Source organism: Geodermatophilus sp. SYSU D00703 (assembly GCF_054050155.1).
The window spans coordinates 341,174-564,041 of sequence record NZ_JBJGYU010000001.1 but is presented as its reverse complement, the minus strand read 5'-3'; the positions used below and the strand labels follow the sequence as shown (position 1 = coordinate 564,041).

General features: G+C 74.5%; 237 protein-coding genes, 3 pseudogenes and 1 riboswitch (2 of these 241 cut by a window edge). Of the genes and pseudogenes, 129 read left to right on the top strand and 111 right to left on the bottom strand.

Annotated elements, in window-relative coordinates:
* The 6 genes from ACI782_RS02870 to ACI782_RS02845 form a co-directional block, all read left to right on the top strand.
* A protein-coding gene (locus tag ACI782_RS02870) for a recombinase family protein (protein ID WP_456905863.1) crosses the window boundary here: on the top strand, positions 1-456 show its final stretch. It extends 969 nt beyond the left edge of the window; 456 of the gene's 1,425 nt are visible here — the last part of the coding sequence; its start codon lies beyond the left edge, outside the window; its stop codon occupies positions 454-456.
* A gap of 224 nt (positions 457-680) precedes the next feature.
* Entirely contained in the window at positions 681-917 is a 237-nt protein-coding gene (locus tag ACI782_RS02865; protein WP_456905861.1) for a hypothetical protein, read from the top strand.
* 272 nt (positions 918-1,189) lie between these two features.
* A complete protein-coding gene (locus ACI782_RS02860) occupies positions 1,190-2,962 on the top strand; it encodes an AAA family ATPase (protein WP_456905859.1) in 1,773 nt (590 codons plus the stop codon).
* A gap of 312 nt (positions 2,963-3,274) precedes the next feature.
* Positions 3,275-4,060, top strand: a complete 786-nt coding sequence (locus tag ACI782_RS02855; protein WP_456905857.1) for a hypothetical protein — start codon at positions 3,275-3,277, stop codon at positions 4,058-4,060.
* 117 nt (positions 4,061-4,177) lie between these two features.
* On the top strand, positions 4,178-4,582 hold the full coding sequence (locus tag ACI782_RS02850; protein ID WP_456905856.1) for a hypothetical protein: 405 nt from the start codon (positions 4,178-4,180) through the stop codon (positions 4,580-4,582).
* Complete coding sequence (locus ACI782_RS02845) at positions 4,579-4,896, top strand: hypothetical protein (protein WP_456905855.1); 318 nt, start codon at positions 4,579-4,581, stop codon at positions 4,894-4,896. Before ACI782_RS02850 ends, ACI782_RS02845 begins: the two co-directional genes overlap by 4 nt.
* A gap of 19 nt (positions 4,897-4,915) precedes the next feature.
* On the opposite strand, the gene ACI782_RS02840 is transcribed toward ACI782_RS02845, so the two are convergent.
* The gene (locus tag ACI782_RS02840) at positions 4,916-5,374 is read right to left on the bottom strand and encodes a hypothetical protein (protein ID WP_456905853.1); all 459 of its coding nucleotides are present in this window, start codon (positions 5,372-5,374) and stop codon (positions 4,916-4,918) included.
* Positions 5,375-5,582: 208 nt separating this feature from the next.
* On the opposite strand from ACI782_RS02840, the gene ACI782_RS02835 reads away from it, so the two are divergent.
* Positions 5,583-6,260, top strand: a complete 678-nt coding sequence (locus tag ACI782_RS02835; RefSeq protein WP_456905851.1) for a hypothetical protein — start codon at positions 5,583-5,585, stop codon at positions 6,258-6,260.
* 39 nt (positions 6,261-6,299) lie between these two features.
* Here ACI782_RS02835 and ACI782_RS02830 read toward each other — a convergent pair whose 3' ends face one another.
* Positions 6,300-7,148 (bottom strand): AbiJ-NTD4 domain-containing protein, encoded by an 849-nt coding sequence (locus ACI782_RS02830; protein WP_456905849.1) that lies wholly within the window; start codon positions 7,146-7,148, stop codon positions 6,300-6,302.
* Between the two features lie 239 nt (positions 7,149-7,387).
* Here ACI782_RS02830 and ACI782_RS02825 point away from each other — a divergent pair, with 239 nt between their 5' ends.
* Positions 7,388-8,608, top strand: coding sequence for a hypothetical protein (locus ACI782_RS02825; RefSeq protein WP_456905847.1), 1,221 nt, complete (start codon positions 7,388-7,390; stop codon positions 8,606-8,608).
* Between the two features lie 280 nt (positions 8,609-8,888).
* A complete protein-coding gene (locus tag ACI782_RS02820; RefSeq protein WP_456905845.1) occupies positions 8,889-9,788 on the top strand; it encodes a DUF4189 domain-containing protein in 900 nt (299 codons plus the stop codon).
* 16 nt (positions 9,789-9,804) lie between these two features.
* Here the strand turns inward: ACI782_RS02820 and ACI782_RS02815 are convergent, their stop codons facing one another.
* A complete protein-coding gene (locus ACI782_RS02815; protein WP_456905843.1) occupies positions 9,805-10,014 on the bottom strand; it encodes a hypothetical protein in 210 nt (69 codons plus the stop codon).
* A gap of 327 nt (positions 10,015-10,341) precedes the next feature.
* Between ACI782_RS02815 and ACI782_RS02810 the strand changes: the two genes are divergently transcribed.
* Positions 10,342-10,578, top strand: coding sequence for a hypothetical protein (locus ACI782_RS02810; protein ID WP_456905841.1), 237 nt, complete (start codon positions 10,342-10,344; stop codon positions 10,576-10,578).
* A gap of 775 nt (positions 10,579-11,353) precedes the next feature.
* Positions 11,354-11,773: a hypothetical protein gene (locus ACI782_RS02805; RefSeq protein WP_456905839.1), complete on the top strand. Its 420-nt coding sequence runs from the start codon at positions 11,354-11,356 to the stop codon at positions 11,771-11,773.
* Between the two features lie 20 nt (positions 11,774-11,793).
* On the opposite strand, the gene ACI782_RS02800 is transcribed toward ACI782_RS02805, so the two are convergent.
* From ACI782_RS02800 to ACI782_RS02790, 3 genes are all read right to left on the bottom strand, one after another.
* On the bottom strand, positions 11,794-12,723 hold the full coding sequence (locus ACI782_RS02800; RefSeq protein ID WP_456905837.1) for a restriction endonuclease: 930 nt from the start codon (positions 12,721-12,723) through the stop codon (positions 11,794-11,796).
* A gap of 318 nt (positions 12,724-13,041) precedes the next feature.
* Positions 13,042-14,250, bottom strand: a complete 1,209-nt coding sequence (locus tag ACI782_RS02795; RefSeq protein ID WP_456905835.1) for a PIN domain-containing protein — start codon at positions 14,248-14,250, stop codon at positions 13,042-13,044.
* Positions 14,251-14,334: 84 nt separating this feature from the next.
* A complete protein-coding gene (locus ACI782_RS02790; protein ID WP_456905833.1) occupies positions 14,335-14,985 on the bottom strand; it encodes an ATPase, T2SS/T4P/T4SS family in 651 nt (216 codons plus the stop codon).
* 432 nt (positions 14,986-15,417) lie between these two features.
* Here ACI782_RS02790 and ACI782_RS02785 point away from each other — a divergent pair, with 432 nt between their 5' ends.
* Positions 15,418-15,678: a hypothetical protein gene (locus tag ACI782_RS02785; RefSeq protein ID WP_456905831.1), complete on the top strand. Its 261-nt coding sequence runs from the start codon at positions 15,418-15,420 to the stop codon at positions 15,676-15,678.
* A 124-nt stretch (positions 15,679-15,802) separates the two neighbouring features.
* Here ACI782_RS02785 and ACI782_RS02780 read toward each other — a convergent pair whose 3' ends face one another.
* The 3 genes from ACI782_RS02780 to ACI782_RS02770 all read right to left on the bottom strand — a co-directional run bounded on the left by ACI782_RS02780 (position 15,803) and on the right by ACI782_RS02770 (position 18,268).
* On the bottom strand, positions 15,803-16,459 hold the full coding sequence (locus tag ACI782_RS02780; RefSeq protein WP_456905829.1) for a class F sortase: 657 nt from the start codon (positions 16,457-16,459) through the stop codon (positions 15,803-15,805).
* Positions 16,456-17,118: a DUF4142 domain-containing protein gene (locus ACI782_RS02775; RefSeq protein ID WP_456905828.1), complete on the bottom strand. Its 663-nt coding sequence runs from the start codon at positions 17,116-17,118 to the stop codon at positions 16,456-16,458. The genes ACI782_RS02780 and ACI782_RS02775 overlap by 4 nt, the downstream gene beginning before the upstream one ends.
* A gap of 163 nt (positions 17,119-17,281) precedes the next feature.
* Positions 17,282-18,268 (bottom strand): helix-turn-helix domain-containing protein, encoded by a 987-nt coding sequence (locus ACI782_RS02770; protein ID WP_456905826.1) that lies wholly within the window; start codon positions 18,266-18,268, stop codon positions 17,282-17,284.
* 76 nt (positions 18,269-18,344) lie between these two features.
* Here ACI782_RS02770 and ACI782_RS02765 point away from each other — a divergent pair, with 76 nt between their 5' ends.
* The gene (locus ACI782_RS02765) at positions 18,345-19,016 is read left to right on the top strand and encodes a class I SAM-dependent methyltransferase (protein WP_456905824.1); all 672 of its coding nucleotides are present in this window, start codon (positions 18,345-18,347) and stop codon (positions 19,014-19,016) included.
* Between the two features lie 13 nt (positions 19,017-19,029).
* Here ACI782_RS02765 and ACI782_RS02760 read toward each other — a convergent pair whose 3' ends face one another.
* The 5 genes from ACI782_RS02760 to ACI782_RS02740 all read right to left on the bottom strand — a co-directional run bounded on the left by ACI782_RS02760 (position 19,030) and on the right by ACI782_RS02740 (position 23,577).
* The gene (locus ACI782_RS02760; RefSeq protein WP_456905822.1) at positions 19,030-19,842 is read right to left on the bottom strand and encodes an alpha/beta hydrolase; all 813 of its coding nucleotides are present in this window, start codon (positions 19,840-19,842) and stop codon (positions 19,030-19,032) included.
* 82 nt (positions 19,843-19,924) lie between these two features.
* The gene (locus ACI782_RS02755; protein WP_456905820.1) at positions 19,925-20,488 is read right to left on the bottom strand and encodes a hypothetical protein; all 564 of its coding nucleotides are present in this window, start codon (positions 20,486-20,488) and stop codon (positions 19,925-19,927) included.
* Positions 20,489-20,637: 149 nt separating this feature from the next.
* The gene (locus ACI782_RS02750) at positions 20,638-22,188 is read right to left on the bottom strand and encodes an acetolactate synthase large subunit (protein WP_456905818.1); all 1,551 of its coding nucleotides are present in this window, start codon (positions 22,186-22,188) and stop codon (positions 20,638-20,640) included.
* Positions 22,189-22,222: 34 nt separating this feature from the next.
* Positions 22,223-22,555, bottom strand: coding sequence for an EthD family reductase (locus ACI782_RS02745; protein WP_456905816.1), 333 nt, complete (start codon positions 22,553-22,555; stop codon positions 22,223-22,225).
* A gap of 83 nt (positions 22,556-22,638) precedes the next feature.
* Entirely contained in the window at positions 22,639-23,577 is a 939-nt protein-coding gene (locus ACI782_RS02740) for an NADP-dependent oxidoreductase (protein WP_456905814.1), read from the bottom strand.
* A 175-nt stretch (positions 23,578-23,752) separates the two neighbouring features.
* On the opposite strand from ACI782_RS02740, the gene ACI782_RS02735 reads away from it, so the two are divergent.
* Positions 23,753-24,457 carry a DUF4230 domain-containing protein gene (locus tag ACI782_RS02735; protein ID WP_456905812.1) on the top strand — a complete coding sequence of 235 codons (705 nt, stop codon included), beginning with the start codon at positions 23,753-23,755 and terminating at the stop codon, positions 24,455-24,457.
* A gap of 114 nt (positions 24,458-24,571) precedes the next feature.
* On the opposite strand, the gene ACI782_RS02730 is transcribed toward ACI782_RS02735, so the two are convergent.
* The gene (locus ACI782_RS02730) at positions 24,572-25,768 is read right to left on the bottom strand and encodes an acyl-CoA dehydrogenase family protein (RefSeq protein WP_456905810.1); all 1,197 of its coding nucleotides are present in this window, start codon (positions 25,766-25,768) and stop codon (positions 24,572-24,574) included.
* 119 nt (positions 25,769-25,887) lie between these two features.
* Here ACI782_RS02730 and ACI782_RS02725 point away from each other — a divergent pair, with 119 nt between their 5' ends.
* The gene (locus ACI782_RS02725) at positions 25,888-26,238 is read left to right on the top strand and encodes a hypothetical protein (protein ID WP_456905808.1); all 351 of its coding nucleotides are present in this window, start codon (positions 25,888-25,890) and stop codon (positions 26,236-26,238) included.
* Positions 26,239-26,563: 325 nt separating this feature from the next.
* On the top strand, positions 26,564-26,923 hold the full coding sequence (locus tag ACI782_RS02720) for a DUF4190 domain-containing protein (protein ID WP_456905806.1): 360 nt from the start codon (positions 26,564-26,566) through the stop codon (positions 26,921-26,923).
* A gap of 64 nt (positions 26,924-26,987) precedes the next feature.
* Here ACI782_RS02720 and ACI782_RS02715 read toward each other — a convergent pair whose 3' ends face one another.
* The 3 genes from ACI782_RS02715 to ACI782_RS02705 form a co-directional block, all read right to left on the bottom strand.
* Positions 26,988-27,941 (bottom strand): HpcH/HpaI aldolase/citrate lyase family protein, encoded by a 954-nt coding sequence (locus ACI782_RS02715; protein ID WP_456905805.1) that lies wholly within the window; start codon positions 27,939-27,941, stop codon positions 26,988-26,990.
* Positions 27,942-28,047: 106 nt separating this feature from the next.
* Complete coding sequence (locus tag ACI782_RS02710; protein WP_456905803.1) at positions 28,048-28,971, bottom strand: DMT family transporter; 924 nt, start codon at positions 28,969-28,971, stop codon at positions 28,048-28,050.
* Complete coding sequence (locus tag ACI782_RS02705; RefSeq protein WP_456905801.1) at positions 28,968-29,843, bottom strand: PhzF family phenazine biosynthesis protein; 876 nt, start codon at positions 29,841-29,843, stop codon at positions 28,968-28,970. The genes ACI782_RS02710 and ACI782_RS02705 overlap by 4 nt, the downstream gene beginning before the upstream one ends.
* Before the next feature lie 101 nt (positions 29,844-29,944).
* Here ACI782_RS02705 and ACI782_RS02700 point away from each other — a divergent pair, with 101 nt between their 5' ends.
* The 4 genes from ACI782_RS02700 (at position 29,945) to ACI782_RS02685 (ending at position 32,950) form a co-directional block, all read left to right on the top strand.
* Positions 29,945-31,183: a magnesium transporter MgtE N-terminal domain-containing protein gene (locus ACI782_RS02700; protein WP_456905799.1), complete on the top strand. Its 1,239-nt coding sequence runs from the start codon at positions 29,945-29,947 to the stop codon at positions 31,181-31,183.
* Positions 31,176-31,721: a DUF1003 domain-containing protein gene (locus ACI782_RS02695; RefSeq protein WP_456905797.1), complete on the top strand. Its 546-nt coding sequence runs from the start codon at positions 31,176-31,178 to the stop codon at positions 31,719-31,721. The genes ACI782_RS02700 and ACI782_RS02695 overlap by 8 nt, the downstream gene beginning before the upstream one ends.
* Positions 31,722-31,781: 60 nt before the next feature.
* Positions 31,782-32,315, top strand: coding sequence for a Clp protease N-terminal domain-containing protein (locus ACI782_RS02690; RefSeq protein WP_456905795.1), 534 nt, complete (start codon positions 31,782-31,784; stop codon positions 32,313-32,315).
* Positions 32,316-32,461: 146 nt separating this feature from the next.
* Positions 32,462-32,950 (top strand): methylated-DNA--[protein]-cysteine S-methyltransferase, encoded by a 489-nt coding sequence (locus ACI782_RS02685; RefSeq protein WP_456905793.1) that lies wholly within the window; start codon positions 32,462-32,464, stop codon positions 32,948-32,950.
* 9 nt (positions 32,951-32,959) lie between these two features.
* Here ACI782_RS02685 and ACI782_RS02680 read toward each other — a convergent pair whose 3' ends face one another.
* On the bottom strand, positions 32,960-33,277 hold the full coding sequence (locus ACI782_RS02680) for an AzlD domain-containing protein (protein ID WP_456905791.1): 318 nt from the start codon (positions 33,275-33,277) through the stop codon (positions 32,960-32,962).
* A complete protein-coding gene (locus tag ACI782_RS02675; protein ID WP_456905790.1) occupies positions 33,274-33,969 on the bottom strand; it encodes an AzlC family ABC transporter permease in 696 nt (231 codons plus the stop codon). Before ACI782_RS02675 ends, ACI782_RS02680 begins: the two co-directional genes overlap by 4 nt.
* Positions 33,970-34,167: 198 nt before the next feature.
* Here ACI782_RS02675 and ACI782_RS02670 point away from each other — a divergent pair, with 198 nt between their 5' ends.
* Positions 34,168-35,319 (top strand): Mrp/NBP35 family ATP-binding protein, encoded by a 1,152-nt coding sequence (locus ACI782_RS02670; protein ID WP_456905788.1) that lies wholly within the window; start codon positions 34,168-34,170, stop codon positions 35,317-35,319.
* A 204-nt stretch (positions 35,320-35,523) separates the two neighbouring features.
* Here ACI782_RS02670 and ACI782_RS02665 read toward each other — a convergent pair whose 3' ends face one another.
* The 4 genes from ACI782_RS02665 to sigE form a co-directional block, all read right to left on the bottom strand.
* Positions 35,524-35,913, bottom strand: a complete 390-nt coding sequence (locus tag ACI782_RS02665) for a twin-arginine translocase TatA/TatE family subunit (RefSeq protein ID WP_456905786.1) — start codon at positions 35,911-35,913, stop codon at positions 35,524-35,526.
* Between the two features lie 97 nt (positions 35,914-36,010).
* The gene (locus ACI782_RS02660) at positions 36,011-37,450 is read right to left on the bottom strand and encodes a S1C family serine protease (protein WP_456905784.1); all 1,440 of its coding nucleotides are present in this window, start codon (positions 37,448-37,450) and stop codon (positions 36,011-36,013) included.
* A gap of 185 nt (positions 37,451-37,635) precedes the next feature.
* On the bottom strand, positions 37,636-38,214 hold the full coding sequence (locus ACI782_RS02655; protein WP_456905782.1) for an anti-sigma factor: 579 nt from the start codon (positions 38,212-38,214) through the stop codon (positions 37,636-37,638).
* Complete coding sequence (gene sigE, locus ACI782_RS02650; protein ID WP_456905780.1) at positions 38,211-38,813, bottom strand: RNA polymerase sigma factor SigE; 603 nt, start codon at positions 38,811-38,813, stop codon at positions 38,211-38,213. The genes ACI782_RS02655 and sigE overlap by 4 nt, the downstream gene beginning before the upstream one ends.
* A gap of 252 nt (positions 38,814-39,065) precedes the next feature.
* Here sigE and ACI782_RS02645 point away from each other — a divergent pair, with 252 nt between their 5' ends.
* The gene (locus tag ACI782_RS02645; protein WP_456905778.1) at positions 39,066-39,716 is read left to right on the top strand and encodes an O-methyltransferase; all 651 of its coding nucleotides are present in this window, start codon (positions 39,066-39,068) and stop codon (positions 39,714-39,716) included.
* 62 nt (positions 39,717-39,778) lie between these two features.
* Here ACI782_RS02645 and ACI782_RS02640 read toward each other — a convergent pair whose 3' ends face one another.
* Together ACI782_RS02640 and glgC are read right to left on the bottom strand one after the other, a co-directional pair.
* A complete protein-coding gene (locus ACI782_RS02640) occupies positions 39,779-40,276 on the bottom strand; it encodes a 2'-5' RNA ligase family protein (RefSeq protein WP_456905776.1) in 498 nt (165 codons plus the stop codon).
* 12 nt (positions 40,277-40,288) lie between these two features.
* On the bottom strand, positions 40,289-41,509 hold the full coding sequence (gene glgC / locus ACI782_RS02635; RefSeq protein ID WP_456905774.1) for a glucose-1-phosphate adenylyltransferase: 1,221 nt from the start codon (positions 41,507-41,509) through the stop codon (positions 40,289-40,291).
* A 74-nt stretch (positions 41,510-41,583) separates the two neighbouring features.
* Between glgC and glgA the strand changes: the two genes are divergently transcribed.
* The 9 genes from glgA (at position 41,584) to lepB (ending at position 50,934) form a co-directional block, all read left to right on the top strand.
* Complete coding sequence (glgA, locus tag ACI782_RS02630; RefSeq protein WP_456905772.1) at positions 41,584-42,756, top strand: glycogen synthase; 1,173 nt, start codon at positions 41,584-41,586, stop codon at positions 42,754-42,756.
* Positions 42,757-42,977: 221 nt separating this feature from the next.
* Positions 42,978-43,919, top strand: a complete 942-nt coding sequence (locus ACI782_RS02625; RefSeq protein WP_456905771.1) for an ABC transporter substrate-binding protein — start codon at positions 42,978-42,980, stop codon at positions 43,917-43,919.
* Positions 43,920-43,931: 12 nt separating this feature from the next.
* A complete protein-coding gene (locus ACI782_RS02620; protein WP_456905769.1) occupies positions 43,932-45,011 on the top strand; it encodes a FecCD family ABC transporter permease in 1,080 nt (359 codons plus the stop codon).
* Positions 45,008-46,636 carry an ABC transporter ATP-binding protein gene (locus ACI782_RS02615; RefSeq protein ID WP_456905767.1) on the top strand — a complete coding sequence of 543 codons (1,629 nt, stop codon included), beginning with the start codon at positions 45,008-45,010 and terminating at the stop codon, positions 46,634-46,636. The genes ACI782_RS02620 and ACI782_RS02615 overlap by 4 nt, the downstream gene beginning before the upstream one ends.
* A gap of 207 nt (positions 46,637-46,843) precedes the next feature.
* Positions 46,844-47,257 carry a response regulator gene (locus ACI782_RS02610; RefSeq protein ID WP_456905765.1) on the top strand — a complete coding sequence of 138 codons (414 nt, stop codon included), beginning with the start codon at positions 46,844-46,846 and terminating at the stop codon, positions 47,255-47,257.
* A 200-nt stretch (positions 47,258-47,457) separates the two neighbouring features.
* On the top strand, positions 47,458-48,144 hold the full coding sequence (locus tag ACI782_RS02605) for a response regulator transcription factor (RefSeq protein ID WP_456905763.1): 687 nt from the start codon (positions 47,458-47,460) through the stop codon (positions 48,142-48,144).
* A complete protein-coding gene (locus ACI782_RS02600; RefSeq protein WP_456905761.1) occupies positions 48,134-49,492 on the top strand; it encodes a sensor histidine kinase in 1,359 nt (452 codons plus the stop codon). The genes ACI782_RS02605 and ACI782_RS02600 overlap by 11 nt, the downstream gene beginning before the upstream one ends.
* Positions 49,493-49,690: 198 nt before the next feature.
* Positions 49,691-50,347, top strand: a complete 657-nt coding sequence (locus ACI782_RS02595; protein WP_456905759.1) for a hypothetical protein — start codon at positions 49,691-49,693, stop codon at positions 50,345-50,347.
* A complete protein-coding gene (gene lepB / locus ACI782_RS02590; RefSeq protein WP_456905757.1) occupies positions 50,344-50,934 on the top strand; it encodes a signal peptidase I in 591 nt (196 codons plus the stop codon). The genes ACI782_RS02595 and lepB overlap by 4 nt, the downstream gene beginning before the upstream one ends.
* A gap of 149 nt (positions 50,935-51,083) precedes the next feature.
* On the opposite strand, the gene ACI782_RS02585 is transcribed toward lepB, so the two are convergent.
* The 4 genes from ACI782_RS02585 to ACI782_RS02570 all read right to left on the bottom strand — a co-directional run bounded on the left by ACI782_RS02585 (position 51,084) and on the right by ACI782_RS02570 (position 56,419).
* Positions 51,084-52,595 (bottom strand): hypothetical protein, encoded by a 1,512-nt coding sequence (locus ACI782_RS02585; RefSeq protein ID WP_456905755.1) that lies wholly within the window; start codon positions 52,593-52,595, stop codon positions 51,084-51,086.
* Positions 52,592-54,118 (bottom strand): SCO6880 family protein, encoded by a 1,527-nt coding sequence (locus tag ACI782_RS02580; RefSeq protein ID WP_456905753.1) that lies wholly within the window; start codon positions 54,116-54,118, stop codon positions 52,592-52,594. Before ACI782_RS02580 ends, ACI782_RS02585 begins: the two co-directional genes overlap by 4 nt.
* Positions 54,115-55,491: a hypothetical protein gene (locus tag ACI782_RS02575; protein ID WP_456905751.1), complete on the bottom strand. Its 1,377-nt coding sequence runs from the start codon at positions 55,489-55,491 to the stop codon at positions 54,115-54,117. The genes ACI782_RS02580 and ACI782_RS02575 overlap by 4 nt, the downstream gene beginning before the upstream one ends.
* Before the next feature lie 655 nt (positions 55,492-56,146).
* Entirely contained in the window at positions 56,147-56,419 is a 273-nt protein-coding gene (locus tag ACI782_RS02570) for a hypothetical protein (protein ID WP_456905749.1), read from the bottom strand.
* Positions 56,420-56,613: 194 nt separating this feature from the next.
* On the opposite strand from ACI782_RS02570, the gene ACI782_RS02565 reads away from it, so the two are divergent.
* The 4 genes from ACI782_RS02565 (at position 56,614) to ACI782_RS02550 (ending at position 59,953) form a co-directional block, all read left to right on the top strand.
* Positions 56,614-57,228: a hypothetical protein gene (locus ACI782_RS02565; protein WP_456905747.1), complete on the top strand. Its 615-nt coding sequence runs from the start codon at positions 56,614-56,616 to the stop codon at positions 57,226-57,228.
* The gene (locus ACI782_RS02560) at positions 57,225-58,256 is read left to right on the top strand and encodes a M23 family metallopeptidase (protein ID WP_456905745.1); all 1,032 of its coding nucleotides are present in this window, start codon (positions 57,225-57,227) and stop codon (positions 58,254-58,256) included. Before ACI782_RS02565 ends, ACI782_RS02560 begins: the two co-directional genes overlap by 4 nt.
* Before the next feature lie 63 nt (positions 58,257-58,319).
* Positions 58,320-59,417 (top strand): spore photoproduct lyase family protein, encoded by a 1,098-nt coding sequence (locus tag ACI782_RS02555; RefSeq protein ID WP_456905743.1) that lies wholly within the window; start codon positions 58,320-58,322, stop codon positions 59,415-59,417.
* A gap of 110 nt (positions 59,418-59,527) precedes the next feature.
* Positions 59,528-59,953 (top strand): PAS domain S-box protein, encoded by a 426-nt coding sequence (locus tag ACI782_RS02550; protein ID WP_456905742.1) that lies wholly within the window; start codon positions 59,528-59,530, stop codon positions 59,951-59,953.
* On the opposite strand, the gene ACI782_RS02545 is transcribed toward ACI782_RS02550, so the two are convergent.
* Both ACI782_RS02545 and ACI782_RS02540 read right to left on the bottom strand, forming a co-directional pair.
* The gene (locus ACI782_RS02545) at positions 59,897-60,586 is read right to left on the bottom strand and encodes a DUF6766 family protein (protein WP_456905740.1); all 690 of its coding nucleotides are present in this window, start codon (positions 60,584-60,586) and stop codon (positions 59,897-59,899) included. The genes ACI782_RS02550 and ACI782_RS02545 overlap by 57 nt on opposite strands.
* Before the next feature lie 85 nt (positions 60,587-60,671).
* Positions 60,672-61,046: a hypothetical protein gene (locus ACI782_RS02540; protein ID WP_456905738.1), complete on the bottom strand. Its 375-nt coding sequence runs from the start codon at positions 61,044-61,046 to the stop codon at positions 60,672-60,674.
* Between the two features lie 186 nt (positions 61,047-61,232).
* Between ACI782_RS02540 and ACI782_RS02535 the strand changes: the two genes are divergently transcribed.
* Complete coding sequence (locus tag ACI782_RS02535; protein WP_456905736.1) at positions 61,233-62,735, top strand: phytoene desaturase family protein; 1,503 nt, start codon at positions 61,233-61,235, stop codon at positions 62,733-62,735.
* 37 nt (positions 62,736-62,772) lie between these two features.
* Here ACI782_RS02535 and ACI782_RS02530 read toward each other — a convergent pair whose 3' ends face one another.
* From ACI782_RS02530 to ACI782_RS02510, 5 genes are all read right to left on the bottom strand, one after another.
* A complete protein-coding gene (locus ACI782_RS02530) occupies positions 62,773-63,363 on the bottom strand; it encodes a hypothetical protein (RefSeq protein WP_456905735.1) in 591 nt (196 codons plus the stop codon).
* A 100-nt stretch (positions 63,364-63,463) separates the two neighbouring features.
* Positions 63,464-64,930, bottom strand: a complete 1,467-nt coding sequence (locus ACI782_RS02525; protein WP_456905733.1) for a hypothetical protein — start codon at positions 64,928-64,930, stop codon at positions 63,464-63,466.
* Positions 64,930-66,441 (bottom strand): leucyl aminopeptidase family protein, encoded by a 1,512-nt coding sequence (locus ACI782_RS02520; protein ID WP_456905731.1) that lies wholly within the window; start codon positions 66,439-66,441, stop codon positions 64,930-64,932. Before ACI782_RS02520 ends, ACI782_RS02525 begins: the two co-directional genes overlap by 1 nt.
* Positions 66,442-66,530: 89 nt before the next feature.
* The gene (locus ACI782_RS02515) at positions 66,531-66,698 is read right to left on the bottom strand and encodes a DUF3117 domain-containing protein (protein ID WP_012947303.1); all 168 of its coding nucleotides are present in this window, start codon (positions 66,696-66,698) and stop codon (positions 66,531-66,533) included.
* 121 nt (positions 66,699-66,819) lie between these two features.
* Positions 66,820-67,359: a DNA-3-methyladenine glycosylase I gene (locus tag ACI782_RS02510; RefSeq protein ID WP_456905729.1), complete on the bottom strand. Its 540-nt coding sequence runs from the start codon at positions 67,357-67,359 to the stop codon at positions 66,820-66,822.
* Positions 67,360-67,421: 62 nt separating this feature from the next.
* Here ACI782_RS02510 and ACI782_RS02505 point away from each other — a divergent pair, with 62 nt between their 5' ends.
* Positions 67,422-68,915 carry a glycosyltransferase family 39 protein gene (locus tag ACI782_RS02505; protein ID WP_456905727.1) on the top strand — a complete coding sequence of 498 codons (1,494 nt, stop codon included), beginning with the start codon at positions 67,422-67,424 and terminating at the stop codon, positions 68,913-68,915.
* Positions 68,916-68,922: 7 nt separating this feature from the next.
* Here the strand turns inward: ACI782_RS02505 and ACI782_RS02500 are convergent, their stop codons facing one another.
* Positions 68,923-69,828, bottom strand: a complete 906-nt coding sequence (locus ACI782_RS02500) for a DMT family transporter (protein ID WP_456905725.1) — start codon at positions 69,826-69,828, stop codon at positions 68,923-68,925.
* A 77-nt stretch (positions 69,829-69,905) separates the two neighbouring features.
* Between ACI782_RS02500 and ACI782_RS02495 the strand changes: the two genes are divergently transcribed.
* Genes ACI782_RS02495 through ACI782_RS02480 form a run of 4 tightly spaced genes read left to right on the top strand, consistent with a single transcriptional unit; the run spans position 69,906 to position 72,098 of the window.
* A complete protein-coding gene (locus ACI782_RS02495; protein WP_456905723.1) occupies positions 69,906-70,526 on the top strand; it encodes a LysE family translocator in 621 nt (206 codons plus the stop codon).
* Between the two features lie 42 nt (positions 70,527-70,568).
* Entirely contained in the window at positions 70,569-71,024 is a 456-nt protein-coding gene (locus ACI782_RS02490) for a DUF2243 domain-containing protein (protein ID WP_456905721.1), read from the top strand.
* The gene (locus tag ACI782_RS02485) at positions 71,021-71,761 is read left to right on the top strand and encodes a cytochrome c oxidase assembly protein (RefSeq protein ID WP_456905719.1); all 741 of its coding nucleotides are present in this window, start codon (positions 71,021-71,023) and stop codon (positions 71,759-71,761) included. The genes ACI782_RS02490 and ACI782_RS02485 overlap by 4 nt, the downstream gene beginning before the upstream one ends.
* A 4-nt stretch (positions 71,762-71,765) precedes the next feature.
* Positions 71,766-72,098: a hypothetical protein gene (locus ACI782_RS02480; RefSeq protein ID WP_456905718.1), complete on the top strand. Its 333-nt coding sequence runs from the start codon at positions 71,766-71,768 to the stop codon at positions 72,096-72,098.
* A gap of 265 nt (positions 72,099-72,363) precedes the next feature.
* Here ACI782_RS02480 and ACI782_RS02475 read toward each other — a convergent pair whose 3' ends face one another.
* From ACI782_RS02475 to dapE, 5 genes are read right to left on the bottom strand one after another with little or no spacing between them, the layout of a single operon-like run.
* Positions 72,364-73,059, bottom strand: a complete 696-nt coding sequence (locus ACI782_RS02475; protein ID WP_456905716.1) for a DNA alkylation repair protein — start codon at positions 73,057-73,059, stop codon at positions 72,364-72,366.
* A complete protein-coding gene (locus ACI782_RS02470; protein ID WP_456905714.1) occupies positions 73,056-73,514 on the bottom strand; it encodes an SRPBCC family protein in 459 nt (152 codons plus the stop codon). Before ACI782_RS02470 ends, ACI782_RS02475 begins: the two co-directional genes overlap by 4 nt.
* On the bottom strand, positions 73,507-73,866 hold the full coding sequence (locus ACI782_RS02465; protein WP_456905712.1) for a DivIVA domain-containing protein: 360 nt from the start codon (positions 73,864-73,866) through the stop codon (positions 73,507-73,509). The genes ACI782_RS02470 and ACI782_RS02465 overlap by 8 nt, the downstream gene beginning before the upstream one ends.
* Before the next feature lie 12 nt (positions 73,867-73,878).
* Positions 73,879-74,712, bottom strand: a complete 834-nt coding sequence (locus ACI782_RS02460; RefSeq protein WP_456905710.1) for an LOG family protein — start codon at positions 74,710-74,712, stop codon at positions 73,879-73,881.
* 12 nt (positions 74,713-74,724) lie between these two features.
* Entirely contained in the window at positions 74,725-75,825 is a 1,101-nt protein-coding gene (dapE, locus tag ACI782_RS02455; RefSeq protein ID WP_456905708.1) for a succinyl-diaminopimelate desuccinylase, read from the bottom strand.
* A gap of 139 nt (positions 75,826-75,964) precedes the next feature.
* Here dapE and dapD point away from each other — a divergent pair, with 139 nt between their 5' ends.
* Positions 75,965-76,942 (top strand): 2,3,4,5-tetrahydropyridine-2,6-dicarboxylate N-succinyltransferase, encoded by a 978-nt coding sequence (gene dapD, locus ACI782_RS02450; RefSeq protein WP_456905706.1) that lies wholly within the window; start codon positions 75,965-75,967, stop codon positions 76,940-76,942.
* Between the two features lie 48 nt (positions 76,943-76,990).
* On the opposite strand, the gene ACI782_RS02445 is transcribed toward dapD, so the two are convergent.
* Positions 76,991-78,124 carry an alpha/beta fold hydrolase gene (locus tag ACI782_RS02445; protein ID WP_456905704.1) on the bottom strand — a complete coding sequence of 378 codons (1,134 nt, stop codon included), beginning with the start codon at positions 78,122-78,124 and terminating at the stop codon, positions 76,991-76,993.
* A 282-nt stretch (positions 78,125-78,406) separates the two neighbouring features.
* On the opposite strand from ACI782_RS02445, the gene ACI782_RS02440 reads away from it, so the two are divergent.
* The 3 genes from ACI782_RS02440 (at position 78,407) to ACI782_RS02430 (ending at position 80,204) form a co-directional block, all read left to right on the top strand.
* Complete coding sequence (locus ACI782_RS02440; protein WP_456905702.1) at positions 78,407-78,901, top strand: hypothetical protein; 495 nt, start codon at positions 78,407-78,409, stop codon at positions 78,899-78,901.
* 62 nt (positions 78,902-78,963) lie between these two features.
* Positions 78,964-79,422, top strand: a complete 459-nt coding sequence (locus tag ACI782_RS02435; RefSeq protein WP_456905700.1) for a DUF2231 domain-containing protein — start codon at positions 78,964-78,966, stop codon at positions 79,420-79,422.
* Positions 79,419-80,204 (top strand): FkbM family methyltransferase, encoded by a 786-nt coding sequence (locus ACI782_RS02430; RefSeq protein WP_456905698.1) that lies wholly within the window; start codon positions 79,419-79,421, stop codon positions 80,202-80,204. Before ACI782_RS02435 ends, ACI782_RS02430 begins: the two co-directional genes overlap by 4 nt.
* Here ACI782_RS02430 and ribA read toward each other — a convergent pair.
* From ribA to ACI782_RS02400, 6 genes are read right to left on the bottom strand one after another with little or no spacing between them, the layout of a single operon-like run.
* Positions 80,171-81,511, bottom strand: coding sequence for a GTP cyclohydrolase II (ribA, locus tag ACI782_RS02425; RefSeq protein WP_456905696.1), 1,341 nt, complete (start codon positions 81,509-81,511; stop codon positions 80,171-80,173). The two genes, ACI782_RS02430 and ribA, sit on opposite strands and share 34 nt — an antisense overlap.
* Positions 81,495-82,556 (bottom strand): lysylphosphatidylglycerol synthase domain-containing protein, encoded by a 1,062-nt coding sequence (locus tag ACI782_RS02420; protein WP_456905694.1) that lies wholly within the window; start codon positions 82,554-82,556, stop codon positions 81,495-81,497. The genes ribA and ACI782_RS02420 overlap by 17 nt, the downstream gene beginning before the upstream one ends.
* Entirely contained in the window at positions 82,556-83,383 is an 828-nt protein-coding gene (locus tag ACI782_RS02415; protein WP_456905692.1) for a methyltransferase domain-containing protein, read from the bottom strand. The genes ACI782_RS02420 and ACI782_RS02415 overlap by 1 nt, the downstream gene beginning before the upstream one ends.
* A gap of 17 nt (positions 83,384-83,400) precedes the next feature.
* Positions 83,401-84,510 (bottom strand): glycosyltransferase family 4 protein, encoded by a 1,110-nt coding sequence (locus ACI782_RS02410; protein WP_456905690.1) that lies wholly within the window; start codon positions 84,508-84,510, stop codon positions 83,401-83,403.
* Positions 84,507-84,905, bottom strand: coding sequence for a 6-pyruvoyl trahydropterin synthase family protein (locus ACI782_RS02405; RefSeq protein ID WP_456905688.1), 399 nt, complete (start codon positions 84,903-84,905; stop codon positions 84,507-84,509). The genes ACI782_RS02410 and ACI782_RS02405 overlap by 4 nt, the downstream gene beginning before the upstream one ends.
* A gap of 3 nt (positions 84,906-84,908) precedes the next feature.
* Positions 84,909-85,889 carry a zinc-dependent alcohol dehydrogenase gene (locus ACI782_RS02400; RefSeq protein ID WP_456905686.1) on the bottom strand — a complete coding sequence of 327 codons (981 nt, stop codon included), beginning with the start codon at positions 85,887-85,889 and terminating at the stop codon, positions 84,909-84,911.
* A gap of 96 nt (positions 85,890-85,985) precedes the next feature.
* Here ACI782_RS02400 and ACI782_RS02395 point away from each other — a divergent pair, with 96 nt between their 5' ends.
* From ACI782_RS02395 to ACI782_RS02380, 4 genes are all read left to right on the top strand, one after another.
* Positions 85,986-88,364 (top strand): CDP-alcohol phosphatidyltransferase family protein, encoded by a 2,379-nt coding sequence (locus ACI782_RS02395; RefSeq protein ID WP_456905684.1) that lies wholly within the window; start codon positions 85,986-85,988, stop codon positions 88,362-88,364.
* A gap of 59 nt (positions 88,365-88,423) precedes the next feature.
* Complete coding sequence (locus tag ACI782_RS02390) at positions 88,424-89,839, top strand: sensor histidine kinase (RefSeq protein ID WP_456905682.1); 1,416 nt, start codon at positions 88,424-88,426, stop codon at positions 89,837-89,839.
* Positions 89,836-90,483, top strand: coding sequence for a response regulator (locus ACI782_RS02385; RefSeq protein ID WP_456905680.1), 648 nt, complete (start codon positions 89,836-89,838; stop codon positions 90,481-90,483). The genes ACI782_RS02390 and ACI782_RS02385 overlap by 4 nt, the downstream gene beginning before the upstream one ends.
* Positions 90,484-90,791: 308 nt before the next feature.
* Positions 90,792-90,876: riboswitch (cyclic di-GMP riboswitch) on the top strand.
* Positions 90,877-90,920: 44 nt separating this feature from the next.
* Complete coding sequence (locus ACI782_RS02380) at positions 90,921-92,672, top strand: PxKF domain-containing protein (RefSeq protein ID WP_456905678.1); 1,752 nt, start codon at positions 90,921-90,923, stop codon at positions 92,670-92,672.
* Positions 92,673-92,733: 61 nt separating this feature from the next.
* On the opposite strand, the gene ACI782_RS02375 is transcribed toward ACI782_RS02380, so the two are convergent.
* From ACI782_RS02375 to fdxA, 3 genes are read right to left on the bottom strand one after another with little or no spacing between them, the layout of a single operon-like run.
* Positions 92,734-93,624, bottom strand: coding sequence for an aminoglycoside phosphotransferase family protein (locus tag ACI782_RS02375; protein ID WP_456905677.1), 891 nt, complete (start codon positions 93,622-93,624; stop codon positions 92,734-92,736).
* Between the two features lie 24 nt (positions 93,625-93,648).
* Entirely contained in the window at positions 93,649-94,734 is a 1,086-nt protein-coding gene (gene dapC / locus ACI782_RS02370; RefSeq protein WP_456906115.1) for a succinyldiaminopimelate transaminase, read from the bottom strand.
* A 32-nt stretch (positions 94,735-94,766) separates the two neighbouring features.
* Complete coding sequence (gene fdxA / locus ACI782_RS02365) at positions 94,767-95,093, bottom strand: ferredoxin (protein WP_456905675.1); 327 nt, start codon at positions 95,091-95,093, stop codon at positions 94,767-94,769.
* 158 nt (positions 95,094-95,251) lie between these two features.
* Between fdxA and ACI782_RS02360 the strand changes: the two genes are divergently transcribed.
* Entirely contained in the window at positions 95,252-96,004 is a 753-nt protein-coding gene (locus tag ACI782_RS02360) for a GNAT family N-acetyltransferase (RefSeq protein ID WP_456905673.1), read from the top strand.
* Here the strand turns inward: ACI782_RS02360 and ACI782_RS02355 are convergent.
* From ACI782_RS02355 to ACI782_RS02325, 7 genes are all read right to left on the bottom strand, one after another.
* Positions 95,961-96,365: a hypothetical protein gene (locus ACI782_RS02355; RefSeq protein ID WP_456905671.1), complete on the bottom strand. Its 405-nt coding sequence runs from the start codon at positions 96,363-96,365 to the stop codon at positions 95,961-95,963. The two genes, ACI782_RS02360 and ACI782_RS02355, sit on opposite strands and share 44 nt — an antisense overlap.
* Positions 96,362-97,270, bottom strand: a complete 909-nt coding sequence (gene mshB / locus ACI782_RS02350; RefSeq protein ID WP_456905668.1) for an N-acetyl-1-D-myo-inositol-2-amino-2-deoxy-alpha-D-glucopyranoside deacetylase — start codon at positions 97,268-97,270, stop codon at positions 96,362-96,364. Before mshB ends, ACI782_RS02355 begins: the two co-directional genes overlap by 4 nt.
* A 145-nt stretch (positions 97,271-97,415) precedes the next feature.
* Positions 97,416-98,474 carry an ABC transporter ATP-binding protein gene (locus tag ACI782_RS02345; RefSeq protein WP_456905666.1) on the bottom strand — a complete coding sequence of 353 codons (1,059 nt, stop codon included), beginning with the start codon at positions 98,472-98,474 and terminating at the stop codon, positions 97,416-97,418.
* Positions 98,467-99,519 carry an ABC transporter ATP-binding protein gene (locus ACI782_RS02340; protein WP_456905664.1) on the bottom strand — a complete coding sequence of 351 codons (1,053 nt, stop codon included), beginning with the start codon at positions 99,517-99,519 and terminating at the stop codon, positions 98,467-98,469. Before ACI782_RS02340 ends, ACI782_RS02345 begins: the two co-directional genes overlap by 8 nt.
* Positions 99,516-100,487, bottom strand: coding sequence for an ABC transporter permease (locus ACI782_RS02335; protein WP_456905662.1), 972 nt, complete (start codon positions 100,485-100,487; stop codon positions 99,516-99,518). Before ACI782_RS02335 ends, ACI782_RS02340 begins: the two co-directional genes overlap by 4 nt.
* On the bottom strand, positions 100,480-101,403 hold the full coding sequence (locus ACI782_RS02330) for an ABC transporter permease (protein WP_456905660.1): 924 nt from the start codon (positions 101,401-101,403) through the stop codon (positions 100,480-100,482). The genes ACI782_RS02335 and ACI782_RS02330 overlap by 8 nt, the downstream gene beginning before the upstream one ends.
* A 147-nt stretch (positions 101,404-101,550) precedes the next feature.
* The gene (locus ACI782_RS02325) at positions 101,551-103,170 is read right to left on the bottom strand and encodes a peptide ABC transporter substrate-binding protein (protein ID WP_456905658.1); all 1,620 of its coding nucleotides are present in this window, start codon (positions 103,168-103,170) and stop codon (positions 101,551-101,553) included.
* Between the two features lie 352 nt (positions 103,171-103,522).
* Here ACI782_RS02325 and ACI782_RS02320 point away from each other — a divergent pair, with 352 nt between their 5' ends.
* Positions 103,523-103,696, top strand: coding sequence for a CsbD family protein (locus ACI782_RS02320; protein ID WP_456905656.1), 174 nt, complete (start codon positions 103,523-103,525; stop codon positions 103,694-103,696).
* Between the two features lie 71 nt (positions 103,697-103,767).
* Here the strand turns inward: ACI782_RS02320 and ACI782_RS02315 are convergent, their stop codons facing one another.
* Positions 103,768-104,529: a (deoxy)nucleoside triphosphate pyrophosphohydrolase gene (locus tag ACI782_RS02315; protein ID WP_456905654.1), complete on the bottom strand. Its 762-nt coding sequence runs from the start codon at positions 104,527-104,529 to the stop codon at positions 103,768-103,770.
* 38 nt (positions 104,530-104,567) lie between these two features.
* On the opposite strand from ACI782_RS02315, the gene ACI782_RS02310 reads away from it, so the two are divergent.
* The 7 genes from ACI782_RS02310 to ACI782_RS02280 all read left to right on the top strand — a co-directional run bounded on the left by ACI782_RS02310 (position 104,568) and on the right by ACI782_RS02280 (position 109,225).
* Entirely contained in the window at positions 104,568-105,050 is a 483-nt protein-coding gene (locus ACI782_RS02310; protein WP_456905653.1) for an RrF2 family transcriptional regulator, read from the top strand.
* 43 nt (positions 105,051-105,093) lie between these two features.
* Positions 105,094-105,645, top strand: a complete 552-nt coding sequence (gene cysC / locus ACI782_RS02305; RefSeq protein ID WP_456905651.1) for an adenylyl-sulfate kinase — start codon at positions 105,094-105,096, stop codon at positions 105,643-105,645.
* 234 nt (positions 105,646-105,879) lie between these two features.
* Positions 105,880-107,550, top strand: a complete 1,671-nt coding sequence (locus tag ACI782_RS02300) for a nitrite/sulfite reductase (protein WP_456905649.1) — start codon at positions 105,880-105,882, stop codon at positions 107,548-107,550.
* Position 107,551: 1 nt separating this feature from the next.
* Positions 107,552-107,722 (top strand): hypothetical protein, encoded by a 171-nt coding sequence (locus ACI782_RS02295; RefSeq protein WP_456905647.1) that lies wholly within the window; start codon positions 107,552-107,554, stop codon positions 107,720-107,722.
* Positions 107,719-108,429 carry a phosphoadenylyl-sulfate reductase gene (locus ACI782_RS02290; RefSeq protein WP_456905645.1) on the top strand — a complete coding sequence of 237 codons (711 nt, stop codon included), beginning with the start codon at positions 107,719-107,721 and terminating at the stop codon, positions 108,427-108,429. Before ACI782_RS02295 ends, ACI782_RS02290 begins: the two co-directional genes overlap by 4 nt.
* Before the next feature lie 73 nt (positions 108,430-108,502).
* Complete coding sequence (locus ACI782_RS02285; RefSeq protein WP_456905643.1) at positions 108,503-108,805, top strand: 4a-hydroxytetrahydrobiopterin dehydratase; 303 nt, start codon at positions 108,503-108,505, stop codon at positions 108,803-108,805.
* A 51-nt stretch (positions 108,806-108,856) separates the two neighbouring features.
* On the top strand, positions 108,857-109,225 hold the full coding sequence (locus tag ACI782_RS02280) for a nuclear transport factor 2 family protein (RefSeq protein WP_456905642.1): 369 nt from the start codon (positions 108,857-108,859) through the stop codon (positions 109,223-109,225).
* A gap of 72 nt (positions 109,226-109,297) precedes the next feature.
* Here the strand turns inward: ACI782_RS02280 and ACI782_RS02275 are convergent, their stop codons facing one another.
* The 4 genes from ACI782_RS02275 to ACI782_RS02260 all read right to left on the bottom strand — a co-directional run bounded on the left by ACI782_RS02275 (position 109,298) and on the right by ACI782_RS02260 (position 113,082).
* Complete coding sequence (locus tag ACI782_RS02275; RefSeq protein ID WP_456905640.1) at positions 109,298-111,256, bottom strand: PhoX family protein; 1,959 nt, start codon at positions 111,254-111,256, stop codon at positions 109,298-109,300.
* A 302-nt stretch (positions 111,257-111,558) separates the two neighbouring features.
* Positions 111,559-111,951 carry a DUF3037 domain-containing protein gene (locus tag ACI782_RS02270; protein WP_456905638.1) on the bottom strand — a complete coding sequence of 131 codons (393 nt, stop codon included), beginning with the start codon at positions 111,949-111,951 and terminating at the stop codon, positions 111,559-111,561.
* On the bottom strand, positions 111,948-112,802 hold the full coding sequence (locus ACI782_RS02265; protein WP_456905636.1) for a HipA family kinase: 855 nt from the start codon (positions 112,800-112,802) through the stop codon (positions 111,948-111,950). The genes ACI782_RS02270 and ACI782_RS02265 overlap by 4 nt, the downstream gene beginning before the upstream one ends.
* Before the next feature lie 7 nt (positions 112,803-112,809).
* Positions 112,810-113,082, bottom strand: a complete 273-nt coding sequence (locus ACI782_RS02260) for a hypothetical protein (RefSeq protein WP_456905634.1) — start codon at positions 113,080-113,082, stop codon at positions 112,810-112,812.
* A 23-nt stretch (positions 113,083-113,105) separates the two neighbouring features.
* Here ACI782_RS02260 and ACI782_RS02255 point away from each other — a divergent pair, with 23 nt between their 5' ends.
* Positions 113,106-113,651 carry a DUF1990 family protein gene (locus tag ACI782_RS02255; protein WP_456905632.1) on the top strand — a complete coding sequence of 182 codons (546 nt, stop codon included), beginning with the start codon at positions 113,106-113,108 and terminating at the stop codon, positions 113,649-113,651.
* 212 nt (positions 113,652-113,863) lie between these two features.
* Here the strand turns inward: ACI782_RS02255 and ACI782_RS02250 are convergent.
* Positions 113,864-114,403, bottom strand: a pseudogene (locus tag ACI782_RS02250) (ABC transporter permease); the annotation flags it as partial.
* Positions 114,404-114,755: 352 nt separating this feature from the next.
* Positions 114,756-115,316, bottom strand: a pseudogene (locus tag ACI782_RS02245) (ABC transporter ATP-binding protein); the annotation flags it as partial.
* A 99-nt stretch (positions 115,317-115,415) separates the two neighbouring features.
* Here ACI782_RS02245 and ACI782_RS02240 point away from each other — a divergent pair.
* The gene (locus ACI782_RS02240; protein WP_456905630.1) at positions 115,416-116,114 is read left to right on the top strand and encodes a monooxygenase; all 699 of its coding nucleotides are present in this window, start codon (positions 115,416-115,418) and stop codon (positions 116,112-116,114) included.
* 15 nt (positions 116,115-116,129) lie between these two features.
* On the opposite strand, the gene ACI782_RS02235 is transcribed toward ACI782_RS02240, so the two are convergent.
* The gene (locus tag ACI782_RS02235; protein WP_456905628.1) at positions 116,130-116,525 is read right to left on the bottom strand and encodes a VOC family protein; all 396 of its coding nucleotides are present in this window, start codon (positions 116,523-116,525) and stop codon (positions 116,130-116,132) included.
* Positions 116,526-116,596: 71 nt separating this feature from the next.
* A complete protein-coding gene (locus ACI782_RS02230) occupies positions 116,597-117,112 on the bottom strand; it encodes an N-acetyltransferase family protein (protein WP_456905626.1) in 516 nt (171 codons plus the stop codon).
* 253 nt (positions 117,113-117,365) lie between these two features.
* Between ACI782_RS02230 and ACI782_RS02225 the strand changes: the two genes are divergently transcribed.
* A complete protein-coding gene (locus ACI782_RS02225) occupies positions 117,366-118,658 on the top strand; it encodes a BtrH N-terminal domain-containing protein (protein ID WP_456905624.1) in 1,293 nt (430 codons plus the stop codon).
* A 216-nt stretch (positions 118,659-118,874) separates the two neighbouring features.
* Complete coding sequence (locus ACI782_RS02220; RefSeq protein WP_456905622.1) at positions 118,875-120,329, top strand: M1 family metallopeptidase; 1,455 nt, start codon at positions 118,875-118,877, stop codon at positions 120,327-120,329.
* 19 nt (positions 120,330-120,348) lie between these two features.
* Here the strand turns inward: ACI782_RS02220 and ACI782_RS02215 are convergent, their stop codons facing one another.
* The gene (locus ACI782_RS02215) at positions 120,349-121,065 is read right to left on the bottom strand and encodes an FAD-binding oxidoreductase (protein ID WP_456905620.1); all 717 of its coding nucleotides are present in this window, start codon (positions 121,063-121,065) and stop codon (positions 120,349-120,351) included.
* A complete protein-coding gene (locus ACI782_RS02210) occupies positions 121,058-121,666 on the bottom strand; it encodes a sulfite oxidase-like oxidoreductase (protein WP_456905618.1) in 609 nt (202 codons plus the stop codon). Before ACI782_RS02210 ends, ACI782_RS02215 begins: the two co-directional genes overlap by 8 nt.
* 170 nt (positions 121,667-121,836) lie before the next feature.
* Between ACI782_RS02210 and ACI782_RS02205 the strand changes: the two genes are divergently transcribed.
* The 4 genes from ACI782_RS02205 to ACI782_RS02190 all read left to right on the top strand — a co-directional run bounded on the left by ACI782_RS02205 (position 121,837) and on the right by ACI782_RS02190 (position 126,017).
* On the top strand, positions 121,837-122,541 hold the full coding sequence (locus ACI782_RS02205) for a succinate dehydrogenase cytochrome b subunit (protein ID WP_456905616.1): 705 nt from the start codon (positions 121,837-121,839) through the stop codon (positions 122,539-122,541).
* A gap of 14 nt (positions 122,542-122,555) precedes the next feature.
* Positions 122,556-124,502 (top strand): fumarate reductase/succinate dehydrogenase flavoprotein subunit, encoded by a 1,947-nt coding sequence (locus ACI782_RS02200; protein ID WP_456905615.1) that lies wholly within the window; start codon positions 122,556-122,558, stop codon positions 124,500-124,502.
* A complete protein-coding gene (locus ACI782_RS02195) occupies positions 124,499-125,323 on the top strand; it encodes a succinate dehydrogenase/fumarate reductase iron-sulfur subunit (RefSeq protein ID WP_456905613.1) in 825 nt (274 codons plus the stop codon). Before ACI782_RS02200 ends, ACI782_RS02195 begins: the two co-directional genes overlap by 4 nt.
* A gap of 151 nt (positions 125,324-125,474) precedes the next feature.
* Entirely contained in the window at positions 125,475-126,017 is a 543-nt protein-coding gene (locus ACI782_RS02190) for a PaaI family thioesterase (RefSeq protein WP_456905611.1), read from the top strand.
* Between the two features lie 12 nt (positions 126,018-126,029).
* Here the strand turns inward: ACI782_RS02190 and ACI782_RS02185 are convergent, their stop codons facing one another.
* Positions 126,030-128,981, bottom strand: coding sequence for an EAL domain-containing protein (locus ACI782_RS02185; protein WP_456905609.1), 2,952 nt, complete (start codon positions 128,979-128,981; stop codon positions 126,030-126,032).
* 55 nt (positions 128,982-129,036) lie between these two features.
* Positions 129,037-129,195, bottom strand: a pseudogene (locus ACI782_RS02180) (DUF1028 domain-containing protein); the annotation flags it as partial.
* Between the two features lie 155 nt (positions 129,196-129,350).
* Between ACI782_RS02180 and ACI782_RS02175 the strand changes: the two are divergent.
* Entirely contained in the window at positions 129,351-130,235 is an 885-nt protein-coding gene (locus ACI782_RS02175) for an acetoacetate decarboxylase family protein (RefSeq protein ID WP_456905608.1), read from the top strand.
* Here ACI782_RS02175 and ACI782_RS02170 read toward each other — a convergent pair.
* From ACI782_RS02170 to ACI782_RS02160, 3 genes are all read right to left on the bottom strand, one after another.
* Positions 130,184-131,098 (bottom strand): ABC transporter substrate-binding protein, encoded by a 915-nt coding sequence (locus ACI782_RS02170; RefSeq protein WP_456905606.1) that lies wholly within the window; start codon positions 131,096-131,098, stop codon positions 130,184-130,186. The genes ACI782_RS02175 and ACI782_RS02170 overlap by 52 nt on opposite strands.
* Positions 131,011-131,229, bottom strand: coding sequence for a hypothetical protein (locus tag ACI782_RS02165; RefSeq protein ID WP_456906121.1), 219 nt, complete (start codon positions 131,227-131,229; stop codon positions 131,011-131,013). The genes ACI782_RS02170 and ACI782_RS02165 overlap by 88 nt, the downstream gene beginning before the upstream one ends.
* 247 nt (positions 131,230-131,476) lie before the next feature.
* Entirely contained in the window at positions 131,477-132,097 is a 621-nt protein-coding gene (locus ACI782_RS02160; protein ID WP_456905604.1) for a hypothetical protein, read from the bottom strand.
* Positions 132,098-132,291: 194 nt separating this feature from the next.
* On the opposite strand from ACI782_RS02160, the gene ACI782_RS02155 reads away from it, so the two are divergent.
* Complete coding sequence (locus tag ACI782_RS02155) at positions 132,292-133,563, top strand: multidrug effflux MFS transporter (RefSeq protein ID WP_456905602.1); 1,272 nt, start codon at positions 132,292-132,294, stop codon at positions 133,561-133,563.
* A 146-nt stretch (positions 133,564-133,709) separates the two neighbouring features.
* Here ACI782_RS02155 and ACI782_RS02150 read toward each other — a convergent pair whose 3' ends face one another.
* From ACI782_RS02150 to ACI782_RS02135, 4 genes are all read right to left on the bottom strand, one after another.
* Entirely contained in the window at positions 133,710-134,486 is a 777-nt protein-coding gene (locus ACI782_RS02150; protein ID WP_456905600.1) for a DivIVA domain-containing protein, read from the bottom strand.
* Positions 134,483-135,622 carry a globin domain-containing protein gene (locus ACI782_RS02145; RefSeq protein WP_456905598.1) on the bottom strand — a complete coding sequence of 380 codons (1,140 nt, stop codon included), beginning with the start codon at positions 135,620-135,622 and terminating at the stop codon, positions 134,483-134,485. The genes ACI782_RS02150 and ACI782_RS02145 overlap by 4 nt, the downstream gene beginning before the upstream one ends.
* Positions 135,623-136,035: 413 nt before the next feature.
* Positions 136,036-136,359: a PspC domain-containing protein gene (locus tag ACI782_RS02140; RefSeq protein WP_456905596.1), complete on the bottom strand. Its 324-nt coding sequence runs from the start codon at positions 136,357-136,359 to the stop codon at positions 136,036-136,038.
* 88 nt (positions 136,360-136,447) lie between these two features.
* A complete protein-coding gene (locus tag ACI782_RS02135) occupies positions 136,448-136,717 on the bottom strand; it encodes a hypothetical protein (RefSeq protein ID WP_456905594.1) in 270 nt (89 codons plus the stop codon).
* Positions 136,718-137,057: 340 nt separating this feature from the next.
* Between ACI782_RS02135 and ACI782_RS02130 the strand changes: the two genes are divergently transcribed.
* From ACI782_RS02130 to ACI782_RS02110, 5 genes are all read left to right on the top strand, one after another.
* Entirely contained in the window at positions 137,058-137,279 is a 222-nt protein-coding gene (locus tag ACI782_RS02130) for a hypothetical protein (protein ID WP_456905592.1), read from the top strand.
* Between the two features lie 468 nt (positions 137,280-137,747).
* A complete protein-coding gene (locus tag ACI782_RS02125) occupies positions 137,748-138,587 on the top strand; it encodes a competence protein CoiA family protein (protein WP_456905590.1) in 840 nt (279 codons plus the stop codon).
* A 245-nt stretch (positions 138,588-138,832) separates the two neighbouring features.
* Complete coding sequence (gvpJ, locus tag ACI782_RS02120; RefSeq protein ID WP_456905587.1) at positions 138,833-139,189, top strand: gas vesicle protein GvpJ; 357 nt, start codon at positions 138,833-138,835, stop codon at positions 139,187-139,189.
* Between the two features lie 99 nt (positions 139,190-139,288).
* Positions 139,289-139,642 (top strand): phage holin family protein, encoded by a 354-nt coding sequence (locus ACI782_RS02115; protein ID WP_456905585.1) that lies wholly within the window; start codon positions 139,289-139,291, stop codon positions 139,640-139,642.
* Positions 139,643-139,735: 93 nt separating this feature from the next.
* Positions 139,736-139,963, top strand: a complete 228-nt coding sequence (locus ACI782_RS02110; RefSeq protein WP_456905583.1) for a hypothetical protein — start codon at positions 139,736-139,738, stop codon at positions 139,961-139,963.
* Between the two features lie 10 nt (positions 139,964-139,973).
* Here the strand turns inward: ACI782_RS02110 and ychF are convergent, their stop codons facing one another.
* The gene (ychF, locus tag ACI782_RS02105; RefSeq protein WP_456905581.1) at positions 139,974-141,047 is read right to left on the bottom strand and encodes a redox-regulated ATPase YchF; all 1,074 of its coding nucleotides are present in this window, start codon (positions 141,045-141,047) and stop codon (positions 139,974-139,976) included.
* Positions 141,048-141,669: 622 nt separating this feature from the next.
* Here ychF and ACI782_RS02100 point away from each other — a divergent pair.
* The 6 genes from ACI782_RS02100 to ACI782_RS02075 all read left to right on the top strand — a co-directional run bounded on the left by ACI782_RS02100 (position 141,670) and on the right by ACI782_RS02075 (position 146,471).
* The gene (locus ACI782_RS02100) at positions 141,670-141,909 is read left to right on the top strand and encodes a hypothetical protein (RefSeq protein ID WP_456905579.1); all 240 of its coding nucleotides are present in this window, start codon (positions 141,670-141,672) and stop codon (positions 141,907-141,909) included.
* 9 nt (positions 141,910-141,918) lie between these two features.
* Complete coding sequence (locus tag ACI782_RS02095) at positions 141,919-142,221, top strand: hypothetical protein (protein ID WP_456905577.1); 303 nt, start codon at positions 141,919-141,921, stop codon at positions 142,219-142,221.
* 81 nt (positions 142,222-142,302) lie between these two features.
* A complete protein-coding gene (locus ACI782_RS02090) occupies positions 142,303-143,796 on the top strand; it encodes an AlkA N-terminal domain-containing protein (protein WP_456905575.1) in 1,494 nt (497 codons plus the stop codon).
* Positions 143,793-144,341: a methylated-DNA--[protein]-cysteine S-methyltransferase gene (locus ACI782_RS02085; RefSeq protein WP_456905573.1), complete on the top strand. Its 549-nt coding sequence runs from the start codon at positions 143,793-143,795 to the stop codon at positions 144,339-144,341. Before ACI782_RS02090 ends, ACI782_RS02085 begins: the two co-directional genes overlap by 4 nt.
* 56 nt (positions 144,342-144,397) lie before the next feature.
* Entirely contained in the window at positions 144,398-145,483 is a 1,086-nt protein-coding gene (locus ACI782_RS02080; protein WP_456905570.1) for a DNA recombination protein RmuC, read from the top strand.
* A 229-nt stretch (positions 145,484-145,712) separates the two neighbouring features.
* On the top strand, positions 145,713-146,471 hold the full coding sequence (locus tag ACI782_RS02075; RefSeq protein WP_456905568.1) for a DUF6542 domain-containing protein: 759 nt from the start codon (positions 145,713-145,715) through the stop codon (positions 146,469-146,471).
* A 9-nt stretch (positions 146,472-146,480) separates the two neighbouring features.
* Here ACI782_RS02075 and ACI782_RS02070 read toward each other — a convergent pair whose 3' ends face one another.
* Together ACI782_RS02070 and ACI782_RS02065 are read right to left on the bottom strand one after the other, a co-directional pair.
* Positions 146,481-146,942, bottom strand: a complete 462-nt coding sequence (locus ACI782_RS02070; RefSeq protein ID WP_456905566.1) for a nuclear transport factor 2 family protein — start codon at positions 146,940-146,942, stop codon at positions 146,481-146,483.
* A gap of 77 nt (positions 146,943-147,019) precedes the next feature.
* Positions 147,020-147,979 carry a 4-hydroxy-3-methylbut-2-enyl diphosphate reductase gene (locus ACI782_RS02065; RefSeq protein WP_456905564.1) on the bottom strand — a complete coding sequence of 320 codons (960 nt, stop codon included), beginning with the start codon at positions 147,977-147,979 and terminating at the stop codon, positions 147,020-147,022.
* Between the two features lie 132 nt (positions 147,980-148,111).
* Here ACI782_RS02065 and ACI782_RS02060 point away from each other — a divergent pair, with 132 nt between their 5' ends.
* From ACI782_RS02060 to ACI782_RS02050, 3 genes are all read left to right on the top strand, one after another.
* Positions 148,112-149,308 (top strand): lipid droplet-associated protein, encoded by a 1,197-nt coding sequence (locus tag ACI782_RS02060; RefSeq protein WP_456905562.1) that lies wholly within the window; start codon positions 148,112-148,114, stop codon positions 149,306-149,308.
* A gap of 97 nt (positions 149,309-149,405) precedes the next feature.
* Positions 149,406-150,626: an exodeoxyribonuclease VII large subunit gene (gene xseA / locus ACI782_RS02055; RefSeq protein ID WP_456905560.1), complete on the top strand. Its 1,221-nt coding sequence runs from the start codon at positions 149,406-149,408 to the stop codon at positions 150,624-150,626.
* Between the two features lie 65 nt (positions 150,627-150,691).
* A complete protein-coding gene (locus ACI782_RS02050; RefSeq protein ID WP_456905558.1) occupies positions 150,692-150,913 on the top strand; it encodes an exodeoxyribonuclease VII small subunit in 222 nt (73 codons plus the stop codon).
* Positions 150,914-150,962: 49 nt separating this feature from the next.
* Here the strand turns inward: ACI782_RS02050 and ACI782_RS02045 are convergent, their stop codons facing one another.
* Together ACI782_RS02045 and ACI782_RS02040 are read right to left on the bottom strand one after the other, a co-directional pair.
* Positions 150,963-151,199, bottom strand: coding sequence for a hypothetical protein (locus ACI782_RS02045; protein WP_456905556.1), 237 nt, complete (start codon positions 151,197-151,199; stop codon positions 150,963-150,965).
* 160 nt (positions 151,200-151,359) lie between these two features.
* The gene (locus ACI782_RS02040; protein WP_456905554.1) at positions 151,360-151,962 is read right to left on the bottom strand and encodes a DUF4245 domain-containing protein; all 603 of its coding nucleotides are present in this window, start codon (positions 151,960-151,962) and stop codon (positions 151,360-151,362) included.
* 144 nt (positions 151,963-152,106) lie between these two features.
* On the opposite strand from ACI782_RS02040, the gene glpX reads away from it, so the two are divergent.
* On the top strand, positions 152,107-153,165 hold the full coding sequence (glpX, locus tag ACI782_RS02035) for a class II fructose-bisphosphatase (protein WP_456905552.1): 1,059 nt from the start codon (positions 152,107-152,109) through the stop codon (positions 153,163-153,165).
* Between the two features lie 63 nt (positions 153,166-153,228).
* Here the strand turns inward: glpX and ACI782_RS02030 are convergent, their stop codons facing one another.
* Both ACI782_RS02030 and ACI782_RS02025 read right to left on the bottom strand, forming a co-directional pair.
* Entirely contained in the window at positions 153,229-153,891 is a 663-nt protein-coding gene (locus ACI782_RS02030; protein WP_456905550.1) for a DUF1707 domain-containing protein, read from the bottom strand.
* Between the two features lie 91 nt (positions 153,892-153,982).
* Entirely contained in the window at positions 153,983-155,275 is a 1,293-nt protein-coding gene (locus ACI782_RS02025) for a hypothetical protein (protein WP_456905548.1), read from the bottom strand.
* A 201-nt stretch (positions 155,276-155,476) separates the two neighbouring features.
* Here ACI782_RS02025 and ACI782_RS02020 point away from each other — a divergent pair, with 201 nt between their 5' ends.
* The 4 genes from ACI782_RS02020 to ACI782_RS02005 all read left to right on the top strand — a co-directional run bounded on the left by ACI782_RS02020 (position 155,477) and on the right by ACI782_RS02005 (position 160,894).
* Positions 155,477-156,880 carry a class II fumarate hydratase gene (locus ACI782_RS02020; protein ID WP_456905546.1) on the top strand — a complete coding sequence of 468 codons (1,404 nt, stop codon included), beginning with the start codon at positions 155,477-155,479 and terminating at the stop codon, positions 156,878-156,880.
* Between the two features lie 101 nt (positions 156,881-156,981).
* On the top strand, positions 156,982-158,295 hold the full coding sequence (locus ACI782_RS02015) for a citrate synthase (RefSeq protein WP_456905544.1): 1,314 nt from the start codon (positions 156,982-156,984) through the stop codon (positions 158,293-158,295).
* A gap of 150 nt (positions 158,296-158,445) precedes the next feature.
* Positions 158,446-158,646, top strand: coding sequence for a hypothetical protein (locus ACI782_RS02010; RefSeq protein WP_456905542.1), 201 nt, complete (start codon positions 158,446-158,448; stop codon positions 158,644-158,646).
* A gap of 592 nt (positions 158,647-159,238) precedes the next feature.
* Positions 159,239-160,894, top strand: coding sequence for an NlpC/P60 family protein (locus tag ACI782_RS02005; protein ID WP_456905541.1), 1,656 nt, complete (start codon positions 159,239-159,241; stop codon positions 160,892-160,894).
* Positions 160,895-160,974: 80 nt separating this feature from the next.
* On the opposite strand, the gene ACI782_RS02000 is transcribed toward ACI782_RS02005, so the two are convergent.
* The 9 genes from ACI782_RS02000 to ACI782_RS01960 form a co-directional block, all read right to left on the bottom strand.
* On the bottom strand, positions 160,975-161,733 hold the full coding sequence (locus ACI782_RS02000) for a hypothetical protein (protein ID WP_456905539.1): 759 nt from the start codon (positions 161,731-161,733) through the stop codon (positions 160,975-160,977).
* Positions 161,730-162,074 carry a hypothetical protein gene (locus tag ACI782_RS01995; protein WP_456905537.1) on the bottom strand — a complete coding sequence of 115 codons (345 nt, stop codon included), beginning with the start codon at positions 162,072-162,074 and terminating at the stop codon, positions 161,730-161,732. The genes ACI782_RS02000 and ACI782_RS01995 overlap by 4 nt, the downstream gene beginning before the upstream one ends.
* A gap of 130 nt (positions 162,075-162,204) precedes the next feature.
* Entirely contained in the window at positions 162,205-163,308 is a 1,104-nt protein-coding gene (locus ACI782_RS01990) for a flagellar biosynthesis protein FliA (protein WP_456905536.1), read from the bottom strand.
* A 71-nt stretch (positions 163,309-163,379) separates the two neighbouring features.
* A complete protein-coding gene (locus ACI782_RS01985) occupies positions 163,380-163,847 on the bottom strand; it encodes a hypothetical protein (RefSeq protein WP_456905534.1) in 468 nt (155 codons plus the stop codon).
* A 202-nt stretch (positions 163,848-164,049) separates the two neighbouring features.
* Positions 164,050-164,355 carry a carbon storage regulator CsrA gene (gene csrA, locus ACI782_RS01980; RefSeq protein WP_456905532.1) on the bottom strand — a complete coding sequence of 102 codons (306 nt, stop codon included), beginning with the start codon at positions 164,353-164,355 and terminating at the stop codon, positions 164,050-164,052.
* Positions 164,356-164,441: 86 nt separating this feature from the next.
* Positions 164,442-164,846: a flagellar assembly protein FliW gene (gene fliW, locus ACI782_RS01975; protein ID WP_456905531.1), complete on the bottom strand. Its 405-nt coding sequence runs from the start codon at positions 164,844-164,846 to the stop codon at positions 164,442-164,444.
* A complete protein-coding gene (locus ACI782_RS01970) occupies positions 164,843-165,748 on the bottom strand; it encodes a flagellin N-terminal helical domain-containing protein (RefSeq protein WP_456905529.1) in 906 nt (301 codons plus the stop codon). Before ACI782_RS01970 ends, fliW begins: the two co-directional genes overlap by 4 nt.
* Before the next feature lie 4 nt (positions 165,749-165,752).
* Complete coding sequence (flgK, locus tag ACI782_RS01965) at positions 165,753-167,189, bottom strand: flagellar hook-associated protein FlgK (RefSeq protein ID WP_456905527.1); 1,437 nt, start codon at positions 167,187-167,189, stop codon at positions 165,753-165,755.
* 73 nt (positions 167,190-167,262) lie between these two features.
* Entirely contained in the window at positions 167,263-167,748 is a 486-nt protein-coding gene (locus ACI782_RS01960) for a flagellar protein FlgN (protein WP_456905525.1), read from the bottom strand.
* A 178-nt stretch (positions 167,749-167,926) separates the two neighbouring features.
* Here ACI782_RS01960 and ACI782_RS01955 point away from each other — a divergent pair, with 178 nt between their 5' ends.
* From ACI782_RS01955 to ACI782_RS01795, 33 genes are all read left to right on the top strand, one after another.
* Positions 167,927-168,898: a sigma-70 family RNA polymerase sigma factor gene (locus ACI782_RS01955; RefSeq protein ID WP_456905523.1), complete on the top strand. Its 972-nt coding sequence runs from the start codon at positions 167,927-167,929 to the stop codon at positions 168,896-168,898.
* Between the two features lie 130 nt (positions 168,899-169,028).
* Complete coding sequence (locus ACI782_RS01950; protein WP_456905521.1) at positions 169,029-170,195, top strand: flagellin N-terminal helical domain-containing protein; 1,167 nt, start codon at positions 169,029-169,031, stop codon at positions 170,193-170,195.
* A 120-nt stretch (positions 170,196-170,315) separates the two neighbouring features.
* Complete coding sequence (fliD, locus tag ACI782_RS01945) at positions 170,316-171,710, top strand: flagellar filament capping protein FliD (protein WP_456906113.1); 1,395 nt, start codon at positions 170,316-170,318, stop codon at positions 171,708-171,710.
* A 28-nt stretch (positions 171,711-171,738) separates the two neighbouring features.
* Positions 171,739-172,125 carry a flagellar export chaperone FliS gene (gene fliS / locus ACI782_RS01940; RefSeq protein ID WP_456905519.1) on the top strand — a complete coding sequence of 129 codons (387 nt, stop codon included), beginning with the start codon at positions 171,739-171,741 and terminating at the stop codon, positions 172,123-172,125.
* Positions 172,122-172,493 carry a hypothetical protein gene (locus ACI782_RS01935; RefSeq protein ID WP_456905518.1) on the top strand — a complete coding sequence of 124 codons (372 nt, stop codon included), beginning with the start codon at positions 172,122-172,124 and terminating at the stop codon, positions 172,491-172,493. The genes fliS and ACI782_RS01935 overlap by 4 nt, the downstream gene beginning before the upstream one ends.
* A gap of 322 nt (positions 172,494-172,815) precedes the next feature.
* Positions 172,816-173,163 carry a flagellar basal body rod protein FlgB gene (flgB, locus tag ACI782_RS01930; RefSeq protein WP_456905516.1) on the top strand — a complete coding sequence of 116 codons (348 nt, stop codon included), beginning with the start codon at positions 172,816-172,818 and terminating at the stop codon, positions 173,161-173,163.
* Positions 173,160-173,570 carry a flagellar basal body rod protein FlgC gene (locus tag ACI782_RS01925; RefSeq protein WP_456905514.1) on the top strand — a complete coding sequence of 137 codons (411 nt, stop codon included), beginning with the start codon at positions 173,160-173,162 and terminating at the stop codon, positions 173,568-173,570. Before flgB ends, ACI782_RS01925 begins: the two co-directional genes overlap by 4 nt.
* Entirely contained in the window at positions 173,567-173,893 is a 327-nt protein-coding gene (fliE, locus tag ACI782_RS01920) for a flagellar hook-basal body complex protein FliE (RefSeq protein WP_456905512.1), read from the top strand. The genes ACI782_RS01925 and fliE overlap by 4 nt, the downstream gene beginning before the upstream one ends.
* Positions 173,893-175,479, top strand: a complete 1,587-nt coding sequence (fliF, locus tag ACI782_RS01915; protein ID WP_456905510.1) for a flagellar basal-body MS-ring/collar protein FliF — start codon at positions 173,893-173,895, stop codon at positions 175,477-175,479. Before fliE ends, fliF begins: the two co-directional genes overlap by 1 nt.
* Positions 175,476-176,564: a flagellar motor switch protein FliG gene (gene fliG, locus ACI782_RS01910; RefSeq protein ID WP_456905509.1), complete on the top strand. Its 1,089-nt coding sequence runs from the start codon at positions 175,476-175,478 to the stop codon at positions 176,562-176,564. The genes fliF and fliG overlap by 4 nt, the downstream gene beginning before the upstream one ends.
* Before the next feature lie 64 nt (positions 176,565-176,628).
* Entirely contained in the window at positions 176,629-177,408 is a 780-nt protein-coding gene (locus ACI782_RS01905) for a FliH/SctL family protein (protein WP_456905507.1), read from the top strand.
* Positions 177,409-177,481: 73 nt separating this feature from the next.
* Positions 177,482-178,786, top strand: coding sequence for a FliI/YscN family ATPase (locus tag ACI782_RS01900; protein WP_456905505.1), 1,305 nt, complete (start codon positions 177,482-177,484; stop codon positions 178,784-178,786).
* Positions 178,787-178,832: 46 nt separating this feature from the next.
* Positions 178,833-179,285 carry a flagellar export protein FliJ gene (locus tag ACI782_RS01895; protein ID WP_456905503.1) on the top strand — a complete coding sequence of 151 codons (453 nt, stop codon included), beginning with the start codon at positions 178,833-178,835 and terminating at the stop codon, positions 179,283-179,285.
* Positions 179,273-180,220 carry a transglycosylase SLT domain-containing protein gene (locus tag ACI782_RS01890; protein ID WP_456905501.1) on the top strand — a complete coding sequence of 316 codons (948 nt, stop codon included), beginning with the start codon at positions 179,273-179,275 and terminating at the stop codon, positions 180,218-180,220. Before ACI782_RS01895 ends, ACI782_RS01890 begins: the two co-directional genes overlap by 13 nt.
* Entirely contained in the window at positions 180,217-181,521 is a 1,305-nt protein-coding gene (locus tag ACI782_RS01885; protein ID WP_456905499.1) for a flagellar hook-length control protein FliK, read from the top strand. The genes ACI782_RS01890 and ACI782_RS01885 overlap by 4 nt, the downstream gene beginning before the upstream one ends.
* Before the next feature lie 16 nt (positions 181,522-181,537).
* Entirely contained in the window at positions 181,538-181,951 is a 414-nt protein-coding gene (locus ACI782_RS01880) for a flagellar hook assembly protein FlgD (protein WP_456905497.1), read from the top strand.
* Positions 181,952-182,031: 80 nt separating this feature from the next.
* Complete coding sequence (locus tag ACI782_RS01875; protein ID WP_456905495.1) at positions 182,032-183,249, top strand: flagellar hook protein FlgE; 1,218 nt, start codon at positions 182,032-182,034, stop codon at positions 183,247-183,249.
* Positions 183,250-183,570: 321 nt separating this feature from the next.
* Entirely contained in the window at positions 183,571-183,855 is a 285-nt protein-coding gene (locus tag ACI782_RS01870; protein WP_456905493.1) for a flagellar FlbD family protein, read from the top strand.
* Between the two features lie 3 nt (positions 183,856-183,858).
* Positions 183,859-184,629 (top strand): motility protein A, encoded by a 771-nt coding sequence (locus tag ACI782_RS01865; protein WP_456905491.1) that lies wholly within the window; start codon positions 183,859-183,861, stop codon positions 184,627-184,629.
* Complete coding sequence (locus ACI782_RS01860) at positions 184,626-185,531, top strand: flagellar motor protein MotB (RefSeq protein ID WP_456905489.1); 906 nt, start codon at positions 184,626-184,628, stop codon at positions 185,529-185,531. The genes ACI782_RS01865 and ACI782_RS01860 overlap by 4 nt, the downstream gene beginning before the upstream one ends.
* A complete protein-coding gene (locus tag ACI782_RS01855) occupies positions 185,524-186,000 on the top strand; it encodes a flagellar basal body-associated FliL family protein (protein WP_456905487.1) in 477 nt (158 codons plus the stop codon). Before ACI782_RS01860 ends, ACI782_RS01855 begins: the two co-directional genes overlap by 8 nt.
* A 287-nt stretch (positions 186,001-186,287) precedes the next feature.
* The gene (locus tag ACI782_RS01850) at positions 186,288-187,229 is read left to right on the top strand and encodes a flagellar motor switch protein FliM (RefSeq protein ID WP_456905485.1); all 942 of its coding nucleotides are present in this window, start codon (positions 186,288-186,290) and stop codon (positions 187,227-187,229) included.
* Positions 187,226-187,960, top strand: coding sequence for a flagellar motor switch protein FliN (gene fliN, locus ACI782_RS01845; protein WP_456905483.1), 735 nt, complete (start codon positions 187,226-187,228; stop codon positions 187,958-187,960). Before ACI782_RS01850 ends, fliN begins: the two co-directional genes overlap by 4 nt.
* A gap of 82 nt (positions 187,961-188,042) precedes the next feature.
* The gene (locus ACI782_RS01840) at positions 188,043-188,426 is read left to right on the top strand and encodes a FliO/MopB family protein (RefSeq protein ID WP_456906111.1); all 384 of its coding nucleotides are present in this window, start codon (positions 188,043-188,045) and stop codon (positions 188,424-188,426) included.
* Entirely contained in the window at positions 188,426-189,262 is an 837-nt protein-coding gene (gene fliP, locus ACI782_RS01835) for a flagellar type III secretion system pore protein FliP (RefSeq protein WP_456905481.1), read from the top strand. The genes ACI782_RS01840 and fliP overlap by 1 nt, the downstream gene beginning before the upstream one ends.
* 103 nt (positions 189,263-189,365) lie before the next feature.
* The gene (gene fliQ / locus ACI782_RS01830) at positions 189,366-189,641 is read left to right on the top strand and encodes a flagellar biosynthesis protein FliQ (RefSeq protein WP_456905479.1); all 276 of its coding nucleotides are present in this window, start codon (positions 189,366-189,368) and stop codon (positions 189,639-189,641) included.
* Between the two features lie 10 nt (positions 189,642-189,651).
* A complete protein-coding gene (fliR, locus tag ACI782_RS01825; protein WP_456905477.1) occupies positions 189,652-190,416 on the top strand; it encodes a flagellar biosynthetic protein FliR in 765 nt (254 codons plus the stop codon).
* Positions 190,417-190,419: 3 nt separating this feature from the next.
* Complete coding sequence (locus ACI782_RS01820) at positions 190,420-191,565, top strand: EscU/YscU/HrcU family type III secretion system export apparatus switch protein (protein ID WP_456905475.1); 1,146 nt, start codon at positions 190,420-190,422, stop codon at positions 191,563-191,565.
* A gap of 93 nt (positions 191,566-191,658) precedes the next feature.
* Complete coding sequence (gene flhA / locus ACI782_RS01815) at positions 191,659-193,698, top strand: flagellar biosynthesis protein FlhA (RefSeq protein ID WP_456905473.1); 2,040 nt, start codon at positions 191,659-191,661, stop codon at positions 193,696-193,698.
* Positions 193,679-195,859, top strand: coding sequence for a hypothetical protein (locus ACI782_RS01810; protein ID WP_456905471.1), 2,181 nt, complete (start codon positions 193,679-193,681; stop codon positions 195,857-195,859). Before flhA ends, ACI782_RS01810 begins: the two co-directional genes overlap by 20 nt.
* Complete coding sequence (locus tag ACI782_RS01805) at positions 195,856-196,086, top strand: hypothetical protein (RefSeq protein WP_456905469.1); 231 nt, start codon at positions 195,856-195,858, stop codon at positions 196,084-196,086. The genes ACI782_RS01810 and ACI782_RS01805 overlap by 4 nt, the downstream gene beginning before the upstream one ends.
* Positions 196,087-196,229: 143 nt before the next feature.
* Positions 196,230-196,778: a hypothetical protein gene (locus ACI782_RS01800; RefSeq protein ID WP_456905467.1), complete on the top strand. Its 549-nt coding sequence runs from the start codon at positions 196,230-196,232 to the stop codon at positions 196,776-196,778.
* 35 nt (positions 196,779-196,813) lie between these two features.
* Positions 196,814-197,032: a hypothetical protein gene (locus ACI782_RS01795; RefSeq protein WP_456905465.1), complete on the top strand. Its 219-nt coding sequence runs from the start codon at positions 196,814-196,816 to the stop codon at positions 197,030-197,032.
* Positions 197,033-197,169: 137 nt separating this feature from the next.
* Here ACI782_RS01795 and ACI782_RS01790 read toward each other — a convergent pair whose 3' ends face one another.
* The 4 genes from ACI782_RS01790 to ACI782_RS01775 form a co-directional block, all read right to left on the bottom strand.
* A complete protein-coding gene (locus ACI782_RS01790) occupies positions 197,170-198,465 on the bottom strand; it encodes a PhoH family protein (RefSeq protein ID WP_456905463.1) in 1,296 nt (431 codons plus the stop codon).
* Positions 198,466-198,697: 232 nt separating this feature from the next.
* Complete coding sequence (locus ACI782_RS01785) at positions 198,698-198,874, bottom strand: hypothetical protein (RefSeq protein ID WP_456905461.1); 177 nt, start codon at positions 198,872-198,874, stop codon at positions 198,698-198,700.
* 4 nt (positions 198,875-198,878) lie between these two features.
* Positions 198,879-200,096, bottom strand: coding sequence for a DUF885 domain-containing protein (locus ACI782_RS01780; RefSeq protein WP_456905459.1), 1,218 nt, complete (start codon positions 200,094-200,096; stop codon positions 198,879-198,881).
* A gap of 14 nt (positions 200,097-200,110) precedes the next feature.
* Entirely contained in the window at positions 200,111-200,890 is a 780-nt protein-coding gene (locus ACI782_RS01775; protein WP_456905457.1) for an isoprenyl transferase, read from the bottom strand.
* Between the two features lie 134 nt (positions 200,891-201,024).
* Between ACI782_RS01775 and trhA the strand changes: the two genes are divergently transcribed.
* Complete coding sequence (trhA, locus tag ACI782_RS01770; protein ID WP_456905455.1) at positions 201,025-201,840, top strand: PAQR family membrane homeostasis protein TrhA; 816 nt, start codon at positions 201,025-201,027, stop codon at positions 201,838-201,840.
* A 58-nt stretch (positions 201,841-201,898) separates the two neighbouring features.
* Here trhA and ACI782_RS01765 read toward each other — a convergent pair whose 3' ends face one another.
* The 4 genes from ACI782_RS01765 to ACI782_RS01750 all read right to left on the bottom strand — a co-directional run bounded on the left by ACI782_RS01765 (position 201,899) and on the right by ACI782_RS01750 (position 206,603).
* Positions 201,899-203,143, bottom strand: coding sequence for a geranylgeranyl reductase family protein (locus ACI782_RS01765; protein ID WP_456905453.1), 1,245 nt, complete (start codon positions 203,141-203,143; stop codon positions 201,899-201,901).
* 92 nt (positions 203,144-203,235) lie between these two features.
* The gene (locus ACI782_RS01760) at positions 203,236-203,901 is read right to left on the bottom strand and encodes a maleylpyruvate isomerase N-terminal domain-containing protein (protein WP_456905451.1); all 666 of its coding nucleotides are present in this window, start codon (positions 203,899-203,901) and stop codon (positions 203,236-203,238) included.
* 23 nt (positions 203,902-203,924) lie between these two features.
* The gene (locus ACI782_RS01755) at positions 203,925-204,548 is read right to left on the bottom strand and encodes a hypothetical protein (RefSeq protein WP_456905449.1); all 624 of its coding nucleotides are present in this window, start codon (positions 204,546-204,548) and stop codon (positions 203,925-203,927) included.
* A 57-nt stretch (positions 204,549-204,605) separates the two neighbouring features.
* The gene (locus tag ACI782_RS01750; protein WP_456905447.1) at positions 204,606-206,603 is read right to left on the bottom strand and encodes a thioredoxin domain-containing protein; all 1,998 of its coding nucleotides are present in this window, start codon (positions 206,601-206,603) and stop codon (positions 204,606-204,608) included.
* 312 nt (positions 206,604-206,915) lie between these two features.
* Between ACI782_RS01750 and ACI782_RS01745 the strand changes: the two genes are divergently transcribed.
* Positions 206,916-207,464 (top strand): hypothetical protein, encoded by a 549-nt coding sequence (locus ACI782_RS01745; RefSeq protein ID WP_456905445.1) that lies wholly within the window; start codon positions 206,916-206,918, stop codon positions 207,462-207,464.
* Here the strand turns inward: ACI782_RS01745 and ACI782_RS01740 are convergent.
* Positions 207,395-208,135, bottom strand: coding sequence for a response regulator (locus ACI782_RS01740; RefSeq protein WP_456905443.1), 741 nt, complete (start codon positions 208,133-208,135; stop codon positions 207,395-207,397). The genes ACI782_RS01745 and ACI782_RS01740 overlap by 70 nt on opposite strands.
* 71 nt (positions 208,136-208,206) lie before the next feature.
* On the opposite strand from ACI782_RS01740, the gene ACI782_RS01735 reads away from it, so the two are divergent.
* The 3 genes from ACI782_RS01735 to ACI782_RS01725 all read left to right on the top strand — a co-directional run bounded on the left by ACI782_RS01735 (position 208,207) and on the right by ACI782_RS01725 (position 211,669).
* Positions 208,207-209,640, top strand: a complete 1,434-nt coding sequence (locus tag ACI782_RS01735; RefSeq protein ID WP_456905441.1) for an ATP-binding protein — start codon at positions 208,207-208,209, stop codon at positions 209,638-209,640.
* 112 nt (positions 209,641-209,752) lie between these two features.
* On the top strand, positions 209,753-210,910 hold the full coding sequence (locus ACI782_RS01730; protein ID WP_456905439.1) for an MFS transporter: 1,158 nt from the start codon (positions 209,753-209,755) through the stop codon (positions 210,908-210,910).
* 192 nt (positions 210,911-211,102) lie between these two features.
* On the top strand, positions 211,103-211,669 hold the full coding sequence (locus ACI782_RS01725; RefSeq protein ID WP_456905437.1) for an AMIN-like domain-containing (lipo)protein: 567 nt from the start codon (positions 211,103-211,105) through the stop codon (positions 211,667-211,669).
* Positions 211,670-211,732: 63 nt separating this feature from the next.
* Here the strand turns inward: ACI782_RS01725 and ACI782_RS01720 are convergent, their stop codons facing one another.
* Positions 211,733-212,053 (bottom strand): hypothetical protein, encoded by a 321-nt coding sequence (locus ACI782_RS01720; RefSeq protein ID WP_456905435.1) that lies wholly within the window; start codon positions 212,051-212,053, stop codon positions 211,733-211,735.
* On the bottom strand, positions 212,050-212,937 hold the full coding sequence (gene mca, locus ACI782_RS01715; RefSeq protein ID WP_456905433.1) for a mycothiol conjugate amidase Mca: 888 nt from the start codon (positions 212,935-212,937) through the stop codon (positions 212,050-212,052). Before mca ends, ACI782_RS01720 begins: the two co-directional genes overlap by 4 nt.
* A 217-nt stretch (positions 212,938-213,154) precedes the next feature.
* Between mca and greA the strand changes: the two genes are divergently transcribed.
* Positions 213,155-213,658, top strand: a complete 504-nt coding sequence (gene greA / locus ACI782_RS01710; protein ID WP_456905431.1) for a transcription elongation factor GreA — start codon at positions 213,155-213,157, stop codon at positions 213,656-213,658.
* Between the two features lie 11 nt (positions 213,659-213,669).
* A complete protein-coding gene (locus ACI782_RS01705) occupies positions 213,670-213,999 on the top strand; it encodes an RNHCP domain-containing protein (RefSeq protein WP_456905430.1) in 330 nt (109 codons plus the stop codon).
* 62 nt (positions 214,000-214,061) lie between these two features.
* Here ACI782_RS01705 and ACI782_RS01700 read toward each other — a convergent pair whose 3' ends face one another.
* The 4 genes from ACI782_RS01700 to ilvA all read right to left on the bottom strand — a co-directional run bounded on the left by ACI782_RS01700 (position 214,062) and on the right by ilvA (position 219,702).
* On the bottom strand, positions 214,062-216,176 hold the full coding sequence (locus tag ACI782_RS01700; RefSeq protein WP_456905428.1) for a M3 family metallopeptidase: 2,115 nt from the start codon (positions 216,174-216,176) through the stop codon (positions 214,062-214,064).
* Positions 216,177-216,478: 302 nt separating this feature from the next.
* Positions 216,479-217,285 (bottom strand): ABC transporter permease, encoded by an 807-nt coding sequence (locus ACI782_RS01695; RefSeq protein WP_456905426.1) that lies wholly within the window; start codon positions 217,283-217,285, stop codon positions 216,479-216,481.
* The gene (locus ACI782_RS01690; protein WP_456905423.1) at positions 217,282-218,295 is read right to left on the bottom strand and encodes an ATP-binding cassette domain-containing protein; all 1,014 of its coding nucleotides are present in this window, start codon (positions 218,293-218,295) and stop codon (positions 217,282-217,284) included. The genes ACI782_RS01695 and ACI782_RS01690 overlap by 4 nt, the downstream gene beginning before the upstream one ends.
* 183 nt (positions 218,296-218,478) lie before the next feature.
* Complete coding sequence (gene ilvA / locus ACI782_RS01685; protein ID WP_456905421.1) at positions 218,479-219,702, bottom strand: threonine ammonia-lyase; 1,224 nt, start codon at positions 219,700-219,702, stop codon at positions 218,479-218,481.
* A gap of 143 nt (positions 219,703-219,845) precedes the next feature.
* Between ilvA and ACI782_RS01680 the strand changes: the two genes are divergently transcribed.
* Complete coding sequence (locus tag ACI782_RS01680) at positions 219,846-221,345, top strand: sigma 54-interacting transcriptional regulator (RefSeq protein ID WP_456905419.1); 1,500 nt, start codon at positions 219,846-219,848, stop codon at positions 221,343-221,345.
* 76 nt (positions 221,346-221,421) lie between these two features.
* Positions 221,422-222,868, top strand: partial view of a VWA domain-containing protein gene (locus tag ACI782_RS01675; protein ID WP_456905417.1) — the 5' portion only. The gene runs 539 nt beyond the window's last position; only the first 1,447 of its 1,986 coding nucleotides appear in the window; the start codon lies at positions 221,422-221,424; its stop codon lies off the right edge, out of view.

The window sequence follows — 222,868 nt, the reverse complement described above, 5'->3', positions numbered from 1 at the left end:
GGCTGCGTGATCCGCCGGAAGACCGACCTGGACGACCTCGTCACCGAGCTAGTCGTGGGCCGCCTGTCCGCCACGGACGCCGTCACCCTGCTGGCCAGCACCGGCGACTCCCCCGAGCGGGTCGCTGCGGTGGCCGAGGCCGACCAGCTCCGGGCCCGGCTGGACGAGGCCGCCGACCAGTACGCCGACGGGCTCATCGACGGCCGGATGCTGGAGCGCATCACGGCCCGCCTGCGCCCCCAGCTCGCCGAGGCCGAGGCCCGGAGCCGGGTCGTCGACTCCGCTCCCCTACTGGACGGCCTGGTGGGCGCGCCCGACATCCGCGCCGTGTGGGAGGGCCTGAGCCTCAGCCGCCGCCGCGCCGTCGTCGACACCCTCATGACCGTGACGCTCATGAAGACCCGGCAGGGTGCCCGGACCTTCGACCCCGAGTCCGTCCGCATCGCCTGGAAGTAGGTCGCTGTGAACTTGCTGTGTGCTTAATGCAGCAGGTGGCGCCACTACTCAATACGGGGGTACAAAGGAATCACGACGGACCGGGCGCCCTAGGTGGCGCCGGTCGGGGGTGGACTCTCCGACAACGGTCGCGGAAGGCGCAGGAGCCCCGCAGGTGGTCGAACACCTACGAGGCTCATCGCCATTCAGGGGCATGAGCCGCCCGACCTCTCACGAGGCCACCAATGGCTCACTCACAAGCCGTAGCGAAGGCCCGGTCCGCGCTCGGCATCCATCACCGCTGGCACGCTGACGACGCCGCCGGGCTCACCGAGCGCCGCCGCGAGTTCGTCACGGAGAAGCTCGCGGCGTACATCGAGCGCACCCTCGCCGAAGCTCCGCCACTCACCGCCGATCAGCGGGACCGGCTCACGAAGCTGCTGCACTCGCCTGCGGGCAAGAGTGCTGCCGAAGCTCGCTGAGGCATCGGGGACCGTTCCCCGATTCGCGCCCCCGCCATGGATTCGATTCATGGAAGGAAACCGATGTCTCAGCAAACACGAGAGAAGGCCCGGAGCAGCAGGCCAGCCCCGAGCCTTCCCGAGCAAATCGCACCCACCACGGCGCCGGACTGCTCGACTCTCAGCGTACCTATTGCGCTCGCCGTCGCCGTTCTGGTCGCAATCCTGCTCGTCGCCGTTCCCGCTTTCTCGTGGCTTGCCATGGGCGTGCTCATCGGCTGGGGGTGCCTCTCGTGACCGCGTGGACCGACGACCCCTGGTCCAGCACGACCGTGCCAGAGGACTGGGACCCGGTAGAGAGCGCGCGTCTCATCGATCAGTACCGCGTTGAGCACCTGGGGTGGGACCGGGCCGCGCACGAGCGGGCCAGGGAGCAGCTCCGCGCCGAGCTGGACGCCGAGGCCCAGCGCATCGCTGCCGAGGAGGCCGCCGAGCTCGACGTGATCACCGCTGAGATCGACGCCCGGCGCCGTGAGGTCTGGCGCGACTTCGACTTCACCGACAAGGAGTACAAGGCCCCGGGCTCCGACGAGTGGAACCGGACCGTCCGGGGGCTGGCCACGACCGAACAGGAGAGACGACACCCGATGCGTGTCCACGCGGAGCGGGAGGCACGGGGCGAGTTCCTCCCCCTGCGCGACGGTGCGACCGATGTCGACCTTGACGGCATCGTCATCGGCAAGCGCCTCTACTACGACGACGAGGGCAAGCCGCACACCGAGGACTGCTACACCTGGAACGGCGAGGAGTTCGGCCCCATCCGGCCGGACCTCGAGGCCCGCGTGAAGCTCGAGCAGGCCGTCGTGGACGCCTCCCACGCCTCCACGCACATGGACTACCGGGTGGAGTTCTGCACCCCCTGCGAGCTGCGGTCCCGTGGCTGGACTGCCGAGGACGCCGCCGCCTCCGATGGCTCCTTCGAGAAGGACATCGAGGAGGAGGTCGTCCGGCCCAGGCTGCGCCGTCACCTGTGGCGCGGGAAGTTGCCGGTCGTCCGGGGCCTGCAGGTTCTCGACGGGCCGGAGTTCCTGGACGCCGCCGAGCTGCTGGCCCAGGAGTCGCCCGGCTGGCTGATCAACCTGCTGATCCCGCACCGGTCGGTCGGCTTCGTCGTCGCTGCCCACAGCAAGGGCAAGAGCTTCCTGGTCGACGACATTGCCTTCCACGTGGCCGCGGGATTGGACGAGTGGCACGGCCGGGAGTCCGAGGACGCCAACCTCACCGGCCGTGCCGTGGTCGTAAAGGGCGAGGACGCAGCAGCGTCCGGGCAGCGCCTCGCGGCACTGCTGGCCCACCACGACATGACCGCTGATGATCTGGAGGACCGGCTGCTCGTGCGGCCGGGCGCGGTGAACCTGTTCACCGGGGGTGCTGAGTTCGACTCGCTGCTGCGGCTGTGCCGGGAGCTGCGCCCAGAGCTCATCGTCCTGGACACCCTGCAGACCTGCACCGTCGGTGCGGACCACAACAGCGCCGCCGACATGGCCGTGGTCGGAGATCGCCTGCGGACGCTGCAGCGGGCTAGCGGCGGTGTCGTCCTGGTGGTGGCCCACGCGGGCAAGAACGGCACCGACGCGCGCGGCTCGTCCGCCATCGAGGCCGATGCCGACTTCGTCCTCAGGGTCGCCGAGTGGAACCCGGCGGGAGCCATGAGGGTCGACGTTGCCAAGCTCAAGAACGGCGAGACCGGCAGCTTCACCCTGGGAGTCCGCAAGGTCGCTGGCTCGCTGGTGCTGACCAGCCCTGGAGAGCGGGAGACCCCGGCGGTCACCTGGTCCTCGTCGAGCAACGAGAACCGTGTGCTCACCGCGCTGAAGGTGCTGCACCCGACCGGGCCGGCCAGCGAGTCCGCGATCCTCGCCGTGGTCAACGACAGCGACCACCCGCAGATGAACCGCGGCACGGCCTATCGGGTGCTCTCCCGCCTCGTGGAGCGCGGCGACGTGGTGCAGCCGAAGCCCTCCGTTCGCGCCTTCCTGCTCGCCACCGAGGAGGGGCAGCGGTGAGCGGCCGCAGCAGGGGTGCAGCAGCAAGTGCAGCAACCGGGTGCAGCACTGGCGCAGCACATAAACCTGCAGGTCAGGGCCCTAGCTGCTGCGATTTGCTGCGATTTGCTGACCCCCGCTGCTGCGATCTGCTGCACCACCTCTCCCCCCTAAGGGGAGAGGTGCAGCGCAGCGGCGCAGCAGATGTAGCGAGGCCCGTCCCGCTGGCCAGCAGGAACCCCTCATGAACTTCCGTCCGCGCCTGCGGACGGTTCCCGACCCGCGCCCGCTGGTTGGCCGTAGCAACACCGACACCGAGAAGAGGAAGAAGTCATGACCGCTCCGTTCCGCCGCACCCTCAGCACCGGGTTCGACCACCTGGAGGTGCGCGACAGCGGCCCCACGCAGGCTGAGATCGACGCGTTCGCGCAGAAGTGGGCCGAGAAGAAGGCCGCCGACTACTCGCCGCACCCGCTGGACGGCATCCCCGCTGTGCCGCACCAGCACCGCCCGCTCAACTCATGGGAGCCCGAGCGCCTCACCGAGCGCCCCGGCTGGCACGCCACCATGACCCCGCCTGAGGTCGCCGAGCGGTGGGAGGCCCTCCTCGCCGCCGTCGAGGCCGTCGAGGAGTCCTCGGCCTCGGTGAAGGCCCTGGGTGCCGACGAGGCCGCCGAGCGCCGCCGGTACGACGCCGCGGTGGCCCGTGCGGTCCGCGCCGGGGACCCGGTGCCCGAGCCCGGCGCAGTCACCGACTGGCGCGCCGAGCGGACCAAGCGGGAGGCCGTCGACCGCGTCCGTCAGCAGCAGGCGGCCGACGCGCGCCGGGAGTACGACGCCGCTGTGCGGGAAGCGCTGCCGTCTTGGCGAGCCGCGGTCGAGGCCGAGCTGCCGAAGCTCACCGCCGCCGCCGAGCAGGTCGTCGAGCGGATGCGGCCCGCGGTGTCGAAGCTGGCTGCAGCCCACGACGTGCTCGCGGCGATGGCCGAGGACTCGGTGCCCACCGACCGGCGCGACGTCGCGGCCCAGGAGCAGGCCCGCGCGGTCGTCGACCACCACCGGGGCCGCACCAGCGCCGCCCGTGTCGGTCTGGCCCGGCTCGCCGAGGCCCTGGCCTGACGAACGGCCGGTGCCGCCACACCGGCCCACCACGGCCCACGAGGGGCGCAGCGCACCGACGCCGCCCCTCATGGGGCCCCGCCGCCACAGACAGCACAGAGCAGACAGGACGAGACGATGACCGAGACGACCGACGATGAGCTGCCCAAGCCGCCACGGGGACTGAAGGCCCGCGGCCGGAGACTATGGGCCGATGTCACCGCCGCCCACGAGCTGCGCCCCGACGAGCTGGCGGTGCTCGCCGCAGCCGCCCGCACCGCCGACGAGCTCAACTGCCTGGAGACCGAGCTCGCCACCGCTGAGGTGGTCGTAGCCGGCTCCACCGGCCAGGAGCGCCCCAACGGCCTGTTCCGCGAGGTCCGCGAGCACCGGAAGACCCTCGCCGCACTGCTCAAGCAGCTCGGGCTCGTGGAGTCCGACGGGGGCGGCGGGACCGTCGTCCCGCTGCACATCAGCGCCGCCCGCCGGGCCGCCGTCGGCGTCCGCTGGTCCCGGGAGCGCGCTGAGCGAGGCGACCGGTGAGCCGCCCGCGGAAGCGCCGGGCCGACGACGCTGCCGAGGAGCTGCTGCGCCACCGCGGGGGCCCTGCGTGGCTGGCCGACGACGAGTCGGTCCCCGCCGACGAGCTCGCCGGCCTGCTGGCAGGCGGCTGGGACTCCGAGCACGCGCGCCACTTCGCCAGCGAGCGCCGGTGGCGTGACGGGCTGCAGGAGTACGCCAAGGCGACCCGCGAGCCGGTGCCCGCGCTCCAGCAGCGGCTCGGGCTCGCCCCGGAGCTAGTCGAGGGCGTCGACTACGTCCGCACCCGGGCCGAGCTGGAGGCCCCCCGTGGTTGACCGGTTACTCCGTGAGCAGTCAGCTCCCGATGACCTTGCGCACCACGTCGTAGAACCGATGGATGTCGGTCCTGAGCTGAACAACGTCCTTGTGATCGTCAGGGACAGCCTCGCCCTGGTAGTGGCCAAGACCGGGGAACTCCTGCTCGATGTTCCACCTGAGCACCTCCTCTGTGCGCAGAAGGGCCTTCCAGGCGTCGAAGACAGGGCCGGGCGCGAACATGCGCATCTGGGCGGTGATGAGGTCCACGTGCGCCAGCTCGGGCCGCGTCTGCGCAGTCGCATACGGGTCCGTGACCCGCTCAAGCATGGTCTCAAGCGTCTGGACGTAGGCCATGGCGTCCGTGTAGGCGGCCGTTGCCTTGTCACGGCGCCATGTGGCCCGCTCACGCTTGGCCGCCACCCAGTTCTGGAGAAGCGGAGCGGTCAGCGTCGTCAACAGGCCCAGAGCGGCGATCGCGATCGTTCCCCAGTTCATCCTGCGACCTTGACAGACATGGGATCAGCCCTTGACGCACGTCCCATGGCAGGACCCTCGGAGACGCCTGCGAGGGGTCGAAACCTGATCTTGCTTGTATCGCGCAGCTACGCGGCTGCTATGCCCACCGGTCCCGAGCGTCTCGCCGCGACCCCCCTCCCCCACCCGCTGCACGCACGCGGGCCCACGACCACGAGGAGACAGACCGATGACCACGACCACGACCGCGCAGAGCTCCGACGTCGAGCACGCGCGAGCGCTCGCGAAGCTGTCCGCTCGCGGCGTCCACCGACACTGGATCGAGCAGCGCTCGACCTCGCTGCCTGATGCGCTCGCCGCGCTGCGAGGTCTGTTCGTCCTCGCTGAGGCTGGCCGGCTCGACGCTCGATCAGCGCGAAGGATCGTCGTCGGCTCGTGGGCTCGGCTCGCTCCTCGTCCGACGCTCGTCGTCCCTGTTGAGGCCTGGCGCGAGCTGTTTGCCATCGGTGGCCCGAGCATCGACGAAGACACGTGGAGACGTCCCGAGTCGCTGGTGCTGTTCCGCGGCTGCGCGGACGTGCCAGCAGCTCGCTCGGGCATGAGCTGGACGCTGGAGCCTGCTGTGGCTCGCTGTCACGCCGAGGGGATGACCGGCTCCAGCGCGAGCGCGCACAGCTCGCCGCGGATTTTCACCACGACCGCGCCGCGGGAGGCGCTGCTCGCCCGCATCGACAGCAACGGGGAGTCCGAGATCGTGGTCGACCCTGCGCTGCTCGATGAAGTCAGCGAGGTCCCGCGCGAGGAGTGGAAGAGCTGGCCAGCGCCGGTCCGCGTGTGGATCAGCGCCGACGAGTGGACTGTCGTCCCCGACGTCGCGCACTGGCGCCGCTTCGCGCGAACCCGCTGACCGACCTCACCCCTTCCCGCCCGGCCATCCGTCAATGAGCTACTGCTTGCCTTCGAGAGGCACACCGGCGCGTGCCGCCTCTGTGATCAACAAGCTCACAAACGCGGAGCATGTGACTAGGAAATACTTGGCCTGCGCCTGGTCGACCGTCGGAGCGTCCACGGCGAAGTGGCGGATCCCGTCCGCATCGCTGGTGAAGCCGTAGAGCTTCAACCACGCCTGTTCCAGCGCCGGATGCAGAGCCAGGCCACTGTCCTTGAGGCGCTTGACCGCCTCACCGAGCGTCTTCTTGTTTGTGATCAGCGCGCAGACCGACTCGACCGCACTGATGCTCTCCTTGATGCTGTTGCTGTAGTCCGGCGCCTCGCGGTCGGCAAGCAGCTCCAGCGCTCTCTGCAGGTGATGCCGAACTCCAGCTAAGCCCTCGGAGTCGGACAGCGCGTCCTCAACCGCGGCCAAGTCGACCGTCGAGTCGATGGGCACAATGCGCCCATCTACGAATCGGTAGGCAGCGAGGTGCTTCTCGAGCAACGCGTTGAAGTGACGGACGCAGGACCCGTGGGCCCCTTCCCCCGCGTAGTCCTCCACCTCGTCAGCCAGAAACTCGATGAAGTCGTACACCTGGAACCACTCACCCCTAAGCACGACCGCCTTGACGTACTCCTGGATGCGCTCCTTGTACGTGATCTCGTCCAGCGGCCGACGGAGGAAGTCGGCCCAGAGTCGAGTCAGAAACGGCGCGTGCTGCGGCCACTCGACCTTCTTGGTGAGGCCCTCGTACAGGCCCAGGATGTAGTTCCAGAGGTCCAGGCGCAGCGCCTCGTCCAGGCTCTCGTGCTGCAGAGCTGTGCGGACCTTTGTGTATCCGTGTCGCTCCGAGAACCGCATGCCATCCCCCAGCGCCGTGTGCGTCCTTGCCAGGAGTCTTGCAGGCTTGTCTCGACACCGGTCACGGAGGGCAACTCATGTCAGAGTAACTAGGTGTGGAAGCGGTGGCTTGATACGCCGCTGGTCGAGAGCGTCCTCAGTCCAGCAGAGACTGATGGCCGTGTCGTCGCCTGGCTCGACTGGAGCCGGCCACCGGTGAGGCATCATGCTCCAGCGAGCCATACAACAGCGGGAGTGCCATGGCCAGGCTGTCCGACCTAACCGATCAGTCAGCCGTTGTCGCGGCCGTCGCGGAATTCAAGCGCCTCGGCCGTCCAGCGTTCCTTGCGAAGTACGGCTTTGCCGAGAGCCGCGTGTACTTTGCCTGGGTCGATGGCGAGCACATCGATTCGAAGGCCCTTGTAGCTGCCATCTGGGCACACCAGTACCCCGACCGTCCTCGATTGACGGCAGCAGACTTCTCGGGCGGCCGCGACAACACTGGTGCGGCGCTGGAACGCCTAGGCATCCCCCTAAAGGCTCGCTGGGACCTCGACTGGGACATAGCCGTTGGAGAGCATTTGAGCCGCAGACAGCGAATGCAGCTATTTGGCGGCGCCACGCCCAGTCGCATCGAACCCTCCGCCTCGACGCTCAACGTCTTCCTCTACTCCCACCCGGGCCGCAACGAGAGTCTCGGATGCAACTTCGACGGATGGTCCGCCGATGGCAGCGCCTTCCTTTTCACCGGCGAGGGGCGCCGCGGCGACCAGCTCATTCGAGTCGGCAACCTTGCGGTTGTAAGTCATAAGCTCGAGCAGAGGGCACTGCGCCTCTTCTTGGCCGACGGCCTCATCCCGGGCACTCAGGCCGTGAACCAGCTCTACATCGGAGAGTTCCAGATCGACGACGCCGACCCATTCGTCATCGTGGATGCCCCTGATGAAGAAGGCGAACTCCGCAGTGTGTTCGTATTTCGCCTGGGGCCGGTGGGTCCAACACTTCGTCGTCCCCAGGACGTGAGCCAGGCAGGCGACCCGTCGAGCGGTGTAGCCGAGCTCGTGGACTTGGAGGTGGACGAGGCGTCGGAGTTCGAGACGCCCGGAGCACCGCCCAGTACGGCAACCAAGCGCGAAGCGCTATTGGTTAAGCGCTACCGCACCGTGCTCGCTAGGCGAGGCCATCCTGTCCGCCGCTGGCAGCTGCGTCCCACGGGCGAGCTGACGACCATGCTGACCGATCTCTACGACGAGACTGCCCAGGAGCTGTACGAGGCCAAGGGCTCGGCGAGCCGACCGAGCATGCGCCTAGCGCTGGGGCAGCTACTCGACTATGAACGCCACCTACCCACACCGCCGAAGCTCAAGACGGTCCTTGTGCCAACCCGGCCGGCGGACGACCTGCTTGATCTGCTGCATTCACATGGGGTGGGTTGCGTCTGGGAGACCGGGCACGGCTCCTTCCACCGGTCTGACCCATGACCGGGTGATCCTGTTACCGCCTGCCCCCGTGGCGCGCCAGTCGATGTGGCAGACAGTCGATGTGGCAGACCTGGGCGTGCGTCCCTGCAGGCCATTGGGGACGGGGAGCTGAGACGACGTCTTTGGGCGTGGGGCGGCGCTCGCTCTAGTCCCCGAGTCTTTTGGGCTCTGTACAGCCACCACCGAGGGGGCTAACTTGTGGCCCCTCACCGGGTGAGGAACTGAGCGTCTGAGACACATCCAGACATTCGCGTCGTCAACCCGGAGGAGGTCTCGCGTCATGCCTAGGATCGGATATGCGGATTGTCGCGCACCTCGAGGTCGATGGGTGCATGCGAGCCGGGACTGCAGTCGTTGCAGAGTTAGTAAACATTTGATGCGACGCCTGCCACTTGCTGCTGTAGCCATAGTGATTTCCGCCCTCATAACGCCGGCGACCGCTCAGGCCGCACAGCAGCAGGATTGGGGAGCCATCGCCTACTCGCCCTCTACGGGGGTAGCTGCGACAGCGCTCGCGAACGGATCTGACGAGGCTACGGTTGCAGCAGTGGATTCCTGCCGCAATTCCGGCGGCGGTGATGACTGCTGGGCACTACTGTGGTATTTCCAGGCCGTAGGTAAGCTCGCCCGGGCGTCCGACGGAAGTTACGGGTCAGGCTTCGGATACTCGGATGACCTCGCGGATGCCGACGAACGTGCAGAGCAAGAGGCCATAGGGGTCTGCGAATACTACGGTGGACGCGACTGCACTGTGATCCTCACGCACGTCACCGACGTTGTGTCGTCCTCTGGCGGAGGGCGAGCTTTGTCGGAGCCAAATCAAAACTTGTTCGACTACATTGACGACTTCAATTGGTGGCTCAATGCCTGTCTTCAGGGGGAACTCGACTTCGATCCTGGATGTCGGGAAGCCGCTCAAGAGGCCGCAAACGCAAACTTCAACATCACCACTATCCCCGAGTGCGTCACCCTGCACGCGGATGACCCGGTAGGGGTAATCACCTGTATCGGGTGGAGAATCTTTTGGACTCTCTGGACGCTCTGGTGGGAGTCGCCCTCAGCCACTGATGGGTCGGCCCCATCAGTGACTGAGGTGGACACAGCAATTATGGGAGGACTCGGGTCTAGCCCTGCAGGGGCACCCACGGTGGACTTTCGGGGCGCTCTGCAGGGTCGCTAGTTCCCCGGCGCCTGCATCAATCCGCGCGGTCGAGAATCTTGTCGTCCCAGGGGCTCTGCGTGGTGCTCCACACAAGCGAGGCGGCGTGCTCGCGGCCATCGGGCAACGTGACGCGCAGAAGCCCCTGATGGATGTCCTCGGCCGGCCCGTGACCGACGGGGCCCGTGCAACAAACCTCCCGGCCGGGGCTGACAGTGACGCGCGCCGGGCAGCGCTCCACGCTCATGAGGCATCACCGCAGTCCCGTGCCTCCACGGTGGCGGTCCACTCGAACCAAACGCGCCCCAGTCGGTCGAGGACCTCGGTTGGCCCCTCGACGGCCAAGGTTGTCCAGTCAGGCGTGACCCGGGCCGCGGTCGTCATGAAACGGAGCTGTCCGCGAAGGCCGGAGGTGACCCTGTCCCGGTCGCAGTACGGGAGCGCGGCGGCGGCCCGATAGATCACGAGGGCAGGTTGCCGTACCGGAACGCCAGTGGCACGAATCGGTCTCGTGTTGTCACTCGGCCGAGTCGCTCAGCATGTGAAGTCGCCCGGTCGGGTTACCCAGTTCAGCGTGACCACCGTCCCGATCCGGCTCCTTGAGGAACGCCGATACGACCCGCCCCGCGCCGTCGAAGTCGAACACGACGGCGAGTGGTGGCCTGGCCTGCAGCGGGCCTGGCGGCTCTGCGACGACGGCCGCGGATGGCGGGCTGACGTGGAGTACTCAGTGCAGTACGACTGGGGCATCGGGAAGCACCTGCCGACGGTGCCGCCGGAACGTGTGCGGCTCTTGGCTGCTCGCGACTGATCACCCATCGCCTTTTCCCGCACTAGGTCAATGCGCACCCTCACCTTCAGTCACGTTCGCTGGCGAGTCGAGAACCGCCCAGGTCGCTAGCGAGTCGAAGCAGTACTGTATGCCGTTCACTGACCCTGTCGACATCGCCGAAAAGGCGACTGTCAAGGAACTGGGACGTAGTCGACGGTCGGAGGACCCATGGGTCAGGCGCCGGCATCACCGCTCGGCAGGGTGCTCTACTTCGCGGGCTCTGCCGCCGGGGGAATTTTTCTGGCCACCTTCTGGTGGAACCTCTTCGTCGGTGACATTCTCTACAGTCTCGTGCGCTGTTTCAACGAAGGCTCAGCGACCTGCCCGCCAAAACCAACTTTCCCCTGGGCTTTCGTCATCGGTTCGGCGATCGTTGGATTAGCTCTCTCCCTGGCATCGTTTCTGACGGATCCCCAGTTGAGCACTGGTGGACCGGGAAATCGGCGACCCCCGCGACCGGGCCCCTCGTCGCCGCAGCACTCCAGGCCGTCCCCTCCACCCGGGTTTGAAACGGGAAGGACCACTGCGGACACAGGACCGCCAGGGCCCATACCGGCTCCGGCGCAGCCCCGGACTTCCGCCCCCCGCGGCGCTCGCAAGCCCCGCGGTGCTTTCTTGGCCGATCCGCGGTTCAACGGCCTGATGGGCGCCACGGCAGTCGTAGTGAGCGTCATCGCCCTGTTCAAGCCGGCGGGGTAGATTGCTTGCTGCGCCAGCTTCCCCCTGGGCATCACCACAGGAGGAGGCAGGAGCGTTGTCCGTCGAGAACCGGCTCTCGGCCGACCAGCTCGCCGCCCTCGAGCCCGGCGACACAGTCACCATCGAATCCGAGGCCAGCTTCGGCCGTCCGCGCCGCGCCGCCGGCACCGTCGTCCGCGTCACGGGGCCGGACATCGTCGTGAAGGTCCTAAGCCGGCACGGCGTCACGCATCAGGAGCGATACAGGCGCCGCGATGGCGTCCGCGTCGGCGGCGTCTCCCGCGCCGAGCTTGTTGGCGCCGACGCCCGCGATCCCTCAGCGACGTCCGAGGGGCGACATCGGGCGCAACGCATCCACAACCTCTACCGAAGCTGGAACCGCAACCCCAGCGATCTTGAGGCCCTGCGGCAACTGCACCGAGCGATAGGTGACTACCTAGTCGCCAATACCGAAGCATCTCAGCCCTCACAGTGAACAGCGGCGCTATTGCGAGGTCAGAAGCTGTCGAAGAAGTCCTCGTCAATTCTTTTGAGCGTAAAGGACTCCTCATCCTGGACGCCAATGTTGTGCAGCACCATCAGCTCTGAGAGCCGTTGACCGTCAATCAACACCAGGCGTGCAGGAACACGGTCGGCGTAGTCTCTCGCCTCCGCGGTGAAGCGACTGGTGGAGATGAAGACTCCACGGTCAGCCTGCGCACCATGGAGCGCTCCGACGAATGCCTGGATCTCGGGCCGGCCAACGGCATGGTCGGTCCCGTAGCGCTTGGCCTGCACGTACACGCGATCAAGTCCAAGTGCGTCCTGCCGGATGACCCCATCAAGCCCCTGATCACCGCCACGTCCCAGATGTTCGGCGGCCCCGGCACGTCCGCCGTAGCCCATGGCAGTCAGTAGTCGGAGCACCAACTGCTCGAGGAAGCTCGGGTCGCGCTCACGCACACGGTCGAGCAGTTCAGAAGCGACGGCCGAGTTGGCTTCCTCCACCGCCGTGACCAATTGCTCCCGAGGCGTTCTATGAGCAGGAGAACTCACAGACGTCGCGCTCGTCGTGGAAGGCGTCTGGTCGCCCTCCCGCTGACGAACCCGCATTTTGAACTCGAGGAACTCCGGGAACTGTGAGAGCACGGCGCCATCAATGCGCTCGTGCCCCTGTCCGAGCACCTGCCGGCCACGATCAGTGATCTGCATGACGCCGCGCCGAGGGCGGCGAATAAGCTCGGCTTGCGCCATATACGTCACTGCCCAATGAACCCGGCTGTTGAAGATCGGCGAGCCACTCGGCAACCGCTGCGCCAGGGCCTCCTCGCTCAATCCCAAGTCCGCAGCGAGCAAGGCGCGCACCTCGGCGGCAGGGTGCGGCTCGCCGTCGGCGACGGCTTGGAGGACCGGCAGCATGAGACTCTCGTAGTCGGGCACGCTCACGGCTGCACTCTCTCAGCAGGCTTGGCCGGGCCCATCACCGGTGTAGTGATCATGGCTGTCCAAGGTTCGCGGCAGAGCTGACCGATCATGGGACGCCAACGCTGGACGAGTCGCCGGCCGAGCTCAGGACATAGCAGGCATCATGATCGCCACTTTGGGAGCGATGGCGAGCCAGAGCCACGTCAACACGATGAGCCTCGTCGGCGCTACTGGACCCGGGGCATTGATACCGACCATGTCGTCGCGACCGGCCATGAGATGCCGTCGTGCATGTCCCGGCCCAGGGTCACCGTCGCGCCGTCCTACCCTGAATGACGGTCAGGAGTCGCCGTTGTCTTCTTCGTCTGACGGCGCTTCGTCCGCCACATCGCCCTCGGCATCCGGCGCATCGATCCGCTGAGACCTCTTCATTTCGATAAGAAGACGCCGCGCAGCGTCCTCATAATCAATATCAGCCAAGCTGCGCCGAATAGCGTCGCCAACAACGGCTCCAGGAGGAACAACCGGCGTGAGGTCGACTAGGTTTGACCAGTGGAGCATGGACTCGAGCATCGCTCTCTCTACAGCCCCCGTCGTGGAGTCGTTGTTGCTTATGAACACTTTCGAGGCCGGGCGCTGGGTCGCCTCTTCAATCGTTCCTTCAGACACCGTCGCTTGCAGCGCCTCCCTGGCGAGTATCAAAAAGCTTGCAACTGTGCTCACGTAGAAGTCGACACCCGCCTGGTCCTTGGCCTCGCGGATCAGCGCGGGGAGCGGCCCAACCGTGCGGCCACGCACCCGCAGGACCCAGTCCTCCTTGACGTCGTCCGAGATCAGGAGGACCGACTCTTCCTTCCGGACCTTGGCTTCATCGAGTATCTGGCGCCAAACGAAGAAGTCACCTGACGGGTCATCCTTCTTCGTGTCCTTGAATCCAGGCGGCACCTTCGCGTCAATGCGCTTCTTCGCCTCGGCCCGCAACTCCGTCGTTCGCCGCTCGGAGTAGGGTCTCCCCACCTTGCCAGCTAGCAGCTTCGTGAGCTCAGGAAGCAACGGGTCCGTACTCGAGGGGTGATCCGCCCACTCCCGGCCCTCGACGGCCGTGTCGAGCAGCTTTCGCACCTTGTTTTCGGTGCGTCTCAACATGCGCGTCAGCGTCCGTTTCTGCTCCTGGCTTAGCCCCTGAGTGCGCCCCAGGGCCTGTAGGCGCTCGCCGAGTTCGTTAAGAGTCTGGCTAGCATTTTCGGCCTCCTTCGCAAGCTCTTCGCGCATCTCCATGGCGACACTCAAACGGTTGCGCATGAACTCAGTGGCGACTTGGTCGGGGACGAAAAGGCGATCCTTCAACAGTCCCAGAACGGTCATGAGCTCGTCGCGAGCTTCGGCCCCGAAGCGGTATACGTGCAGCAGCACGTTCGTGTCCACGACAATCAGCCCCTCTATGAGGGCCGTCCTCTTGCCGCCGTCGGACAGCGGGGCATACTCCTCCCGGCCGTCGAACAGACCTCCGAGGCGCTCCACGGGCCCCTTCGGTTGGGTGTCTGCCATGGCTCAGGTCTAGCTCATGTTGCGGCCCTCGGCCTCCCAGGGAGTGCCGAGGCGGGGCCAGCTGCGCGAGCCATGCCTACCCGTCTAGTTGAGCAGCGTCGTCTTCCCCGCCTGGGTGCCGCCGGCGACCAGGGTGTTCAGCCCGGCGGCGACCGCCGCCTCCAGGAACCGCGCCGCCTGCACGGTCAGCGTGCCCAGACCGACCAGCTCGTCGAGCGAGTGCGCCTGCAGCACGAACTTGCGGATGTTCACCGCCATGTGCCGGCGGGTGATGTCCGGGATGACCACGTGCAGCCGCGAGCCGTCGGGCATCATCGCGTCGACGAACGGCATCGACATGTCGATCCGCCGTCCGGAGGTGCGCAGCATCCGCTCGACCAGGTCGGCCAGCTCGCCCGCACCGAGGATCGTGGTGGTCAGCTCGCTGCGGCCGCGGCGGGCGACGAACACCCGACCGGGCTCGTTGACCCAGATCTCCTCGACCTCCGGGTCGTCGAGGTAGCGCTGCAGCGGACCGAAGCCGGCCACCCGGTCCAGCACGTCCCGGACCACCGACTCCGGGTCCGCGATCGGCGGCAGCGCCGAGGTCAGGGACCGCTCGGAGTAGTCGGCGACGACGTCGCGCACGAGCACCCGCACCGGCGCCGGGTCGGTGACCGGGTCCAGGCCGCGACGGCGGATGAGCTCGCGCACCTCGCCGTCGACGACCTCCAGCGCACTGGTCGCAGTCGGCACGCCCACCCCCGTCGGCTGTGTCCAGATCCGGATTCCAGGACGACGGACTGTAGGAGAACGCAACCGTCCGCGGGGCGCGGATCCGACGGTCTGTGGACGACGCCGCGGGACTCCCACCCGCTCGGGTGTCACCCCCGGCCGGCCGACGTCACGCCGAGGAGGGACGGGCGTGACCGAGCGCACACCGGAGGCCGATCGGAGCAGGACCTGGGGGCCAGCCCGTGGGGGGCGGCATCCGGCCGCTCGGGGGCCTGCGTCCGGTCGAGCGGGGGTCAGCTCCCTTCAGCGGCGCCGCCGCCCACCCGACCCTGGTCGTGCAGGAACGGAACGGCACTCCGCTCCACCCGCGGAGGCCCTCCACCCGAGCGACCGCTCGCCCCCCACCCACGAGCAGGGCCGATCGCGCCCTGCCCGCACCCCCCAGGAGAACCCATGGCCCTTCGAAAGCGACCCCTGGTCCTGGCCGCCACCGCGGCCGCCCTGGGCATCGGCGGCGCGCTGCTGCCGGGCACGACCGCGATGGCCGGCACGCCCGACCAGACCGTCTCCGTCGCGGCGCCGGCGTCCCCGAGCATGACCACCGCGATGACCGGGACGCCCGCCGCGCAGACGGAGGACTACTGGTGCGAGTGGGTGTACGTCTGGGACGAGTGGGGGAACTGGGTCTACGTCGAGGAGTGCTACGACGACTGATGAGCCGCCCCGGCCATGGGCACGCTGTCGGCGGGGCCCCCGGCTGATCAGTCACCGTGTGGTGCTCGTGCTCTGCGTCCCCGCGGTACGCAGAGCACGAGCACCCGCACGTCGAGGGCCGGGCTCAAGCCGCCGGGACGGCCACCACCACGACGTTGTCCGCGTAGTTGCCCGTCCGCTCGTCGAAGGCGCCGCCGCAGGTGACCAGCGCCAGCTGCGGCGGACCGTCGGTGCGGAACAGCTCCGGCGGCAGCGCCGACTTCGGGACCGACGTCCGGGAGGCCACCTCGTACCGGTGCACGGCGCCGGCGGCGTCGGTCACCGCGACGGCGTCCCCCTCGTGCAGGGACAGCAGCCCCTCCAGCGGCCCGGCGCCGTAGCGCGCCGAGTCGACGTGCCCCGCGACGACCGCCGTCCCGGCGGGATCGCCGGGCGCCGCTCCCCCGGCGTACCAGCCGAGCACCGTCGGCCGCTCCGGCAGCTGCAGCGCGCCGGAGGCCAGCACGCCGACCGGCACCAGCGGCACCGGGTCCGGGGTGGTGGCCGGCGGCAGGGTGAGCGCCACCGGCGCCGGAGAGACCGGCGGCGGGGCCGGCGGCGGAGCGTCAGGGGCAGCCGACGGGCTTGCCGATGACGGCGGCGCCGGGGCCACCGCGGCGACCGGCGGCCCGATGTCGGGCGCGTCGGCCCGGGGCGGCACGCGGGTGAGCGCGAGCCCCGAGCCGACGAGCGCCACACCCGCGACGACCAGCACCAGGTGCCGGACGCGCGGGCCTCTCACGCGGCGGTCGCCCGCCGGCGCACCAGCCCCACGGTCCCGGCCGCGAGCGCGAGCGCGCCCACGCCGGTCAGCAGCCAGCCGGTGGTGCCGAGACCGTCGTCGGCCGCCTGACCACCCGTGCCGCCGGGCACCGAGGTCGGGACGCCGTACTTCTCCGCGGCGTTCCGCAGCTCGGCGAGGTGCTGCTCGACCACAGGGGTGGCCGCCCGCGCCAGCTCGAGCACGGTCTGGTCCGAGCCGTTCTGCAGCTCGCGCTGCGTGGCGGCCAGCGTCGTCGAGTGCGACCCGATCTGCTGGGCGATCCAGGCGGTGTCGAACGCCTGGCCCGAGTTCTGCTGCACCGAGGCGAGCTGTTGCTGCTGCTCGGCGGTCGGCTCGCCGGGCAGCTCGACGCCGAGCTGCTGCGCGGCCTGGGTGAGCTGCTGGTCGAGCTGGGTGTGCATCTGCACGAACATCGCGCCGAGGTCACGCACCTCGGGGGTCGTTGCCGCCTCCTGCGCGGCGTTGCCGGCGGCGATCTCGGCGAGGTTGCTCTGGTGGGCGGCCTGCATCCAGGTGACGTCCTGGTCCGACGGCGCGGCCAGGGCGGGGGTCGAGGTCAGGACGACGGCGCCGAGCGCCGCCACCGGGATGAGGACGAGACGGGACAGTCTGCGCATTCCGGAGAGCTCCGATGGATCGAACGGGTCACGGCCGGGGCGCCTCCTGCCCACCACCGCTGAAGGACGCCGCTCCGGTACCCGCGCAACTGTGTCTCACGCCACCAAACGGGGGACCATCGTCTCGGAACCGGTCGGATCGCGGGTCCGTCCCTCCCGCCCCTCACCGTGCCCTGGCCGCCCGACGCCACTCCTGCGGCGGGACGCCGTGTGCGGTGCGGAAGCGCCGGATCAGGTAGCCGGCGTCGCGGTAGCCCACCCGGCCGGCCACCGCCTGCACGGTCAGATCCGTCTCGGCCAGCAGCCGGCGGGCCTCGGCGAGCCGGCGCTCGGTGATCCACTGCTGCACGGTCCGGCCGGTGCGCCGGCCGACGACCGTGGTCAGGTGGCCGGGGGTCAGCCCGACGGCGTCGGCCACCTCGCGCAGCGAGATCGGCTCGGCGAAGCGCTGCTCGACCACGTCGAACACCGCGGCCAGCAGCGGCTCGTCCCGCAGCCGCAGGTGCCCGGGGACGTCGGCGGCGAGCCGGGCGAGGTCCACCAGCAGCAGGGTCAGGCAGGCCAGCGCCGCCTCGGCGTACCCCTCCCGCCGCTCGCGCATTTCGCGCTCGAGGTCGGCCAGCCGGCGCGACCACGCCGCCCGCTCGGCCTCCGGCACGCTCAGCCGCTGCACCCCGCCGGCCCGCCCGCCGACGAACGGGAACAGCAGCGGGTGCGCCCGCCAGGAGCCGAGGCTGCCGGGGCTGCGCCGCTCGACGGCGTCCGGCGGGAAGTAGACCGTCCAGACGACGGCGTCGGCGAGGTCGCCGGTGAGGTCCGGGGCGACCACCTCGCCGGGGGCCACCACGAACAGGTCACCGGGCGCGACCGGCCAGTCCCGGCCGTCCACCCGCAGCCGCCCGATCCCGCGCTCGACGAAGCCGAGCACGAGGAAGTCGTGCGCGTGCGGGCGGGACGGCGGCGCACCGGCGTGGTCGTGCGCGCCGTCGAAGCGGGTGACGGTCACCGGCGGCGCACCCGCCTCGCGCGCGTAGGAGTAGACCGGCGCGCCGTCGACCTGCCGCCCGCGGAGCAGCCGGCCCATCGGCTCGCGATCGTCGGAAGAACGTCCCATCCCGCCCGACGTCCCGCCCTTGTCCACCCCTTCCACAGCGCCGAGGGTAGTGACGGAGAGACCGAAGATGGTCCTGTCGCATCGACGGACCGAGCACCGAGGAGGCACCGACATGGGTGAGGTCAGCACACGGACCGCGGTGACCGGCGAGGAGCGCGAGTTCCTCCCCGGGATGGCCCGCGGGTGGCTGCTCCCCCTCTACGACCCGATGAGCCGGGTGCTCGGCGTCGACCGGATCCACCGCCGACTGGTCGACCAGGTCGAGCTGCGCCCCGGGCAGCGGGTGCTGGAGATCGGCTGCGGCACCGGCAGCCTGCTCCTGGCGGCCAAGCAGGCCCAGCCGGAGGCGGTCGCCGTCGGCCTCGACCCGGACCTCGCCGCGCTGGCCCGCGCCCGCCGCAAGGCCCGCCGCCGCGGCCTCGCCGTCCAGCTGGACCGCGGCTACGCCGACGCGCTGCCCTACCCCGACGGCAGCCTGGACGTCGTCCTCTCGTCGTTCATGCTCCACCACCTGCCCGACGACCAGCGCGAGTCCGCGATGCGTGAGGTGGTCCGGGTCCTGCGGCCCGGCGGCGCACTGCACCTGGTCGACGTCGGCGGCGGCGAGAACCCCGTCCACGGCCGGATCCGCTCCCGCGGGCACCGGCACGAGCACTCGCGACCGCACGCCGTCGACGGCATCCCGGACCTCCTCCGCCGGAACGGGTTCCCCGACGTCGTGGAGACCGGCTCCGGGGAGCACCGCCGGATCGGCCGGTACACCTACTTCCGCGCGACCACCTGAGCCGGGGCGCCGGTCACCGCCGGGCCAGCTCGACGACCGCGTCGACCAGCGCGTCGCCGTCCAGCAGCACCCGGTCGTTGTGGTCGGCGCCGGGCACCTCCACCAGCCGGTGCAGCGCGGCGGCGGCCGCGGCGACGGCGCGGCTCTGCTGCGGCGGCACGATCGAGTCGGCGTCCCCCAGCACGACCGTCGTCGGCACCCGCACCGTGGCGATCTGCTCGGCCACCGGGTAGCGGTCCCGCAGCAGGGCGCGCACCGGCAGGAACGGGTAGTGGACGCGGCCGACGGCGGCGAGGTCCACGAACGGCGAGCGCAGCACGAGGCCCGCCGGCGGGTGCTCGGTCGCCAGCTCCGTCACCACCGCGGCTCCCAGGCTCTCGCCCAGGTAGAGCAGCCGGCCCGGCGGCACCCCGGCCTCCTCGACGAGGTACGCCCGGGCGGCCCGGACGTCGCGCGCCAGGCCCTCCTCGCTGGGACTGCCCGGGTTCCCGCCGTAGCCGCGGTAGTCGAACAGCAGCACGGCGAGCCCGCGGTCGGACAGTGCCCGCGCCAGCGGGGCGCGCAGCCCGCGGTGCCCGCCGTTGCCGTTGGCGACCAGCACCGCGGGCGCGGCCGGGTCGGGTCCGGGTACGAACCAGGCCCCGAGGACCAGCCCGTCGCTGGTGGTCAGGACGACGTCCCGCCCGCCGGGCAGCACCGCCGCGGCGGCCGGCAGGGGACCGCCGGAGGGCAGGTAGACCAGCCGCCGCTGCAGCCCCCACAGCAGGCCGGTCAGCACCGCGAGAACCGCGACGACGACCACCGCCGCCCGCAGCAGGGCACGCACACCGCTCCCTCCCGGTCAGGACGACGCCGGCAGGACGGTTCGAGGACGTCCCCGGTCCGCCTCGCCGCCGTCACCGCCGGGATCAGGCGACGAAGCTGTCGCAGAGGTCGACGACGTCGGCGTCGAGCCGCAGGCCGTCCACTGCGGTGGACTCCCCGGTCGTGGGATCGACCGTCAGGCGCAGCAGGATCGTGCCCCCCTCGAAGTACATGAGGTGCGGCAGGCCGGCCTCGTCGGCCGCTGCCCGCTCGACGTCGTTGCCGGCGTAGAGCATCGAGGGTCCGCCGACCTCGAAGACCTCCTCGGTGCCGTCGGACGACATCAGGGCCCAGCTGGGCCCTGAGGTGTCCAACTCGTCGACGACGGCGCCGTCCGACTGCCGGGTGAGGTCGACCGTCCGTTCGCCACGGAACTCGATGAACGTGCTGCCGTCGCCCAGGACCTGCTGGCGGAACTCCGCCTCGCGGACGTCGCCGCCGGCGATCGTGACCACCGATCCGCAGGCCTGCACGTCGACCGGGTCGTAGAACTCCACCGGGACGGGAGCCCACCCGTCGTCGTCGGGTGGCTGGGCGTGCGCCGCCGAGGTCCCGCCCCCGGACAGCACCAGCACCCCCACCGCCGTGCCCACCAGGACTCGTCGCACCGCGACCACCTCCTCGCCGAGTCGGCCCCTCGGCCGCGGAGGGTAGGGAGTGACGCGGCGGCGCGCGCCGGTCGGAGGACCCGGGGGGCGCGGGGGCGCCGCGTTCCGTTCCCGCGCGTGCGGCGGGGGCTACGCGGCGCCGCCGCGGTTCAGCGGCGCCCCGGGAGGACCGCGTCGACCAGGTGCGGGCCGGGCTCGGCCAGCGCCTTCTGCAGCTGGTCGGCCAGCTCCTCCGCCGTCCTGGCCCGGGTCGCGGGCACGCCCATGCCACCGGCCAGCGCGACGAAGTCCAGGCCCGGGCCGCCCAGGTGCAGCAGCTGCCCGGCGCGCTCGCCGTCGCCCTGCGCGCCCACCCGGGACAGCTCGTGCTCGAGGATCGCGTAGGAGCCGTTGTCGCAGACGACCACCGTGACGTCGAGCTGCTCGCGGGCCATCGTCCACAGCGCCTGGAGGGTGTACATGGCGCTGCCGTCGGCCTGCAGCGCGAGCACCGGCCGGTCGGGGCAGGCCACCGCCGCGCCGACCGCCATGGGCAGCCCGTCGCCGATCGCCCCGCCGGTGAGTGACAGCCAGTCGTGCCGCGGCGCCCCGGAGGTCAGCTCGGCCAGGCCGACGCCGGAGGTGAGCGCCTCGTCGACGACGACCGCACCCTCCGGGAGCAGCGCCCCGACCACCGCGGCCATCGACCGCGGGGTGAGCTCACCGGCGGGGATCTCGGGGCGGGACGCCTCGAGCACCTCCGGCTGCGCGCCCGGCGCGGCGAGCTCGGCCAGGGCCCGCACCGCGGCCACGCCGTCCTCGCCGGGCGCGGCGAGCACGTGCACCGCGCAGTCTCCCGGCACCGGCGTGCCCGGCACCCCGGGATAGCCGAAGAAGTGCACCGGGGCCGTCGCGCCGGCCAGCACCAGGTGCGCCGTCCCGGCCAGCGCGGCCATCGCCAGCTCGGGCGGATAGGGCAGCTTGGCGACGTCCGGCAGGCCCGCGCCGCGGACCATCCGGGTGGGGAAGGTCTCCGTGACCAGCCGGGCGCCGGTGGACGCGGCGACCCGCCCCGCGGCCAGCAGCCCCTCCTCGCCGGCCACGACGTCCCCGCCGAGGAAGAGCACGGCGGGCTCCCCGGACGCCAGCGCGGTCGCGACGCCGGAGACGACGGAGTCGGCCACCCGCGGTGCCGGCCGCACCGGCAGCGGGTCGGCCGGCGCGGCGCCGTCCTCCCAGGAGACGTCGGCGGGCAGGACGAGCGTGGCGACCGTCCCGCGGGCGGCCGCGGCGACCGCTTCGGCGGCGTCGGCGGCGACGTCGGCCGGGGACAGCGAGCGGCGCACCCAGCCCGACACCGCCCCGGCCAGCGCGTCGACGTCGGACTCCAGGGGCGCGTCCAGCCGCTTGTGCGAGCGGGCGTGGTCGCCGACGACGTTGACCACCGGCGCTCCCCCGCGCCGCGCGTTGTGCAGGTTGGCCAGGCCGTTGCCCAGGCCCGGACCGAGGTGCAGCAGGGTCGCCGCAGGGCGGCCGGCCATCCGGGCGTAGCCGTCGGCCGCGCCGGTGGCCACCCCCTCGAAGAGGGTCAGCACCCCGCGCATCTCGGGCACGTCGTCCAGCGCGGCGACGAAGTGCATCTCCGAGGTGCCGGGGTTGGCGAAGCAGACGTCGACGCCGGCCGCGACGAGCGTGCGGATGAGCGCCTGCGCGCCGTTCACCGGGCCTCCCGCGCGGCGCCCCGCTGCACCGCCGTCACGGCACGTACGGCATGCCGGCCTTGATCTCGTGCACCTCGAAGTGGGCCATCGTCGCCCCGCCGGTGGCGAAGTTGCCGACGTCGGCCGCCGCGGCCTTGCCCTCGGGCGACGCGAACGCCTTGCCCATCGCCTCCTCGGACTCGAAGTCCAGCTCCGCGACGAGGTAGGGCACCTGCTGCGACGGGTCCAGCGCCTGGGCGTGGCCGGTGGCGAACCGGATGACCCCCGGCATCCCCATCGCCAACGGGACGTGCGTGTCGCGGTAGTACTCGTCGAACGCCCCCGGGTCCTGGGGCTGTCCGTAGCTGACCACGAGCCTGTGCACCATGTGCGCACCCTCCGATCCGGCCCGGGCCCCGCTGCCCGGGAGTGGCCCCCACCCTGGCAGGTCGGAGGCCACTCCCGCGACCGCTAGAACGTGATGACCAGGCGTCCGCGGATGCCGCCGGCCTCGAGCAGCCGGTGCGTCTCGGCGCCCTGCTCGGCGGGGAGGGTGCGCGCCACGCGCAGGGACACGACGCCCTGCTCGGCCAGCTCGCGCAGCCCGTCCAGCCTCGCCCCCTCCTCGGCGTACTGGCGGACCATGACCGGGTGCACCCGCAGCCCGCGCTGCCCGTCGCCCCGGTAGCCGCGGACGGTGGCGACCGTGCCGCCGTCCTTCACCGCGGGCAGCACCAGCGCGTCCTGCACCGCGCCGTCGGCCAGGCCGTCGACGCCGTCGGGGTAGCGCTCCCGGATCCGCTCCGCGACGTCGTCCCCGCGCCGGACGACGACGTCGGCGCCGAGGTCGCGGACCAGTTGCTCGTCGGCCTCCGAGGCGTCGGCGACGACGGTGAGCCCCTCGTTCTTCGCCAGCTGGACCACGTAGCCACCGAACGCCCCCGCGGCGCCGGTGACGGCGAGCACCTGGCCGGGCCGCAGCGCCATGCGGTCGAGCGCCAGCCGCGCGGTGAGCCCGTTCATCGGCAGGGTCGCCGCCTCCGCGTCGGAGCCGTCCTTGGGAGAGCGGGCCACCGACCCGACCGGGACGACGAGGTCCTCGCGGTAGCCGCCGTGCGCCCCCGAGGGCAGCACGATCGCCATCACCCGGTCGCCGACCCGCAGGTCGGTCTCCACCCCCGGGCCGATCCCGGCGAGCACGCCGGCCGCGTCCATCCCCGGCACCTTCGGCATCTCCTTGACCACGTCCCGCTCGGCGTACACGCCGTTGCGCACGTAGGTGTCCGTGGGGTTCACGGTCGCGGCGGTCACCCGCAGCCGGACCTGTCCCGGCCCCAGCGGCTCGGCCGGGACGTCGACGACGTGCAGGGCCTCCGGACCCCCGTACTCGGTCACTCCGACAGCTCTCATGGCCCCACCCAACACCCCACGTGCGGCCGCCTTCCCCGCCCCTCCGCACAGCGGAACCGGCCGCTGTGTCCTGCAGGACCCGCGAGGCGCGAGGAACGCCCGCGCCGGACGGGAATGCGGCGGACGTGGCCGTCGCTGAACAGGGCACTCCCCTTCCGATCGTGAGAGGCCGCGCATGCCCGCTCTGCTGCAGCACCGCCCCACTCCCGTTCCGACGGAGGGGACGCCGCGCCGGCGACGGCTCCCGCGCCGGCTGGTCGCGGCCGGGGTCGGGGTGGCGGTGCTCGTCCCGGTCGCCGCCCAGGTGCGCGACTGGCTGCCGGGCAACCCGCTCGAGCAGCAGGTGGTCGACCGCAGCACGACCCCGCTGCTGCTCGCGCTCGACGACCTGCACGAGTACCACGCCGCGACCGGCACCTTCCAGGTCGTCGTCGACCGCGAGGTGGACACCCGCTACGTCCCGTCGGTGATCAGCGGCGAGCGGGTCAGCTTCCTGGCCACCGGTACCGCCGACGCCTACGTCGACTTCGAGGGCCTGGACGCCGGCCGGGTGGACCTCTCCCCCGACGGGACCTCGGCCACCATCGAGCTGCCGGCCCCGCGCATCGCGGAGGTGCGGGTCGACCCGGCCCAGAGCCGGGTGCTCGACCGCGACCGCGGGCTGCTGGACCGGGTCGGGGACGCGCTCGGCGAGGGCGCCACCGACGACTCCGAGCTCTACGCCCTGGCCGAGGAGCGGCTGGCCGGGGCCGCGGCCGCCAGCGACCTGGTCGACCGCGCCGAGGACAACACCCGCGAGATGCTGACCACCCTGGCCGGGTCGCTCGGCGTCGAGCAGGTCGAGGTCCGCTTCGCGGAGGCCCCTGGCGCGGCCGGCTGACGTCCTCCCCGGCACGCTCGTGCTCTGCGTGCGCCGCGCACGCGGAGCACGAGCACCCGCAGGACATCCGTCGGCCCCGGTCCCCCCGCGACAGAGGGACCGGAGCGGTGTGCGTCAGCGCTTGAGCGCGTACTCCTTGAGCAGGCCCCGGCTGATGATCGTCTTCTGGATCTCGCTGGTGCCCTCGCCGATGAGCAGGAAGGGCGCCTCGCGCATGAGCCGCTCGATCTCGTACTCCTTGGAGTAGCCGTAGCCGCCGTGGATGCGGAACGACTCACTCGTCACCTCGGCGGCGTACTCGCTGGCCAGCAGCTTGGCCATGCCGGCCTCGACGTCGTTGCGCGACCCGGCGTCCTTGAGCCGCGCGGCGCGCACCATCATCGCGTGGGCGGCCTCGACCTTGGTCGCCATCTCGGCGAGCTTGAACGCGATCGCCTGGTGCTGGGCGATCGGCTTGCCGAAGGTCTCCCGCTGCTGGGCGTACTCGATGGCCAGCTCGAAGGCCCGGATGGCGATGCCGCACCCGCGGGCGGCGACGTTGACCCGGCCCACCTCGACGCCGTCCATCATCTGGGCGAAGCCGCGGCCCGGCGTCCCCCCGAGGACGTGCTCGGCCCCGATGCGGAACCCGTCGAACACCAGCTCGGTGGTGTCCACGCCCTTGTAGCCCATCTTGTCGATCTTGCCGGGGATGGTCAGCCCGGGGAGCACCTCCCCGAAGCCCGCGGGCTTCTCGACGAGGAGGGTCGTCAGGTTCTGGTGCGGCTTCTCCGCGCCCTCGTCGGTGCGGACGAGTGCGGCGACGAGGGTGGAGCTGGCGCCGTTGGTCAGCCACATCTTCTGGCCGTCGACGACGTAGGCGTCGCCGTCGCGGACCGCCTTGGTGCGGATGCCGGCGACGTCGGACCCCAGCCCGGGCTCGGACATCGAGAACGCCCCGCGCACCTCGCCGGCGGCCATGCGCGGCAGCAGGCTCTGCTTCTGCTCCTCGGTGCCGTGCTGGATGACCATGTACGCCACGATGAAGTGGGTGTTGATGACGCCGGAGACGCTCATCCAGCCGCGGGCGATCTCCTCGACCGCCAGCGCGTAGGTCAGCAGCGACTCGCCGAGGCCGCCGTACTCCTCGGGGATGGTGAGCCCGAAGACGCCCAGCTCCTTCAGGCCCTCGACGATCTCGGTGGGGTAGACGTCGCCGTGCTCGAGCTCCTGCGCGTTCGGGATGATCTCCTTGTCCACGAAGCTCCGGACCGTCGCCAGGATCTCCTGCTGGACGTCGGTCAGGTCGGCGGTCTGGGCCAGGCGGGTCATCGCGCTCCTCCGGGACTCCGGTGTCCGTGGTTACCGGTGAGTATGGAGCACCCGGCCGAGCGCCCGGGTGGTCCCCGTTCCACCGACCGCGTCCGGGGACCCGGGTTAGCGTCGCCGGGGTGAGGTCCCCGGCCGCCGCGCTCGCCGCCGTCCTGCTGCTCGCCGGCTGCGGCACGGGCGACGCCCCGCAGGAGGAGCCGGCACCGGCCGAGGCCGAGCAGTCCGCCGCCGCGGCGGCCGACCCCGCGGCCGCGACCAGCCCCGACGAGGCGGCCCTGGCGGTCGCGCTGCGGGCGAGCGACCTGCCGGCGGGCTGGTCGGTGCAGGCCAACCCGGTCGCGGACGGCGACCTGTCCGACGACCCGAGCCTGTCGGGCATCTGCGGCGTCGCCTTCGCCTCCGAGGAGCACCGGACGGCGAAGCACCCCGTCGTCGGCCTCGACCCGCAGGGTGGAGCCGCACTGGTCTAGGAGGCGATCGCCTACGACTCGGCCGCGTCCGGCGAGCTGGCCCTGACCGAGCTGCGCGACGCCTTCGAGTCCTGTCCGGCCGGGGACCGGGTCCTCGTCGAGCCGCCGGTCGTCGACGGCCTGGCCGGCACCGTCGTCCTGGCGCGCTACCGGCTGGAGGACGGCACGACGCAGGACGTCCTCGCCCAAGGGCGTGGCGCGGTGGTGTCGGTGCTCATCGCGGAGGACCCTGCGGTGGGCGCGACGGCGGCACGGGCCGTCGCCGGCCGGATGGCCGCCCTGCCCGGGGCAGCGGTCGACCGGTGACCCGCGAGGAGAGGACACGATGAGCACGCAGCACGACGGGCTGTACCGGGGCGATCCCCCGCCGCCTCCGCCGCCCGGCTACGCCCCGCCCCCGGGCTACGGTCCCCCGCCCGGCTACGGCCCGCCGCCGGGCTACCACCGGCGGCCGACCAACACCCTCGCGATCCTGGCGCTGGTCATGGCCTTCGTCTTCGCCCCGGCCGGGCTGGTCCTCGGCATCGTGGCGCGCCGGCAGATCCGGGAGACCGGCGAGGAGGGTGAGGGCCTGGCCCTGGCCGGGGTCATCGTCGGGGCCGTCGCCTGCGCGCTGGTCGCGCTCGTCGTCGTGCTGTGGTTCGTGGCGCTCGCCTCGCTGTCGAGCGTCTCCTTCGGCCCCTGAGGCGCGCGGCCCCGTCCTCCCTGCCCCGAGCCTGCACGGGGCAGGGAGGAGGGCTAGGGCTCTCTCAGCCTTCCGGCGGGGTGAAGGAGGACGTCCGCTGCAGGCCGGCGGCGCGGCCCTTGCCGGCGATGACCAGCGCCATCTTGCGGCTGGCCTCGTCGATCATCTCGTCGCCGAGCATGGCCGAGCCCTTGGCGCCCCCCGCCTCGGAGGTGTGCCACTCGTAGGCGTCGAGGATCAGCTCGGCGTGGTCGTAGTCCTCCTGGGACGGCGCGTAGATCTCGTTGGCCGCGTCGATCTGGCCGGGGTGGAGCACCCACTTGCCGTCGAAGCCGAGCACCGCCGAGCGCTTGGCCACCTCGCGGAAGGCGTCGACGTCGCGGATCTGCAGGAACGGGCCGTCGATGGCCTGCACGCCGCGGGCGCGGGCGGCCATGAGGATGGTCATGAGGATGTGGTGGAACGGGTCGCCGGCGTAGTCCGGGTGCAGGGCGCCGACCATGAGCGACTTCATGTTGATGCTGGCCATGAAGTCGGCCGGGCCGAAGATGATCGTCTCGATCCGCGGACTGGCGAACGCGATGGCGTTGACGTTGATCAGGCCCTGCGCGTTCTCGATCTGCGCCTCGATGCCGATCCGGCCCACCTCGAGGCCGTTGGCCTTCTCGATCTGGGCGAGCAGCAGGTCCAGCGCCTGCACCTGCGCGGCGTCGACCACCTTCGGCAGCATGATGCAGTCGAGGTCCGCGCCGGCGCCCTCCACGACCTCGATCACGTCGCGGTAGGTCCACTCCGTCGTCCAGTCGTTGACCCGGACCGTGCGGATCTTCTCGCCCCAGCCGCCCTCGTTGAGGGCCGCGACGATGTTCTTCCGGGCGCCGGGCTTGGCCAGCGGCGCGCAGGCGTCCTCCAGGTCGAGGAACACCTGGTCGGCCGGCAGCCCCTTCGCCTTCTCCAGGAACCGGGGGTTGCTGCCCGGGACGGCCAGGTTGGAACGACGGGATCGGAGCTCGGCCACGGTGCCTCCGCGATCTCGGTGGTCGGTTCTCGGAGGGTAGCCAGCGGCGGCCCCGTCCAGGGCACCGCCCCGAGCTCGCGAGGGGTGGGGAGGACGGGGTCCTTCCTCAGGTGCCGGGCTCGACCAGCGTCGAGGGCCGGCTGGCCCGGACCACCATCGCCACCCCGGCGACGACGAGCGCCACCCCGGGCAGCGCCAGCAGCGGCGGCACCTGGCCGAGCAGCACCAGCGCGAACAGCAGCGCGCCGGGCACCTCGAGGAGCACCACCAGGCTGACCATCGTCGGCCCGACCGAGGAGAGCACCAGGTTGAGCAGCGTGTGCCCGAGCAGCTGCGCGCAGAAGGTGATCGCGGCGATCAGCAGCCAGTCCCGCGCGCTGAACCCCGCGAGCGGCACCCCGACGACGGCGGCCGACACCGCGATCGCTGCCGCGCACACCGAGTAGCAGACCACCGCGTACGCCGAGGTCGACAGCCGCTGCCGCGCCCGGGCGCCGGCCAGCACGTACCCGCCGGCGCAGATGGCCCCCAGCAGGGCCAACCCGTCCCCGGCCAGCGCCCGCAGGCTGACCGTGACGTCCACCCCGGCGATCAGCGCGACGCCGAGGACGGCGAGCACCAGGCCCGCCCAGACGGCCGCGGACAGCCGCACCCCGCTGACGCGGGCGGCCAGGGCGGTCCAGATGGGCGTGGTGGTGACCAGCGCCGTGGATGCGGCCACCGTGGTCATCGACAGGCTGGGCAGCCAGGCGGCGAAGTGCGCGGCGAGGAACAGCCCGGCGACGACCGAGCTGCCCAGGTCGCGCGGCCGCAGCCCGGCCAGCACCGAGCGCTCGCGCAGCAGCAGCACCGGCAGGAGCACCGCGACGCCGCCCACGTTGCGCCAGAACGCCAGCGCCAGCATCGGCGCGGTCAGCAGGGTGGTCAGCGGCGCGGACAGGGAGATCCCGATGACCGCGACCGCCATGATCCCGACGTCCCGGCCGCCGGGCCGGTGGACCGCCCAGGCGGCCGACGCCGGAGCGCTCAAGGCACGTGGATCCGGCCGCGCGCGACCGGGCGGACCGCACCCTGCACGGTGGCACCGACCGCGCGACCCTCGGAGGCGGTGACGGTGCAGGACAGCACCGACGGCCGGCCCATCGCCTCGCCCTGCCGGACGACGTAGGACGACGTCCCGTCGGGGGCCAGCAGGCCGGCGGCGACCAGGCACACCCCGGTGCCGAGGGCGGCTGACCCGGTCGCCGGGTCCTCGCCCCAGGCCAGGTCGTTGGCGAACACCCGCGCGTAGGCCGTCGAGGTCGCGCCGTCCCAGGAGAGCACCGAGACGCCCTCCCCGACCCCGAGCTCACCGAGCAGGGCGGGCACCGGCGCGGCGTCGTCGACGACCTCGCGGCGCACGGCGAGGAACGCGAACGGCAGGCCGCACCCGGCGACGTGCGCGGGCACCCCCACGGCGTCGGCGGCCGACAGCCCGACGGCCTCGGCCAGCGCGCCGGGCTCCGGGCCGTCCTCCAGGGTCGGGCGACCGCCGGAGAGCGTCGCGCCGTCGCCGTCGACGACGACGTCCAGGATCCCGGCGCCGCACTCCTGCCGGACCGTCCCGGCGGGCAGCCGCCCGGCCCGCACCAGGGTGTGCGCCGCACCGACGCTCGGGTGCCCGGCGAAGGGCAGCTCGGCGTACGGCGTGAAGATGCGGACCCGGTAGCTGGCGTCCGACCCCTCGGTCGGCGCGCACAGGAACGAGGTCTCCGACAGGTGGAACTCGTTGGCCAGCGCCTGGCACTGCTCGGTGCTCAGCGCGTCGGCGTCGAAGACCACGGCCAGCGGGTTGCCGGCGAAGGCCCGCGGGGCGAAGACGTCGACGATCTCGTACTCGAGCTCGGCTCCGGGGGACGACACGGCCCCGACGGTAGCCTCAGCCGTCGGGACGCGGGCCGCGCGGTCCCGCCCGGACGACCGCACCCCGGCTGCCGGCCGACGTGCGCCAGCGAGGAGGTTCGGTGACGACGGCGACCAGGGCGTACGTCTCCCGGCTCGCCGGGATGCCCGTGTTCGACCCCAACGGCGACCGCGTCGGCAAGGTCCGGGACGTCGTCGTGGCGCTGCGCGTCGGGACCGCACCGCCCCGCGTCCTCGGCCTGGTCGTCGAGGTCGTCGCCCGCCGCCGGATCTTCGTGCCGATGGGCCGGGTGACCGCCCTCGACCCGGGCGCGATCGTGCTCGGGTCGGGCACGCTGAACCTCAAGCGGTTCGAGCAGCGGCGCGGCGAGACCCTCGTCCTCGGCGAGCTGCTCGACCGGCGGGTGCAGATCACCGATTCCGGCCGGCCCGCGCACGTCGTCGACGCCGGCATGGAGCAGACCCGCACCGCCGACTGGGTGCTCTCCAAGCTCGCCGTCCAGGAACCGGGCCGGCTCGGCCGCCGGGGGCAGCTGCACCAGCTCAACTGGGACGAGGTGACGGGGCTGGCCCTGCCCGAGACCGGCCAGGGGGCCGAGACGCTGATCGCGACCTACCGCGAGCTCAACGCCGCCGACCTCGCCCACGCCCTGCAGGACCTGCCGATCAAACGGCGGCACGAGGTCGCCGAGGCGCTGGACGACGAGCGGCTGGCCGACGTCCTCGGCGAGCTGCCGGAGGCCGACCAGATCACCATCCTGAGCACCCTCGACGAGGGGCGGGCCGCCGACGTCCTGGAGGTCATGGACCCCGACGACGCCGCCGACCTGCTGGCCGAGCTGTCCAACGTCGACCGCAACCGGCTGCTCGAGCTCATGGAGCCCGACGAGGCCGAGCCGGTGCGCCAGCTGCTGCAGTACTCCGAGGACACCGCCGGCGGGATCATGACCAGCGAGCCGGTGATCCTGACCCCCGACGCCACGATCGCCGAGGCCCTGGCACGGGTCCGGGACCCGGAGCTGACCCCCGCGCTGGCCAGCCAGGTCTACGTCTGCCGGCCGCCGTCGGCCACGCCCACCGGCCGCTACCTGGGGCTGGCGCACATCCAGCGGCTGCTGCGCGAGCCGCCGTCCACGCTGGTGAGCGGGGTGCTCGACGACATGGAGCCGCTGCGCCCGGAGGCGCCGCTGGCCGAGCTGACCCGCTACTTCGCGACCTACAACCTGGTCGCCGCGCCGGTCGTCGACCCGCAGGGCCGGCTGGTCGGCGCGGTCAGCGTGGACGACGTCCTCGACCACCTGCTGCCCGACGACTGGCGCGAGCGGTCCCGCCGTGGCTGAGGGGCGCCGGCTCGACGTCCCGCGCGGCGCGCGCGGCTTCGGCGGCTTCCTCCGGCTGGACCCCGATGCGGTCGGCCGCTTCGCCGAGGCCATCGCCCGGTTCCTGGGCACCGGGCGGTTCCTCGCCGTCCAGACGGTGGTCGTGGCCGTCTGGATCACGCTCAACGTCTTCGCGGTCCGGCTGCAGTGGGACCCGTACCCGTTCATCCTGCTCAACCTGGCCTTCTCCACCCAGGCCGCGTACGCCGCGCCGCTGATCCTGCTGGCCCAGAACCGGCAGGCCGACCGCGACCGGGTGCAGGCCGAGGAGGACCGTGCGCGGGCGGCGACCACCCGCGCCGACACCGAGTACCTCGCCCGGGAACTGGCCGCGCTGCGCGTCGCCATCGGCGAGCTCGCCACCCGGGACTTCATCCGCAGCGAGCTCAACCGGCTGGCCGAGGACAGCGGCGAGGACGCGGAGAAGCGCGAGAAGAAGGCGAAGAAGAAGCGCGACGCCACGGCTCGCGACCCCATGGCCCGCGATGCCATGGGCTGAGCCGTCATCAGCAGCTGTTGACGACCCCACGTCCATCGACACAGGTTGATGACCGTGGCGGTGCCCGAGTCGCTCCCGTCGCCGGACGACCCCGCGGCGGCCCTGGCCGCCGTCGTCGCCCTGCGCCGGCTGGCGACCCGGCTGGAGGCCGACGCCGTGACCGAGGCGATCTCCCAGGGCTGGACGTGGGCCCAGGTCCCGGAGCACCTGCTGCTGGCCGCCACGGCGCTGCCCGACGGCACCGCGACCCGCGCGCTGGCCCGCGCCGGCGGAACGCCCGAGGCGCTGCGCGAGGCCGTCGCCGCGGGGCACGCCGCCGCGATTGCCGGGGTGGGCATCGGCGCGCAGCACCAGGGAGCAGAGGCGCTGCGGGCTCCGGTGACGGGTCCGCTGCGGTCGACGCCCCAGGCCCAGCAGGTCTTCCAGCAGGCCGTCGCGCTGGCCAAGGCCGGCCGCTCGCCGCTGCGCGGGGCGCACGTGGTGGCGGCCGCCTGCGCGCTGGAGCGCGGGACCGCCGTCCGGGCCCTGACCGCGCTCGGCGTCGACCGGGAGGCCCTGCGGGCAGCGGCCCGCGCCGAGCTCGGACTCAGCTGAGCAGCCCCGCCAGGACGTCGAGGCCCCGGCCGGCCACGCGACGGGCGCCAACAGGGCCAACGCCCACAGCCGGGTGCGCCCGGCCGGCCCGCGCCGGGGACCCGCCGGGAGCCGGTTCCGTCGTCCCTCTGCGGCACGATCGACCCGTGACGCGCACGCACACCGTCGCCGGGTCGCCGATCGGCCCGCTGACGCCGGTGGCCGAGGACGGCGCGCTGGTCGCGCTGTACATGGACCTGCCCGGCCGCGATCCCGACGCGGCCGCGGTCGGAGAGCGGGACGACGCGGCGTTCGCCGACGTCGTCCACCAGCTCGACGAGTACTTCAGCGGCGAGCGGACCGCGTTCGACCTCCCGCTGCGCCCCTCCGGCAACGACCTGCAGCTGGCCGTCTGGCGGCTCATGGCGGAGATCCCTTACGGCGAGACCCGCTCGTACGGCTCCCTCGCCCGCCAGCTCGGCGACCGGACCCTCGCCCAGGCGGTGGGCACGGCCTGCGGGCGCAACCCGCTGCCGGTCGTCGTCCCGTGCCACCGGGTCATCGGCGCCGACGGGAGCCTCGTCGGCTTCGGCGGCGGGCTGCCCCGCAAGCGCTTCCTGCTCGACCTCGAGCAGCGCGGCCAGCGGCTGTTCTGATCCGCCGGGTCAGCCGGTGAGGACGTGGACCAGCGCACCCGCGCCCCCCGCCAGCACGAGGACGACGATGAACGGAGCGCGCAGGGCCAGGGCGAGCGCGGCCACCGCGAGACCGGCCAGCCGCCCGTCGACCACGATCCGGCCGTCGCTGGTCAGCGCCTGGACGGCGACCAGCGCGGCCAGCAACGCCGCGGGCACGAAGTCGACGATGCGGGCCACCCAGGGCTGCTCCACCCAGGCCGCGGGCACCGACAGCCCGGCCAGCTTCAGCAGGTAGCAGCCCAGCGAGCCGGCCAGCACGGTGACCCACAACGCGGTCCCCGTCACGTCCCCTCCTCCGCGGCGACCCGCGGCCGGCCGGCCAGGGCGACCGCCACCACGGCGGCGATCACCTGCACGCCCGCGGGGACGAACGGGGTCAGCGCCAGGGCGACCACCGCGCCGCCCACGGCCACCCGCCGCTGCACCGCCGCCTCCGGGAAGGAGCGCTGCAGCCGCGGCCACAGCAGGGCCAGGAAGGCGGCCGGGACGACGGCGTCCAGCGCGGCCAGCGCCGCACCGCTGAGCGCCGCCGCCCCGAGCGAGCCGACGACCGTCGTGAGGTTCCAGACCACGAAGATCGTGCCGCCGCCGGCGAGGAAGGCCAGCCGGGAGAGCGGGCGGTCCGGTGCGGCGATCGCCAGCGCCGTCGTCTCGTCGATGACCCAGTGCGCGGTGGCGGCTCGCCGGAACACCCCGCGGGGGCGCAGCAACGGCACCAGCCGGACGCCGTAGACCGTGTTGCGGGTCCCCAGCAGCAGCGCGCTCCCGACGGCGGCGGCCGCGCCACCCCCGGCACCGAGGACGCCGACCAGCGCGAACTGCGAGGCGCCGGTGAACATCACCAGCGACATGGTCATCGCCTGCCAGAGGTCCAGCCCCGCGGTGTCGGCGGCCGCGCCGAAGGCGACCCCGTAGAGGCCCACCGCCAGCCCGAGGCCGACCGCGTCGCGCAGGGTCGCGGAGCGGGCGGCGGACACGACCTCGACCCTAGGACGTGCCTCCGACGCGACCGGCCGGGGCGTGCGGTGCGCCCGCTCGGGTGCGTACCGGATCACCTCCGCGCGGGCGGGCAGGGCCACCGGGCCGCCGTACAGTGGCAGGAGACCCGTGTGCGCAGGTCGCCGCCCTCGGCGGGCCGGCCCGGGTCCCCCCGTCGAAGGAGACAGACGAACACCATGTCCGACCAGCTGACCGGCACGCCGGCCCTCGACGCCGTCACCGCCGCTCTGGCCACCGTCCAGGACCCGGAGATCAACCGTCCGCTCACCGACCTGGGCATGGTCAAGGACGTGCAGATCGACGCCGACGGCACCGTCCGCGTCGAGGTCTACCTGACCGTCTCCGGCTGCCCGATGCGCGAGACCATCACCAACCGGGTCACCGAGGCCGTGTCCGCCGTCCCCGGTGTCACCTCGGTCCGGGTCGGGCTCGACGTCATGAACGACGAGCAGCGCGCCGAGCTGCGCCGCACCGTCCGCGGGACCGACGCCGCCGACCCGGTCATCCCGTTCGCCCAGCCCGGCTCGCTCACCCGCGTGTACGCCGTCGCCTCCGGCAAGGGCGGGGTCGGCAAGTCCAGCGTCACGGTCAACCTGGCTGCGGCCCTGGCCAAGCGCGGGCTGTCGGTCGGCGTCGTGGACGCCGACATCTACGGCCACTCGGTGCCGCGGATGCTGGGGGTCGACGACAAGCCGACCCAGGTCGACAACATGATCATGCCGCCGCAGGCCTACGGCGTGAAGGTCATCTCGATCGGGATGTTCACGCCCGGCAACACCCCCGTGGTGTGGCGCGGGCCGATGCTGCACCGTGCGCTGCAGCAGTTCCTCGCCGACGTGTGGTGGGGCGACCTCGACGTCCTGCTGCTGGACCTGCCGCCCGGCACCGGTGACGTCGCGATCTCCATCGCCCAGCTGCTGCCCAACGCCGAGATCCTCGTCGTGACGACGCCGCAACTGGCCGCCGCCGAGGTGGCCGAGCGGGCCGGTGCGATCGCCACCCAGACGCACCAGCAGGTCGTCGGCGTCATCGAGAACATGTCCTGGCTGGACCTGCCCGACGGCTCCCGCATGGAGGTCTTCGGCTCCGGTGGCGGCGAGACGGTGTCCGAGGCGCTGACCCGCACCCTGGGCGCCCGCGTCCCGCTGCTCGGCCAGATCCCGCTGGACACGAGGGTCCGGGAGGCCGGCGACGCCGGCGCGCCGGTCGTGCTCGCCGACCCGGAGTCCGCCGCGGCGCGGGCGCTGGCCGCGATCGCCGACGGCCTGGCCACCCGTCAGCGCGGGCTGTCCGGCATGTCGCTGGGGCTCACCCCGGTCCGCCGCTGACCCGAGCGCCGCAGAGGCCCGATCCCCTTCGAGGGGGTCGGGCCTCCGTGTCGTCTGTCGCCCTCCCGGGCGATACCGCGGCCACGTGCCGTTCCCGACGTGCGACGAGCACCGCCCGTCGCTCCTCGGGGGAGCCTGCGGCCCCCGCTCGGCGCGACACAGACCCGTGATGCCTCGGGGGAGCCTCCGGCCCCCCGCTCGGCATCACGTCGCGTCGGGGTCGAACGGTGCCGGGGTCGCCGCGTCGCGGGTTCGGACGGCGTTGCGCGCGGACACCGCTCCCCCGGTCTCGGCCAGGCCCGCCGATCCGGTCGCGCTGCCCCGGCGGGCGGTCGGCCCGTCGTCGTCGGCGAGCAACTGGTTCCGGATGAAGGTCTTCGGGTGGTACTGGCGCAGGTCGAGGTCGCGCAGCTTGGCGAGGTCGTCGCCCAGCGACTCGTCGACCTGGGCGCGGACGCCGGTGATCGCCTCGCGCACCTTCTTCAGCCCGGAGGCGGCGTCCTTGGCGAGGTCGGGCAGCCGCTCCGGCCCGAAGATGAACAGCGCGGCCAGCGCGAGGACGACGATCTCGCCCCAGCCGATCGAGTCGAACACGCACCGCTCCCGTCTCCTGCGGCCCCGGACCGCCGCGGCCTCCCAGGGTAGGCGGGACCGGCCCCCGGGTCAGCGCCCCGATCCGGGGGGATGTCGGTCAGGCCGAGCCGAGCGTCGCCTCGACCGTCGTCGACGACCCGCCGCGCACCAGCTCGATGGTGACCGTCTGACCCGGGTCGTGGGCGTCGATGGCGACGACGAGCTCCTCGGAGCTGCCCACGGGCTGGTCCTCGACGGCGATGATCACGTCCTGCTCGCGGATGCCGGCGGTCGCCGCGGCGCTGCTCGGCTCCACGTTGACCACGAGCGCGCCGTCCCGCGTGCCGTCGGTGACCGACCGCGCGTTCACGCCGAGCGAGGCGTGGACCGCCTCCCCGGTGTTGATCAGCTGCTCGGCGATGTCCCGGACGGTGTCGATCGGGATGGCGAAGCCCAGCCCGACGCTGCCGCCGCCGAGCGAGGCGATGGCGGTGTTGATCCCGATGACCTCACCGGACCCGTTGACCAGCGCCCCGCCGGAGTTGCCGGGGTTGATCGGGGCGTCGGTCTGGACCGCGCTGATCACCGCGTTGGTGTCGCTGCCCTCGCCCGACAGCCGCACTGGGCGGTCCAGGGCGCTCACGATCCCGCTGGTCACGGTGCTGGCCAGGCCCAGCGGCGAGCCGATCGCCACGACCGGGTCACCGACGACGACCGACTCCGAGGTGCCCAGCGCCGCGGTGATGAGGCCGGGCTTCTCGACCTTGAGGACGGCGATGTCGCTGGCCGGGTCACGGCCGACGATGCGGGCCGCGGACCCGCTGCCGTCGGAGAACACCGCGCGGATCTCCGCGCCCTCGACGCCGTCGGCGCCGGAGATGACGTGGTTGTTCGTGACGATGTAGCCGTTCTCGCCGTCGATGACCACGCCCGACCCGGTGGCGCCGGCCTCCCCGAGGCGCACCTCCACCGACACGACCGTGGGCGTCACCCGCTCGGCGATGTCGGAGACCGAGCCCGGTTCGCGGGAGATGCCCTCGTCGGTCTCGTTGAGCTGGGTGCCCGGCGCGAGCAGCGGCGTCTCGTCGGCCGTGCGGGTCAGCAGGTAGCCGGCGGCGCCGCCGACGGCCCCGACCAGCAGCACGGCGAGCAGGACGAGGACCGACAGCCGGATCGACAGGTCCCGCAGCCGCAGCTTCTTGCGCCCCCGGCCGTCGACGACGAGCGGGCCCTCCTGCTCGGCCTCCTCCTCGAACACGGCCGGGCCGGTGAGGGCGGCCGGCGCGTGCGGGTCGCGCCAGGGATCGGAGCGGGCGTCGGGTTTCCACCACGGCCCGGCGGAGGTGCGCCGGCGGCCCGGGCGACCGCCGGGCGGCTCCTCCAGCCCACGGCGGCCCGGGCCGGGCGGGGCGAAGGCGCGCAGCACGGCCTCGGGCGGCGGCGGGGGCACCGGACGCGGCGGCGGCGGAGGCCGGTCGCCGGCGAAGCTCCCGGGGACGGCGGCGGGACGCCCGAAGGCGGCCTGCTGGGTGGGATCGGGGGCCGCGGGCCGGACCACCGCCGGGCGGGTACGGGCAGGCGGCGGGTCGAAGGGGCCGACGCCCGCCCGCGGCCGGGCGAAGGCCTCGTCGGGCAGCGGGGCGCCCGCCTCCGCGGAGCCGGCAGCCGGAGGCCGCGACTCGTCCGGGGTCTGCGGGTTCTCGGGCAGCGGGTCCTCCCCGGACGGCGAGTCGGTACGGGTGTTCAGGGCGTCCCGCCCGGGGTGCCGGTCGCGGCCCTGCTCACGGTGAAGGCCCGCACCACCGGCGGCACGATCTCGGTGCGCTCCTCGGCGGAGGGACCGGCGACCGACGCCGGCGGCCGGGCGTCCCGCGCGGTGCCCCCCGTGGGCAGGTTGAGCGCCAGCGCCGTCACGCCGAGGCCGAGACCGGCGAGGGCACCGGCGACGCCGCGCCGCAGCCAGCGGGCCTGGCCCGGACGCTCGGGCGGGGCCGGCGTCGGGTCCAGCGGAACGGCCCACGACCCGGCGGCCCCCCGGATGGTCAGCTCGTCCGGACCCGCGCTGAGCGCTCCCATGCCCCCTCCGGGCACGTCCGCGGTGAACGGGATGGCCCGCAGCCGGGAGAGCAGGTCACCGGGGACGGCGACGTCGGAGGAGTCGTGCAGCGCCTCCTTGGCCTCCCGCTGGGCCTGCACCGCCATGCGGCACTCGGCGCAGCCGGCGAGGTGGCGTGCGGCCCGCGCGGCCGGGCCGCCACCGAGCTCACCGTCCACCAGCGCGGTGATCGCCTCCTGCGCCAGGTGGCTCTCCGGGATGTTCACCCCGCGCTCCCCTCCGCGACGACCGGCCGGCGCGGAGCCAGGTGGGCCAGTGCCTCGCGCAGCTGGACGCGGCCGCGGTGGATGCGGCTGCGCACCGTGCCGAGCTTGATGCCCAGGGTCGCCGCGATCTCCTCGTAGGTCAGCCCCTCGATGTCGCACAGGACGACGGCCACCCGGAACTCCGGCGACAACGCGTCCAGCGCCGCCTGCACCTGCGGGTCGAGGTGGGTGTCGGCGTAGACCTGCTCGGGGCTGGGCGCGGTGCCCGGCAGCCGCTCGGTGTCCTCCGGCAACGCGTCGAACCGGATCCGCTGCCGGCGCCGCACCATGTCGAGGAACAGGTTCGTGGTGATCCGGTGCAGCCAGCCCTCGAAGGTGCCCGGCGAGAAGTCCGCCAGCGAGCGGAACACCCGGACGAACGTCTCCTGGGTGAGGTCCTCGGCGTCCTGCGCGTTGCCCGAGAGCCGGTAGGCCAGCCGGTACACCCGGGCGGAGTGGTCGCGCACGACCTGCTCCCACGTGGGCGCCACCCAGGCCTCGGTGCCGGCGACGGGCACGTCCGGGCCCGGGACCGGCGAGGTGGGGACGGCGTCGCTCACGGTCCCAGGATCGCAGACGGACGCCGACCCCGACCCCCTGATGTCGGTGGGTCGGTCGGGCACGGCTCGCTCGGGAGGCACGACCTGTCCAACGGACCGGCGATTCCCCCGTGTTCCCGTTCACAGCCGGCTCACAGCTGCGCCGGTCGCGGGCGGCTGTGGCGGGCCGGACCACTACCCTCGGCCGGTGATGAGCGCTGCGACGACGACGGGTGGACCCCGGCGGGAGCGCACAGGCTCAGGAGTCCGACCGTGAGCGCCGAGGGACCGCGGGCGGGCCGGGACGGCGCCGCGTACGCCGACCGCTTCGCGTCCGAGACCCCCGCCCTGGCTGCGGCGCGGGCCCGGGCCGACCGCCTCGGCGGCCCCCCGCCGGTGGAGCCCGCCGTCGGCGCCACGCTGGCCGTCCTGGCCGCGAGCGGCGGCGCCCGAGCGGTCGTCTCCATCGGCAGCGGCGGCGGGGTCGTGGGGCTCTGGCTCCTCGAGGGCATGCGCTCCGACGGCCTGCTCACCGCCCTCGACGGCGACCCCGAGCAACTGCGCGCCGCGCGCCGGGCGTTCGCCGAGGCCGGGCACCCCGCCGGCCGCACCCGGATGATCTTCGGCACCCCGGCCGAGGTCCTGCCCCGGCTCTCCCCGGGCGCCTACGACATGGTGGTCTGCGCCGGGGCGCCGACCGAGTACGCCCCGCACCTCGACGCGCTGCTCGACCTGGTGCGGATCGGCGGCACGGTCGCCTGCCACGGCCTGCTGGAGGGCGGCCGGATCGCCGACCGCAGCGCCCGCGACGAGCAGACGGTCACCTGGCGGGAGCTGTCCCGCAGCATCCGCGAGCACGAGGACCTGACCTCCGCCGTCCTGCCGATCGGGGCGGGTCTGCTGGTGGCGAGCAAGCGCCGGTAGCGCGGTCAGCCGAACGGGTACTCGGCCACCGGCTCCCACGGCCCGCCGCGGTAGCGCCACAGTCACAGGCCGCGCGCCGGTACCGGCTCAGGGGTGGACTGCACGGCCAGCCGGTCGCGCAGCGCCCGGGCCACCGGGGGCTCGATCTTGTTCTGCACGGTGACGTGCGGGGCGAACCGCTGCCGGTCCTGCCGGGTCAGCCACGGCTCCCAGGCCGCGACGAGCCGGTCGCGCAGTGCGTCGAGCTCCGCCGACTCCAGGGTGTAGGCCACGCCGCGGCCGAGCAGCCGCAGGCCGGTCACCGCGATCGCGAACGGCGGCCGGGTGGCCGCGGCGGCCAGGCCGGCGGCGACGGTGTCCACCCGCTCGCCGGGCAGGGCGTGGAAGAGCGTGACGTGCGCGGCCAGGTGGTTGCGCTCCGGCGGGAAGTGCGCCGCACGCAGCCGGTCGAACCGCTCCTGGGCCGCGCGCCCCAGCAGCAGGGTCACGACCAGTGGTGACGTGCTGGAGCGGCCCTCGTGCAGGGCCCCGGCCCGAGCGGAGCGAGGGTCGGGGGGCACGAGGGTCCTTCTTCAGACGTGGGCGCGCGCGCCCTTCCCCAGGACCGTCACCCCACCGGCGCTGACGTGGTAGCGCTCGCGGTCGGCCGCCAGGTCCACGCCGATCCGCGCCCAGTCCGGGACGACGACGTTCTTGTCGAGGATGGCCCGCCGGACGTAGGCGCCCTCCCCGACGACCACGCCGTCCATGAGCACGCTGTCCTCCACCCGCGCGCCGCGTTCCACGCGCACCCCGGGCGAGACGACCGAACTGTGCACCGAGCCGCCGCCGATGATCGCGCCGGCGCTGACCATCGACTCCTCCGCGCGGCCGCCGAGCACGAACTTCGCCGGAGGCTGCTGCGGGGGCAGGGTCAGGATCGGCCAGCGGTCGTTGTAGAGGTTGAACACCGGGGTGACCGACACGAGGTCCATGTGGGCGTCGAAGTAGGAGTCGAGCGTCCCGACGTCCCGCCAGTAGCCGTGGTCCCGCTCGGTGGCCCCCGGGACGATGTTGGTGGAGAAGTCGTAGACGTACGCGTCCCCCGCTTCGGCGAGCATCGGCATGATCGAGCCGCCCATGTCGTGCGCGGAGGTCTCGTCCTCGGCGTCCGTGCGCAGGGCCTCCAGCAGCGCGTCCGTGGTGAACACGTAGTTCCCCATGGACGCGAAGCTCTCGTCCGGCGAGTCGGGCAGCCCGGGCGGGTCGGCCGGCTTCTCCAGGAAGCCGCGCACCTTGCCCGCGGCGTCGGCGTCGATGACGCCGAACCCGGTGGCCTCGTGCCGGGGCACCCGCAGGCCGGCGATGGTCACCCCGGCACCGGTCTGCACGTGCTGGTCGATCATCTGCGCGGGGTCCATGCGGTAGACGTGGTCGGCCCCGAAGACGACGACGATGTCAGGGCGGGCGTCGTAGATCAGGTTGAGGCTCTGGAAGATCGCGTCCGCGCTGCCGGTGTACCAGCGCGGCCCGAGCCGCTGCTGCGCCGGTACCGGGGTGATGTAGTTCCCCAGCATCTGCGACAGCCGCCAGGTCGTCGTGATGTGCCGGTCGAGGCTGTGGCTCTTGTACTGGGTGAGGACGGCGATCTGCCGGATGTCGGCGTTCACCAGGTTGGACAGCACGAAGTCGATGAGGCGGTAGTTGCCCCCGAACGGGACCGCCGGCTTGGCCCGGTCCTGTGTCAGTGGGGCGAGTCGCTTGCCCTCACCACCCGCCAGGACGATGCCGAGAACCCGAGGACCGCCGCGCATGTGACGCAACGTAGCCGCTGAGCGGGGCCTTCGCCGCCCCGCGCTGCGCGACTGTGCCCCCTAGGGTGAAGCCCGTGCGCATCGGGATGGTGACGAGGGAGTGGCCGCCGGACGTGTACGGGGGTGCGGGGGTGCACGTCGAGCACCTCGCCGCGGCCCTGCGCTCCCTGCCGGCGGGCCCGGAGATCGACGTCCACTGCTTCGGCGGCCCCCGGCCGGACGCCACCGGCCACCCGGTCCCGGAGGGGCTGAGGGCGGCCAACGGCGCGCTGCAGGCCCTCGGCGTCGACGTGGAGGTCGCCGGGGCGCTGGCCGACGCCGACCTGGTGCACTCCCACACCTGGTACGCCAACGCCGCCGGCCTGTTCGCCGGCCTGGTGCACGGCACGCCGCACGTGGTGACCGCCCACTCGCTGGAGCCGCGCCGGCCGTGGAAGGCCGACCAGCTCGGCGGCGGCTACCGGCTCTCCTCGTGGGTGGAGCGCACCGCGTACCTCGCCGCCGACGCGGTGATCGCCGTCAGCGCGGGCATGAAGGCCGACGTCCTCAGCGTGTACCCCGAGCTCGACCCGGCCCGCGTGCACGTCGTCGGCAACGGGGTGGACGCGGAGGCCTACAAGCCGGTGGACGACCCCGACGTCGTCCGCTCGCTGGGCGTGGACCCGGACCGGCCGTACGCCCTCTTCGTCGGCCGGATCACCCGCCAGAAGGGCGTCATGCACCTGCTGAGGGCGGCCGAGCAGCTGCCCCCGGAGGCCGGCCTGGTGCTGTGCGCGGGCGCCGCCGACACCCCGGCCGAGCGTCAGCAGGTGGCCGACGCGGTGGCCGAGCTGCAGGCCCGCCGCGACGGCGTCGTCTGGATCGAGGCGATGCTGCCCCGTGAGCAGCTGGTGCCGCTGATCACCGGCGCGACGGTGTTCGTCGTCCCCTCGGTCTACGAGCCGCTCGGCATCGTGAACCTCGAGGCGGCTGCCTGCGGCACCGCCGTCGTCGCCAGCGCCGTGGGCGGCATCCCGGAGGTGGTCGACGACGGCCGCACCGGCCTGCTGGTCCCCTTCGACCCCGACGACCCGGCGGCCTTCGAAGCCGGCCTCGCCGCGCGCATCGCCGAGCTGCTCGCCGACGGGGAGCGGGCGGCCCGCATGGGGGCCGCCGGCCGGGAGCGGGTGCTGGCGGAGTTCGGCTGGCCGGCGATCGCGCAGCAGACGGTCGGGGTCTACTCCGCCGTCCTCGGCGCACGGGGCTGAAGGACCGCCGCTGGTACCGTTCTCCCGGCCGGCGGCTCGCCGGCGGCGCTCGCGCAGCGAAGACCGGTGGGAACCCGGCGCTGTCCCGCAACTGTGATGGTCTCTCCGGCCTGAGCCAGATCGCCTGCCCCGCGTCGTGTACCGACCCTCGCGGCAGGGGGCGCGCATCGGGCGTCGGTCGCCCGTGGGCGGCGCCGGCCGCCTCCCGAGAGGCTCCGCGCTTGTCCCGCACCACCCGCAGGCGCTCCCCCGCCGCGCTGCTCCTCCCGCTCCTGCTGACGCTCTCGGCCTGCGCCGGGTCCGACGACCCGGGCGGAGAGGCCGCGGACCCGGCGGCGGCCTCCGGCGGCGCGTTCCCGGTCACCGTCACCGGCGACGACGGCGACCTCACGCTCGAGGCGCAGCCCGAGACGATCGTGTCGATGTCGGCCACCGCCACCGAGGTGCTCTTCGCCATCGGCGCCGGCGAGGAGGTCGCCGCCGTCGACAGCACGTCGGACTTCCCGGCCGAGGCGCCCACCACCGACCTGTCGGCGTTCACCCCGAACGCCGAGGCCATCGCCGCGTACGCGCCGGACCTCGTGGTCCTCAGCGACGACATGAACGGCATCGTCGACGCCCTGGACGCGCTGGAGGTGCCGACCCTGCTCCTGGGCGCGGTCGACTCGCTCGAGGACAGCTACGCCCAGATCGAGACGCTCGGCGCGGCGACCGGCCACGCCGAGGAGGCGGCCGACGTGGTCGCCGACGTGCAGGACCGCGTCACCGCCGCCGCCCACTCCGTCCCGGCCGAGTCGCGGGGCCTGCGCGTGTACCACGAGCTGGACCCGAGCTACTACTCCGCGACCAGCGAGACGTTCATCGGCAGCGTCTACGCCCTCTTCGGCCTGGAGAACGTCGCCGACGAGGCGGCCGACACCGCCGGCGGCTACCCGCAGCTGTCCGCCGAGTACGTCGTGGGCCAGGCGCCGGACCTCGTCGTCCTCGCCGACACGGTGTGCTGCGCCCAGGACGCCGCCACGCTGGCCCAGCGGCCCGCGTTCGACACGGTGCCCGCCGTCCGGCAGGGCCGGGTCCTGGCGGCCGACGACGCCGTGGCCTCCCGCTGGGGACCGCGCGTGGCCGACTTCGCCGAGTCCGTCGCCGCCGTCCTGCGGGGCTGAGCGGACGCCGCGATGACGGTCCCCGCGGACGCCCGGACCGCACCCCCGCCCTCCCGGCCCCGCCGCCGGACGGCGTGGGTGCTGGCCGGGGCCGCGGCGGCGCTCGTGCTGGCACTGCTCGCCGGCGTGTGGGTCGGCGCGCTGCCGCTGCCGCCGGGCGCGGTGGTCGCGACGCTCGCCGACCGGGCGCTCGCACCCCTGGGCGTCGACGTGCCGGGCGGCCTGGACGGCGCCGGCGCGGCGGTGCTGCTCCAGCTGCGGTTGCCGCGGGTGGTGCTCGCCGCCCTCGTCGGCGCCGGGCTGGCCGTCTCCGGCGCCGCCTACCAGGCGGTGTTCCGCAACCCGCTGGCCGACCCGTACCTGCTGGGCGCGGCCGCCGGTGCGGGGCTGGGAGCCACCCTGGTCATCGCCTACGCGCCGGGCACGTCGCTCGGCCCGGTCGGCGTCGTCCCGCTCGCCGCGTTCGCCGGTGCCCTGGCCGGCGTCGGCGCGGCGCTGCTGCTCGGCACCGCCGCCGGCGGGTCGCACAGCGCCACCCTGCTGCTCGCCGGGGTCGCCGTCGCCTCGTTCCTGGCCGCCGCGCAGACGCTGGTGCAGCAGCAGAACACCGACGACCTGCGCGAGGTGTACGGCTGGCTGCTCGGCCAGCTGGGCCGCGCGCAGTGGCCCGACGTCGCGCTGGTGCTGCCCTACCTGGGGGTGGCCGGCGCGGTCCTGCTGCTGTGCGGGCGGGCACTGGACGTGCTCGCCGTCGGGGACGACGAGGCCCGCTCCCTCGGCGTCCACCCCGGGCGGGTGCGGCTGCTGGTGGTCGTCGCGGCGTCGCTGGCGACCGCCTCCGCCGTGGCGGTCAGCGGGCTCATCGGGTTCGTGGGCCTCGTCGTCCCGCACATCACCCGGCGGCTGGTCGGCGGGTCCAACGCCCGCGTCCTGCCGGCCGCCCTCCTCGTCGGCGGCGCCTTCCTCGTGCTGGCCGACCTGGTCGCGCGGGTCGTCCTCGCCCCGGCCGAGCTGCCGATCGGCGTGGTGACGGCGTTCGTCGGTGCCCCGTTCTTCGCCGGGCTGCTGTGGGCGGGGGCGCGGCGGCGGTGACCCGCGGCGCCCGGGTGGAGGTGGTGGGGCTCTCGGCCGCGTTCGGCCGCACGCGGGTCCTCGCCGACGTACGGCTCGGCGTGCGGCCCGGCGGGTGGACCGCGGTCATCGGCCCCAACGGCGTGGGGAAGTCCACGCTGCTGCGCTCGGTGCTGGGCGCCCACCCGCACGACGGGGAGGTCCGCATCGACGGCGTCCCGACGACCGGGATGCCGCGCCGGGAGCTCGCCCGCCACGTCGCCTACGCCCCGCAGCGGCCGGTCGTGCCCGAGGGCGTGACGACCGCCGACTACGTGACCCTAGGGCGGACGCCGCACCGGCCGCTGCTGGCCGCACCGCGGGCCGGCGACCGGCAGGTCGTGGCCGACGTGATGGCGCGGCTGGAGCTCACCCACCTCGCCGGCCGGCCGCTGTCGACGCTCTCCGGCGGGGAGCAGCAGCGGGCGGTGCTGGCGCGGGCCCTGGCCCAGCAGCCGCGCGTGCTGCTGCTGGACGAGCCGACCGCGGCGCTCGACCTCGGCCACGCCCAGCAGGTGCTCGACCTGGTCGACCGGCTGCGCCGCCAGGACGGGCTGACCGTGCTGAGCACCCTGCACGACCTGAGCCTCGCCGGTCAGTACGCCGACCGGCTGGCCCTGCTGTCCGCCGGCCGGCTGGTGGCCGAGGGGCCGCCGGCCGAGGTCCTGACCGCCGAGGCGCTGGCCGGCCACTACGGGGCGCGGGCACGGGTGGTGCCCGGCCCGCACGGCCCCGCCGTCCTGCCCCTGCGGGCGCCCGACGGCGCGGAGGGTCGACCGCCGTCCCGGTCGGCCGTGCCGGAACGGATCGAGTCGTTCCGGTTCCGATGGGTGCGGCGGCCGGGGATGGCGCATGATCGGCCCGTGTCGATCGCCGAGCGCTTCCACGCCGCGGTGGACGACGTCTCCGACGGCGTGCTCGCCGGCCCGGAGCTGCTCCCCGTGCGGCTGTCCCGGGCGTCGGCCCGGATCCTGGGTGTCGACGGCGCGGGCCTGAGCGTCCTCGACACCGCCGGGCGGCGGATCCCGCTGGGGGCCAGCTCGGAGGAGGCCGCGCTGGCCGAGCGGCTGCAGTTCACCGCCGGCAGCGGGCCGTGCGAGACCGCGCAGCTGCACCGCGAACCCGTCTTCGCGGCGTCCTCCGACCTGCTCCGCCGTTGGCCGACCTTCGCCGGCCTGCTGACCGAGCACACGCGGTACCGCGCGGTCGTGGCCCTCCCCCTCGGGGAGACCCTCGCCGGCAAGGGGGCCCTCGACCTGTTCTTCAGCGACGAGACGTCGGTCCCCGAGCTCGACGTCTTCGAGGCCATGGCCGTCGGCGACCTGGTGTCCTCCGCACTGGGTGAGGCCGCCGTCTGGTCGCCGTGGTCCCCGCGGGGCGGCCCGGCCTGGCTGCACGGTCCGGCCGCGCGGCAGCGGGCGACGGTGTGGGAGGCGATCGGCCGGCTGAGCATGGTGCTGGACACCGACACCCCGACGGCCCTGGACCTGCTGCGGGCTGCGGCGTTCTCCGCCGGGCAGTCGGTGGACGACCTGGCAGCCGACCTGACCAGCGGGCGGATCGACCCCGAGGACCTGCGGCCGGCCGTGGACCCGCCCGGGACCTGAGATCCGGCCTCGTCACCGTCCGTCATGGCACGGTTGCGCCATCCCCCGCGTTTGGGGGGCGCGACACCCCGCCGTTCGGATGTGGCCGACGGGAGGACCCGTTGCGACACTGGGTCCGCACCGGCACAGCAGCCCTGGTCAGACCCCGGCAACGCCGCTGGGTACGGTGCGGATCGCCCACGCCGGTGCCCAGGGAGGAGGTGGCTCGTGATCAAGGTGCTGCTCGCCGACGACCACGCGTTCGTCCGCGACTCCCTCACCGAACTGCTCTCCGCCGCCGGCGACGTCACGGTGGTCGCGCAGTGCGAGGACGGGGAACAGGTGCTCGACGCCGCCCGGCGCACGCACCCCGACGTCGTGCTCCTCGACCTGGCGATGCCGCGGGTCACCGGGCTGCAGGCCGCCCGCGAACTGCTCGCCGAGCACCCGGAGACCCGGATCGTCGTCCTCACGGGGTCGTTCACGCCGGCCCTGGTCCAGGAGGCGCAGGAGATCGGCGTCGTCGGCTACCTGCTGAAGGACGACGACCCCGGCGCCCTGCCCGGTCACGTGCAGGCGGTCGCGGCCGGTGGTACGGCGTGGAGTGACGCGGCCGCGTCGGCGACCTCCCCGTACGGGTGAACCCAGCTCTGGGGGCCCCTGCGAGACGGTGCCGTCTCGATCACACTGTGTTCCGACTCGCTCGTCGGGCGTTGCGGATGGTCGGGACCTAAGTCCCACCACGGCATAAGACCCCTGGTCAAAAGGCGTACGACTCGGGTCCCATATCGGCGCTCCCCCACACCTGTGGGCAGGAGCACTCACCACCGACGGGGGTTCTCATGGCGCTCGCCCAGCTGGACCGGCAGACACGGATCGACCAGACCCGGGTCCTGGTCGTCGACGACCACAGGACGTTCGCCGAACTGCTGTCCGGAGCGCTGGCCGCCGCCGGCATGGACGCGATCGGGACGGCGAACTCCGCGGCCCAGGCCGTCGCGATGGCACAGGACCTCCAGCCCGACATCGTGGTGATGGACATCGAGATGCCCCGCCAGGACGGGCTGGCCGCCACCCGGCGCATCCGCGAGGTCGCCCCGCGAGCGGTCGTGGCCGTGGTGACCGCGCACCGGGACCCCGACTGGGTCGTCCGGGCCGCGCAGGCCGGCGCGTCGGCGTTCATCCCGAAGGACGGCTCGCTCGCCGAGATGATCGACGTCCTGTCCCGGGTGCAGGCCGGTCAGATGCTCGTCGCCCCCTCGACCTTCGCCGGCGGTCCGACGTCCGCTCCGCCGGCCTCCCCCGACCGCGGCACCCCGCCGCAGCTGACCCGCCGGGAGCAGGAGGTCCTCGACTGCCTCGGCCGCGGCATGCAGGTCAAGGCCATCGCCCGGGTGCTCGGCATCACCCTGGAGACCTGCCGCGGCTACGTGAAGTCCCTGCACGCCAAGCTCGGCGTCCGTTCCCAGCTCGAGGCGGTCGTCAAGGCCCAGCAGCTGGGCCTGCTCGGCTCCCTGAATGACCGCTGAGGTCTCCCGCTCCACGCCCGGCCGCTCCACCCGCGCCACCAGGTCCCGCCGCCGCGCCCGCTCCGGGGGCGCGGGTCCGCGGCGGGAGCTGGCGGCGTTCTGCGCCACCGCACTGCTGGTCCTGCTCGCGGTCTCCGCGGGCACCATCTGGCTCAGCGAGCGGATCGCGCGCGCCAACGCCCTGGCGGAGGCCGAGCGGTCCGCGGACCGGCTGGGCCAGCTCCTGATCGCGCCGGTGCTGGCCGACGCGCTGGCCGGTGTGGACGGCCGGTGGGAGGAGCTCGACCGGGACGTCCAGAACCGGATGAGCGACGGCTCCGTGACCCGCATGGTCGTCTGGCGGCCCACCGGCGAGATCGTCTACGCCAGCGAGCCGGGCCTGCAGGGCCGGGTCATCGGCCCCTCCGACGAGCTGCTCGCCGCCGTCGGCGGAGAGACCGTCTCCAGCGTCGACGAGGCCCCGGAGACCGCGCCGGAGGCCGAGGCCCTGCTCGAGGTGTACACGCCGCTGGAGGTGCGCGGCGAGAGGCTGGCCTTCGAGGCCTACTTCGCCTACGAGGGCATCGACCGGCAGGCCGCCCTCCTGCGCGGCGAGATCATCCCCATGGCGATCGGGGCCCTCGTCCTGCTGCAGGTGGTGCAGATCCCCATCGCCACCTCCCTGGCGCGCCGGGTGCGCCGCCAGGAGACCGAACGCGCCGCGCTGATGCAGCGCCACGTCGAGGCCTCCGAGCGCGAGCGCCGCGCGATCGCCGCCGACGTCCACGACGGGCCGGTGCAGGACCTCGCCGGCGTCAGTTACGCCCTGTCGGCCCTGCGCGGCAGCCTGCCCGAGGAGCGCCGGCCGACGGTGGACCGGCTGGTGGGCGCGGTCCGCCACGCCGTCCAGTCGCTGCGCCGGCTCATGGTCGACATCTACCCTCCCGACCTCAGCGGGCCCGGGCTGGGTGCGGCGATCTCCGACGTCGCCGAGCCGCTGCGCGCCGAGGGGGTGGAGGTCCTCATGGACGCCGCTCCCCTGCCGGAGATGACCCCGGACGCCACGGCGGTCCTCTACCGCACGGCCAAGGAGGCGCTGGCCAACGTCGCCAAGCACGCCAAGGCCCAGCACACGTGGATCACCCTCGAGGAGACCGAGCTGCACGGCGGACAGGCGGTGCGGCTGGAGATCGCCGACGACGGCGTGGGCTTCCCGGACGACGGCACCGACCGTCGTGAGGAGGGCCACCTCGGGCTGACGCTGCTGCGCGACCGGGTGGTCGACCTCGGCGGCACGGTCACCCTGGCGGAACGCCGGGGTGGCGGTGCGCTGCTCACCGCAGTCGTCCCCGTGGCTCACGGCGAGTGACGCACTACCGCCGCTGACCTGCGCATCCCCCCATTTGCGGGACCCCCTCATCCCCTGGGAACGGCTGTGGCGGACGGGACGGACGCGGGAGGGTCTCCCCACCGAACCCCGGTAGTGAGGAGCCCGCTCGATGGACACGCCCCGCCTCGTCCGCACGGCCTCGCCCGTGGGAACGGCCTCTGACCGGCGGGGCGCACGGTGACCGCCGTCGACACCGCCCCGGTCGCTCCCCGCTCCGCTCCGCCGCGCCGCCGGGCCCCCCGGTGGCAGCTGGTCGCGGCCGCGGCGACGGCGGCCGCAGGTGGGCTGCACGTGGCCGCTGCGGTGGACCACCTCGAGTCCGGCCAGCTCGCCGTCGGCTTCTTCCTCCTGACCGCGCTGGCGCAGGTCGGGCTGGCCGCCTGGCTGCTGCTGACCGCCTTCGCCGGGCGACGCCCCAGCCGCGAGCTGGTCGCCTTCGGGCTGCTGGGTACGGTCGGCCTGCTGGGGCTGTACCTGGTGGCGCACACCACGAACCTGCTCGACGCCTTCGCGGTGCACGACGTCGCGGCCGGCGGTCACGAGCACGACGTCGCCGGGCGGGACACCGTCGCGGTCGACCCCATCACCGGGGTGCGGTTCGCCGACGGGATGCCGATCGCCTCCGACGGGCCGGTCGCGATGGACGGCCCCGCGGCGCAGCCGACCAAGCACGGGCCCGAGGGTCTCGGGACGGCGACGGTCGCGGTCGAGCTGCTGGCCATGACCGCCCTCACCGCCCTGCTCCCGGCGTCCTGGCGGGGCCGCGCCACCAACGCGCTGCTCGCCCTGGGCGGACTCACCTGGGTGCTCTGGCTCACCGGCGTCCTCGGGTGAGCTCCACCCCCCGATCTGCCGCCGCGGTCACCGGTGACCCCCGCACCGGTGGCCGCGGCGGTGCCGTCCGGGAGCGGCTGCGGACCGCGGTCGTGTGGGCGACGGCCGGGCTGGCGCTGCTGTTCGTGGCGAGCCTGAGCGGTCTGCTCCCGGTGCAGGTCATGCGGGTCGACTCCGGCAGCATGCAGCCGACCATCTACCCCCGCGACCTCCTGGTCGTCTCGCACTGGCACGGCGAGGTGCACCGCGGGGACGTCGTGGCCGTGGAGCACCCGCTGGAGGACGGCCTGCTGGTGAAGCGGGTCGTCGGCGTGGGCGGTGACGAGGTCGGCATCGAGGACGGCGTCCTGGTGGTCGATGGCGTCCCGGTCTGCGAGCCGGCGATCGACCCGGCGCTGCTGGACGGCGTGTGGTTCGGGCCGGTTGCGGTGCCCGAGGGCTCGCTGTTCCTGCTCAGCGACAACCGCGACGGTGCGATCGACTCCCGCGCCTTCGGGCCGGTGCCGGAGGAGTCGCTCGTGGGGACCGTGAGCGGTCGCCTGTGGCCCTCCCCCGGCGGGCTCCCCTCGCCGTCCGAGGGCTGCTGAGGGAGCGCACCCAGGCGCGAGAGCTGCACACGGGCGGTCACCCCTGAGGGGTGACCGCCCGTGTGCAGGTCTGGTGGCGCAGGGGCGGCCCCCGGGCCCGGCCCAGGGCCCTCAGGCCCGGACCGGGCCCTCCGCCGCGGGAGGGGCCGTCAGGTCGCCGAGGCCGTCAGGTCGTCCGCGGAGCGGGACAGCTCGTGCCACAGCTTGTTGGTGTCGTTGAGCTGCCGCTCCACGCCGGTGAGCGTCACGTGCACCGGGATGCCGGGCCGGCCACCCACCTTGACCAGGAAGCGCCCCCGGCCGGGCGGCTCGGCCTCGGCGCCGGTGCCGGGGTTCCAGGCCGGCGGGTCCTGCCAGCCGACCAGGAGGTCCTGCTCGGCCCGGGTGAGCGGGACGGCGGAGGTGAGCATCGGCATCTCCGCCGACGGCAGCCCGCCGCAGATGACCATGCCCGCGCGCTCGACGAAGCCGCGGGCCTTCATCCGGTCCTCCTCGCTCGGGAGGGCCAGCAGATCGCTCATGGTGTGGCTGACCATCGCCATGCCGACGCCGCGCTGCCGGTTGAGCCGGGTGAGGGCGTCGACCCGGTCGACCATGCCGCGCCCGGCGCGCAGCGCCCGCCACAGCTCGTCGAGGACGACGAAGTGGTGCCGGCGCGGCTCGAGGCCGGCGTCGGCCAACGCGTGCGCCACGCTGATCGTCCCGAAGCCGGCCGACCAGCAGGCCAGCAGGACGGCCGCCTGCAGGTCGGTCTGCGCGTCGTCGATGCTCGACACGTCGAACACGACCGGGCGGTCGCGGCGCATCGGGGTCGTGGTCGGCTCGGCGAAGATGCGGCCGAGCCGCCCGCCGCCGGTCAAGCCGACCAGCGTGGCCTCGAGGTCCTCGGTGACGTCGTCGTAGCGGCTGCGGTCCCCGCGGTCGAGGGCGGCGGCGCGGACGTCCTCGGGGGCGGCGCGCAGCACCTCCAGCAGGTGGTGCAGCGTCGGGGCGCCGAGGCGGGCGGTGTCGTGGGTGTCGTCGAGGACGCGCAGCGCCCGGTCGAGGACGGTCTCCTCCCGGTCGGTGGGGGGCGTCCCGCGCATGACCGTGATCAGCGCGGAGACGATCGCCTGGCGGCGGCCGTGCGCGTCGGCCAGCACCTGCTCGCGGGCGTCGCCGGTCAGCCGGGCGGCGGCCGCCACCGCCTCGCCCGGGTCGAGGACGTTGAGGTGCCCGCGGCCCCGGCCCAGCCGGATGACCTGGCCGCCGATGGCCTCCACCAGGTCGACGTAGTCGGGCTTGAGGTCGCCCAGGACCATCGGGAGGACGCCGTAGCCGGCCAGCCCGAGGGCCATCCGGCGGACCACCGTGGACTTGCCCAGGCCCGGCTTGCCCAGCACGAACGCCGAGGGGTTGCTGATCAGGTTGGCCCGCTGGAACCAGCTGATCGGGTCGCAGCACAGCGTGGCGCCCGACAGCAGGTTGCGGCCCAGCGGCACGCCGGTCATCGGCGTCCCGGCGCCGACGGCGAACGGCCACAGCCCGCAGGCCTGCACCGTCGTCGCGCGCCACTCGTCGGGGGCCTGGACGTAGGTCGAGGCACCCCGGCCGCGCCCGGGCCAGCCGCGCGGCGCGGGCGCCGGGGCCGGCGCGGTCCGGTTCGTCGGCCGGTGCTTCACAGCGCCTCCCGGAACTCGCGGGGCACGGCGAGGTGCGCCGACGGGACGATGCCCAGGGGCAGGGCGGCGGCGAAGGCCGAGTCCTGCGAGCCGTAGACCGGGCGCAGCTGGGTGCGGGCGGTCGCCGAGAGGTTGTCGACCGCGGCCCGGGCGACGTCGAGCGCGGCCCGCGGGTCGTCGAGCAGGTCGGCGTCGGCCACGGTCGCCGTCACGAGCATCGCGAAGTCGACCAGGCCGGCGCCGCGGGCCTCCTCCTCGGCGGTGAGCGCCGCGGCCCGCTGTTCGAGCAGCACCCGGGCGGTGGGCCGGGCGGACGACGACGCGCGGAAGTCGGCGGTGCGCTTGTCCTGCTCGACGATCCGGGCGGCGCGGCCGGCGTCCAGCGGGCGGTAGAGCAGGGTGACCCGCTTGCGGTCGACGTCGGGGTGCGGCGCGATCAGGTCGGCCAGCACCGAGGAGAACACCTCGCCGCGCGGCGCCTCGGTCATCGACCAGGTCACCGACAGGGCGCCGTCGTGGCGATACCAGCCCCAGCCGGCCTGCGCGGCGGCCGGTCCGACGTCCGACCAGCGCAGCTCCGGGGTGCCACCGGCGGCGCGGGCCTCGTCGAGCGCCGCGGCCACCGACGGGTCGTAGGCGACCCGCACCGCCTCGCACAGCTCCTGGGCGGTGGCCGGGCGCACCGCGCCGGCCCCGGTGGCGTTCAGCCCGGCGATCAGCCCCGGTAGGCGGGTGCCGACGTCGCGGGCGACGTCCTCGTCGCCCCGCCGCCGTCCTCCGGACCGGCCGGCCATGGTGAAGGTCAGGGAGACGTAGGCGGTCACCGTGGCCGACCCGGCAGGGTAGGTGTCGACGACCTCGCGCAGCATCGCCAGCGCCACGTCGGGCGCCCGCGGGTCGAGGTGGGTGCCGACCTCGTGCCGCAGCCGGGTACCGGAGTCCGGCGCGGTCTCGATCGTCACCGCCGCCGCGACCAGGCCCGGCTCGTTGCCCAGGGCGCTGAGCCACGCACCCCAGTGGGCCACCCAGGTGTCCACCTGCTCGTCGTCGACCAGCGAGGCCCCGTCGGGCTCGGTGACCAGGACGACGGTGGCGTGCCGCGTGGCCGGGACGGTGACCAGCGCGAAGGGCCGGCCGTAGGAGTCCTCCCACTCCGAGAGGCGGGACGCCGCGGCCAGCCCGGGAAGGGAGAAGGTGCCCTCCGGCGTCCGGCCGAGCGGCCCGGAGCGGTAGAGGTGCGCCCCACCGCGCCGCGCCCGCGCCCAGCCGACGCGGGTGGACAGCCGCTGGACCCCCGACCGGTGGTGCCGGTCGCGGACCACCAGCAGCGCGAGCAGCAGGCCGAGGACGGCGCCGGCGACCACCGCCTCGAGGGTGCCGACGAGCAGCAGGGTGGCGATCACCCCGATGAGGCCGGCGAGCAGCAGGCCGGTGCCGAGGGCGCCGAGGCCGCCCAGCCCGGGGCTGGCCGGTCGGCGCCAGTTGCCGTAGGTGCGGGGCTGGAGGGGAGGCGCGACGGTCACGGCAGCGGGTCCTCAGCGTCGGATCGGGGCGTGGGGACGGGGCGGTGGTCGGAGGCGGCCCGAGGGAGGCCGGCGCGGAACGGCTCGGTCGCGGGCCCGGCCACCGGGACCGGCTCGGCGCCCGGGGCGCGGTCGAGGCCGGGGGTGCCGACGCCCAGCCGGGCGGCGGAGTGCCGGCCCCGCTCCAGCGGGGCGGCCCCGGCCCGGGGGCCACCGCCACGGCTCGAGGGGACCCGCACCGAGGCGGCGGCCGCTCCCCCGGCGGGCGACACGGTCACCGGCACGACGGCGCGGGCACCGGAGGGCAGCCCTGCGGACGCGGCCGCCCGCACCCGGTTGCCGCCGTCGGTCGCCGTCCGCACCACCGGCCGCAGCACCCGCAGCAGGGCCGGCAGGGCGGCGATCGCGAGAGCGAGGAAGGTGGTGCCGGTCAGGGCGGCGACCAGCGGCGCGTCCTCCGGCGTGGGCGCCAGCACCAGGCCGGTCGCGTAGACCAGCGCGGCGGCCGGCTGGTAGAGCGCGAAGGCGACCGTCCAGGTGAGCGTGCGGACGAAGACCGCCCGGCCGGTGTCGGTGTTCGTCGCCGACGCCGACAGCGGCAGCACGCCGGCCAGGACGACGAGGACCACCCCGCGGGCGACGAGCAGCACCATCTGGACGAGGGCGCCGAGCAGCGCCGCGGTGCCCAGCAGGATCACGAGGACGTCGTTCATGCCGTCGGTCTGCTGGAGCGCCAGCAGCTCGGCCAGCCCGGCCTCGACGTCCCCGGTCGCGCGTTGCAGCACCCAGACGGAGAACGCGTCCGCGGCGGTGACCAGCAGCGTGACGCCGGTGAGGCTCGCCCCACCGACGAGGACGAGGGTCAGCAGCCCCCGCAGCAGGTCGGCCACCGGCTGGCTGCGCCGCTGCCACACCATCCGCACCGCGGCGATGAGCACGGCCACGACCGCGACGGCCGCCGAGTACCAGGCCAGCGACCCGGCCAGCAGCGAGGCCGCGTCGGACGGCGTCGCGGTGCCGCCTGGACCGATCGAACCGATACCGGGGGACGGCGGGTCGGCCCACAGTCGCGCCACGGCGGCCAGCGCGTCGCCGGCCGCCTCGACGATCTCCCGCGCCAGGTCGCCCAAGACGTCTCCTCCTCCGCTCTCGTCCAGCACGCCGATCCCCGCGGCCGGGATGGCCGGGTCGAGGAAGGCGTCGCCCAGGGTCCCGGCGGCCGCGTCGGCGCCGCTCACGTCCGCACTACCGGTGATCGAGTCGCCCGGCTCGAGGGCGCCCAGGCCGCCGAGGTCCCGGGCGTCGGACACCAGGTCGAGCGGGATGCGGTCGACCTCCACCGCCTGCTGGTCGGCTCCCGACAGCACCGGCACGTCCGCCTCGTCCACGACGGCGGCCGGGATCCGGTCCTCCTCGACGGCCGTCTCCGGCGTCGTGGGCGGCGCCGGGGGCAGCGACTCCGCTCCCGTGGGTCCGGTCGGCGTGCCGGTCGGGTCCGTGGGCGTGCCGGTCGGGTCGGTCGGTGTGGTCGTCGGCCCGGACGGCGTCGTGGTCGGGTCCGTCGGCGTGGTCGTCGGGTCCGTGGGCGTGGTCGTCGGGTCCGTCGGCGTGGTCGTCGGCCCGGACGGCGTCGTGGTCGGGTCCGTCGGCGTGGTCGTCGGATCCGTGGGCGTGGTCGTCGGATCCGTGGGCGTGGTCGTCGGCCCGGACGGCGTCGTGGTGGGACCCGTCGGTGTGGTCGTCGGGTCTGTCGGCGTGCTCGGCCCGGACGGCGTCGTCGGCGGCGGGTCCGCGGGAGCCGTCGGCGGCGGGTCGACCGGAGTCGTCGGCGGCGGGTCCGCGGGTGTCGTCGGAGAGGGGTCGACCGGAGCGGGGTCGGCAGGGACCGGGTCGGTCACCGGCGGGGCCGGCGGCGGGTCGGTCAGCGTCGGGACCGGCGAGGTCGGAGCAGGCGTGGGCGTCGGGGCGGTCACCGCGATCCACCCCCGCTCTCGACGTCCATGTCCGAACCCCCGCCCGCCCGGCCGCTCAGACCAGGGCCGCGATCAGGCCGGACGCCGAGCCGACGAGGACCGCACCACCCAGGACGTAGGCCAGGCTCACCGCGTGCTCGGCGCCCTCGCCGCGGCGGTGGGCGAGCGCCATGCGGGCGCCGACGAGCAGTACCCCCAGGACGCAGACGGCGAGGACCGTCCAGGCGACCCACTGGACGATCGTGACGATCCCCTCCGAACCCGGCGGGGCGATGCCCTGACCCGGGTCGACCACGGCGATGGCCAGGGAGGAGGTGTGATCGTCCATCGGTTCCGTCCTCGGTCCGTCGTCCGCGGCGAGGCGCTGACACCCCCCGCCGTACGTGTCGGCCTCCACGGTCGGTCCCGGCTCCGGGGTGCGGCAATGCCCGACATTGGGGGTCCCGCGCACGCTGCGGGCGGGTTGTACTCGGGTCGCACCGGTGTGGCGGGGGTCCGGCCGGGTGACAGGAGGGCACGGGCATGTCCGGCTCGGGACGGCGCCTCGCGGCAGCGGCCGCGCTCGCCGCTGCCCTGGTGCTGGGCGGCTGTGCCGCGGCGACCGAGCAGGCGCAGCCGGAGCCGACCGCTCCGTCTGCACCGGCGGCTGCCGAACCTGGCGACGCGGACGCCGCGCTCCCTGCCCCGCCGCCCCCACCCGTCGAGGACGACGCCTCGCAGCAGGGCGCGCTCGACGCCGCCAAGGCCGCGGTCACCGCCTTCGCCCGGCCCGCCCTGGACCCCGGGCAGTGGTGGGCGGAGCTCGTCCCGCTGCTGTCCCCCGCGGCCGCGGCCGCCTACGAGGGCACCGACCCGCAGGCGGTCCCCGCGTCCGCCGTCACGGGGCCGCCCCGTCCCACGCCCTCGGTGAGCGCCTACCTGTCGACGGTCCTGGTGCCGACCGACGCCGGGGAGTACGCCGTCCTGCTCGTCCGCGAGGGCGACGGCAGCCCCTGGCTGGTGGAGCGGTTCACGCCGGTCGACGCCGCCGACCCGTCCGAGCCCGCCGACCCGTCCGGGGCCCTGACCCCGCCTCCGGACGTCCCCGCAGCGCCGCCCCGGACGCAGCCCGAGGTCCAGCCGGAGCCGGCCCCGTGAGGCGGGGCGCCGTCCTCGCCGCACTCGCGCCGGTGCTCGTCGCGGGCGGGCTGGTCACCGCGGCCCTGGTCACGGAGGAGGACCCGCAGGCCGGCGCGTGCTCCCCGGTCGGCACCGCGGTGAGCGTCGCGGGGGTGCCCGACGGCCCGGTCGCCGGCTGGTCCGGCGAGCAACTGGTCAACGCCGCGCTGATCATGGAGGCCGGCGAGGCGCTCGGCGTCGACGCCCGCGGCCAGGTCATCGGCGTCATGACGGCGATGGGCGAGTCGTCCCTGACCGTCGTCGACCACGGGGACGCCGTCGGCCCGGACAGCCGCGGGCTGTTCCAGCAGCGGGCCAACGGCGCGTGGGGCAGCTACGAGGACCGGATGGACCCGACCACCTCGGCCACCAACTTCTACCGGGCCCTGCTGCAGGTCGAGGGCTGGCAGACGCTGCCGCCGACGATCGCCGCGCACCGCACCCAGCGCAACGCCGACCCCTACCACTACGCCCGCTGGTGGGACGACGCGCTCGAGGTCACCGCCGCCCTCGCCGGCGCCACCGTCACCGGGCTGGCGCCGGGCACCGGATCGGTCTCCTGCACCGGCGCCAGCCCACTGCTGCGCAACGTCGCCGGCGACTGGACGACGCCCACCGAGGGCCCGCTCACCAGCGGCTTCGGGCAGCGGGACAACCCAACCGGCGGGGGCGTCCGACTGCACGCGGGGCTCGACCTCGCGCCGGGGTGCGACGCCCCGATCGTCGCGGCATCGGCCGGGGTCGTCGTCCGGGCCGGGGTCGCGTCGGGCTACGGCAACCTGGTCGTCGTCGACCACGGCGGCGGGGTGGTCACCCGGTACGCGCACATGGAGGACGACGACCTGCTCGTCGTCGTCGGCCAGCCCGTGGTCGCCGGCCAGCAGGTCGCGCGGGTCGGCACCAAGGGCGACTCGACCGGGTGCCACCTGCACTTCGAGGTGCTCCTGGACGGCGTCCCGACCGACCCCCTGACCTTCCTCGCCGACCGGGGCCTCGACCTGCGGTGACGGTGTGGCGCGCGGCGCACCCATCCGGGGAACACCGGGTCGCCGCCGACCGCTGGACCCGGTGTGGGAGCCGCCGCCTCACCGTCCCCCGTCCAGCCCGAGCTCTCCCGTCTCCTCCGGGTCCGCGAGATCCACGCCGAACCGGCCGCGCTCGAGTCGTCCCGCGGCCGGCAGGTGCTGGCCCGCTTCCCCGACGCCGAGGTGGTGGAGGTCCCCTCGCACTGGGAGATCCCCGAACTGCACGGCAACGAGGGCAACGTCGACCGCTGGGTGCGGGTGAAGACCGAGACGCTGGTGCTCGGGGTGAAGAAGTCGCTCACGGCTCGCCCGAACGGCCGCTCGGCGAACTGGATCGCCCCCTCGACGGCCAACGGGTGCGCGATGGCCTGCGCCTACTGCTACGTGCCGCGGCAGAAGGGCTACGCCAACCCGATCACCGTCTTCACCAACATCGAGCAGATCACCGGCTACCTGCGCCGGCACGTCGCCCGGCAGGGCTCCAAGACCGAGCCCGACCAGTGCGACCCGGACAGCTGGGTCTACGACATCGGCGAGAACAGCGACTGCTCGGTCGACGCGCTGGTCAGCGACAACGTGGCCGACCTGGTCGCCACCTTCCGCGAGCTGCCGACCGCCAAGGCGTCGTTCGCGACCAAGTACGTCAACCGGCACCTGCTCGAGCTCGACCCGCGCGGGCGCACCCGCATCCGCTTCTCGCTGATGCCTGACGTCGACGCCCGGGTGCTCGACGTGCGCACCACCCGGGTGCCCGAGCGGATCGCCGCCGTCGACGACTTCGTCGAGGCCGGCTACGAGGTGCACCTCAACCTCTCCCCCGTCGTCCTGCGCGAGGGCTGGGAGACGGACTGGGCGCAGCTGCTGACCCGGCTGGACGACGAGCTCTCGCCCGCGGCCAAGGCGCAGGCGGCGGCCGAGGTGATCATGCTCACCCACAACCGCGACCTGCACGCGGTCAACCTCGGCTGGCACCCGAAGGCCGAGGAGCTGCTGTGGCGACCGGACCTGCAGCAGCCCAAGCGCAGCCAGAACGGGCAGTGGAACGTGCGCTACCGCAACGACGTCAAGCGGGCCGGCGTGACCCGCCTGCAGGAGCTCATCGCTGCGCACGCGCCGTGGCTGCGTGTCCGGTACGCGTTCTGAAGAAGGACCCCCTCTCCCCATCCCTGGCACGCTCGGGGCGGGACCCGGGAAGGGGCCGTCGTCACCTGGAAGTGGAGAGGAGGGGGATGGCACCCGAGTGGAGTGCCTCCATGGCTGCACCGGCGCTCCTGGGGGCACTGCCGGACGCGGTCGCGGTCGCCGACCGGGACGGTTGCATCGCGTACGCCAACCCGGCGGTCCGGACGCTGCTCGGGTACGGGCCGGAGGACCTGGTGGGCCGGTCGCTCACCGTCCTGGTCCCCGAACGGCTGCGGATGCGGCACCGCGCCGGCTCCGCCCGCTACGCGGCCACCGGGGTCGGCACGCTCGTCGGGGCGACCACCCAGCTCCCGGCGCTGCACGCCGCGGGCCACGAGGTCGCGATCGACCTCACCCTCGCCCGGCTGCAGCAGGAGGCGGCCGTGGGCGGGGACGCCCTCGTCGTCGCGGTGCTCCGGGACGCGAGCACGACCATCCCCTCAGCCGGTCTGACCGGTGTCCGCGTGCGCGGCGCCGACCGGCTTGGACTCCGGTGAGCCGCGCTGGCGCAGGTAGACGGCGAAGATGGCCATCGAGCCGACGGCCAGCATCTCCGACTGCCAGTTCTGGAAGGACCGGTTCCAGAAGTCGGCCTCGCCGAGGTAGCCGACCCAGCCGACCGGGTCCTGCTTGTCGGCCAGTTGCTCGGAGTTGTAGGCCGACCAGCCGGCCACCGAGGAGGCGGCCCAGGTGAGCAGGAAGAGCGCGCCCATGAGCAGCCCGAGCGAGCGCGAGTACAGGGCCGTCCGCCAGTCACCGGTGCGCGCCCACCGCGGCGAGGACTCGTCGGCGTGCCGGCCGACCTGCTGCTCCTCGTCGGACTCCGGCCCCTCCTGGCCCGGCTCCTTCGACTCCGAGGAGCCCCGCTGGATGAACCACACGGTGGCGAAGACGTAGAGGAAGAACTGCAGGTACTCCGACTGCCAGTTCTCCATGACGTCGACGCCGAAGGACGACGAGGTGACGTAGTCCAGGAACGACACCGTCGGCAGGCCGTCGGCGACCTGCTGGGCGTTGAAGTCCGCCGTGCCGGAGATCGCCTGGCCCACGAGCGTGACCACGAAGAGCGTGCCGAAGGCCAGGCTCAGCGCGTTGGAACGGAGGAACCCGTAGCGGTCCGGCGCGCTCATCGGCCCATCAGCCCCAGCGCGGTGACGTAGACGATCCCGAGCACGATCACGACCAGGAACCCGACGAAGACCCCTCGGACGCCGTTCACGGTCCCTCCACCTCGCAGTCGTAGGGCGCCTCGCCCCGGGACCGACAGGCGGCGGCGGTGACCCGCCACCCGGCGTCGGTCTCGGTGAGGAAGACGGTGTCCCCGCTGAGCCGGACCTGGGCGTTGCCGCCCCAGACCTCGACCGACTCGACCGTGCCGCCCTGCAGCGGGACCTGCTCGAGTGCGTCGGCGCACGGAGCCGACTCGTCGGACTCCAGCGCGGCCCGGGTCGTGGGTGCCAGCAGCTCGCAGCGCTGCGCCGGGTCCCCGGCGGAGTCCTCGAACGCCCGGGCCACCGTCTCGACGTCGTCGGTCTCCAGGCTCGCGCACCCGCCCAGCACGGCGACGGCCGCGAGCCCTCCGGCCGCCACCAGCCTCCTCGGAGAGGTAGGCACCGAAGGCCCTCCTGTCTCCCCCCGTCCCGCCCGGCGGTTCTGGCCGGACCGATCGCCTACCCCTGGGGGACGCCAGGCCAAACGATCACCACCCGGCCGGGGGAACGGAGGGTCGCTCATCGCCGGGAGGGGGCGGTGGCGGCGCCCGGATACGGTGGCGGCGTGGCGCGCGTGGCGGTGGTCGGCGCCGGTCTCGGGGGGCTGGCCGCGGCGGCCCGGCTGGCCGCACTCGGCCACGCGGTGACCGTGCTGGAGCAGGCACCGCAGGTCGGCGGCAAGCTCGGCTGGTTCGCCCGTGACGGGCACGGCTTCGACACGGGCCCGAGCCTGGTGACGCTGCCCCAGGTCCACCGCGACCTGTTCACCGCCACCGGCGGCCCGCTGGAGGACGCCGTCGACCTGGTGCGCCTCGACCCGGCGATCGCCTACCGCTTCGCCGACGGGACGCCGCTGGCGCTCCCCGGCTCGCTCGACGACGTGCCCGCAGCCCTCGACGCGGCGCTCGGCGCCGGGGCCGGCGCCCAGTGGACCGCCCTGCTGACGCGCGCCGCGGCGATGTGGCGGGTCACCGAGGCGCCGTTCCTGCGCTCGCCGCTGGCCGGGGCGGCCACGCTCGCGCGGCTGGCCCGCAGCGCCGTCGACGTCCGCACGGTGGCCCCGTGGCGCACGCTGCGCGGCCTGGGGACGACGTACCTGCGCGACCCGCGGCTGCGGACCCTGCTCGACCGGTACGCCACCTACTCCGGCTCGGACCCGCGGCGGGCGCCCGCCGTGCTGGCCACGATCCCGTACGTGGAGCAGGCGTTCGGCTCCTGGTACGTGCGGGGCGGGCTGCGCCGGCTGGCCGAGGCGGTCGCGGCCCGGGCGGTCGAGCGCGGCGCCGTCGTGCGCACCGGGTGCGCGGTCGAGCGCGTGCTGGTGGAGGGCGGGCGCGCGGCCGGGGTCCGCCTGGCCGGCGGTGAGGTGCTGCGCGCCGACGTCGTCGTCTCCGGCGGGGACGCCGCGGCGCTCTACGCCGACCTGCTGCCACGGGCACACGCCACCCGCCGGGTGCGCCGGGACCTCCGCCGGAGCACCCCGTCGCTGTCGGGCTTCGTGCTGCTGCTGGCGCTGCGCGGGCGGACGCCGGGGCTCGCCCACCACACCGTGCTGTTCCCGCAGGACTACGACGCCGAGTTCGACGCGGTGTTCGGCGTCGGCTCGTGCCGCGGCGCCCCGCGACCGGTCGCCGACCCGACCGTCTACGTCAGCGCGCCCGACGACCCGGCCACCCGCCCGGACGACGACAGCGAGTCGTGGTTCGTCCTGGTCAACGCCCCGCGGCACGACCCCGCCGGTGGCGTCGACTGGGACGCGCCCGGCCTCGCCGACCGCTACGCCACCCGGGTGCTGGAGGTGATGGCGCGGCGCGGGCTCGACGTCCGCAATCGGGTGCGCTGGTGCGTGGCCCGGACGCCGGCCGACCTCGAGCGGGACACCCGCAGCGGAGGCGGCGCCATCTACGGGACGTCGAGCAACGGCGCGCGGGCCGCGTTCCTGCGACCGGGCAACCGCTCCCCCGTGCCCGGGCTGTTCCTGGTCGGCGGGTCCTCGCACCCCGGTGGCGGGCTGCCCCTCGTGGCGCTGTCGGCCGAGATCGTCGCGGGGCTCGTCGGCCCGGCCTGAGTGCCGCTGTCGGCGGGCCGGCCCCCGTGCCGCCGGCTCAGGACGCGGCTATGGGACGACCGACCGTCAGCGCGTCCCGCGCGTCCGGGTCCAAGGAGTGGTAGGCGGCGTCGGGCTCGGCGCCCACCGCGTCGAGCACGCTGCTGAAGAAGCAGCGGGCCGCCGCAGCCAGCACGACGTCGAGGACGTCCGTGTCGTCCACCCCGAGCGCACGCAGTCCGGCGAGGTCGTCCTGTGTCATGTGCGCTGCCCCCGCGGCCACCTTGTCCGCGAGCGCCATCACCGCCCGGTCGACCGGCGTCAACGGCGCCGCCGCAGGGTCGGTCAGGATGGTGGTGACGGCTGCCCAACCGTCGAACTCCTCGGCCAGCACCTTGCCGTGGGCGAGCGAGCAGTAGCTCGATCCCAGCCTCAGGGCAGCGGCGACGGTGGCCAGTTCGTAGCGGCGCGGGTCCATCGAGGCCTTGATGGCGCCGTTGAGGGCACGCCAGGCCTCCAGCACAGCGGGGCGATTGGCGAAGACCCGCGTGTAGTTGGCGACATAGCCGAGAGCCTCCCGGTCACGGTCGTACGCAGCCGCCACCTCGCCGGCTGCACCGTCCTCGGGCGGGGTCCGGATCCAGCTCATCGGGCGACCGTAGCCCCGGACCGCGGCACCACGGATCCCCAGCAGCGCGAGTGCCCTCCTCGTGCCGGGCCTCGTGCTGCGGTCAGAACGGGCTCGGGCCTCAGCTGCGGGCGGCTCCGTAACCGAGCAGCGCGGCCAGACCGAGGGCGCTGCGCGGCGCGTAGGCGGTCCGCCAGAGACCGCCGTGCGCGGCCGCCGCGGCCTCGTCCTGCCACGGGTGCTCGCGCACCGGACCGCCGCCGGTACGCAGGTCGTGGACCAGCAGCGCCGCCATCAGCACGTTGGACGTCGCCGGCTCGAACACCTCGACGCCGAACCGGTGCGCCCCGGCGTAGGCCGCGGCCAGCGCCCGGTTCTTGACCACCGACCGGGTGCGGGTCGGCGGTGCGACGTTCATCGACACCGTCGTCCCCGCGGCCCGCGCGACCGTCGCGCGCCACCGCTGCAGCCGCTTGGCCAGCGCGTAGTTCGGGCCCTGCTGGGCGACGAGGCTGTCGGCGATCCCCGGCGCGGTGCTCGGCACGTGCGCCCGCTGCAGCAGCCGGCCGGCCGACAGGGTGCGCAGCGGCCGGCCCAGCAGCTTCGCCGTCCGCGACCGGCCGGCATAGGCGCGCACCGAGTGCTCCACCGCCTCGGCCGGGACGGCGAAGACGTCGGTCGGCGTCGCGAGGAAGGCCAGCGCCAGGTCGGGGCGGGTCGCCATCAGCCGCACGGTGAGCGCGTCGACCGCCGTCGACACCAGCACGTTGGTGGCGCCGTCGGCGTAGACGTAGTTGCCCAGCACCGGCCGGCCGGGCAGCCCGGCCACCCACTGGGCCACGGCCGGCACCTCGGCGATGAGGTCCGCCCCCGCGCGGGCCGCGTCGGCGGGGCCCTCCCCGGCGACCGGCAGCAGCAGCGTGCCCGCACCGCGCCGGGCGGTGTCGAGGACGCGCTCCCACAGCGGCGCGCGCGGCAGGTCGACACCGGCCACCCGGGCGCCCCAGCGCAGCAGCGCGGTCAGCGGGCCCATCTCCGCGCCGGCACCGAGCACGACGACGGTCGTGTCGGGCAGCGACAGCCACCCGGGGTTCGCGGCCACCGTGCGCACCGCCTCGGCGCACGACGGCTCGACCACCCCGGCCGCGACCCAGGTGTCCAGCTGCCGCAGCAGCGCGTCCCCCCGCAGCCGCCCGCCGTGGAAGGGCAGGGACAGCTCCCGCTCCGGCTCGGCGGTGCCGGTCACCTGCGCCGTCGCCAGCGGACGTCCGGCCGGTGCGCCGGCGAGCGCGTCCAGGCCGGTCTCGCCGCCGTCGGGCACGGTCACCCGCATGCGCGAGTGCAACGAGGCCAGGCCGCAGTCGGCGATGGTCAGCGCGGCCTCGCGCGAGGTCAGCCCCGCCTCGACCAGCCGACGGAAGTGGGTCACGTAGCCGGCCCGCCAGTTGGTCTCCCGCTCCGCGGCCGCCGCGCCGGGGGGGTCCACCGGGCGCAGCGCGTCGGCGACGACCGCGCGCCCCAACGCCGCGGTGCTGCGCCGCCCGTCCGGACCGGCCGGGAAGACGACGCCGCTCTCCTCGGCCGCCATCAGTCCGCGGTCATCGGTGCATCGACCGGCGCACCGGCCTCCAGCCAGCGCAGCAGCGTGCGTGCCCCGAAGCCCGTGCCGCCCTTGACGACCTCCGCGTCGTCCGACCCCGCGCGGGCGGGGCCGGCGACGTCGAGGTGGGCCCAGGGCAGGTCGCCGGCGAACGGCCGCAGGAACAGCGCGGCGGTCGTCCCGCCCGGGTTCCCCGGCGCGTTGTTGGCGTCGGCGACGGCGCTCTCCAGCAGGTCGGCGTGCTCCTCGGCCAGCGGCATCCGCCAGACCGGCTCGCCTGCGTGGGCCGCGGCGGTGCGCAGCGCGTCGGCGAGCCCGTCGGTGGTGGCGTAGAGGCCCGCGGTGCGGGTGCCGAGCGCGACCTTCATCGCGCCGGTCAGTGTGGCGACGTCCACCAGCACGGTCGCGCCGAGGTCCAGCCGGGCGTGGGCCAGCCCGTCGGCGAGCACCATGCGACCCTCGGCGTCGGTGTTGAGCACCTCCGTCGTCCGCCCGCCGACGTGCCGGACGACGTCGGCCGGCCGGTAGGAGGACCCGGACACGGCGTTCTCCGCAGCCGGGACGACGGCGGTCACGGCGACCGGCAGCGCGAGCCGCGCGGCGGCGTCCAGCGCGGCGAGCACGGCGGCGCCACCGGCCATGTCGGTCTTCATCTCGCGCATGCCGGCGTTGGGCTTGATCGACAGGCCGCCGGTGTCGAAGGTGATGCCCTTGCCGACCAGGACGGGGTGCCCGGCGCCCGCGGCCGGCGGGCGGTAGGACGCCACGATGACGCAGGGCGGCGTGGCCGAGCCGCTGCCGACGGCGAGGACCCCGCCGAACCCGCCGGCCCGCAGGTCGTCGGTCTCGAGGACGTGCACGGTGACGTGGTCGAGGCCGGCGAGCCGCTCCCCCGCCTCGGCGCCGAGCCAGGCCGGGTTCTTCGTGTTGCTCGGCGTGTTGACCAGGTCGCGCGCCCAGGCGACCGCGCGGCCGGCCACCTCGCCCGCGCGGGCGGCGGCGGCCACGGCCGGGTCGCCGGCGTCGGCGGCCACCACGGTGACCGTGGCCAGCCGCGGCGGATGGGGCTTCGAGGTCTCGCGGAACCGGTAGCCGGCCAGCAGCGCGGCCTCGACGGCGACGCGCACCTCCTCGGCCCCGGCGGGCGCGGCGGCGTCGTCCACCGGCAGGACCAGCCGGGTGGCGCCGTGCTCGGCCAGCGTCTGCCCGCGGCGGACGGCGGCCCCCACGTAGCTGCGCAGGTCGGGCAGCGTCGCGTCGCCGACCCCGACCGCGACCACGCTGCGCGGGCGCCGGCCGGGCACCGGCAGGGAGGTGTGCGCCCCCGGCCGCCCGGTGTTCCCCGTGTCCCGCAGCGCGCCGGCGAGGAGCTCGACGTCGACGGGTGCGCCGGGACCGGCGAGCCAGCCGGGCAGTGCGCGCCCCGACCCGACCGGCACGGCCAGGACGTCGTCCTCCCCGAGCGCGGGGAGGCTGGACAGGACCTCGACCCGCGGCAACGGCGCGGCCCCGGTCGCCGGCGTGCTGCCGGCGGCCGGGGCCGTGTCGTCCTGCGCGGGGCTGCCCGGGGGCAGGCTCGCGGGGGTGTTCAGCTGGTCGCGCCCTTCAGTGCCTCGGAGAGAGCCGCGGCCTCGTCCGGCGACAGCTCGACGACCAGGCGTCCGCCGCCTTCGAGCGGTACGCGCATGACCAGGCCGCGCCCCTCCTTGGTGACCTCCAGGGGACCTTCACCCGTGCGCGGCTTCATGGCCGCCATGCGTGCCTCCTTCATCGGCCACCCGCAACCTCTCGAGCTGCGGTGTGGCGTCTCGTCGATGCCGTGAGCTCCGCTCCCCATGATCCCGTATCCGGCGCTCACGTCCAACACGAGCCCCCGTTCAGGGCACAGAACGGAAGCAGTCGGCCACGTGGTCGTCGACCATCCCGGTGGCCTGCATGAGGGCGTAGGCCGTCGTCGGGCCGACGAAGACGAACCCGCGGCGCTTGAGCTCCTTGGCCATAGCGGCCGACTCCGGGCTCGTCGCCGGGACGTCGGCGAGCGTGGCCGGCCGGGGCCGCGGCGCGGTGGGCGCGAACGACCAGAGCAGCTCCGAGAGCCCCTCGGGGACCTGCTGCGCGGCCCGGGCGTTGGCGATCGCCGCCCGGATCTTGGCCCGGTTGCGCACGATGCCCGCGTCGGCCATCAGCCGCGCCTCGTCCTCCTCGGTGAACCCGGCGACCGCGTCGATGGCGAACCCGGCGAACGCCGACCGGAACGCCGGGCGCTTGCGCAGGATCGTCAGCCACGACAGCCCGGACTGGAACGCCTCGAGGCAGAGCCGCTCGAACAGCGCGTCGTCCCCGCGCAGCGGCGTGCCCCACTCCTCGTCGTGGTAGACGACGTACTCCGGCGCGCTCTCGCCCCATGCGCATCTCACCAACGGGTCCACGGCGCGGAACGGTAGCCCCGCCCACCGACAGCCCTACGGTCGTCGCCGTGGTGACCACGACGACCCGCTCCCCGATCGCGGCCCGGCCCGGCCTCGCGCTGCGGCCGCTGACCGGGCTGGCCGGCGCGGTGGTGCTGCTCCTGCTCGCCCTCGCCGGCCGCTACGGCTACCACCGCGACGAGCTGTACTTCCTGCGGGCCGGGCGCGAGGCGGCGTTCGGCTACGTCGACCAGCCCCCGTTGACCCCGCTGCTGGCCGCGGCGGTCGACGCCCTCGCCCCCGGGTCGCTGGTCGCGCTCCGGGTGCCGTCGGCGCTCGCGGCCGGGGGCGTCGTCGTCCTCACCGGGCTGCTCGCCCGCGAGTTCGGCGGCGGCCGCGGCGCCCAGCTGCTCGCCGCCGCGGCGATGGCGGTCTCGGCCGTCCTGCTGGCCGTGGGCCACCTGCTCTCCACGTCGACGCTGGACCTGCTGGCCTGGACGGCGCTGTCGTGGCTGCTCGTGCGGGCGCTGCGCGACGGCGGTCGGATCTGGCTGGTCACCGGCGCGGTCGCCGGCCTGGCGCTGCTGAACAAGGTGCAGCCGGCCTTCCTGGTCGCGGCCGTGCTGATCGGCGTCCTCACCGTGGGGCCGCGAGAGGCCCTGCGCTCCCGGTGGCCCTGGCTGGGCGGCGCGCTGGCGCTGGTGGTCTGGTCGCCCAACCTGGTCTGGCAGGCGGCGCACGGGTGGCCGCAGCTGGAGCTGGCCGAGGCGATCGCGGCCGGCAGCTCGGGGACCAGCGAGCCCTGGTACCTGTTCCTGCCCTTCCAGGTGGTGCTGGTCAGCCCGCTGCTCGTGCCCCTCTGGGCGGTCGGCTGGGTGCGGCTGGCGCGCGACCCGGCGCTGCGGCCGTGGCGGGCCTTCGCCGTCGCCTACGCCGTCCTCGCGGTCGGGTTCCTGGCGACCGGCGGCAAGCCGTACTACCTGGGCGGGCTGTACCCGGTGCTGCTGGCCGCCGGCGCGGGTCCGGTGGTGGCGTGGGCGCGCGGCAGCCGGCCGCGCGCCGTCGCCGTGGCCGGAGCGCTCGCGGCCAGCCTGCTCGTCAACGGGTTCCTGATGCTGCCGGTGGTCCCGGTCGACCGGCTGGCCGCCACCCCCGTGGTCGACGTCAACTACGACGCCGGGGAGACCGTCGGCTGGCCGGCGTTCGCGGCGACCGTCGAGCGGGCCCGCGAGCGGCTCCCGGCCGACGAGCCGGTCGCCGTCCTCACCCGCAACTACGGCGAGGCCGGCGCGGTGGACCGCTACGCGCCCGAGCTGGCCCCGGCGCACAGCGGGCACAACTCCTACTGGGACTGGGGCCCGCCGCCGGAGTCGGTGACCTCGGTGGTCGCCGTCGGGCTGCCCGAGGAGGAGCTGCGGCGCTGGTTCGGCCGGGTGGAGCTCGCCGGGCGCGTCGACAACGGCGTCGGGCTGGACAACGACGAGCAGGGCGTACCGGTGTGGGTCGCCGAGGAGCGTCAGGTGCCCTGGTCGCAGATCTGGCCGCAGCTGCGCCGGCTGGGCTGAGCCCGGGTCAGGGGACGGCGGCGTCGACGTCGGGGAGCTCGGCGCGCCGCCCGCGCTCCGGGGAGCGCCGGGTGGCCAGGACGCACCCGGCGACGACCAGCGGCAGCCCGACGGCCAGGCCGAGGGTGAACGGCTCGTCGAGCAGCAGGACGCCGAGCAGCACCGCGACCGCGGGGTTGAGGAAGGTGATGACCAGCGCCCGCTGGGGACCGACCTCGCGGATCAGCGCGAAGAACATCGCCAGCGCGAGGGCGGTGCACAGCACGCCTAGGGTGACCAGCGAGAACAGCGCCGGCGCCGGTGCCCGCACCGCCTCGTCCAGCTGCGGCGCGGCGAGGGGCAGGTAGACGAGCGCGGTCACGGTCAGCGCGACGGCGCTGGCCGCCACGCCGGGCACCTCCGGCAGGGCCCGGCTCACCACCAGCGGCCCGGTGGCGTACCCGACGACGACGAGGGCCACCGCCAGCACCGGGAGCAGGGCGATCCCCTCGACGTCCAGCCCCAGCAGGACGGCGATGCCCACGACCCCCAGCGCCATGCCGGCCAGGCGCACCCGGGTGAGCCGGTCCTCCTCCCCCGCCAGCCGGCCGGCCAGGGCCGCGACGAACGGCACACCGGCGACCAGCAGCCCGGTGAGCGAGCTCGACAGCGTCTGCTCGGCGTAGGAGAGCAGCAGCCAGGGGCCGGCCATCTCCAGGACCGTGAACAGCAGCAGCGCCTTCCAGTGCCGCAGCGCCGGGCGCAGCTGGCCGCGGGCGATGGTCCACGGCAGCAGGAGCGCGGCGCCGAGGAGGCAGCGGACGGCGACGACGACGACCGGCGAGACCTCCTCGACGGCGACCTTGATGAGCAGGTACGGGATGCCCCAGATGACCGACATGGCGAGGAACAGCGCCCAGCCCCGCCTGCTCATCGCTCCCCGCGGGCCACGTCGCACGACCTCATGGCCGCTCATCCTGCCCGACCCTGCCGACGACCTACCGTGGCGCCGTGTCCCGGTACGCGACCTTCGTCCTCTTCGCGACGGTGCTCGTCCTCGTGCCGGGCGCGGACTTCGCGGTGGTCGTCAAGAACACCCTCGCGGGCGGACGGCGGCGCGGTGCGTGGGCGGCCGGGGGCGTCACCGCGTCCAACGTCGTGCAGGGTGCCGCCGCCGCGACCGGTCTCGGCGCGCTGGTCGTGCGGGTGGAGCCGCTGTTCCAGACGCTGCGCTGGGCCGGGACCGCCTACCTCTGCTGGCTCGGGGTGCAGTCGCTGCGCTCCGCCGTCCGGGGCCGGTACGCGGCGCTGCCCGCGGGCGAGCCGGTACCCGGCCAGGCGCTGGCCGGCTGGCGCCAGGGCTTCCTCTCCAACATCACCAACCCGAAGGTGCTGGCCTTCTACCTCGCTGTGCTGCCGCAGTTCCTCGGCCCGGAGACCGCGGTGCCGGTGCTGGCGGCCTACGCGCTCACCCACGCCGTGCTCGGGCTGGCCTGGCTGCTGCTGCTCGTCGCCGGGCTGGACCGCGCCCGGGCGCTGCTCGCCCGCCGGCCGGTCCGCCGCGGCCTGGACGCGCTGACCGGCTGCGCCCTGCTCGGCTTCGGCGCGCGCCTGGCGACCGAGCGGGCCTGACCGGGCGGGTTTCCCGCCGCGGCCGCCGGGCACCGGTCGACGGTGACCGGTGCACTCCCCGTGCCCGGCCGGCGGCTCCCGGCGTCCGGGCTGCTGGTCGGCGCCGGCCTGATGGGTGCGGTGGACGAGATCGTCTTCCACCAGCTGCTGCACTGGCACCACCTCTACGACGGAGCCGGCGGCGCGGTCGGGCTGGTCTCCGACGGCGTCCTGCACGCGCTCACCCTGTCGGCGGTCGTCGCCGGGCTGGCCCTGACCGCGGACCTGCGGCGGCGCGGCGCCTTCGACCGGACCCGGTGGTGGGCGGCGGTCCTGCTCGGCGCCGGCGGCTTCCAGCTGTGGGACGGCGTGGTCGACCACAAGCTGCTGCGGCTGCACCAGGTGCGCTACGGCGTGGACCTGACCGGCTACGACCTCGCCTGGAACGCCGGGGCGGTCGCGTTGCTGCTCGCCGGCCTGGCGCTGCTGCTGCGCGCCCGCCGCCGGCCGGCCGCGTGACCGCGCTCGCCGTCGCCCTGGCGGCCGCCGTCCTGTACGTCGCGGCGACCTGGCGGTGCCGCGCGCCGTGGTCGCTGGCCCGGACGGCGTCCTGGCTGCTCGGCGTGGCCGCGGCCGGTTCCGGCGCGGGGCTGGCCGCCGCGCACGGCGACCTGCGCACCCACATGGCCGGTCACCTGCTGCTCGGGATGGTCGCTCCGCTGCTGCTGGTGCTGGCCGCGCCGGTCACCCTGGCCCTCCGGGCGCTGCCGGTGACCGCGGCCCGGCGGCTGGCGCGGGGCCTGCGGACGCCGGTGCCGCGGTGGGCGAGCGACCCGCTGGTCGCCGTCCCGCTGCACGCCGCGGGGCTGTGGGTGCTCTACGGCACCGGCCTGCACGCGGCTGCCGCGCACCGGCCCGGCCTCGCGGCCGCGGTGGCGGTGCACCTGCTGTTCAGCGGGTACCTGGCGACCGCGTCGGTGCTCGCGGTCGACCCCGTGCCGCACCCGCGCGGAGTGGGGGTCCGCGCCGGCGCGCTGGCCGCCGGCACCGCCGCGCACGACGTCCTGGCGCGGTGGCTGTACGCGCACCCGCCGGCCGGGGTGCTCCACGGTGCGGAGGGCGCGCAGGTCATGAACGACGGCGGCACGGTGGTGACCGTCGTCGTCGCCGCGGTGCTGTGGTGGCGCTGGTACCGCGGCCGCGCCGCCGTCCGCGCGGCGGGCCGCCCCGCGGGAGCCGCACCCGCGCCAGCATGAGCGGGTGCAGACCGCAGACCGCTTCGCCGTCCTGGTCGACGCCCTCGCCGGCGAACCCGACGTGACCCCGCCCGACACCGACGGCCCGCGCCGGTTCGGATCGCGGGCGCTCAAGGTCGACGGCGCGGCGTTCGCCATGGTCGTCCGGGACGCGGTGGTACTGAAGCTCCCCGAGGCGCGGGTGGCTTCGCTGCTGGCCGACGGGACCGGCGGCCCGTTCGGCACCGGCCGCGGCCGGCCCTACCGCGAGTGGGTCACCCTGACCGACGGCGAGCCGGCCACCGACCTGCCGCTGGCCCGCGAGGCGCTGGAGTACGCCCGCTCCCGGCGGGGCTGAGCCGCCCGGGTCAGGCGACCGGCCAGGCCACCTCGAGGTGCGGCACTCCAAGGCCGACGTCCCGGCCGGTGAGGTGGGGCCTCGATCGCCTCCCGGGCCGTGGTGATGAGGGCGTCGAGGTCCTCGACGGGAAGGCGGCGCTCGGCGGAGAGCAGCTTGCGCTCACCGGTGGTGCGCAGGACGACGTCGGACACGGGCTCCTCCGGGGGAACGCCACACCGGCAGCCTGCAGCCGGCCCCAGGGGCGGGGTCGAGCCGGGAGTGCTCACACGTCGCCGGCGAGGTAGGCGCGACGCCGCTCGGCCGGGTACCTCTCGATCGTGTAGCGCAGCATCGTGCGCGGCATGCGGCGGTAGCGCGGGGCCAGGAACTCCTCGGCCAGCGCGCGGTCGCGGTTGCCGACCTCGCGCAGCATCCACCCGACGGCCTTCTGGACGAGGTCGTGCGGGTCGTCGAGCAGCCGGTCGGCCAGGTGCAGCGTCGGCCCGAACCGCCCGGCGCGGACGCCGGCGAACGTGGCCATGACCGCGATCCGGCGGTCCCACGCCGACGCGGACGCCGCCAGCTCGTCCAGGACGGCGGGCTCCACGTCGCCCAGCAGGTACGGCGCGGAGGCGTCGACGAGGTCCCAGTTGTCCACGTGCGCCCGGCACCGCAGGTAGAGCTCGACGACCTCCCGGCGCTCGGCCGCGTCGACCCGGCCGAACCGCTCGACCAGGACGAACAGCGCCGTCAACCGCTCCTCGTGCAGCGGGCTGCGCAGCAGTGCCTCGACCTCGGCCAGGGACGTCGTCGCCGCGTGCCGGCGGGCGATCCGGCGCTGCACCGGGACGCCGATGCCGAGGAAGCGGTCCCCCTCGCCGTACCCGCCCGGGCGCGCCTGGAAGTAGCGGGCCATCCCCTCGGCCCGCTCCGCATCGGCCGCCGCGGCCAGCTCGCTGCGGATCGCCGCCGCGGTCATCCCGGGTGGCGGGCGGCGAAGGCGGCGAACCGGCGCAGCGACCGGCGCACCCCGGCGACCACGAACGGCCGCGCCAGCGGCCAGCCGAGCTGCCCGAGCAGGCCGAACGGCAGCCACAGCTGCTCGGTCCACACGAAGGTGGTCCCCGCGCCGCGCGGCGTCACCTCGAAGATCCCCGGCCCGCGGACGACCCGTCCCGTGTGCTGGACGACGACCCGCCGCGGCGGGTCCCACTCGGTGATCACCATGGTGTCGCGGACGCCGAGGTGGCGTCCGCGCCGCCACGGGACGCCGGTGCGTGCCACCAGCCGGCCGCCGACCCCGGTCGCCGGGCCGCCGACGGTCTCGACGTCGGTGACCACCATCCACTCGCCCTGGCGGGTCCAGTCGGTGAGCGCCGCCCACACCCGCTCCGGCGGGGCGTCGACGTCGATCGTCTCGGTCAGCTCACGCATCGGCGCGCGCTCCGTCCTCGGCGGCGGGCGGCGCGTCGCCCCCGCCGGTGCCGGCCGCGGCCATCCGGGCGCGGAGGTCGGCCAGCTCCGCGTCGCGCTCCTCGAGGGTCTGCGCGAGCTGCTCGAGCAGCCAGTCCACCTCGGTCATGCGGTAGCCGCGGGCGGTCACCGAGATGCGCAGCCCCCGGACGTCGTCCGCGGTGACCGGCCGGTCGTCGGGCAGCTCGACCGGGGAGCGGTCCAGGTCGGCGGGCGGCTGCGTCTCCCCGCGGCCGAGCAGCAGCGCGCCGGCGAGGAACACCAGCGCACCGACCACCAGGACGGTGAGGACGAAGACGGCGACGGACAGCACGCGCGGAGGTCCTCAGGCGTCGCTGGGGGCGGAGTCCACCGGGACGGCCCGCATCCCGCCGAGCTCCTCGCCCTCGGCGCGGGCGGCCTCGGCCTCCTGGATCACCCGGACGACCTCGTCGACGTCGTCGGTGACCGTGAACAGGTCGAGGTCGGAGGCGTGGATCGTGGCCGCCGGGACCATTGTGTCGCGGATCCAGTCGACCAGGCCCGACCAGTACGCGCTGCCGAACAGCACCACCGGGAAGCGGGTCACCTTGCGGGTCTGGACCAGGGTGAGCGCCTCGAACAGCTCGTCGAGGGTGCCGAAGCCGCCGGGCAGGATGACGAAGGCCTGCGCGTACTTCACGAACATCGTCTTGCGGACGAAGAAGTAGCGGAACGCGATGCCGACGTCCACCCACTCGTTGAGCTCCTGCTCGAACGGCAGCTCGATGCCCAGCCCCACCGACAGCCCCCCGGACTCCGACGCGCCGCGGTTGGCCGCCTCCATCGCGCCGGGCCCGCCGCCGGTGATCACCGCGTACCCGGCCCGGGTCAGCGCCGCCCCGATCTCGACGCCGGCGGCGTAGTGCGCGGAGTCGCGCGGCGTGCGGGCGCTGCCGAAGACGCTCACCGCGCGCGGCAGCTCCGACAGCAGGCCGAAGCCCTCGACGAACTCGCTCTGGATCCGCAGCACCCGCCACGGGTCGGTGTGCACCCAGTCGGTCGGTCCCCGCCGGTCCAGCAGCCGCTGGTCGGTCGTCGTCCCCTGGGTGCGCGGGTCGGGTTCGCCGCCCCGCAGCATGATCGGCCCGCGGTGGCGGGTCGGGCGGGGACGGCGTCCCCCGTTGGACTCGACGGTCATGGTGGGCGCTCCTCAGAGAGTGGAGAGGTAGGCGACGAGGGCGTCCTCGGCCGGCTGCAGGCGGTCTACGACGACGTGCTCCTCGCGGGTGTGGGCCAGCTGGGGGTCACCGGGCCCGTAGTTGACGGCGGGGATGCCGAAGGCGGCGAACCGGGCGACGTCGGTCCAGCCGAGCTTGGCCCGCGGCGGCCGGCCGACCGCGGCGACGAACGCCGCCGCGGCGGGCTCGGCCAGCCCGGGCAGCGCGCCGCCGGCGTTGTCGACGACCGTGAGCGTGGTACCGGCGGCGACCGCGTCGGCGAACACCTCGCGGACGTGCGCCTCCGCGGCGGCCTCGTCCCGGTCGGGGGCGTAGCGGAGGTTCACCGTCACCGTGCAGGCGTCGGGGATGACGTTGCCGGCGACGCCGCCCTCCACGCGGACGGCGTTGAGCCCCTCGCGGTAGGTGCAGCCGTCGATCTCGACCTCGCGGGCCTCGTAGGCGGCCAGGGTGGCGAGGATGCCGGCCGCGCCGTGGATCGCGTTCACGCCGAGCCAGCTGCGCGCGCTGTGCGCCCGGCGGCCCGGCACCTCGAGCACCGCCCGCAGGGTCCCCTGGCAGCCGGCCTCGATCTCGCCGTCGGTCGGCTCGAGGAGGATCGCGAGGTCGCCGTAGAGCCAGCCGCGGCGCTCGCGGGCGACCCGGCCGAGGCCGTTCTTGACCGCCTCGACCTCCTCGTTGTCGTAGAAGACGAAGGTCAGGTCGTGGGCCGGCTCCGCGCCGGGGACGCCGAACCGGCCGGCCAGCCGCAGCATGACCGCGTCGCCGGCCTTCATGTCGCTGGTGCCGCAGCCGTAGACCCGCCCGTCCTCGACCCGGCTGGGCAGGTTGTCGGCGATCGGGACGGTGTCCAGGTGACCGGCGAGCACCACCCGGGAGGGCCGGTCCAGGTCGGTGCGCGCGAGGACGGCGTCGCCGACCCGCTCCACCTCCAGGCCGCCGAGCCGGCGCAGGGCGGCCTCGACCGCGTCGGCCAGCGCCCGCTCGTCCCCCGACACCGACGGCGTGTCCACCAGCGCGCGGGTGAGGGAGAGGACGTCGGCGGAGAGGTCGAGCGCGGGGAGGTCACTCACGGCCACCGAGCCTACGGGCGGCGTGGTGGCCGGGCCGCCGCAGCGCGCCACGTCGCCGCCTGGTCACGCACCGTTCACCCTCGCGTGTGGCCCGCCGCCGCGGGCCGGGCCCGGGGGCGCGCTGGGTAGCGTCGTCCCCGTGACCAACGCCGCCCCGCTCTCCGCCGTCGCCGCCGGCCTGGCCACCGTGACCCCCTCGGGCACGGTGCTCGACACGTGGTACCCCGAGCCGCGCCTGGGCGCCCCCGAGGGCTCGGTCGCCGGCACGACCCGCCTCGGCGCGCTGGAGCTCGCCGGCGAGCTGGGCCCCGACTACGGCGGCCTGGTCCGCCGGGACGAGGCCCGCGGGGTCGAGGTGATCGCCGTCCGCACCGTCATCGCGGACCTCTCCGCGCCGCCGGCCGACACCCACGACGTCTGGCTGCGGCTGCACCTGCTCTCGCACCGGCTGATCCGCCCGCACGGCGCCGACATGACCGGGGTCTTCGGCCTGCTCACCAACGTCGCGTGGACCAGCGCCGGCCCGGTCGAGGCCGCGTCGTTCAACCCGCACCGGCTGCGCGCGGCGTTCGGGCAGGTGACCGTGTACGGCGTCGACAAGTTCCCGCGGATGGTCGACTACGTCATCCCCTCCGGCGTGCGGGTCGCCGACGGCGACCGGGTGCGGCTCGGCGCGCACCTGGCCGAGGGGACGACGGTGATGCACGAGGGCTTCGTCAACTTCAACGCCGGCACCCTGGGCCCGTCGATGGTCGAGGGCCGGATCAGCGCCGGCGTCGTCGTCGGGGCCGACAGCGACGTCGGCGGCGGCGCGTCGATCATGGGCACCCTCTCCGGCGGCGGGAAGCAGGTCATCTCGATCGGCTCCGGCTGCCTGCTCGGCGCCAACGCCGGCATCGGGATCTCCCTCGGCGACCGGTGCGTCGTCGAGGCCGGCTGCTACGTGACCGCGGGCGCCCGGGTGACCCTGCCCGACGGCTCGCTGGTCAAGGCCGCGGAGCTCTCCGGGCGCGACGGGCTGCTGTTCCGCCGCAACTCGGTGTCCGGCGCGCTCGAGGCGTTGCCCCGCGACGGCGACTGGGGCGCCCTCAACGCCGAGCTGCACGCCAACGACTGAGCCCCGTCCCGGGAGGGGCAGGAGTGGCCACTTCTGCCCCTCCCGGCCTCAGCCGATGTCGCCGGGGCCCGGGGTCTCCGGTGTGTTGGACGGCGCGGCCGCGGGGGAGATCAGGTGCTCGAGCAGCGCGACGACGAACTCGCGCGGCCGCTCCACGTGCGGCGAGTGGCCCACGCCGGGCAGCACCACCTCGCGGTACGCGCCGCCGTCCGCGGCGTAGCGGTCGAGGACGGCGCGGGTCTGGGTGACCATCGGCTGCGGCGGGCAGACCTCCTCCCCCGGCCAGCCCGGCACCGCGCCGAGGGCGCCGAGCTGGGCCAGGTCGAACACCGACGCGTCGGAGACGATCGCGTCCGCGTCCCCGCGGATCCACAGCACCGGGGGCTTGCCGGCGAGGTCCACGATGCCCGACACGTCGAACACCGTCGGCGCCATCGTGTTGAGCACGCCGCGCTCCCCCGGCGCCACCCCGGGCCAGGTCGCGCAGGTGGCGGCGTCGCCCGGGTAGTGGTCCTCCCCGGTGCGGGTGCTGTTCATGGCGGTGACGAAGACGTCCTCGAGCTGCGGGTCCAGCGGCAGGGAGCCCGGGGCGACGTAGAACGCCCGCAGGATCGACCGCGGGCTGGTCGGCTGGTCGGCGGTGGTGTCGCCGGCGGCGAGGGCGGCGACGAACGCGGGGTTGGCCGCGCCGGCACCCGCCCCGGCGCCGTCCTGGGACAGCCGACGTCCCTCCGGGCCGGCGGTGCCGCCGAAGCCGTACGGGGAGACCGGGGCGACCAGCGCCACCGAGGCGACCCGCTCCGGTGCGTCCAGCAGGTACTGGAGGACGACGCCCGCCCCCATGCTCCAGCCGACCAGGTGCACCCGCTCGAGCCCCAGGGTCGTGACGAGCGCGGCGAGGTCGTCGGCCCAGTCCCGCACCCCGCGGCGGGCGTCGATCGGGAGCGGGTCGGTGTCGCCGTAGCCCCGCAGGTCCACCGCGATCGGCGTCAGCCGCCCCGTCTCGGCCAGCGCCAGCAGCGGCTGCTGCCAGAACAGTGACGAGCTCACGTTGCCGTGCACGAACAGCACCGTCTCGCCGGGACCGGCCGGGTCGACGCCGTCGGGGTGCAGCACGTTCTGGGTCAGCCGCTCGGTCGGCACGCGGGTCGCGGTGATGCCGGGCAGCAGGACGTCGCTCATCGGGTCTCCTCACGGTGCGTCGGCGCGCCGACACGCTAGCGACCGACACCTCGTCGCGACACCGCTGCGCGTCCGGCTCCGGCACCTACAGTCGAGCGGGTGACGCGGGGGCGCAGTGCGACGGTGCACCGGTCGCCGGCGACCCGACGGCCGGCCCGGCGCCCGGCAGCGGCCCGTCGGCCGACCCGCCGGGTCGCGGGACGGCGCCCCTCGCCGGGCCGGCGGGCACCGGCGCGCCGCGCGGCGGGACGGACGGCGGCGTCCTGGGCCTGGCTGTCCGCCGTGGTCGCCGTCGTGGTGCTCGTGGTGCTGGCCGTCACCGCCGACCGGGAGGACACCCTGCTCTCGACCGCGGAGTGCCGGCTGCCGGCGACCGGCCTGACCCTCACCGGCGAGCAGGTCGCCAACGCCCGGACCATCGCCCAGGTCGGGTACGACCGCGGCCTGCCGCAGCGGGCTGTCGTCATCGCGCTGGCCACGGCCATGCAGGAGTCGGGGCTGCGCAACCTCGACTACGGCGACCGCGACTCGCTCGGGCTGTTCCAGCAGCGGCCGTCGCAGGGCTGGGGCACGCCGACACAGGTGCAGGACCCGGCGTACGCGGCCGGGAAGTTCTACGACGGCCTGGTGCGGGTGCCCGGCTGGGAGACCCGCCGGCTCACCGACGCGGCCCAGCTCGTGCAACTCAGCGGTTTCCCGGAGGCCTACCAGAAGCACGAGGGCATGGCCGTCGAGCTGACCGCCGCGCTCGGCGTCGACGACTCGCTCTGCGGCTGAGGTCGCGGCCCGCCGGACGTTCGGCCGTGGCGGGACCTGCCGCCGGTTGCCACCATCCTGGAGTGCCCATCACGGTCGCGGGCCTGCCGGCCCACCCGTTGCTCGTCCACGCGGTCGTCGTCCTCGTGCCGCTGGCGGCCCTGGGCGCCATCGCCCTGTCCCTCCGGCCGGCCTGGAACCGGCCCTACGGCCCGCTCGTCGCGGGAGCGGCGCTGGCGGCCGCCGGCGCGGCGACCCTGGGGTACTTCGCCGGCAACCAGTTGCGGGCCGCCATCGAGATCACGCCCGGCTTCGTGCCGGTGATCGACGAGCACGCGCGACGGGGGCTGTTCGCTCTGATCGCGGTGTGGCCGTTCGCGCTGCTCGCGGTCGCCACCGTGGTGCTCACCCTCCGCGCCCGTGGTCGAGGGGCTCGGGTCACCGGCGTGCTGTCGGCCCTCGCCGGCGTCGCGGCGCTGGTCACGACGGTGCTGGCCGGGCACTCCGGCTCGGCGGCGGTGTGGGGCGCCGTCACCCGGTGAGCGGCCCGCCTCGGCACGTGCTCGCCCGCGCCCGGGGGATCGGGCGGTCGCTGGCCCTGTACCACGGCGTGCCGGGCAGGCACCGGCGGATGGTGCGGTTCTACGGGCAGTTCCTCGGCCCGGGGGACGTCGGCTTCGACATCGGCGCCCACGTGGGCAGCCGGGTGCGCGCCTGGCGCCGGCTGGGCGCGCGGGTGGTCGCCGTCGAGCCGCAACCGGACTTGCTGCGGGTCCTGCGCCTGTTCTTCGGCCGCGACGACGACGTCCTCCTCGTCCCCTCGGCGGTCGGGGCGCGCCCCGGGCGGGCGCGCCTGGACGTCTCCACCGCGACGCCCACGGTCTCGTCGATGTCCCCGGACTGGCAGGCGTCGGTGACGACCGACCGCAGCTTCGCGCGCGTGCGGTGGGACCGCTCCGTCGAGGTCGAGGTGGCGACCCTCGACGGCCTGATCGCGGCCCACGGAGTGCCGGCGTTCTGCAAGATCGACGTGGAGGGCTTCGAGGTAGAGGTGCTGCAGGGGCTCACCCGCCCGCTGCCCGCGCTCTCCTTCGAGTACCTGCCGCCGGCGCACGATGCCGCCCTGGCCGCCCTGGACCTGGTGGAACGGCTGGGGGCCACGGCGGGCGGGTACCGGTACAACTACTCGCCGATCGAGACCATGCGCCTCGCCGCCGACCGCTGGCTGGACGCGGCCGACCTGGTGCGGCTGCTCGAGCGCTTCCGCCCGCTGGGCCGGTCCGGTGACGTCTACGCCCGCCTGGCCGCGACGGCGGAGTCGTAGCTGACGTCCCAGGCGGTGACGACGTCGTCCGCGGTGAGGTGCACGAACCGGTTGCGCAGCGCGATGCCCTCGGCCACCCGGGCGGTCCCGAGGTCGCCGACCGCCTCCTTCCCGGTGCCGATGATCTTCGGTGCGGTGCCGATGACCACCCGGTCCACCAGCCCGGCTCCGAGCAGGGAGGTGATCACCCGGGCGCCGCCCTCGACCAGCAGGCTGCGCACCCCGCGCTCGCGCAGCACCCGCAGCCCCGCGCCGAGGTCCACCCCATCCGGGCCGGGCGGCAGGACGGCGATCCCCGCGCCGGTCCCCCGCACCCGCTGCCGGTCGGCCTCGCTCGCCCGGTCGGTCGTGAGCACCAGCGTGGGCGGGCCGCCGTCCAGCAGCAGGGCGCTCGACGGCGTGCGCAGCGTGGAGTCGAGGACGACCCGCAGCGGCGACGCACCGGGGACGAGCCGCACGGTCAGCCGGGGGTCGTCGCACAGCACCGTGCCGATGCCGACCATCACCGCGTCGCAGGCCGCGCGCAGCGCGTGGGACAGCGCCCGCTCCTCCTCGCCGCTGATCCACTTCGAGTCCCCGCCGGCGGTCGCGATCCGCCCGTCGAGGGTCTGGGCGTACTTCAGGACGACGTAGGGACGGTCGGCCGGCGGGTCCACGTCGCCGAGGAGGCGGACGGCGTCCGGCGGCGGCGACGGGGCCGGCTCGAGGTCCTCCCCGGCCGGCCGGACGTGGCCGAGCCGCTGCTCCTTGGTGCGGAGGTAGTCGGTGTTGCGGACGTGCGCCGCCGTCCTCAGCGGCTCGGTCCCCGCGACGGTGATCCCCGCCGCGCGGAGCTGGCGCACCTTGTCCGGGTTGTTCGTCAGCAGCCGTACGGTGCCGACGCCGAGCGTGCGCAGGACCGCGGCGGCCTCGTCGTAGCGGCGGTCGTCGACCGGGAGCCCGAGCCGCAGGTTCGCGTCGACCGTGTCCGCGCCCCCGTCCTGCTCGACGTACGCCCGCAGCTTGTCGACCAGCCCCACGCCGCGGCCCTCGTGCCCGGTGACGTAGAGCAGCAGGCCGCGCCCCTCGGCCGCGATGCGGCGCAGCGCGAGCCGCAGCTGGATCCCGCAGTCGCAGCGCAGCGACGTGAGGGCGTCGCCGGTCAGGCACTCCGAGTGCAGGCGGGTCAGCAGCGCCTCACCCCCGTCGAGGTCGCCCATGGAGAGCGCGAGGTGGACCAGCTGGGGCCGCACCTCGAACGCCGTCACCTGGAACTCGCCGAACTGGGTCGGCAGCACCACACGGACCAGCTCACGCGTGTCGTTCACCCAGGCCTCCTCTCCCCGTCCCGGGTGGAGTCCTCCGAGTAAAGCGAGGGGCCGCGACAGCGGACAAGGGGAGCCGCGGCGGCGGGTCCCCGGGCGTCCCGGGTCCGGGTTCGCAGGCGGGCGCCCGCCGACCGGCGGATCGCAGCAGCAGCACCGCGGCACCGGGCAGGCAGGAGACCAGGCTGAGCACGCCGTACACGAGCGCGACGGTGAACCCGGTGGCCGCGCCGAGCCCGTGCGCCGCGAACACCCCGGCGGCGACGGCCTCCCGCGGCCCCCAGCCGCCGACGCTGAAGGGCAGCGCCATCGCCAGCAGCACGAGGACGAGGAGCGGCAGCAGCTCGCCGAGCGCCGCCCGGGAGCCCGCGGCGCGGGCGGCGACGACGAAGAGGGCGAGGTGGGCGGCGGTCGCGGCGGCGGACGCGAGGACGATCCCCGGCCAGGCGCCGAGGGAGAACACGCCGCTGCGGACGCCGGCGAGCCCGGTCCGCAGCGAGGCGCGGACCCTCGACGCGCGCCCTCCGCGCACCGTCCAGGCCCCGAGCGCGGCGACGACGGCGGCGACGAGGACCAGCTCCGGGCCGCTCCCGGGGACCGCGGAGCCGGCCGTGGTCAGGAGCAGGTCCGGCCGGGTGAGCAGCACCGCGACGGCGACGGCCACCGTGACCGCCAGGCCGGCGGACCGCTCCAGCGCCACCGCGAGGACGCCCCGCCCGACGTCCCCCGCCCGCCGGCCGTGGCTGACCGCCCGGTGGACGTCGCCGAGCACGCCCGCCGGCAACACCGAGTTGAGGAACAGCGCGCGGTAGCAGTCGGCCACCGCCACCCGCAGCGGGAGGGGCAGGCCGAGGCCGCGGGCCACCAGGCACCAGCGGCACGCGCTGAGCACGGTGGTCAGCAGGCCGATGCCCAGCGCGGCGAGTGCCACCCCCGCGTCGATCCCCCGCAACCCGGCGACGACGGCGTCGCTGCCGAGGCGCACCACCAGCGCAACCACGATGCCGGCGCCGGTCAGGACCTTGACGGCGGGCCAGAGGCGCCGCATCACGACGTCCGCGCCGGGAGGGCCAGCACGTCGACGTGGCCGACCCGGACCCGCAGCCGCCCGGCGGCGCAGTCGTCGAGCCTGCGGCGCAGGTAGCCGCCCGCGGCCCGCCCGAGGTCCGGGTCCTGGGCGCAGGCGGCGCCGATCCACCCCCGCAGCCACTCCTCGGCCAGGTCGGCCCGGTCGGCACCGAGGTCCCACGGGCTGGGGCGGGTCTCCACCGCCGCGCCCCGCCGGGCGAACGCGGCGACGGCGGCCGCGCCGCCGTCCGGCCCCAGCAGGCGCCGGCCGTCGACCTCCCGCCGCTGGTGGGCGTCGAAGGCGGCGGCGTACGCGGCGTCGAGCGGATCGGCCGGGGCCAGCTCGACGCGCCCGGCGACCGTCAGGGTGAGGAGGGCGGCGGCTCCGGCCTCGGCGCACGCGGCGGCGAGCGCGTCCACCTCCTCGGCGGTCAGCAGGTCGAGCAGGGCGGACGCGGTGACCAGGGCCGTCCCGGCGAGGTCGGACGGGCGCAGGTCGGTGAGATCCCCCCGCTGCGTCCGCACGCTGACCGGGGTGCCGTCGGCCGCCGCGCGGGGTGCGCTCGTGGCCGCCAGGGCCAGCAGCCCCGGGTCGCGGTCGTGCAGGACCCACACCTGCGGGCCGGGCAGCCGTCCGGCGAGCCAGCGTCCCATCGAGCCGGTGCCGCAGCCGAGGTCCCGGACGAGCACCGGAGCTCCGCGCCGGGCTCCTGCCGCCAGGGCGGCGCGGAGCGGCTCGACCAGCTCCGGCGCGCGGGCCGCGGCGTCGGCGTCCTCGCGCAGCGCCAGCCAGTCGGGCGCGCACACCGGGGAGCCCGGACTGCTCAGCCGGGCGTCCCACGCAGCTTCTCCAGCACACCGGTCAGGCATCGGACCGTCGCCTCCCACCCGTCCAGCTCGGAGCGCCGCGCCCGCGCGGCCGCACGCAGTTCCTCCCGCAGGGCCGGCTCCCCGAGCCAGCGGCGCACGCCGGCCGCCAGGGCCGGAGCGTCGGCCGGCGGCACCAGCAGTCCCGGCACCCGCCCGTCCGGATCCCGGCCGAGGGTCTCCGGCACCCCACCGACGGCCGCGGCCAGGACCGGGATACCCCGCGCCAGCGCCTCGGTCACGACCATCCCGTAGGACTCGGCGCGGGACGGCAGCACCAGCAGGTCCGCGGCGGCATAGGAGGCGTCCAGCCGCGCCCCCGTCCGTGGCCCGGCCAGCCGCACCCGCCGGCCCAGTCCGGAGCGCTCGACGGCGCGCCGCACCGCCGTCACGCACGCGGGGTCCCGGCGCAGCGACCCGACGAGCTCGCAGGTCCACGGCAGATCGGCGGCGACGGCCAGGGCCTCGACGAGCAGGTCCTGGGCCTTGGTCGGGGTGACCGCCCCCACGCACAGCAGCCGGCCGCCGCCCTCGGTGCCGGGCGCGAGCGGCGCGGGGTCCACGCCCGGCGGCGCGACGGACACCCGGTCGACGTCGAGGCCGTGCCGGGTCACGAGCCGGTGGGCGGTCCACGGGCTGGTGGCCACCAGCGCGGTCGCCGCGCGCAGCGTCCTCCGCTCGAGGGCCGCCAGCTCGGCCGCAGCCCCGGGCGACTGCCCTCGCTCGTCGCCGAGCGGGAGGTGCACCAGGACGACGAGCTGCAGCCGGCCCGCCTGCGGGACGACGACGTCCGGGACGCCGCAGGCGACCAGCCCGTCGAGGAGCACGGGCGCGCCGTCGGGCAGGGCGGTCAGCGTGCGGGCCAGCGCGGCCCGCGCCGCGTCGTCCGGACGCGGCCACGTCCCGGGGACGGCGCGCTCGTGCACCGTCCAGCCGGTGGCCGGCAGCCCCCGGCAGACCCGCCTGTCGTACACGTTGCCGCCGCTGGGCACGGCGCCGTCGTCGACGTCCCCCGGGACGACGACGTACACCGTCCGCGCCCCGGCCGAGGGCGCGGACCGGCTCACAGGGAGCGCTCGTAGGTCGCCCACGCCAGGTGCGACTCGTGCAGCACGACGGTGATCCCGGCCAGGTCGCGGGCGCCCTCCCCGAGAGCGCCCGCGTGCACCTCCTCGGCGAGCCGGTCGGCGACGTACCGGGCGAGGAACTCGGTGGACGTGTTGACGCCGGCGAAGGCCGGCTCGTCGTCGAGGTTGCGGTAGTCGAGGTCGGCCAGCACGGCACGCAGCCGCTGGGTCGCCAGCCCGATGTCGACGACGATGCCGTCGGCGTCGAGGTCGGCGCGGCGGAACGTCGCGTCCACCACGAACGTGGCGCCGTGCAGCCGCTGCGCCGGGCCGAAGACCTCCCCCCGGAAGCTGTGCGCGATCATGACGTGGTCGCGGACGGTGATCCCGAACACCGGTTACCTCTCCCCGTAGGTGACCCGCACGCACAGCGCCCGGAGCCCGCCGTCGGCGAGGCGGGGCAGCAGCGCGGGCAGGCCCTCGAAGTGGCTCTCCTCCGTGACGAGCGCGTCGAAGGCCGGCTCCGCGAGCAGGCGCAGGGCCAGCGCCAGCCGGTCGCCGAACCCGCGCCGCGCGCGCCGGGCGGGTGCCACCGCGCCGACCTGGGTGCTGCGCAGGCTCAGCCGGCGGCTGTGGAAGCCCTCGCCCAGCGGCACGGCGACCCGGCGGTCCCCGTACCAGCTCAGCTCGAGGACCTCGCCCTCGAAGGCGAGCAGCTCGAGGGAGCGGGCGAGCCCCTCCTCGGTGGCGCTGGCGTGCACCACCAGGTCGCACTCCCCCGCGGCCTGGTCGGGCGAGGCGAACGGGACGCCGAGAACCTCGGCGACGGCCGCCCGCGCGGGGTCGACGTCGACCAGTTGCACTTCGACCCCCGGGAAGCGGGCGAGCACCGCGGCGACGCTGCAGCCGACCATCCCCGCCCCGACGACGGCGATCCGGTCGCCGACCCGCGGAGCTGCGTCCCACAACGCGTTGACCGCGGTCTCGACGGTCCCGGCGAGCACCGCCCGCGCCGGCGGCAGCCCGTCGGGCAGCGGGGTCACCGCGGCGGCCGGCACCACGTAGCGGGTCTGGTGCGGATAGAGGCAGAACACCGTGCGCCCCTGCAGGGCAGCGGGGCCGCGCTCGACCACGCCCACGTTGAGGTAGCCGTACTTGACCGGCCCCGGGAAGTCGCCGTCCTGGAACGGCGCCCGCATCGCCGTGTACTGGCTCTCCGGCACGCCGCCGCGGAAGACCAGCGTCTCGGTGCCCCGGCTCACCCCCGAGTACAGGGTCCGCACCTCGACGTCCTCCGGTCCGGGCTGGGGGACGGCGACCGGGCGGATCTCGCCCTCGCCGGGAGCCCGGAGCCAGAACGCGCGCGCCGTCCGATCCACGTCGCTCCTCTCACGAGGGTCGTGGACCCCACCGCCGCCTCGGATCCGTCTCCGGCAGTGTGTCCGCGCGGACTCGTTGTGACTAGAGTCACACCGATGACACCGGGCCGGTTGCGGACCGAGCAGCAGCTGGCCAGGGCAGCCGTCTCCCAGGTCGTCCTGCTCGCCGCGCTCTCGGCCACGGCCGGACTGGGCCCGGCAGGCTGGCTGACCGGTGGTGCGTACACGGCGGCCCTCTGGGTGTTGCTGTCCGCCGCCGCTCGGCGGGCCGGGGCGCGCACGCTGGGCCCGGCGGACCTCGTCACGCTGGCGCGGGCGGTGCTGACCGGGGGCGTCACCGCGCTGGTCGCCGAGGGGCTGTGGGACGGCGGCGTCCCCACCGCGGCGCTGGTCCTCGTCGCCTCGGTGGCGCTGACCCTCGACGCGGTCGACGGCCGGGTCGCGCGGCGCAGCGGAACGGTGTCGGCACTGGGCGCCCGGTTCGACATGGAGGTCGACAGCGTCCTCGTCCTCGTGCTGAGCGTCTCCATCGCCGGGTTGCTCGGCCCCTGGGTGCTCGCCATCGGGGCCATGCGCTACGCCTTCGTCGCGGCGAGCTGGGCGGTGCCGTGGCTGCGGGCGCCGCTGCCGGCGCGGCGCTCGGCCAAGGCCGTGGCCGCACTGCAGGGGATCGTCCTCGCTCTGGCCGCAGCCGACGTCCTGCCGCGTCCGGTCGCGGCCACGCTGGTGGGCGGGGCGCTGGCGCTGCTGGTCTGGTCCTTCGGCCGGTCGGTGGTGTGGCTGCGGCGCGCCGCGCGACGTCCCCCGGGCGACGAGGAGGCGGGGCACGGGGAGCCGCGGCACGCGGACCCGGGGCACGCGGACCGGGCGCCCGTGGGATGGCGCCGGGCCCTGGCGGTGGTGGCCACCGCGCTGGCCGGCGGGCTCGTGCTCGTCGCCCTCGTCGCCCCGCCCGAGCTCGCCGCCCTGACACCGGCCGCGTTCGTGCGCATCCCGGTCGAGGGGCTCGTCGGCGCCGCCGTCCTGCTCGTCGTGCCGGGCCGGTCGCGGCACGTGGTGGCGGTGCTCGGCGGGCTCGCCCTCGGTGTGCTGACGGTCCTGAAGGTCCTCGACGCGGGGTTCGCCACGGTGCTCGGCCGGCCGTTCGACCCGGTCGTCGACTGGACGACGATCGGGCTCGCGGTGGCCTACGTCGACGGCTCGAGCGGCCGGGGCGCGGCGACCGGCGCCGTGGTCGCCGCCGTGGTCGCCGCCGCCGCGGTCCTGGGCCTCCTGACGGCCTCGGTGCTGCGACTGTCGCGGCTGCTCCGCCGCCGGCGGTCCGCCGCGACGCGGACCCTGGCCGCCCTCGGCACCGCGTGGGTCGTGTGCGCCCTGTTCGGTGCGCAGCTGGTGCCGAACGTGCCGGTCGCGGCCGCCAGCGCGGCGGCCATGGTCCACGACCGGGTGGCGCAGGTGCGCGCGGAGCTGGAGGAGCGGCGGGCCTTCGCCGCGCAGATGGGCGTGGACGCCTTCGCCGACGTGCCCGGGGACCGGTTGCTCACCGCGCTGCGCGGCAAGGACGTCGTCCTGGCCGTCGTCGAGAGCTACGGGCGGGAGGCGGTCGAGGACCCGGGCCTCGGAACGGTCCTGGACGACGACACCCGGCGGCTGGCCGCGGCCGGGTTCTCCGCCCGGAGCGGCTTCCTCGCCTCTCCCACGACCGGCGCCTACAGCTGGCTGGCCCACTCCACGCTGCTGTCGGGCCTGTGGGTCGACGACCAGGAGCGCTACCGCACGCTGGTGGCCGGCGACCGGCTGACCCTGACCGGCGCGTTCGGCCGCGCCGGCTGGCGCACGGTCGGGGTGATGCCGGGCACGACGGAGGCGTGGCCGGAGGCGGCCTTCTACGGCTACGACCGGGTCTACACCGCGGGCGACCTCGGGTACCGCGGCCCGGACCACGGCTGGCCGACGATCCCCGACCAGTTCGCCCTGGCCGCCTTCGACCGCCTCGAGGGCGCCGCGCCGGACCGCCCGCCGCTGATGGCGGAGGTCGTGCTGACCACCAGTCACGCGCCGTGGCAGTTCATCCCGCGGATCGTCGGCTGGGACCAGGTCGGCGACGGCTCGGTGTTCGCGGACATGCCCGCCGAGGGCGAGCCGGACGCCCTCTGGACCGCCGACCGCGCGCTCCAGCGGGAGCTGTACCACCGGTCCGTCGCGTACACCCTCGGCTGCCTGGTCTCCTACGTGACGGAACACGGCGACGACGACCTCGTGCTCGTCGTCGTCGGCGACCACCAGCCCCCGCTGGTCGCTCCGGCCGACGCCGGCGCCGACGTGCCGATCGCCGTCGTGTCCCGCGACCGGGCCGTCCTGGACCGGTTCGCCGGATGGGGCTGGCAGGAGGGGCTGCGGCCGGGCCCGGACGCCCCGGTGGCGCGGATGGACACCTTCCGGGACCGGTTCCTGTCCACCTTCGGTCCGGGTTAGGACGGCGCAGGCCCACGTCCTCCCGGGCCGCGGTCGGAGTTGGCCCTACCCTGGGCGGGATGGTCGCTCGGGTCGGAACGCGGGGCACCCGCTCCCCGGGCAACCTCACGGCACTCGTGGCGGTGGCCGGGGCGGCGGTCACCCTGGCCGTCGCCGGCCTCCCGTTCGTCCGTTTCGCCTACCACGCGCCCGCCCTCCACGTCGCCCTCGAGACGACCGACGCCCTCGTCGCCCTGCTCGTGTCGTTCCTCCTGCTGGGGCGGTTCCGGCAGAGCCGGAGCGCGCAGGACCTGTGCCTGCTCCTGGCGCTCGGCACGGTCGCGGTGGCCAACCTCGTCCTCGGGGCGCTGCCCGGTGCGCTGTTCCCCGACGACGTCCCCACCGCGACCGACTGGGCCTCTCTCGTGGTCCGGCTCCTGGGCAGCGGCCTGATCGCCACCGCGGCCCTGGTCCGCCGCGGTACGCGCGTCCCGCCACGGGTGAGCGTCCTGCTGGTCGCCGCCGTACCGGCCGCCGTGGCCGTCGCCACGCTGGGGGCCCTCGCGCTGTCCGCATCCCTCCCCTCCACCGTCGTGCCGCGGGCGGGACTGGGGGATGCGTCCACCCCGGTGCTCGACGGCCACCCCCTCGTCCTGGCGGTGCAGGCCGTCGGAGCCGTGCTCTACGGCGTGGCGGCCGCGGCCTTCGCCCGCCGTGCGGAGGGGAGCGGCGACGAACTGCTGCGGTGGGTCGCCGCCGGGTGCGCGCTCGGCGCCTTCGCCCGGGTGCACTACCTCCTCTACCCGTCCCTGTACACGGAGTACGTCTACGTCGGCGACGTGCTGCGGCTGGGGTCGTACCTGCTGATGCTCGTGGGTGCGAGCCGGGAGATCCGGTCGTACTGGGAGCTCCGCTCGCAGGCTGCCGTCCTCGAGGCCCGACGCCGGATGGCGCGCGACCTGCACGACGGTCTCGCGCAGGAGCTGGCCTTCATCAGCTCGCAGTCGCGGCGGCTGGCCACCACGCCCGGGGACCCCGTCGCCGCCGAACGGCTGGGGGCGGCCGCGGCACGGGCGCTCGACGAGGCGCGGCGCGCGATCGCCGCACTGACCCGCCCGGTCGACGAGCCGTTCGCCGAGACGCTGCGCCGCCAGGTCGACGACCTCGCCGGACGGTACGACGTGGACGTGCACACCCACGTCGACGGCGCGGTGGAGGTGTCCCCGGCCCGTGCGGAGGCACTGCTCCGGATCCTCAGCGAGGCGGTGCGCAACGCCGTGCGTCACGGCCGCGCCTCGTGCGTCCGCGTCACCCTGCAGCGGGATCCTCCGGGCCTCACGGTGACCGACGACGGCTGCGGCTTCACCATGGGGACACGGAGCAACGGGGGGTTCGGCTTGACCAGCATGCGCGAGCGGGCGGCCGGCGTCGGCGCCGAGCTGCAGATCACCTCCTCACCCGGGCTCGGGACGTCCGTCGAGGTCCGGTGGCCGTGAACGACGTCCTGCGCGTGGTGGTGGCCGACGACCACCCACCGGCACGGGCGGTCGTGCGCGAGGCGCTCGAGGAGCAGGCGTTCCTCGTGGTGGCCGAGGCGGCGACGGCAGAGGCCGCGGTGGAGGCGGCCCTGCAGCACCGCCCCGACGTGTGCCTGCTGGACGTCGACATGCCCGGCAGCGGGATCCTCGCGGCCGGTGACATCGCCCGGGCGCTGCCGGACACCGCCGTCGTGATGCTGACGGTGTCCCGCGACGACCAGGACCTGTTCGCGGCCCTCCGCGCCGGCGCTGCCGGGTACCTGCTGAAGGACACCGACCCCGACCGGCTCGGCTCCGCGCTGAGGGCCGTGATCTCCGGTGAGGCGGTCCTCCCACGGTGGCTGGTGCAGCGGGTGGCCGAGGAGTTCGCCGGCAAGCCGCGCCGCCGCATCGTGCTGCCGAACCGCACGTCACCGGCGCAGCTGACCGAGCGGGAGGCCGAGGTGCTCGACCTCATGGCGGCCGAGCTGTCGACCGACCAGATCGCCGAGCGCCTGTTCGTCTCGCCCGTGACGGTACGGACCCACGTCTCGGCGATCCTGCGGAAGCTGCGGGTCCCCGACCGCCGGTCGGCCGTCCGGTTGCTGACCGAGGGCCGCTAGCGGCCAAGGGGCGGCACGCGTCGAGGAGAACCAACGCCCCTCCGCGCGGACGGCGGTGCCGCCTCGGCGCCCGGCTGCGTACGGTCGCGGGCGCGGGTCCGTCCCCGGCCGGCACGGCCGAGGCCACTGCCTCTGCGAGTACGACCCGCCCTGGACGAGGGGCCGGCTCCCCCCGTGGCCGGCCCCTCTTCCGTTCTCCGGGCCGGCCGGCCGGCCACGTGTCCGGTCCAGCGGTCTGCACGGGCCGTTGAGGGATCTCAACGCGGCCGTCGTTGTCGCAGCGCAGCTGAACTCCTACGTTCTGCGACGACAGACCGTGACGCACTGATCCGGGCCCTGCATCTGGTCGCTTGGGGTCCCGGGGAGCGAGTAGCGAAACCGGCACGGTGATCTGGGCTCCCGCGAGGGGGCCCTCTTCACACAACGGGGAGCACTGCATGCGCGTGCGCGCATCCACTCGACTGGTGACGGCGATCGCCGCCGGTCTCCTGGTCACCGGCGGGGGCGTCGCCTCCGCCGACGACATCTCCAACAAACTCGACAACACGGTCGACGCGGTCGCCGAGGTCATGTCGCTCAACGTCGGGGGCAGGGCCGGCACGACCGCCCTCTACGTCACCCCGACCAACGGGGACGGCAAGAACGGCTGCAACCTCACGGGGAGCACCACGCTGGTGCTCGACGTGGAGTCCAGCAACCCCGCGGTGGCCACCGTGAGCCCGTCGTCGATCACCTTCACCAGCTGCAGCGACACCCCGCTGCTGACGGTGACCCCGCTGACGGCCGGCAGCAGCTCCGTCACCGTGAAGCAGGCCAGCAACAGCACGGGTGGCACCTTCGACCTGGCTCCCGCCGCCTTCACGGTGAACGTGGCCCGTCCGGCCAACACGGCCCCGAGGATCACCGTGTCCGGCGTCGCCCCGAACGGCTCCTACGCCAAGGGCTCGGTCCCGGACGCCGTCTGCTCGGTGACCGACGCGGAGGACGGCGCCAAGACCTTCCCGGCGACCCTCAGCGCCGTCACGGGCCCGCACGCCGCCGACGGGATCGGCGGCCAGGAGGCCACCTGCTCGTACACCGATGCCGGTGGGCTGACCGCGCAGACGTCGGAGACCTACCGCATCGTCGACCTCTCGGCGCCGGCCATCACGCCCGTCCTGAGCCCGTCCGCGCCGGACGGCGACAACGGCTGGTACCGCGGCAACGTGGCCCTCGACTGGACGGTGACCGAGCCGGAGTCCCCGAACTCCCTCTCCGTCACCGGCTGCGACGACCTGGAGGTCACGGCCGACCAGTCCGCGACGACCTACGGCTGCGCCGCCACCAGCGCGGGTGGTCCCGCCGGTCCGGAGACCGTGACGGTCAAGCGGGACGGCACCGCCCCGACGGTCACCCACGCGGGCACCGTCGGCACGCAGGGCCAGAACGGCTGGTACACGAGCGACGTCACCGCGACCTTCACCGCCGAGGACGCGCTGTCCGGCCCGGCGTCGGCCAGCCGCACGGTGACCTCCACCGGTGAGGGCGCAGCCGTGAGCGTGGCCAGCCCGGCCTTCTCGGACGCGGCCGGCAACACGACCGCGGCCGGCGCGGTCGCCCCCACCTTCGCGATCGACCTGACCGACCCCACCGCCACCTTCAGCCGCCCGATCGGCTCGGTCCACTTCGGTTCGGTCCCGGAGGCGCCGACCTGCCGGTCCGTGGACAGCGGCTCCGGCCCGGCGCCGTGCACGGTGACGGGCTACAGCACCGCTGTGGGAACGCACACCCTGACCGCGACCGCGAGGGACCAGGCCGGCCGGACGGGCACGGCGACCCAGCAGTACACGGTCCTCGCCTGGACCGTGAAGGGGTTCTACTCGCCGGTCGACCTGGGCGGGGTCTACAACACGGTCAAGGGCGGCAGCACGGTCCCGGTCAAGTTCGAGCTCTTCGCCGCGAGCACCGAGCTGACCAGCGTCGGTGACGTCACCTCGGTGGACGCCGTCCGGGTGAACTGTGTCAACAGCGCTCCGGTCGACGAGGTCGAGACGCTGGCCGCGACCGGTGGCACGGGACTGCGGTACGACTCGACGTCCGGCCAGTTCGTCTACAACTGGAAGACGCCGACCGGCGCCGGGACCTGCTACCAGGTCACGATGACGGCGCGTGACGGCTCGACGCAGACCGCGCTGTTCAAGCTCAAGTAGCCACCGCACGCGGCGTGCACAGGAGGGGTCGGTCCCACGGGGCCGGCCCCTCCTCGCGTGCCTACGGCCCGAGGGCCGCGGCCAGGGCCAGCAGGTCAGGGTCGGTGCGGCCCGAGTCCTGCGCGGTCCACACCGCCCCGACGGCGGCGCTGACCAGCCCCCAGTCCCGGGCCCGCGCCGCCGGCACCCCCAGGGCCGCGGCCAGCACCGCCACCCGGCGGTCGACGAGCGCGCCGAGGTCGGGCAGCGCCGCCCACGGGCGGGGCGGGTTGAGCAGCGCCGTCCCCGCGTCGAGGGCCGGTTCGCCCCAGACGCCGTGCGGGTCGATCGCCACCCAGCCGTCGCCGTCCCGCAGCACGTTGGCGGGGTGCAGGTCACCGTGGCAGAGCACGGGGGCGGCCGCGGTCGCCAGCAGGCGCTCGAGCACGTCGGCCGCCCGCGCGGTCAGCCGGGCCGGGACCAGGGGGTGCCCGGTCCGCAGCAGGGGCAGCCGGCGCCGGCTGTCGGGCACGCCGTCCAGCCGCGCCGCGCCGCTGCCGTGCAGCCGGCGGGCGACCGCGGCCAGCACGGGGAGGGCCACCTCGTCCGGCAGCGCGCACAGGTCCGTGCCCGGCCGGGCCGCGCGCAGCAGCAGGGCCGCGGTCCCCCGGTCGTCGGGCACGGCCGCGAGCAGGTCGACCGCGCCGCGGCCGCGCCACGCGGCCAGCGTGGCCGCCTCCTGGTCGAGGTCCCCGGCCAGGCCGAGCTTGAGCACGACCGCTGCGCCGTCGGTCCGGACGGCGGGGGCCACCCAGTGCGCGGTCGCCGCGAAGGGGCGCCCCACGTCGAGCGACCAGCGCGCCGCCGCCCGTCGCACCGCGCCGGGCAGGCCCGCCAGCCAGCTGCGTCCGGCCGCGCCGTGGACCTCGACCACCGCCGTGGCCAGCCCGGGCGGGACGACGACGTCGGTCACGTCGTCAGGCTCGCCCCGCGCCGCTCAGCCCGCCAGGCGCTCCACCGCTGCGGCGATCCGGTCGTCGGCGGCGGTCAGCGCCATCCGCACGTGCTGCGCGCCCGCCGGGCCGTAGAAGGTGCCCGGGGCGGCGACGATCCCGAGGCCGGCCAGCCAGTCGATCGTCGTCCAGCAGTCCTCGTCCCGGGTGACCCACAGGTACAGCCCGGCCTCGGAGTGGTCGATCCGGGCACCGGCCCGGCAGATCGCGGCGGCCAGCTGCTCGCGGCGGGCGCGGTAGCGCTCCCGCTGCGCGTCGACGTGCGCGTCGTCGGCCAGCCCGGCGGCCATGGCGACCTGGACCGGCGTGGGCACCAGCAGCCCGAGGTGCCGGCGGACCTCCCACACCGTGCGCACCAGCGCCGGGTCGCCCGAGAGCAGGCCGGCGCGGTACCCGGCCGCGGTGGACTGCTTGGACAGCGAGTGCACCGCCAGCAGGCCGGTGTGGTCGGGCCCGGCGACGTCCGGGTGCAGGATCGACCGCGGCTCGACGTCCCAGCCGAGGGTGACGTAGCACTCGTCGGCGACCACCGGGATGCCGTGCGCCCGGCCCCACTCCACCCAGGCCCGCAGCTGGTCCTCGGTCAGCACCCGCCCGTGTGGGTTGCCCGGGGAGTTCAGCCAGGCGAGCACGATCCCGGTCGCGTCGTCCGGCGGCGTGTCGGTGCGCCGCACCTTGAGGCCGGCCAGCACCGCGCCGACCTCGTAGGTCGGGTAGGCGACCTCCGGGACGACGACGGTGCCGCCGCCGCGCAGGCCCAGCATCGTGGGCAGCAGCGCGACCAGCTCCTTGGAGCCGATCGTGGGGATCACCGAGGGGTCGGCGCCCAGCGGGTCGGCCAGGTGGACGCCGAGCCGGCGCCGCAGCCAGTCGGCCGCCGCCGTCCGCACCTCGGCGGTGCCCAGCGCGGTCGGGTAGCCCGGGGCGTTGCCCGCACCGGCCAGCGCCGCCGCGAGCACGTCAGGGGTGTCGTCGACCGGCGTCCCGATGGACAGGTCCACGACGCCGCCCGGGTGCCGGGCCGCCTTGGCCCGCGCCCCGACCAGTGAGTCCCAGGGGAAGTCCGGCAGCCGGCCGGCGGCCGTCCCCTCGACGGTGGTCGTCAGTGCCCTTCCGCCTGGGGCGGCAGCGCGGCCACGAGCGGGTGGTCCTTGGCGATCTTGCCGGTCTTGGCGGCGCCGCCGGGGCTGCCCAGGTCGGAGAAGAACTCCACGTTGGCGTTGTAGAAGTCCTTCCACTTGTCCGGGACGTCGTCCTCGTAGTAGATGGCCTCCACCGGGCACACCGGCTCGCAGGCGCCGCAGTCCACGCACTCGTCGGGGTGGATGTAGAGCATCCGCTCGCCCTCGTAGATGCAGTCCACCGGGCACTCGTCGATGCACGCCTTGTCGAGGACGTCGACGCAGGGCTGGGTGATGACGTAGGTCACGGTGGTTCCCTCCCGGGGACGCGCAGGCAGTGACCACCGGTCGCGCCGGGGTCGTCGTTCGCGAGATCAGTATGGCCCGTCGCCGACGCGCCGGGCGCGACGGGTGGCTCGCGCACCCCCGCGGGGGAGCGCGCCTGCGCCGGACGCAGGATCAGGTCATGGGACAGAGCCGCTCGCCCCTCGACGTCGCCGACCTCGAACGCCTCGCCACCCGGGGCTGGCGCGGGTCGGAGGAGGCCGCGCTGGGCGACTGGCTGCTGCGCGCCGGTGACGGCTTCACCGGCCGGGCCAACTCCGCCCTGGTCGTGGGTGATCCCGGCCTCCCCCTGCCGGACGCCGTGACCGCCGTCGCGGCCTGGTACACCGAGCGCGGCCTGCCTCCTGTCGCGATGCTGCCCGGCCGCCAGGCCCGAGTCGCCGACGCCGCGTTCGCGGCCGCCGGCTGGGAACGGGACGAGGACGTGCTGGTACTCACCGCGCCGCTGACCGTCCCGTCGGCGGACGGCGTCCCGGTCGACCTCTCCCCCGCGCCGGACGACGCCTGGCTGGCCGGCTACCGGCACCGTGGCCGGCCGCTGCCGCCGTCCGCCCTCGCGGTGCTGACCAACGCCGAGGAGGTCGTCTTCGCGTCGGTCCGGCTGGACCCCGCGCCCGCCCCGCTGGCCGCCGTCGCGCGCGGGGTGCTCACCGACGGCTGGCTGGGGGTCTCCGCGGTCACCGTCGACGAGCGGCACCGCCGCCGCGGCCTGGCCACCGCGGTGATGGAGGCCCTGCAGCGCTGGGCCGCCGAGCGCGGCGCCCGGTGGGTGTACCTGCAGGTCTCGGCGGACGACGCGCCCGCCCGCGGCCTCTACCGGAAGGCCGGCTTCATCGAGCACCACCGCTACCACTACCGCTCGGCGGCCGGCTGACCGGCACGGCGAGCAGCCGGCCGACGGCGAACGCGGCGGCGACCACGCCCAGCAGCAGGAAGGCGAGGTTGACGAAGCCCGCGAGCCCTCCGCCGGTGATCAGGAGGTCGCCCTCGGGACGCCGGATGCTCGCCGCGACGGCCACGGTGAGCCAGACGAGCGCCGGCAGCGCCGCGAGGACCCGCGAGCCGGTCAGCCGTTCGGCCAGCGGCACGAGCAGCAGGTTGCCCGCGACGGCCGCCGCCACCGACACGGGCACCAGCACCCCGGCCACCCGCAGCGGCAACCAGAAGACCTCCACGAGCGCCAGCCACGCGGCGAGCCCGGTGACCAGCAGTGCGGCCCCGGTGCGCCGGATCATCCGGAGAGGCCGGCGAACAGGTCGTCCTCCCAGCCGTCGGGACCTGCCGGGCCGCGCTCCCCGCGGACCAGCCGGTAGTACTCGGTGCCCAGGACCTCCTGGCCGAGGTTGTTCGACAGCGCGAAGAACGGGCCGTCGACGGTGATCTGGGTGGCGTGCGCGCGCATCGCGGCGTCCTTGCGGTCGGCGTACGCCTTGCCGTCGACGGCCGCGGCGACCAGCTCGTCCGGGACGGCGAAGGGGATCTCGTCGACCTCCCCGAGCGAGTCGAACGGGGACGCCTCGCCCAGCGCGCGCATGGCGTCGATGCCCTGGCGCAGCACCGACCGCGGCATGCAGCACCAGTAGACCTTGGCGACCTCCCACGCCGACCCGAGGTCGGGGCGGTAGCCGGGGTCCGCGGCGGCCTCGACCGCGCCCATGGCGACGCGGTGGGCCTGGATGTGGTCGGGGTGGCCGTAGCCGCCGTCCTCGTCGTAGGTCACGACGACCTGCGGCCGCACCTCCCGGACGACGGCGACCGCGTGCGCGACCGCCTCGTCGAGGTCGGCCCGCCAGAACGCGCGTGGCTTGTCGTTGGCCGGCGTCCCCATCATCCCGGAGTCCCGGTAGCGCCCCGGCCCGCCGAGAAAGCGCCAGTCGGTCACCCCGAGCGCCGCCATGGCCGCGTCGAGCTCGCTGATCCGGTACCCGCCGAGCTGGTCGGCCTGGTCGACGGCCAGCTGCTCCAGCTCGGGGACGAGGACCTCGCCCTCCTCGCCCAGCGTGCAGGTCAGCAGCGTGACCGCGGCGCCCTCGGCGACGTAGCGGGCCATCGTGGCGCCGTTGTTGATCGTCTCGTCGTCGGGGTGGGCGTGCACGAGCAGCAGGCGTCGGGAAGGAAGAGCGGGGGTCACGAGGTCCATCCTCGCGCACCTCCGAAGCCCGCCACCGGGGTGTCGTGGCCGGTGGCGGGCCCGGAGGGTCCCCGCCGGGTGCGGCGGCGGGGCTCGACGCGAGCCGGGGACGGCACGTGGCCGCGGTGCGGTCCGGAGGACCGCGATGTCCTCGCTACTCACCCTCCACGGGGACGACCATGCGGGCCTCGGCGAAGTGGCACGCCGCCGGGTGGCCCTGGCCGCGGTCGACCAGCGCCGGGGCCTCCTCAGCACAGATGTCCTGGGCCTTCCAGCAGCGGGTGCGGAACCGGCAGCCCGAGGGCGGGTTGGCCGGGCTGGGGACGTCGCCCTGCAGCAGGATCCGGTCCTTCTGCCCGCGCAGCGCCGGCTCGTGCAGCGGGACCGACGACAGCAGCGCCTGCGTGTAGGGGTGCGACGGCGAGGTGTAGACCTGCACGTCGGTCCCCTCCTCGACGATGCTGCCGAGGTACATCACCGCGACCCGGTCGGAGATGTGCCGCACCACCGACAGGTCGTGGGCGATGAACAGGTAGGACAGGCCGAACTCGTCCTGCAGGTCCTCGAGCAGGTTCACCACCTGCGCCTGCACCGAGACGTCGAGGGCCGACACCGGCTCGTCGCAGACGATGATCTCCGGCCGCAGCGCCAGGGCTCGCGCGATGCCGATGCGCTGCCGCTGGCCGCCGGAGAACTGGTGCGGGTAGCGGTTGACGTAGTCGGGGTTGAGGCCGACGCGGTCGAGCAGTTCCTGGGTGCGCTGCAGCCGGCCCTTCTTCGGGGCGATGTCGGAGTGCACCGCCCAGCCCTCGGCGACGATGTCGCCCACGGTCATCCGCGGGTTCAGCGACGCGTACGGGTCCTGGAAGATGATCTGGACCTCGCGGCGGTAGTCCTTGAGCGCGCGGCCGCCGAGCCGGGCGACGTCCCGGCCCTTGTAGACGATCGACCCGGCGGTCGGCTTCTCCAGCGCGACCAGCAGCTTCGACACCGTCGACTTGCCGCAGCCGGACTCTCCGACCAGGCCGACGGTCTCACCGCGGCGCATGGTCAGGTTGACGCCGTCCACGGCGCGGACGTGGCCGATGGTCCGCTTGAAGACCACACCCTGGGTGAGCGGGAAGTGCTTCTTCAGGTCGCGGATCTCCAGCAGCGTCTCGCCGGTGGCGCCCCTGGCCTTCGACGGGCCCGCGGCCGGGGTCGGCTCAGACACCGAGGACCTCCTCGCTGTAGTGGCAGGCCGCCTCGCGGCCCGGGACGACCAGGCGCAGCGGCGGGACGTCGGTGGCGCACTCGCGACCGGGCGCCGCGGCGGCACCCAGCCGGCGGCGCGAGCACCGCGGGTGGAAGGGGCAGCCGCGGGGGATGGCGGCCAGGTTCGGCGGCTGGCCGGCGATCGGCAGCAGCCGGCCGCCCTTGGCCTCCACCTGCGGCACCGAGCTCATCAGGCCGTCGGTGTACGGGTGCGCCGGGTCGGTGAAGACGTCGTCCACGGTCCCCCGCTCGACGATCTTCCCGGCGTACATGACGGCCACGTTGTCGGCCACCTCGTTGACCACGCCCAGGTCGTGGGTGATGAGGATCAGCCCCATCCCGGTCTCCCGCTGCAGGTCCTTGAGCAGGTCCATGACCTGTGCCTGCACGGTGACGTCGAGCGCGGTGGTGGGCTCGTCGGCGATGAGGACCTTGGGGTCCAGCGCGATCGCCATCGCGATCATGACCCGCTGGCGCATGCCGCCGGAGAACTGGTGCGGGTAGTCGTTGACGCGGGAGGCCGCCGCCGGGATGCGCACGCGGTCCATCAGCTCGACGGCCCGCTTCCTGGCGTCCTTCTTCGACATCCCGCGGTGGGCGCGGAACATCTCGCCGATCTGGAACCCGACGCTGTACACGGGGTTCAGCGACGACAGCGCGTCCTGGAAGATCATCGAGATGCCGGGCCCGCGGACCTTGCGCTGCTCCTCGGCCGGCTGCTGGAGCAGGTCCTTGCCGTCGAACCAGATCCCGCCGCCGGTGATGACCGCGGGCGGGCTGTCGAGGATGCCCATGATCGCCTGCGCGGACACCGACTTGCCGGACCCCGACTCGCCGAGGATGGCGAGGGTCTCCCCCGCCGCCAGGCTGTAGCTGACGCCGTTGACGGCGTTGACCACGCCCGAGCGGGTGCGGAACTCGACGTGGAGGTCGTCGACCTCGAGCACCGGCGTCCCGAGCCCGGGCGCCGGGGCGGGAGCGTTGGACAGGTCGGGACGGGTCATGCGCGCTGCCTCGGGTCCAGGGCGTCGCGCAGCGCGTCGCCCATCATGATGAAGGCCATCACGGTCAGGGTCAGGACGATGCTGGGGAACAGCACCAGGTGCGGGGCGGTGCGGATCGAGTCCTGGCCGGCCTCGATCTGCAGGCCCCAGGAGATCGCCGGCCGCTGCAGCCCGACACCGAGGTAGGTCAGCGTCGCCTCCGCGGCGATGAGCACGCCGATCGTGATGGTCGTGTAGACCAGCACCGGCGCGACGGCGTTGGGGAGGATGTGCCGGACCAGGATCCGGCGGTTGGAGGCGCCCATCGCGCGGGCGGCGGCCACGTAGTCCGAGCTCCTCACCGCGATGACCTGGGAGCGGACCAGCCGCATCGCGGTCATCCACCCGAACAGCGCCAGGGCCAGGGCGACCGCCCCGGGGCCGCGGTCGCTGATGATCGGCAGGTCCGTCGACGGGCCCACCCGCAGCAGCACCAGCGCGCCGAGGATGAGCGGCAGCGCGTAGAAGATGTCGGCGATCCGCGACAGGATGCCGTCGGTGAACCCGCCGAAGTAGCCGGCGATGGCCCCGACGACGACGCCGAGCACGAGGACGACGACGACCGCGAACACGCCGATGATCAGCGAGTTGCGCGCGCCGTAGACGACGTTGGCGAGGTAGTCGCAGCCCTGCTGGTCGAAGCCGAACCAGTGGCCGGCCGAGGGCAGCGCCTTGGAGTTGGCCAGGTCGCAGGCGCGCGGGTCGGCGCCCCGGGCGAACAGCTGCGGGACCACCGCCATGAGCACGAACAGCAGGCACAGCACGGCGCCGATCCAGAACAGCGGGTTGCGCTTGAGCTCGCCCCAGGCGTCGCTCCACAGGCTGTTCTGCCGGGCCTCGGTGACGTCCACCGACGGGCTGGCCAGCCCGGTGGTGGTGCCGGCCTCGACCTCGTCGTGCCGCAGGTCCATCTGCTGCTGATCAGTCATAGCGGATCCTCGGGTCGAGGACGGCGTAGAGCACGTCGACCACCAGGTTGAAGAAGATGAAGAAGAAGACCATCAGGGTCACGATGCCGACGACGACCGCGCCCTCCTGCGAGCGGACGGAGTCGAAGACCTCCCGCCCGATGCCCGGCAGGTTGAAGACCGACTCCGTGACGATCGCGCCGCCGAGCAGCGTGCCGATGTCCGCGCCGATGAAGGTCACGACCGGGATCAGGCTGTTCCGGAGGGTGTGCCGCACGACCACCGTCCGGTTGGGCAGGCCCTTGGCCTTCGCCGTCCGGACGTAGTCGGCGCGCAGGTTCTCCGCGACGCTCGTGCGGGTCAGCCGGGCCACGTAGGCCAGCGACCCGGAGGCCAGGACCAGGCCCGGGAGGACGTAGCTGTACCACCCCTCGCGGGTGCCCGCGATCGGGAACCAGCCCAGCTTGAGGCCGAACAGCAGCTGGGCGATGAAGGCCAGCACCAGGATCGGGATCGAGACGATCAGCGTCGTCGAGACCAGGACCAGGTTGTCGAAGAAGCTGTTGCGGCGGATCCCGGCCAGGACGCCGGCGACGAGGCCGATGACCGCCTCGAAGACGACCGCGACGACCGTCAGCTTGATCGTGACCGGCAGGGTCCGCTCGATCGTGTCGAGGACCGGCCGGCCGCGGAAGTCGGTGCCCAGGTCGCCCTGGAAGAGGTTCTTCAGGTACTCCCAGTACTGCGCCCACAGCGGCTCGTCGAGGTGGAAGCGCTCGCGGAGCTCCGCGACGACCGCCGGCGAGAGCGGCCGGTCACCCCCCAGGGCGCGGATGGGATCGCCCGGCAGGGCGTACACCATCGCGAAGATCAGGAACGACGCGCCGAGCAGTACCGGGATGGTGAGCAGAAGGCGGCGCGCTACGTAGCGGCCCATGTTCCCCCTCGGGTCGTCGTGGCGCCGGGATCCGCCGGCGGCACGGGGTCCATCGTGCCCGCCGGGGGGCACGAGCGCCGCCGGGGGCGACCGTCCTGGTCAGAACGGGCGCCCCCGGCGGGTGGTGCGGGTCCTGCTGGACCGAGGTCAGATGTTGACGGTGACCTCGGAGACGACGACCCGCTGGAACAGGTCGAGCCGGACGTTGTCGACGTTCTCGGTGTGCACCGACTGGATCTCGGTGAAGAACATCGGGACGAACGGCATGTCCTCGGCGAGGACGTCCTCGGCGGCCTGCCAGTCGGTGATCGCCTCCTCCGCGGTCGGAGCCTGGTCACCCTGGACGATCAGGTCGGTGACCTGCGGGTTGTCGTAGAAGGAGTAGTTCGAGCCGAGGGGCGGGAAGGACGACGGCGTGAACAGCGGGGTGAGGTAGCTGTCCGCGCTCGGGTAGTCGAAGCTCCAGCCGTACCGGAACGGGCCGGTGTAGCCCTTCTCCTCACCCAGCGGCAGGTACTCCGCGAAGTCCAGGTTGCCCTGGAGCACGAAGTCCACGCCGAGGTTCTGCCGCAGCTGGTTGCCGACGGCCTCCATCCAGGCGTCGTGGCCGGCGCCGGAGTTGAACCACAGCTCGACCGGCTGGCTGCGGTCGAAGCCGGCCTCGTCGAGGAGCTGGTTGGCCCGGTCGACGTCGAGGGTGCAGTAGGTGCAGGAGCCCGAGCGGTAGCCGTCGAGGACCGGCGGGATGAACGAGTCCGCCGGGGCGCGGGTGCCGCTGAAGATCGCCTCGGAGATGGCCCCGCGGTCCACGCCCATGGAGATGGCCTGGCGGACCCGCTTGTCGGCGAAGCGCTCGTCGTAGGTCGGCATGCCGAGGTAGGTGATCTGCGAGGACTCGGTCTCGATGAACCGGTCGCCGAACTCCTCCTGGGCCGACTCGATGACGTCCGGCGGGATGACGTCGATGATGTCGACGTTGCCGTCCTGGGCGTCGGTGTAGGCGGTGTTGACGTCGGCGTAGACGACGTACTGGAGGGACGCGGCCTGGGCGGCGTCGTCGCCGGCGTAGTCCTCGTACCGGGTCAGGGTGATGCCCTCACCGGGGACGAAGTCCTCCTCGGCCTGGAACGGGCCGTTGCCGATCGGGCGGGTGCCGAAGGCCTCCGGGTCCTCGAAGAAGGAGTCCGGCAGCGGGTAGAAGGGGTTGTAGCCCACGACCGCCGGCCACTGCGAGAACGGCGCGCCCAGCTGCACGGTGAAGGTGCGGTCGTCGACGACGGTCAGGCCGCTGAGCTCCTGCGCGGCGCCGTCCTGCAGCTCCTGGAAGCCGGCGATGCGGGCCAGGTAGGAGCCGCCGTCCTGCGCGTTCGCCGGGTTGGCGGTGTAGTTCCACGCGTCGACGAAGGACTGCGCGTCGACCGGCGTCCCGTCGTGGAAGGTCCAGCCGTCCTTGAGCGTGATGGTCCAGGTCGTGTTGTCCTCGGACTCGATCGACTCCGCCACACCGGTGAACTCGACCGCGCCCTCGGGCGAGTACTTGACCAGACCGGTCCACAGCGAGTTGACGACCTGGTCGCCCTCGCTCTCCGTGGTGTTGCCCGGGACGAGCGGGTTCTCCGGCTCGCCGATGTACATGCTGAAGGTGCCGCCGTCGGCGCTGGCCCCGGAACCGCCGCCCTCGTCGTCGCCGCCGCCGCAGGCGGACAGCAGCATCGCGCCGGACAGGCCGGTCGCGATGAGCGCAGCAGAGCGCTTGCTCAACTTCACGTGCAATGCCTCCCTCGTCCCGCTGCGCGGGGGGAACGGACTGGTCGTCCAGCAGCCAGCGTCTGAGGCCGGGCCGCTGGTGGTCGTGCTGCAGGTACCGAGAGTCTGGCCGGTACGACGCCGGACCCTAGGCGGGCCCCGCGAAGAGCGTCCACGACCGTCACCGACTTGTGATCTCGGCTCAGGATCTCACAAGGTGGAATCTCGGTTGCGGCCACCGACCCCTCCTCCACCCGGAGGTATTGCGGTCCCGGTCCCGTCCGGCCGTAGGTCTTGCGCCCCGCGACCGCCCGGGTGTGGGAATCGCCCGGTCGGGGTACCCCACCCACCCTTCCGAGGAGAGGAGGCCGTCATGAGCGGCGTCGACAAGGCGAAGAACAAGGTCGAGGAGTTGTCCGGCCGGGGTAAGGAGGCCGTGGGCGACGCGACCGACAACCGCGACCTGCAGGCCGAGGGCAAGGCCGACAAGGTCTCCGGCAACCTCAAGCAGGCCGGCGAGAAGGTGAAGGACGCCTTCAAGAAGTAGCCCGGACCTCGGTTCGACCACACGGCGGACGCCGACCCGGTACTCGTCGGGTGGCGTCCGCCGCCGCGTGTTCAGAGGCGGGCGAGGAGGGCCCGGACGGCGGGCAGCAGGGGCCGGTCGGCCGGGATCCAGTCGAGGCCCTCGAGCTCCTCGGCGGTCAGCCAGCGCACCTCGGCGTGCTCGTGCGCGGTGAGCTCCTGCCCGGCGGCGATCCGTCCCCACCACACCCGCAGCGTCGACGCACCCGGCAGCCCGCCGGCGACCACGCCGTCGAGCACGACCTCCCCGAGGAACGACTGCGGGACGACGGCGACCCCGAGCTCCTCACCGATCTCGCGCACCAGTGCGGCGAGGTCGTCCTCCCCCGGCTCCACCTTGCCGCCCGGGAACTCCCAGAAGCCGTCATAGGGCCCACCGGACCGCTGGGCCACCAGCACCCGGTCACCCTCGACCAGCGCGGCGCCGACCACCTGGACGACGTCGAGCGCCCGCCGGGCCGCCGCCGCGGCGTAGGCGTCCAGGTGCGCCTGCATCGCGCGCAGCAGCCGCCGGCGCAGCACCCGGTCGAGCAACCAGGCCAGCGGCCGCGGCAGCGTAGTCGCCCAGTCGACCTGCTCGTCGACGAGCGTGCCGGCGCCGGTCGCGGTGAACCGGCGGGAGTGGACGAGCCAGCGCCGGCCGCGACCGGGGGCGGCGGCGTACACGTCACGCACCGGCCGGACCGAGACGACCTCCTCCAGTGGCTGCCGCCACGGGCGGCCCAGGGAGCGGGCGACGTCGAACGCCACGGTCAGCGGCGCCTCCACCAACGTGGTGAATCGCAGCTGGGACACGGGTCAACCGTGCCAGAGGAGGCGGCGATGGCCTCAAGATGGGCATCGTGCGCATCACCGCCCGGGTGGACTACGCCGTCCGCGCCGCCGTCGAGCTGGCCGCGGCGGCGCCCGGCGCCCTCACCTGCGACCGCATCGCCACCGCCCAGAAGATCCCCGGCCGCTTCCTCCAGTCCATCCTCGGCGACCTGCAGCACGCCCGGCTGGTGACCAGCCAGCGGGGCCGGGAGGGCGGCTACCGGCTCGCGCTGCCGCCGGAGGAGGTCTCCATCGCCCGCGTCATGCGCGTGGAGCAGGGCTTCCTCGCCGAGGTGCACGGGCAGCGGCCGGAGGAGGTCGAGTACTCGGGCAACGCCGCACCGCTGGCGGCGGTGTGGGTCGCGGCGCGCGAGGCCTACCGGCGGGTGCTCGAGGAGGTCACCCTCGCCGACGTGGTCGCCGGCAAGCTGCCGGGCCCGGTCGCCGAGCTGGCCGCGCTCGAGGAGGCGTGGCGGTCCTTCTCCCAGGAACGCCCCGACTGAGCCCGGTCCGCGGCCGCACCGGCCGCTGGGCGAGACTGGCGGCATGGCAGGCACGCAGCAGCGCGGCGTCACCGTGTTCCTCACGGGGCTGTCCGGCGCGGGGAAGTCCACGATCGCCGACGCCCTCGTCGCCGACCTGGAGGCCGACGGCCGGCCGGTGACGGTGCTCGACGGCGACGTCGTCCGCACGCACCTGTCCAGCGAGCTGTCCTTCTCCCGCGAGCACCGCGACCTCAACATCCGGCGCATCGGCTTCGTCGCCGGCGAGGTCGTCAAGCACGGCGGAACGGTCGTCGTCGCGGCCATCGCCCCCTACGACGCGGCCCGCGAGGAGGCCCGCGCGCTCGTCGAGCAGCACGGCCGGTTCGTGCTCGTCCACCTGTCCACGCCGCTGGAGGTCTGCGAGGGCCGCGACGTGAAGGGCCTGTACGCGCGGGCCCGGGCCGGTGAGATCCCCGGGTTCACCGGGATCGACGACCCCTACGAGCCGCCGGTGCGGGCCGAGGTGGTCATCGACACGTCGGTCACGCCGCTGGCGGAGTCTGTGGCCCGCATCCGGGCGGCGATGGACGGTGCCGCGGCCGCTGTCTCCTGAGTCACACCCCGCGGGTCCTGCCGCGTGTGGGACCATGGAGGGCGTGACCGGCCGCCGTCTGCTCCTCGTAGCGCGCCGTCACATCGATCTGGCGCTGGTGAGCAGCGCGGTCTGTCGCCTCGCGCGCTGACACCGGTCCCCGCGCAGCGTCCTGCTGCGCGCTCCAGAACTGGCAGCGCCCTCCTTCGTCCCGGGCACGGCGCCCGGACGGACGGCGCAGAAGGAAGTGCCCTCGTGACCACCCCCCGCACCAGCAACCGCCCGCAGCGAGGCCAGGGCCAGTGGGCGCTGGGCTACCGGGAGCCGCTCAACCCCAACGAGCGGATGAAGAAGGACGCCGACGGCCTCACGGTCCGCCAGCGGATCCTCGACATCTACCAGCACACCGGCTTCGGCGGCATCGACCCCTCGGACCTGCGCGGCCGCATGCGGTGGATGGGCCTCTACACGCAGCGCGCCCAGGGCATCCCCGGCGGCAAGACCGCCGTGCTGGAGCCCGAGGAGCTCGAGGACTCGTACTTCATGCTGCGCGTGCGCATCGACGGCGGGCAGCTCACCTCCGAGCAGCTGCGGGTGATCGCCGGGATCAGCACCGAGTTCGGCCGGGACGTCGCCGACGTCACCGACCGGCAGAACGTGCAGCTGCACTGGATCCGCATCGAGGACGTCCCCGAGATCTGGCGCCGCCTCGAGGCGGTCGGGCTGTCGACCACCGAGGCCTGCGGTGACACCCCGCGCGTCATGCTCAACTGCCCGCTGGCCGGGATCCTCGAGGACGAGGTCGTCGACGCCACCGGTGTCCTCGCCGAGACGGTCGCCAAGTACGTCGGCAGCCCCGAGTTCAGCAACCTGCCGCGCAAGTGGAAGACGTCCATCTCCGGGTGCGCCGACCACTGCACCAACCACGAGATCAACGACGTCTCCTTCGTCGGCGTCGTCGACGAGTACGGCCAGGCCGGCTACGACCTGTGGGTGGGCGGCGGCCTGTCGACCAACCCACGGCTCGCCGAGCGGATCGGCGTCTTCGTCCGGCCCGACCAGGTCACCGACGTGTGGGCCGCGGTCACCGGGATCTTCCGCGACTACGGCTACCGCCGGCAGCGCAACCACGCGCGGATGAAGTTCCTCATGGCCGACTGGGGCCCGGAGAAGTTCCGGCAGGTGCTGGAGGACGAGTACCTGCACCACGAGCTGCCCGACGGCCCGGAGCCCGAGCCGGCCCGGCACGACCAGCGCGACCACGTCGGCGTCATGAAGCAGAAGGACGGCGCCAACGCCCTCGGGTTCGCGCTGCGCACCGGCCGGATCACCGGCACGCTGCTGGCCCGGGTCGCCGACCTCGCCGATGAGTACGGCCGGGGCCGCATCCGCGCCACCGCGCAGCAGAAGCTGGTCATCCTCGACGTGCCCGACGAGCGGGTCGAGACCCTGGTCTCCGTGCTGGACCACCTCGACCTGCAGGTCCGCCCGAGCGCGTTCCGCCGCGGCGCGATGGCCTGCACCGGCCTGGAGTTCTGCAAGCTGGCGATCGTCGAGACCAAGCAGCACGCCCAGGAGCTGTACGGGGAGCTCGAGAAGCGGCTGCCCGACTTCGACGAGTCCATCACGATCAACGTCAACGGCTGCCCGAACAGCTGCGCCCGCTTCCAGACCGCCGACATCGGGTTCAAGGGCTCGATGGTCCGCGACGACAGCGGCGAGATGGTGGAGGGCTTCCAGGTCCACCTCGGCGGGCACCTCGGCATCGAGGCGGCCTTCGGGCGCAAGTTCCGCGGGCACAAGGTGACCAAGGCCGAGACCGCCGACTACTGCGAGCGGGTGCTGCGGGGCTACCTCGACCGCCGGGCGCCGCGTGAGACCTTCGCCGCCTACGTCGCCCGCGCAGAAGAGGCCTGGCTGCTCTGACATGGAGGAGGATCCGCGGGAGGGAAGGACTCGGCAGCTGCCCGTGTTCTTCTGCCCGTACTGCGGGGACGAGGAGCTGACCCCGCACGGGGACGGGAGCGAGTGGCACTGCGCCGCCTGCCTCCGCACCTTCACCGTCCGGCTCACCGGGACAGGAGTGCAGCACCCATGACGACCGCCGTCCGGCCCACGCCGGAGCTCGCCGCCGAGGCCGACGCCCGCTTCGAGGGGATCGCCGACCCGGTCGAGCAGGCGCTCGCCGTCCTGCGCTGGGCCGGGGAGACCTTCGGGGACGACTTCGCGGTCACGTCGTCCATGGCCGACGGGCTGCTGGCCCACCTGGCCTCCCGAGCGGTCCCCGGGGTCCACGTGGTCTTCCTCGACACCGGCTACCACTTCGCCGAGACCATCGGCACCCGCGACTGGATCAGCGCGGTCCTGCCGATCACGCTGGTCAACGTCACCCCGCCGCAGACGGTCGCCGAGCAGGACGCCGAGCACGGCCCGCGGCTGCACGAGCGGGACCCCGACCTGTGCTGCTCGCTGCGCAAGGTGCAGCCGCTGGCGCGGGTGCTGGCCGGCTACGCGGCGTGGGGCTCCGGCGTCCGCCGGGACGAGGCGGCGACCCGTACGGACACCAGGCTGGTCGACTGGGACGCCAAGCGCGGCATGGTGAAGGTCAACCCGCTCGCCGCCTGGACGCAGGACGACGTGGACGCCTACACCGCCGAGCACCAGGTGCCGGTCAACCCGCTGCACGAGGTCGGCTACGCCTCCATCGGCTGCGCGCCCTGCACCCGTCCGGTGGCCCCGGGCGAGGACCCGCGCGCCGGTCGCTGGGCCGGCCGCACCAAGACCGAGTGCGGCCTGCACGTCTGAAGAGGGACCCCGTTCCACCCCACGCCACGCTCCGCGCGCCGCGGGCCCCTGGAACGAGGCCCGCGGCGGCAGGATGACCGCCGTGCCCCGACCAGCCCGCCTGTCCCCCGACGAGCTCACCGCCGCCCTCGCCGGGCTGCCGCTGTGGAGTGGGGACGGCGCGGGGATCCGGCGCAGCGTGGAGCTGCCCGGCTTCCCGGACGCCGTGGCCGCGATCGTGCGCATCGGCTTCGTCGCCGAGCAGATGGACCACCACCCGGACGTCGACCTGCGGTGGCGCACCCTGCACCTGACGCTGGTCACCCACTCGGTCGGCGGGGTGACCGAGTTCGACCTCGAACTCGCCCGCCGGATCGACGCGCTGTACCCCGCGTGACGGGTCGTCGCCCCCTGCCGGCGGGCCGCCGGACTGCGTAGCGTGCCCCGGATGACGCTGACCCTCGGGAGCCAGGCCGTCGAGCGGTACGCCGCGGCATGGGGCGAGACCGACGCGGCCGCGCGCCGGACGTTGCTGGAGTCGTGCTGGGCCGAGGACGGCGTCTACTGCGACCCGCTGAACCGCGTCGAGGGCCGCGACGCCCTGTCGGCGATGATCGGGTCCTTCCACGACGGGAACCCGGGCGCGCGCATCGACGTGGTCAGCGGCGTCGACCAGCACGACGGCTACCTGCGCTTCGCCTGGCGCATGTCCGCCCCCGACGGCTCGGTCGCGCTCGAGGGGATCGACTTCGGCGAGCTGGACGGCGCGGGGGCGCTGCGCCGGATCGTCGGCTTCTTCGGCCCGCTCCCGACCTGAGCCGGGCGGCGCCCCGACGGCCACGGCGCCGTGACCGGGGAGTCACGGCGCCGTGGCCGGGGTCGGCAGGGCTCAGGTGCCGATGACGCCGCCGTCGTCCTTGGTGATGACGACGGTGGCCGAGCGCGGGGTGTCGATGCCGTCCTGCTGCGGCCAGGTGCTGCCCCCGTTCTCACCGGGGTGCTGCAGGATGACGAACAGCGTCCGCCGGTCGGGCGTGGTGGCGGTCCCGGTGACCTCGCAGCCGACCACGCCGGTCAGGAAGCGGCGCACCTCGGGGTTGCCGTCCCGGTCGGTGGTGTGGGGATCGGCGGCCAGCATCTGGTTGTTGCAGGTGATCGGCTGGGTGCCGTCGGTCTGGATCCAGGCGCGGCTGTCGGGGTCGATCCAGAGCCCGTCGGGTGAGCCGAACGCGTCCTCGGCCTCGATCGTCGACCCGTCGCCGGTGGTCCTGCCCGCACCCGCCAGCAGGAACAGGTACCAGCGGAACCGGGTGGCGGTGTGGTCGCCGCGGTCCTCGTCCCAGCGGATGACGTGCCCGAACGGGTTGACCGGCCGCGGGTTGGCCGCGTTGACCTCCTCCTTCTGGGTGTTGTTGGTCAGCGTCAGGTAGACGGTGCCGGTCCGCGGGTCGACGGCGGTCCACTCGGGGCGGTCCATCGGCGTGGCACCCAGGACGTCGGCGGCCAGGCGGGCCTTGACCAGCACGTCGCCCTGGTCGCGGAAGCCGGCCTCGCGGGTCAGCCCGCCCTGGCCGTGCACGAGCGGCAGCCACTCGCCGCTGCCGTCGTCGGCGAACCGCGCGACGTGGAGCGTGCCCTCGTCGAGCGGGCTCTCGTGGCGCTGCCGGGCGCGGTCGACGGTCAGGGCGCTGACGAACTTGTAGACGTACTCGTTGACCTGGTCGTCGCCCGTGTAGACGACGACCTTCCCGTTCGCCGCCACGTGCACGGTGGCGTCCTCGTGCTTGAGCCGGCCGAGGGCCGTGCGCTTGACCGGCGTGGACCGGGCGTCGAACGGGTCGATCTCGACCACCCAGCCGAACCGGTTGGGCTCGTTCGGGTCCTCCGGGGTGACCACGAACCGCGGGTCCTGGGTGGCCCACCTGTTCCGGTCACCGCCCACGCCGTAGCGGTCGAGCAGCGTCCTGTTCTCGGGCGTGTGGGTCCCGTCGACCCGGAAGTACCCGTTGATGTTCTCCTCGCAGGTGAGGTAGGTGCCCCACGGGGTCTCGCCGTTGCCGCAGTTGTTGAAGGTGCCCAGCGGACGGCGGCCGGCGCGGTCGGCCCGCGTGCGCACGAGCCCGCTGCCGCGTGCCGGACCGGCCAGCTCCATCGGCGTGTTCGCCGTGATGCGCCGGTTGCGTCCGGAGCGGACGACCTCCCACGTGCCCCGGCCGTTGCGCTGCACCTCGACGACGCTGACGCCGTGCGCGTTCTGCGACTTGCGCACCATGTCCAGGGTGTAGGTGGCCGGGGCCGGTCCGAACACGCCGGTCAGCAGGTAGAAGTCGTCGGTGTACTCGTGGTTCACCACGAGCAGGCCGTGGCTGTTGCCGCGGCCGCCCTCGTGCAGCGGGAAGTAGGTCATCCCGTCGTGGTGCATCCCGACCTGCTCGGCCTGGTCGGCCGCGGTGTTGCCGTCCGCGACTCCGGCGTCGGGGTGGCCGGGCCGGAACGCAGGCCGGCTCCCCAACAGAGGCGTCCCCCACGGGATGAACGCCTCGGCCCGGTACCCCCGGGGGACGACGACCTCGTCGCCGGTGCTCGGCGGCACCGGGCCGAAGCCCAGCAACGGCCCCCGCGGTCCGTCGCTCGGCCGGGTGCGCGGCGGACCGGCCTGGGCGCCGGGAGCGGTCACGACGCTGGTCGTGAGGAAGCCGGCCGCGGCGAGCATGCCGCCGGCGAGGAGGGAGCGGCGGGAGAAGCGCGCCTCGGCGATCTCGGAGAAGTGGCGCGCCGGCGAGGGGTTGGACGGCAGGTCGTCGGGGTCGACGTCGCCGGTGTGCGCGGGGTCGGACGACAGGGTCACGGAAGCGGCTCCTGGGAGTCGGACGGTGTTCAGCCGCGGACGCTAAGTAGCCGAGACGACGGGCAGGTGGCCAGCCCGAGCACGCTGCGTGAAGGGATCTGTCACCGTTCGTTCACGCAGCGCTGCTACGCGCGCCTCGGGTCCCGATGACACTGTCGGCTCCCGCGCCCCGGTCCGCTCCTCGCTCGTCCCTCGCTGCGATGCTCCCGCGGCTGTCCGCCTCCGCGACACCGGGTCGGCTCCCGCGCCCCGGTCCGCTCCTCGCTCGTCCCCCGCTGCGATGCCCCTCGCAGGAACGGCTGTCAGCCTCCGACGGGGAGGACGAGCAGCCGCAGCAGCCGGTCGGCCTCGGCGTCCGGGTCCTCGGTGAGCCCGGTGTGCACCGGTCCGGGCTGGACGACGGTGCTGCGCGGCGCGGTCAGCCAGCGGAACCGCGACCCGAGCGCCTCGCGGCCGGCCGCGCCGGAGGCGGGATCGGCCGCGCAGACGTCGGCGGCGGCCTGCAGCGCCCCGCGGATCGCGTCGGCGTCGGCGGTGGGGTCCAGCGCGCGCAGCCGGTCGACGTCGAGGTGCACGCGCGAGCCGAGGTAGTCGCGCTGCCGGCAGTAGAGGAGCACCCCGGCGTTGAGCGCCTCGCCCCGCTCGACGCGCGGCACCACCCGCAGCACCGCGTACTCGAAGGTGTCCCGCCTCATCGCTGGGTGACCCCCTCCGGGGGCGGGGGTCCCAGCCACGACGGCCGGTTCTCCCCCCGCGGAGCCCGCCGGCGGGTGCCGCCCGCGGCCGCGGTGGCGACCAGCTGCGGCAGCCACGCGTCGCGGGCGGCCACGCGGCCGAGCAGCTGGTCGGCGTACCGGGCGCGGACGGCGTCGGGACCCTCCTCCGGGGTCGGGCCCTCCAGCCACCCGTCGGGCACCTGCCGCAGCACCCCCTCGAGCAGCGGCCGGGTGACCCGCCCGGCGAGCGCGTCGTCGGCGCCGACGACGTCCGGCTCGCACTCGACGAGCGCGTGCTGCCCGGCGTCGTAGGGCCGGGCGACCGCCGCCGCGGCACCGGGCCAGTGGTGGTGGAAGGTCAGCGCCGCGCCGTGGTCGATCAGCTGCAGCCGGCCGTGCCAGAACAGCATGTTCGGGTTGCGCCAGGAGCGGTCGACGTTGCCGACGAGCGCGTCGAACCACAGCACCCGGCCGGCCAGCTCCGGCGCGACCGAGGCCACGCCGGCCTCGAAGTCCAGCGCCCCCGGCAGGTAGTCCAGGCCGAGGTTCACCCCGGCCGAGCGCTGCAGCAGCTCCTGCACCTCGGGGTCGGGCTCCCCCACGGCCAGCTCCGGCGCGACGTCCACGGTGACCAGTGCGGGCACCGGCAGCGACAGCGCGCGGGCCAGCTCTCCGCAGACCACCTCGGCGACCAGGACCCTCACGCCCTGCCCGGCGGCCCGCCACTTGACCACGTAGGTGCCGAGGTCGTCGGCCTCCATGAGGCCGGGCAGCGAGCCACCCTCGCGCAGTGGGGTGACGTAACGGGTGGCAGTGACGGCGGGCAGCACAGTGCGCTCAACCTACGCCGGGCACGCGGGAGGTCCCGGCACCGGACGCCGGGAGGGTTGCGCCGAGCAGCCCGGCGACCACCAGGTCAGCGGTCCCGCGGACGGCGGCCGCGGCGACGCCGGTGCCCAGCCCCGCGGCGGCCAGCAGCGCCGAGGCGGCCGCCGTCACCAGCAGCCCACTACCCCGCCGGCGGCCGCGACTCACCTCGGTGGAGAGCAGCAGCAGCGCCACGGCCGGGCGGTCACCGTCGCCCGCTGCGGCGTCGCCGGGTGCCGGCACGGCGGGCGAGGAACACTGCCGCTGTGGGACTCCTCCGCGTCGCCGACCCGGCCGCCTACGCCGCGACCCCGCTCACCTACTCCGACGTGGGCGCCACCCGCGCCGCCGAGCTCCCGGCCGGCTACGACCACGTGGAGCGCTCGGTGGTCGTCGGCTCGGGTCCCGCGGTCTTCGAGCGGGCCGTCGCCGCGGTGTTCGACTGGCGGGCCCAGCGCGCGGTGGGGCTGGGGGTGCGGGCCACCGGCCCGGCGTCCGAGGCCGGCACCGTCGTCGTCCTCACCGCCGGGCTGCCGCGGCTGGGCTACGACATCCCGTGCCGCGTCGTGTGGGCGCAGACCGCCGGCGACGAGCGCGGCTTCGCCTACGGCACGCTGCCCGGTCACCCGGAGAGCGGCGAGGAGGCGTTCCTCGTCCGGCGCACCCCGGACGGCGAGGTCGTGTTCGCCCTGCGGGTCTTCGCCCGGCTGGCCTCGCCGCTCGCGCGCCTCGGCGGCCCGGTGAGCACGGTCGTGCAGCGCCTGGCCACCGCCCGGTACCTGTCGGCGATCCGCGCGGCCGCGCGGGGCTGACTACACGTCGCGGCGCTCGAGCAGCACCGCCCCGATCGCCCAGGCCCCGACCGCCCACGCCCCGCAGAAACCACCAGCCCGACCGGCCAGGTGGCGGCCCCGACGAGGAAGGCGTTCTCACCCACGTGCAGCGCCGGCAGCGCCTCGCCGAGCCGCTCGGTCCACGACTGGCCGTCCGCGGCCAGCACGATCGGCAGGACGAGCACGAGCACCAGGCACAGGCCCACCCCACCGGCGGTCGAGCGGAGCACCGTTCCGGCGGCCACGCCCAGCACGACCAGGGCGACCGCGCCCAGGACCTGCACCCCGAGGGGACGCAGCACGGACGGCGCGGTGAGGTCCACCCCACCCGGCACGACGGTCTGCAGCCGGGCGGCGAGCGCACACCCGACGGCGAGGACCGCGGTCAGCACCGCGGTGTGCACCGCGACCACGACCGTCCGGGCCACCTGCAGCCGGGTACGCCGGGGCACCACCGCGTACGACGCCACCGCCATGCCGGTGGCGTGCTCCCCGGCCCCGACGAGCACGCCCAGGACGACGAGCACGACCTGACCGAAACCGAACCCCGTCAGCGCCGTGCCGACGGCGATCCCGGCGGTCGGCGCCCGGTCCGCGACCGCCGCCGCCAACCAGCTGAACGCCCCCACGACCAGCACGTAGACCGCGGTGCACCACCACGTCGAGCGCACCGACCGCAGCTTGGTCCACTCGCTGCGGAGCAGGGCGGGGAACGCGACACCGCGGCTCACCGGGCCACCGCGCCCGGTACTCGACCTCGTCGCCGGTGAGGGCCAGGTAGGCCGCCTCGAGGGATGCGGTCACCGGGCTCAGCTCGTGCACCCGCACGCCGGCGGAGAAGGCGACGTCCCCCACGGCGGCCGCGCCCAGGCCCTCGACCCGCAGCGCGCCGCCGACCTCGAGCGACACGTGGGCGCCTGCCTCCTGCAGCGAGACCGACAGCAGCGGCGCCTCCGGACTGCGCACCCGCACCGCCGCGTGCCGCCCCAACAGCTCGGGGACGGACACGTCCGCCAGCAGCCGGCCCCGGCCGAGGACGACGAGGTGGTCGGCGGTGTCCTCCATCTCGCTCATGAGGTGGCTGGACACCAGCACCGTGCGCCCCTCGTCGGCCAGTCCGCGCAGCAGTTCGCGCACCCAGCGGATGCCCTCCGGGTCCAGCCCGTTGACCGGCTCGTCGAGCAGCAGCACCTCGGGATCGCCCAGCAGCGCCGCGGCGATGCCCAGCCGCTGCCCCATGCCGAGGGAGAAGCCACGCACCCGCTCGTGGGCGACGCTGCCCAGGCCGACCAGCTCGATCACCTCGTCCACCCGCCACCGGGGCAGCGCGTTGCTCTGCGCGAGCGCGAGGAGGTGCGCGTACGCGGTGCGGCAGGGGTGCCGCGCCTGCGCGTCGATGAGCGCACCGACCCGCCGCATCGGGTGGTCCAGCTCCCGGAAGGGCACGCCGAGCACGGCAGCCGTCCCGGCGGTGGGGCGGGTCAGCCCCAGCACGCAGCGCATCGTCGTCGTCTTGCCCGAGCCGTTGGGACCGAGGAAGCCGGTCACCCGGCCGGGCTGGATGCGGACGGTGAGGTCGTCGACGGCGACCCGGTCGCGGTAGTGCTTGGTCAGGCCGTCGAGCTCGATCACGTGCGACAGCATGGCGATCCGGGGCACCCGGGCGCGGGAGGCTCGGCGTGCGCCGTCTCCCCCGGGGCCTGCACGCGGCAGGCCCCGCACCGCTCGGGGAGGATCGGGACCGTGACGTCGCGACGGGTGGCCAGCCTGCACGTGTGGGGCGTGCCCGGCCGGTCGGTGCCCGCGGCCCTGGTGCGGATGGCCGCCGACCGCCGCCCGCTGCGCCGCACCCCCGGCCTGCGGTTCGCCAAGCTGCTGGGCACCGGGTCGGGACGCACCTTCACCGTCCGGGACGCCGACCCCCGCCACTGGGCGCTGCTCGCCGTGTGGGACGACGCCCGGGCGGCCGACGCCTTCGCGGTCGGACCCGTGGTCGCGCGGTGGCAGCGCATCGCCGAGGAGCAGTGGACCGCCCGGCTGCGGCCGCTGTCCGCCCGCGGCCGCTGGTCGCGTCAGGAGCCGTTCGGCCGGCCCTGGCCGCAGCGCTGGGACGGCCCGGTCGCGGCGGTCACCCGCGCCCGGCTCACCGCCCGCAAGGCGATGGCGTTCTGGCGCGCCGTCCCGCCCGTCTCCGCGGACCTGCACGCGAGCCCCGGCCTGCGCCTGGCGCTCGGCATCGGCGAGGCCCCGATCGGCCTGCAGGGGACCTTCAGCGTCTGGGAGTCACCCGCCGCGCTGAACGCCTTCGCCCACGAGCGAGCGCCGCACGTGGCAGTGGTCCGGCGCACCGTGCAGGAGGGCTGGTACGCCGAGGAGCTGTTCGCCCGCCTCGGGCTGCTGTCGGCCGAGGGGACGGTGGACGGACGTGACCCGCTGGCCTGAGCCGGCGCCCGCCGGTCAGCCGTCCGGCTGCTCCAGGGTGTAGAAGCGGACCTCGATGCCGTCCGGGTCGTGCAGTCCCGGCAGCAGCCAGAGTCCGTGTCCCTCGACGATCCCGCCGTGCGGCTCACCCAGGTCGTCGAGGCGCCGTTGCCAGGCGACGAGGTCCTCCCGCGCCGGGACGCCGAGGGCCACGGGGTCGAACCCCGCCAGTGCTCCGGCCCGCTCCGGCTCGGAACGGACGGCGATCACCAGCGTGCGGCCGTCGTCCCGCAGGGCCACTCCCCTGAGGACGCCGTCCTCGACGAACTCCAGGTCGACGGAGAGCCCGAGGACCCGGCAGTACCAGTCCCGGCTGCGGGCCACGTCCGTGACCGGGAGCTTGACGTGGTGGAACCCGTGCAGTGCCGGCATGGCCACCTCCCCGAGGGCTTCCTGCGCAGCGTCCGGCCGGGGGCGGCTGCCGACAAGCCCCGACCGGTCGGCTACAGCCGGCAGGTCATGTGGATCTCCTCGCGGTCGTCCCCGTCGGCCACCCGGATGGCGCCGGGCATGCGACCGAACTCGGTGTAGCCGAGCCCCTTGTAGAACCGCTCGAGCCCGGTCCCGCCGCGCGCCGTCAGGTGCAGGAACTCCAGGCCGCGCTGCCGCGCGATGTCGTGGACGCCGGTCATCAGCACCCGGCCGAGGCCGCGGCCCTGCCGGCTCGGGTGCACCTGCACGCGCAGGACCGTGGCCCAGTGCTGCCGCAGCGGGCTCACCGACAGCGACAGCACGGCGAAGCCCGCCACCTCGCCGTCCACCCGGAGCAGGGCGACCAGCTCGCGTCCCTCGTTGACCCGCTCGACGAGGGCGTCGAGGAAGGGAGCGAGCTCCTCGTCGGTCACCGGCGGGACGAACCCCACCGCTCCGCCGGCGTTGGTCACCTCGGTCCAGCAGCGCAGCATCCGGCCGCGGAGCTCCGCGTCGACGAACCCGACCGGGGAGACCTCGCTGCGCATGCGCCCATTCTCCCGCCGGTCCCCCGGCGCCCCGGACACGGGGAGCCCTCCGGTCCGCAGGGGTCCGGTAGCCTCGCCCTGGGGCGTACCCCACGCCAGACCCTCTGACCGGTTGCCCACGCCTCCGGCCGAGCGAGGGCAGAGGGGATCAGGTCCTCGGGGAGCGCGACCTGCGGCAGACGAGCCCCTTCGCTGCGGCCGGGTCCGGCGACGCGTGGGGTCGGTCGGACCCATGCCGCGCCGAGGAGCTCCCATGACCCGCCAGAAGCACCTGAAGGCCGCCGTCCGCGCCCGCATGGCCCGGACCGGCGAGCGTTACACCACCGCCCACCGGCACGTCACCGGCGCCGCGGAGGTCGCCACCGCACCCCCGCCCGAGGTGGGCGGCGGGCGGCTCCACGACAGCGCACTGCTCACCCGGGTGCTGGCGGCCGCCGGTGTCGTCGCCGACACCGACGGCCGCCCGCTCGACGAGCCGGTCGTCGCCGGTCTCGCGGGCGGCATCGGGTTCATGTACTTCTCGTTCTCCTACGCCGGCGCGCTGCCCACGATGACGATCGTGCCGCGCATCCACCCGCGCCCCTTCGTCGTCGGCGCGCTGGAGCGGACAGGGGTCGGCCACCGGGTCGTCGAGACCACCAGCGCGGCCAAGGCGGCCCGCGAGCTAGACGCCGCGCTGGCCGCGGGCCGGACGCCGATCTGCACCGTGGACCGCGCCGCCCTCCCCGCCCAGGCGTGGGCCGACGACCTCGCCGGCGGCACACCCCACGACGTCGCGGTGCTCGGCCGCCGCGACGGCGCGGTCCTGCTCGACGACGACCGCCTCGAGCCCGACGCGCTCCCCGAGGAGGCCTTCACCGCCGCCCGGTCGGGCCACCGGCAGAGCCGCCACCGCATGGTCGTCGTGGAGCCCACCGGTGCACCGGTCGCCCTCGCCCCGGCCGTTCGCGCGGCGCTGGGGGTGACGGTCCACGACCTCACCGAGGACGTCATGCCCAACGACTTCGCCGGGAACTTCGGACTGCGCGGCCTGGCGAAGTGGGCCGACGCGGTCACCGACCGGCGGCGCAGGACGGGCTGGGCGCGGCTGTTCGACACCGGCCCGGCGTTCGGGACGGCGATGCGCCGGCTGCACGACTGCCTGACCACCGACCACTCCTCGCCGGGCGCCGTCCGGCCGCTGTACGCCGACTTCCTCGACGCGGCGGCCGGGGTCCTCGACGCCTCCGCGAGCGCGGAGTGCGCCGGCCGCTACCGTCGCGCCGGAGAGCTGTGGACCCGCATCGCGGAGGAGGCCGTCAGCGGCGCGATGGCGCCGTACCGGGAGCTGGCCGAGCGCCGCTGGGAGCTGCTGTTCGAGCGCGGCAGCGCGGCGGCCACCGACCTGCAGGAGCTCGCCCGCCGGGCGCGGGCGCTGACCGACGGGCTGGACGTGGCCGAGGCCGACCGACTGGCCCAGCTGGACCGGATCGCCGAACTGGCCGCCGAGGTGCTGACCGTCGAGCGCGAGGCGTGCTCGGTCCTGAGCGAGGTCGCCCGCGGCTGACCGTCCTGGACCCGGGCCCGACCCGGTGTCCCGTCCTCGACGAGCGGGCGAGGACGGGGCAGGGGGAGGTCGCGCCGGGCGCACACCCCACTCCACGAGGTTGCGGCACGCTGCGTATCCGGAACCGCGCCCGACTCGGGGTGCCCGGCGCCGCGCACGGTACTAGCGTCCGGCGCGTCCCCGGGCGGGGACGCGGACAGACACCCGGGAGCGGCCATGTCCCGCAGGATCCCCGTGCTGGTGACCGCAGTGGGCGTCGCCCTCCTCCCCGCACCGGCGGTCGCCGAGGACGAGCCCCCCAGCCCGGGCGCGCCCGGCGTCGGCGACCCGTACTACCCGCTCGACGGCAACGGTGGTTACGACGTCGAGCACTACGACCTCGACCTGCGGTACGACCCGGCCACCGACCTCCTCTCCGGGACGGCCACCGTCGAGGCACGGTCGACCCAGGCCCTGTCCAGCTTCGACCTCGACCTGCAGGGCCTGGAGGTCGCGGACGTGACCGTCGACGGCGACCCGGCCACCTGGACCCGCGACGGCGGCCAGGAGCTCGTCATCACACCCGTGGAGCCGCTGCGCGACGAGCGGTCGTTCACCGTCGCCGTCACCTACTCCGGGGTCCCGGAGACGGTGGTCGACGAGCTCGGTGCCGCGGGCTTCTTCCACACCGACGACGGCGCACTCGTCATCGGCCAGCCGGACGTCGCCGCGACCTGGTTCCCCGCCAACGACCACCCGTCCGACGCCGCCTCGGTGGACGTCGCCATCACCGTCCCGCCCGGCCTGGAGGGCGTCTCGAACGGTGAGCTCGAGGCCACCCGGACCGCCGACGACGGGTGGACGACGTGGGAGTGGCGGGCGCGAGAGCCCATGGCCACCTACCTGGTGACCCTGGCCGTGGGCGAGTTCGACCTCCGCGAGTACCGCGCCGGCGACCTGCGCGGGTGGGACGCGATCGACGCCGACGCCGCCGCTCCCTCGCCGACCGACCCCCAGGGGACCCCCGTGCCCGTCGCGGACACCGCCCGGGCGGTGTTCGACCGGCACCCGGAGATGGTCGAGTACCTGTCCGGGCTCTTCGGTCCCTACCCGTTCCGCGAGGTCGGCGGGATCGTCGACCAGGAGCCGAGGCTGCTGTTCGCCCTCGAGAACCAGACCCGCCCGGTCTACTCCGCCGACTTCTTCACCGACCGCGACTTCGCGGAGTCCGTGGTCGTCCACGAGCTCACCCACCAGTGGTACGGCGACTCCGTGCGGATCGCCGCCTGGCAGCACATCTGGCTCAACGAGGGGATCGCCACGTACGCCGAGTGGCTCTGGCTCGACCACGAGGGTGAGGTGCCGCTGCAGGAGTCCTTCGACGCGGTCGCCGCGATCCCCGCCGAGGACCCGTTCTGGGACGTCCTGATCGACGACCCCGGATCACGGACCGACGAGCTGTTCTCGCCGGCGGTCTACCTGCGTGGCGGTATGACGTGGCACGCGCTGCGCCAGGAGGTCGGCGAGGACGCCTTCGGACGCATCCTCAGGGAGTGGGCCTCGTCCCGAGCCGGCGAGGCGGTGACGACCGCGGACCTCATCGCGCTGGCCGAGCAGGAGTCCGGACGGCAGCTCGACGACTTCTTCCAGACCTGGCTGTCCACGCCGGAGCGGCCGGCCTCGCTGGGTTGAGCGTGCGAGCGGTCCGCTCTCAGCCGCTGGGGCCGAACCGCTCCACGCGGACGTCCATGGCCCGCACCCCCATGTCGACCAGCAGCTGGCTGGCCGCCTCGGCGAAGGGCGGCGACCCGCACACGTAGGCGGTGCGCCCCGGCTCCCACAGGTCGGCGACGTCGGCGGCGGTGAGCCGGCCGGCCGCGCGCCCCCCGTACGGCTCCCGGGTGGTGACCACCCGCGCCCCCGCGGCCAGCAGCTCGTCGGCGTAGGGCAGCTCGGCCAGGGTGCGGGTGGAGACGGCGGTCCGCAGCAGGTCGGTGCGCCCCAGCACGGCGGCGGTGCGCAGCATCGACACCAGCGGGACGACGCCGGTGCCGCCGCCCACCAGCAGCGCCGACATCGCGCCGTCCCACACGAACCAGCCGCCGATCGGGCCGCGCACCTCGAGCTCGTCGCCGGGCTCGACCACGTCCGCGAGGTAGGTGGAGACCTCGCCCTCGACGAGGCGCTCGACGAAGAGCTCGATCTGCGGGTCGCCCGGTGCCGAGGCCACGGAGTAGGAGCGCTGCGCCCGGTACCCGTCCTCCGCGGTCAGCCGGACGACGTAGTGCTGCCCGGCCATGTGCTCGACCCGGTCTGCGACGTCGAGCCGGAGCTGGACGGCGTCCTCGAAGGGGTGCCGCACGTCGGTCACGGTCGCCGTCCGCCAGCCGCCGCTGGGCGCCTGCGGACGGTGCGGGAGCTCAGTCACCCTGGTAGCGCTGCTCGCGCCAGGGGTCGCCACGGTCGTGGTACCCGTTCTGCTCCCAGAAGCCGGGCTGGTCGCGCTGCAGCAGGGTCAGCCGGGTGACCCACTTGGCGCTCTTCCAGAAGTACAGGTGCGGCACGAGCAACCGCACCGGCCCGCCGTGCTCGGTCGGCAGCGGTCCGCCGTCGTACTCCCACACGACCCACGCCTTGCCGCCGGTGACGTCCTCCAGCGGCAGGTTGGTGGTGTAGCCGGTCTTGGACGTCGCGACGACGAAGTGGGCGTCCGCCGTCGGGCGGGCCGCCTCGAGCAGCGTGTCGACGCTGACGCCGGCGAACCAGGTGTCGAACTTCGACCACGTCGTCACGCAGTGGATGGCGCCGCGGTACTCCGACCGGGGCAGCCGGTGGGCCTCGTCCCAGCTCCAGGTGGTGGGGTTCTCGACCCGTCCGTCGACGGTGATGCTCCAGGTCTCGGGGCTGATCCGCGGCGTGGGCTCGGCGGTGAGCACCGGCCAGTCCCGGCCGGCGTCGTACTGCCCGGGCGGGAGTCGGGGGTCGCGGTGCTGGCGGCGGCTCAGGAAGCCGCGGGTGGGTCCGGCCATGTGGGTGTCCTCCCCATCGGGGCGCCCGGGAACCACCGGTCGAGGACGCTCCCGAAGGGCGCAGCCGAGCGCACCTTAGCGGCTCGAGGCGGTTAGGGCACCCTTAGGAGAGCTGTGTCACCTCGCGTTAACTTGGCCGTCTTCACGGCAACGACCTAGCGTTGGCACACGTGGCAACGGTGACGCAACCGGGTCAGCGCCGGACCCCGAAGGCGGCGAAGACCAGCTCGGTCTTCAAGAAGATCGTCATGGCGATCAGCGGCATCATCCTGGTGCTCTACCTGATCGCCCACATGATCGGGAACCTCAAGGCCTTCACCGGCCGCGAGTCGTTCAACCACTACTCGGAGTGGATCCGCACCATCGGCGAGCCGGCGGTCCCGGCCCAGACGACGCTGTGGATCATCCGGGTCGTCCTCCTCGTCGCGGTGGTCGCGCACATCTGGGCGGCCATCTCGCTGTGGCGCCAGGCCAAGCGCGCCCGACCGACCGGGTACGTCACCAAGAAGCCGGTGGCCCAGAGCTACGCCTCGCGCACCATGCGCTGGGGCGGCGTGATCGTCCTGGCCTTCATCATCTACCACATCCTCGACCTGACGCTCGGCGTCGCGAACCCGGACGGTCCGGGCACGACCCCCTACGACCGCCTCGTCGCCGGCTTCTCCAACCCGATCGTCGTCTTTGCGTACACGATCGCGCTGGTCCTGCTGGGCATGCACCTGCGGCACGGCATCTGGAGCGCCACGCAGACCCTCGGCCAGAGCAACCGGCGCCGCGAGAAGACGGTGAACCTCTTCGCGCTCGGGTTCGCCGTGGTCCTCATCGGCGGCTTCCTGCTCGTGCCGTTCTCCGTCCTCTTCAACATCATCGACTGAGGAGCTCCACCGCGATGCCTCTCGACCTCTTCTCCGTCGGTGACCCCGTCGCCGACACCAAGGCACCCATGGACGTGCCGATCGGTGAGCGCTGGAGCACCCGCCGCTTCCGCGGCCGGCTGGTCAACCCCGCCAACCGCCGCAAGATGACGATCATCGTCGTCGGCACCGGCCTGGCCGGCGGCTCGGCCGCCGCCACGCTCGGCGAGGCCGGCTACAAGGTCAAGTCGTTCTGGTACCAGGACAGCCCGCGCCGGGCGCACAGCGTCGCCGCGCAGGGCGGGATCAACGCCGCCAAGAACTACCGCAACGACGGCGACAGCGTGCACCGGCTGTTCTACGACACCGTCAAGGGCGGCGACTTCCGCTCCCGCGAGAACAACGTGCACCGGCTGGCCGAGGTCAGCGTCAACATCATCGACCAGTGCGTCGCCCAGGGCGTCCCGTTCGCCCGCGAGTACGGCGGCCTGCTCGACAACCGCTCCTTCGGTGGCACCCAGGTCTCCCGGACCTTCTACGCCCGGGGCCAGACGGGCCAGCAGCTGCTCTACGGCGCCTACCAGGCGCTCGAGCGGCAGATCGCGGCAGGCAACGTCGAGCAGCACGCCCGCACCGAGATGCTCGACCTGATCGTCGTCGACGGCCGGGCCCGCGGGATCGTCGCCCGCGACCTGGTCACCGGCGAGATCAGCACCCACTTCGCCGACGCCGTCGTCCTGGCCACCGGCGGGTACGGCAACGTCTTCTACCTGTCCACCAACGCCAAGGGCTCCAACGCCACGGCGATCTGGCGGGCGCACAAGCGGGGCGCGTACTTCGCCAACCCCTGCTACACGCAGATCCACCCGACCTGCATCCCGGTCAAGGGCGACTACCAGTCCAAGCTCACGCTCATGAGCGAGTCGCTGCGCAACGACGGGCGCGTGTGGGTGCCCAAGGAGCGCGGCGACACCCGGGACCCGCGGGACATCCCCGAGGGCGAGCGCGACTACTACCTCGAGCGGATCTACCCCTCGTTCGGCAACCTGGTCCCCCGCGACATCGCCTCGCGGCAGGCCAAGAACGTGTGCGACGAGGGCCGCGGTGTCGGCCCCGGCGGGCTGGGCGTCTACCTGGACTTCGCCGACGCCATCGCGCGCATGGGCCGGCCGGCGGTCGAGGCCAAGTACGGGAACCTCTTCGACATGTACGCCCAGATCACGGGCGAGAACCCGTACGAGGTCCCGATGCGGATCTACCCGGCGGTGCACTACACGATGGGTGGCCTGTGGGTCGACTACGACCTGCAGTCGACGATCCCCGGCATGTTCGTGATCGGTGAGGCCAACTTCTCCGACCACGGCGCCAACCGGCTCGGCGCCAGCGCGCTGATGCAGGGGCTGGCCGACGGCTACTTCGTGCTGCCGGCGACCATCACCGAGTACCTGGCCGACGCGCCGTTCGACCGGATCGACGACAGCCACCCGGCTGCGGTCGAGGCGATCCAGGGTGTCCAGGCCCAGGTGCAGAAGCTGCTGAGCATCAACGGCACCCGCAGCCCCGCGTCGTTCCACCGGGAGCTGGGCAAGCTCATGTGGGACCTCTGCGGCATGGAGCGCTCCGAGGAGAGCCTGCGCAAGGCGCTGGACCGGATCCCCGAGATCCGCCAGGAGTTCTGGACCAACCTGAAGGTGACCGGCGACGGCACGTCCTTCAACCAGACCCTCGAGCACGCCGGCCGGGTCGCCGACTTCATCGAGCTCGCCGAGCTGATGTGCGTCGACGCCCTCCACCGCAACGAGAGCTGCGGCGGTCACTTCCGGGCCGAGAGCCAGACGCCCGACGGTGAGGCGCTGCGCGACGACGAGAACTTCGCCTACGTCGCCGCGTGGGAGTGGACGCCGGAAGGTGCCCCGCCGGTCCTGCACCGCGAAGCCCTCGAGTACGAGTACGTCCACCTCGCCCAGCGGAGCTACAAGTGACAGTCACCCACGAGGGCGCCCACTCGACGGTCGGCGCGCAGGACGCGCGGGCCGAGAAGCGCGGCATGACCCTCAACCTGCGCATCTGGCGGCAGAACGGCCCGCGGGACAAGGGCCGGATGGTCACCTACAAGGTCGCCGACATCTCCCCGGACATGTCGTTCCTCGAGATGCTCGACGTGCTCAACGAGCAGCTCATCCAGGCCGGCGACGACCCGGTGGCCTTCGACCACGACTGCCGCGAGGGCATCTGCGGCATGTGCGGCGTCATGATCAACGGCATGGCGCACGGTCCGCAGCAGACCACCACGTGCCAGCTGCACATGCGGTCGTTCAAGGACGGCGACACGATCGACATCGAGCCGTGGCGCGCCACGCCGTTCCCGGTGATCAAGGACCTCGCCGTCGACCGGCGGGCGTTCGACCGGATCATCCAGGCCGGCGGCTACATCAGCGTCCCGACCGGCACCGCCCCCGAGGCCCACTCGGTGCCCGTGCCGAAGAAGGACGCCGACGCCGCGTTCGACGCCGCGACCTGCATCGGCTGCGGCGCCTGCGTGGCGGCCTGCCCGAACGCGTCGTCGATGCTGTTCACCGCGGCGAAGGTCACCCACCTCGGGCTGCTGCCGCAGGGCCAGCCCGAGCGCAACGACCGCGTCGTCAACATGGTCGCCCAGCAGGACCGCGAGGGCTTCGGCGGCTGCACCAACATCGGTGAGTGCTCCGCCGCCTGCCCGAAGGGCATCTCGATGGAGACCATCTCCCGGCTCAACCACGACCTGCTCGGCGCCCTGCGCGCCGGCGCCCGGCCGAAGAGCTGAGGGAGGACCCCGGCCTCCTCTCCCCTCGCGAGCTCGGGGAGAGCCTCCGGCCGGGGCCGACAGCGGGCGGGGACCCTTGGGGGTCCCCGCCCGCTGTCGTCCCGCGTCGGCCGGTCCCGCCGATCTGAGTTCGGTGTGCGAACCTAGGCGGGTGACGACCGAACAGACCGACATCCCGGCCACCTCCCCCGCCGCCTGGGGCGAGCCGCGCTCGCGCACCGTGACCTGGCACGACCCGCTGGTCGTGGCGGCCGGCGCCCTGGAGCGCAGCGGCCTCGAGACGCTGGAGGCGATCCGCGACGGCGTCCTGCCCCCGCCGCCGATCGCCCGGCTGTTCGCCATGGACGTCGTCTCGGTCGTCGAGGGGCGGGTGGAGTTCCGCTGCGAGGTCGACGAGTCGGCCTACAACCCGATCGGCGTCGTCCACGGCGGTCTGGTGTGCACGCTGCTCGACACCGTCGCCGGGTGCGCGGTCCACTCCACCCTGCCGCGGGGCACGGGGTACACGTCGATCGAGATCAAGGTGAACTACCTGCGGGCGGTGCACGCGGCGAGCGGGCCGCTCACCGCCGTCGGCACCGTGGTCAAGCCGGGCCGGCGGGTGGCCTTCGCCGAGGGCGAGGTGCGCGACGCCGGAGGACGGACGGTCGCGACGGCGTCCAGCTCGCTGCTGGTGTTCCCGCTCGCCGGCTGACGACCTCGGGCCTCAGCGGACCCGGTCCACCGGCCGGCCGGCCGCCCAGGCGTCCAGCCAGTCCCCCAGCCGGTGGGCCGGCAGCGGACGGCTGAGGTGGAACCCCTGGACGAGGTCACACCCGAGGGCGGCCAGGGCGTCGACGGTCGCCTCGTCCTCGGCCCCCTCGGCGACGAGGGTCAGCCCGAGGGCGTGCGCGAGCTGCAGGGTCGAGGTGACGATCGCGGCCGACCGCGGACTGTCGGTCAGGCCGGTGACGAAGGCGCGGTCCAGCTTCAGCTCGGTCACCGGCAGCTCGGCCAGGTAGGCCAGGCTGGAGTAGCCGGTGCCGTAGTCGTCGATGGAGACCCCGACGCCGGCCTCGCGCAGCCGGGCGAGCACCCGGACGGCGCGCTCACGGTCCTGCACGAGCAGGCTCTCCGTCACCTCGAGCACCAGCGCGCCCGCGGGGACGCCGTGGCGTTCGAGCAGCCCGGCGACGACGTCCGGGAAGCGCTCGCAGACCAGGTCGGAGGGGCTGACGTTGACCGCGACGGTCAGCTCACGACCGGCATCGGCCCAGGCACGACGCTGGGCGAGGGCCAGGTCGACGACCGTCGTCGTCAGGTCGGGCATCAGCCCGGCGGACTCGGCCAGGTCGATGAACGCGTCCGGGTACAGCAACCCGCGCGTCGGGTGCTGCCAGCGCACCAGCGCCTCCACGCCGTCGACCCGGCCGGTCGCCACGGTCAGCTTGGGCTGGTGGTGCAGGACCAGTTCGCCGCCGGCGATGGCCTGGCGCAGCTCTTCGACGGCCTCCAGCCGGTGCCGGCCGGAGCCGTGCCGCTCCTCGTCGTAGACGGCGGCGCCGGTGCGCGCCCCCTTGGCGCAGTACATGGCCAGGTCGGCCATCTGCAGCAGCTCCTCGGCCGACCGGGAGTGCTGCGGCCCCACGGCGATGCCCACGCTCGCGTCGACGCGCAGCGCCATCCCGGCCAGCCGCACCGGCTCCTGCAGGGCCGCGCACAGCCGTCCCGCCAGGGCCAGGGCAGCCAGGTCGTCCAGGTCGTCGGCCAGCACGACGAACTCGTCGCCGCCGAGCCTGGCCAGCAGGTCGCCGCCGCGCACGTGCGCGGACATCCGCCGCCCCACCTCGTGGAGCAGCGCATCGCCGACACCGTGGCCGAGGGAGTCGTTGATCTCCTTGAACCGGTCCAGGTCGACGACGAGGACCGCGGTCCGCCCGCCCGCGGCCAGGCGCGCGTCGACGCCGGCCATCGCCTCGAAGACCCGTCGGCGGTTGGGCAGCCCGGTCAGGTCGTCGGTGCGGGCCTGCTGGCGGCTGTCGGCCAGCGCCCGCACGTCGCGGAAGGTGAGGGCGGTGCGCGCCAGGGCGGCCAGGACCGCGCCGAGCGCGAGGAGCCCGGCCAGCGGGTCGCCCTCCCTCGCGTAGCCGACGAAGAGCAGTCCCAGCGCCGTGAGGGAGCAGATCCCCGGGAGGGCGAGCGCACCCAGTCCCTCCAGCCGGGTGCTGTCGCCGGACCGCGGAGCGGAGCAGGCGGCCAGGCCGAGGCAGCCGAACGCCAGCCCCCAGCCCAGGTCGAGGACTGAGCCGGTCACGAACGAGTCGTGGACCACCTGGTAGGCGTACACGGTGTCGGTCACGACGAACAGCGCCATGCCGCCGGCCAGCCACCACCACACGCCGCCGGCGCCCCGGCCGACGACGGTGAGCGCGCCGGCGAGGAGCACGAGCAGCAGCAGGTCGGCGATCGGGTAGGCGGCCGCGGTGACGACGGCGCCGGGAGGTCCCTCGGCCATCCGCAGGAGGGCGCCCAGCGCGAACGCCGACGCCAGGGCCGCCGCGGTGAGCCCGCTGACCACGCCGTCCAGCCACGTGCTCGGCGCCAGCCGGCGCACCCGGGCCCGCAGCAGGAGGACCAGCCCGACGTAGGCGAACGGGTAGAGGCCCATCCAGCCGACGTCGGCCCACGAGGGCCGCGGCACCACGGGCAGGTCCGCGTAGTGCAGCTGGTGCACCAGCGCGCCCGCCAGGTAGGACGCCACCGCCGCGGCGAAGCACAGCCAGGTGCCCCGGTCCCGGGACGAGACGGCTCCGCGCGCCGCGAGCAGCGCGGCCAGCCCGGCGAGGAACAGCAGCTTGCCGCCTCCGGCCAGGACGGCGAGCCGGCCCGTGGCACCGAGCCCCGCAGCGACCAGCGACGCCGCGTAGGTCGCCCCGAGGACAGCCGCGGCCGCGCGCACCACACGCAGGGACCGGTCGGTGCCCTGGCGGGTGTGCGCGCGTCGCTGCGCGTCCCGGGCGTGCTCCACCACGTCCATGGCATCGGCGGCCCGGCCGCGACCCTCCAGCCCAGCGCGGAGCGGACCGGCCGGTTCCACCCCGGGGCGAGGACGCGCCCGCGGTGGGCCGGTCGACGTCAGACCGCCGCGGTCTCGGGGTCGCTCGTCGGCACCACGGGCCCGGTCTCCGGCCCGGCGTCCGGGGCGGACGCGGGCGGCGGCACGGGCGGCAGGATGCGCTCCACCAGGCCGGGGGCACCGGGCCCGCGGCGCCGAACCGCCGGCCCACCTCGATGAACTGGGGGCCACGGCGGCGAGCTCGGCGAGCAGGGCGCGGGCGGCGTCCTCCCGGCCGGCCAGGCCCGCCACCACGGCGCGCCACAGCACGTGGTCGGGCTCGGTGTGCGGATCGGGCAGCCGCTGCTCCTCGAGGACGAGGTCCGCGGTGACCGGGTCGCCGCCGATCGCCTGCTGGAAGCCGCGGACGACGTCCTGGTACCGGCCCAGCCGGACCGCCAGCTCGCCGAGCTCGGTCACCGGGTCGGGCGAGTCGTCGACACGCAGGTCGGCGACGGTGTCGTGCCAGGGCCGGCGGGTGGTGACCGAGCGGACCACCATGACCGCCGCCGAGCGCCGGCCGCGGACGTCGCCGCCGGCTTCCTCCGCGGGCCCGCAGCGCACTGAGCAGCCGGTGCGCCATGAGCCCGTCGGAGGTCTCGAAGGTGGCGACCACGGACTTCCACACCTCCGCCGAGGCGACCATGTTGGCCAGCGCCACGCAGCCCCCGCCCACCAGGTGACCGGCCTCGGCGACGCAGTTCTCCGCCGTGCAGACCGCGAGGTCACCAGAGACGTCGAGGACGGCGACCTGCCGGCGTTCCGGGTTCGGGTCCACGCTGCGCAGCGCGGTCAGCGCCTCGTCGGCGATGCAGCCGCCCGCTCGACCGTGCCGGGGAGGTCCCGCGCAGCGAACACCGCCGGCCGGCGCAGGCCCGCTGGACACGGCGGCGCGGGCGTGCAGGCTGGGGACAGCCGTCGAGGGGAGCCGCCGTGACCCATCGGGACGATCCCGACGGTTGGGCCGGGCCGATGCCGGAGGTCCGGGTCGGTGAGCGGACGCTCCGGCTGCCGCTGCGCTACTCCGACAACTCGTGCTTCGCGTCGGTGCACACCGCCTCCGCCGCGGCGGTGGCCGCCGCCCTGCCCGCGGGCCCGCTGCGACCGGTCCGCTGGGCCGACGGACGTGCCCTGCTGTCGGTGGCCGCCTTCCGCTACCGCGCGGTGACCACGGCCGACGACCCGCCCAGGCTGTTGGCGCCCTACGGGGAGCTGTCCGTCGCGGCCGTGGTGACCCGGGGCCCCGCGCCGCGGGTGCTGCCGCTGCTGCGCCGCAGCCTGCCCCTCTTCGTGCTGCACCTGCCGGTGACCACCGCCGAGGCCCGGGACGCCGGGGCCGCGCTGTGGGGCTTCCCGAAGTTCGTCGCCGACATGGACTTCACCGAGGAGCCCACGACCCGGCGGCTGACCGTGGCCGAGGGCGGGGCTCGGCTGCTGTCACTGACCGTCCGGGCCGCGGGCCCGGTGGTCCCCGACCGCCGGCCCGCGGTCATGTACAGCGAGCGGGACGGGCGGCTGGTGGAGACGCGGGTGCCGATGGCCGGCCGGCTCCGCCTCGGGCTGGGGCCGGCGTCCGGGGGGCTGGAACTGGGCGACCACCCGGTGGCCGGGCAGCTGCGCCGGCTCGACGTCTCGCCGGCTCCGCTGGCGGTGTTCGACTACCTGCAGCACCGCAGCCTGCTGCCCGCGGGGCGGAGCACCGGAACGGCCGCGGCGTACCGGGGCCACGTCGGCGAGGAGCGGGCCCGCGGCCGGTTCACCGTCCGCTACCCCGGCACGCCGCCGCTGGACCTGTACGCGCCGCCGGGGCCCGTCTGACCGCTCCCGCGTTCATCCCCCCGGACGGCGGCGACCCGCGGCTCGTGGCTCGGGTCCCGGCAGCGGGGCGGCCCCTCGGCACCCTCGTCGGCGCAGGGACTGCGACCGTCGAGTTCTCCGCTCTGCGGCTCCCGGGAGAACTCCTCGATCGAGGGCACCTCGCCGTCCAGGATCCCGTACTCCACGGCCTTCTCCGGCGCCGCCCGGAACTCCTCCTCGGTGAGGTCGGACTCGAACAGCGGCATCGTCAGCCGCTCGACGAGGGCAGGGTCGATCTCGGTGTACTCGGGGATCTGCGCGCGCCACTCGTCGGGGTGCTCGCGGGCGTGGTCGAGGGACTCCAGGATCCCGGCCTGGATGCCCTCGAACAGCTGCGGGTCGGCCCCGATCCGGTCGGTCGTGGAGAAGTAGACGCCGGAGAGGCCGATGCCGTCGGGGACGAGGTCCAGCCAGTTGTCCCAGACCACCCGGGCGCCGGCGTCCTGGGCCAGGGTGCAGAACGGCTCACCGCAGACGAAGGCCTGGGCCTGGCCGCTGCCGAGGGCGGTCACCGCGTCGGGCAGCGACATCTCGACGAAGTTGACGTTGTCGGGGTTGCCCCCCCGCGACCTCGATGGAGTTGCAGGCGAGCGTCTCGACCTGGCTGTTGAGGATGTTGAGGGCGACCGTCCGGCCCTCGAGGTCGCCGGCGTCCTGGACCGCGGGGCCGCTGGCCATGAGCGCGTTGATGTGCTGGCCCTGCTGGCCGTTGCTCCACGAGGTGGCGCGATCGCGGTCACCGGCAGGCCCTGCTCGCGCGCCTGCAGGACCGACACGATGCCGCTGAAGCCGAAGGCGTGCTCGCCGGTGACGACGGCGGGCACAGCGCGGCGCCGCCCTGGCCGAGGTTGGACTCCAGGCGGATGCCGCGCTCCTCGAAGAACCCCTGGTCCTGGCCGAGGTGCAGGATCGCGACGTCGCTCACCGGGATGACGCAGACCTGGACGGTCTGCACCTCGCCGTCGCTCGCTCCGCCGCCACCACCGTCGGCTGCCGGGTCGTCCCCGCCGCAGGCGCCGAGCAGCAGCGCCAGCGCGACGGCGAGGGAGGCGGCACGGGTCCTGGTCGATGAGCGCTACGGTCCTCCAGCGGTACCGGCGATGTGTGCGGCATCCGAACGGGAGAGCGCTTTCCGGACGACGCGGCGCTCCGGAACCCAGGTGATGGCCGTCACAGGGTCAACCGCCCACACCGGTCGGCGGTCAGCGGCTCTGCAGCGCGTCGAGGGCCACGGCCATGGACGCCGCGACGCGGAAGTCCAGCCGCGGGTCGGGCACCGTCACCGCGTAGCGGTCCCGGACGCTCCTCTGCCGCTCGCTCACCAGCACCGTCGCCCCGGTCGCGGGGTCGACGAAGTCGAAGTGGAAGACGAAGGGGATCCACACGTCGCCGACGTACGGGATCAGCTCCCAGATCCGGCGCAGGATCGCGAGCAGGGGACGGCGCTCCCGGCCGACGGCGGTGACCCCCGGCGCCGCGAGGTCCCAGGTGGAGCGCAGCAGGCTGGCCCCGAAGCGCTTGCGGAACGTGCCGAGGGCGTTGCCGTGCTCGTCGAGGACGTCGTGCTCGGCGTGGACGTCGAGCCGCTGCCGCGCCTTGAAGGAGAACACCCGGCGGCTCCTGCTCTCGTCGGCGTAGAAGACCACCTCCTCCTTGAGCGTCATGCGCTTCTGCTCGGCGAAGGCCAGCAGGTGGCCCTCGCTGCCGTCCGGGTCGGCCGTGACGACCTCGTAGCGGTTGACCATCAGGGTGATCCGCTGCTTGACGAAGAACGCCGGCACCACCATGGGCGCCGGCGGCGGGGTTCCGGGGACGGAGGTCACGGCGGGGGCTCCTGTTCTGGGCGGGTGGCGGCCATCGTGGCGCATCGTCCGCCGAGGAGGTGATCCACACCGGGCGCGGGAGGGGGTGAGGCGACGCGCGGGCCTCGGGGAATGCGCCGGGGCCGGGCCGACTTGTCGCCGTCGTACGTGGCCGACGAGGGCCGTGTCGACGCCGTTCCAGACGAAGGACCCCCGTGACCGCCACCCAGGACCCGCCCCGCGAGACCACCGCCCCCGTCGCCGTCTCCCCCGCGTCCCCACCGATGGGCCGCGCGCTGCTGGCGCTGGTCCTCGGGGCCTTCGTCGCGGTGGGCCCGCTGACGATCGACATGTACCTCCCGGCCCTGCCCACGATCACGACCGACCTGGGGACGACGTCAGCGACGATCCAGCTGACGCTGACCGGCACCCTGGTCGGGCTGGCCCTCGGCCAACTGGTGCTCGGGCCGCTGTCCGACGCCCTGGGGCGCAAGCGGCCGCTCCTGGCCGGGACGGCGCTGTACGTCGTGGCCTCGCTGTTGGTGCTGGTCGCGCAGAACGTCGCCGTCCTCGGGGCGCTGCGCGTGCTGCAGGGGGTGGGCAGCGCCTCCGGTGCGGTGATCGCGATGGCCGTCGTGCGCGACCTCTACACCGGGCGCGCGGCGGCGACGATGCTGTCCCGGCTCTTCCTGGTGCTCGGTGCCGCCCCGGTGCTCGCCCCGACCATCGGCGGCGAGGTGCTGCGGTTCACCTCCTGGCGCGGGATCTTCGTGCTGCTCGCGGTCTACGGCCTGCTGCTGCTCGCCGTCGGAGCTCTGGCGCTGCGCGAGACGCTGCCTCCCGAGCGTCGCTCCAACGCCGGCCTGACCGGGACGCTGCGCACCTACCGCGGGCTGCTGCGCGACCGCACCTACGTCGGCCTGGTCCTCGTCGCGGGCCTCACCATGGCCGGCCTGTTCAGCTACGTGTCCGGCTCGTCGTTCGTGTACCAGCGCCAGTTCGGGCTCGACGAGCAGGAGTTCGGGCTGCTGTTCGGGGCCGGCGCGTTCTGGCTGATCGCCGCCACCCAGCTCAACCCCGTTGTGCTGCGTCGCTGGACCTCCGCCCAGGTGCTGGTCGCGGGCATCGTGACCGGCACGGTCGCCGGCGCGGTGCTGCTCGTGCTGGCGCTCACCGGCACCGGCGGCCTGGCCGGCGTCGTGGTGCCGCTGTGGGCGGTGCTGTTCTCGGGCGGTCTCGCGCTGCCCAACGCCCCGGCCCTGGCGCTGAGCCGGCACGGGGAGTCCGCCGGCGCGGCCGCGGCGCTGCTGGGCGCCGTCCAGTTCGGCGTGGGTGCGTCGGTCGCGCCACTGGTCGGGGTGCTCGGCAACGACGCGGCCGCGATGGGCACCGTCGTCGTGGGGGCGCTGCTCGTGGCGATCGGCGTGCTGGTCACCGTCGTCCGGCCGTGGCGGCTGGCTGAGCCCGAGGACGCCCCCGTCGGCTGAGTCCGAGGTCCTCACGGGCCGGCTGGCTCGAGCCGACGTCCTGCCCGCACTCCGGCGGGGTGGTCGTCCCGCGCGGCTGCAGCCCGCCCGAGCCCGAGGTGGCCGGGGACGGCCCCGCGGCCTCCCCTGCGCTCCGCGCGGTGCGGTCAGGTGCGCCGGCTGACCACCCCGCTCCCCTCGGCGCCGCCGACCTGCCGCTGCTCGCTGGTGCTGTCGTCGAGCGGCACGTCGCGCGCGACGTTCCGGGACAGCGCCGGCGTGTCGGACCGCGGCACCGGGCCGCGCGGCGGCATCTGCTGGAGCGACGCGGGGTCGGCCCGACCCCACTCGGTCTCGACGTCGGCGAGCAGGGCCTCCAGATAGGCCCGTAGCTGCACCCGGCAGGCCTGGGCGAAGGCCTTCAGGTAGGCGACCTGGTCCTCGAGGTCCTGGGTGGTCGCCCGCTCCCCGGGCTCGGCCGAGGCCGGCTGGCCACCGCCACCGGCGCTGACCATCCGCGACGCGGCCTCCTGGGCGGCCTGGATGATCTCCCCGGCGCTCTCCCGGGCCCGCCGCAGCGCCTCCTCGTACTGCGACCGGGCGTCGGCGGTCATCTGCCGGCTGAAGTCCTCCGCTTCCGCGACGTAGCTGTCGGCGGTCTGCTGCGCGGTGGCGAGGATGCGGACCGCCTGCTCGCTCGGCGGCTCCACCGCGGCGGCGCCGGCGACCTGCTCGCGGAGGACGTTGAGCTCGTCGCGGAGCTCGGCCTTCTCGGCGTGCAGGGCGGCCAACTCCTCGGCGACCCGGTCGAGGAACCGGTCGACCTCGACGTCGTTGTACCCCGGACGCAGCATGGTGCCGCGGGGAAAGTCCACGACGCGGACGTCACCGGGGCTCAGCCGGCGCTTCTCGCGGGGCCCCTGCGCGGACTGTTCGGGGGTCATTCGGTCACCTCTCCGTCGAGACTGGGCCCCAGCCGGCTGGGGGCGAACACCTCGCTGCGGATGCGCTCGGGGCGGACGCCGTCCTTGGCCAGCCGGGTGGTCGTGTCCTCGACCATCGCCGCCGGCCCGGCGACGTAGACGTCCCGGCTGTTCCACGGGCCGTGCCGGACGACGACCTCACCGACGTCACCCTGCTCCAGCGGGGACAGGTCGTCGCCGGAGACGGCGAAGGTCACGGTCAGCCAGGGGTGCTCGGAGGCGAGCCGCTCGAGGTCGACGCGGTCGTAGATCCGGTCCTCGGTGCGGGAACCGACGAACAGGTCGACCCGCCGGGGCGGCCCGTACCGCGCGACCTGGTCGACCAGCGCCTTGAGCGGCGCGAGGCCGGTGCCGCCGGCGACGAGCAGCAGGTCGCGGTCGGACTCGGCGTCGAAGGCGATGTGGCCCATCGGCGGTCCCAGGTGCAGCACGTCCCCCGGCCCGACGCGGCGCACGAGGGCCGTGCTCACCGGGCCGCCGTCGTAGGCCCGGACGTGGATCTCCACGAGGCCGTCGGGGCGCGGGGCGTTGGCCGGCGAGTAGTAGCGCCACAGCTTGGGCCGGACGTCGGTCTCCAGGGAGACCGACTGCCCCGCCTGGTACGGGAACTCGGGCTCCGGCCGCAGCCACATGACCGAGGTGTCGATGGTGCGGCGCTCGTGGGTGACGACCTCGGCGTCCCACCAGGGCGGTGAGTTCACGGCCTCGTCGGCGGCGTCGATCATCACCTTCGCGACGAGCTGGTAGGCCGCCGTCCAGTCCTGCTCGAGAGCAGGGTTCCAGCCCGGGTCGAAGTGCTTGAGCGTGGCGAGCAGGCTGGCCCCCACCGCCGGGTAGTGCTCGGCGACGGTGCCGAACTTGCGGTGGTCGCGGCCCAGCGCCTGCAGGATCGGTACCAGCCGGTCGAGGTCGTCGACGTAGGCGACGACGTCCCCGAGTGCGCTGAACAGCCGGTCGCGCTGGTGGGCCATCGAGACCGGGAACAGCTTGCGCGTCTCGGGGTGGCTCAGGAACAGGTGGGAGTAGAAGTACAGCGGGGCCTCGTCGCCGGCCGCAGCCGCCTTGGCGAAGCAGGCCCGCATCGCAGGGATGTCCATGCGCGTCCTCGTGCTGCTGCCCGGCGAGGCTCAGCCGGCCGGGGCGTTCCGCGCGCCGAGCGGGCGCGCCTGGCTGCACTCGTGGATGGACATCGGCACCTCCGTTCCCCCCGTGCCGTCCCGGCTCCGCAGGGGGACGCCGTCGGCCCTCTGCCCGGCCTCGGCAGCGCCCCCATCCGGTGCACGGTCCAGCGCCCGCCCGTCGCTCTACGTGCGGTCACTGGACTGTGGCTGTTGGCAACCGTAGCGAGCGACCGGCCGGTGCGCGATCCGCGGGTGCCTCAGGCCGGGACACCGGCCGGCTCCTGCGCCGGTCGCGGGCCCGGCCGCGGACCGGCTCGCCGGTGCCGTGGAGGGAGACCGGGCCGCCGCCGCGGACCCGTCGGCGGCACGGCCCGGCCGTGCGAACGTCCTCAGCCCTGCGGCGTCCTGGCCCGCGAGCCGGTGATCGCGTCGTGCAGCCGGCGGACGAGCTGCTCGATCGGGCTCAGTGCCTCGCCCGGAGTCGCGGGACCGGCCGGGACGAGCACCCACAGCAGCAGGTAGAGGGCGACGCCGGCGCCGCCGGCGAGGGTGAGTCCGACGAAGCCGACCCGCCACAGGACCGGGTCGACGCCGGAGTACTCGGCGAGGCCACCGCAGACGCCGCCGGCCATCCGGTCGGTGCCGCTGCGGCGCAGTTGGGGGCGGACGGGCCGCGGGGTGGTGGCGTCGGGGACGGGCGGTGTCGATGTCATGGCACGAGCCTGTCGGCGCCGGCTGCTCCGGACCATCGGGGAACGCCCGGATCCGACCCCGGTTCCCGCGCTCGGGGACGACCCTGCGTCAGAGGCTGAGGAAGTGGCCCAGCGCGCCGGTCACGACCCCGACGAGCAGCAGGACGACGGCGGTCCCGCGGTCGAAGGAGTTGCCCAGCAGGTCGCCGACGAGGCCGGAGAGCTCCGCGCGCTGTCGCGGGTCGGCCTCGTGCCAGCGGCGGAGGAGGCTGCTGCTGCGCCGTCCCTCCCGGGCGAGGAGGACGACGGCGGTCAGCTGGGTGACGGCCGCCACGGCGTAGCAGACGACCGTCAGCGCGACCTGCGCGGTGTCGCTCATGCGCCGCAGCGTGCCCGATCGCGGCCGCTCGCGGGCTCCTCCACGGCGGGCCGAGCGGGTCCACCAGCCGGCCGGGGTGCCGCCCGCCACCCGGCCCGCCAGTCCGGCGCCCTCGCAGGGGTCCAGGGAGCAGGCCGTCTCCCGAGCGACGGCCCCGCGCTCTCGGGGCGTGCGTGCTCCCGGGGCGTCCGTACGCGATCCGGTTCCGTCGACAGACGGCGACGACGCGCCCGGGGGGCAACGACGCGCCCGACCGGTGTTGACGCCCGTCCCCGACGACCGGTTGGGTTCTGTAGATCGGGTGCCGTCGAGGAGCACCCCGAGCCGGGGGGAGCATTGCATGCCGGTGTGGGCGGTGCAGGTCGCTATCGGGGACGACGAGCGGGTGGAAGCAGAGGTGCTGGTCACCGAGGGCGGCGCGCTGGTCGCCCTGGAGGAGGACGGCCTCCTGGTGCGCGCGTGGGCCCCGGGCGAGTGGCGGACCGCTCGGCACGTGGACCCCGACCCGCTGGAGTCGGCCCGCGACCGGGACGGCGTCCTCGTGGGGCTGCCCCGCGCCTGACGTCGCAGCGTCCCGGGTGGACGGTGGTGTGCGCCGGCGGAGAACCCGACCCGCTCCGGCGCACACCACCGCCGTCAGCTTCCTGCGCCCTCCGCTCCCGGGGCGTCGGCCGGCGTGGACTTCTCCCGGTGGACCTGGCGAGGCGGCGTGCGGCGGCGCTCGAACGCCTTCACCCCCCGGGACCCGCCGGACGTGCACCTCGAGGACCTCGTCGTCCTCCGGTGTGTTGGCCGGCGAGTACTGGCTGCGCACGCCGGAGCCCGGGACGGACAGGCCGCCGCGGTGGCGTTCCCGCGGGAACGCCTGGACGCCACCGCAGGGCAGCTCCAGGACACGTCGCGCCGTTGGGCCGGCCTCGCACCGGGCGAGACGTGGGTCGTCGAGTGGCCGACCGTGCGGCGGGTCCGCACGCGCTGAGTTCTGTCGGACCCCGCGCCTACCGTGCGCCTCGGAGCCGAGGAGGGCGTGGTGTCGAGCGAACTCGCGTGGGCGGTGACGGACGGAGCGGCGGGCACGCACGCGGTCGTGCTGCCCGAGGGTCCTGCCGAGGCGCGGCGGCTGGTGCGGCACTACGGCGGCGGCTTCTGGTGTTCCCGCGCGGCCGGCGGCTGCGGCTCGCGGCTCGCCGTCTCCGCCCTCGGGGCCGGCCGGCCGTCGTTCCGCCATCCCCCTGAGACGTCGTGCGCCTTCGTCGACCGGGGGTCCCGCGCCGGTCGCGCGTACGAGCACCTCCGCTACCAGCACGCCCTGACGGCGTGGCTCACCGGGCAGGGGTACCGGCCGCGGGTGGAGCGGGTACTGGGCGCTGACGGCGGCGCCGACCTGCACGTCGGGGTGGAGGACCTGAGCCACGCGCTGGAGGTCCAGCTCTCCCCGCTGTCGGACCTCGCCTGGCGGTCCCGCGACGACCGGCTGCGCGCCGAGGTCCAGCAGGTCACCTGGCTCCACGGGCCCGGCGCCGAGACCACGGCGGCGACCGAGGCCGCCGTCCGCGGGGTGTCGCTCGCGGTCCGGCGTCAGGGCACGGGGCTGTCGGTCGGCGTCCGGGACGTCGACGACCGGACGCGCTGGGTGCTGCTGGGCGCCTGCCGGCTGACCGCGGACGGCTTCTCCGCGCCGGGCACGGACGAGGCCCGGGAGCTGCACGCCCGCCGGACCGCCGAACGGCGGGAGACAGCTCAGCGGGTGGCCCGGCAGGCGGCGCGGCGCGCGTCGACCGGGTCGCGCGCACTCCCCGGGCACGGGAGACGGTCCCCCGCGGAGGAGCCGTGGAACTCGCTGCTGACCCCGCTCCCCTTCCCGGGATAGGCCACAGCGGCCACCGGGACCGCTCGCTGGGCTGCCGACCGCGTCTGCGCCCCACGGCCGGGCACGGCCTCGGTCGCAGGGACCGTCCTCCCCATCCCGAGCGAGCACGCCGACCGGCTCGGCCGGACGCTGTGGCGCTCGCCTTCCACGGCGTCCGTCGGGCGGACCGGAGCGCGACGCCTCATCGTTGTGTCATCCGCCATCGGCGGTCAGCCGGAAGAGACACGGCACACCCGGGGGAGCCCATGACCACGTCGGCCGTCAACCGTGCTCCACGACCCAGCAGCCTCGCCGACGTCCTCGACGTGGTGCTCGACAAGGGCATCGTGATCGATGCCTACGTCCGGGTGGCCGCGCTCGGCATCGAGCTGCTGACCATCGACGCCCGCATCGTGATCGCCAGCGTGGACACGTACCTGCGTTTCGCCGAGGCGGTCGACCGGTTGGACCTCCAACCGGAGCAGCCGAAGGGGCTGCCGGGACTGGCGACCGACGCCGTCGAGGGGGCGGCCAGGACCGTGGTCAAGCGGAAGCTCCGCCGTCCCGCCGAGCGGGTGCAGGAGTTCGTCGAGTCGATCACCGGCCGGGACGACGAGCGCTGACGAGGCGGCCGCCGGCGAACTCGTAGCTGTTCGCGGCGGACAGCGGCATCCTGGACGCGATCCGACGTGCCGTGATCCTCCGAGACCGAGGAGCCACCCATGACGGCCGGCATCCCAGGCGTCCCCAGCGGCGACCTGCTGCAGCCCCTCACCGGAGAACTCTCCCGGCTCGTCCACGGCGAGTTCCAGCGGTTACGGGAGGAGTTCCTCGGCCCGGCGCGCCGGGGCCGCACGGGCGCGCGCATGCTCGGTGGCTCGGTCGTCCTCGGCTCGATGGCCGCCGGCGGCACCACGGCTCTGCTGATCAGGTTGCTGGACCGGCGCCTGCCGCCGACCGCGTCGGCCGCCGTGGTGGCGGCGGCACTCGGGGCCGGCGCCTCGGCACTGGCGGCCGCCGGGCGCGCGCAGATGCGTCAGGCGTGGCAGCCGACGGCCCCGGGGACGGCGTCCTGACGGTGGGGTGCTCGGGTCGAGATCGAGCGTGGGCCCGGCCAGCAACTGCCGTCGAGGGGAGCACCTGACCAGATCAGGAGCATCCTCAACGGCATGGCCGTCCTCCGTTGGCTCTTCGGCACCGTGGGCGTCGTCCTCGGGATCGTCCTGCTGGTCCTCGGCCTCGTCCTGTCTCCGGTCCTGCTCCTGCTGGCTCCGATCCCGCTGGCGATCTACCTCGGCTGGAAGTCCTGGTCCCTCCGACGGAAGGCGGCCCGCGGTATCAAACGGCAGCGCAAGAGGGTGCGCAAGGTCAAGAAGCGCGTGAGGAAGAAGCTCTGACCGCCCTCGGTCAGACGTTGAAGCGGAACTCCACGACGTCGCCGTCCTGCATGACGTAGTCCTTGCCCTCCATGCGCACCCAGCCGCGCGCGCGGGCCTCCTGCATGGAGCCGGCCTCGACCAGCTGGTCGTAGGACACGATCTCGGCCTTGATGAAGCCGCGCTGGAAGTCGGTGTGGATGACACCGGCCGCCTGCGGGGCGGTCGCGCCGACCGGGATGGTCCAGGCGCGGGCCTCCTTCGGGCCGGCGGTCAGGTAGGTCTGCAGGCCGAGGGTGGCGAAACCGACGCGGGCCAGCTGGTGCAGGCCGGGCTCCTCCTGGCCGATGCCCGCGAGCAGCTCGGCGGCCTCCTCCTCGGGCAGCTCGGCGAGCTCGGCCTCGATCTTGGCGTCCATGAGGATCGCCTCGGCCGGCGCGACCATGGCCCGCAGCGAGGAGATCAGCTCCTCGTTGGCCAGCTCCTCCTCGTCCACGTTGAACACGTAGAGGAACGGCTTGGTGGTCAGCAGGGTCAGCTCGCGCAGCGGCTCGGGGTCGACGCCGGCGGCGAAGAGGGTCCGGCCCTCGTTCAGCACCTCCTGCGCGGCGCGGGCGGCGTCCAGCAGCGCGGCGCGCTCCCTGTCCTTCTTCGCCTCCTTCTCCAGCCGCGGGATCGCCTTCTCCAGCGTCTGCATGTCGGCGAGGACCAGCTCGGTGTTGATCGTCTCGATGTCGTCCGCCGGGCTGACCTTGCCCTCGACGTGGACGACGTCCGGGTCGCTGAACACCCGGATCACCTGGCAGATCGCGTCGCTCTCGCGGATGTTGGCCAGGAACTTGTTGCCCAGCCCCTGGCCCTCGCTGGCGCCGCGCACGATGCCGGCGATGTCGACGAACGACACCGTCGCCGGGATGACCTTCTGCGAGGAGAAGAGCTCCGCCAGCTGCCCCAGGCGCGGGTCCGGGACCCCGACCACACCGACGTTGGGCTCGATGGTGGCGAACGGGTAGTTCGCGGCCAGGACGTCGTTCTTGGTCAACGCGTTGAACAGCGTCGACTTGCCGACGTTGGGCAGCCCGACGATGCCGATGGTGAGACTCACGGGAGTCCAGGGTACGGCCCCGCTCCCCCGCCCATCCGGGGCTGACGGCCGTCCCGCCGCTCCCGGCCTCAGCCGGCCGGGACGACGGACTCGACGAGCTGCGCGCGGGCGACCACCTGGCCCGCGACGGTCGCGGTCGCGGTGACGAAGGCCAGCCGGCGTCCCCGACGGTCAACTGGAGGGTGAGCAACCGGGTGACCGCGTGCTCGTCGGGGGTCAGGTACGGGATCAACGCCAGCTGACCGGCCAGCTCCAGGACCCCGGCCAGCACCGAGGCGGAGACGAACCCGCCGCCGTCGTCGCTCAGCCCACCCACCGTGAACGCGACCCCGGCCGGTGGCTGCCGCGGTTCGAGCAGGCTGACCCCGACCGCGGCGGCCAGCGGAACGGCCAACGCCAGGCGCGCGCGGTCGCCCACGTGCTCGACGAGCCCGGACGACACACGGCGATGGTGGCCCCTCGGGGTGAACGACGGACGTCCTCGGTATGACGACTGCGGGCAGTCACCGACCTCTCCCCCTTCCGGGAGAGAAGTGCTGGTCAGCACGGGGTCGCCCGGTTACGTTCCGTGTTCCGCACCGCGGGTCGGGGGGCTCGAGGGCGGTCACCGGGAGGACACGGCGTGCTGCGAGGGACGTGGGCGGCGCCGGCGGCGTGCGTCCTCGCGATCGGTGGCGCGACCAAGCTCCTCTGCGCGTTCTTCCTCCCCGAGACCCGACCCGTGACGCTCGTCGGCGGCGCAGGCCTGGTGGCCGGCGCCCTCGTCCTGCTCGCCCTCGCTCTGGGCCTCTCCGCCCGGTTGCGACGCAGGGGCCGGCCGGTGGCCGACCGCGGGCTGTCGGGTCGCGCCTTCCCGACCTAGCCTTCGCGGGTGGCCGACAACGCACTCCAGCAGCTGGTCCAGCGACGCCTGCTGGAGATCGGCGGGACCGTCGAGGAGGCCTCGCGCCGGTCGAGCTGGGCCATCGCCCCGCAGACCATCGCGCACATCGCGCACGGCCGGCACTCCGGGCTCATCAGCGAACGCCTCGCGGGAGCGCTGGCCCGCGCCCTCGACGTGCCCGAGAACCGGGTCCGCCGGGCGGCGGGGTTGCCGCTCGTCGAGGACCCGCGCGCCGACATCCGCACCGGTCCGCACCTGCGTGTCGTGGGGGACGACGGCCGGCTCCGGTAGCCCCACGGCGGGCTCCGATAGCCCCACGGCTGCGTCCGAAAACCGCCAGTTCTCGACGCCCCGCAGTGCCATGCTCGCTGCATGACACCGCCGCTGGACCCGGAGCGCTGCTACCGCGCGGTCGCCAGCCGGGACGCCCGCTTCGACGGCTGGTTCTTCACCGCCGTCGCGACCACCGGCATCTACTGCCGCCCCTCGTGCCCGGCCCGCACCCCGCTGGCCCGCAACGTCAGCTTCTTCTCCACGGCGGCCGCCGCCCAGGGCGCCGGCTACCGGGCCTGCCGCCGGTGCCGCCCCGACGCGGTCCCCGGCTCTCCGGAGTGGGACGTCCGCGCCGACGTCGTCGCCCGTGCCATGCGGCTCGTCGCGGACGGCGAGGTCGAGCGCTCCGGCGTCCCGGGGCTGGCCGCGCGGCTGGGCTACTCCGAGCGCCAGCTGCACCGGCTGCTGGTCGGCGAGCTCGGCGTCGGACCGCTCGCCCTCGCCCGGGCCCAGCGGGCCCAGACCGCCCGGCTGCTCGTCGAGACCACCGACCTACCCATCGCCGACGTCGCCTTCGCCGCGGGCTTCGCCAGCATCCGGCAGTTCAACGACACCGTCCGCGAGGTCTTCGCCGCCACCCCCACCCAGCTGCGCCGCAGCGCGCCCGGCCGGAACGGGGCGGCGCCCGGCGAGCTGACCCTGCGGCTGGCCGCCCGCGCCCCGTACGACGCCGCGGAGGTGCTGCTCTTCCTCGGCGCGCACGCCGTCCCCGGGCTGGAGGAGTGGGACGGGACGACGTTCTCCCGCGTGCTCGACCTGCCGCACGGCCCGGCCGTCGTCCGGCTCTCCCCCGCGGCCGACGGCGGCCCGGCGATCACCGCGCGGCTGCGACTCACGGCGCTGCGCGACCTCGGGGTCGCCGTCGCCCGCTGCCGCCGGCTGCTCGACCTGGACGCCGACCCGGCCGCGGTCGACGACGTGCTCGCCGCCGACCCGGCCCTGGCCGGGCTCGTCGCCTCCGCACCCGGCCGCCGGGTGCCCGCCTCCCCCGACGCGGCCGAGCTCGCCGTCCGGGCGGTGCTCGGCCAACAGGTCTCGGTGGCCGGCGCCCGCACGCTCACCGCCCGGCTGCTCACCGCCGCCGGCACGCCGCTGCCCGAGCCGGTCGGCACGCTGACCCACGCCTTCCCCCGCCCGGCCGCTCTCGTCGAGGCCGACCTCACCGCGGTCGGGCTGACCGGGGCGCGGTGCCGCACGGTCGCCGCGCTCGCCGCCGCCCTGGACAGCGGAGCCGTCGCCCTCGACGCCGGCGCCGACCGCGAGGAGGCCGTCGCCGCGCTGCGGACCGTCCCCGGGATCGGCCTGTGGACGGCGGCCCTCGTCGCGCTCCGCGGCCTCGCCGACCCCGACGTGTGGTTGCCCGGTGACCTGGCGTTGCGGCGCTCGCTGGTGGAGCTGGGCAGCTCCGACTCCGACGCCGCCACCCGCTGGCGCCCGTGGCGTTCGTACGCGGTCATGCACCTGTGGGCACTGGCCGTCCCCGACCTGTTCCGACGCCACCCGCCGTCCCTCCCCGATCGGAGCGCCTCATGACTCCCCCCACCGCCCGGTTCGCCACGGCGGAGACACCTCCCGGGCCCTTCACCGTGGTCGTCACCGCCGACCCGCACGTCCCCGAGGCCGTCCTCGCCGCCGGCTGGACCGACGACGTCTCCGACCTGCTCCCGCTGGTGCACCGCGCGCTGCGCCCGACCTGGGTCGAACGGGCCGACCGGCTGCCGGCCCTGGACGCCGTCGAGGCGTTCGTCGCCGGCGACGTCCGGGCCATCGACGAGGTGCCGGTGCGGCAGCGCTCCGGTCCCTTCCTCGAGGACGCGTGGGAGGTGCTGCGCACCGTGCCCCCGGGCGAGCCGGACACCTACGCGGAGTTCGCCGCGCGCTGCGGCCGCCCCTCCGCGGTGCGCGCGGCGGCCAACGCGTGCGCGCGCAACGCCGCCGCCCTGTTCGTGCCGTGCCACCGCGTCCTGGGTTCCGACGGCGGGCTGGGCGGCTTCCGCTGGGGGACGCCGGTGAAGCGCTGGCTCCTCGACCACGAGGCGGCGTCGGTCGCCCGGCCCGACCTGACCCTGGTGGTCTGACCGCTCCCGCCCGGCCTCCACGGAACTGTCGGACCCGTCCTGCACCCTCGTCCCTCGTGGACGCCGCCTCGCTGCTCACCGGACTCCTCGTCGGCGCGCTGCTCGGCGCCGCCGTCGCGCTCGGCGTCGTCGCCCTGGTGTCCCGGCGGCGGGCACCCGACGACGCCCTGGACCCGGTGCACGAGTCCCTGGACCACCTGCACCGGCTGCTGGCCGGCATGGAGCGGGCCCGGGCCACGGCGCACGGGGAGCTGCGCGAGCAGATGGGCACCGTCGGGCAGGTCTCGACGCTGCTGCGGCAGGAGACGGCGGCGCTGGTCACCGCGCTGCGCACCCCGCACGTGCGCGGCCGCTGGGGCGAGGTGCAGCTGCGCCGGGTCGTCGAGGTGGCCGGGCTGCTCGAGCACTGCGACTTCGTCGAACAGCCCAGCAGCACCAACGACGCCGGGGCCGGGGTGCGCCCCGACCTGGTGGTGACGCTGGCCGACGGCCGGCAGGTCGTCGTGGACGCGAAGGTGCCGTTCACCGGGTACATCGAGGCGGTCCAGGCCGAGGACGTCGCGGTCCGCGCGGAGCGGGTCGCCGCGCACGCCCGCCAGCTGCGCACCCACGTCGACGCGCTCGCCGCCCGCCGCTACCCGACCGCGTTCCGGCCCGCGGCCCCGTTCACCGTGCTGTTCGTCCCCTCCGACGGGTTCCTGACCACCGCGCTGGAGGCCGAGCCCGGCCTGCTCGAGTACGGCTTCGCCCGGGACGTCGTCCTGGCCACGCCGAGCACCCTGCTGGCGCTGCTGCGCACGGTGGCCTACTCCTGGCGCCAGGAGCGGCTGGCCCGGGACGCCGACCAGGTGCTGGAGGTCGGCCGCCGCCTGCACGCCCGGCTGGGCACGCTCTCGGGGCACCTCACCCGGCTGGGCTCGGCACTGAGCTCCACGGTGAGCCGGTTCAACGACGCGGTGGGCTCCTACGAGAGCTCGGTCCTGGTCGCCGCCCGCCGCTTCGACGACCTCGGCGTGGCCGAGACGCCGGTGCCGAGCCCCCCGCCGCTGGAGGCGACGGTGCGGACCCTCCGGCCGACCGAGCTGCCGCTGCCCGGCGAGTGTGCGGCCGACGTCTCAGATCGCGACGGCACCACGGGCTGACCCGTCAGCTTTTCGCAACCTGGGGCACACCAGCCGTCGCCGCAGTACCGTTTCGTCACAGAGGCCCCCTCCGCCACGGGGTGTCCTCACTGGCGGTGGTCGACATTGGCACTTCTGCACAGCGCTCCGTCGCAGCGTCCTCCCCGCACCGACCCTCCACCGTCGTTACCGTTGCCCGTGACAGCGGCCCCCTCGACGGAGGCCCGGGACGAGGGACGGGAGGTGCGCCATGGCGGCGAGCACGGCCGACACCTGGCGGGAGTCCGGGGTCCGCGCCGAACGGCGCGCCCCTGCTCGGGCCCCCCGGCCCGAGGCCGGTGAGCACGTGGCGCGCGTCCCCCGGCCGCCGGTCCCGCCCCTGCCGCCGCTCCCGTCGCGGGGCGGCGCCCCCCGGCCGGTGCGCTCGACCGACATCCCGCCGCTGCCCGAGCACCTCGCCCGCGCGGGCCGCGGCCAGCCCGACCAGGAGCCGCCCATGGCCGCCCGGAGCTCCGCCGTCCGCGCGTCCGAGCACGGCCGGCACGAGCGCCGGCCGGTGGAGCGCACCCGTCGTCCCGCCGAGCGCGAGGACGTCGAGGCGCGGCGCCCCGTCCGCCCGGCCGAGCCGCGCGCGGCGGGCCGGGAGGCCAGCCGGCCCGAGAGCGGTCGGCTGCGCGGCGCCGTCGCCGTCCTCGTCGTCTTCCTGGCCACGCTGGCGGTGGCCTGCCTCGAGTCCCTCGTCGGTTCCGGGCTCGGCCTGATCACCCTCGTCGCGCTGGCCGCCGCCACCGCGGTCGCCGCCCTGCTGGTGCGCCGGCGTGACCTCCTGTCGGTGGTCGTCGCCCCGCCACTGCTCTACGTCGTCGCGGCGTCGATCACCACCGCGCTGTTCGGGACGTTCAACCTCGCCGGCGTGGCCACCCTGCTGATCCGCGGCTTCCCGGCGATGGCGGTCGGCACCGGGGCCGGTCTGGTCGTCGCGCTGATCCGCTGGGCCGCCCGCCACTGACGCCCGGGGTCACTGCCCCGGCGTCTCGCCGCGGTCCACGGCGATGTGCTTGGCCGTGTCGGCGTAGTGCCGGAAGCGGGTCACCCGGCCGGTGCCGTCGAACGTCCACAGGTGCAGTTCCTCGTCGTCCAGGCGCGCACCGTTCGGCAGGTCGAACGACCCGCTGACCTCCGCGACGACCTGGCGGCCGTCGCCGATGATGTCCAGCACCTCGAACCGCCGCAGCGTCCAGCCGCCGACGATCTCGAAGAACGCCACCACCTCCGCCGGCCCGCGCCGCGGCGTCATGTGCTCCACCCCGGCCCGCTGGGCCGTGTTGTCCGCCCACTCCTCCCAGCGGACGTCGTCGGCCAGGGCGGCCAGGATCGCCGGGACGTCGCCCCGCCCGAAGGCGGCGTAGATGCCGGCGACCGTGGCGGCGTTGCCGGGCCCCGTCGTCTCGACGGACCGGACGGTCGGGCTGCCGCTCATGACGCACTCCGGACGTGCCGACGCACGCCGCAGCCTGGCGTCGAGCCGCTGCTGCAGCCAGGGACCTCCGGCCCTCGTCAGTCCCGCTCGGACCGGCGGGGACGCAGCTCGTGGGGCAGGGCGAACACCAGGCGCTCCTCGGCGGCCTTCACCGTCTCGACGTCCGGGTAGCCGCGCTCGGCGAGCCAGTCGAGCACCTCGCTGACCAACACCTCGGGCACCGACGCGCCGCTGGTGACCCCGACGGTGGCCACGCCGTCCAGCCAGGCGGGGTCGACCTCGGCGGCGAAGTCGACCAGGTGCGCCGCGCGGGCCCCGGCCTCCAGCGCGACCTCCACCAGCCGCACCGAGTTCGACGAGTTGGTGGAGCCGACCACGATCACCAGGTCGCAGGAGGGCGCCATCTGCTTGACCGCCTGCTGGCGGTTCTGGGTGGCGTAGCAGATGTCGTCGCTCGGCGGGGACTGCAGCGTCGGGAACCGCTCCCGCAGCCGGTCGACGGTGGTCAGCGTCTCGTCGACCGACAGCGTGGTCTGCGACAGCCACACGACCTTCTCCGGGTCCCGCACCTGCACGCCCGCGACGTCGTCAGGGCCGTCGACGAGCTGGATGTGCTCGGGCGCCTCACCGGAGGTGCCCTCGACCTCCTCGTGGCCGCGGTGGCCGATCAGCAGGATGTCGTAGTCGTCCTTGGCGAACCGCTTCGCCTCGGAGTGCACCTTGGTCACCAGCGGGCAGGTCGCGTCGATGGTCCGAAGCTGCCGCGCGGCGGCCTCGGCGTGGACGGCCGGGGAGACGCCGTGCGCGCTGAAGACGACGACCGCGCCCTCGGGCACCTCGTCGGTCTCGTCGACGAAGACCGCGCCCCGGCGCTCGAGGGTGGCCACCACGTGCTTGTTGTGGACGATCTGCTTGCGGACGTAGACCGGCGCCCCGTGGATCTCCAGGGCCCGCTCGACCGCGACCACCGCCCGGTCCACGCCGGCGCAGTAGCCCCGGGGATCGGCCAGCAGGACGCGTCCGCGCTGATCAGCCATGGCCCCATGGTATGTGGGCGGCGGACCCCGCCCTGGCCGCGCGAGGAGACCCCCGCCACTCCCTGCGCCCGTCCGGGTGGCGTCGGTCGAAGCGAGGCTGCCATCCGCCCGAGGCTGGGGCAGGCTTGGTGCATGTCGCGTGAGATCCCCCAGGCCATCCGAGCCGCCGCCGGCCTGGCCGCCACCGTCCTCGACGAGGCCCGTCGGCTGCCGCAGACGCTGCCGGCCCTGCCGGTCCGCGTGATCGGTCTGGCCATGCAGGCCACCATGAAGCTGCAGCAGCACTACGCCGGCCTGGTCGCCCGCGGCGACGAACTGTTCACGGGGATGCGCGGGGAGGCCGAGCCGGGCCTGGCCACCTTCGACGAGGACCTCCCGCCGGCCCCGTCGGGCAACGGCGTCCGGACGTCGGCCTTCGACCGCGCGGCCGAGACCGTGCCCGACGAGGAGCTCGCCGAGGAGGTCGCCCACCTCATCGACGACGAGGTCTCCGGCCTGCCGCCCGAGCCGGCGCCCGAGGAGGTGGTCGAGGCGCTGCAGGACATCACCGACGAGGTCGAGGCCGCGCAGCTCGACCTCGGCGAGCCCGGGCTGACCACGGAGGACGCGCTCGAGACGGCGCTGCTCGAGGCCGACGGCGCCCCGGACAGCGCGCTCGTCGACGGCGGCACGGCCGAGGGGTCGGTCGACACCGACCTCATCGCGGAGAGCCCCGCGCCCGCGCCGGCGCCGATCACCGAGGAGTCCCCGTCGGCCGCACCCGCCGTCGAGACGGCCGACGTCGCCACCGACGTCGACGTCATCACGCCGGACGGCGAGGTGGCCACGGTCGAGGCGACCGTCACCGACGAGGGCGTCGCCGCTCCGGAGGCCGCCGAGGAGCCCGAGGCGCCGGCCGACGCCACCGAGCAGGTGCTGGCCACCGACCAGAGCGGCGCCGCGGCCGGCGAGGGCGGCACCGCCACGGCCATCGACGAGGGCGGCCCCACGGTCGCCACGGCCACCGACGAGGGCGGCACCACGGTCGCCGCGGCAACCGGCCACCGCACCGACGTCGAGGAGACGACGCCCGCCGAGGTCGAGGAGGCCGGGGACACCGCCGGTGCCGCGGCCGCCGGTGCCGCCCCGGTCGAGGGGTACGACAACTTCACGATCACCCAGCTGCGCGGCCGGCTCCGCGGGTACCAGCTGGCCACCGTGCAGGACCTGGTCGCCTACGAGGAGGCCACCCGCGGCCGCGAGCCGTACCTGCGGATGCTGCGCAACCGGCTGGAGAAGCTCGAGCGGCAGGCGGTGGAGTCCAGCCCGCTGGCCCCGCGCGGCATGTGACGGGAAGGACCCCGTCCTCCTCACCGGTCGCAGGCTCGCGGCGAGCCTCTGGACGGGGCCACACGGGACGTCGGTACTGCCTGGCACGCTCGAGGGCATGACCGCGCCGTCGTCCCCCGAAGCCCCCTGGCCGGTCCGCACGGTGGCCCGCAAGGTCGCCGAGTGGATCGGCCGGCTCGGGGAGGTGTGGGTCGAGGGGCAGATCGCCCAGCTGTCCCGGCGCGGCGCGGCGACGGTCTTCCTCACCCTGCGCGACCCGGCCGCGGACCTGTCGGTGCCGGTCACCTGCGCGCGGGACGTCGCCGACCGCCCGGGTCTGGAGCTGACCGAGGGCGCCCGGGTGATCGTGCGGGCCCGTCCGGACTACTACGTCGCCCGCGGTTCGTTCTCCCTCCGCGCCACCGAGATCCGCGCCGTCGGCCTCGGTGAGCTGCTCGCCCGCATCGAGCGGATCCGCCGCCTGCTCGCCGCCGAGGGCCTGTTCGACACCGCCCGCAAGAAGCCGCTGCCCTTCGCCCCCGCGGTCGTCGGGGTGGTCACCGGCCGGGACAGCGCCGCCGAGCGGGACGTGCTGGTCACCGCGCGGCGCCGGTGGCCCGCGATCCGCTTCGCCGTCCACCACAGCCTGGTGCAGGGGCCCAGCGCTGCCGCGTCGGTCATCGACGGACTGCGCCGGCTGGACGCCGACCCGGCGGTGGAGGTGATCGTCATCGCCCGCGGCGGCGGCTCGGTGGAGGACCTGCTGCCCTTCTCCGACGAGGGCCTGGTGCGGGCGATCGCCGCCTGCCGCACCCCCGTGGTGACCGCCGTCGGCCACGAGACCGACACCACCCTGGTCGACCACGCCGCCGACGTCCGGGCCGCGACCCCCACCGACGCCGCGCACCGGGTGGTCCCCGAGATCGGCGAGCAGCGGCGGCTGGTCGACGGGCTGCGCGCCCGGGCCCGGCACCTGCTGGCCACCCGGCTCGAGCAGCAGGAGCGGTGGCTGGAGAGCGTCCGCAGCCGCCCGGTGCTCGCCGCGCCCCAGCGGATGCTCGAGGGTCGGGCGGACGACGTCGCGCAGTTGCGCACCCGGGCGCGGCGCACGCTCACCCACCGGCTGGAGGGCGCCGAGCGCGACCTCGAGCACGCCCGCGCGCGGGTGGCGGCCCTCTCGCCGGCGGCGACCCTGCAGCGGGGCTACGCCGTCGTCCAGCGGGCCGACGGCTCGCTGGTCCGCGACCCCGCCGAGGTGGCCGACGACGAGCGGTTGTCGGTGCGCGTGGCGGGGGGCCGGCTGCCGGTCCGGGTCGACAGGGAGGATGGGCAACCGTGAGCGGACAGGAGCGCGAGCATCGCAGCGAGGAGCGGAGCGCTCCGCGGGGAGGCACCGAGGATCCCGTGACGGAGCCCTCGAACGAGCCGACGACGACCTACGAGCAGGCCCGCGAGGAGCTCGCCGACGTGGTGCGACGGCTGGAGGCCGGCGGCCTGACGCTCGAGGAGTCGCTGACCCTGTGGGAGCGCGGCGAGCAGCTGGCCGAGCTGTGCCGGCACTGGCTCGACCGCGCCCGTGAGCGGCTGACGGCGGCGGCCCCGGCCGAGAGCGCCGACCGGGGCTGAGCGATCCGGGGCGCCGGCTCCGCCCACCCGGTGCGCCTGCTCGATCGGGCTACCGCGCGACGGCCGCCCGGGCGAGCGTCAGGCGGGCGGCTGCCATGGCGGCCGTCAACCGGTCGGCCACCTGACCGGGGTCGACGGAGCCGTCGAGGGAGGCCGCGAGCAGGTCCCGCAGGGACACCTCCGGCTCCGCCCGGACGGCGGGGATCCGGGTGATCATCCCGCAGGCGCAGGACCCCCCGGTCGTCGGCGGCCAGTGCTTGCCACCGCTGCACGCGCGTCCGCTCATCGTCGTCGCTCCTCGCAGGCCGGAGCCGGCCACCGCACCGTGACCGGCCAGGGCGCAAGGGTCCCCCGCGCCGGGACCGCGCGCCTCCCGAACCGCCGCTCCCACGCCGAACGGACACCGGGTCGTGATCTCCGTCACCGCACCGCAACGTGCGGACGGTTCACCCCGACGCCGGCTGCACGGACGCCGCGACCTCCTCCAGCTCGTCGTCCTGCGCCGAGCCGGTGACCAGCACAGTGACCCCGCCGTCCGCGCGCCACAGGGCGGTCTCGCCGCGCTGGGTGGTGGAGCGGGTCCACGCCTGCCCGCCGAGGTCCACGGTCCCCGCGTCCTCGGCGCCGTCCAGCACGCGGGTGACCGGCTCGGCGCGGGCGTCGTCGCTCACGACGAAGCCGGCGTACTCCTCGCCCGGCGTCAGGTAGCCGATCTCGACGGTGACCGGGTCGCCCGCCTCGGCTCCGCCGGCGTCGGTGCGCGCGCTGGTCGGCCGGTACCCGTCCGGCAGTCCGGTGGGGGCCACCAGCGGGTAGGCGGCGCGTTCGGCGGCCAGCCGTACGGTGGTGCTCGGGTCGACCACGAGGGTCCGCTCCTCGCCCGACTGCCGGAAGGTCACCCAGCCGACGATGAGCAGGCAGATCACGACCAGCGGCGCCAGCGACCGGACCATGTTGGCCGCGCTCAGCCGGTTGGCCCGCTCGATCGCGGGGGACGGCGCAGGGCGGTCTTCCGTGGAGCGCTCGCTCGTCGGGCCGGGTCCGGTCACCCCCCTAGGATGACAGGACTGCTCCCCCAACCCGCCGCCCAGCGTCCGTGCGGCCCCGCCGTCCCCGCGCCTGGCCCCGTCCAGGGCACCGCCCCGAGCTCGCGAGGGGTGGGCAGGACGGGGTCCTTCCACCAGGAGGTCTGCGTGTCCCTGCCCCTGCCCGACGGCCCACTCACGCCCAGCGGTAGCACGTTCCTCACCGACCGCCCCGCCCCCGACCGCAACCTGGCCCTGGAGCTGGTCCGGGTCACCGAGGCGGCGGCGATGGCAGCGGGCCGCTGGGTGGGCCGTGGGGACAAGAACGGCGGCGACGGTGCCGCCGTCGACGCGATGCGCGCGCTCATCGGCACGGTGAGCATGAAGGGCGTCGTCGTCATCGGCGAGGGCGAGAAGGACCAGGCGCCGATGCTCTACAACGGCGAGCAGGTCGGCGACGGCAACGGCCCGGAGTGCGACGTCGCCGTCGACCCGATCGACGGCACCACGCTGATGGCGAAGGGCATGCCGAACGCGATCGCCGTCATGGCGGTCGCCGACCGCGGGGCGATGTACGACCCGTCCGCCGTCTTCTACATGGAGAAGATCGCCACCGGCCCGGCCGCGGCCGACGTCGTCGACATCACCGCCCCGGTCGCGGAGAACGTCCGCCGGGTGGCCAGGGCCAAGCACGTCTCGGTCGAGGACGTCACCGTGTGCATCCTCGACCGCCCGCGGCACGAGCAGCTCGTGCGCGAGGTCCGGGACGCCGGCGCCCGCATCAAGTTCATCACCGACGGCGACGTCGCCGGCGCCATCGCCGCCGCCCGCGAGGGCACCGGCGTCGACCTGCTCATGGGCATCGGCGGCACCCCGGAGGGGATCATCGCCGCCTGCGCGCTCAAGTGCATGGGCGGTGCGCTGCAGGGCCGGCTCTGGCCGAAGGACGACGACGAGCGGCAGAAGGCGCTCGACGCCGGCCATGACCTGGACCGGGTGCTGCAGATCGACGACCTGGTCCGCGGTGACGTGTTCTTCGTCGCGACCGGCATCACCGACGGCGAGCTGCTGCGCGGCGTGCAGTACCGGGCCGGCGGCTGCACCACGCAGTCGCTGGTGATGCGCTCGCGCTCGGGCACCATCCGCTCCATCGAGAGCCTGCACTCGCTGCAGAAGCTGCGCGCCTACTCCGCGGTGCCCTTCGACCGCGGCCACGACGAGGCCTGAAGAAGGACCTCCCTGCCCCCACCGCTCGCGAACTCGCGGCGGGCCCCTGCAGGGAGGCCGAGGTCAGGCCGGCGGGATGGAGGGCGGCGGAGGCGGCAGGTGCCGCTGGGCGAGGCGGTCCATGACCGCCCGCCACCGGCTCGGCGACTCCCCCGGCGCCAGGCTCCGCAGCCTCAGGTCGCCGAAGACCGTCCGGGCGCGGACGACGACCCGCGGCGTCCCGGCCACCCGCGGCACCGGTGCCAACCGCGTCTTCCGGTCGCCGAACACCGTCCAGCCGGAGATCTCGGCGTCGACGCCCTCGGCGACGACCACGTCGACGTCCCCGAAGACCGTGCCGAGGACCAGGTCGATCCGCTCGGCGTCGGTGCGCAGGTTGCGCAGGTCCAGCCGGATGTCGCCGAAGACCGTCGAGACCAGCCGCGGGACGTCGGCGGTCCCCCCGACCTTGACGTCGCCGAAGACGGAGCTCAGCGTCTCGGGCACCCGGGTACCGACGATCTCGACCGGCGGCGGGGCGTCGGGAGGCAGGTCGGCCACCAGCCGCCCGAGGTCGGCGGTGGTGACGGCGGCGTACGCACCCTCCACCCGGTCGCCGAACTCGTGCAGGTCGATGCGCCCCTCGGCGAGGGCCTTCTGCAGGCGGGACACGACGGCCTCGCGGTCGGCGTCCGAGGCCCGTACGGCGGGCGGCTGTCCGGGGTCGGGAGCGGCGTCCGTGGTCACGGCGCGAACCTAGCCGAGCGGCGGGCCGCCCCGGGACGACGACGGCCCCGCCTCCCCGTGGGTCCGGAGGAGGCGGAGCCGTCGCGGTCCGTCAGCGGTACAGGTCGGTGCAGAACGTCTCCGTCGGCTCGTTGCGGCCGCCGCAGGTCTTGCCGTAGTCGGCGTAGGGCTGCAGGTCCGGGTCGCCGTCCAGCAGCCGGAGGACGTCGCACAGGGACACGAAGCCCTCGGCGCACGTGTCGGCGACCGACTGGACGTCCGGGTTCCCGCCGGTCGGCGCCGGCTGGCCCGGGGGCAGGTCGGCCGGGACCCCACCGGTGTCCTCGCCGCCACCGCCGTAGCGGTCCGAGCAGGTGCCGAACACCGGCTCGTTGCGCCCTCCGCAGGTCTCGCCGTAGCTCTCGTACTCCGTGTCGACCTCGCTGCTGAAGTACAGCTCGTCGCAGGCCGCCCAGTCGGCCTCGAAGCAGGACCGGGCCAGCGCGTCGAGCATCGGGTCGTCCCCCAGCGTGCCCGGCGGCTGCCCCTCCGGCGCCTCCTCCGCCTCGCCGGAGGGGGACGACTCCGGCGAGGACGGCTCCGCCGACTCCGACGGGGTCTCCTCGGAGGTCTCCGGAGCGGACGACGAGGTCTGCGAGGCCGGAGCGTCGGTGGCGTTCGACGCCGGGCCCGGGTCGTCCCGGAGCAGGAAGAACAGCCCGACCGCGACGGCGGCGAGCACGACCACCCCGGCGACCACCAGGGCGATCACCTTGTTCCGCTTGCTGCCCCCGCCGGTGCCGCCCGGACTCCCAGGGCTCGGTCCGCCCGGGCTCCCGGGGCCGCCGTGGCCCGGTTGGCCGTACTGGGGCTGGCCGTAGCCGGGCTGGCCGTACTGAGGCTGGCCGTAGCCGGGCTGGCCGTACTGGGGCGGCGGTCCCCAGCCGGGCTGCTGTCCGTAGGGCGGCGGCTGGCCGTACCCGGGCTGGCCGACCGGCGGCGCGCCGTACGAGGGCTGCCCCTGCTGCGGCGGCTGGCCGTACTGCGGCTGCTGCCCGAACTGCGGCTGGTCGAACCGGCGGGTCTCGTGGCGCTCGCCGGCCCCCGGAGGGGGCGGGAGCAGGTCGCCCGGCCGGATCTGCTGCGTCGTCCCGCCCGGCGAGCCGGGCTGCGTCGTCCCGCCCGGCGCGCCCAGCTGCTGCGTCGTGTCGTCCGGCCCGCCCGGAGTGCCCAGCGGGCGGGGAGCGTCGTCCGGGCGGCCGGGCCCGCCCCAGCCCTGTGGACCGAGCTGCTGGGTGGGCTGGTCGGCGTCCTGGCCCTCCGGCTGCTCCCGGCCCGGCTCGCCGGGCCGGTCGCCCGAGGGGTCCTTGCCGCCCTGCGGCGGGTACGGCGGCGGCTGCGACATGCTCGGTGGGCTCCTCGGTCCGGATGACGGGCGTCGGCATGGTAGGGGCCGCCCGCTGCTCCGACCAGGACTGTGGCCCTCGCACGCACCGGCTCACCAGTGGCCTCCGGTCACACCGGTGCCGATCGGTCCCGAGGCGGTTCTCGAGGGGATCTAGGGTCGGCGCAGCACTGTCACCACACACCACACCGGGAGCGCAGCGTGGTCGCACAGCAGGACGGCACGGACTACCGCGTCGAGCACGACTCGATGGGCGAGGTACGGGTCCCCGCGTGGGCGAAGTGGCGGGCGCAGACGCAGCGCGCCGTCGAGAACTTCCCCATCTCCGGCACGCCGATCGAGCGCGAACTGATCGCCGCCCTGGCCGCCATCAAGGGCGCGGCCGCCGAGGTCAACGCCTCGCTCGGGGTGCTGCCCAAGGAGGCCGCCGAGGCCATCGGCACCGCGGCCGCCGCCGTCGCCCGCGGCGAGTGGGACGAGCACTTCCCCATCGACGTCTTCCAGACCGGGTCCGGGACGTCGAGCAACATGAACACCAACGAGGTCCTGGCCTCGCTGGCCACCGAGTCCCTCGGCTCGCCGGTGCACCCGAACGACCACGTCAACGCCTCGCAGTCGTCCAACGACGTGTTCCCGTCGGCGATCCACGTGGCCGCGACGAAGGCAATCGTCCGCGACCTCATCCCGGCGCTGCGCCACCTGGAGGCCGCCCTCGCCCGCAAGGAGGCGGAGTTCGCCGAGGTGGTCAAGAGCGGCCGCACCCACCTGATGGACGCCACCCCGGTCACCCTCGGCCAGGAGTTCGGCGGGTACGCCGCCGCCGTCCGCTACGGCGTCGAGCGGCTGGAGGCCTCGCTGCCGCGGATCGGCGAGCTGCCTCTCGGCGGCACCGCGGTCGGCACCGGCATCAACACCCCGCCCGGGTTCGCCGCCGCGATCATCGAGCGGCTCGCCGCCGACCTGGGCCTGCCGCTGTCCGAGGCGCGCAACCACTTCGAGGCGCAGAGCTCGCGGGACGCCCTGGTGGAGGCGTCGGGTCAGTTCAAGACCATCGCGGTCGGCCTGGTGAAGATCGCCAACGACCTGCGCTGGATGGGCTCGGGTCCGCGCACCGGCCTGGGCGAGATCTTCCTGCCCGACCTGCAGCCGGGCAGCTCGATCATGCCGGGCAAGGTCAACCCGGTGATCCCGGAGGCGACGATCCAGGTGGCCGCCCAGGTGATCGGCAACGACGCCGCGGTGACCTTCGCCGGGTCCACCGGCAACTTCGAGCTCAACGTCACGCTGCCGCTGATGGCCCGCAACGTGCTCGAGTCGATCCGGCTGCTGAGCAACGTCAGCCGGCTGCTGGCCGACCGCTGCGTCGACGGCATCACCGCCAACGTCGACCGCTGCCGCGAGCTGGCCGAGTCCTCCCCGTCGATCGTCACGCCGCTGAACAAGTACATCGGCTACGAGGAGGCGGCGAAGGTCGCCAAGCAGTCGCTGGCCGAGCAGAAGACGATCCGCCGGGTGGTCGTCGAGCGCGGCTACATCGAGCAGGGGAAGCTCACCGAGGCCCAGCTCGACGAGGCCCTCGACGTCCTCTCGATGACCCACCCGTGACGCCACCGAGGGGGTGGGGCGCGGCCGTGAGGGTCGCCGCCCCCTCCTCCCGGTGGGGTCGCCGCGCCTGCGCCCCGAAAGCTGAGTAGCGTCCACACCTGATGAGCGAGACAGCGAGCGCACCCGCCGGCACCGCCGACGTATCCCTGCGCTATCCCGGTGGAGAACTGCCCCTGCGCGTGGTCCCGGCCACGGAGGGGGCCGACGGAATCGACACAGGCAAGCTGCTGTCGACGACCGGAACGGTCGCCCTCGACATCGGCTTCGTCAACACCGCGTCCTGCACGTCGGCCATCACCTACATCGACGGCGACGCCGGGATCCTGCGCTACCGCGGGTACCCGATCGACCAGCTCGCGGAGAAGGCCAGCTTCGTCGAGGTCAGCTACCTGCTGATCTACGGCGAGCTGCCCACCGCCGACCAGCTGGCCGACTTCGACTCCCGGCTGCGGCGGCACACCCTGCTGCACGAGGACCTCAAGCAGTTCTTCAAGGGCTTCCCGCGGGACGCCCACCCCATGCCGGTGCTGTCCTCGGCGGTCAGCGCCCTGTCGACCTTCTACCAGGACTCGCTGGACCCGTTCGACGACGAGCAGGTCGAGATCTCCACGCTGCGGCTGCTGGCCAAGCTGCCGACGATCGCCGCCTACGCGTACAAGAAGTCGGTCGGCCAGCCGTTCCTCTACCCGGACAACTCCCTGGGTCTGGTGGAGAACTTCCTCCGGATGACCTTCGGCTTCCCCGCGGAGCCCTACGAGGTCGACCCGGAGATGGCCAAGGCGCTTGACATGCTGTTCGTCCTGCACGCCGACCACGAGCAGAACTGCTCGACGTCGACCGTGCGCCTGGTCGGCTCCTCGAACGCCAACCTGTTCGCGTCGGTCTCGGCCGGCATCAACGCCCTCTTCGGCCCCCTGCACGGCGGTGCCAACCAGTCGGTGCTGGAGATGCTCGAGGCCATCCAGCGCGACGGCGGGGACGTCGACCGGTTCGTCGAGCGGGTGAAGAAGAAGGAGCCCGGCGTCAAGCTGATGGGCTTCGGGCACCGGGTCTACAAGAACTACGACCCGCGCGCGGCGATCGTGAAGAAGACCGCCGACAACGTGCTGGCCAAGATGGGCGGCAACAACGAGCTGCTCGACCTCGCCCAGCGGCTGGAGGAGATCGCGCTCAGCGACGAGTACTTCATCCAGCGCAAGCTCTACCCGAACGTCGACTTCTACACCGGGCTGATCTACCGGGCGATGGGCTTCCCGACCCGGATGTTCACCGTGCTGTTCGCCCTCGGCCGGCTGCCCGGCTGGATCGCCCAGTGGCGCGAGATGATCGCCGACCCGGCGACCAAGATCGGCCGGCCCCGGCAGGTCTACACCGGGGAGAAGGAGCGGTCGTTCGTGGAGGTCGCCGACCGCTGACAGAAGGACCCCCCGCTCGCACGCTCGCGGTGGGCCCCTGCAGCGGGGCCAGAGGTCCCGTCGTCCACCCGGACGACGGGACCTCGGCGTCTGCGCACCGGCTCTGCCAGCATGGGCGGCGCCCCGCCACCGCTTCCGGGAAGGAGTCCCATGGCCGCGCCTGATGACGCCCTGGTCCTCCCTCCGGTGCCACTGGCCACCGGGGAGGTGGTCCGTCTCGACGGCGCCGACCGGCGGGTCGCCTCGGTCGAGCTCGTCGTCTCCACCGAGGACGGCGGGCAGCTGCGCATCCCCCTGGAGCACCACCACGGCGCCTGGTGGCCACCGGGAGACCACGCCGGCGGCGACTGACCTGTCCGCCGATCGGGTGTCACCTGTGGTCCACCCTCCCCCGGTGGAGTGACGCCGTCGTCCGGCCCCCTCCGGCGCCACCCCCGCCCCGTCGATACGACGGCCGAGAGCTCCGCACGCTGCGGAGCCGGCCACGTACGACGAGACCGCCGGGGGACCTGCAGTGCCCGCACCACGCACGAAGGTCACCCGCACCCCCACGCCGCGGGAGGCCGCGCTCGCCGCGGCCCACCTGGCGGCCCTCCGCGAGGCCGCCCAGCGTCAGGGGGGCCTCCGCCCGGCCGCACCGGGCCGAACCGCTCCCCGTCAACCCGCCGCTCCGGTGCGGCGGAGGACCGGCTCGGGGTCCGCCGGCGCCGCCCGGCGACCGGCCTCCCCTGCCGGGACGACGGCCCGTCCCCCGCTCACGGCCCAGGAGGCCGCCGCCCTGCGTGCGGCGCTGGCCGCCCGCGCCGCCGGCACGGGCACGTCCGCCGGCCGGGCCGGACCGTCCGCCACCGGGGGCCGCCCCGCCCGCCGCCGTCCGGCTCCACCACCGGCGCGCCGCACGACTCCGCGCCGCCGGACGCCGGTCGGCCGGCGCCGCTGGTCGATGCGCATCTCCCTCGCCGCCCTCGGGCTCGTGCTCCCCGTGCTGGCCGGCCTCGTCGCACCGGGGACCCAGCCGGCCGGCACCGCGGCCGAGCCCGGCGACACCGCGGGCCTCGCCCTGGCCGCGCAGGGCACCATGCTCGACGGCGCCACCCGCTACCGGGGCCTCCAGGAGACCCTCGCGTCCCGGCGAGCCGAGCTGGAACGTGCGCGCGAGGCCGAGGCCGCAGCCCGTGAGCGCCTCGCGGCCGCTCAGGAGGCGGTCGGCGCGCGCGCCGCCGCGCTCTACCGGACCTCGGCCGAAGGGCGCGCGCCGCTCCTGCAGCTGAGCGTGCACGAGCCCTCGGCGACCTCGGACGTCCTGCACGCGCAGGGCCTGGCCGAGCTCGACTCGCGGGACCTGGCCACGACCGTGGCGCGGGCCGACCGTGCCGCGACCGACGCCGCCGCGGCCGCCGACCGGGTGGCCACGGCCGAGGACGCCGTCGCCGCCGTCTCGCGGCAGGCCGCCGCCGTCCTCGACGAGGTCCGGACCTCCGTGACCGGGATGCGCACCGACGTGGCCGCCCAACTGGCGGCGCTGGGCACCGGCCCCGCGGCCGGCGCGCAGCGGGAGACCAACGAACGGGCGCTGCACCGGTGGCAGGACCACCTCGCGCAGCTGTCCGGCGCCGGGATCGAGCCGCCCGCCGCGGCCGCCCTGGCCGACCCGGCGTCGCTCCCGGCGGGCCTGTCCCCCGCCCTGGACGCCGCCGGTCAGCCGGTCCCCGGCGTCGCGTGGGCGGTCATCGGCAACAAGCCGGTCACCGTGCTCCCGGCCGAGACGGTCGCGGCGGTGAGCAGCGCCCTGGCCCAGGTCGGCAAGCCCTACGTGCCCGGCGACGCCGGCCCCGACGCCTACGACTGCGGCGGGCTGGCGGCCGGCGCCTGGTTGCTCGCCGGGTACGCGCTGCCGTCCTGGCCGGCCGACCAGTGGGCGCACGGCGCGGCCGTGCCGCTCGCGCAGCTGCAGGTGGGCGACCTCGTCTTCGCCGACGGCGGCACGGACGTCGGCGTCTACCTCGGTGCCGGCCAGGTCGTCGCGGCCTCCGCGGCCGGCTACAAGGTCGCCGTCCGGACGATGGCCGACGTGACGGGGGCGGTCCGGGTCACCCTCCCGGCCCCCGCCGAGCCGAACGGGCTCCTGCCTCCCGGGACCGCCGGCCGGGGCGCGTGCGGCGCCCCGCCCGTCCCGGCCGGCGGGCACAGCCCGGCGTGGGGCGGCTGGTCCAACGGCCAGATCCCGTCGGGCGCCCTCTGCTCCATCGCCCGCGGCCACGCGCTCCGCTGCGACGCGGCCACCGGCCACGCGGCGCTGGCCGACGCCTTCGAGGCCGCCTTCGACCGTCCGCTGTGCACCACCGACAGCTACCGCTCACGCGCCGGGCAGGAGTCCGCGTTCCGCGCCAAGCCGCTGCTGGCGGCGGTGCCCGGCACGTCCAACCACGGCTGGGGGCTCGCGGTCGACCTGTGCGGCGGCATCAACGTCGCCGGGACGCCGCAGTCGGCCTGGATGGCGGCGAACGCCGAGCGCTACGGGTTCGTGCAGCCGGACTGGGCGCGGCCGGGCGGCGAGAAGCCCGAGCCCTGGCACTGGGAGTTCGGCCACCTGGCCTGAGGCGGGCCCGCTGCGGGGTCCACCGCTCGCACGATCGCGGCGGGACCCTGCAGGGGCCAGATGTCAGGACGGGGACGGTCTCAGAGCCAGCGGAGCTGTGCGAGCCGGCGCCAGGGCAGGCGCACGCACGCCTCCCCGGTCTCGCCGGCCAGCCGGGCCGCGACACCGGCCCCGGCACACGCGACGGGCGACCCCGGGGTGACGACGACGTGCACGTCGTCCACGCCGAGCCCGGCCGCCGCGATGCGGTCGAGCAGCCGCTCCGGGGTCCCCAGCACCGCGGAGGCGAGCAGTGGCACCTCGGGGTGCGACCACAGCGCGACCGGACCCTCGACGCGCAGCACGCCCTCGACCGTGGCGGCGCGGCCGGTCGCGCCGCGGCGGACGGCGTCGACGGCACCCCGGTCGGCACGGGGCGAGGGCGTCCAGGGCAGTGCCGTGCGGCCGCGCCGGACGACGACCCGCCAGCCGACGGTGTCCTGCCGGCGGTCGGTCCAGTCCAGGACGGCGACGCCCGCCTCCGCGGCGACGCCATCGGGCACCGGCCGGGCGTCCAGCCAGGCGACGAGGGCGGCGGTGACTGCCTCGGGTCCGCCGCCGACGCGGGCGTCGGTCAGGTCCTCGGCGAGGTCCCGCAGCGGCACGCGCAGCCGGCGTTCGGCCTCCTCGACCACGAGGAGCGGCCCGTCGACGCGGTCCTCCACGACGGCCAGGCGCAGGGACGCGGTGGCGAAGGCCGGGAGCACCTCGGCGGCGGCCCGCCGCAGGTCGGGGACGGTCACCGGCGCCGGCCGCAGCCGGGACAGCAGGCCGGGGCCTCCGAGCGAACCGGGGATCACGCGCGGCCCCGGCCGAGCGCGGTCCGTAGGGACACCGGGAGCGCCGGCAGCTCGAGCACGCTGGCCAGCTCGCGGGCCGACAGCCGCACGGGCAGCACGTCGGCGTCCCAGCCGGTCACCCGGCGCACGCGGGCGGCCGGAGCCGGCCACACCGCGTCCCGCGCGGCCGCGACGTGCAGCTCGGTGAGCACGTCGGCCAGGTGGACCGCGGCGACCGGGTGCACCCCGGTGTCGTCCAGCGCGGTCCGCACGACCTCGCCCAGCAGCTCCCGGTCGGCACCGGAGAGCCAGTGCGGCACGAGCACCTCGGGCACCGGTTCCCCGGCGGCGAGGGCGCTCACCGGTCGCCGTCCCGGGCCGGCACGGTCCCGCTGCTGCGGCGGGGCTCCGTGCGGTCGCTCACGGGAGTGATATCGGCAGTCCCGAGCCGCAATCGACCCGTGTCGGCGCTCTTTCCTGCGACGGAACGGGTCAGTCCGCGAGCTCGGCGAGGCGGTGCCGGAGCGCCTTCTCCACCCGATCGGCGTGCACGTTCATGTTGCGCACCGAGGTCCCCAGGTCGGCCGACAGCTGGGTCTTGGTCCGGCCGCCCCACGTGGTGAGGTACCAGGTCGCCCAGCCCAGCACGTTGGGCTGGCCCGCGCGCTGGTCGGGCCGGGCGTCCGGGTCGGGCGCGCAGGCGGCGGTCAGCGCGTGCGACAGCAGCGTCTGCTCCGCCTCCCCCATGATCTCGTCGGGCGCCTCGTGCGCGTCGGGGAGCATGATCTCCGCGGCGTCCGGCCCGCCGTCGAGGGTCTGCAGGTTGCGCAGGCCGTTGAGCGTCGCCACCGTCTGGGAGTTGCGCCGCAGGGTCGCGACGCTCTGGCCCATGTAGGCGGCCAGTTCCTTCTCGCTGGGCTTGCGCTGGTGCTCGGCGAGGAAGGCCGCGATCGCCTTCTGCTGCTTGTGCTCCGTGTCGGCAGCGGTGCGGCCGTGCGCGTTGCGCCCGAGGTCGTGCACCCACTTGGACAGCTGCGTGGCCAGGAACGCCCCGAAGGGCACGCCCTTGGTCTCGTCGTACTGCCCGACCGCCTTGAGGATCCACTCGCTCACCTGCTGGGTGAGGTCGTCAGGGTCGGGCAGGTGCAGCCGGATCGTGCTCATGTTGCGCTGCAGCCGCTTGAGGCTGACCGGCAGGTAGTGCCGGCAGAGCTCCTCGAGGTAGGCCGGCGGCAGGTCCCGCGGCGCCCGCCGGCGGACGTCGGTCTCCGCCCGCAGCCCCACCGTCGTGCAGCCGCGGCCGGCGCACCAGGCGCGGATCCAGTCGGCGAGCACCTGCGCGGATCCGCAGGCGCCGTCCACCCGGTACAGGCCCTCGCCCTGGTCGTAGCTGACCGTCACGCCGTCCGGGAGGTCCGAGCGGAACGCGTCGAGGGGCAGCTCTCGGTCCGCCCGGAAGTGCACGCGGTCGCGCGGGGTGATGGGCGCGAGGGCCCACCCCTCGGCCTCGGGGACACCGCCGAACACGAGGGGGGCCCGGCCGCGCGCGGCGGCCCGGTCGGCGGGGACGTCGATGACGGTGCTGCGGTGGTTCACCGGGACTCCTGGGCGACTGCGGGGAAGACAGACGGCGGCGTCCGGCGCCGCGACGGGCGCCGGGGAGGTGCTCAGGCCGGGACCTGCTCGGTCGGGTACGCCTGCAGGGGCGCGGGGACGACGGCCTCGCCGGAGGCGGCCGCGTCCAGCCGGGCCATCAGGTCGACGGCCGCGGCGCGCTCGGCGGCATTCGGCTCGGCGGTGTAGACCGGCATGTGGTCGTACAGCGTCGTGAACACGGCGCTGGCGAAGGCGTACGCCGCCTGCGCCTGCGGGGAGAACCGGGCGACCGCGGCGCGCGGGCCGAGCTCCACACCGACGGTCACCCGCACGACGCGGTCGTCCTTGCTCAGCCCGGTGAGGGAGAACGAGACCGAGGGGTGCTCGCCGGCCAGTTCGGCCAGCGCGGCCAGGCACCGCCGCGTCGAGCCGCGACGCGGTCGCAGCTGGACGTGGACGACCACGGTGTCGGCCTCGAGGCCGAGGCCCTCCGGCGTTCCGGCGTCGACACCCGACCCGTTGACTGCGCTCTGTTGCATGGTGGTTGCCCCCTGTGACGTGCTTGGGGCAACTCTCGCGCATCCAGCATCCGGGGACGGCACAACACTCGCTGTGCCGTACGCAGTTGTCCCGCCCTCTCTTCGGCAGGTCTTGCCCGTGTCGCGCCTGCGGCCAGGAGCACCGATGGGGTCGTCGGCAGGATCCGCCAAGCAGAAGGGGGCGGACCCCGGTCAGTTCTGCTCAGCCGGCGGCGTCCTCCGTGACCGGTTCGTGACCTCCGGCGCGCTCGCCGGTCGCGGCCGACTCCCGGGCGGGGGCCGCCGCGGGGGCGAAGGCGGCCAGTGCGCCCAGGGTGTCGGCGGTGACCTGCGCAGCCAGGAGGTTGGCCTCGGCGATCTGCCGGTAGACCTCCTCGCGGTGGATGGTCACCTCCCGGGGGGCCTTGAAGCCCAGGCGGACGGTGCCGCCCCGGACCTCGACGACGTGGACCTCGATGTCGTCGCCGATGCGGATGGTCTCGCCGACGCTACGGGTGAGAGTGAGCACGGGTACCCCTCCATGGGTGTGTGGTGGCCGTCCGTGGCGTGGAGGTGGAACGGCTGAGCGGGGCGCTGGGAGCGCCACCGGTTCAGTTATCGGCGCAGGGGACGCCGGATCGGATGGGCGCTGTCGGGGAGCACCACCTGTGCCGCCCGCCAGTTCGCCGGGTTCACCACGATCGGCGCGCGCAGGTTCGCCGTGGCTGCCGCGGGACCTTCCGGCGGCACGGTGAGCAGGCAGTACAGCCGCGCCTGCGCGGGGGCATCGAGCGCCAGGTCGGCGCAGACCGTCCGCGGCAGCACCGGCGCGTAGTCCGGGAAGTACCGGGCCGGGTCCACGGCGAGGAACCGCGGCCCCTCCGGCGCCATCGACTGGAGCCAGAACAACCGGCCGTCGCCGTCGGCCGTTACGAGCACGTAGTCACGGTGGCCAGGGAACCCCGGCAGCGCCTCGGTGAGCGCCAGCAGCGGCAGGGTCGCGACGACCGACAGGGTCATCGCAGGAAGTCCACGAGCGTCGGCTGGATGACGTTGGCGGTCGCCTGCAGGGCCGCCTGGTAGGCCACCTGCTGCTGGTTGACCTCCATGATCGTCTTGGCCAGGTCGATGTCCTCGACGTCGATCAGCTGCGACTTCAGGGTGAGCTGCAGGTCGGTGTTGACCTGGGCGGCGGCCTCGAGCCGCGCCGACCGCGCACCGACCGCCGAGGTGGCGCTCAGCAGCCGGTCGAGGGCGGCGTCGAGGCCCGCGAGGTCGCCCGACAGCGCACCCGGGTCCGTCAGCACGTTGTCGGCGATGTTCGCGACGACGGCGAACAGGTCGTTGCGGTCCGCGGGGTCGCCGAACGCCTCCGGGCCGGTGACGTCGATGCGCACCTCATGCGTGTTCGACACCCGTCGCATGGTGGGGACGAGGTCGACGCCGTTGCCGCCACCCACGCCGATGTAGTCGCCGGAGTCCGAGTAGGCGGCACTGCCGGTCGTGACCCCGCCGAAGAGCGGCTTGCCGTTCAGGGTCTGGTTGGCCACCCCGAGCAGGCTCTCCCGCAGGGCCGTGACCTCGACGCTGATCGCCTCGGCCGAGATGGCGGACGTGGCACCGGTGTTCAGGGCCTGCACGGTCAGGTCCCGCACCTTCCGGACCTGGCTGATCATCGTGGTCAGCGCCGTGTCGGTGGCGTCGAGCCGGCTCTTGCCGTCGGAGATGTTCCGCGCGTGCTGGACTGCGGCGCTCTGGTCCTGCCGGACCTGCATCGCCTTGTTCGTCCCGGTCGGGGAGTCCGACGGGGCACTGATCTGCTTGCCCGAGGTCAACTGCTGCTGCAGCTTGTTGAGCGAGGCCAGGTTGCCGTTGAGGCCGAGCAGCGCGGTCTGGGTGACCGCCCGGTGCGTGACGCGCATCAGGTCACCGCCCCACGACGCCAGTGCCGTTGATGAGCTTGTCCAGGGCCTCGTCGATCGCCGTCACCATGCGGGCGGCGGCACTGTAGGCGTGCTGGAACGAGAGCATGTTCGTCATCTCCTCGTCGAGGTTGACCCCCGACACCGACTCGCGCGACGCATCCACCTGGGTGGAGATCACCGACTGCACCGTCATGTCCCGCTCGGCGACGGCGGACTCGACACCGAGCGCAACCACGAGCGCCCGGTAGGTCGCGTCCACACCGTCGCCCTGCAGGCTGAGCTGGAAGAAGGCGTCGGCGTTGCCGCCGTCACCGGACACCGCACCGCCGAGGTCCGCAGGGGACTTCGCCGCGGCGGCCAGCCGCTCGGGCGTGGTGATCCGGAGGGTGATGTTGGCCGCGGTCACCTTCGTCAGGTCGACCGGGGCGGTGCCGGGACCGTCGCCCAGCAGGGGCTGCCCCGCGTTGCCCGCGGCGTCGAAGCCGGCGGCCTGCACGCCGTTGAGGCTGCGCGCCAGCTGCTCGGCGACGTCGTCCAGGGCGCCCCGGTACTTCGGCAGGGTCACCGTCAGGGTGTCGAGCCGGCCACCGCCGGTGCCGCGGAGGGCCAGGGCCGTCCCCCCGGGGACGGTGACCACCCGCGGGTCGTTCCCCGTGCCGACGGTGGCGGGGTCGTCGACCCCCGCCAGCTCGAGCCCGAGCACGTCGGTCCCCGACACCAGCGTGGTGCCACCGACGACGACGTCGAGCATGCCGTCCTTGCCGGGCAGCGAGGTGCCGCCGACCTGCTGGGCCAGGGACTGCACCAGCAGGTCACGGCGGTCGGACAGCTCGTTCACCGGCAGCCCGGCCTGGCTGGCCGTGCGGATCGCGCCGTTGAGGTCGGCGATCGACCGGACCGTGCTGTTCACCTCGGTGACCAGAGCCTGCAGGTTGTCACGGGTCTGCGTCCACTGCTGGTCGAGCGTGGCGCTGGTGGTGCGCAGTCCGGTGGCCAGGATGTCGAGCCGTTCGAGCACCTGGCTGCGCGCGGCCGGCTCGGTGGGGTTGTTGACCAGCTCGCTGAAGCCGGTCCAGACGTCGGCGAGCATGCTCTGGATGCCGCTGGGGCCGGGCTCCCGGAACGCCGCCTCGACCTGGCTGAGGGCGTCGCTGAGCACGGTGAGCCGGGAGGTGCGCGCCGACTCGACCTGCGCGCGTCCGTCCAGGAACGCGTCGCGGATGCGGATGATCTCGTGGGAGTTGACGCCGGAACCGACCTGGCCGGCCACCGAGTGGATCGCGGGCACCGCGGTGCCGCCCATGGCCTGCAAGGTGACCCGCTGGCGCGAGTAGCCGTCGGTGTTGACATTGGCGATGTTCTGACCGGTGACGTCCAGGCCCCGCTGGGCGGCCCACAGCGCGGTCGTGGCCGTGTTGAGCCCGCTGAAGGTGCTCACTTGGTCTCCTCGCTGGCGCTCGTCGACTGCGTGCGCAGCCCGCTGTGCCGTCGCTGTGAGCTCGCGAGCTCGCTCACAGGGCACCGTCCAGGGTCACCGCGCGGTGCGCCCGCGCGTCGCTGCGGCCCGTGGCCCCGTAGGTCCCGGCCGACGGGGCCTTGACCGCCAGCAGCGCGTCGCCGATGGCGGCCAGCCCGCCCTCGATCAGCTCGCGGTTGGCGTCGGAGAGGCTGCGCAGCTCGGTGACGAGCACGAGCAGCGCCTCGTGGTGCTTGGCGTACAGGTCGTTCCACGGCGCCGGCGCGGCCTCGGCGAGCTTCCGCAGTGACGGATTGGCGCCCACCCCGAGACGCTCGGCGAGCACCTCGGTCGTCGCGGCGCGCTCCACCTCGAGCGTGCGCAGCTGGTCGAGGACGACCTCGATCTCGTGTGCGATGCGCGCGAGCCAGCGGGTCTTGCCCGAGACGATGAGGTACTGCTTCTCCTCCGCCTTGAACAGCAGCAGGTCGAGCAGTTCCTGCTCACGCCAGAGCAACGTCGACAGGTGCTGGTGGTCCACGTCCCTCACCGTCCTCCCGATCTCTCCCCGGCCGGCTGATCCGAGGTGCTGCCAGCGGGTTCTCAGGGACAGCCATCGGCACGTCCGGGGAACCCCTCAAGCCGAGGCCCCCAAGTCGACACGGATTCCTGTCGACGAGGAGGTCCCGTCCGGGCCCGGGGCTGCCGAGGAAGGGGACGTGAGACCATCGCGCGCCCCGGCGATCGAGCGACTCCCCGCCCCGCGGTCCCTCCCCGCCACCGATCGGGCAGTCCCGGCCCGGGACGTCGTCGCCCGGGACGTCGACACCCTCGTGACCGAGCACCTGCCGCTCGCCGCGTTCGCCGTCAACGCGGTCGCCTCCCGGATCTCGCTGCCGAGCCACGTCAGCCGCGAGGACCTGCTCTCCTGCGCCAAGGTGGCGCTGGTGGAGGTGGCGCGCCGCTTCGACCCGTCGGCCGGCGCCTCGTTCGCGACGTACGCGCTGGCCCGGCTGCAGGGCGCGGTCCTCGACGAGCTGCGCTCGGGCGACTGGGCCAGCCGCTCGGTGCGCGCCGCGGCCCGCCGGACCGACGCCGCAGCCGACGCCCTGGCCATCCAGCTGGGGCGCCCGCCGACGCGCGAGGAGCTCGCCGAGAGCCTGGGCATGGCGACCAGCGAGCTGGACTCGCTGCAGGTCGACGTCCACCGGGCGGTCATGGTGAGCATCGACGCCGACACCGGTCCGGACGGCGCCTCGCTGGACCTGCCCGACACCGGCGAGTCCCCCGAGCGCGCCGTGCTGCGGGGTGAGCGCAGCCGCTACCTGCACGAGGCGATCCGCGCACTGCCCGACCGGCTCGACGAGGTGGTCGAGCGGAACTTCTTCGGCGGGGAGTCGCTCACCGACATCGCCGCCGACCTCGGCGTGACCCTCTCCCGCGTCTCGCAGATGCGCGCCCGCGCGCTGATCCTCTTGCACGCGGCGATGAGCGAGGTCTGGGAGGGGACACCCGTGACGGCCGGCGGGGGTGTGCGCGCGCGCAACCAGCAGCGCTCCTATGTCGACCGGGTCGCCGGCCGCAACGCCCCGCCGTCGGCAGCGCCGACCGTCCCCCGCACGAGGCCATCGGCCCCCCGGCAGCGGAACCCGTGGGCGGACGTCGCCCGGAGCAGCGCCCGCCCCGCATGAGTGAGGCCGGGCGGAAAAAATCCCGGACTCGCCTCAAGAGCCGGTGCCGCCCCGCCGTAACCACTCATGCACCACCCGCAGCACGGATGCAGCGGGAACCAGGAAAGACCCGATTCCAAGGAGGAACACAGTGGGTCTCAGCGTCAACACCAACATCTCGGCGCTCAACTCGTACCGCAACCTGTCGGTGACCGACAGCCAGATGAACAAGTCGCTGGAGAAGCTCTCCTCCGGCTACCGCATCAACCGTGCTGCCGACGACGCCGCTGGTCTGGCCATCTCCGAGGGCCTCCGGTCGCAGATCGGTGGCCTGAAGGTCGCCGTCCGCAACACCCAGGACGGCATCTCGGTCGTGCAGACCGCTGAGGGCGCGCTCACCGAGACGCACTCGATCCTGCAGCGCATGCGCGACCTGGCCGTGCAGTCGGCCAACGACAGCAACGACACCGAGTCCCGCAAGGCCATCAACGCGGAGGCCACCGCGCTCAAGGCCGAGCTGACCCGGATCGCCGAGAAGACGACGTTCAACAACGTCAACCTGCTCGACGGCTCCTACACCAACAAGAAGTTCCAGGTGGGCTACGCCGCCTCGGACACCATCGGTGTGAGCATCCAGGGCGGTGGCAAGGCGGCGTACAACCTGTTCACCGCCAGCACCATCACCGCCGGCGGCACGCTGACCTTCGCCCAGGCGGCGGACAGCACCGGCCCCGTCACCTCGGCGGCCATCTCGGTCACCACCGGGACCCTGGCCACCACCACCAGCGTGAAGGACACCGTCGACGCCCTCAACGCCGACACCGCCTTCCGCACCGCCTTCACCGCGTCGATCGACTCCACGACCGGCAACCTGAAGGTGACCGCGAACAGCGGCAACGGCTCCGCCGTCACCGTGACCGTGGGTGGTGGCCTCACCGGCCTCACGGCCGACGCGGCCGGCACGGCCGAGGCTTCCACTGGTGGCGGGTTCTCCGCCGTCGACCTGGGTGTCAACGCCGTCGACCTGACGAGCCAGGCGAACGCCAACACGGCCATCGGGCTGATCGACACCGCCATCAAGACCGTCTCGACGTCCCGGGCGAACCTCGGTGCTCTGCAGAACCGCTTCGAGCACACGATCAACAACCTGAACGTCACGGCGGAGAACCTCACCGCTTCGGAGTCCCGGATCCGCGACACGGACATGGCCATGGAGATGACCAACTTCTCCCGGACCCAGATCCTGTCGCAGGCCGGCACCTCGATGCTGGCGCAGGCCAACCAGGCCTCGCAGAGCATCCTCAAGCTCCTGGGCTGAGGTAGCGGCACCACCAGCACGACCCAGCACCACCGGTGAGGGGGGAGGCCCCGGCCTCCCCCCTCGCTGTGCTTCCGCACCCGAGGTCACACCCGCACCAGAGGAGTCGTCGTGGCAGGCATGAGCGTCGGCGGCCTCATCTCCGGCATGGACACGCAGACGATCGTGAGCCAGCTGATGCAGATCGAGGCCAACCCGCAGACGCTGCTCAAGCAGCGGCTGTCCGCGGCCCAGGCGCAGGGCACGGCCTACCGCGCGCTCAACACCCGCTTCGAGGCCCTCCGCTCCGCCGCCGACGACCTGATGCAGTCGGCCACCTGGAGCCCGGTCAAGGCCACCGCGTCGGGGGCCTCGGTGACCGCCAGCACCGGCACGGGCGCCACGGCCGGCAGCCTGACGTTCGCCGTCGATGAGCTCGCCACCGCGCACTCGGTCATCAGCGCACAGAAGTGGACGGTCTCCGACACCCAGACCGCCGCCGACGCCGCGTTCGGCTCGACCAGCATCTCGGTCACCGTCGGGGGGACGACGACGTCGATCCCCGTCACCGCCGGCTCGGGGACGCCGTCGCTGGCCGACGCCGTCAAAGCCATCAACAACAGCTCGCTCGGCCTCACCGCCACCGCGGTGAAGGTCGACGGCACAAACTTCCAACTGCAGGTCACCTCGAAGACGACCGGCGCGGCCAAGGCCTTCCGCATCGGCGCCGACGGTGAGTTCCCGATCGTCACCCAGGGCCTGGACGCGAAGATCACCGTGGGCACCGGCCCCGGCAAGTACAGCGTGTCCTCCGCGACCAACACCTTCAGCGGCCTGCTCGAGGGCGTCACGCTCACGGTCAGCGAGAAGACCACCGCCGTCACCGTCAAGGTCGCCGACGACCCCGCCGCCATCGCCGCCGACGTCTCCGCCATGGTGGGCGCGGCCAACGCGCTGCTGCAGGCGATCAGCGACTACACGAGCGCCGAGAGCGCCTCGGCCGCGCTGAAGGGCGACTCGACACTCCGCCAACTGGCCGACCGCGTCCTCGACACCGTCGCGCGGACCCTCGGTCCCGACGGGTCCCTGTCCGTGGCGGGCGTGGAGCTGACCAAGGACGGCAGACTCGAGTTCGACAAGTCCACCTTCGAGGCCCAGGTCGCCGCCGACCCGACGCTGGTGAAGCGGATGTTCACCCAGACCACCACGGCCGCCGGCACGGACGGCGTCAGCGGCACCAGCGACGACGTCACCAGCGCGGTCGGCTTCGCCGCGCGCTTGGCCGACCTCGCCAGGGTCGCCTCCGACCAGACCACCGGCACGCTGACCCTGCTGGCCAACGGCAAGGACTCGACGGCGAAGGACCTGCAGGACCGCATCGACGCCTGGGACATCCGGCTCGAGCTCCGTGAGGCCGCCCTCACCCGCCAGTTCACCGCCATGGAGACGGCGCTCAGCACGCTCCAGAACCAGTCCTCGTGGCTGTCGGCGCAGCTGGCGTCCTTGCCGTCGTGGAACACGAACTCGAAGTCCTGACCCGCACCACCCTCGAGGAGAACCTCCGATGAGTGCCGCCGCCCTGCGTGCCCGTTACCTCGGCGACTCGGTCGCCACCGCGTCGCCGCAGCAGCTGCTGGTGATGCTGTACGACCGCCTGGCCCTCGACCTGGAGCGCGCGGACGCCGCCCTGCGAGCAGACGACCGGACCGAGGCCGGCGCCCAGCTGACCCACGCCCAGGACATCGTCTTCGAGCTGCGCAGCAGCCTGCGCGTCGACGTCTGGGAGGGCGGCCCCCGCCTCGCCGCGCTCTACACCTGGCTGATCACCGAGCTCACCCACGCCATCGTCAAGGGCGACCGCAACCGGGTCGCCTCCTGCCGGCAGGTCGTCGAGCCGCTCCGGGACGCGTGGCGGCAGGCCGCCGCCTCGCTGGCCGCAACCCCGGCATGACCACCTCCCGCTCCTCGGCCCCCGGCCGGGACGGGCCGCCCTCGGAGTGGGCCACCGTCCTGGACGAGCTCGAGGGTGAGGTCCTCGCCGCCGAGGCGACCCTGCAGTCCGGCGAGCTCCTCGAGGACCGGGCCACGGCCGCCGAGGCCGGGGGCCGCCGCGTCCAGGACTGGGTGCCGCCCTCCGGGCTGGGCCCACTCCCTCACGACCTCCGCGAGCGCGCCGCGCGCCTGCTGCAGCACCAGCTGGCCGTGGCCGAGGAGCTCGTCGAGCGGATCATCCAGTCCCGCCGCCAGCGCGACGTCGCCGCGCGGATGTCCTACGGACCGTCCCGGCCCGTGGCCTCCTTCATCGACCAGACCCTCTAGGACCGAGCACTCCCCCGAGCCCCCCGTGGCGCCGACCGGCGCGACGGGGGGCTCCGGCGTTCCCGGGCCGGCGTTCCCGGTCCGGCGTCCCGGGCCGCTCACGTCCCGTCGTCACACCCGCCTCGTCCACCCCGTCCGCCGACTCCGGCCACTCCCGTGGTGGCCACCCGGTCAAGACCGGCCTCGGGGACGCCGATGGAGGGGGAGCACGGACAGCACCACCTTCGCCACGGATCGGCGGCCCCTCACTCGCTCGCGAGTGTCTCCTGCGTACCCGGAGGCCGATCGTGTCCTGCTGCCCTGCCCGCGTGGCGGTCACCCGATGATCGGCGACGTCACCACGACGACGCTGCACGCCGCCCTCTCCGGGCTGGCCCAGCGGCAGCGCGTCACCACGGACAACATCGCCAACGTCAACACCCCGGGCTTCCTGGCCGGCCGCGTCGACTTCGAGTCGAGCCTGCGCAGCCAGCTCCGCAGCGGGCAGACCCCGACGGTCGGCGGCGGCACCGTGGCCCGCTCGCTGGAACCGACGAACACGAACGGGAACAACGTGAACCTCGACAGCGAGACGGTCATCGCCACCGAGACCGGCCTGCGCTACCAGCTGGCCCTCAACGCGCTCGACGGCAAGTACAGCGTCCTCCGCACGGCCCTGCGGACGGCGTGACGCCGGTGTTCGACAGCATCAGCGTCGCCGGTTCCGGCCTGCTCGCCCACCGCAAGTGGCTCGACGCCGTCTCGGACAACATCTCCAACATCAACACGGTGACCAGCACCGACGAGGACGCCTTCCAGGAGCGGTTCGTCGTCGCCCAGGCCGTGGACTACGGCTCCGGTGAGGGCGGCGTCCGCGTGGCCCGGGCCGAGTTCGGCAGCGCCGAGGGCCGGCTGGTCCACGAGCCGGACAACCCCCTCGCCGACGCCGAGGGCTACGTCCGGTACCCCGACATCGACCTCGGTGAGCAGATGACCAACCTGATCATGGCCCAGCGCGGCTACCAGGCGAACCTCGCGACCATGGAGCGGGCGACGAACGCCTACCAGGCCGCCCTGCAGCTCGGGAAGGGCTCATGACCTCGCCCATCGGGGGCATCTCGTTCCCCACCCACTCCATCCCGGCGATCGGCGAGGTCACCGCGGCCGCGGAGCCGACCGCCGGCACGTCGGCGATCTCCGGCGCCGGGTTCGCCGACGTCCTGACCTCGGCGCTGGACCAGGTGCGGTCGGCGCAGTCGGCGTCGGACGCGCTGGCCACCCAGGCCGCCACCGGCGACCTGCGCGACGTGCACGACTACATGATCGCCGCGAACGAGGCGAAGCTCGCGACCGACATGGTCGTGACCATCAAGAACAAGGCCGTTGAGGCCTTCACCGAGATCATGAGGATGCCGGTCTGATGCCGGCCGCCCTCGCCGGACCGCTCGGGCGCCTGCGTTCCATGCTGTCCACGATCAGCCTCGGGCAGAAGGTCGTCATCGGCCTCCTGGTCGTCGGGTTGCTCCTCGGCGGCTTCTTCTTCTACCGGTGGATCACCACGCCGACGTACGCCCCGCTGTTCTCCAACCTGGCCTCGACCGACGCCTCGGCGATCGTCGACGAGCTCAACGCCGCCGGCGTCGCCTACGAGCTCGCCGACGGCGGCGCGACGATCATGGTGCCGAACGAGCAGGTCTACGACCTGCGGCTGTCGATGAGCGGCAAGGGCCTGCCCGCCGGCAACGACACCGGGTACGCGCTGCTCGAGGAGCAGGGCATCACCACGAGCGAGTTCCAGCAGCAGGTCTCCTACCAGCGCGCCCTGGAGGGCGAGCTGGCCAAGACCCTCGAGGCGCTGGACGGCGTCCGCACCGCCGTGGTGCACGTCGCCCTGCCCGAGGACGAGGTCTTCGTCTCCGACGAGAAGGAGCCCACCGCGTCGGTGCTCCTGGACCTCGCCCCCGGCACCGAGATCGCCGGTGAACAGATCCAGGCCGTCACCAACCTGGTCTCCTCCAGCATCGAGGGGATGGAGCCCGACCAGGTCACCGTCGCCGACTCCTCCGGCGCGGTGCTCTCGGCCCCCGGCCAGGGCGTGACGACCGCCGCCGGCGACGCCCGGTCGCAGCTCGAGCAGGAGTACGAGGCCCGGCTGTCCAGCAACGCGCAGGTCATCCTCGACCGCGTCCTCGGCCCCGGCAACGCCCAGGTCTCGGTGCGTGCCGACCTCGACCTGAGCCAGCGCGACACGACGTCGAAGACCTACACCTACGAGGACGGCACCCCGCCCATCTCGGAGAGCACCACGACCGAGGAGTACCGCGGCTCCGGCGCCACGGTCGGTGGGGTGCTGGGCCCGGAGAACACCGCGGACGCCGGCGGCGACGGCGACTCGGCCTACGACAAGGAGTCCACGACCTCGAACAACGCCGTCGGCGAGACCGTCGAGACGGTCACCGGAGCGCCGGGGGCCATCAACCGGCTCACCGTCTCGGTGGTCATGGACCAGACGGTCGCGGGCAACCTCAACCAGAACCAGGTCCAGGACCTCATCGGCAACGCGGTCGGACTCGACCCGGCGCGCGGGGACGACATCACCGTCGCCTCCATGGCCTTCGACACGACCGCCGCCGACCAGGCCGCGGCTGAGCTGGAGGCCGCGCAGGAGGCCGAGAAGCAGGCCCAGATGTGGTCGATGATCAAGACCGGTGGCATCGCGCTCGGGATCGCCCTGCTGCTGCTCGTCGTCTGGCTGCGGTCGCGCCGCAGGCAGGACGTCGAGGAGGAGTACGAGCCGCTGGAGCTCCCCGACGACGTGATGGCCGAGCTCGACCGGATCCGCATCGAGAGCACGCGGGACGTCGCGGTCGACAACGTCCAGGCCGAGCTCGAGGCGGCCGAGCGCGCGCGGGTGCGCGGGGAGATCGCCTCCATGGTGAGCGAGAAGCCCGACGAGGTCGCGGCCATGCTCCGCGGCTGGCTGAGCGAGAGCGGGAGCAAGGCATGACCCTCGCGAGCGTGGAGCAGATGGTCGGCATCGCGGCGCCGGCCGCCGCCCAGACCGCCGTCCTCCCCGCGGTGCGGCAGCGCCCGGACATGCCGGGGATCCGCAAGGCCGCCGTCTTCATCGCGCAGCTGTCGAAGGAGGAGGCCGGCTCGCTGCTGGCCAAGATGCGGCCGCGCGAGGTCGAGCAGATCACCCGCGAGCTGATGAAGCTGGGCACGGTCGAGGCCGAGGACGTCGACGGCGTCCTCGAGGAGTTCCACCACCTCATGACCGCGCAGCGGTTCGTGGGCCGCGGCGGCGTCGACTTCGCGCGCGAGATCCTCGCCGCGGGGCTGGGCGAGGAGAAGGCCGACGGCATCCTGTCCCGGCTCAACGTCGTCTACACCGAGGTGCCCTTCGCCTCGCTGCGCAACGTCGACGTCCGCCAGCTGGTCACCTTCCTCAAGGACGAGCACCCGCAGACCATCGCGCTCGTGCTGGCCCACCTCACGCCGGCGCAGTCGGCCGAGGTGCTGTCCGGGTTCTCCCCCGAGCAGCAGGCCGCCGTCGCCCACCGGATCGCCACCATGGACCGCACCACGCCGGAGATGGTCCGGCTGGTGGAGGAGGAGCTCGGCCGGCGGATGGGCTCGCTGCTGGCGCACCAGGACATGAGCACCGTCGGCGGCGTCGAGACGCTCGTGGAGATCATCAACCGCTCGCCGCGGCCGACGGAGCGGTCGATCCTCGAGTGGCTCGACGGCACCGACCCCGAGCTCGCCGAGCAGGTCCGGGCGCAGATGTTCGTCTTCGAGGACATCGTCACCATCGACGACCGCTCGCTGCAGCTGGTGCTGCGCGAGGTGGAGGCCAACGACCTGGCCACCGCCCTCAAGGGCGTGCGCCCCGACGTCCGGGACAAGGTGGTGCGCAACCTCTCCGAGCGCGCCGCGGAGAACCTCGCCGAGGAGATCGAGCTGCTGGGCCCGGTCCGGACCCGCACGGTCGAGGAGGCCCAGGGCAAGGTCGTCGGCGTCATCCGCACGCTGGAGGAGCAGGGCGTCCTGACCATCTCGCGCGGCGGCGACGATGACTTCGTCGCGTGAGCAGGGACCCCGTCCAGGGGACAGCGGGAGCATCGCAGCGGACCGCGGCGCGGAGCCGCGCCAGATGACACGGCCTGAGGCCGCGGCCCCCGGCAGTCCGGCCGCGCCGGGGCGCCGGGCCACCCGCGAGTCGGCGCTGCTGCGCGGCGACACGGCGGCCAAGCCGGCGCCCTACACGCGGGCCATCCCGGTGCAGCCGACCGCCGAGCGGCGGACGACGATCCGCCGCGCCGCGGACATGCCGGTCCCGGGCAACCGGACGTCGTTCCGGCTCGGCGACGTCTACGCCGAGGAGCTGGCGCGGCTGCGCGAGCACGCCCGGCGCGAGGGCTACGCGGCCGGCCACGCCGAGGGCCTGCAGGCGGCGGAGAGCGTCGTCGCCGAGGCCGAGCGGGCCGCCGAGGAGCGGCTGGCCGAGGTGCAGGCCCGGTGGGAGCGGCGGCTGGTCTCGGCCACCGCGGCGCTCGGCGCGGCGGTCGGCCAGCTGGAGCAGGCCGCGCTGCCGGTGGCCGAGGACGTCCGTGACTCGGTCATCTCGATCGTGCTCACGCTCGTCGAGGACCTCCTGTGCCGGGAGCTCGCGATCGCCGACTCCCCCGCGCTGGACGCCGTGCGGCGCGCGCTGACCCTGTGCCCCGCCGACGCGCCCGTGGTCGTCCGGCTGCACCCCGACGACCTGCGGGAGATCCCGGCCGAGGCGCTGGCCGAGCTGCCGAACACCGTCCGCGTCGTGGGCGACGTCGCGGTCGAGCGGGCCGGTGCGATCGCCGAGACCGGCCCCTCCCGGGTCGACGCCCAGCTGGGCACCGCGTTGCAGCGGGTCCGGACGGTGCTGGCGCCGTGAGGGAGCTCACGAGCTCCCGCATGGACACAGGACGGCCCGGCACGGGGCCGACGGGCGCCAGCGAGGAGGACGCGTGACGGTCGGACTGCTCGACCGCGCCCGTGCCGCGGCCCGCCCGGAGCTCACCGGGCAGGTCGTGGGGGCCATGGGCCTGACCCTCTCGGTGGAGGGCATCGTCGCCTCCGTCGGCGACCTGGTGGAGGTCAACCCCGGTCCCCGCGGGCTGCTCGGCGAGGTCGTGGCCGTCACCCGCGACCGGCTGACCTGCATGCCGCTCGGCGAGCTGTCCGGGGTGCACGCCGGCGCCCCGGTGCGTGCCACCGGGATGCCGCTGCAGGTGCCGGTCGGCGAGGCGCTGCTGGGCCGGGTGCTCGACGGCCTCGGCCGGCCCGTGGACGGCGGCCCGCCGCTGGACGCCGGGCTGGAGTTCGTCGACCTGGCCAGCGAGACCCCGCACCCGCTGACCCGCGCCCGGGTGGCCGAGCCGCTCACCTCCGGCGTCCGGGTCCTCGACACGATGGTGTCGATCGGCAAGGGACAGCGCCTGGGCATCTTCGCCGGCTCCGGCGTGGGCAAGTCCACGCTGCTGTCCCAGATCACCCGCGGCACCGACGCCGACGTGCGGGTCATCGGCCTGATCGGCGAGCGTGGCCGCGAGGTCAAGGAGTTCCTGGAGGAGAACCTCGGCCCCGAGGGCATGGCCCGCACCGTCGTCGTGGTCGCCACCTCCGACGAGCCCCCGCTGGTGCGGCTCAAGGCCGCGTTCGTCGCCACGCGCATCGCCGAGGGCTTCCGCGACCAGGGCCGCGACGTCCTGCTGCTCATGGACTCCATCACCCGGACGGCGATGGCCCAGCGCGAGGTCGGGCTCTCCGCCGGGGAGCCGCCGGCGACCCGGGGCTACCCGCCGAGCGTGTTCGCCATGATGCCGCGGCTGCTGGAGAAGGCCGGCACGGCCGCCGCCGGGTCCATCACCGGGCTCTACACCGTGCTCGTCGACGGCGACGACCACAACGAGCCGATCGCCGACACCGCCCGCTCGATACTCGACGGGCACGTCGTGCTCACCCGCAAGCTGGCCACCGCGGGGCACTTCCCGGCCATCGACGTCCTCGAGTCGATCTCCCGCGTCGCCACGGCGGTCGTCCCGCCGGCGCAGATGGCCGACGCCCGCGAGGTCCGGCGGCTGATGGGGGCGCTGCGGGACGTCAAGGAGCTCATCGAGATCGGCGCCTACCAGGCCGGCACCGACCCCCTGGTCGACCGCGCCCGGCAGCTCGCCCCGGCGATCGAGTCGTTCCTCCAGCAGCCCACCGGTGAGCTGACGCCGGCGGCGGAGTCGTGGGCCTGGCTGAACCGGATCGTCCGGTCGGCGTGACCGAGCTCGCGAGGTCGCGGAGGAGGCACGGCACGGGGAGCCCGGCGTGAAGCGGGCCGCCTTCCGGCTGCAGCCGGTCCTGGAGCTGCGCCGCACCGAGGAGCGGGCTGCCGCCATGGCGGCCGCGGAGGCGGCGCGCGCGGCGGCGGAGGCCGACCGGCGGGCCACCGAGGCCGAGGCCGCGCTGGCCTCGGTCGTCCCCACGGGGCCCACGAGCCCCGGCGCGTTCCGCGCCGCGATGACCCTCGCGCGGGTGGCGGCGGAGGACGCGGCGTCGGCCCGCGCGCTGGCCACCGCCTCCGCCGAGCAGGCCGAGCTGGTCCGCCGGACCTGGACGGCGGCCGCCCAGCGGACCAAGGGGCTGGAGCGGTTGCGGGAACGGCACCTGCAGACGGTTCGACTGGCCGAGCAGGCTGCCGAGGAGAGGACCGTGGACGACCTCGTCACCCGCCGCTCCGGCCGCCGCGCCCCCGCCGGGGAGGTGCCGTGGACGGACTGATCCAGGTGCACGCCCGGATCAGCGAGATCCAGGCTCGCTTCGCGATGCCGGTCCGCACGTCGACCAGCGCCGCGTGGGCGACGGCGGCGAGCGCGGCGGGCCTCACCGGCACGACCGCGACGACGGCGACCGCGGCCGGCACCGCGTCGGCGGCCTCCGAGCAGGCCGTCGTGGCGCAGGCGCGGAGGTACCTCGGCGTCCCCTACCTGTGGGGCGGCACCGACCCGGCGAAGGGCCTGGACTGCTCGGGCCTCGTGCAGCGGGTCTACCGCGACCTCGGCATCGATCTGCCGCGCACCTCCTCCCAGCAGGCCACCGCCGGCACCGCCGTCGCCTCGCTGGACGACGCCCGCCCGGGCGACCTGGTGTTCTTCGACCACTCGTCCCGGCCCGGCATCGACCACGTGGGCATCTACATCGGGAACGGCAAGATGATCGCCGCGCCGCAGGCCGGGGAGACGGTGAAGGTGCAGTCGGTCGGCGACCCGGCCGTCATCCGCCGGGTGCTGCCCACGCAGGCCCCCGCCACCGGGTCCGCGTCCGGCGGCTCGCTGGCCGGCGTCCCCTACGCGAACCTCTTCACCGCGGCCGGCGCCCGGCACGGCGTCGACCCCGCACTGCTCGCGGCGGTGGCGTCGCAGGAGTCGGGCTTCGACGCCTCGGCGGTCTCGCCGGCCGGCGCGCAGGGCCTCATGCAGTTCATGCCGGCGACCGCGCAGGGCCTCGGCGTCGACGCGTTCGACCCCGCGTCGGCCGTGGACGGCGCCGCCCGCTACCTGAGCCAGCTCACCGACCAGTTCGGCTCGACCGAGCTGGCCCTGGCCGCCTACAACGCCGGGCCGGGGACGGTCCGCCGCCACGACGGCATCCCGCCCTATCCCGAGACCCAGGACTACGTCCGCTCCGTGATGAGCAAGGCGGGGGCCTACCGATGACGGCACCTGTTGGAACGGCGGCTCCGCTGCCCCCCGCCCCGGCCGCGGCGTCCGCCGCGTCGCCGGGCGGGGGCGAGCGGTTCGCCTCCGCCCTCGACGACGCGGTGGCCGGTGGCCGGGGCCGCGCCCCCGGGCAGGCCGCGGCCGGCGAGGCCGACACCACCACGGAACCCACGGAGGCCGGCGCGGGGACGACCACGCCCGAGGAGCAGGCACCGGCCGACCCCCCGGTGCTGCCCGCCGGCATGCCGCCGGGCCTGTGGGCGCTGCTGACCGGCCTCGGTCCCACGGCACCCGGCGTCGGGACGGCGGACGGCCAGGCGGCGGGGACCTCCGCCGTCGCCGAGGTCGCCGCGCCCGCGGGCGGAGCCGGTGCGGTCGCCGTCACCGCTGCCGCTGTCGCTGCCGCTGTCGTCGCCGCACCCTCGGACGTGCCGGCCACTGCCGCGGCGCCGGCCCCCGGCCTGCCGGAGGCCGCGCTGCCCGGTGCCGCGCCCTCCGGGGCACCGGCGGCCACCGAGCCCGTCGCCGTCGCGGCTCCCGGGCTCCCGGCCGCGCCGGCAGCGACCGCCGGGACGACCGCGGACGCCCTCCCGCTGCCGTCCCTGGTCGTCGTCGGCGCCGGCGGCGATCCGGCGGATCCGGCGACCGGCGGGCCGTCGCTCCCGGCCCCGCCGACGCCCCTCCCCCAGGCTCCCGCCGACGAGGCGGCCGGGCCGGTCGCCGCCCCCGCGGAGCAGGACGGTGCCGCACCGGCCCCGGCGACCGCCGGCCCAGCCACGGCCCCGGCCGGCGCCCCTGCCCCGGCGAGCGCGCCGGCCGCCCCCGTCCCGAGCACGGGCGGCGCCGCTCCGGCTGCGCCCGTCCACGCGCAGGTCGCCCAGCACGTCGCCGTCCTGCGCAACGGCCCCGACGGCACGCACACCATGACCGTCGTCCTCACCCCGGAGGTCCTCGGCACGGTCGAGGTGCAGGTCACCCTGACCAACGGCGCGGTCGACCTGACCCTGCGCGGCGCGACAGAGGCCGGCCGGGCCGCCCTGCTCGACGCGCTGCCCGACCTGCGCCGCGACCTGCAGAGCGCCGGCCTCACGTGCACCAACGCCTCGGTCGACCGGGACTCCGGCACCGGCTGGACCACCGCCCAGCAGCACGCCGGCAGCGACCGGACCGGCCAACAGGGCGCCCCCGACGGCCGCGGCCGCCCCTGGCTGCGCACCTCCGACGGGGACGGCGGCCGCCCGGCCACCGTTCCGCCTGCCACGACCACCGCCGCGTCCGGCCTGGACGTCCGGGTCTGAGAGGAGTCGAACGACCATGACCGATCCCATCGGCGGGCTGACCACCACGCCCGCGACCACGTCGGTGACCCGCACCGACCAGATGGACAAGGACGTGTTCCTCAAGCTGCTGGTCGCGCAGATGCGCTACCAGGACCCCGGCAACCCGGCCAGCACGACCGAGTTCATGGCCCAGACGGCGACCTTCACCCAGGTCGAGAAGCTCGAGCAGCTGGCCACCCAGAACGCCGAGCTGCTCACGCTGCAGCGCTCGCTGAGCGCCGGCGCGCTCGTCGGCCACCAGGTCAGCTACACCGCCGAGGACGGCACCACGGTGACCGGCACGGTCAGCTCGGTGCGCTTCCCCAGCGACGAGGAGCCCTCGGCCGTCGTCGGCGGGGTCTCCGTCCCGCTCGGCCGGCTCACCGAGGTGGCGCTGCCGCAGAGCTGACGCCGGCCCGCCGCCGACCCCGACCCTCCGCCCCTGACGCCGCTGCCCGGCGTCCCGCCCCGACCGAGGAGCTCCTCCCCATGCTGCGTTCCATGTTCTCCGCGATCTCCGGTCTGCGTGCCCACCAGACCAAGCTCGACGTGACCGGCAACAACATCGCCAACGTCAACACCGTCGGCTTCAAGGGCAGCCAGACCGTCTTCCAGGACACCCTGTCCCAGGTGCTGAGCAACGGCGGCGCCCCCACCGCCGAGCGGGGCGGCACCAACCCCGCCCAGGTCGGCCTCGGCGTCAAGGTCGCCGGCGTCACCACCAACTTCGGGCAGGGCTCGACCCAGAACACCGGGCGGGCCACCGACTTCCTGATCAGCGGCGACGGCTTCTTCGTGACCAAGGCCGGCAACGAGCAGACCTACACGCGGGCCGGCTCGTTCAGCTTCGACGGCAGCGGCAAGCTGGTCACCCCCGACGGCTCCGTGCTGCAGGGCTGGATGGCCCGCCCCGACGGCACGGTGGACACCAACGGCGCCATCGGCGACCTGTCGGTGCCCTACGGCCAGGTGATGCCGCCGAAGGCCACCACCGAGGGCGGCCTCCGCGGCAACCTCTCCACCACCACGGCGGACGGCGCGGGCCTGCAGTCGCAGATCACCGTGTACGACTCGCTCGGCGAGGCGCGGCAGATCAGCCTGTCCTTCACGAAGGTCGCCGGAGTCGACAACCGGTGGACCGTCGCGGTGACCGACCAGGGCGGTGGTCCCCTCGGCAGCGCGACGCTGGACTTCGACCCGGACACCGGTCAGCTGCCCACCGGCACCTCGATCAGCTTCACCCCGTCCGGCGACAGCTGGCCCGGGGCGATCACCGTCGACCTCCAGGGGATCAGCCAGTTCGGCTCGGCCAGCTCCCTGGTCCCGACCGACCAGGACGGCTACGCCCCCGGCACCCTGCAGTCGTTCTCGCTGAGCGCCGACGGCACCATCGTCGGGGTCTACTCCAACAGCCTGCGCCAGAGCATCGGCCAGCTGGCCCTGGCCACCTTCGCCAACCCCGCCGGCCTGGAGAAGGCGGGCAACTCCTCGTTCCGGGTGGGCAACAACTCCGGTACCGCCGTCGTCGGGCGGGCCGGGGCCGGCGGCGCGGGCACGCTCACCGCGGGTGCGCTGGAGATGTCCAACGTCGACCTCGCCGAGGAGTTCACCGGCCTGATCGTCGCCCAGCGCGGCTTCCAGGCGAACAGCCGCGTGATCACCAGCTCCGACGAGGTGCTGCAGGACCTGGTCAACCTCAAGCGCTAGTTCGTCGGCCCCCCTGTCGGGCCCGGCCGCGAGCTTGCGAGCGACGGGGGGCAGGCGGGTCCTTCAACTCTCTGCCCCCCGCAGAGAGGCCGTCCCGGCACGTCGCCCCGCGGCCCGGTCCCTCCTCCGAGGGGCCGGGCCGTCGTGCGTGCGGGGCCGCTCGTCCCGTCCGTCACACCGTTCCCGCAGCTCACCCCAGGGGGTGAGGCGCCGGGTTCGGCTCAAGCCGGGTCGCCGCGACGCCGATGACAACTCACAGCCGGGCAGCGACGCCGCGTGCCGCCGCCCTCCCCTCCCCGACCGATCCGTGAGGACCATCCCGTGATCCGTGTGACGCGCCTGAACGGAGAGCGGTTCGCGCTCAACCCCGACCTCGTCGAGCGGGTCGAGGGCCACCCCGACACCGTCGTGTTCCTCGTCGACGGGACGAAGTACGTCGTGGCGGAGAGCGTCGACGACGTCCTCGACGAGATCCGCGAGTACCGCGCGAGCATCCTCGCCACCGCATACGAGATGGACCGCGGCACCTACCGCTCCTCGTCCCGTACCGGGGAGAGCGACGGGAGCGCCTCCGTCGTCCCCTTCCCTGCCCGCGAGGAGCGCTGACCCGTGGATCCGGCCACTCTCATCGGGTTCGTCGTCTCGCTGGTCGCCCTCCTGGTCTTCATGGTCCTGGAGGGCTCCGACCCGACCTCGCTGCTCTTCCTCCCCGCCATCGTCCTGGTCATCGTCGCCACCTTCGGCGCGGCGATGTCCAGCCAGACGATGGCCGACCTCAAGAAGATGCCCGCCTGGTTCAAGATGGCCGTGATGCCGGCCAAGGTGCCGCCGGCCACCGAGCAGATCCAGACGCTGGTGAGCCTCGCCGAGAAGGCCCGCAAGGAGGGCCTGCTCGCGCTCGAGGCCCAGGTCAAGGCCATCGAGGACCCGTTCCTCAAGCGCGGCCTGCAGATGGGCATCGACGGCACCGACCCGGAGCAGCTGCGCGCCGTCCTCGAGAGCGAGATCGCCGCCAAGAAGGCGGAGGACAAGGTCGCCGCCAAGTTCATGAACGCCATGGGCGGCTACGCCCCGACCATCGGCATCGTCGGCTGCATCGTCGGCCTGATGAACGTCATGGCCAACCTCAGCAACCCCGAGGCGCTCGGCCCGATGATCGCCTCGGCGTTCGTCGCCACCCTGTGGGGCGTCATGGCCGCCAACTTCTGGTTCCTGCCGATGGGCGCCAAGATCCTGCGGGTCAGCGAGCTGCAGGCCGCGCAGATGGAGATGCTCGTCGAGGGCATCGCCGAGATCCAGGCCGGCACCAGCCCGCGCGCGGTCCGCCAGAAGCTGATCTCCCTCGTGCCGCCCAGTGAGGCCGCCAAGGAGGCTGCATGAGCTCCGGCGGCCACGGCCGTCGCCGGGGGAAGGAGCACGAGGAGGAGGAGCACGAGAACCACGAGCGGTGGATGGTGTCCTACGCGGACATGCTGACGCTGCTGTTCGTGCTCTTCGTGGTGCTCTTCGCGATGAGCCAGGTGGACAAGGAGAAGTTCGCCGCCCTGGCCAAGGGCCTGTCGGAGAGCTTCGGCGGACCCATCGCGGTGCAGCCCGGACCGACGCCGGAGGGCTCGGTGCTCGACGGTCTGCCCGGCGCGGTCGACATCGCCTCGGCGCTCGCCCCCGACCGGACCGTCGACCAGGCCGAGGTCGACGCCGCCGCCGCGCAGGCCGCGCTCGCCGAGTCACAGCGGGTCGCGGCCGAGGCGCAGGCCGAGTACGACGAGCTCGACGCCGCCCGGGACCGGATCGAGTCGGCGCTGCGGATGTCCGGCCACGAGGGCGCCGCCCGCTTCGAGATCGACGAGCGGGGCCTGGTCGTGCACATCGTCGCCGACCAGGTCCTCTTCGACGCCGAGGAGGCCGTGCTGCGGCCCGGCGGGCGGCAGATCCTCGACGCGGTCGCCCCCACCCTGCGCGCCCTGCCCAACCAGCTGGGCGTCGAGGGCCACGCCAACCACCTGCCGGTCACCGCGGGCGGGCCGTGGCCGTCGAACTGGGAGCTGTCGGCGTACCGCGCGACGACCGTCGTCCGGCACCTGGCCGGGGACGGCGTCCCGCAGGAGCGGATGGTCGCCAACGGCTACTCCGACACCCGGCCGCTGGTGCCCGAGACCGACCCGGACGCGGTCACCGTCAACCGCCGCGTCGACGTGGTGGTCCTGTCCGACGCCTCCGCGGAGGCCAACGAGTTGCTGCCCGGCCTGGACGCCGGATCCCAGGAGGAGACCCATGGCTGAGAAGACCAAGAAGACCGAGGAGACGCCCGAGGACGGCGAGGCCAAGGGCGGCGGCAGGAAGAAGCTGCTGGTCATCGGCGTGATGGCGGTGCTCGCCCTCGCCGGCGCGGCGTACTTCTCCCTCTTCGCGGGCAGCGGTGAGGCCGCGGCCGAGGAACCGGTGGCCGGGGAGGTCCTCCCGCTGGAGTCGATCGCGGTCAACCTCGCCGGCGGCGGCTACCTCAAGGTCGGCATCGCGCTGCAGCTCACCGAGGCGGCCGCGAGCGGTGGCCACGGGGGCGCGAGCGTCGACGGCTCCAAGGCCCTGGACCTGGTGATCGCCACCTACTCCCAGGCCCAGCCCGCTGACGTGACCGGCGCCCGGGACGCGCTCAAGGAGGCCCTCGAGCACAAGATCGTCGAGGCCTACACCGAGGACGGCCACGAGATGGTCATGGGCGTCTACCTCACCGAGTACGTCACGCAGTGACCCCGGGGGCGGCCCCGTCCGGCTCGACTCCGCGCCTCGTGTGAGGACCCCGCCGCCCCCCACCGCTCGTAGGAGGACCCCGGCCTCCCCGCCCCTCGCGAGCTCGGGGCGGGACTCGGGACGAGGCCAGGGACGCTGCAGCGCGGCCGCGGTCGCTCGCTGCGATGCTCCCTCGGCCGTCGTCGAGCGCACGCCCCAGTCGTCACAGCCGCCACACCCGTCCGCCCTGACCGGCAGCGCCTCGCGCGCCGGTCAGGGCGGACTCGTTCCCGGCCGATGAGGGGAGGGTGACCCGCCCCGAGAACGGACCCGCGCCCACCGGGCGCAGCCGGCGCGGCGAACCCCGCAGCTACGACTTCCGCCGGCCGACCAAGCTCTCCCGGGAGCACGTCCGCGTCCTGCAGATCGCCCAGGAGGCGTTCGCCCGCCAGGCGACGACCGTGCTCACCACCATGCTGCGCACGGGGGCGCGCATGGAGCTGCTGGGCATCGAGCAGCACTCGTACGACGACTACGTCGCGACGCTGCCCAACCCCCACTTCGTCGTGACGTTCACCCTCGAGCCGCTGGCCGGCAAGGGGCTGCTCGCGTACCCGCTCGAGACCGCGATGGCCAGCGTCGACCACATGCTCGGCGGTTCGGGATCGGCTGACCAGCCCGACCGGCCGATGACGCTGATGGAGACGACCATCACCAACCACCTGCTGAACCGGCTGCTGCAGGAGTTCACCGCCTCCTTCGCGCACATCGTCGAGCTGCAGCCAGAGCTCAGCGAGGTCGAGTACAACCCCCAGCTCGCGCAGGCCGCGGCCGGCTCGGACACCGTCATGGTGGCCACGTTCACGCTGGGCGTGGGCAGCCGGGCCGGCGAGGCCACGCTGGTGCTGCCCTTCTCCGGCTTCCACGCCGCGCTGGACAACGCGGCGTCCCCGCACCTGTCCGAGTCGGCGCAGGCCAAGCGCCGCCGCGCCTACGAGGCGCTGACCGAGCGGCTGACCATGGTGCCGGTCGAGGTCGGCGTCCGGTTCACCCCGCTCGAGGTCTCCTCCGAGGACCTGCTCTCCCTCGCCGTCGGTGACGTGCTGCTGCTGCGCCACCCGCAGGACGCGCCGCTCGAGGTCACGACCAACGACGTGACGTTCGCCTACGCGATCGCGAGCAACCACCGCCGCCGGCTCGCCGCCGCCATCGTCCCCACCCCGGCCACCACCCAGAAGGACACCGCATGACCGCCTCCGTGGAGCACGCCCAGGCCTCCGAGACCGTGATCGCCGTGGTGGTCTCCGCCGCGCGGGCCGCGGCCGCGCTGGTCCCGGCGACCGCCGAGCTGGTGCCGGGCACCCCGGTCAACGACCCCGACGCCGTCCTCCTCCCGGCGCAGGCCGCGACCGCGGTCATGGCCCGCCTGTCCGGCGAGGTCAGCGGGGACGTCGTCCTCGTCGTCTCGGCCGAGATCGTCGACGCCCTGGCCCACTCCCCCGTCGGTCCGATGGACGTCGCCACCGCGCTGCGCCCGGCCCTGGAGGCCGCCGCCGCGACCCTGGGCCGGGTGCGCGTGGACTCCGAGCGCGCCGAGGACCCCGACACCGCCCTGGACGGGCTGCGGGACAAGGGCATGTTCGTCGCCGTCCCGCTGCTGGCCGGGGGCGCCACCGTGGAGGCGACCCTCGCGCTGCAGGTGACCCTCCCCCAGCCGCGCACCCAGCGCGGCAGCCTCGACCTGCTGCGGCACGTGGCCATGGAGGTCACCGTCGAGATCGGCCGCACCCGCATGACCGTCGGCGAGCTGCTCTCGCTGAACCCCGGCGAGGTCATCGAGCTCGACCGCGCGGCCAGCGCCCCGGCCGACCTGCTGGTCAACGGCACGCTGATCGCCCGCGGTGAGGTCGTCGTCGTCGACGAGGACTTCGGCCTGCGGATCAGCGAGATCGTCTCCGACACCAGCGAGGTGACCCCGTGACGGAGCTTGCGAGGTCACGCAGAGACGGAGCACCTCTGGGCACGGGGTCGACGAGCACCAGCGAGGTGACCCCGTGACCTGGATGGTCATCCGGCTGCTCCTGTCGCTGGCCTTCGTCGGCGGGGTGCTGTGGTTCGCCGCCCGGCTGGCCAAGAAGCGCGGGCTGGGTCAGGGCAACGGCCTCATCGAGGTCGTCGCCCGCCAGCGCATGGGCCGCGCCAGCAGCGTCAGCGTGATCCGGATCGCCGACCGCGTGCTCGTCGTCGGCGCCACCGAGGAGCAGGTGACCCTGCTCGCCGAGGTCGACGGCGACCTCGTCGAGGAGACCCTGGCGGAGCGGCAGGCGGCCCAGGCCGAGCGGACGCCCGCGGCCGTCGGCTCCGGCGTGCTCGCCGGCTCGGTGTTCGACCGCAACGGCTGGGCGTCGTTCGTGCAGGGGCTGCGGGAGCGGACGGTCCGCCGCTGATGACCTCCGCCCCCGCCCCCACCCGGGGCGCCCCTTTCGCGCGCCGCGCGGGCCTGGTCCTGCTGCTGGTGGCGTTCCTCGGGGTCGTCCTCACGCTGCTGGCCGACCCCGCGTCGGCGGCGCCCACCGCGCCGACGCCACCGACCGACCCCACCGCACCCGTCGTACCCGCCGTCGACGGCGGCGTGGACATCTCCGTCGGCGGCGGCAGCCCGAGCAGCTCGGTGACGCTGATCCTCGCGATCACCGTGCTCTCGGTGGCTCCGGCGGTGCTGCTGCTGTGCACCTCGTTCACCAAGATCGTCGTGGTGCTGTCGCTGACCCGCAACGCGCTCGGCATGCAGTCCGCGCCACCGAACTCGGTCCTCACCGGCATCGCGCTGTTCCTGACCCTGTTCGTCATGGGCCCGGTCCTCGGCGACGTCAACGAGACCGCGGTGCAGCCCTACCTCGACGGGCAGATGACGGTCTCGCAGGCCTACGACGTCGGCGTCGTCCCGCTCAAGGAGTTCCTGCTCGACAACACCCGCCAGGACGAGCTCGAGCTCATGGTCGGCCTCTCCGGGGAGGAGGCGCCGGCCGACCGCGAGGCGGTCAGCATGACCACCCTGGTGCCGGCCTTCGTCCTCTCCGAGCTCAAGAGCGCCTTCATCATCGGGCTGGTCGTGTTCATCCCGTTCCTGGTGCTGGACATGCTGGTCAGCGCGGCGCTGATGGCGATGGGCATGATGATGGTGCCGCCGGCGATCGTGTCGCTCCCGTTCAAGCTGCTGCTCTTCGTGGTGGTCGACGGCTGGGCGCTGATCACGACGGCGCTCGTGGGGAGCTACGGATGAGCGGCACGAGCGCGACGCGCGGGCGAGCACCGCTACAGGCTGGGGGCACCTCCCGCTCGCGGGGGACCGCGACCGAGGAGCGGAACGAGCGCGGAGTCGAGTCGTGAGCGACGCCGACGTCACCGAGATCGCGATCCAGACGATGATGGTCGCCGCCAAGATCGCCGCCCCGGTCCTGCTGACCGCCCTGCTGGTCGGCTTCCTCATCTCGCTGTTCCAGGCGGCGACCCAGATCCAGGAACCGACCCTGTCCTTCGTGCCGAAGATGATCGCCGTCGCCATCGCCCTGCTGGTCACGGGCAACTGGGTGCTCTCCGAGCTGGTTAGCTTCACGCAGGGCCTGTTCGACACGCTGCCCCGGCTGCTCGACCGGACCTGAGGCGCACGCCATGGACCTCGAGGTCCCGGCGAGCACGCTGGCGGCGCTGCTGCTCGGCACCGCCCGGGCGACCGGCTTCGTCCTGCTGGCCCCGCCGTTCAACACGCGGAGCATCCCGGCCCCGGTGAAGGGCGCCCTCGCCCTCGCCCTGTCGGTCGCGCTGATGACCCGGATCTCCCCGGAGATGCCCGACCCGACCGCCGGCTTCCTCGTCGTCGGCGCGGTCACCGAGGTCGCCATCGGCGCCGCCCTCGGCTTCGTCGTCCAGGTGCTGTTCGCGGCCGTGCAGTACGCCGGCGACCTGATCGACCTCACCGGCGGGTTCTCGCTGCAGCCGGCCTACGACCCGCTGTCGATGGCGACCAGCTCGTCGGTCGGCCGGCTGCACTACATGCTGGCGACCACGCTGCTGTTCACCAGCGGCGGCCACCTGCTCATCGTGCGCGGCTTCGCGACGTCCTACGAGGGGCTGCCGGTCGGCGCCAGCGTGCCCACCGACCAGCTCGGGGACGTGCTGGTGACGGCGTTCTCGATGATGTTCCTGGCCGCGCTGCAGATCGCCGGGCCGATGGTGGCGGTGCTGCTGCTCGCCGACGTCGCCCTCGCCCTGCTGAGCCGGGCCGCGCCTCAACTGAACATCTTCGCGTTCGGCTTCCCGGTCAAGATCATGCTGACGCTCGCGCTGCTCGGCCTGACCTTCCCGCTGCTCCCGCCCGCCCTCGACGCGCTGCTCGACCAGGCCGCCCGGGCGATGGTCTCCCTGCGGAGCGGGTGACCGGTGGCCCAGGACGGTCCCGGTGGCGAGAAGACCGAGAAGCCGACTCCCAAGCGCCTGAAGGAGGCGCGCAAGGACGGGCAGATCCCGCGGACCCAGGAGCTGGGCACCTGGGCGGGTGCCGCGGTGGCCAGCGTGCTGCTGCCCGTGCTCGTGGGCGACGCCTTCGACGCGGTCGGCGCGCTGTTCGTGCGGGTGGGGTCGGTGGCCACCCACCCCGAGGCGGAGGCGGTGTCCGCGCTGCTCGGGCAGGCGCTGACCGCGTTCCTGACGACGCTGCTGCCGATGGCGCTCGCCCTCATGGTCGTCGGGGTCCTCACCAGCGCTGCCCAGGGCGGGGTCACGGTGTCGACGAAGGCGATGAAGCCGACGCTGAAGAAGCTCAACCCGTTCCCCGGCATCAAGCGGATGTTCGGCACCCACGGGTGGTGGGAGGCCGCCAAGGCGCTGATCAAGACCGCGGCGCTGGGCACCGTCGTCGTCGTCACCGGGGACGACGCCATGGACCTCGTGTCGTCGGCCGGGGCGCTGCCGCTGGCGTCGGTCGCAGCGACCTTCAGCGACTCCGCCGTCCTCATGTTCCGGGTCGTGGCGGTCACCGGCCTGGCGATCGCCGTCGCTGACTACGTCGTCGTCCGCCGGCAGATCATGAAGAAGCTCAAGATGAGCCGGTACGAGATCCAGCAGGAGCACAAGCAGTCCGAGGGCGACCCGCACGTGAGGGCCCAGCGCCGGTCGGCGCAGCTGGCCATGTCGCGGAACCGGATGATGAGCGAGGTCGCCACCGCCGACGTCCTGCTGGTCAACCCCACGCACGTGGCCGTCGCGCTCAAGTACGAGGCCGACCGCGGGGCCCCCCGGGTGGTCGCGAAGGGGGCCGACGAGCTCGCCGCCCGGCTGCGCGAGCGCGCCGAGGAGGCGCGGGTGCCGATGGTGCAGGACGTCCCGCTGGCGCGGGCGCTGCACGCCTCCTGCGAGCTCGGCCAGGAGGTCCCCGCCCAGCTGTTCACCGCGGTGGCGCGGGTGCTGGCCTTCGTCATGCAGCTGTCGGCCCGGGGCGTCCGGGGCGGGTTCCACCGGCCGGGGTTCGAGGCGCCCGACGTCGAGGGGCTGCCGAAGGCCGGCCGCCGCCGCGTTCCGCTCGGCTGACCCCGCGGCTCTGCGTGGGACCGCTGTGACGGGTGGGGCGGACGGCGCCGCCCGCGGTGCCCCACTTGAGCCGAACTGCCGATGAGTTGACTCGTGCAGAAGCTGACGAAGGCCGCCGTCCCGATCGGCGTGGTGGCCATCGTCCTCATGCTGGTCGTGCCGCTGCCCTCGGCGCTGCTCGACCTGCTGCTGGGATTCAACATCACCGCCGCGCTGCTGATCCTGCTGGTCTCCATGCAGATCAAGCGGCCGCTGGACTTCGCCGTCTTCCCGTCGCTGATCCTCATCGCGACGCTGTTCCGGCTGGCGCTCAACGTCTCGTCGACGCGCCTGGTCCTCACCGACGGCTACGCCGGCAAGGTCATCGAGGCGTTCGGGCACTTCGTCATCGGCGGCTCGCTGGTCGTCGGCCTGGTGATCTTCGTGATCCTGACGATCATCCAGTTCGTCGTCATCACCAACGGTGCCGGCCGGGTCGCCGAGGTCGGCGCCCGCTTCACCCTCGACGCGATGCCCGGCAAGCAGATGGCGATCGACGCCGACCTCAACGCCGGGCTGATCAACGAGGAGCAGGCGCGCAGGCGGCGTGCCGAGGTCACCTCCGAGGCCGACTTCTACGGCTCGATGGACGGTGCCTCGAAGTTCGTCAAGGGCGATGCCATCGCCGCGATCATCATCACGCTGATCAACCTCGTGGGCGGGTTCGCCATCGGCGTCATGCAGAACGGCATGGCCCCGGTGGACGCCGTCTCCACCTACTCGCTGCTGACCGTGGGCGACGGCCTGGTCTCGCAGATCCCGGCGCTGCTGCTGTCGACCGCGACCGGCATCATCGTCACCCGCTCGGCCTCCGACGGCGACATGGGCAGCGACCTGCTCGGCCAGCTGGGCCGGTTCAACCAGCCGGTCCGCATCGCCGGCGGCGCCGCGCTGGCGCTGTGCCTGATCCCCGGGCTGCCCAAGCTGCCGTTCCTCGTCATCGGTGGCCTGTTCCTGCTCATGGCCGCCCGGATGACCGAGACCCCGGTCGAGGACCCCTCCACCGCGCCGGCCGTGGCCGACGACGAGCCCAGGCCCGACTCCCCCGAGGCGATCGCCGAGAAGATGCGGGTCGACCCGCTTGAGCTCGAGGTGGCCTTCGACCTGGTCGACCTGGTCGACAGCGCCCGGGGCGGCGACCTGCTCGACCGCGTCAAGGCGCTGCGCCGGAAGGTCGCGATGGACACCGGCCTGGTCATCCCGCTGGTGCGCACCCGCGACAACCTGGACCTGCCGTCGTCGCAGTACGTCATCTGGCTCAACGGCGTCCCCGCGGCCAAGGGCATCTCCCCTGCCGGGACCGTGCTCGCCATCGGCGACGCGCTGGACGGGCTGCCCGGCAGGGCCACCCGCGAGCCGGTGTTCGGGCTGCCCGCGAAGTGGGTGCCCGCGGAGCTGCAGCGCCAGGCGGAGATGGCCGGCGCGACCGTCGTCGACCGCTCCTCGGTCATCACCACGCACCTGGCCGAGGTGGTCCGGCAGAACGCCGCCCAGCTGCTCGGCCGGGAGGACGTGCGGCTGCTGGTCGAGATGGTCCGCCGCACCCACCCGATCGTCGTCGAGGAGCTCACCCCCACGCTGCTCACGCTCGGCGAGATCCAGCGGGTGCTGCACGGGCTGCTCGAGGAGAACGTCTCCATCCGCGACCTGGTGCGCATCTTCGAGGCGCTCTCGCTGCGGGCGAAGGTCGCCACGGACGTCGACGGCCTGGTCGAGGCCGCCCGCTCGGCGCTCGGCTCGGCGATCAGCCAGCCCTACGTCACCGAGGACGAGCGGCTGCACGTGCTCACCCTCGACCCCGCCTTCGAGCAGCGGCTGCTGGAGGCGGTGCGGCACAGCGACGGCCACCAGGTGCTGGCGCTGGACGCCGGCACGGTCGACGCGCTGGTCAACGGCTGCACCGGTCTGCTCGGTGACGCCGAGCGGCTGGGGCTCTCGCCGGTGCTCGTGTGTTCCCCGCAGGTCCGGGCCGCCCTGTCCCGCCTGATGCGTCAGATCCTCCCCCGCCTGCCGGTGATCTCCTACACGGAGGTCTCCCGGACGGCCCAGATCGAGTCACTGGGAGTGGTGAACGGTGCCGTTGCCATCCGTTGAGGCCGCCACGCGCGAGGGCGCCATCGCCGCAGCGCGGGAGAAGTACGGCTCGTCGGCCCGGATCGTCGGGATCCGCCGCGTCCGCACCGGCGGCGTGATGGGCTTCTTCACCACCGAGCGCTTCGTCGCCGAGGTGGAGGAGGTCGCCGCGCCGTCCCCCGTCGAGCGCCGGCCGGCCTCGCGTGCGGAGTCCGCCGCCCGCATCGAGGCCGCGCTGCGCCGGTCCCCGGTGCTGCCCGACGCGGACGACGCCGTGGACGAACTCGCCGGGCTGCTCTCCGGCGACGACGCCCCGGGCGTGGACCTGTACTCCCGCAGCGCCGCGCGCCCGGCCCGCCCGGCCGCCGGTCGCACCCCGCGCACGGGCACGGGTGCCGGTCGGCCGGCCGCGGCTGCCGGGCGTCCGGCGACGACTGCCCCGGCCCGGGCCGCTCGCGCGGCGACTCCGGCACCCGCCCCTGCTGCGGCTCCGCCTCCGGTGGACGACGTCCCGCTCGGTCCCTCGCCGTTCACGGCCGCGCTGGCCGCGATGGTGGCCGGCGACGCCGAGGTGCGCGACGCGGTGGAGGAGGCGGTCGCCGCGGCGGCCGTCCCCGCCCCCCCGTTGATCCCCGCCGAGCCCGCGGCCCCCGTGGTCGCGGAGCCGGTGATCGCGGAGCGGGTGGCGGATGCCGCACCCGCCCGGGAGCCCGTGGTCGAGGCCGCGCCGGTCGCCGAGGCCTCCTCGGTGGCGGAGGTCACCCCGGTCCCGCCGCAGGCCGCGCCCGTGGTCCCTCCGCCGGTTCCCGCGTGGGAGCCGGTGGCCGCGGCGGCGCCGGTCGCCGACGGCGCACCCGTTGCCGAGCTCGAGCCGGCTCCGGTGCCCGCCTGGGCCAGCGAGCCGGACTTCTCCACCGGCCCGATCACCTCCCGCGAGGAGGCGATCGCGGAGGTGCTCCGGGCCGCGCTCGCGCACGACACCTCCGACGCCGCCCTGACCCAGCTGCTGCGCGGTGTGCTCGCCGGCTCCGCAGCCCAGGACGACCTGCACGTCGACGACCTCGCCGCCGCGGACGCGTTCGCCGAGGCGCACACGATCGAGATCCCGATGTGGGTCGAGGCCACGGCCGAGGCCGACGAGTGGGAGGTCGACGCCGAGGTGCTCGCCCCGACCGCGAGCGACCCCGCTCCCCTGCCGCTGCCGATGGACGCGACCACCGTCCTGCCGCCGCTGTCGCTGCTGCCCCCGCCCGCGCCCGGGACCGCCCTGGCCATCCCGCCGCTGCTGTCGCGGCCCCCGGTCCCGCCGGCGATCCGCCGTCCGGGCGCCCCGGGTCAGCAGGTGGCGCGGACCTCCGGGGCCCGCGGCGGCTCCGGGCTGGCCACCGTCACCCGCCTGCCGGTGGACAAGCGCGCCGCCGCCTGGCGCGGGAACCCGGTCGTCGTGACGTCGGTGCGCGAGCGGCCGGCTGCGACCCCGCCGGCCGGGCCGACCGTGGGCGCGGCGGAGGACGCCGTCGTCCGCCGGCTGCTCGACCTGGGCGTGCCGGAGCACCTGCTCGGGGACGACTTCGCCGTCGAGGTGGCGCGGCGCGGCACCTACGCCGCGCTGACCCGGGCCCTCGCGTCCGGTCTGCCGACGGCGCCCGCGCTGCCCAGCGGCCCCGGTGAGGTGCTGTTGATCGTGGGGCCGGGTGTGGAGACCCTCGCCGCGGCCCGCTCCCTGGCGGCCTCGCTGCGGCTGGACGCCGAGCGTCTGCAGTGGGCCTCCCGCGGGGACCTGGCCGCCCTGGCCCCGCGCGGCAACCGGATCAGCAGCATCGACGCTGCCCTCGAGCGCAAGCAGGAGGCCGACCGGTCGGGGACGCTCACCATCGTCGCCGTCGACGCTCCGCTGCGCGCCGGGAGCGCCACCTGGCTGGAGCAGATGATCGCGGTGTTCGCGCCCGCCGGGGTGTGGGCCGTGGTCGAGGCCACCCGCAAGCCCGAGGACCTCCTCCCCTGGCTGGACGGGCTCTCCCGCGTGGACGCGCTGGTGGTGCAGGACACCGACCTCACCGCCGACCCGGCCGCCGTGCTGGGGCGTACCCGCACGCCCGTGGCCCTCCTCGACGGCGCCCGCGCGAGCGCGCACCGCTGGGCCTCCCTGCTGTGCGAGCGGCTGGAGAGCTCCGGGGCATGAGCCCGCTGCGGTGGGACGTCCTCGCGGTGGGGTTCGTCCTCGCCGTGCCCGTCCTCGCCCTCGGTCTGCGCGGGGACCTCACGGTGGAAGAGGTCGCGGTCCGGCTGACGTGGTGCCTGGCCGCCGGCTGGGGTGCGGTGGCGCTGCTGCGCTGGGCGGGCACGCCCCGCCGTCCCGCGCGTCCGGAGCCCGTCGCGACCGAGCAGGAGCCCGACCCGACCCCCTGACCCGCTCACGCCTCGTCTTGCCTGGTCCGCCCCGCCTCACGCAGTGCCGGGGTTCCTCGCGCACAACGGATCCTGCAGGACCGGCAATGCGCGCGGAATCCCGGCACTGCGCGTTTCTCCACAGGCTGCACGGTCATCCACCGGTGGGTCTCCACGCCCGCTGGAACCGCGGCTGTCGGCCACCGTCCCTCGGGCCACGCTGGCCGGCCTCCGGCGTCCCGCCGTGGTCAGTCACCAGTCGGCTGCTGTGGCTGCACGGCCTGCCCCTGTGGGGAGTGGGCCTCGGCCGGGTCCACGTGACCCGCCGTCCGCCCGCCTCCAGCGAGGTCGGCCGCCTCCCGCGCAGCCACGTCGCCCGGCTGCGGGACGACGAGGTGGTGACCGTGGACGGCGTCGCGGTGACCTCACCGGTGCGCACGGCCCTGGACCTGGCGCGCACCCTGCCGCTCGAGCCGGCGGTAGTCGTCCTCGACGCGTTCCTGGCGGGCGTGGAGGCACGGCACGAGGAGCTCCGGACCGCCCTCGCCGACATGGCCGGGACGCGGGGGTCCCGGTCCGCGGCGCGTGCGGTCGACCTCGCCGACGGGCGCAGCGAGAGCGTCGGGGAGAGCCGCAGTCGCATCCTCCTGCACCGGCTCGGGTCGACCCCGTCCACGCTGCAGCGCCGATCCGCTCGGCCGATGGGGTGCTGATCGGCCGGGCAGACTTCGCCTGGGAGTCCGAACGCGTGCTCGGGGAGTTCGACGGGCGGGTCGAGTACGGCCGGGCCCTGAAGCCGGGGCAGGACCCGGGTGAGGCGGTCTTCGAGGAGAAGCGGCGGGAGGACGCCCTCCGCGACGAGGGCTGGGGCGTCGTCCGCTGGACCTGGGCCGACCTCACGCCGGGCGGCGTGGTCGCGCACCGGGTCGACCGGGCGCTGGCGCGCGGCCGGCGCCGCACGGGATGAGCGCCGTTGCGGGCGTTCCCCGCGCATCGCGGGCCCTGCAGGACCGGCAGTGCACGAGGAACGCCCGCAACGGGCCCGAGCGGCGACAGCGCCTGGCGCGGGCACCGCAAGAGCGGCGCGCGGGCGGGCGCCGCCCGTCAGAGGGGCAGGTCCTCCAGCATCTCGGTCACCAGCGCGGCGATCGGGGAGCGCTCCGACCGGGTCAGCGTCACGTGCGCGAACAGCGGGTGCCCCTTCAGTGCCTCGATCACCGCGGTGATGCCGTCGTGCCGACCGACCCGCAGGTTGTCCCGCTGGGCGACGTCGTGGGTGAGCACCACCCGCGAGCCCGAGCCCAGCCGCGACAGCACGGTGAGCAGCACCCCGCGCTCGAGCGACTGCGCCTCGTCGACGATCACGAAAGAGTCGTGCAGCGAGCGCCCGCGGATGTGGGTCAGCGGCAGCACCTCGATGAGGTCGCGGGAGGCGATCTCGTCGAGCACGTCCGTGGACACCAGCGCACCGAGGGTGTCGTAGACCGCCTGCGCCCAGGGCGACATCTTCTCGCCCTCGCTGCCGGGCAGGTAGCCGAGCTCCTGGCCGCCGACGGCGTACAGCGGGCGGAAGATCACTACCTTCTTGTGCGCCCGCCGCTCCATCACCGACTCCAGGCCCGCGCACAACGCCAGCGCCGACTTGCCGGTGCCGGCCCGGCCGCCCAGCGAGACGATCCCGATCTGCGGGTCCAGCAGCAGGTCCAGCGCCACCCGCTGCTCGGCTGACCGGCCGTGCAGGCCGAACGCCTCCCGGTCCCCGCGGACCAGCCGCACGTGCTTGTCGGGGGTGACCCGCCCGAGCGCCGACCCGCGGGAGGAGAGCAGCACCAGCCCGGTGTGCGGGGGCAGCTCGGCCGCGGCGGGCACGAAGACCTCGCCGTCGTCGTAGAGCGCCGAGAGCTGGGTGTCGTCCAGCGACAGCTCGGCCATCCCGGTCCAGCCCGCGTCGACCGCGTCCAGGGCCCGGTACTCGTCGGTCTCCAGGCCCACCGCCGCGGCCTTGACCCGCAGCGGCACGTCCTTGGTGACCAGGCAGACGTCGCGGCCCTCGGCGCGCAGGTTGAGCGCCACCACCATGATCCGGCTGTCGTTGCTGTCGTTGCGGAAGCCCGCCGGCAGCACCGAGGGGTCGCTGTGGTTGAGCTCGACGTGGAGGGTGCCGCCGTCCTCGCCCACGGGCACCGGGGCGTCGAGCCGGCCGTGCTGCACCCGCAGGTCGTCGAGCAGCCGCAGCGCCTGGCGGGCGAACCAGCCCAGCTCGGGGTGGTTGCGCTTGTCCTCGAGCTCTCCGATGACGACGAGCGGGAGCACCACGTCGTGGTCGCCCAGGCGCATGAGGGCGCCCGGGTCGGAGAGCAGGACGGAGGTGTCGAGGACGAACGTGCGGCGAGTTGTCACGGGTCGACTCCCCTGGGGCGCTGCTCGCGCCCCGGCTCGAAGGTGGCCGGGCCCCGGCGCAGGGGCCGGGTGCCGGCCCCCCTGGTCGACGAGTTCGTCAGCACCAACCGGGCCTCCCGTGGAGGGCGAGGTGAGCTCGTCCTCCACTGCGGACGGTAGGCCGGGGAGGTGACAGGAACATGTCCGAGAGGCGGCGTGTCACCCGCTCGGGGCACCACGCGTCCCAGTCGTCTCAGCGACCCCCGCGCGGCCGGGCGGCGACCAGGGCCCAGGTCAGCGGCACGAGCAGCACCGGCCACTGCAGCCGCAGGTCGCCGATCCACCAGATGCCGCCGACCAGCAGCACGGCCAGCCAGCCCGCCGTCCACAGGCCCAGGTCGCGGGCCTCCTCGGGGTCGCGCGTCGCCATCAGGTCAGGCGGCCCGCAGCTCGCCCGCGACGGCGCCCGGCGTCAACGGCTCGTCGAGCAGCCGCACGAACCGGTCGGCCACGCGCTGACCGTCCGGACGGGCGTCCAGCCAGGCCGACAGCAGGTCGAAGCCCTCCACGTAGGTGGTGATGTAGGCCCGCCACAGCGGATGGGTGAGGAAGCGCAGCTGCTGGCGCGCCCGGTCGGCGCTGACCATCGACCACCGCTGGATGTAGGCCGCCACCTCGTCGGCGTCCGCACCCCGGTCGTGCAGGAGGACGGCGGCGTCCTGGCGCACCCGGTTGAGCGGCGCGGACGCGGCCGCGACCCGCTCGGCGAGGTGTCCGTCGAAGTGCAGCCCCAGGTCGCCGAGCACCTCGGCCGCCCACGGGCCCCACCCGGGCCCGATCGCCGCCTGGACGCCGAGATCGGCCAGCCCCTCGGCCATCAGGCACTCCGGGGTGTTGACCAGGAAGACGGTGTGCTCCAGCCGGGAGGCCCGCTCGACCAGGCCCAGCTCCTTGCGGCAGTGCTCGGTGTGGTGCCCGGGGTAGGCCTCGTGCGCGACCAGGTGCGGCAGCTGGCCGAGCCGGTGCGGCAGGTCGGCGTTGATCGCGACCCGCGAGTGGTAGTCGCCCTCGTAGTAGTTGAAGCCCGACCACGGCTGGTCGGTGACCACCTCGTAGTGCACCGTCTCGACCTCGGGCAGCCCGTACTCACCGCGCACGCGGTCCCGCAGCGCGCTGGAGAGCGCCTGCACCGCCTCCGCGAGCCGCCCGGGTGGGCACTCCTCCCGGCGCCGGTGGGCGGCGTACCGCTGGGCCAGCGGGCCGCTCCCGGGCAGCAGCGCGTCCAGCTCGGCGTGGGCCGCGGCGTACCCGGCGGGGTCGCCGAGGGTGACGTCGACCTGGAAGTAGCTGGACACCTCGTCGAGGAAGGCCACCGGCTCGCCGCTCATCTTGCGGGCGCTGCACTCCAGCCCGGTGAGCTGGCCGCGGAGGAACTCGGTGCGGTCGGCCGGCAGGTCCGCGACGTCCAGCTCGCGCAGCAGCGCCCGGGCCTGGTCGCGCAGCTGCCTCGGCGTCGGCGCCGGCTCGGCCTCCACCTCGGCGCGGATCCGCTTGTCGCCGGTGTAGGCGTCGACGAAGCCGGACTCCAGCCGGTCGAACCGCAGCCCCAGCCGCACGTACTCCAGGGGGACGTCGAGGGGAGAGGCCGCCATGACCGCTGAGTTTCTCAGCCGCCGAAGCGACGGTGCCGGGCGGCGTAGGCCCGCAGCGCCCGGAGGAAGTCCACGCGGCGGAAGTCGGGCCAGTACACGTCGGTGAAGTGGAACTCCGAGTGCGCGGTCTGCCAGAGCAGGAACCCCGACAGCCGCTGCTCCCCGCTGGTGCGGATCACCAGGTCGGGGTCGGGCTGGCCGCGGGTGTACAGGTGTTCGGCGATGTGCTCGACGTCCAGCTGGCCGATCAGCTCGTCCAGCGAGGTCCCGAGCTCGGCGTGCTCGGTCAGCAGCGACCGGACGGCGTCGGCGATCTCCCGCCGTCCGCCGTAGCCGACGGCCAGGTTCACCGTCGCCCCCGGCCGGTCGCGGGTGGTCTCCTCCGCCTGCTTGAGGACGGCGACGGTCTCGGCCGGCAGCAGCTCCAGCGCGCCGACCGGACGCAGCTGCCAGCGGCGGTCGGGCGCGGCCAGGTCCTCGGCGACGCCCTCGATGATCCGCAGCAGCGGGACCAGCTCGGGCTCGGGCCGCGAGAGGTTGTCGGTCGAGAGCAGGAAGAGCGTGACCACCTCGACGCCGGCCTCGTCGCACCACCCCAGGAAGGCGGCGATCTTGTCCGCGCCACGGCGGTGGCCGGCGTTGGGGTCCTCGAGCCCGATCGCGCGGGCCCAGCGCCGGTTGCCGTCGACGATCACCCCCACGTGGCGGGGGGTGTCGGCGCCCACCAGGGCCCGCGCGAGCCGGCGCTCGTAGACCTCGGTGAGGACGTCACGGACCCACTGCCGAACCCCCACGGGGGGTCACCCTAGGCCCCCGGCCGCGCGACCCCGCGCACCGTTCCCGACCTGCGCGGAGGCGTCGCGGACGGACGGCGGACGCACAGCCGGGTGCCACTGCGGTCCCGTCCGCGGGCTCGTAACCTCGGCGCATGGACCCTCTTCCCGGTGACCGTGAACCCGTGCGGGTCGAGGCGGACAGCGCCGAGTTCGAGGCCCCTCGCGGAGAAGCGGTCACCGCGGTCCTCGAGGAGGGTGAGCGGGTCGAGCGGACGTGGACGGCCGCGGACTTCGCCGACGCCGACTGGGAGCACCCCGACACCCGGCCGCGGCTGCGCGGCTGGCTGCACCTGTTCGCGTTCTTCGGCGCGATCGTGGCCGGAGCCGTGCTGGTCCCGCTCGGCTCGGTGCTCGGCGCCCGGGCGGGCTTCTCCGTCGCCGTCTACTGCGTGACGATCTGCGGCCTGTTCGGCATCAGCGCGCTCTACCACCGCCGCCGGTGGTCACCACGCGGCTGGAAGGTCATGAAGCGGCTCGACCACTCGATGATCTTCCTGTTCATCGCCGGCACCTACACGCCGTTCTCGCTGCTGGCCGTCGACCAGCCGACCGGCTACTGGGTCCTCGGCGGGGTCTGGGCCGGCGCGTTGGCCGGCGTGTTCCTCAAGCTCACCTGGCCGACGGCGCCGCGGTGGGTGGGCGTGCCGCTCTACATCGGCCTGGGCTGGGTCGCCGTCTTCATCCTCACCGACATCCTGCACATCGCCGGGGTGGCCTCGCTGGTGCTGCTCGCGGTCGGCGGTGTGCTGTACACGCTCGGCGGCGTCGCCTACGCGGTGAAGAAGCCCAACCCGGTGCCCGGCGTCTTCGGCTACCACGAGGTCTTCCATGCGCTGACCGTCGTGGCGGCGATCTGCCACTACATCGCCGTCTACTTCGCGATGTACAACTCACCCTTCGTCGGCTGAGCGCCGGTGTCGGGACCGCTGCCAGCCCGTCCCTGGGGCGCAGCCTGCTGGAGGTCGGTCAGCTGAAGGGCGGGCGGTCGTCGAAGCGGGTCGACACGCGGCCGGCGGCGCGCCAGGCTCGGCCGACGACGTCGCGGTCCTCCTCGGTGACCAGGTTGCCCATCACCCGCAGCGCCACGGTCATCAGCGCCCGCGAGCGCATGCCGACCGGCCCGGCGGCGGGCAGGAACCGCGGCAGCGTGAGCAGCCCGGCCAGCCGGCGGGCGATGGAGAACGCCTCGCCGTAGTGCCGCCGCAGGCCGGCCGGCCAGGCGCGCGACAGGTCCTCATCCAGCAGGTCGACGACGCTGCGGCCGGTCTCCAACCCGTAGTCGATGCCCTCGCCGTTGAGCGGGTTGACGCAGCCCGCGGCGTCGCCGACCAGCGCCCAGTTCCGCCCCGCCACCCCGGACACCGCCCCGCCCATGGGCAGCAGCGCCGAGGACGGCGCCTCCACCGGCCCGTCGAGCTGCCAGTCCTCCCGGCGCGCGTCGGCGTAGGTCTCCAGCAGCGCCTTGAGCGCCACCCCGGCCGGACGGCGGGCCGTGGCCAGCGTCCCGACACCGATGTTGACCTGCCCCGACCCCGCACCGAGCGGGAACACCCAGCCGTAGCCGGAGAGCAGCTCACCCTCCCCGCCGCGCAGCTCCAGGTGCGAGGAGATCCACTCGTCGTCCGCCCGGCCGGAGCGCACGTACCCGCGGGCGGCGACCCCGTAGGCGGTGTCGCGGTGCCACTCGCGGCCGAGCACCCGCCCGAGCGGTGAGCGGGCGCCGTCGGCGACGACCAGCCGCCGGCAGCCGACGGTCACCGTCTCGTCGCCGACCTCGAACACCACCGCGGTCACCCGGTCGCCGTCCCGCTCGACGTCGACCGCGCGGGCGCCCTGCAGCGGCGTGGCGCCGTCGGTGAGGGCCACCTCGCGGATGCGCGCGTCGAGCTGGGTGCGCGGCACGGCGCTGCCGTGGTCGGGGAACTCCCCGCCGGGCCAGGGCAGCTGCCACTCCCGGCCGAACCCGGCGGCGCGCAGGCCCCGGTTGCGGGCCCGCGCCCGCACCCAGTCGCCCAGGCCCAGGCGGTCCAGCTCGGCGATCGCCCGCGGGGTGAGACCGTCCCCGCAGGCCTTGTCCCGGGGGAAGACCGCCGCGTCGGCGAGGACGACGTCCCGCCCGGCCCGCGCCGCCCAGGCGGCGGCCGCCGCACCGGCAGGGCCGGCCCCCACGACCAGGACGTCGGTGGCGGCGGGCGCGGCGTCGGTCGGCACGACGTCGAGTGTCCCCGACGGGTCCAGTGCGCCCCCGCTGCAGGGCCCCGCCGCGAGCCTGCGAGGGGCGGGGCCCTGCAGCGGGGTCTTCCTCAGCCGAACAAGGGGAAGCGCTCCGCTGCCGCGCCCAGCAGCGCCCGGTCGGCGTCGTCCAGCGGCTCGCGGCCGGTGCCGCGCCGGGCCGCGGTGACGTCGTCCCACTGCACGGGCAGCCGCGCGCCGAGCAGGCCCTGGAGCACGCGGCGGACCTCGACCAGCGGACCGGCGGCCGGTCCCGGCCGGCCCAGGTGGCGGACCAGGTCGAGGTGGTGGACGGCGGCCTCGACCACCAGCGTCGAGAGCAGGTCGGCCACGGTGAGCGCCCGGCCCTGGGTGCGGACGAGGTCCTCCGGCGCGACGCGCCCGGCCGCCACCACGACCGCGGCCGACGACTCGGCGTACCACTCGGCCAGGACGGCGGGCTCGGCCGCGACGCTGGCCACCGCGCGCGTGCGCCGCAGCGCCTCCTCGTCGCCGGGCTCGGGTGGCCGCCAGGCCCGCCAGTAGTCGACCGCGTCGGTGTCAGCCGGCCCGCCGGCGGGGGTGTTGAGCGCCACGAGCGCGCGACGGGTGTCGCTGAGCAGGTGGAAGCCCAGGTCCACGACCGCCCAGCCGGCGCAGCCCGTCGGGGCCCAGGAGCGGCCGGCCGCGGTGAGCCGGTACAGCTCGTCGGCGAGGTCGGCGTAGGCGGTGTCCAGGAGGTCCAGCGGCCGCGACACGTCCGGCAGCGTGCCACGCCCGGTCAGCTGACGGTCGGCCCCCGGCCGCGGACCTCCTCCACCGCCGCCATCGCCTCGCGCAGCTCGGTCAGCCAGGCGTCGGCGTGCTGCCCGACCAGGCGGACGGCCCAGACCAGCGCCTCGGACCGGGAGCGGGCGACGCCGGCGTCGACGAGGGTGTCGAGCACCAGCCGCTCGGGCTGCCGGAGCCGGGTCATCACCGGCACCGAGAGGTTGGTGAACAGCTCCCGCTCGTCCCCGCAGGCCGCGCCCCACGCCACCGACCGGCCGTAGCGCTCCTGGGCGGCGTCGGCGATCGCCATCCGCTGTTCGCGGGTCTCCTCCCGGAACCGGGCGATCCGCCCGGCCCGCGCGGCCGCCGGGTCGCCCTCGCCGGCCGAGGGCTCGGGCAGCGTGCCGACGACGGTGATCTCGTCACGGTCGATCGCCAGCTCCACCGGCGCGGTGAACCAGCCGTCGGGCAGCCGCCCGGCGAACCAGCCGGCGACCTCGGCGCGCTCCACGGGCGGCGGCGCCTCGCTGCCGCGGCCGCGGCCACCGGGTCCACGGCCGCGGAAGGGACCGCGGAACCCGCCGCGCATGCCGGCGAACGGGGAATCGGAGAAGCGGTGGTGGTGTCCGTGCACGACGGCCTCCTCAGCGTTGCTGATTACACGCTTACACGGTAAGCCGTCGTGCGCCGCTCAGGAAGGGCTCATCGCTGCGCTCAGAGCGGACACGTCGGTGACCGGGGCCGAGCAGACGAACCCGCGGCAGACGTAGGCCGCCGGCCGCCCCCCGACCAGCGGCCGCCCGGCCAGGAGCGGCACCCCGGGGGCGTCCGGCTCCCCGGTCACCACCACGGCGCCCGGACTGGTCGAGGCGCGGGCCGCGGCGTCGAGGGCGTCGCGCTCCGGGCCCGCCGGGCCGCTCACCGCGACCTCCAGCGGTCCGGCCAGCAGCGCCTCACCCACGGCCGCGGCCCAGCCGGCCGCCCGCGGCGCCCGGGTGACCAGCGGGGCGAGCGAGCCGACCGCCGCCTCCCCCAGCTCCCGGTGCCGCGGCGACCCCGCCAGCGCCGCGTAGGTGACCGCGGCCCCGGCGGCCGCGGCGATCCCGGCGGGAGTCGGGCCGTCGGCGGGGTCGAACGGCCGGTGCACCAGCGCCTCGGCGTCGGCCGCGGTGTCGTGCCAGCCGTCCTCGTCGATGAACTGGTCGGCGACGACGTCGAGCAGGTCCCCGGCCAGCTCCAGCCACCGCCCCTCCGCGGTGGCCTGGTGCAGGGCGAGCAGGGCCTCGGCGAGGTCGCCGTAGTCCTCGAGCACCCCGGCCGGGCTCCCGGCGACGCCGTTCCGCGAGGCACGGCGCAGCCGGCCGTCCACCCAGTGGACGTCGGCCAGCAACTCGGCGGCGCGGCGGGCCGCGGCCAGGGAGTCCCCGTCCCCGGTGAGGACGCCGTGCTCGGCGAGCGCCGCGATCGCCAGCCCGTTCCACGCGGTCACCACCTTGTCGTCCCGGGCCGGCTGCGGACGGCGGGCGCGGGCCGCGGCGAGCCGCTCCCGCACCGCGGCGAAGCGCGCCCGGTCGGAGGGGACCCGCCGCAGCTGCAGCGTCGACGTCCCGTGCTCGAACGTGCCGCGCTCGGTCACCCCGAAGAGCTCGGCGGCCCAGCGGCCGTCGTCCTCCCCGAGCACGTCGGCCAACTGGGCCGGAGTCCACACGTAGGTGAGCCCCTCGACCCCCTCGGTGTCGGCGTCGAGCGCGGAGGCGAAACCGCCCTCGGGCGTGCCGAGGTCCCGGAGGAGGAAGGCGGCGGTCTCGTCGGCGGTCCGCCGGGCCCACCCCTCCCCCGTCGCCCGCCACAGGTGCACGTACACGCGCAGGAGCAGGGCGTTGTCGTAGAGCATCTTCTCGAAGTGGGGCACGACCCACGCCGCGTCGACGGAGTAGCGGGCGAACCCGCCGGCGAGCTGGTCGTTGATGCCGCCGCGGGCCATCGCCTCCAGCGTCCCGCGGACCATCCGCAGCGCCTCGGCGTCCCCGGTGCGGGCGTGCGCCCGGAGCAGGAACTCCAGCAGCATCGACGGCGGGAACTTCGGCGCCCCGCCGAAGCCCCCGGCCCGCTCGTCGTAGCCGCCGGCCACGGCGGCGACCGCGGCGTCGAGGTCCGCGGCCGACAGCGGGGTGGGGGCGCCGAGCTCCAGCCGGGCGGAGATGCCGCGCACGATCCGCGTGCTCGCCGACTCCAGCTCCTCGCGGCGGGTCCGCCAGGCGTCGGTGACCGCGGCGAGCACCTGGCGGAACGCGGGGACGCCGTGCGCCGGGCGCGGCGGGTAGTAGGTGCCGCAGTAGAAGGGTCTCCCGTCCGGGGTGGTGAACACCGTCATCGGCCAGCCCCCGGAACCGGTAAGCGCCTGGGTGGCGGTCATGTAGACGCTGTCGACGTCCGGCCGCTCCTCGCGGTCGACCTTCACGCAGACGAAGTCGGCGTTCATCTGCGCCGCGGTCGCCTCATCCTCGAAGGACTCGTGCGCCATGACGTGGCACCAGTGGCACGCGGCGTAGCCGACCGAGACCAGCACCGGGACGTCGCGCTCGCGGGCCTCGGCGAAGGCCTCCTCGCCCCACTCCCGCCAGTCGACGGGGTTGTCCGCGTGCTGCAGGAGGTAGGGGCTGGTCGCCCGCTCGAGCCGGTTGGGCACCGCGTCCTCCTCGGGAGTCCGGACGAGTCCGGGGAGGCCGGACCGCGGCCGGTCCCCGCCACTCGGCGACGCCCCGACTCCTACCCCACCGGCTCCGCTCCCACCATCGTGTCGGGTGGCCTCGCGGCCCCGGGTGGCGCCCGGCCCGGCGGGCTGCGACGGGCGCGGCGTTAACGCACTTCTTGCCTTCCTCTGGTCTGCCGCTGGGCGCTCGGGGCATAACGTCGTCAGCGCACCGGCCGACCACCGGACGGGGGCACGGGCGGCCGCGCCGACGCTGCCGGTCCTGCGACGAGGGACGGGAGGGCGACGATGGACCTTCGCCGCGTGGTCGGTGGCCTGCTCACCCGGGACGCCGTGTTGAGCGCCCTGCTGCTCAACTACGCCGACCGCCTCGAGCGGGGCCCGTCCGCGGCCACCGACCCCTGCTTCATCGTCCCGAGCTGGGACGACGGGGTGCCGGGATCGCCGCACGAGACCCGCGTGCTGACCGTCACGGCGCACACCTGCCGGGACGACCCGCGTCCCCATGACCACCTCGACGCCGTCCTCGGGCTGCTCGACCGGGTCCTCACCGGCGAGGAGGCCCGCCGGTCGATCACGACCCGCTCCGCCGGGACGTCCGCGGACCTGCACGTCGGGGTCGACACCGTCGCCAAGGTCGCCACCTGGGAGATCACCCTCACGCCGTCGCCGCAGGTCCCGGTCCGGCCGGAGTCGCGGCTGGTGGCCGTGGCCGACCTGCGACCCGGGCAGCGCTCCTCGCTGTCCCGCGGCGGGACGGGCCGCCGTCAGCCGATCGGCGCCCCGGGCGCCGAGGAGCTGCCGCCCCCGTCGAGGGCCGGCAGCTCGAGCCGGTAGCCGTGCCCGCGCACCGTGACGATCCGCGGGACACGGTCCCCGGACGCGGCGCCCTCCTGGATCTTGCGGCGCAGCGCGGCGACGTGGACGTCGAGGGTCTTGGTGGAGCCGAACCAGTTCTCGTCCCACACGTCGCTCATCAGCTGCTCCCGGCTGTGCGCGACCTCGGGCTGGGCGGCCAGCCGCGCCAGCAGGTCGAACTCCTTGGGGCGCAGCCGCAGCTCCCGCCCGCCGAGCGTGACCCGGTGGCGCGGCACGTCGACGACCAGGTCCCCCAGGGTGCGGACCGTCGGCTCGGCCGCGCTCCCGCCGCGCCGCAGGTGCGCACGGATCCGCGCCTGCAGCTCGGCCAGGCGGACCGGCTTGACCAGGTAGTCGTCGGCGCCCGCCTCCAGCCCCACGACGACGTCCATCTCCGCCGCCCGGGCGGTCAGCATGACCAGCACGGACCCCGGCTGGAGGCGGCGGATCTGGCGGCACACCTCCACGCCGTCGAGGTCGGGCAGCCCCAGGTCGAGCAGGACGAGGTCGACCGGGCCGGCGGCGGCACGGTCGAGGGCGTCGGCGCCGGTCTGGGCCCAGTCGACGTCGTAGGCGTGGCTGTGCAGGCTCGCCGCCAGCACCTCACCGATCGTCGGGTCGTCCTCGACCAGCAGGATCCGGCCCGCCATGGGGACATCGTGGCAGCCGCGGCGTCGTCCCGGGGGCATCCGCTCGATCGCCTCGGTGGCACGCAGGTCCGATGACAGCACCGAGCCGGCGCGGCATCCTGGCGTCGACCGAGCGTGGTGCCGACGGCGACGGCGGAACGGAGACGACGCCCGTGCGCACTCGGATCATCGGCGTGGCCCTGCTGGCCTCCGTCCTCGCCATCTGCCTGTTCGGCGTGCCCCTGGGCGCCGGCGTGCTCAAGTACGCCCTCCAGCACGAGCGCGGCCACCTCGTGGCGATCGCCAGCGACGTGGCGATCGAGGTGTCCGAGGACGTGGACGACGGCGACCCCGTCGAGCGCGAGGACTACACCGACCTCGGGGACGACGACCGGGTGCGGAGCGCCGCCGTGTACGGCAGGGACGGCGACCTGCTGGCCGGGTCCGCGCCCCCCGTGGACCCCCACGTCCTGGCGGACGCGCTCGACGGCGACGTGACCACCGCCAGCGACGACGGCGTCCTCGTGGCCGCCGTCCCCGTGACGCACTCCGAGGACGTGATCGGCGCGGTGCTGGTCACCTCCTCGCGCGGCGCCGTGGTGGGGGACGTCGTCCTGGTGTGGGCCGGGATGGCCGGGCTCGCGCTGAGCGCGGTGGGGATCGCCTGGCTGGTCGGGCGCCGCCAGGCCCGCCGGCTGGCCGGCCCGCTGGAGGACCTCGAGGACCGCGCCCGCCGGCTCGGCAACGGCGACTTCAGCGTGCGCAGCCGCCGCGGTGGCATCCAGGAGATCGACTCGGTCGGGGCGGCGCTCGACGCCACCGCCGCCCGCCTCGACGACATGCTCGCCCGCGAGCGCGCGTTCTCCGCCGACGCCTCCCACCAGCTGCGGACGCCGCTGGCGGGACTGCGGTTGCGGCTGGAGGCGGCCCTGGACCAGTCCGACGCCGACCCGCGGCCGGCGATCGTCGCCAGCCTGGCCGACGCCGACCGCCTGGAGGCGACCATCGAGGAGCTGCTCACCCTCGCGCACGCCGACCAGGGCGGGCAGGCCGGACCGGTCGACCTGCGCGCCCTCGCCGGCGAGCTCGCGCCGGAGTGGGGGGCGCGCCTGGCCCTGCACGGCCGCGACCTCGAGGTGCAGGTCGAGCCGGGCACCCCGCAGGCCTGGGCGTCGACCGCGGCGGTCCGGCAGGTGCTGGCCGTGCTGCTCGACAACGCCACCACGCACGGCCGCGGCACGGTCACCGTCGCCGTCCGCGAGGCCGCCGGCGCCGTGGCGATCGACGTCCGCGACGAGGGCCCGGGGGTGCCACCCGACGACGGGCGCCTGTTCGCGCGGCGGGCCGACCGGCACGACGGGCACGGCATCGGACTGGCGCTGGCCCGCCGGCTCGCCGAGTCCGCGCAGGGACGGCTGGAACTGCAGCGACCGTCCCCACCGGTCTTCACCCTCCTCCTGCCCCCGGCGAGAGGGACCGAGGCCGACGAGCAGGTGGACGCCGCCGCCCGGCCCTCCGCCGGGTGAGCCGACTTGCCCGCGGGCGGCGGGTGCTGGACAGTCCTGGCCCGATGCCGCACGACCTGCACGACCCGAGGAGCCGGACGGCGCGGAGTCGCCGACCGCGCCCGCTCCGCTGATGCCCGACGCCCCGGGCCACCCGATCCGGCTGCTGCAGGTCAACGCCTTCGTCAGCATCCTCGACCGCTTCGCGATGCCGCCGATGCTGCTGGCCATCGCCGCCGACCTCGACGCGCCCCTGTCGGCGGTGGTGCAGGCGGCCGGTGCCTACTTCCTGGCCTACGGGCTCAGCCAGCCGGTCTGGGGCCTGGTGTCGGACTCCCTGGGCCTGGTGCGCACGATGCGGCTGGCCCTGCTGGTCGCGGGTCTGGCCGCGGTCGCCGCCGCGGGGGCCGGGTCACCGCTGGCACTGGGCCTGGCCCGCGGGGTGGGCGGCGCCTTCTTCGGCGCCGCCTACCCGGCCGGGATCATCTACATCGGCGACACCGTGCCCGCCGACCGTCGGCAGCGGGAGCTCACCCGGCTCATGGTGGGGGTGGCGTGCGGCACCGCGCTGGCCTCGGCCGGGGCCGGCGTGGCGGCACAGCTGTGGTCCTGGCGGGCCGTCTTCGTCGCCACGGGCGTCGCGGCACTGGTGCTGTGCCTCGCCCTCCGCCGCCTGCCGGAACCGCCCCGCACCCGGGCCCACCGCGGTCCCCTGGCACCGCTGGTCAGCGTCGCGCGGTCGCGCTCGGCGCTGTTCGTCCTCGGCCTGGCCTTCGTCGAGGGCGGTGTCGTGCTCGGCGCCCTCACCCTCCTGCCCGCCGCCGTCGAGGCGGCCGGCGCACCGCCCGCGCTGGCCGGTGGCGTGACCGCGGTCTACGGCGTCGCGGTGTTCGTCTGCGCGGCCGTGGTGGGCCCGCTCTCCCGGCGGGTGCACCCGTCGCGGCTGATCGCCGTCGGCGCCGCCGCGGCGGTCGCCGCCTGCCTGCTGCTGGCCTCGTCGCGGACGGCGACCGCGGCGATCGCCGTGACGCTCCTGCTGGGGCTCACCTGGGCCGCCATGCACTCGTCGCTGCAGACCTGGGCGACCGAGGTGCTGCCGGCAGCCCGGGCCACCGTCGTCTCGCTGTTCGCCGGGGCCCTGTTCTGCGGCAGCGCCCTGGCCGCGGTCGCCGTCGCCGACCTGGCCGACGCCGGCCGCTACCGCACCATCTACCTGCTCGCCGGTCTGGTCGCCGTCCCGCTCGGGCTGGTGGCGGTCTGGGGACGGTCGCGCTGGCGGCGACCGGCCTGAGGCCGGTGACGCTGAGCACACTCCGCCGGACGGCGCGAGCAGGCGCGCCGCGGTGTTGTGGAACTGTGCCCATCGAGTGCGGTGATCTTCGGCGAGTGACGGCAGATCCGGGCCTGGTGGAGCGGTCAGGCATCGGCGGATCCTGCCCACGTCGCCCCGTGTGGGCGCGGCACGTCTCCAGGAGGCTCCGCCATGAACCGCCCTCGCATCCTCGTCCTGCTCGTCTCCGCGCTGGCGGCCCTGGGCCTGATCGCCCCGGCCGCGGCGTCCGCCGCTCCCTACTGCGGCATCACCTGGGGCTCCCAGCCCCGGTCGCTCAACGCGACCGAACCGGGGGACGACCTCGTGTCCGCCGTCCGGGCCGGCCGGCACGCCTGCTTCGACCGGGTGGTCGTCGACGTCGCCGAGGTGTCCGGCTTCGACTCGTGGTCGGTCCGGTACGTGCCGGTCGTGCGGGAGGACGGCAGCGGGGCGGCCGTTCCGCTGCGCGGCGGCGCCGCGCTGCAGGTCACCCTCGGCGCGGTCGGGTACGGCGAGGACGGCGTCCCGACCTACACCCCGGACGACGCGCTGGAGGCGGTCGACGTCCGCGGCTACAGCACCCTGCGTCAGGTGGCGTGGCTGGGCTCGTTCGAGGGGCGCTCCGACCTCGGCATCGGCACGCGGGCGCGGCTGCCGTTCCGCGTCTTCGTCCTCGAGGGCGGCTCGGCGCACGTCGACCGGCTCGTCATCGACGTCGCGCACCGCTGGGAGCAGTGACCGTACCGCCGTCCCCGCTCCGGCGGGGACGGCGGCGTCCCCCTCCGGCTGTGGCCGGTCCGGTCAGGCGCCGGGCCGGCCGTCGTCGTCCCGGCGGGGCGGCTCGATGGCCCGCGGCGCCCGGCGCAGCGTGTCGAGCAGTTCCTCCCCCGGCTCCTTGCGCGGTTCGAGCAGCTCGGCCGGGGTGTCCGGGACGACGATCCGCGGCTCGGCGTCCTGGGGGTCGAAGCTGCGCGGCAGCCGCTTGAGGTGCCGGCTCATCGACTTCACCAGGAAGGCGGTGGCGATGAGCAGCAGCACGATGAGCAGCAGGCCGAGCGGCCCGGACTTGCCGACGTCCTCGGGCAGCTGCTGGTCGGCGGCGAGCACCCAGACGGGGGTCATCGGACGGTCACCTCACTGCGCACCCCGGCGAACAGGTCGTCCTCCGGGACCTTCGAGTCGACGACGGAGCGGGCCAGCTCGTAGTCCTCGGTCGGCCACACCTGCTGCTGGACCTCCAGCGGGCAGGCGAACCAGCGGCCGTTCGGGTCGATCTGGGTGGCGTGCGCGATCAGCGCGGCGTCCCGGACGGCGAAGTGGTCGGCGCAGTGCACCTTCGTGGTGACCCGGTGGGACATGTCCCGGTCGGGGTCCCAGTTCTCGAGCCACTCGGCGTACGGGGACTCCTGGCCGGAGGCGAGGATGGCCTCGTGCAGCGCCCGCGTCCGGGGCAGGGTGAAGCTCATGTGGTAGTAGAGCTTCAGCGGCTGCCAGGGCTCGCCCAGCTCCGGGTACCGGTCGGGGTCGCCGGCGGCCTCGAACGCGTGCACCGAGACCTCGTGGGTCTTGATGTGGTCGGGGTGCGGGTACCCCCCACGCTCGTCGTAGGTGGTGATGACGTGCGGCTTGAACCGGCGGATCAGCTCGACCAGCGGGGCCGCGGCCTCCTCGGTCGGCACCAGCGCGAAGCAGCCCTCGGGCAGCGGCGGCAGCGGGTCGCCCTCCGGCAGGCCGGAGTCGACGAAGCCGAGGAACTCCTGCTCGATGCCGAGGATCTCCCGGGCCCGGGCCATCTCCTCCCGGCGGATGTCGGGCAGGCGCTCCCAGACCTCCGGCCGGTCCAGCGCCGGGTTGAGCACCGAGCCGCGCTCACCTCCGGTGCAGGTCGCCACCATGACGCGGACGCCTTCCGCGACGTACTTGGCCATCGTCGCGGCGCCCTTGCTCGACTCGTCGTCGGGGTGGGCGTGCACGGCGAGCAGGCGCAACGGGTCTGCTTCGGTCACCCGACCATTGTCCCCCGCGACTCCGACAGGTCGCCGCCCGCACCGGCGCCCGATCGGGTGGAGGTGGTGCTGATCACGCTCCGAGCCGCTACCGTTCCGCATCTCGGCAGGCGTGATCACCGGAACACGAGCCCGTCCCGCCGGTGTTACGTTGGTCGTTCAGATCGCGGCCGTTCCCCGGGCGGGGGACGGCCACCGACTTTTCAGGAGCAATGCCGTGTCCACCCCCACTGACGAGCAGAACCAGGGCGTCTGGCTGACCCAGGAGGCGCACGACCGGCTCAAGGCCGAGCTCGACCAGCTGGTGGCGGGCCGTCCGGCCATGGCCGCCGAGATCAACGCCCGCCGCGAGGAGGGCGACCTCCGGGAGAACGGCGGCTATCACGCCGCCAAGGACGAGCAGGGCAAGCAGGAGGCCCGCATCCGCCAGCTGGAGGACCTGCTGCGCAAGGCCCGCGTCGGCGACGCCCCGACGACGGCGACCCACGCGGCGACGGGCACCGTCATCACCATCCGCTTCCAGGGCGACGACGAGACCGAAAAGTTCCTCCTCGGCTCGCGGGAGATCGCCGGCACCACGGGGCTGCAGGTCTACTCCCCCGAGTCGGCCCTCGGGTCGGCCATCATGGGCGCCGCGCCGGGTGCGACGGTCACCTACACCGCGCCCAACGGCCGGGCCATCACCGTCGACGTCGTCGCGGTCGAGCCGTTCGTCCCCTGATCGGGGCGCGCGTGACCCGCGGCGTCCGCTCGCGCCGGGCGGAGAACACCGGGTTCACCTGCGTGCACTGCGCCGCGGCCGTGCCGGCGAACACCGACGGGCACTACCGCAACCACTGCCCGGTCTGCCTCTGGTCGCTGCACGTCGACGACCTCCCCGGCGACCGCGCCAGCGAGTGCCGGGCGCCGATGGAGCCGATCGGCCTGGTGGAGAAGTCGGGCAAGGGCTGGCAGGTGGTCCACCGCTGCACGGCGTGCGGCCACCGCCAGCCCAACCGGCTCGTGCGCGAGGGCGACGGCCCCGACGACCTCGACGTCGTCCTCGGCCTGCCCTGGCTGTAGACACCCCGAGCGGAGTGCCACGGCGCGGAGAACGCGACCGCGGGCACTCCGCTCGGCCGCTGTCAGGCCGGCGCCAGCCCCTCGCCCCGGTCGACGCCGACCGACTCCGTGGCCTGCAGCAACCCGCGGCGGCGCAGCAGCGGCGTCGGGTCGGCGTCCCGGCCCCGGACGGCGCGGAACGCCTCCAGCGGGTCGACCGAGCCCCCGACCGCCAGCAGCCGCTCGCGGAAGACGTCGCCGTTCTCCCGCCGCAGGCCGCCGTTGTCCTTGAACCACTCCACGGTGTCGGCGTCGAGCACCTCCGACCAGATGTAGGAGTAGTAGCCCGCCGCGTAGCCGCCCGCGAAGACGTGCTGGAAGTAGGTCGTCCGGTAGCGCGGCGGGACCAGGTCGTGGGCGACGCCGGCCGCAGCCAGGGCCGCCCGCTCGAACTCCGCCGGGTCGCCGACCTCGGTCTCCGGGGTGATGCGGTGCCAGGCCTGGTCCAGCAGGGTCGCCGCCAGGTACTCCAGCGTCGCGAACCCCTCACCCCACAGCCGCGCCGCCTCGATCGCCTCCACCACGCTGGCCGGCAGCGGCTCGCCCGTCTCGACGTGCCGGGCGTAGTTGTCGAGCACCTCCGGCCACAGCGCCCACATCTCGTTGACCTGACTCGGGAACTCGACGAAGTCCCGGGGCACGCTGGTGCCGGCGAACCGCGGGTAGGTGACCGCCGAGCTCAGCCCGTGCAGCGCGTGGCCGAACTCGTGGAAGAGGGTGTCCACCTCGTCGAGGGTCAGCAGCGTCGGCTGCCCGTCGGCGCCGCGCGTGACGTTGAGGTTGTTGACCACCACCGGCTTGGTGCCGAGCAGCCGGGACTGGGTGACGAACGAGCTCATCCACGCCCCGCCGCGCTTGCCCTCCCGCGCGTGGTAGTCGCCGAGGTAGAGCCCGACGGTCTCGCCGGCCTCGTCGGTGACCTCCCAGACGCGGACGTCGGGGTGGTAGCCGGTGAGGTCGGGGCGCGGTGTGAAGCGGTACCCGTAGAGCAGTTCGGCGGCCCGGAAGACGCCGTCGACCAGCACCCGCTCCAGCTCGAACCACGGCCGCAGGGCGGCGGTGTCGACGGCGTACCGCTCCGCCCGCACGCGCTCGCTGTAGAACGCCCAGTCCCACGGCGCGAGGTCGGCCACCCCGTCGCGGGCGGCGACCTCGCGCAGCGCGGCCGCCTCGGCCTCCGCGTTGGCCCGCGACGGCCCCACCATGGTGGCGAGCATCGCGTCGACCGCCGCGGTGGTCCGCGCGGTCGAGTCGGCCAGCACCAGGTCGGCGTGCGTGTCGAACCCGAGCAGCCGGGCCCGCTCGGCCCGCAGCCGGGCGATCCGCGCCGCGATCAGGCCGTTGTCGCGCTCGCCGTCCGACGCGCGGCTCACCGAGGCCTCGAAGACCCGGCGGCGCAGGTCACGGTCGCGCAGCTTGGCCAGCACCGGCTGACCGGTGGGCAGCAGCAGCGGCAACAGGAACCCCTCGTCGCCGCGGTCGGCGGCCGCGCGGGCGGCGGCGGCGACCTCCTCCTCCCCGAGACCGTCGAGCTCCGCGGCGTCGGCCACGACCACCGCCGCGGCCTCGGTCGCGACCTGGAGGTTCTGGCCGAACGTCGTCGACAGTGCCGACAGCTCGCCGTTCACCCCCGACAGCCTGGCCCGGCCGGCGTCGTCCAGGCGTGCGCCGGAGAGCACGAAGTCCAGGTGGTAGCGCTCCACCAGCCGGACGGACTCCGCGTCGAGACCGGCCTCGTGCCGCGCGGCGTGGACCGAATCGATGCGCGCGAACAGCTGGGGGTCCAGCCGCAGCGCGTCAGCGTGCGCGGACTCCAGCGGCGCGAGCTCGCGTTCGATCTCCCGCAGCCGGTCGTCGGCGACCGACGAGGCGAGGTTGTGGAACACCGCCCCGGCGCGGCGGTAGAGCCGCCCGGACCGTTCGAGGGCGACGACGGTGTTCTCGAACGTCGGCGGCTCCGGCGAGCCCACGATGGCGGCCACCTCGGCCCGCTGCTGGGCCATCCCGGCGAGCATCGCCTCGCGGCAGTGCTCCAGGGTGGTCGCCGCGAACGGCGGCAGCTGCAACGGCAGCGGGGACGGCTCGAGCAGCGGGTTGTCGGCGGAGGGGACGGCGGAGGTGGTCTCGACGGCGCTCATCGGGGCCCACGATGTCACTGCGGTCCTCCGGACCGCACCGCGGCCACGTGCCCACCCCGGCCGCCGCCGAGCCCCAGAGCCCCGTCCCTGCTCGGGGAGGCCTCCGGCCCCCCGCTCGCAGCGACCACACCGCGGCTAGGTGCCGTCCCCGGCCGCCGCCGAGCCCCAGAGCCCCGTCCCTGCTCGGGGAGGCCTCCGGCCCCCCGCTCGCAGCGACCACACCGCGGCCAGGTGCCGTCCCCGGCCGCCGCCGAGCCCCCGAACCGGTCGCGGGGACGCCTTGGCCCCGCGACCGGTCCACGTCACCGGCTGGCCGTGCGCTGGTAGAGCCGCACCGACAGCGGCACGAACACGATCAGGATGACCGCCGTCCAGATCACCGAGTAGAGCACCGGGTTCTGCAGCGGCCAGGCCTCCGGCACCGGGGCGCCGGGCACGGTGTTGCCGAACAGCTCGCGGGCGGCCTGCACCACCGCGGACACCGGGTTCCACTCCGCGAAGGTGCGCAGCACCGGGGGGAAGGTCTCCGGCGGCACGAAGGTGTTGGCCACGAACGTCAACGGGAAGATCACGATGAAGCTGGCGTTGTTGACCACCTCGGGCGTGCGCACCAGCAGCCCGACGACGGCCATCAGCCACGAGATCGCGAAGGCGAACACCAACAGCACCAGGAACCCGGCGAGCGCCTCGGCCACCGACGAGTGGATCCGCCAGCCGACGACCAGCCCGGTCAGCGCCATCACCACGATGGAGACGGCGTTGAGCCCGAGGTCGGCCACCGTGCGGCCGATGAGCACCGCCGAGCGGGACATCGGCAGCGAGCGGAACCGGTCGATGAGCCCCTTCTGCAGGTCCTCGGCCAGGCTCGCGCCGGTGATGGTGCTCCCGAACACGACCGTCTGGGCGAAGATGCCGGGCAGCAGGAACTCCGCGTAGCTGATCCCGTCGGGCAGCAGGATCGCGCCGCCGAAGACGTAGCGGAACAGCAGCACGAACATGATCGGCGACAGCGTCGCGAAGACGATCAGATCCGGCACCCGCTTGACCTTGATCAGGTTGCGGCGGGTGATCGTCAGGCCGTCGGAGACCGCCACACCCAGCGCGCTCATCGCGCACCTCCTCCGGACCGCACCGATGTCCGGTCGGTCCCGTTGCCGCTGTTCCCTTCGGCGGCCGTGGCCTCCGCCGCATGGCCGGTGAGGGTCAGGAAGACGTCGTCGAGGTCGGGACGGCGCAGGCCGACGTCGAGCACCTCGATGCCGCTGCCCTCCAGGAGGCCCAGCGCCGAGGCCAGGTCGTCGGTGCCGCCGCTGACGGGGAGGGACAGCCGGCGGGTCGACTCGTCCAGCCGCGGCTCGTCGACGGCGAGCACCCGCAGCCGGCCGACGGCCTCCTTCAGGTCACCGGCGTCGCCCACGGTGAGCTCCAACCGCTGACCGCCGACCTGCGCCTTGAGCTCGTCGGCGGTGCCGCGGGCGATCACCCGCCCCCGGTCGATGACCACCATCCGGTCGGCGAGCCGGTCGGCCTCCTCCAGGTACTGCGTCGTCAGCAGGATCGTCGTCCCGCCGCCGGCGAGATCGGCGATGAACTCCCACATCGACAGCCGGCTGCGCGGGTCCAGCCCGGTGGTCGGCTCGTCGAGGAACAGCACGCGGGGCCGGGCGATCAGCGAGGCGGCGATGTCCAGCCGCCGGCGCATGCCGCCCGAGTACGTCTTGGCCGGCCGGTGCGCGGCGTCGGTCAGGTCGAACCGCTCGAGCAGCTCGCCCGCCCGCGCCCGGGCCTCCCGGCGGCCGAGCCGGTACAGCCGGCCCACCATCTCCAGGTTCTCGAAGCCGGTCAGGTACTCGTCGACGGCCGCGTACTGCCCGGTCAGCCCGATGGACGAGCGCACCGCGTCGGCCTCGCGCGCGACGTCGAGACCCACGACCTCCGCCCGGCCGGCGTCGGCCCGCAGCAGGGTGGTGAGGATGCGCACCACCGTCGTCTTCCCGGCGCCGTTGGGCCCGAGCAGGCCCAGCACCGCGCCCTCGGCCACGGTGAAGCCCACTCCGTCGAGCGCGGTGGTCGCACCGAACCGCTTGACCAGCCCCTCGACGACGATCGCGTCGCTCATGACAGCGAAACTAGGTGCCGGTACCGACACTTCCCGAACGGTTTTCCGCTCCCGCGACGGGTCCGCTGCCGGCAGGCCCCCGGCCCCTGCAGGGGCCGCCGCCGGCCCCCGTCCCGAGGCTCGTCCCGAGCCTGCGACGGACGAGGAGGACGGGGGCCTTCCCCGGTGGCAGGGAGTCCTCTCTCAGCCTGCGGTGACCGCGTACCCGGCGTGCGCCAGCCGGCCGAGGACCTCCTCGGCGTGCTCGGGGCCGCGGGTCTCCAGGACGACGAACACCTCCACCTCGCCGAGGTCCAGGCGGGTGGCCGTGCGCTCGTGCTCGACCTCGAGCACGTTGGCCCCGACGTCGGCCAGCTCGGTGAGCACCGCCGCCAGCGACCCCGGGCGGTCGGGCACCCGCAGGCGCAGCCGCAGGTACCGGCCGGCCGCCGCCATGCCGTGCTGGACGACCTTGAGCAGCAGGACCGGGTCGATGTTCCCGCCGGAGACCACGGCGACGACGGGCGGCCGGAAGGCCTCGGGGTCGGCCAGCACGGCGGCGACCGCCGCGGCCCCGGCCGGCTCGACGACGAGCTTGGCCCGCTCCAGGCAGAACAGCAGCGCGCGGGACAGGTCCTCCTCGCTCACCGTGCGCACCTCGTCGACCAGGTCGCGGACGTGGGCGAAGGTCAGCTCCCCCGGTGCGCCGACGGCGATGCCGTCGGCCATCGTCGCCATCCCGCCGAGCGCCACGGGCCGGCCGGCGGCCAGCGAGCCGGGGAACGCGGCCGCCGCCTCCGCCTGGACTGCGACCACCCGGACCTCCGGACGGCGGGCCTTGACCGCGGCGGCGATCCCGGACACCAGCCCACCGCCCCCGGTGCAGACGACGACGGTGGCGACGTCGGGGCACTGCGCGAGCACCTCCAGACCCACGGTGCCCTGGCCGGCGATCACGTCGGGGTGGTCGAACGGGTGGATGAGCACCGCCCCGGTGCGCTGCGCGTGCTCCGTCGCCGCGGCCATGGCCTCGGTGAGGTCGTGGCCCACCAGCCGGGCGTCCGCGCCGTAGCCGCGGGTGGCCGACACCTTGGGCAGCGGGGCGCTCTCCGGCATGAACACCGTGGCCCGGATGCCGAGCAGCTGCGCGGCCAGCGCCACGCCCTGGGCGTGGTTGCCCGCGCTGGCGGCGACGACCCCGCGGGCGCGCTCGTCCGCACTCAGGCGGGCCAGCCGGGCGTACGCCCCGCGGATCTTGAACGACCCGGTGCGCTGCAGGTTCTCGCACTTGAGCCACACCGGCCCGCCGGCCCGCTCGGCCAGCGCACGGGAGTGCTCCAGCGGCGTCTGCCGGACGACGCCGTCGAGGAGGGCGGCCGCCGCGACGACGTCCGCCCCGCTGACCAGAGGCACCTGCGCAGCGACCACGGGTCGATCCTCGCAGCCGACGCGGCACCGGACGGAACGCACCACGACGGGACGCACCACGACGGAACGCGCTCCACCTGGCCGGGGACGGAAATCGGCCGCGGTGTCGTCCGGGGGACGACAGACACCACCAGCGTCGTACCGTGGCTGGGGTGACGGACCCGGGCACCACAGCCTCCGCTCCCCCCGCCCCCACGACTCTGGGCGAGCTCCGCGACGGCGGGGCCACCTTCCGGCCGGTCAAGGCCGAGATCCGCGCCAACCTGCTCGCCCGCCTGGGCGCCGGCGAGACCACGCTCCCGGGCATCGTCGGCTTCGAGGACACCGTCGTCCCCGAGGTGGAGCGCGCGCTCATCGCCGGCCACGACCTGGTGCTGCTCGGCGAGCGCGGACAGGGCAAGACGCGGCTGATCCGCACGCTGGTCGGCCTGCTCGACGAGTGGACGCCGGTGCTGGCCGGCAGCGAGCTCAACGAGCACCCGCTGCACCCGATCAGCGCCTGGGCGCACCGGCAGATCGCCGAGCACGGCGACGCCACGCCGGTCGGCTGGCTGCACCGCAGCGAGCGGTTCGGGGAGAAGCTGGCGACGCCGGACACCAGCGTCGGCGACCTGATCGGCGACGTCGACCCGATCAAGGTCGCGGAGGGCCGCACCCTGGGCGACCCCGAGACGGTGCACTACGGGCTGGTGCCGCGCACCAACCGCGGCATCTTCAGCGTCAACGAGCTGCCCGACCTCGCCGAGCGCATCCAGGTGGCGCTCCTCAACGTGCTCGAGGAGCGGGACATCCAGATCCGTGGCTACCGCGTGCGGCTGCCGCTGGACCTGCTGCTGGTCGCCAGCGCCAACCCCGAGGACTACACCAACCGCGGGCGGATCATCACCCCGCTCAAGGACCGCTTCGGCGCCGAGGTGCGCACCCACTACCCGCTCGAGCTGGCCGACGAGATCCGGCTGCTGCACCAGGAGGCGCACACCAGCTGGCTCGGCGGGCCGGGCGCGGGGCAGCACGGTGCGGCGGCCGCGGACGGGCACTTCGACGCGCCGATCATCCCCGAGCACCTCGCCGAGATCGTCGCCCGCTTCGCCCGGCTGGTCCGCGAGTCCAGCCACGTCGACCAGCGCTCCGGCGTCAGCGCCCGGTTCGCCATCGCGGGGCTGGAGACCATCGCCGCCTCCGCCGTCCGCCGGGCCGCCGTCGCCGGGGAGACCCGGCCGGTGGCGCGGGTGGTCGACCTGCCCAGCATCGTCCCGGCCAGCCGCGGCAAGGTCGAGTTCGCCGACGCCGGCACCGACCCGGACGACGAGCGGGAGCTGGAGATCCTGGAGCACCTGCTGCGCCAGGCGACCGCGCAGACCTTCCGCGCCCGCTGCGCCGGCCTGGACCTCACCGGGCTGCAGGAGCACTTCACCGGCGGGGAGACCGTCGAGTCCGGCGAGCTCGTGCCCGCCGCGGCGCTGCTGGGTCAGCTGGGCACCATCCCGAAGCTGGCCGAGCTGCTGGGCCGGCTGGGCGTGCCGGAGGGCGAGCAGTCGGCCGAGCAGGCCGCCGCCGCGGTCGAGTTCGCCCTCGAGGGGCTCTACCTCACCCGGCGGCTGGCCAAGGACACCGACGGCCCGCGCACGGTGTACGGGGCCTGAGATGAGCGAGCTCGCGGGCTCATCCGTGCGTACAGCGGCCCGGGCCATCCCGACGAGCGCCAGCGAGGAGGACTAGATGGCCTTCCGCCGCGGTCGCGGGCACCGCTACTCCAGATGGCACGGCGGGCCCGACCCGCTCGCGCCGCCCTACGACCTGGGCAGCGCCGTCGACGAGATCGGCGACTCCGTGCTCGGCGGCAGCGGCGTCCGCGAGGCCCTGCGCGAGCTGCTGCGCCGCGGCATGGACGGCCGCCGCGGACTCGACGAGCTGCGCCGGTCGGTGCGCGACCGGCTGCGCCAGGCGCGCCAGGCCGGCCGGATGGACGGCACCCTCCAGGAGGTCCGCGAGCTGCTCGACCGGGCGCTCGAGGCCGAACGGCGCGAGCTGTTCCCCGACCCGGACGACATGGCCCGGCTCAGGGAGGCCGAGCTCGACGCGCTGCCGGAGGACACCGCCGGCGCGGTCCGGGCGCTGAAGGACTACGACTGGCGCTCGGAGGAGGCCCGGCACGCCTACGAGCAGATCCAGGACCTGCTGCGCCGCGAGGTGCTCGACAGCTCCTTCGCCTCGATGAAGCAGGCGCTGCAGAACGCCACCGAGCAGGACGTGCAGGCGGTCAAGGACATGGTCGCCGACCTCTCGCAGCTCATCGACGCGCACAACCGCGGTGAGGACACCGACGAGCAGTTCGCCGAGTTCATGGACAAGCACGGCCAGTTCTTCCCGGACGACCCGCAGTCCATCGACGAGCTGATCGACTCCCTCGCCCGCCGGGCCGCCGCTCAGGAGCGGATGATGGCCGGCCTCTCCGCCGAGCAGCGGGCCGAGCTGGCCGACCTGATGGCGCAGACCATGGCCGACATGGGCCTGGCCAGCGAGATGGCGCACCTGCAGGACGCTCTCCGCCAGGCCCGCCCCGACCTGCCGTGGGGGCAGCGCGGGCAGGTGCCCGACGGCGAGCAGGCCCTCGGCGTGGGCGACGCGACCAGCGCGGTCGCCGAGCTCGCCGACCTCGAGGCGCTGTCCAACCAGCTCTCCCAGGGCTACGCCGGCGCCTCGCTGGCCGACGTCGACGAGGAGCTGCTGGAGCGGGCGCTGGGCCGGCCGGCGGTCGACGACCTCGCCGCCCTGCGCCAGCTGGAGCGGGAGCTGGAGCGGCAGGGCTACCTGAACCGCTCTGACGGCCGGCTGGAGCTCTCCCCCAAGGCGGTCCGCCGGCTCGGCGCCACCGCGCTGCGGCGGGTGTTCGCCAAGCTCGACGCCACGGGCCGGGGCGACCACGACATGGCCGACGCCGGCGCGGCCGGGGAGCTGACCGGCGGCAGCCGGGAGTGGCAGTTCGGCGACGAGCAGCCGCTGGACGTCGTCCGGACGGTGAAGAACGCCGTCCTGCGCACCGCGCACGAGCCGCGCGCCGAGGGAGACCGGCACGTGCGGATCACCGTCGAGGACTTCGAGGTCGCCGAGACCGAGCGGCGCAGCGGCGCAGCGGTCGCCCTGCTGGTCGACCTCTCCTACTCGA

What these genes read in the sequence shown, in the direction of transcription:
- fliG (WP_456905509.1), top strand. Translation starts at nt 175,476, where the DNA reads ATGACCCTCGCGAGCGTGGAGCAGATGGTCGGCATCGCGGCGCCGGCC.
- ACI782_RS02545 (WP_456905740.1), bottom strand. Translation starts at nt 60,586, where the DNA reads ATGAGCGCGCCGGACCGCTACGGGTTCCTCCGTTCCAACGCGCTGAGC.
- ACI782_RS02085 (WP_456905573.1), top strand. Translation starts at nt 143,793, where the DNA reads ATGACTCCCCCCACCGCCCGGTTCGCCACGGCGGAGACACCTCCCGGG.
- xseA (WP_456905560.1), top strand. Translation starts at nt 149,406, where the DNA reads ATGACCGCGCCGTCGTCCCCCGAAGCCCCCTGGCCGGTCCGCACGGTG.
- ACI782_RS02060 (WP_456905562.1), top strand. Translation starts at nt 148,112, where the DNA reads ATGTCGCGTGAGATCCCCCAGGCCATCCGAGCCGCCGCCGGCCTGGCC.
- ACI782_RS02395 (WP_456905684.1), top strand. Translation starts at nt 85,986, where the DNA reads ATGACACCGGGCCGGTTGCGGACCGAGCAGCAGCTGGCCAGGGCAGCC.
- fliF (WP_456905510.1), top strand. Translation starts at nt 173,893, where the DNA reads ATGCCGGCCGCCCTCGCCGGACCGCTCGGGCGCCTGCGTTCCATGCTG.
- ACI782_RS01860 (WP_456905489.1), top strand. Translation starts at nt 184,626, where the DNA reads ATGAGCTCCGGCGGCCACGGCCGTCGCCGGGGGAAGGAGCACGAGGAG.
- ACI782_RS02360 (WP_456905673.1), top strand. Translation starts at nt 95,252, where the DNA reads ATGGGACAGAGCCGCTCGCCCCTCGACGTCGCCGACCTCGAACGCCTC.
- ACI782_RS02735 (WP_456905812.1), top strand. Translation starts at nt 23,753, where the DNA reads ATGCCCGCTCTGCTGCAGCACCGCCCCACTCCCGTTCCGACGGAGGGG.
- ACI782_RS01735 (WP_456905441.1), top strand. Translation starts at nt 208,207, where the DNA reads ATGACAGCACCGAGCCGGCGCGGCATCCTGGCGTCGACCGAGCGTGGT.
- ACI782_RS02230 (WP_456905626.1), bottom strand. Translation starts at nt 117,112, where the DNA reads ATGCGCAGCGAGGTCTCCCCGGTCGGGTTCGTCGACGCGGAGCTCCGC.
- ACI782_RS02840 (WP_456905853.1), bottom strand. Translation starts at nt 5,374, where the DNA reads ATGAACTGGGGAACGATCGCGATCGCCGCTCTGGGCCTGTTGACGACG.
- ACI782_RS02850 (WP_456905856.1), top strand. Translation starts at nt 4,178, where the DNA reads ATGACCGAGACGACCGACGATGAGCTGCCCAAGCCGCCACGGGGACTG.
- ACI782_RS02045 (WP_456905556.1), bottom strand. Translation starts at nt 151,199, where the DNA reads ATGAGCGGACGCGCGTGCAGCGGTGGCAAGCACTGGCCGCCGACGACC.
- glgC (WP_456905774.1), bottom strand. Translation starts at nt 41,509, where the DNA reads ATGCGCGGCGGTCCTCGGGTTCTCGGCATCGTCCTGGCGGGTGGTGAG.
- gvpJ (WP_456905587.1), top strand. Translation starts at nt 138,833, where the DNA reads ATGACCACGTCGGCCGTCAACCGTGCTCCACGACCCAGCAGCCTCGCC.
- ACI782_RS02745 (WP_456905816.1), bottom strand. Translation starts at nt 22,555, where the DNA reads ATGGTGCACAGGCTCGTGGTCAGCTACGGACAGCCCCAGGACCCGGGG.
- fliS (WP_456905519.1), top strand. Translation starts at nt 171,739, where the DNA reads ATGAGTGCCGCCGCCCTGCGTGCCCGTTACCTCGGCGACTCGGTCGCC.
- ACI782_RS02600 (WP_456905761.1), top strand. Translation starts at nt 48,134, where the DNA reads ATGACCGCTGAGGTCTCCCGCTCCACGCCCGGCCGCTCCACCCGCGCC.
- ACI782_RS01700 (WP_456905428.1), bottom strand. Translation starts at nt 216,176, where the DNA reads ATGAGCGCCGTCGAGACCACCTCCGCCGTCCCCTCCGCCGACAACCCG.
- ACI782_RS02865 (WP_456905861.1), top strand. Translation starts at nt 681, where the DNA reads ATGGCTCACTCACAAGCCGTAGCGAAGGCCCGGTCCGCGCTCGGCATC.
- ACI782_RS02295 (WP_456905647.1), top strand. Translation starts at nt 107,552, where the DNA reads ATGGAGGAGGATCCGCGGGAGGGAAGGACTCGGCAGCTGCCCGTGTTC.
- ACI782_RS02815 (WP_456905843.1), bottom strand. Translation starts at nt 10,014, where the DNA reads ATGAGCGTGGAGCGCTGCCCGGCGCGCGTCACTGTCAGCCCCGGCCGG.
- ACI782_RS02855 (WP_456905857.1), top strand. Translation starts at nt 3,275, where the DNA reads ATGACCGCTCCGTTCCGCCGCACCCTCAGCACCGGGTTCGACCACCTG.
- ACI782_RS02340 (WP_456905664.1), bottom strand. Translation starts at nt 99,519, where the DNA reads ATGACCCGTCCCGACCTGTCCAACGCTCCCGCCCCGGCGCCCGGGCTC.
- ACI782_RS01740 (WP_456905443.1), bottom strand. Translation starts at nt 208,135, where the DNA reads ATGGCGGGCCGGATCCTGCTGGTCGAGGACGACCCGACGATCGGTGAG.
- ACI782_RS02515 (WP_012947303.1), bottom strand. Translation starts at nt 66,698, where the DNA reads ATGGCGGCCATGAAGCCGCGCACGGGTGAAGGTCCCCTGGAGGTCACC.
- ACI782_RS02820 (WP_456905845.1), top strand. Translation starts at nt 8,889, where the DNA reads ATGCCTAGGATCGGATATGCGGATTGTCGCGCACCTCGAGGTCGATGG.
- ACI782_RS01905 (WP_456905507.1), top strand. Translation starts at nt 176,629, where the DNA reads ATGACACGGCCTGAGGCCGCGGCCCCCGGCAGTCCGGCCGCGCCGGGG.
- ACI782_RS01805 (WP_456905469.1), top strand. Translation starts at nt 195,856, where the DNA reads ATGAGCCCGCTGCGGTGGGACGTCCTCGCGGTGGGGTTCGTCCTCGCC.
- ACI782_RS02330 (WP_456905660.1), bottom strand. Translation starts at nt 101,403, where the DNA reads ATGGGCCGCTACGTAGCGCGCCGCCTTCTGCTCACCATCCCGGTACTG.
- fliW (WP_456905531.1), bottom strand. Translation starts at nt 164,846, where the DNA reads ATGACCCTGTCGGTCGTCGCGACCCTGCCGCTGCTGGCGCTCACCGAG.
- ACI782_RS01695 (WP_456905426.1), bottom strand. Translation starts at nt 217,285, where the DNA reads ATGAGCGCGCTGGGTGTGGCGGTCTCCGACGGCCTGACGATCACCCGC.
- ACI782_RS02445 (WP_456905704.1), bottom strand. Translation starts at nt 78,124, where the DNA reads ATGAGCGACGTCCTGCTGCCCGGCATCACCGCGACCCGCGTGCCGACC.
- ACI782_RS02115 (WP_456905585.1), top strand. Translation starts at nt 139,289, where the DNA reads ATGACGGCCGGCATCCCAGGCGTCCCCAGCGGCGACCTGCTGCAGCCC.
- ACI782_RS01885 (WP_456905499.1), top strand. Translation starts at nt 180,217, where the DNA reads ATGACGGCACCTGTTGGAACGGCGGCTCCGCTGCCCCCCGCCCCGGCC.
- ACI782_RS02835 (WP_456905851.1), top strand. Translation starts at nt 5,583, where the DNA reads ATGACCACGACCACGACCGCGCAGAGCTCCGACGTCGAGCACGCGCGA.
- ACI782_RS02525 (WP_456905733.1), bottom strand. Translation starts at nt 64,930, where the DNA reads ATGGCGGCCGAGGAGAGCGGCGTCGTCTTCCCGGCCGGTCCGGACGGG.
- ACI782_RS01855 (WP_456905487.1), top strand. Translation starts at nt 185,524, where the DNA reads ATGGCTGAGAAGACCAAGAAGACCGAGGAGACGCCCGAGGACGGCGAG.
- ACI782_RS01720 (WP_456905435.1), bottom strand. Translation starts at nt 212,053, where the DNA reads ATGACCCCCGTCTGGGTGCTCGCCGCCGACCAGCAGCTGCCCGAGGAC.
- ACI782_RS01840 (WP_456906111.1), top strand. Translation starts at nt 188,043, where the DNA reads ATGGTCATCCGGCTGCTCCTGTCGCTGGCCTTCGTCGGCGGGGTGCTG.
- ACI782_RS02135 (WP_456905594.1), bottom strand. Translation starts at nt 136,717, where the DNA reads ATGAGCGACACCGCGCAGGTCGCGCTGACGGTCGTCTGCTACGCCGTG.
- ACI782_RS01725 (WP_456905437.1), top strand. Translation starts at nt 211,103, where the DNA reads ATGAACCGCCCTCGCATCCTCGTCCTGCTCGTCTCCGCGCTGGCGGCC.
- ACI782_RS02620 (WP_456905769.1), top strand. Translation starts at nt 43,932, where the DNA reads ATGACGGTCCCCGCGGACGCCCGGACCGCACCCCCGCCCTCCCGGCCC.
- ACI782_RS02140 (WP_456905596.1), bottom strand. Translation starts at nt 136,359, where the DNA reads ATGACATCGACACCGCCCGTCCCCGACGCCACCACCCCGCGGCCCGTC.
- ACI782_RS02730 (WP_456905810.1), bottom strand. Translation starts at nt 25,768, where the DNA reads ATGACCCGCCTGGCCCAGACCGCCGACCTGACCGACGTCCAGCAGGAG.
- ACI782_RS02605 (WP_456905763.1), top strand. Translation starts at nt 47,458, where the DNA reads ATGGCGCTCGCCCAGCTGGACCGGCAGACACGGATCGACCAGACCCGG.
- ACI782_RS01935 (WP_456905518.1), top strand. Translation starts at nt 172,122, where the DNA reads ATGACCACCTCCCGCTCCTCGGCCCCCGGCCGGGACGGGCCGCCCTCG.
- ACI782_RS02005 (WP_456905541.1), top strand. Translation starts at nt 159,239, where the DNA reads ATGCGCATCTCCCTCGCCGCCCTCGGGCTCGTGCTCCCCGTGCTGGCC.
- ACI782_RS02740 (WP_456905814.1), bottom strand. Translation starts at nt 23,577, where the DNA reads ATGAGAGCTGTCGGAGTGACCGAGTACGGGGGTCCGGAGGCCCTGCAC.
- ACI782_RS02335 (WP_456905662.1), bottom strand. Translation starts at nt 100,487, where the DNA reads ATGACTGATCAGCAGCAGATGGACCTGCGGCACGACGAGGTCGAGGCC.
- ACI782_RS02565 (WP_456905747.1), top strand. Translation starts at nt 56,614, where the DNA reads ATGTCCGGCTCGGGACGGCGCCTCGCGGCAGCGGCCGCGCTCGCCGCT.
- ACI782_RS02530 (WP_456905735.1), bottom strand. Translation starts at nt 63,363, where the DNA reads ATGAGCTGGATCCGGACCCCGCCCGAGGACGGTGCAGCCGGCGAGGTG.
- ACI782_RS02320 (WP_456905656.1), top strand. Translation starts at nt 103,523, where the DNA reads ATGAGCGGCGTCGACAAGGCGAAGAACAAGGTCGAGGAGTTGTCCGGC.
- cysC (WP_456905651.1), top strand. Translation starts at nt 105,094, where the DNA reads ATGGCAGGCACGCAGCAGCGCGGCGTCACCGTGTTCCTCACGGGGCTG.
- ACI782_RS02200 (WP_456905615.1), top strand. Translation starts at nt 122,556, where the DNA reads ATGCCTCTCGACCTCTTCTCCGTCGGTGACCCCGTCGCCGACACCAAG.
- ACI782_RS02145 (WP_456905598.1), bottom strand. Translation starts at nt 135,622, where the DNA reads ATGGACATCCCTGCGATGCGGGCCTGCTTCGCCAAGGCGGCTGCGGCC.
- ACI782_RS01785 (WP_456905461.1), bottom strand. Translation starts at nt 198,874, where the DNA reads ATGGCGACGCGCGACCCCGAGGAGGCCCGCGACCTGGGCCTGTGGACG.
- ACI782_RS02015 (WP_456905544.1), top strand. Translation starts at nt 156,982, where the DNA reads ATGAGCGAGACAGCGAGCGCACCCGCCGGCACCGCCGACGTATCCCTG.
- ACI782_RS01690 (WP_456905423.1), bottom strand. Translation starts at nt 218,295, where the DNA reads ATGAGCGACGCGATCGTCGTCGAGGGGCTGGTCAAGCGGTTCGGTGCG.
- ACI782_RS02420 (WP_456905694.1), bottom strand. Translation starts at nt 82,556, where the DNA reads ATGCGGCGCCTCTGGCCCGCCGTCAAGGTCCTGACCGGCGCCGGCATC.
- fliE (WP_456905512.1), top strand. Translation starts at nt 173,567, where the DNA reads ATGACCTCGCCCATCGGGGGCATCTCGTTCCCCACCCACTCCATCCCG.
- flgB (WP_456905516.1), top strand. Translation starts at nt 172,816, where the DNA reads ATGATCGGCGACGTCACCACGACGACGCTGCACGCCGCCCTCTCCGGG.
- fliR (WP_456905477.1), top strand. Translation starts at nt 189,652, where the DNA reads ATGGACCTCGAGGTCCCGGCGAGCACGCTGGCGGCGCTGCTGCTCGGC.
- ACI782_RS02500 (WP_456905725.1), bottom strand. Translation starts at nt 69,828, where the DNA reads ATGAGCAGGCGGGGCTGGGCGCTGTTCCTCGCCATGTCGGTCATCTGG.
- ACI782_RS02310 (WP_456905653.1), top strand. Translation starts at nt 104,568, where the DNA reads ATGGGCATCGTGCGCATCACCGCCCGGGTGGACTACGCCGTCCGCGCC.
- ACI782_RS02225 (WP_456905624.1), top strand. Translation starts at nt 117,366, where the DNA reads ATGACCCGCCAGAAGCACCTGAAGGCCGCCGTCCGCGCCCGCATGGCC.
- ACI782_RS02775 (WP_456905828.1), bottom strand. Translation starts at nt 17,118, where the DNA reads ATGCGCAGACTGTCCCGTCTCGTCCTCATCCCGGTGGCGGCGCTCGGC.
- ACI782_RS01875 (WP_456905495.1), top strand. Translation starts at nt 182,032, where the DNA reads ATGCTGCGTTCCATGTTCTCCGCGATCTCCGGTCTGCGTGCCCACCAG.
- ACI782_RS02150 (WP_456905600.1), bottom strand. Translation starts at nt 134,486, where the DNA reads ATGACCCCCGAACAGTCCGCGCAGGGGCCCCGCGAGAAGCGCCGGCTG.
- ACI782_RS02785 (WP_456905831.1), top strand. Translation starts at nt 15,418, where the DNA reads ATGGCCCTTCGAAAGCGACCCCTGGTCCTGGCCGCCACCGCGGCCGCC.
- ACI782_RS02290 (WP_456905645.1), top strand. Translation starts at nt 107,719, where the DNA reads ATGACGACCGCCGTCCGGCCCACGCCGGAGCTCGCCGCCGAGGCCGAC.
- ACI782_RS02065 (WP_456905564.1), bottom strand. Translation starts at nt 147,979, where the DNA reads ATGGCTGATCAGCGCGGACGCGTCCTGCTGGCCGATCCCCGGGGCTAC.
- ACI782_RS02825 (WP_456905847.1), top strand. Translation starts at nt 7,388, where the DNA reads ATGGCCAGGCTGTCCGACCTAACCGATCAGTCAGCCGTTGTCGCGGCC.
- ACI782_RS02235 (WP_456905628.1), bottom strand. Translation starts at nt 116,525, where the DNA reads ATGCCGGCACTGCACGGGTTCCACCACGTCAAGCTCCCGGTCACGGAC.
- ACI782_RS02090 (WP_456905575.1), top strand. Translation starts at nt 142,303, where the DNA reads ATGACACCGCCGCTGGACCCGGAGCGCTGCTACCGCGCGGTCGCCAGC.
- ACI782_RS02475 (WP_456905716.1), bottom strand. Translation starts at nt 73,059, where the DNA reads ATGACCGCGGCGGCGATCCGCAGCGAGCTGGCCGCGGCGGCCGATGCG.
- mshB (WP_456905668.1), bottom strand. Translation starts at nt 97,270, where the DNA reads ATGGACCTCGTGACCCCCGCTCTTCCTTCCCGACGCCTGCTGCTCGTG.
- ACI782_RS02720 (WP_456905806.1), top strand. Translation starts at nt 26,564, where the DNA reads ATGAGCACGCAGCACGACGGGCTGTACCGGGGCGATCCCCCGCCGCCT.
- trhA (WP_456905455.1), top strand. Translation starts at nt 201,025, where the DNA reads ATGGACCCTCTTCCCGGTGACCGTGAACCCGTGCGGGTCGAGGCGGAC.
- ACI782_RS02795 (WP_456905835.1), bottom strand. Translation starts at nt 14,250, where the DNA reads ATGGCAGACACCCAACCGAAGGGGCCCGTGGAGCGCCTCGGAGGTCTG.
- ACI782_RS02670 (WP_456905788.1), top strand. Translation starts at nt 34,168, where the DNA reads ATGTCCGACCAGCTGACCGGCACGCCGGCCCTCGACGCCGTCACCGCC.
- fliN (WP_456905483.1), top strand. Translation starts at nt 187,226, where the DNA reads ATGACCGCCTCCGTGGAGCACGCCCAGGCCTCCGAGACCGTGATCGCC.
- ACI782_RS01985 (WP_456905534.1), bottom strand. Translation starts at nt 163,847, where the DNA reads ATGCAACAGAGCGCAGTCAACGGGTCGGGTGTCGACGCCGGAACGCCG.
- ACI782_RS01745 (WP_456905445.1), top strand. Translation starts at nt 206,916, where the DNA reads ATGGACCTTCGCCGCGTGGTCGGTGGCCTGCTCACCCGGGACGCCGTG.
- ACI782_RS02550 (WP_456905742.1), top strand. Translation starts at nt 59,528, where the DNA reads ATGGCTGCACCGGCGCTCCTGGGGGCACTGCCGGACGCGGTCGCGGTC.
- ACI782_RS01730 (WP_456905439.1), top strand. Translation starts at nt 209,753, where the DNA reads ATGCCCGACGCCCCGGGCCACCCGATCCGGCTGCTGCAGGTCAACGCC.
- ACI782_RS02110 (WP_456905583.1), top strand. Translation starts at nt 139,736, where the DNA reads ATGGCCGTCCTCCGTTGGCTCTTCGGCACCGTGGGCGTCGTCCTCGGG.
- ACI782_RS01880 (WP_456905497.1), top strand. Translation starts at nt 181,538, where the DNA reads ATGACCGATCCCATCGGCGGGCTGACCACCACGCCCGCGACCACGTCG.
- fliD (WP_456906113.1), top strand. Translation starts at nt 170,316, where the DNA reads ATGAGCGTCGGCGGCCTCATCTCCGGCATGGACACGCAGACGATCGTG.
- ACI782_RS02010 (WP_456905542.1), top strand. Translation starts at nt 158,446, where the DNA reads ATGGCCGCGCCTGATGACGCCCTGGTCCTCCCTCCGGTGCCACTGGCC.
- ACI782_RS01780 (WP_456905459.1), bottom strand. Translation starts at nt 200,096, where the DNA reads ATGGCGGCCTCTCCCCTCGACGTCCCCCTGGAGTACGTGCGGCTGGGG.
- ACI782_RS02210 (WP_456905618.1), bottom strand. Translation starts at nt 121,666, where the DNA reads ATGGCCGGACCCACCCGCGGCTTCCTGAGCCGCCGCCAGCACCGCGAC.
- ACI782_RS01970 (WP_456905529.1), bottom strand. Translation starts at nt 165,748, where the DNA reads ATGCGCGTCACGCACCGGGCGGTCACCCAGACCGCGCTGCTCGGCCTC.
- ACI782_RS02765 (WP_456905824.1), top strand. Translation starts at nt 18,345, where the DNA reads ATGGGTGAGGTCAGCACACGGACCGCGGTGACCGGCGAGGAGCGCGAG.
- ACI782_RS02075 (WP_456905568.1), top strand. Translation starts at nt 145,713, where the DNA reads ATGGCGGCGAGCACGGCCGACACCTGGCGGGAGTCCGGGGTCCGCGCC.
- ACI782_RS02280 (WP_456905642.1), top strand. Translation starts at nt 108,857, where the DNA reads ATGACGCTGACCCTCGGGAGCCAGGCCGTCGAGCGGTACGCCGCGGCA.
- fliP (WP_456905481.1), top strand. Translation starts at nt 188,426, where the DNA reads ATGACCTCCGCCCCCGCCCCCACCCGGGGCGCCCCTTTCGCGCGCCGC.
- ACI782_RS02390 (WP_456905682.1), top strand. Translation starts at nt 88,424, where the DNA reads ATGGTCGCTCGGGTCGGAACGCGGGGCACCCGCTCCCCGGGCAACCTC.
- ACI782_RS02460 (WP_456905710.1), bottom strand. Translation starts at nt 74,712, where the DNA reads ATGACCGTCGAGTCCAACGGGGGACGCCGTCCCCGCCCGACCCGCCAC.
- ACI782_RS02070 (WP_456905566.1), bottom strand. Translation starts at nt 146,942, where the DNA reads ATGAGCGGCAGCCCGACCGTCCGGTCCGTCGAGACGACGGGGCCCGGC.
- ACI782_RS02220 (WP_456905622.1), top strand. Translation starts at nt 118,875, where the DNA reads ATGTCCCGCAGGATCCCCGTGCTGGTGACCGCAGTGGGCGTCGCCCTC.
- ACI782_RS02285 (WP_456905643.1), top strand. Translation starts at nt 108,503, where the DNA reads ATGACCGCCGTGCCCCGACCAGCCCGCCTGTCCCCCGACGAGCTCACC.
- ACI782_RS02570 (WP_456905749.1), bottom strand. Translation starts at nt 56,419, where the DNA reads ATGGACGATCACACCTCCTCCCTGGCCATCGCCGTGGTCGACCCGGGT.
- ACI782_RS02380 (WP_456905678.1), top strand. Translation starts at nt 90,921, where the DNA reads ATGCGCGTGCGCGCATCCACTCGACTGGTGACGGCGATCGCCGCCGGT.
- ACI782_RS02830 (WP_456905849.1), bottom strand. Translation starts at nt 7,148, where the DNA reads ATGCGGTTCTCGGAGCGACACGGATACACAAAGGTCCGCACAGCTCTG.
- ACI782_RS02355 (WP_456905671.1), bottom strand. Translation starts at nt 96,365, where the DNA reads ATGATCCGGCGCACCGGGGCCGCACTGCTGGTCACCGGGCTCGCCGCG.
- ACI782_RS02025 (WP_456905548.1), bottom strand. Translation starts at nt 155,275, where the DNA reads ATGTCGCAGCCGCCGCCGTACCCGCCGCAGGGCGGCAAGGACCCCTCG.
- ACI782_RS02470 (WP_456905714.1), bottom strand. Translation starts at nt 73,514, where the DNA reads ATGCGTGAGCTGACCGAGACGATCGACGTCGACGCCCCGCCGGAGCGG.
- ACI782_RS02270 (WP_456905638.1), bottom strand. Translation starts at nt 111,951, where the DNA reads ATGAGGCGGGACACCTTCGAGTACGCGGTGCTGCGGGTGGTGCCGCGC.
- ACI782_RS02130 (WP_456905592.1), top strand. Translation starts at nt 137,058, where the DNA reads ATGCCGGTGTGGGCGGTGCAGGTCGCTATCGGGGACGACGAGCGGGTG.